Consider the following 230,686-nt stretch of genomic DNA (forward strand, 5'->3'; position numbering starts at 1 on the left):
TCATTTCCGGAAACTGCGTCACTTCTTCAATCGCTAAGGTTGCAATTCCTGCTTCATCCAAAGCTTTTTTAGTTCCGCCAGTTGAGATAATTTCAAAACCGAGTTTACTTAAAGACTCCGCCAATTCAACAATTCCATTTTTATCCGAAACACTGATAAGCGCACGTTTAGTCATTTTTATTCCTTTTCTATTTTTAAGTTTATAATAGCTCTTACTATTTTTTGATAAGCTCTTCTACTACTTTTATATATAATTCATGCTCTGTTTGATGGAGCTTTTTTTCATATTCGGCGAGTTCTGGGTAATAATCAAGCTGCTGCTGGGCTAAAATTTCTCCTGTATCGACTCCAGAATCCACCCAATGCACTGTGATTCCCAAGCCTTCTTGAGCTTGCCAGGATTCCTCTAAAGCATGAGCTGAACCCGCAAAAGCTGGCAGATAAGATGGATGGATATTAATGATCCGGCCTTCATAAGCTTGCAAAAGAGTAGGACCAACAATTTTCATATAACCTGCAAGACAAATCAAATCAATCTGATGTTCACGGAGCAAAGCAACTAAGGCTTCTTCATAACTTTGCTTATCAGCAAAAGATTTTAAGGTAAAGCTGACAGCAGCTATCTTGAGCTGCTGTGCTCTTTGTAGAGCATAAGCCTTAATCTTATCCGAGAATAAGAGCTGAACTTCAGCGGGAAAAGCTTGAGCAAGAGCTTCAAAGTTGGATCCTGATCCTGAGGCAAAAACGGCAATCCTCATTTTATAATTACCGCTTGTTTCACACGTGGAGTAATTTTTCCGATTTCGTAGCATTTTACTCTTTGCTTCACTTCCTCAGCCTTTTCTGGGGCCACCGCAAGGACCATACCAATTCCCATATTGAAAATTTGGAACATTTCGTCATGAGGAACTTGACCGTATTTCTCCAAAGCTTTGAAAATAGGCAAAATCTCCCAGCTGTCTTCTATAATTTCAGCTGTTAATTGATCACTAAACATTCGCGGAAGATTTTCATAAAAACCACCTCCTGTAATATGTGATATCCCCTTAATCATATTGTCCTTTATAAGTGGCAACAGCTCTTGGACGTAGATATGAGTGGGTTCAAGTAACTCTTCTCCAAGGGGGCGTTCCAGCTCAGGAAGAATTTCTTGTTTATCAAAATCTTTAAAGATTTTCCGGACGAGCGAGTATCCATTCGAATGAATACCGGAGGAAGGAAGCCCTAATAAGATATCACCTGCCTCAACATTCTTGCAGCCATCAATTAAGGCTGACTTTTCGGCAATACCGACAGCAAAACCTGCAAGGTCATAATCATCTGTATCATACATATCTGGCATTTCTGCTGTTTCACCGCCAATCAGGGCTGCACCTGACTGCAAACATCCTTGGGCAACACCTGCGACTACTTTTTCGAGCTTTTCCGGATGGTTTCTCCCGGTAGCGATATAGTCAAGAAAGTAGAGAGGTTCTGCTCCAGCTGCAACGATATCATTAACACACATGGCCACACAATCAATCCCAATCGTGTCATGTTTGTCTGCTTCAATAGCCAGCATCAACTTTGTGCCTACTCCGTCTGTTCCAGAAATAAGCACTGGTTCCTTAACATCAAGTTTTGAAAGATCAAATGCCGCTCCAAATCCTCCAAGTCCTCCAAGAACTCCCAGCCTTTTCGTTTTTTCCGCGTGTTTTTTTATGCGATCAACCACTTGGTAACCCGCTTCAACATCAACTCCTGCCTTTGCATAAGCATTTTTAGACATTTTTTCCTCCTAAAGATTTCAGGTAATTTTCTTCGTAATCGTAAAGTGGCGTCGGATATATACCGTCAAAGTAAGACAGACACAGATTATCATGTCCAATAGCCTCAACTAATCCTTCTTGGCTTAAAAAAGTAAGACTATCTGCTCCAATGATTTGGCAAATTTCATCGACTGAGTGTTCCGCTGCAATCAACTCTTCTCGCTTTTGAATATCGATACCATAAAAGCATGGATAAGCAAGCGGTGGGCTCGCAATTACAACGTGAACTTCAGCAGCGCCGGCATCTTTAAGTAAACGCACAATTCGTCTGCTTGTCGTTCCACGTACTATAGAATCGTCCACCATGATAACCTTTTTACCTTCGACTACACTGGAAACAGCCGAGAGCTTCATCCGTACACCTTGTTCTCTTAATTCTTGCGTAGGCTGAATAAATGTACGCGCCACATATTGATTTTTAATCAAGCCCATTTCGTAAGGTAATCCAGATTCTTCTGCATATCCGGATGCTGCTGAGAGTGACGAATTTGGCACACCAATAACAATATCTGAATCTATCTGTGCCTCACGTGCTAAGATACGCCCTGATTGTTTACGTGCGGTATGAACATTGACACCTGCAATAACACTGTCCGGACGTGCAAAGTAAATATACTCCATTGAACAAATTTGTGTATTGGTCTTATCTGTAAACTGCTCAACATGCAAGCCTTGATCATTAATTTGGATAATCTGACCGGGTTTGACTTCCTGGACAAACTCTGCACCGATAACATCAAAAGCACAGGTTTCACTGGCTACAACGAGCGCACCGTTCGCCATTTTCCCAATAGATAAAGGACGGAAGCCATTGGGATCAAGAGCTGCAATCATTGAATCTTCTGTCATCAAGAGATAAGCAAAGCCACCTTTAACAGTATTCAAGGCTTCCTTTACTTTTCCCATAAATTCAGGATGATGGCTGCGGCGAATCAGATGCGCCAAAATTTCGGTGTCTGAACTTGAAGAAAAGATAGCACCTTGTGCTTCTAACTCACGTCGTAGCGATACGGCATTGGTCAAGTTACCGTTATGGGCTAGACCAAGCTGTGTGTCTTGAAATTTAAAATGAAAAGGCTGAATATTGTTTAATTCTGCTGAACCTGCTGTGGCGTAGCGTACATGGCCCATAGCTGCTTTCCCTAATAATTTTTGTAAATCTTTTTCGTGACGAAAAACTTCTGTTACCAAGCCTAAATCACGATGCCGCTGAAGTTGCCCATCATTATTTGACAGAATACCGGCACCTTCTTGTCCTCTGTGTTGCAAGGCATGAAGTCCAAAATAAGTCAGTTGTGCAGCTTCAGGATGTCCCCAGATGCCAAAAACGCCACATTCTTCGTTCAAGGACTTTACTTCATAAGGCATGGAATCGCTCCTTCATAAATCGCTTTCGCTTCTTCAGTAGATAGGGAAATTTCACCATCTTTTGCTGAAATTTTAATTTCTGACTTGTCTGTAACATGCCCTAACTTGCTTGCTTTCCCTACCATCATTTCTTCAAAATCCTTTTCATCTTCTGGGCGAACTGAGAGAATAAAGCGACCTTGACTTTCAGAGAAAAGTTGTGATACTTTGCCATCAAAATGAACAGAAATTCCTTTATTATTCGCAAAAGCTGACTCGACAAGAGCAACAGCTAAGCCACCTTCAGATAAATCATGCGCTGACTGAATGAGACCCGCTTGGATTGCTTTTAGTACGCGTTCCTGATTTTCTTTTTCAGCTTGCAGTTCAAAGTTCAGCGTACCTGAAATCTCTCCTGTCATCATTTTTTGAATTTCAGAACCGGAGAAATCATCGGCAGTATCACCGATAAGATAAATTAAGTCACCTGTTTCTTTAAAATCTTGTGTCGTAATATGTGCCACATCTTCAATCAAGCCAACCATTCCAATCATTGGTGTCGGTAAAATAGCTTGACCGTTCGTTTCGTTATAAAGGGAAACATTACCTGAGATGACCGGAGTAGATAACACACGGCAAGATTCCGAAATACCATCACATGCCTTGCTTAACTCATAAAATTGTTCTGGCTTTTCTGGATTACCAAAGTTAAGACAGTCCGTAATTGCTAAAGGTCTCCCCCCTGAAGCAATGATATTTCGTGCTGCTTCTGCGACAGCTATTTGTCCACCAATCTCGGGATTAAGGTAGAGATAGCGCGCATTACAGTCTGTTGTCATTGCTAAAGCTTTATTGGAATGACGGAGGCGAATAACTGCTGCATCAGATCCTGGTGCAACGACTGTATTTGTCATTACTCGACTATCGTAGGTTTCATAAATACTGCGCTTGCTCGCAATTGTTGGTTGTCTAAGGATATCTTTGAGAACCTCTGTTGCATTTACGATTTCCGGGATAAACTTTTCAGCTTTTTCAAATTCAGCAATGCGTGCAGGTTCTTTCATTTCACGATAATAAACCGGTGCATCCTCAGCTAAAGAGTCTACTGGAATTTCGGCAACCTTTTCACCTTGATGGAACAATGTGTACATCCCATCGTCAGTGACTTCACCGATATTTACCGCATCAAGTTCGTACTTTTTAAAGAGCTCAACGATTTCATCTTCATGTCCTTTTTTAATGCAAAGCACCATACGTTCTTGTGATTCCGAAAGCATCATTTCGTAAGGCGTCATGTTCGTTTCACGTTGTGGTACTAAGTCTAAATTAAGTTTCAAACCTGAGCCAGCTTTCGAAGCCATTTCCGAAGTTGAAGAAACTAATCCAGCAGCCCCCATATCTTGAATACCGACAAGGATATCAGAATGATTATGGATCACTTCAAGACAAGCCTCTAACAAAAGTTTTTCCATAAAAGGATCGCCCACTTGAACGGCAGAACGTTGTGTTTCAGAACCTGAACCAAACTCCTGAGAGGCAAACGAAGCACCATGAATGCCGTCACGTCCTGTTTTCGCGCCGACATACATGATTGTGTTGCCTACACCTTTGGCTTGTCCTTTTTGGATGTGCTTATGCTCAATCAAGCCCACACACATCATGTTCACTAAAGGATTTCCCGCATAAGATTCGTCAAAAGCTACTTCTCCACCTACTGTAGGAATACCGATACAGTTACCATATCCTGCTATTCCAGCTGTCACACGGTCAACAATGTGACGTGTTTTAGCATTGTCAATCTGACCAAAGCGAAGACTATCCAAAAGAGCAACTGGTCGCGCTCCCATCGAAAAGATATCACGAATAATCCCGCCCGATCCTGTTGCTGCACCTTCATAGGGTTCGACATAGCTTGGGTGATTGTGTGACTCTGCCTTGAAAACAACTGCCCAGTCATCACCAATATCAACGACTCCAGCACCTTCACCTGGTCCCATAAGTACTTGTGGACCTTCTGTTGGAAATTTTTTCAAGACAGGTTTTGAATTTTTATAACAACAATGCTCTGACCACATCACGGCATACATGCCAGTTTCTGTAAAGTTAGGCAGGCGACCACCAAGAATATCATTTTTAATTTTAGAATATTCTTCATCAGTCAAGCCCCATTCACGATAAATTTTTGACGTTTGGATTTGTTCTGGACTCATTTCACCGCTCATTGTGACGCTCCTTCTTCTACAAAATTTTTCAAGATACTGGCAAACATTTTTTTACCATCATTTCCACCAAGTAAGGATTCTACGGCGCGTTCTGGATGGGGCATCATCCCCAAAACATTCCCTTCTTGATTACAAATCCCAGCAATGTCTAAAGCAGAACCATTGGGGTTTCCATTTGCATAAGTGAAAACGATTTGTCCGTTATTTTTTAAATCTGCCAAGGTTTCTTCATCAGCAATATACTTGCCTTCCCCATGTGCAATAGGCAAGCTAATCACTTCATCTTTAGAAAAGACAGTTGTAAATTTTGAATTATTATTTACTTTTAAGTTTTGCCACTTTGAAACAAACTTTAAGCTGTCATTTTGAATCAAAGCACCTGGTAAAAGTCCTGCTTCGATAAGAATTTGAAACCCATTGCAGGTACCAAAGACAGGTTTTCCTTCTGCAGCCAAACGTTTAATTTCAGGCATAACATTCGAAAAAGAAGCAATGGCTCCGCAACGTAAGTAATCCCCGTAACTGAAACCTCCAGGAATCAACACACCATCAAAGCCTGCAAGAGACTTTTCCTCATGCCAGACAAATTCGGCTTCAGCTTGCATCACATCACGAATAGCCCAGAGGAGATCGAAATCACAATTTGATCCTGGAAATTGAATAACTGCAAATTTCATCAATCTACCACCTCAACCTTGTAAGTTTCCATGTTTGGATTTGCTAATAATTTTTCAGCTATCTCTTCCACTTTCTTCACGGCCAATTGAGAATCTCCCTCAACTTCGATTTCAAAATATTTACCAACGCGAATATCTTGAATTTCAGAGTAGCCTAGCTTTTGAGTTGCTGCCTTGATTGCTTGTCCTTGAGGATCCAAAATTGATTTTTTATAGGTTACGTAAACTTCTACTTTGCTCATTTTCTCTTTCTCGTTCACTTTCTTTTATTTGTCTCTGCCATTACGGCATTAAGTCTTAAAGTTCTTTTTCTTCTTGAAGGGCTGTGAGTACACGACTGTATACTTCAATCAAGTCTCCAATATTACGACGGAAAACATCTTTATCTAAATGGTTCCCCTCCGCATCCCAAAGGCGACAGGTATCTGGTGAAATTTCGTCTGCCAAGATAATTTCGCCATCTGCTATACGACCAAATTCGAGTTTGAAATCAACCAGACTCAAGCCGATTTCCCCCCATATTTTTTGGAGAAGGGTATTGATTTTCAGTGTTTCTGACTTGATGAACTCCAGTTCTTCTGGTTGAGCAAGTTCAAGAAAATAGACATGTTCATCATTGATAAAAGGATCATCGAGTGCATCAGACTTGTAATAAAATTCAATAATAGGTCGAGGAAGAATGTCACCTTCTTCCAAAGCAAATCGCTTTGCAAAAGAGCCAGCAACACGATTTCTTAAGACCACTTCTAGAGGTATAATCTCAACTTTCTGGTTTAATTGTTCGGTTTTAGATAGTTGTGTGATAAAAGATGTTTTGATTTGTTCGGCATTCAATTTTTGAAAAATCAGGGATGTAATTTGATTGTTCAATGCCCCTTTGCCTTTAATTTCTTCTTTTCTTTTACCATTTAGAGCTGTTGCGTTATCACAATACTCCACCCAAACCAGCTGTTCATCCTCTGTTTCATAAAGCTTCTTTGCTTTACCTTCATAAAGTAAGCGTCCCTTTCTCACGATATGCCTCCTCTTTATTTTATAATTTAATTCTAACCTTATTTAGAGTACAAAAAAAGATATTACTTGTGAAAGTAATATCTTTTTTGAATATCATTCGCTTTTTACGAACATTTATATAAAACTTCAAATTCTTCACAGACAATATCCATATCTGGTGCATAACAATCTAAATCTCGGAAAAAAGCTTCATGAACTTGCCGCCAATAGGCCAAGCTCCTGTCTCCTTCACCTTCGTTAAAGGCATGATCCTCTGTTACCTTATTAAACTTAGTAATATAGACCTTGCTTGTTTGAATCGCGGCTCGTGGATTTCCTTTGCCATCGAGTAAAATCTCATATCTTCCATCCACAGCAGGTAAAAAATCGTCTGGTCCATACAGGGACAATGCGCTTGCTGTAGCTCTTTTTTTCCCCTCAAGTACAAGTTCTAATAGCTCATCAGCCATTTGAGGAGTGTTACCAAAGGCCCAAGCATCACTGAAGTTATCTGGATTTAGATTAGCCTCTGCGATAAATTTTTCGTACATTTTTCCTTCCCGTCTTTTATAACTTTAATTGCATTTTGTAATTTTTTAAATTTTGGTTGCGTCGTAGGACGATTTGTTGCTCTAAAATCTCATAGCCACGTTTTTCAAAAAAAGGCCGCGCAGTTAAGGAAACATCAACTTTTATTCTTTCTGCCCCCTGCCCCTTACAATATTGTTCAATCTGTTTGGCAAGGAGATTTCCTACACCTCGTTTCTGAGAATCCTTATCAACATACAGGCAATCAAATTTGTCTTCGCTTGTCGCATTAGCAAAGCCTAAAATTTTTCCACTTTCTTCTACAATTATACAATAACTCTCAGCCAGCAGTTTTTCCGGAAAAAAATCAGACTTATCAGATGGCGCCCATGCTTCTAACTCTTCTGCAGAATAATCCGCAGTATTGATTGTATGTACTGTTGTATAAAACAAATCAGCAATCTCAGCATAATCGTTTGAGCAGTAATGTCGACAGTTCATCTTAAATCGCCAAATCAAATTTGAGTTGTGGAGTCACAGGTTCATAGTCCACCAATTCAAAATCTTCTGGTTTAATATCAAAGAAATTCGTTCCATCTGGTACATTTAAAATCAAGCGTGGCTCTTTTTCTGAACCCGTGCGTGACAGTAACTCATTCGCTTGTTCAAATTGATTATCGTAAATATGCAAGTTGTTGACAAAGTAGAAAAACTTGCCGACTTTCCAGCTGAAGTGTTTAGCCAACATCATTTGCAAAGCTACATACTGCATCGCATTAATATGATGCGCCACAAGCATGTCGTTTGAACGTTGAATCAAGGTTGCATCCAGATAAATTTGTCCATCTGCTTCACGTCTTACGTCAAACATCGTTTGAAATGCACAAGGCAAAAGTCCTTCGGTTTCTTCAAAATCTTCATATTGCCAAAGATTAATGATATTCCGACGGTTCCATGGATTTTTTTCCAAACCTTCGAGAAGCTTGCCGATAATGTTATATTTTTTAACGGTTGCTCCATAACGTTGTCCAATGGTACCATCACCGATACCCCATTCAGCCCAATATTTCACACCATATTTTTCTTCTAGAACGTCAAGTGCGCTGGTCTGATCTTGGTAAATCCACATGAGTTCTTTGATTGCCGTCTTGATAGGAATACGACGAAGAGTTGTGATAGGAAATTGCCCTTTTTCAAGATCATAAGTGACGAAAGATCCTGTAATATATTTACTGTTGGCTGTTTGGCCATTTTTATATTTTGGACGCGCATTTTCTGAAAACACGCCATTTTCGAGGATATTACTGATATTTTCTTTGAAGATTTGGTCTGCGTAGGTCATATTTCCCTCTCTTACTTTCGCTTTATTATGACTAACATTATACCATATAAATAAACAAACTTTTAGAGGTTAGTTCCATTCTCTTAAAGTAATTATGACAATCAAAATAGAAAAAGAAACAAAAAAAGCAAGAACTCGCTTGCTTTTTATATTTTTTCACTGAGCATTTCCCAGCGCTCATATTTTGTCTCAAGTTCTGTCGTTACTTGATCTAATTCTTTTTGAAGAGTAGAAAGCATACCGGCATCTGAACCATTTTCGTTCATTTCAGAATCAATTTCTTCTATTCGTTCTTCTAATTTTGCAATATCTTCTTCGATGGTTGCCCATTCTTGCTTCTCGGCCCAAGTCATCTTTGGTTTTACATCTTCGCGTACGCGTGTATCAACTTTCGGAGTAGCTACTTCCACAGGAGCTGCCACTTTTGTCGCCAAGTAGTCACTATAAGCACCAAAAAGATGGTTAATTTTTCCATCCTCAAAAGCCAAAAGCTCATTGGAAACCTTGTCTTGGAAATACCGGTCGTGACTTACGGTAATTACAGCGCCAGGGAATTTTGCAAGAAAATCTTCTAAAACTGTCAAAGTTGCAATATCCAAATCATTGGTTGGCTCGTCCAAGAGCAGAACATTAGGTTGTGTTAATAATATTTTTAAGAGGTAAACGCGCTTCTTCTCACCACCAGAAAGTTTACGAATCAAAGTCCCATGTGTGCTTCTTGGAAAGAGGAATTGTTCCAAAAGATTAACAATCGAAATTGTCTCACCGCTTGTATTTTGGCTAGCGGAAGCTACTTCTTCCAAGAAATTAATGATGCGTTTATCCTCTTCAAGTCCACGTATTTCTTGACTGAAGTATCCAATCTTAACAGTCTCACCGATATCCATCGTTCCTGACGTCAACTCAAGTTCTCCGGCGATAATATTGAGCAAGGTTGATTTACCTACACCATTATCACCAACGATACCAACACGACTTTTATTCTGTACAATCCAGTTCAAGTCAGAAAAGATTGGACGATCAGGAAATACAAAAGCTGCATTTTCAAAATTAATGACTTTTTTTCCTAAACGTGTCGTCGCCAAGCTGATGTCTACATCACCCAAGTCTTTATCTGTACGTACATCTTCTTTTAAGCTTTCAAAACGGTCAATACGTGCCTGTTGTTTAGTTGCTCGTGCTTGCGGAGACTTGCGTATCCAAGCTAATTCTGATTTGTAAAGCTGTTGGTTTTTATGCAAGCTTGCAGCTTCACGTTCCTCTGCTTCAGCACGTTGCGCCAAATAATCTTGATAATTCCCTTGGTATTCTTTGAGTTTTGACTTGTCTAGCTCAAATATACGTGTCGCCACATTGTCCAAAAAATAACGATCATGTGTCACAAAAAGCACTGTTCTCTTACTATTTTTGAGATAGTTTTGCAGCCATGCGATAGTATCCACATCAAGGTGGTTGGTAGGTTCATCCAGCAAAAGTAAATCAGACGGATTGACGAGCGCTTGGGCTAATTGCACACGGCGCTTTTGTCCTCCTGAAAGCGAGCCTATCTTTGAAGAAAAATCTGGCAATTTGAGTTTTGTTAAAACTGTTTTCACATCTGCTTCTACTTGCCAAGCGTTTAAAGCATCCATATCAGATTGGGCACGTTCAAATTTGCTTAAATCTTCAATATTTAAAAGTGCAGCTTCATATCTTTTTATGGCCTTCATTTGGGGAAGTGAATCATCCAGAACAGTATCCATGATACTTGCTTCATCATCAAAATCTGGCTCTTGAGTCAAATAGGTAATTTTATAATCTTGGGGGTGAGTAAATGGAGAAACATCTCCATCAAAACCTTGAATGCCCGCAATCGTATTAAGCAAAGTTGTTTTACCTGTACCATTTGTGCCCAATAGCCCTATGCGATCGAGGTTATGTATAATAAATGAAATTTTATCAAAAAGTGTTTTATCTCCTACGCTTTTTGTTAATTCTGATACTAAAAAATCTGCCATGTTCTATCTAAATCCTATCTTTTTCTCTGAATACTCTTATTTATTATAGCACAAGTTAAGAAAGGCAAAGAGCCTTGACCCTTTGCCTTTCAACATTAAATAAAATACTACACATTAAAACTAGAAAAACTATCTGAGCTCAGATCTGTTAAATCTGCATTTCCTAAATCTAATAAGTAAATGCGAATTTTCTGTGCAAAGCTCATACCGCTTTGCGTATTTTCGATAGTTTTCTTGACTACCGGTATATCATCTGTGATTAAGCCATCAACATCGTATAGACGCATACGTTGTACTGTATTGGCATCATTAACATCCCAAGCATAAACTTTTTTACCATAATCGTGCGCTTTTTCCACAAATTCCGAATCCAATGTCGATATTTCAACTGAAAATGCATCAACATTACTTTTCGGTACTCCGATAAGGTTGTAGGTCATAATGTAAAATACAAAAGCAGATGAATCATGATTTTTTAGACTGCGTGACAATTCAAAGCTTAAAGATTGTACTTGATGTTTTCTTGCTTCAATATCTTTTTTATAACGTTGCAAGAAATTTTTACTTACTGCATTGACATCTTCCTTAAGCGGGATTTTAATTTCAATCAGTAATTTTTGATCAAGCCTATCTGCTTCTTTCAAGTATTCATCAAAGCTTGGTAAAGGGGCAGATTTACCATTTTCTCGGACAGTGAGTTTGGTGAGTTCAGCTAAAGTCAATTCATTTACTTTCTTGTTCACTCCAGCTAAATGACGTAAATTTTCATCATGCATGACAACAAATTGCTTGTCCTTTGTTTCACGTACATCCATCTCAACATAATCTGGATGATAGGTTTGGCTAGTTTCAATCAAGGCGGGAATTGTATTTTGAACACCATTTTTCTCGGACACACCACGATGTGAAATAATAAGTGGATTTGATAAGGTATCCTGGCTGAGGTAATAAACGTTAAAAACACCAATGAGCGCAATAAACAGGACTGTAAAAAGCCCCAATAAACTTCGGCTCATCCAACGCCAACCTTTAGGCAATAGTTGAAAAGCTTTTAGCTCAACATAGATTTCTTCTGGTGTTAATTCCTCTAACAAATTAATGACCACATAGAAAATCAAAATCAGTGACAAAAGCATGTGTAGTAAAGCTGAAACTTGGATAATAAACATAATCATCGTCGCAGATGCTAACGCTATTTGAGGCATGTGATGATCAATTGCGGATTGCAACAAAATCAAGAGTTGACTGATTACCCAGAAAGAAGCCAGTAAACTGATGAAAATTGCTATAAAGCGGAAAAAGAAAACTTTAAATTTTCCTTTGCTCATCTGCCAGCTGACACTCAATGAGGTCCTAAGTTTTTTCTGCTGCAAAATCATGAGCGGCAGAACAAAAATTAGACGGTATCCAATAAACATGGATAATAAAGTCAGTAAAATGTAGGCTGTCAAAAGCCACCAATTGTTAGTTGCAATAAACTCCAAGATGAAGTTAGGCACTTGAATAGCGGAAATAATGTCTATACCGCTGGCAAAACCACTTAAAGGCAAAACTAACATAAAATAAAACAAGAAAAATAAGATAAGAGAGGGTCTGAGATGTCGCAACCGTGAAAATGTTGCATAAAGTAACTCAGGAATTGTGACTTTTTCTTTTTGCTTCACAAAGTGAACCAGTATCGTTAGAAAAGTAAATTCTAAGAATACCGAAACTACAATCAGGACCAAAATACCTACTAGAGCAAACGCTGTGAGGGGATGTTGACTGAAAATCGAGAGTACATTATCATAAGCCAGATAATCAATCTCCTTGCGGTGAAGTAAAAAATTAGTGGTCGCTGTTAATGTCGGAACTACAACGAGTAAAAGTAAGAGGTGAAAAAAGATGACGGGACCAAAATAATGAAACGTATTTTTAAAAAAGTCTTTTGTTGATTGGAATGTTTTACGCATTTTCCTTGCTTTCTTTTTAATAAATTAAAATGTAAGATAAATTTCTTCTTTTTATTTTAGCACAATATGTTTTGAAAACTAAGAACCTACTTTACGCTCGTTTAGGGGATAGACAGTTTTTAGTATTTTGTATAGGGCACAAAAAAAAGCACATAAGTGCTTTTATCAGAATTAATCGTTGAAATCATAACGGAGTTTCATGCGATTTGAACCTGAAATTACCATACGCCCCAGCATTTCAGTCATTGCTTTTAATGCAAACACTGCTAATTCTTCATTTGCTGCTTGTAGGTCTGCTGCAGCTCCCGCTTTATCCGTTTTATTTTGGATTTCACGGAATTTACCTACAGTTGCCAATTCATAGGTATCACGTAAATCAACGTACTTGCTGTAATCTGTATCACCAAGAAGTGCTGCTGTACAACTGAGCCAGTACATATTATTCAAGTCAAATGTCGCTGTTGCATCACGATAGCAAGCTGGTGTATCATCAACATTTGTGTAGAAAGGTACGACATGGTTGAAGGTATTTGCCCCAAATGCCAACCATTGAATACCTGCAAGTTTTTCATCAACATGATTACGGATTTGTAAAATGTGTACACTGTGGTTACGGTTGATCCCAATTGGACGGAAAAGTTGTGCTTGTTCCGGCGTATTTGTTGTACCGTAAGTATCAAATTCAGTATTTTCAAAGTGGCTTGAGAGCACAAATTTCATGTCTTCTACTGAAATTTTACGTGTGGCTTTACAGATGAATGGCAATTCTGGATTTTGAGGATCGTCACTTGGCGTTCCCAAAGCGTTTTGACCATACCAAGTACGTGGATTGTTATATACACTATCTTTAACTGAGCTGGAACCAAAGATATGACGTAAATTATAACCTTCAAAATCTGGGTTAAGATGGTTTTCATCAATCAGTTCTTTCAAATCTTTTGAACAAAGTGTATCTTCACTTTCAAAATCAAAATGATCAATGTTCATGCGGTTAGGCGCAACCACATAAGAATCATCTGGAATACGTACTGCTGCCCAATGATGGCCACCAATTGTTTCCAACCACCAAACTTCTTCCTTATCAGCAAAAGCAATACCGTTAGGTTCATATGTTCCATATTGATCAAGAAGGGCACCTAAGCGTTCAACACCTTCACGCGCACTGTGGATGTAAGGCAAGACAAGAGTAACATAGTCTTCTTCTCCCATGCCGCTTTCTTCATTGTAAGGGTCAAGTCCTAAGATACGTGGGTTTGTTGTAATTGTTTCTGTAGCTGACATTGCAACATTTGCAGCATTAATCCCTGCAGCAGCCCAAGTTCCGCTTGTTAAAACAGCATTTGGTGTAGCAGTATAACGCATTGGGTTTTCTGGAAGGTCCAGTTCCAAAGCACTTAACACAGCTTTATAATGACGCGGTTGTTGATCTGGTTGAACCACAACAAAGCGTTGTGGATCCAGTGCTTCATGTCCATCGTCATTACGAGCGATAAGTGTTGAGCCATCAATTGAGGCTTTTTTCCCCACCAAAATAGTAGTACATGAACCTTGTTTACGAGTAATCATAGAATCTCCTTAATATATATTAAAATTTTGTTTCTATCATTTTTTAATTGGTTGTTAACGACTTGTTCTTCAATCTGATGTAGCAGCTTCCCTAAAATCGGACCTGGCTTGATATTAAATGTTTGAATAATGTCATTTCCAGTTACTGCAAGCTCTGACTTGCTATGTATCTGGAGCTTTGCATCATAGATATAAGCCTGATCACAATCAATATCTTGCCCTGCGGCAACTTTTAGCTGATCAACCAGCAGAGCTTTTTCTAACCCATAGCGATAAATGCTCTCTAAACTCCAACTTTCAAGCTTATAGGCTTCTGTCAAATCATACACATATTTGATAAAGTCATTCGACACCTTCCATTTTTTCAAGAAAGCTTTAACATTTATCTGATCACTATGCACTAAGAGCGCAGCCCAAGCTTGCTCTGAATTGACAAAAGTAAAGGACGCCTTTAGAGTTTGAAGTAAAGCTTGTATAGCTTTTTCTTGCAAGTCCGGCAAAAAAGTATAAGCTTGCGAAGTTAACAATATTTCTAAGCCTTTTTTCCAATTTTTAGCCAAAAGCAACTTGTCGAGCTCAATGAAAATACGTTCAATAGAGATTTTGCTTAAAAGATGAGCACGCGATTGCATAGCTTTAAAGGTTTCTTTTTCAACATTGAAATTTAAAGTTGCAGCAAAACGCATTGCCCGCATAATCCGAAGCGCATCTTCATTGAAACGCTCCGTTGCAATTCCAACAGCACGCAAGCGTGACCCAGATAAATCAGAAAGACCATTGAACAAATCAATAATCTGTCCCTCAGTATCCATAGCAAAGGCATTAATCGTGAAATCGCGGCGTTTTAAATCTTCCGAAAGTTCTCGGACAAAATCTACAGAATCCGGACGGCGATAATCTGTATAAGTGCTTTCTGTACGAAAAGTAGTAATTTCATAGTGTTCAGCTTCAGATTGACCAGCTAAGACTAACACGGTACCGTGATCAATTCCCACATCAATTGTATGCGGAAATATGGCTTTGGTTTCAGCCGGATATGCACTGGTTGCAATATCCACATCATGGATTGGCCTTTGCAAAAGCGCATCCCGTACGCTTCCTCCTACAAAATAAGCCTCAAAACCATGTGCCTGTATTTTTTCCAAAACCGGCAAAGCTTGTACAAATTCTGACGGCAAATTCTCTAGTTTCATACTACTATTTTAGCACTTTTCATCTGAAAAAGAGTTACTGAGCAAATCTTTTTTAAATATAAAAACTTTTACTGCCAAAGAGTAATGAGAATACGGATATTTTAGGAGAAAAAGTCATTGTTATTCAACTTTCTTCTTATTTATAATAAAAAATGATTCTAAGGAGAATCATTTTTTATGGGGCGTGCTTACTTCACTGCACATAAGCGATAGATGGCTTCAGCATATATTTCCATCGTTTTACGCATGTCCGTAATTGCCCATTGTTCATTAGCTTGGTGCATATAGTCGGGTGTTTCAGGGAACATGGCTCCAAAGGCTACACAATTTTGCATCGTCCGAGCAAAGGTAGCTCCTCCAGAAACCATTGGCTCCGTCATATCTCCTGTAATTTCACGATAAGTAGCAAGAAGCGTTTGGATAAGTTCACTTTCTACCGGCACATAGAGAGGATTTAACCAATCATATTGCTTATATTCAAGTTGATAATCCGCTGCTTGAGCAGCAAGCTTTCCAGCCAGTTCATCTTTATCAATAGTTACAGGGATACGCATATCCACACCGATTTTTGTATGTTCAGGAGTGACCTCAACATCTGTGAAATTCATGGTTAATTCACCAGATTGCTCATCCATAACTTGGCCCACAACATTTTCACCTGTGGCATTTTCCTGAACAAGTTTACCCAAGAAATCAAGTGGCTTGAAGTCAAATACTTCTGCTAAGGCAATAGCCAAACGTAAAGTGGCATTTATCCCTTCTGGTGCCACCATAGCATGTACGCTTTTGCCCTGTACGGAAATTCCTTTTTCGGTTTCTTCATAAGAAAAACCATGCGCTGCCAAAGCAGCTTTTACTTCTGCTAATTTTTCTGAAGTGTAAGCCGCACGATCGGGGACGACATTTAAAGCGCCGGGCGCTTGTAATGTGAATTCTTTTGTGCCAGGTCCAGTAAGATAGGCTTGAAGCAACCCTTTTTCAGCATAGTTGAGCGGAAAATGAGAATCAGGTGCAAAGCCCATGGTGATTGCCTCTTCTTTTTCATTATATTTATCCAAACAACGCCAAAGTGTTTCTTCATCTGTACCAAAGATAAAACGGATTCGCCCGTCAAATGTCACACCAGCATCCATTAAAGCCTTCACTGCGTAGAGTGCAGCCATACTTGGTCCTTTATCGTCCTGGGTACCCCGCCCAATTAAAAGACCATCACGCTCGACCATTTCAAAAGGATCAGTTTCCCAGCCTGCTTGGTCTGCTGCAGGTACGACATCCATATGACAAAGTAAGCCAAAAAGTTTTTCGCCCTCGCCAGTCTCAGCGTAACCATAATAACCTTCAGGATCTTGGAAAGTCTTAAAACCTAATTCTTGACAAAGTTCCAAGACTTCTTCTAAAGCACCTAAAACTTTTTTCCCAAAAGGATGGCCTGGACCAGAATCACTCTCGTCTAATACAGAGGCATGTTTGACTAAACGTCCTAGTGATTGCACAGCTGCTGTTTGATATTCATCTGTAATAAAAGTTTTCATGTGACCTCCAACAAAAGCTCCCCCGATGGAAAGCTTTTTATTCATTTTTTATAATACTGCGGCAACTCCAAGGATAATCATGATTACAACCAACTGAATCACAATCAACTTGGCCATAAATTTCCACCATGTTCCGATATTAAAGCGGGCAATAGCAAGTGCACCCATAACAACAGCGGATGTTGGTGTGATAAGGTTCAAAATACCTGATGCAGATTGATAAGCAGTAATGACCAAATCTTTTGAAACATTGGCGAATTCGCCCATTGGACCCATGATCCCCATAGTAGCAGCTGCTAAACCTGACGTTGATGGAATCAAGAAACTCATTGGCAAATAGAAGATAAACGTTAAGATAATAAATAGACTTGATGAAAGTCCTTGAAGTCCTTGTTCACCCCAATGCAAGATTGTATCTGTAATCATCCCATTGTTCATCACAACCTGAATCCCACGTGCCACAGCTACGACGATAGCAACACCAATCATGTCTGATGCACCTTCGAGAAAGGCAGAAATAAATTCAGATTCTTTCATACGGTAAACGAAAGCAACCACAACGGCCATAACGATGAAGAGCATTGTAATTTCTGGGAAGTACCATGCACCAAACGGCACCATGCTCTTACCAAGAACAACACCTAAGCCTGGAATTGATGTCAGCCAAGTAGTAAAGTCATTAAAGAAAGTAAAGTGTTCATTCAACATATCCCATGGTACAAGTGACATGATCATAATGACAAAACTTCCGAAGAAAACAACATTGACCCATTTTTGACGTTGCGTAATATTTTCCTGTTTTTCAATAGAAGCAATGTCGAAATGTTGGATATCTGCTTCGCGATTTTTATAAACTAAAGACTTTGTAGGATCTTTTTCAATCTTTGAAGCATAACGATAAACATAGAGAATTGAAATCCCTGTAAGTACGACTAGCATGAAGAAGCGAAGTCCCATACCTTGTCCCATGGAGATACCAACTGCTTGAGAAGCTACACCTGTAGCAAATGGATTCACTGTAGAAGCCAAACAACCAACTTGAGAGCCAACTAAAACGATGGCAACTGCCACGACCGTATCGAAACCAACCGCAATCATGACAGGGATAATCAAAGCATAGAAAGCCAATGTTTCTTCCGCCATCCCATACGTTGATCCCCCAAGTGCAAAGAGAATCATTAAGACCGGAATCAGCATCTTCTCCTTACCTTTAAAACGCTTAACGATTGAGGCAATACCTGCTTCAAGTGCACCGGTTTTATTTACTACACCTAAAAAGCCACCTACCATTAAAATAAAGAATGAGATAGGAATTGCGGCTGGCGTAGCAGGTACATTTCCATTTGCTTCAATACCTAACATCCCATTAACGGGAGCCATAAGCATGTCCCAAATCCCTTGAGGGTTTGAAGCTACCTGTGTAAATGATCCAGCAATAATATTGCCAGCATCATCTACTTTGTAATGTCCTGCTGGAATAAACCAGGTCAGGATTGCAATAAGGACAATGATGATGAAAAGAATCGTGTATGCCGATGGCATTTGGAATTTTTTCTTTCCAGTTTTTGCTTCCATTATATACCTCCTAATGTATATTTATGCGTATAATAACAACTTTAGTTTAATATTTTTTTAACTTAAAGTCAAACAAAACTTGAAATAAATAGACAATTATTTCTCAACGTTTATATGATTGCGTTTACACTTCCTTAAAAATAACTATTTTATAAAACGCCAAAAAAAAGAGAAGGAATGACTAAAATGTTTCCTTCTCTTTTCACAATTAATTTTTATACAATAAATTATTTCTTAGGTGAGAACCCGTAAGCAATCGCACCCAAGCCTAGGTGAGTTGCAATAACAGGTCCAAATGTTACGATTTCGACATCATCGTAGCCATGAGCTTTGGCAAAATCATAAAGGTCTTTCGCACGATCTTCCGCATCAGCATGGAGAACGTAGACCTTGTGCGACTTTGGATCACTATTCGCAAGCATCAGTTTCTTTAGCTCTGACACAGCTTTCTTGCTTGTACGCACCTTATCATATACAACAACTTTACCATCTTCTGAAAACTGTAAAATAGGTTTGATATTGAGGAGTGTTCCTAAAAGCTCTCCACCTCTCGACAGGCGCCCCCCTTTAGCTAACCAATGAAGGTCATCTACAAGCATGAAGGCATTGTCATTTTCTCTTTGATACTCAAACTGAGCAATAATTTCGTCAAATGACTTTCCGGCATCCGCCGCATCAAGTGCTGTCTCAATCATATAGCCAAGTGGACTAGAGGTGATAAAGGTTTCAGGAAACTTGACTACCATATCTTCAAATTCACTTTGTAGATAAAATGCATTTTGATAAAAACCTGAAATTCCTGAACTCAAAAAAGCACCTAAAACATGAGTATAGCCCTCTTGTCTTAGTGTTCGCAGTAATTCTTCTAATTCAAGAATGCTTGGTTGTGATGTTTTAGGCGCCTCTGAAGTTGCGGCCATCAACTTATACCACTCTTGGTGTGTCATTTCACTTGGTTTATATTCTTTTCCCTCAATAGATATGGGAATTTCCAAGACAAATAAATCGTCACGATTTTTATATTGTTCGGCAAAGTCTGCCGAAGTATCTGTAATAATAGCTAATTTCATAATAAATAATCTTGAAAAAATCCTTAAAATTGGAGGTTGATGCCCGGTTGGTCAAGGGCAACCTCTGTTGTTTCGTACACCAAGCGCTTCAAAAGATCAAAAAGTGGGTCAGCAATTTGAGCCATTTCTTCTTGTTCTAATTCAGATTGCTCTTTCACTTGGCGACCACGAATGTAGTTAAGTTGGCTGAGCATACCTGATAAGACAATATTCTCCAAAGGAATCATATATGTCAAGATAGCATAAATTGCTGTATCTTCTGCAGCAACTTTTCCGTCAGGTACTTGATCGTGAGGCACTAACTGAAATTGTACATTGATATTTGTTTCAGGTGTTCCGTTTTCTTTTTCCCATTCGTAATTACGTGCATCATAGTGAAATTGATTTACAAATTCTTTATCACGTTCTAATGTTAATGTCATTTCCATTCACTCCAATTTTTTATTTTCTTGTCGGAGATATCTCCAAAATATGCTTTCTCATCTAAAAGCAAAGTGGCTACACCTGCGTTTATACCTGCTTCAATATCAAGAGGACGATCACCAATCATGACTGTTTCTTCTGGCACCAACTTATATTTGTGAATCAAATATTCCAAAGCTTCTGGACTTGGTTTCCGTGCAAAATTTTGCTGACTGGTAATGACTTCCGTAAAGTATTTTTTTAGTTCACCCAGATATTCAAAGGTAGCATCATCACGATGACTGAGGACAAAATTTTGTCCGCCATTTTCTACAATTTCTGACAAAATTTGTGGGATTTCAGGGTAAACCTGAGGATTGACTTGCATCTCTGCTTCTATTTTATGATACAAATCAAGAAAGTCATCGTCTGCAAACTCAAAAGCGAATTTACGAATAGAGAAGCGTTTGATATAAGCTTCTAAATCCCCCGGAAATTCTACTGAAGATTGCTTCATTGCTTCACGCAAGGCCTCTAACATTACAGGATAGGTATTGAAGAGTGTTCCATCAAAATCCCAAATATAATTTTTCCAAGCCATCAAGATTTTTCTCTTTCCATCTTTAGCTGTTTCAAAATCTCCTCTTCTTCTGCATTTGTCTCGTACTGCTCCAACAAATCCGGACGTCGTGCTAAAGTTTTTTTCAAGCTCTCCGTCAAGCGCCATTTACGAATATTTTCGTGATGACCGGACATCAGAACGCTTGGGACCTTCTTCCCACGAAACTCTTCTGGACGTGTATATTGCGGATACTCAAGTAATCCTGAAGAAAAAGAATCATCCTCATGACTGGCTGCTTTACCTAAAGCTCCAGGCAGCAAGCGTACTACAGAATCAACAATAACAGTAGCTGCTACTTCTCCGCCTGTTAAGACAAAGTCGCCAAGCGAAATCTCATCCGTCACTAGATCTTTAATTCGTTCATCATAACCTTCATAATGTCCACAAATAAAAATTAGATGCTCTTCTTGGGCAAGCTCTTCAGCCATTTTTTGATTGTAGCGTTTGCCTGCAGGATCAAGGAGAATCACACGCGCCTTTTCATGCGGAATCTTATCCATTGTATCATAGATAGGTTGCGGCATCAGCAACATGCCTTGACCTCCGCCATAAGGCATATCATCCACATGTCTTTGCTTGTTGCTCGCATTTTCGCGAAAATCGTGGGTATGAAGTTCAAGCAGTCCCTTTTCTTGTGCTTTCCCAACTATCGATTGGTTGAGTGAGTCGAACATATTTGGAAAAATGGTTAAAATATCAACTTTCATCCTAATCGTCCAAACCTTCCATAATTTCTACATCCACCCTTTTAGCTTGAAGATCAACATTCAATACAACAGGTGGAATATAAGGAAGAAGCAAGTCACGCTTGCCTTTACGTTTGACGACCCACACATCATTTGCACCTGGTTGAAGAATTTCGCTAACCTGTCCAATTAATTGATCATTTTCATATACATCTAAACCAATAATTTCATGATAATAAAATTCGCCTTCGTCCAAATCCTTCAACTTGTCCTCAGCTATTTTTAAAGTAAATTCCTTAAAGCCTTCAACATCATTAATATGATAAAAGCCATCAAATTTGACGATATAAAAATTCTTTTGTTTTCTAGATGATTTAACTTTCAAATCTTGGACATAATTTCCTTTTTTGTCAAAAAGAGCCAAAATTGTGTTTTTTGCAAAACGTTCTTCAGCAAAATCGGTAACTGAAATCACACGAACTTCTCCTTGAAGCCCTTGTGTGTTCACTATTGTGCCTACATTGTAAAATTTTGTCATACAGATATTTTATCATAATTCACGTATTATTTCCCTATATGCTTCTGTAAGTGTTTCTTCCTTTAAAAAAAGTTAGTTTTGAGGTAATTAACTTTTAATTAAAGTAAAAACCGATTTGATAAATCCTCAAATCGGTATAAAATTTTTAATTTTTTTCGCGCTTCGCACCATACAAAGAATAGATCACAATACCTAACAAAATCCAGATAAAACAGTATAGTTTCGCAAGTGAATCAAGATTTTCAAATACAATAATCGAGCCTATTGCGCCCAGAGCTGGTAAAATCGGGTAAAATGGCATTTTGTAACTTGCTTGTGGTAAGTCTTTGCCCTCACGCGGACGTAAAGCAAACATCCCGATCGAAACAAAGACAAAAGCAATCAACGTACCTGCGGAAATCAATTGTGCCAGGAAGGTAAATGGGAAAAAAGCCCCAATAATTATTGCAACCGTAGTTAAAACAACCAAAGCATTGGTTGGATTCTCACGCTTGTCTACATCTCCCAATACTTTTGGAAGCATTCCGTCACGACCAAAAGCATAAATCAGTCGAGACCCCGCTAAAATCATTCCCAGTAAAGCAATAAACATTCCGGCATCAGCAACTATTGAAATCACTTGTGAAACCAAAGGAAAACCTGCTTCTGATAAAGCCCAAGATACAGGAGCTGCATTATTTGCATACTCAGTATAAGGATGCATGCCGACAAGAACAAGCGTGACTGCTGAAAACAGAACCACGGCAATGATGAGCGAGCCTACAATACCTAAAGGCATTGTACGTTTGGGGTTTTTAGCTTCAGCTGAATTAGCCGCAATCGAATCAAAGCCAATATAAGCAAGGAAAATCATTGAAACACCCGATAAAATTCCCGATAAACCTCCAAAGCCTGTAGTAGGATTGTGCTTAGGTATAAACGGTGTATAATTTTGGGGTTTAATCACTGTTAAACCTACAACAATAAATGTGATAATGGCAATAATTTTTAACACAACTAAGATTTGCGCAATTATTCCAGCATCATTAGAGCCCCGCCATACAAGAAGAGCGGCAATTAAAATAACAATTAAAGAAATAATATCAACGATACCACCATTAGTGCCAAGTGGATTAGCTAAAGCCGCAGGTAAATGTATATTAGAGGTTGCTAGAATATGCTGGAATGTAGCCGAGAAGCCCGAGCCTACAAAGGCTACGGCAATAAAGTATTCTGCAAGTAAGGCCCAACCCGCAATCCAGCCAAATCCCTCACCAAAGAGCACTGAAATCCATGAGTAGGCTGAGCCAGCAAAGGGCATAACACTGGCCATTTCAGCATAGGCCAATGCGACCATACCAGCAACAACTGCAGCAATCAAAAATGAAAATACAACAGCTGGTCCTGCAAATTGTGCAGCAACAATTCCTGGTAAAGTAAAGATTGAAGTAGAAATAATCGTTCCCACTCCTAAAGCCAAGAAGTCTTTAACCCCCAATGTTTTTTCTAATCTACTGTCCTTTTTACTGTAGGTTTCAAATTTTGCTTTTGTCGAAAATCCCAAATTTCTTTTTCTCCCTTCTTCTTATAGCTTATTTTTCCATGGATATAAGCTATAATTTAAAATATTAAAAATTTTAACTAGGTAAAATTGTACCATTTTATTTAAAATTATACAAACTATTATTGTGTTTTTTATTTTAAGTTGATGAATGAAAAATATTTTATATATATATTAGTTTGTTTATGATAGTATATAATTGTGGAATTTTTTAATAATATATTGGTTATTAAGAGACAATTGCAGATAGTTTATTGGAGGTTTTATGAATTTTTATGATATTGGTTTCTTGAAAACACAAGCGGGCTTAACAGATTACCTATGGTATATTTTCATTTTTGGTTCACTCATACTACTTATCGTTGTTTTTTCGTTATATTTGAAGCATCGAATCAAGACGAAATATCGAGATCTTAGTCTCATTTTTTTCTTGTTCCTCATCCTTTCTCTTGGAATACAGTATTCAAATTATCAGGTTAATCAGTCACGGCATTCTCAATCCTCTCAAATGGTCAATTTTGTTGAGCAATTTGCAGATAATATGAAGGTTGAGCAAAAAGACATTCTGGTAAGTTCAACTCAACTTACTGATGGGATCATTGTAAAAGTAAAAGATGATTTTTACACGGTCAATCTCAATGCCGATCAGCAATCCTATACTATCACCGAAACCCATCTGCTCAATAATAAAATCAATATTATTTCTAAATAATAAGAAAGGTTAGCTATGCAATTATACAGTCCAATAATAATCAAATTTGCCCTCGGAATTGTTTGTTTAATTATCCAAATTAACATCATGGGAAAAGGTAATCTTGCACCTTCATCAGCAATGGATCAAGTTCAAAATTATGTCCTAGGTGGGATAATTGGAGGTGTCATTTATAATGATTCTATAACCGTCTTGCAATTTGTCCTTGTCTTAATCATCTGGACTCTTCTTGTACTTCTCCTAAAATTTGCTAAAGAACATAATCGTTATATTAAAGTCATCGTAGACGGACAAGCCAACTATGATGTTTTAGATATTATAAATAAAAACGAAGAGTGGCTCGAAACTAAAATCGTTGAAAACGGCTTTCATAAAATTACTGAAGTCTATCTAGGAGAATATATTTCGGGCGAATTAAAACTCTACGGCTATCATGATTAAACTCCACTCATATTAAAAAAGGATAATGAATAAATTTATTTATTTTTCTTTTCCAGTAATGTAAAACAAAAGCCCAAGAAAATAATAATTTTCTTGGGCTTTTACTTATACTTTTTTTGAATCGCGTTTAGTTTTTCTTTCGACTTAGGCATAAATCATGAATATAGTACAAGGCATTATGCTTTATCGTCACTATTTGTCACATGGAATGTAAATCAGTTCGTAAACAACTTTGTGGTAATTTTTGCATAATTCTTGCACTCCAAAATGCTCGTTTATACGGCGTTCCAACTCCCGTTTACTGCATTCATCCTCAAAATACGCGTGGAAAAAGGCTTTTGAAATCATTTCTGTTTTTTCAAAAGTAAATTGTTGCACAAAAAATTCTTGCTTCTCTTTTTGAAGAAAGTTTTTGTAGTCTGCCATCCATTTTAACTCTGGGTTCACTTCCTGATTATAAGGAGAAAATAAGCTATCTTCATCCTTAACCAATCGGAAGATAAGGCACCACTTTTGACTGAGTTGCCACAATTCTTTTATCTTTTCAGGACGATTCAAAGCAGGATTCATTGCGGAAAAAACAACTTGAAATTTTTTATTTGTTTTAATCATCGCCTCTTGGCTAATCCTAAGGAAATCGACATGCCCTGATTTTCTTTTCTCTCTTGCCAGTTCTAACATCTTTGGTGAAATATCTGCTAAAGTATATTTCTTAACTTGGTCCTGAAATACGGACAAGTAACGCCCGCTTCCTCCTGCAATATCTAAAAGTGTTTGACAAGGTAGAATTTTCTCTTGTACAAGGAACTTTCCTAACTCTTGAGCAATCGGGAAAGGCGATTCCTGTTGTATTTCTTCATATTCTTCAGCAAAACCATCCCAAAAATAGACGAGCTCTTGTTCTTCTTCAGTCACTTTCCTTTTTCCTCCTGATATGCATTTCTTGCTTATACAAGTTGTTCTTGATTTTCTTGTTAATTCTAAAACATTTTAGAATTATTGTACTATATCTGCCTGTTTAATCATAGAAAAAAACCACCCAAAGAGTGATTTTTTATAAGAATTGTATTAATCTTTTGTTTTACCCAAGAAGAATGATACAACGGCTACCACAATAACGGCACCGATGATTGAGGGAATCAAAGCCATACCGGCTAATGAAGGACCCCAGCTTCCGAGAAGGGCTTGACCCACAGCAGAACCAACTAAACCGGCTAAGATATTAGCAATCCATCCCATAGATTTACCTTTACTTGTGATTGCTCCTGCTATCACCCCAATAATTGCACCAACAATAAGTGACCAAATCATAAAAATACCTCTTTCCTTTAAAATAATATTATAATTTCATAACAATTTCATTATAACAAAATCATAATATTCAAGCAAACAACTTGTTTATTATTTTTAGGTAAGCTTAAGCTAGAGGTTACATTGTTATATTATGTCACTAATTATTTACTCTGTTTCAGTGCTTCTTTAAAAATTTCAACATTTTCTTTAAAAATGTATTTACTCAATTGTTTACTTAGCATTGGACTAACATTACGATAAGCCATAGATGGTGTATTAGGCACACAATAGTAATAAATGCCTTTTCCTTTATAGATTGAGTCCTTCATTGTTGTGAAATGGTTCCCTTCAATAGTATTCCCCGCATCAGCTGCCGTATCTATGATGAAACTTCCTCTCTTCAGTTGTTTTTGATCCTCTAAGGATAAAATGGGGGCATTACCCGCTCCAACTTCGATACCATTGATGATAATATCGTAAGTGCAAAAAGTTTCCTTAAAAACCGGAAGTGTCCGTCGGTAGAACATTTTTACATTTGAAGAAAATTTTGAAACTGCATGAAAGGCGCCTTGTGAGACATTTCCTGAGCCAAGAACTGCTATTCTAGTGCTTTCATCTGGTAAAATGCCAAACTTCAGCAGAGCATCTAAAGTACCAGCATAACCAGCAAAAAAACTATTACGTTCCATAATACCTGATGGTATCTGTGTTTCGATGACTTTATCCTTATAATAAATAGCAGGGAAATTATTATCTAAATCAACAACAATAAGCTCTTTAGGAATGGCTTGTTCTTTCATAAAAGACTTACCAGAGCCATAAGGATGGGTCCAACCGATGATGATTTGGCCCTTTTTAATATAGTCATAGTCACTTGGCTGGATAAGTTTCAATGAAAAAATCGCTTCAGACTGTTTGAAGACTTCTTCTCTTGAAAGGATTTTACACCCTGCTTTTTCATATTCAACATCTTCAATATCTAAAAACTCTCCAAATCCAGTTTCAATCAGCAATTGATTATCAAAATCTGTAATGTCTTGTGGTAATAGTGGAACACGACGTTCTCCTGGGAAATTTGCCTTAATAAAACCTAAAATCATAATTTTCTCCTTCTTTCTATTTTTTGAGATACAAATTGTATTATTTACCAATTTTGTATCCCCTTTCATTATTCTATCACTTTTATTTTTTAAATCCTATCAATATCTTTCTGAATTTTCGGAATATTACTCCATAAGTCAGATATATATGCAATCTAAGCTCTTATTTTTTTGGAATAATGAAAAAATAATAAACCAATCATTTGAATTCGCTTTCCAGATGTGTTAGTTTAAGAATAGAAATGTATGTCAGCACATACTAGAAAAGAGGTATTTTATGATTTGGTCACTTATTGTCGGAGCCATCATTGGCTTAATTGCAGGAGTCATCACTAAAGGAGGCTCCATGGGCTGGATTGCCAACATCTTAGCCGGTTTAGTCGGTTCTGCTGTGGGTCAAGCCCTCCTCGGAAGCTGGGGGCCTTCATTGGCCGGTATGGCTTTGATTCCCTCAATCATCGGTGCCGTTATTGTGGTAGCCGTTGTATCCATTGTTTTATCAAAAATGAGTCATTAATTTTTTCGTTAAAGCATCTAGAAAGGAGGCCTTGTGTCATCTGGAAAGAAATTTATTCTCATCGTATTTGATCTCCTCCTACTTTCTCTTGTAGTTCCTTCAGCTTGGGATTACTACAATTTAGTGGAGTATGGCGATATGACAAGTGCTTCAAGTCAAGTCGTCTATATCGGTGAATTCATACCTGTCTATCTATTCTGGGGAAATGCTATCTTGGCTGTTATTTTAATAATTGCCTTACTCATCATTGCATTTTATCCTCGTACCTATATTGATATTGAACTACCTACTCATGGTGGAAAACTCACTTTAAAACGTTCAGCTATTGAAGGACTTGTCCGTGAGAAAGTTCTCGAAAATGACTTTCTCAAATCTCCGCGCATTAATGTTACACTCTATAAAAAGAAAATAAACATTGATGTGAAGGGGGAAATCATTCCTCGGGTCGAAATTGCTGAAAAATCACGATTGCTCGAACAAGAGATTATTGATAGCTTAAAACTTTTCTTTGGTGTAGATCAACCTGTAAAAATAAAAGTTGAAGTAAATGCATTAAATAAAGAAACAAACAATAAACGCTCTCGCGTTGTATAGGAGGTGTCAATGGATTATCTGGAAAGATATCGATATCCAATTATTGGTGGCATTATCGGTGGTATAGCTGCCATTGCCATCTTCACTATTGGTTTTTGGAAAATGGTTCTACTGTTGATATTAATTGGCTTTGGTGTAATAGCGGGCTTATTTCTACAAAAGACTGGAATCATTGAACACTTAAAAAATCGGAAATAACTTAAAAATAAGGAGAATTAAATGGTACAAGAAAACATGAAACCCTTTGGAACAATGGCCGAAACTGAGCATACTGCTTCTAAGAATCACGAAAATACTCAGGATATCAAAGGAGAATTAACTTACGAAGACAAAGTAGTCCAAAAAATTGTAGGATTAGCTTTAGAAACCGTGGATGGCTTACTGGCTGTTGAAGGTGGCTTCTTCTCTAACTTAACTGGAAAACTTGTAAATACGGATGACGTAACTTCTGGAGTTGATGTTGAAGTGGGCAAAACACAAGTTGCAGTAGATTTGAAAGTTATCACAGAATACCGTAAAAATGTTCCAGAAATTTATAACCGCATCAAGGATGTTATCCGTAAAGAAGTTGCAAACATGACGGACCTAGATGTTGTAGAAGTTAATGTAACAGTTACAGACATTAAGACAAAAGAACAACAAAAAGATGACGAAGTAACTGTCCAAGATCGTGTGGTTGACGCAGCGCAAACGACAGGAAAATTTACCTCAAAACAAGTCGATAAAGTAAAAGATAAAGTTGACGACATGACGCCTGAAAATGGGAGAGTAGAGTAAGCATTTCCGCTTCTTTCTTAAAATCTAACTTCTAAGTTGGCCTCTATGATAGGGGCCTTTTGGCTATCATATCATATCTTATTTTACTTTTGGAAGTGACTCTTTTTGGAGGAAAGTCAATGTTTAAATATAAAATCCTTAAAGCTTTAGAAGTTGCTGCTTCTAAAATAGCTCCCCTTGAAAGTGAAGAGGATAATACCTTATTTTACTTTTATCAACCTGACCGTCAATTTTTCAAACATCTAAATAATCAATATCAACAGGATCTCTCTTCTTTGTTTTATGATAAAAAAGAGGCTAACTATTTCTTTAATAAGGGAGAGAATGGAAATGGATATATCACTTTACTTCTTCTCTATCCAAGAGAGAGAGAGGAAGCTGAATTTGAGCATATGGTTGACTCTCTACTTATTTTAAAGCTTGAACATTCAGTAATGATTATTACTGAAGATAAAGAAGACTTCATCTTAGAATTCCTTAAAAACTGCCAGAAGGAATTAAAAACCGAAGAAATTTTGGTTGACTTGATTAATGCAGCTCTTGCTAAAATGACCGAAGATGCGCAAAAAATTAGGGATGAAATTATAAAATTAGAGACCTCGATTAATGATAATGGTCCTACACGCTCACTCTTCAGTCAATTACTTCAACTCAAAAAATATTTAATCAGTTTATCCCTAACCTATGATAGTGATGACAAAATAATAGAATTTTTTAAGCGTGAAAAAAATACTTTGAATTTAGACGAAAACGGACATAGCGGCATTATAAAACTTGAGGAAAATTTAGACAGTTTAAAAAAGCTTACTCAAGCCTATAATAAATATCTTGCTAGCTTAGATACAATGGTCAACAATCTAAGTTCCTTCCGTCTCAATACCATAATGAAAACTCTCACCGAAATTTCTATCGTTTTGACTATACCAACCATGATTTATGGCTTTTGGGGCATAAATCTTAAACTTCCCTTTGAAGAATTCTCCTTTGGTTTCCTATTGGTTTTGGCGATTTCGCTCGCCCTTAGTGGTGGTGTCTGGTATTGGTTGAGAAAAATAAAACTTTTATAAAAAGAAAAACATCCAACTTTAGGATGTTTTTTATTTCAAGTGAAAATATTTATTAAGCTTTTGCATATTTTGCAGATTCTTGGCCAGCTTGACGTCCAAAGATAATGATATCAGCGACTGCATTTCCTCCGATACGATTACCACCGTGCAAACCACCTGTAACTTCACCAGCGGCATATAAACCTTTTATTGGTTGACCATCTTCTTTTAGAACTTGTGTTTGTGTATTAATTTTGACACCAGCCATAGTGTGATGAATTCCTGGTGCAACTTTAATAGCATAAACCTTTCCAGAAATATCATTGGTCATCCCTGTTGTACGTCCAAATTCTGAATCCTTTTTATCGGCCACTGCTTTGTTCCATTTAGTCACTGTTGCTTTAAGTTCTTCTGATTTTATATCAAGTTTTTTCGCAAGTTCCTCAACATTATCTGCCTCAACAACCATATTTTTAGAAATATATTGATCTACAGCTTTAACTTTATCCTTTGTTCCTTCACCAAAAATGGCATAGGCATATTTGCCATCTTGTTTGAGCTCCGCTGCGGAAACTTTATCACGTGTATCCATTTCATTAAAGAAACGATTACCTTCTTTGTTTACGAGAATAGCTCCCTCACCACGAATTGACTCAGATACAAGATATCCTGTTTTTTGGAAAACAGTAGGGTGAATTTGAATTTTATCCATATCAACCAAAGCACCTCCAAGAGCGGAAATCATTTCAATCCCATCCCCAGTAGAACCAGCTGCATTAGTTGTGACATAGTCTTTCAAGTCAGGACGATATTTAGCAATCATTTTCTGATTGGCCCCAAATCCACCTGTTGTTACAACGACAGCTTTTGAGTCAACTTGTTTTGTTTCACCTTCGATTTTAACTTCGACACCTGAGACTTTTCCGTCTTTTTCATTTATTTTTGTCACATCACTATTAACAAAAACTGGAATATCACGTTTAGATATATTTTCTTCTAATCCTTTAACAAGATAAGCTCCGACAGCTGAACCATCATGTGGACGGTGTGTTCTAGAAACACTCATCCCACCTGTAGTCGTTAAATTATCAAGGACTATATCATTCTGTGCTAACCAATCTACTGCTGCTGCAGAATGATCGACAAAGTAACGAAGGAGTTCTTTATCATTTGTTCCTCCACCACCTTTAAGTGTTTCTTCATAAAATTTATCATTTGAGTCTGTAACACCTTGTGATTTTTCGACAGATGTTTCCGAAGCGTTCAATCCAGCAGATGCTTTGGAAGTGTTTCCGCCAGCCATCGGCATTTTCTCAAGAATAACAGGATTCATTCCCGCATCCTTCGCCTCGATAGCTGCTGTCATCCCTGCACCACCAGAACCAACAATGATGACATCATAGCTTTTTTTCAAGCTTGACGGTTCTGCATAAGTCATAGTTTTGCTGGCGCCTGTTTTAGCATCAGTCTTTTCTGATGAACTAGAAGACGTACTTTTATTTTGAGCATTTCCTCCACATGCCGTCAATGAAAGGCCAACAATGGCAAGCAATCCTAATTTTGTCCAAATTTTCATAATCTCTCCTTGTGTTTGTATTCACATGAACAAATAAAATTCTACCATGTCCTATCTGGTTTGTCAAGTTTATATTAAAAAGTGCACAAAATATAAGAAATGTCTTTTTAAAATATTTATCAAAAAAAGTTCACATTTTTATGTGAACTTTTGACTATCTACAAATCATCAAAATCTAGATGATTTTTTCTACTTTAGTTATCTCTAACTCACTTGGAGTCACTCTGTCCATTTCAAGAATCCTTATCTGTAAATTATTCAAAACTTTAATACTCCCTACGTCAAATTCTTCTCTATTTTCCAGATAAGCATTAATAATATAACCACTGATAGTATTGCTTGCCGAAGGATTATCGAAATCAGTATCAAACTTATCTTCAATTTCAGATAAAGGAGTTTTCCCTTTGACATGATAAATTCCTGGTTCAACTTCGACAATATTTTCTTCTTCATGGTCTTGCTCGTCTTGAATATCACCCACAAGTTCTTCAAGAATATCTTCAATCGTTACTAAACCGCTGGTTCCACCATATTCATCAGACAAAATTGCGAAATGTTTGTGTTCACTTTGCATTTGTGAAAGCAAGATTTTGACTGGGCTAGTATCGATAAAGACAATGGGTTCCTGAGCAATCGTACGCACTTTCTGCATTGGCGACACAAGATACTCCTTAATAAGAGCTTGGAGAGTCACATATCCTAAGATATTGTCCTTAGATTTGCCAATGACTGGGAAACGCGTGTGTCCTTTTTCAATTGCAAACTCTAGCGCTTCTTTAATTGTTTTATCTGAAGCAATTGTTTCCATATCGAGACGAGGGACCATAATTTCTTTGGCTAATAAATCATCAAATTCAAAAACTTTGTTGAGATACTCGTATTCTTTTTCGTTAATTTCACCTTTAGCAAAGCTTTGGTTGGCTATCAAAAGGAGTTCTTCTTCCGAATGTGTTTCTTCTCCTTCTGATGCCAGGCTAAGATTAAAGAGCTTCCCAATAGAGCTTGCGGAAACATTCAACAGCCAGACAAAGGGATATGTAAGCTTGTAAAAATAGTGCAAAGGTCTTACGACTGCTAAAACAACAGCTTCTGTCTTCGAAATACTGAGTGATTTCGGAATCAATTCACCAATTACGACGTGAACAAAAGTAATCAGCAAGAAAGCTAAAACAATTGAAAAGCTTTCTGCAATCGTATTAGGCAGTGGAAAATAATGAATCACAGGCGCAAGTAAGGCGTGAATTGTGCTTTCTCCAACCCAACCAATAGCCAAAGAAGTCAATGTAATCCCTAGCTGACAGGCGCTCAAGTATGAATCCAAATGCTCCACAACAACAATAGCTAATTTTGCTTGTTTGTTGCCCTCAGCTGCCAGTGTTTCTAAACGACTTTTACGTATTTTCACCAAAGAAAACTCAGATGCAACAAAGAAAGCTGTAAAAGCAATCATTAATACTATTATTATAAGATTTACCGTCAATAGATTATCCCCTTTATTTTTTAATCATTCTTAAAAATTCTCTCTTCTCTATTATAGCAAAAACTTTACCGGTCCTCATTGCGACACTGCTTGTTTAATAAAAAAGCACTAGAATTCTAGATGCTTTTTATTATACGCTCGTATTATCTCTGACTCTCAGACTTAACTTGACTACTTTTCACCTTTTGTAGCCAATCAAGTCGAAAGTTTTCTCTTTGGATGGCAAAGTCTAAAACTAAAAAATGTCCATCTTTTTCTTTAGGATTATCTCCTCCAAAGATAAGTGCTTGACGTTGCAGAAGATAATTCAGTTTTTTCTTATGTACTTCTATTTCTTCATTAATTAAGTCAATAATTCGGACATCGTCGTCATTCTTCAAAAAGTACAACCTTAACATAAATTCGTCCTTTTGAACGGCATAGAGTTCAGCAGGCGCTTGAATCCATTGGTCAAACATTTCACGCCCCTTATCTGTGATGTAGTACTTTTTTTTCTTTAATTTGGCACCAACAATTTCGACATCAAAATCGACTGCTTCAGCCTCAAAAAGTTTTCTTAAGGTCGGATAAATTTGTCCCGTATTTGCTTGCCAAAATTCGCCCACTTCGCTTTCGAAATTTTTCTTTAAATCATATCCTGTTAATGGTTCGTGCTTCAACAAACCCAAAATAATATAAGACAATTTATCTTCACTGGCCATTTTATTTCTCCCTTATTCCATAATAACCCAATTTTTAAAAATTGTAAATGTAAACTCTATTATAACGGAATAATATTGAAATAAACACTCTCAGGCTATAAATGAAAAAAGATGAATAAACTCATCTTTCTATTTCTTATTTGTTTACTTTTTGGTAGTTTTCATCAAAATACTTACCATCACGAATATCATTTGGTAAACCTTCATATGGTGCTTGGGCAATGACATCTTCGTTGTCTGTTCCAGCATTAGCAATATACGTGATTGTAGCAAATTCTGGGACTAGGTATTTTGGATAAGTTTCGTATTTTTCACGTGATTCATGCATCACATCGATAAAGTCATTTTGGAAACATACCGTAATTTCTGGATGTTCGTGTACCCATTTTGGGAAGAAAATCATACCGTGCATTTTTTCTTCATTTGGCATGAAGTCTAAAGCAACATCTGTTCCTGTTGGTTCGGTCCAAGCAACTTTATAAATACCTTCTGTAAGCATCACGATGTCAACTTCTTGTTCTTTTACCCAACGACCAGCAACCATTCCGCCATGAATACGGTAATCGATTGTTTTCTCATTTTTAATATAAATTTCGTATTCCCAACCATTGTCATAGGTATAAATCATATGTGAGCCGATAAAGTCTTTTAATGTAGAGTATTTTTTCATTTTTAGTCCTTCTTTCTATATATGTAAATTAAACATGTTTTATTTACATATATAGATTACTCCTTTATTTAAAAATTGTCAAATAAAAAAATACCGACCTTTAAATCAGCATTTTTTTATTTATAATTTTCTTTTTTTAGCAAAGTCTTCAATCATAACTTTCCGTACTTCTCGAGGCAAAAATTTTCGGATATCTTCTTCGTGGTAGCCGACTTGCAAATGGCTATTGTCTATGATTAATGGCTGACCAAGTAGCAGAGGATTATCAACGATTGCTTGAATCAGTTCTTGAATCGTTAAAGAATAAAAATCATCTTTTAAATTTTGGATGGCTTTTCCTCTACGTGTAATAATATCATCAGACCCTTCTTCCGTTAAAGAAAAAATTGCAAGAACTTCTTCTTTTGTAAGTGTATCTTTGGTGAGATTGATTTCTTGGAACTCTAAGTGATGATCCATAAGCCATTTTCTTACCTTTTGTGATGATGAGTTGGCCGCCGCCGTATATAGCTTAATCATAGTTTATCCCTCTTATTCCCATTTTCAGAACCTTTTAGCAATTTTTCAAAGTCGTATCTTTAATATACTATTCTTTTCTTATTTGTGAGTTAACTGTTCCTTAAACCAAATTTAAAATTGTCTAGTTTTTTGCCACAAATCCAAGATATTAAATAAAAAAGCACAGATTTATGACCTGCGCTCTTTTATTTAATATCTTATTGATCCACCAAAAGGCGAACTTTTTTACCCTCAACGGGCACAAAGTAAACGACTGTGCGAATTGCTTGAATGATACGTCCTTGACGGCCAATGATACGACCAATATCAGCTTCCGCTACTTCCAAATGGTACTCCATAAATTCTTCACCTTCGATAATTTCCAATGAAACAGCATCGGGTTCTGTGACCAAAGGTTTTACAATTGTCATTACAAGTTCTTTCACATCTTTTTGCATTTCTTACCTCTACTCTGACTAAAATCGTCCAAATTATTGTGAAATTGACAAAAAGCGGCTTAAGCCGCTTTTAATATTATTTGCTGAATTTTTGTTCGTGGAATTTTTTCATAACGCCAGCTTTTGAAAGGATGTTACGAACTGTATCAGATGGTTGTGCACCATTGTTAAGCCATTCCATAACGCGTTCTTCTTTCAAAGTTACTTGGTTTTCAGCTACAAGTGGGTTGTAAGTTCCAACTGTTTCGATGAAACGACCATCACGTGGTGAACGTGAATCAGCAACGTTGATACGGTAGTAAGGTTTTTTCTTTGAACCCATGCGAGTTAAACGAATTTTTACAGACATGTTATATTTCCTATTTCTATTTTTTATTACTTAACTATTATAGCATAAAATTTTTCCCTGTCAAGAAAAAAACTTGACAGCATTTTTATTACTATTCTTTCTGCTTTAGCAGATTAGAATGGCAATACGTAGGGAGCAAAGCGAGTTGTGAGCCTTGATTATTTGTTGTTCTGACGAATCTCTAGCAAAAGTTTTTCAGCTATCGCTTGATTCATTACTTTTTCTCGGCGAAGTTTTTCACTCAAAATAGTGATTTCTTCGTCTTTCGCGCCAACTGTCATTGCTAAGGCCCGAACTTGTAAACTCATATGTCCTTGCTGTATTCCCTCAGAAACTAGAGCACGCAAAGCAGCCAAATTTTGTGCCAAACCAACTGCAGCCATGACCTGTGCTAATTCTTTGGCTTCTGTAATTTCTAAGAGTTCTAAAGCAGCTTGAGCTTTTGGCAAAACTTTCACTGCCCCGCCAACCGTCGCCACCGGTAATGGTAGCTCAAGACTTCCCAAAAGTAAGCCATCCCTGACATCCCATTTCGCTAGACCTTGGTAGCTTCCTTCCTTGCTTGCATAAGCATGAATTCCAGAGGCCACAGCACGCGTGTCATTTCCTGTGGCAAGGACAACAGCATTGATACCATTCATAATGCCTTTATTATGTGTGGCAGCACGATAAGGATCAATTTTAGAAAAACGTGAAGCCGCCTGAATTTTTTCCGCAACTTCTTGCCCATTATTACCTTTACTCAGTCGTTCAACGGGAATTTCACAACTGACTTTAACCAAAGATTCCGTAGCATAATTGCTCAAGATACTGAATAATATTTTTTGCTCTGGAAACCATGTGCGAAAAAGATTAGCAACGCCTTCCAAAATGGCATTAACAATATTCGCTCCCATTGCGTCCTTCACGTCCACTTTAAAATCAACGGATACAAAGCCTTCTGCTTCGAAAGCTCTACTGCTCACCTGTCGTAAACCACCACCACGTTTAATAATGGAAGGATAAGCTTCTTTGGCAGCACGAAAAATACCTGCTTGATTTTCTTCGATAGTCTGCATTAAGTGGTCTGCCTGATCAACATCATAAAAAACAATCTGCCCTCGCATTAATCGTACCGAAAGCACCGTTTGAAAATTTCCAGCTATTCTTGCGCCATTACTTGCAGCTGCAATCACGGAAGGTTCTTCGGTTACCATTGGAACGAGGAATTTTTTGCCATTAATGACAAAGTTTTGCGCCAAGCCCATGGGTAGCTCGAATTCACTGATTTGGTTTTCGATGAGATTATCTGCTAAAGCCGCATCAAGTACTGTTTCTTCTAGAATTTGTCGTGTTTCTGACTTTAAGTCAAGAAAATCCAGACGCTCTGCTGGACTCATTTGGTAAAATTTTTTCTTCATATTCATTGCTTACACTAAATTAGGGTTTTCCAAGAGGACAGCCAAACCGAGACCGCCACCAATACAAAGGCTAGCAATACCATAGCGCTTATTTTCGCGTTGAAGTGCATAAGCTAAAGTAGTCAAGACACGTGCTCCTGATGAACCAATAGCATGCCCTAAAGCAATAGCTCCACCATAAATATTCACTTTTTCTTCTGGAATATTGAGTTCTTGATTTACAGCAACACTGGAAGCCGCAAAAGCTTCATTGATTTCAAATAAGTCGATATCTTCAATATCCAAATCTGTACGATCAAGCAATTGGCGAATGGCTTTAATCGGGGAAACACCCATAATTTCAGGATCAATTCCAACTTCTTCACTAGCTAATAATTTTGCCAAGACTGGAAGCTCTTTGGCTTCGGCATAATCATCGTTTGCTAAAATCAAAGCAGATGCACCATCATTTACTGGCGATGAGTTACCTGCCGTTACACTTCCGTTTTCACTGAAGGCCGTACGTAGTGAAGAAAGCTTTTCTAATGACGAGTTTGCACGAATTGTCTCATCTTCTGCTAAATCTGAAAATGGTACAATTTCTTTTTCAAATGCACCCGCTGTACGTGCAGCTAGAGCTTTTTCTTGCGAACGTTGAGCAAAGCGATCTTGTTCTTCACGACTAATTTCAAATTGCTCGGCGATTGTTTCACCGATCAAACCCATAGATTCGCCATTAAAGGCATCTACCAAGCCCTCAGACATCATTGTAAGAACTTCTTCGCCAGATTTACGGTGACGAATGATTGGGGATTGAGACATGGATTCTGTTCCCCCAGCAATCACGACATCCGCTTCCTCAAGTTGTAAAAGTTGTTTAGCGAGAATCACTGCCTTCATACCTGAACCACAGACTTCATTTATCGTTGAAGCTGGAACATGGTGAGATAGACCACTATTGATTGAGATCTGACGTGCAATATTTTGCCCTGTACCAGCCTGTAGTACATTGCCAAAAATCACTTGTTTGACGTCATCTTTAATATCTTCATGGCGCTCAAGTAGATTTTTAACTACATGAACCCCCAGTTCTGCAGCTGTCTTATCTGACAGAGCACCATCATATTTTCCGACAGGCGTACGAAGCGCATCGATAATTACTATTTCTTTCATAAGCCAAGTATAGCACATTTCTGCCCCAAATAGTCAAAAGTTTTTTCCAATTTTTAATCTTTTATGTTAAAATTGGAGCTTAAACATACAAATTAATAAAGCATATAAACTGGAGGATATATATGAATATTGGTATTGACAAACTTGCCTTTTTTGTTCCTGAAACTTATGTAGATATGACTGATTTAGCGCTGGCGCGTAACATTGATCCAGCTAAATTTCATATCGGTATTGGACAAGACCAAATGGCCGTCAATCCGATCAGCCAAGATCTCATCACCTTTGCGACCAACGCAGCTGCTGAAATTCTGACTGAAGAAGATAAGCAAGCAATTGACATGGTCATTGTTGGGACCGAGTCTTCTGTTGATGAGTCAAAAGCCTCTGCTGTTGTTGTTCATGGTTTACTTGATATTCAACCTTTTGCGCGTTCTATTGAACTTAAAGAAGCCTGTTATGCAACAACTGCGGGCTTGCAAATGGCTAAAGACCATGTTTATCGTCACCCAGAGCGTAAAGTTCTCGTTATCGCGACTGATATTGCCAAATATGGCTTGAACACGGGTGGCGAACCCACACAAGGCGCTGGTGCTGTAGCCATGTTAATTGCAGCTAACCCTAATATCTTAGCACTCAATGATGACTCTGTCAGCTTGACACAAGATATTTATGACTTCTGGCGTCCTTTTGGTGATACTTATCCAACTGTTGATGGTCAGTTTTCAAATGCTACTTATATCGAGGCTTTTGCTAAAGTTTGGCAAGAGTATGCACGTCGTACTGGCCTTAGTTTCTCTGATTTTGCTGCCTTAGCTTTCCATACTCCTTATACTAAGATGGGAAAAAAAGCACTTCTTCCTCAACTTGAAAATGAAAGTTCTGAAGTTCAAGAACATCTTCTGGCGCAGTATGAGAAAGGAATTGTCTATAATCGTCGTGTAGGAAATCTTTATACAGGTTCGCTTTATCTCAGTTTGATTTCCTTGCTAGAAAATGCTGAAAATTTAAAAGCAGATGATAAGATTGGGCTCTTCAGCTATGGCTCTGGAACAGTTGCCGAATTTTTCTCTGGTCAATTAGTTGATGGCTTTGAGAAACATCTCCGCAAATCAGAGCACCAAGCTCTTTTAGACAATCGTAAAAAACTTTCTATTCCAGAATATGAAGAAATGTTCTCAGAAAGTCTGGATGCACATGTTGATCAAAAATTCTCTGATCCTATGCCCTATAGCCTTGCTGAATTAAAAAATTCAACACGACTTTATCGTAAATAAAAAACATTGGTTACGGCCAATGTTTTTTTGTTTATTTAAAAAATTGTCGGAACAAGCCCGCCATCCATACGAAGAGCTTCACCAGAAAAAGCACCTGCAAGAGGACTAGCGACATAAGCGACAAAATTACCAATTTCTTCAGGATGAATCAAACGTTGAATCGTTGATGTTGGACGATTGTTCAACATGAAGGCGCGACTTCTCTCTTCAACAGACTCTATATCTGGATAAAGTGAAGCCAATAAATTCTCAACACCTTCAGTTAATGTTGATCCTGGCATTACTGTATTTATTGTTACCGTAGTACCTACTGTTTCACGGCTTAAGGATTTCGCTAAAGACAGATTCATTGTTTTGGTCATAGAATAATGCGGCATTTCTGGACTTGGCATAATTGCTGCTTCTGATGCGATAAAAATGACACGCCCATTAGCATTTTTTGTCTTCATTTTAGGAAGATAAAATTGAGCTAAAGCAATCCCTGATATTGAATTAACCTCAAAGTAACGGCGCCATTCATCTAATTCGATGTCTTCAAACTTTGCATCGTTAAATATTGCCATATTATTGACTAAAATATCAACTTCTGGAAAAGCTTGAAAAAGAGCTTGTCGTTCATTTTCTATTGATAAATCATAGGCTGCTGGATAAAAAGTTTGGTTTGGATATTTTTTGTTAAGTTCTTCAATTACTTTATCCACAACATCCGAAGTTCTGCCATTAATAATAACATCGGTACCTTCGGCCGCAAGACTTTCAGCAATCGCACGTCCAATACCTTTGGTTGATCCGGTAACTAAAGTAAGTTTTGCCCTGTGTTTAGTTGTTAAAGATCACTGTCTCAAAGTTAAATGACTCAGGTAAATGACGGGCTATCGAATATTCAAAAATACGTCCATCATCAAGGTTAGCAACTTGCTCGACTTGCATCAGAAAATCCGTATCTGTAAGATGCATAGTCTGCTTTTCTAATGCGTTGGGACGTACACCTTTAACATTAAGAAATGAACTCTGAATAACAAGACCAAGTTCTTCCAAGATATATTTATAAATGGAACCCGTTAGATGGGAATATTTCAATTGTGGAATAATGGAAATGGGCATATAAGTGTACTCAATAATCGTTGGCACCTTTTTGACATATCTTACCCGTTCAATACGATATATGAACTCCTCTACATCTATGGATAATTTATGAGCAATATCCGCATTTGGATGCTCGACTTCAAAAGTTAAAACTTTAGATTCCATTTGTCCTGAATGACGCTTGGAAGAACCCTCTACAGCATAGAGATGCGCTTTTTTGCCTTTGGTCCAATCTTTTACTATCGTTCCATAACCTCTTCGGCGGATCAAAAAACCCTCTGACACAAGAATATCCAATGCTTTTTTAACGGTCATTAAACTCGCATCATACTCTTGTACTAAGGCGTTACCATCTGCAATCCTGGAGTTGATAGGATAGTGACCAGACAAAATTTTTTCCTTAACATCTTCATAAATTACCAAATATTTTGGCTGTTTCTTTTTCATATACCGACCTCATAAACTGACATTCTCATTATTATTACACAATATCGTAGGAAAATAAAGTAAAAATCATAAGTGATAGTAACTTATGATTTTTACTTTATTAGCGATTGGCTGAACGCGCCATTCTCACATAAGTGTGACGTTTTCCTCGAATACTCATTGAAGCATGAAAAATATTTTCCGGAGCTGGCATTCCAGCTACGCCTGCATCTCCCAGCTCAAAGACATCTGCACCTGCACGTTTGGCCGCCAAAGCTAAACTTTGAATCGTACTTTTATCTGCACCTTCTTGCGAAGTTCCAACCACACAGTCCACCAATGTACCTGTTTTTCTAGTCGCAAAGGCTAATCGTGCGATTTGTTCTTCTGTGGTACCTGGTACAGCCCCCGGAGCGGGTAAGTCAAGCATATCAATTCCGGCATCAATATAGGCTTTTAAGTTTTCCCAAACCAAATCTGAGCCATGTGAGACAACGGGATTCAGCATTAAAAAGCCATTATAGAAACGACGTACCAGCTTAATATCCGCTACGATACGCTCTGGGCTTGCTTCAGGCGTAACATATGCTGTTAACGATAAGAAATTTATTCCTTTGCGAAGAACTTCCTTTATCGATGCGTCTGTCACTCTCTTATATTCAGATCCGGTATCTTTGATAATTAAATTGACACCAACAGCGGTTCCTGTTAACTTCCGTAACTCTGAGAGGTCATTAACCTCCCCTAATCCAGGAATGACCATCTTTTGTACATCAATATCTTTCAAAAGTAATAAATCTGTACCAAAAGCTGCCGCCATTTCACCATTTGTAACCTCTGGATAGAGTGGTGCATTTTCTGCAGCTAGATCCACGAGTATTGTGCGTCCTTCTGCTTTTAAAATAGCTTCTTTGAATTCTTTTGATGTACTCTCTCGTGTAAAATCAGAAGCTTCATATCCTAAAATTCTTTTCATAGTGCTATATCTCCTAGTCCAACATGCTTAAACGGTAAACCGAAGGTGAAACTTGGTTAAAGCCATTTTCCAAAATCTCAATATTGGTGATAACTTCTTCATCTTTCACTAATTTTTCAACACCATTAACAATAGTTTCATAAGCAGCATCGTAATAGCGACCATAATCGCCAACAGGTGTTTTTATTTGTTTTTCAATCCAGTCGCCATTTGCATTTTGATATTTAACAAGACCATAATTTATAGGACTATCTTCCCCAAATTCTGATACTTCAGGCATAATTCCAGCTTTCAAATCATTTTCTTGTTGATCCTCACCGTACTTAATAAAGGAACCTTTTGTTCCATGAACGATAAATCTTGGATAATCTTGTGCTACCAGATGATTTGTTTTTACTTTAACTTTTAATTGGTTTCCATAGTGCAAATCAACGTCAAAAAAATTATCTACTGCTTCTGCAACTTCATTGTTTCTAATATCATAAGTTACTGCTTCAGGACGCCCAAAAAGTGCCACGAGTCTATCAATAGAGTGAATACCTAAACCATAAAACGCACCTGCTTCTTTTGGACCTTCTTCTGTTATTGATCCTGGACGATAATAATCAATGTGCGCTTCCACTTCAAGAATGTCTCCAAGTAAGCCACGCTCAATAACCTGCTTTACTGCCAAATAATCCCCATCAAAACGTCTGTTTTGGTAAGGAGCCACCATAACACCTTTTTCTTTCCCTAAGGCGAGCAACTCTTTGGCATGTTCCAATGTGTCAACAAAAGGTTTCTCTACGATTACTGATTTTCCAGCTTCAATTACTTTCTTAGCCAGCTCATAATGCGTGTGGGCTGGTGTACAAATTGTGATAAGTTGTATGTCATCATCCTTCAGCATTTCTTCTAAATCAGTTGTGAAATGCACGCCCTTTTCCAAATATGGTGCTGCAAGTTCTTCATTAATGTGTAAATCAAAAATTGTTTTAACCTTGATGTTTTCACGCAGAATAACATAAGGAAGGTGATAGCGATTTGCTGATTTCCCAAAACCGATAAATCCCATTGTAAGCATAAGATTCTCCTTAAATATATATGTTAATTTATAAAAGACTATACTTTTATATAAATTGAATTATACTTTTAAAAAATAGGATTGTCAAGAATATAAATTCCCAACTAAAATTAAGTAAAAAAAAAGCATTTACAAAAATGCTTTTTTTATTTTAAACTGTTACTTCTTCCTTCATTGCTTTTTTAGCTGTTGCCATCATCAAACGAATCCGATTGAGCTGGTTGACCGCAGAAACACCTGGATCATAATCAATTGGGCTAATATTTGCACCCGGATATTGCCGACGTAACTCTTTCAGCATTCCTTTACCGACAATATGGTTGGGAAGGCAACCAAATGGTTGGAGACAGACGATGTTTTGAACGCCTTTTTGCAAGAGCTCAATCATTTCTCCTGTCAAGAACCAGCCTTCACCTGTGTGATTACCTACTGAAACGATTCCTTCTGTATTGGCCGCTATTTCATAAATAGACTCAATACCGTCAAAACGGTCAGAAGCACGTAAAGCTTTATCCATCGGTTTTTCCAACATATTAATAATAGAGAGTAGTGTTTTTGCCATCAATTTATTTTTCTTAGCAAAACCAATCTCATCTGTTTTCCAAATTTGGTTGTATAGAGAATAGTTCATAAAGCCAATCAAATCGAGAACTACTGCTTCAGCGCCTTCTTCTTCAATAATTTTCACAATATCATTATTGGCAGTTTTGCTGTATTTAACCAGAATTTCACCGACAACACCCACACGAGGTTTTTGAATATCAAGGAGTTCGATATTATCAAAGTCCTTGATTATCTGTTTCATGTTCTTGTTGAATTCAAAAATAGAAGCAGATTTAACATTATGTTGTGCTTTTTCTAACCATTTCGCATGAAGTGCATTGACTGAACCTTTTTCAGCTTCATAAGGCCGCGTCCGATAAACCACGCGCTCAAACAAATCTCCATAAAGCACAGCAATCATAAAATGAGTCAAAAGTGGCACAGTAAACTTAAAGCCTTTTTCTGTCCCTTGGTTGCCCATAGATAAGCTTACCACTGGAACTTGGGGGAAACCTGCATCGACAAGTGCCTTACGAAGTAAAGGAATATAGTTTGTTGCGCGACATCCACCACCTGTTTGGGTCATCATGACGGATGTATTGTTTACATCATATTCGCCAGATTGGAGAGCTTCGATGAGTTGACCAATCGTTATGATTGCAGGGTAGCAAGAATCATTATTCACAAATTTTAGTCCGTTGTTCACCGAGCTTTGGGTTTCCGGCAAAACAACTACATTGTAACCTGAAGCTGCAAAAGCGTTCTCAAGCAAGCCTTCTTGGTGAATCGGCGACAACATTGGCATGAGAAGCGTGTGTTTTTTAGACATTTCTTTTGTAAAAACCGGATGTGTTTCAACAATTTCTTTGATTTGAATATTTTCTTCAACACCATGTCGATGACGTTCTGAAACTGCTGCCTTGAGAGAACGTAAACGAATACACACTGCTCCCATATTTGAGCCTTCATCAATCTTAAGGACTGTATAGAGTTTATTATGGTTGCGCATAATTTCTTCGACTTGGTCTGTTGTCACTGCATCCAAACCACAACCAAATGAATTCAATTGTACTAATTCCAAATTTTTATTTTTACACACTACTTGCGCTGCAGCATATAGGCGTGAGTGGTAAACCCATTGATTAACAACGCGCAGCCCAGCAACTTCTTCAAGATGTGCAATGCTGTCCTCTGTAAGGACGTGGAAACCTTCTTGCGTAATAATGTCAGCAATGCCATGATTAATCTCTGGATCCAAATGATAAGGACGACCTGAGAGAACGATAGCTTTTTCCTTGTTCAGATTAATCTGCATGAGCAACTCTTCTGCCTTATCCCGAATATCTTGCTTGAAGTTCTCCATCTCTTCAAAACCGTGGAAAACCGCAGCTTTCACTTCAGATAAATCCACTTTGAAACCCTGTCCAAGCAAAGCTTTATGGACATTGACAGCTACACCTTCCTGATCACCTAGATTAATAAATGGATGAAGGTATTTAACTTTACCTTCTCGAATTTCATCAATATTGTTACGAATCACTTCGGGATAAGACTGAACAATCGGACAGTTATAATTATTTTCTGCTTGAGCCTGTTCTTTTTGTTCATAAAGCACTGAAGGATAAAAGATAGCCGGAACATCCTTTTGAATCAAGGACATAATGTGTCCATGTGATAGCTTGGCAGGATAACAAACTGTATCAGAAGGAATTGTTTCAATTCCTTTTTCAAAAAGTTCTTTATCAGACTTAGGGGATAATACTACTCGGAAACCTAGATCCGTTAACATGGTATGCCAGAGCGGGTAATTTTCATACATATTTAGGACACGCGGAATCCCTATTTCTCCACGGGTTTGTTTTTTCTTGGTTAAGCTCCGGTATTTGAAAAGTTTCTTGTATTTATAGTCGACAAGATTAACCTTTTTATCACGTTTGTCAACTTTTACTTGTGTTGCTTTTTCTGCGCCTCGCTCACAGCGGTTTCCTGTAACAAACTTACTGCCATCATTAAAGACGGTCAACGTCATTTTACACTGATTTTCGCAAAGGCCACAAACCATAAATTCTTTTTGTGTGCTGAATGCTTCCAAATCGTGCAAGTTCAGAATTCTTGATTTTTGCCCATACTCCTCCTTTTCTAGCGAAATTAAAGCACAGCCATAAGCGCCCATAAGTCCTGCTATAGAGGGACGGACAACTTCACGTTCGGAGATTTTTTCGAAAGCACGAAGTACAGCTTCATTATAGAAAGTCCCACCTTGAACGACAATCTTTGTTCCTAATTCTTCAGGACGTTTAACTTTAATTACTTTATAGAGGGCATTTTTGATGACAGAGTAACTTAAACCAGCAGAGATATCTCCTACAGTCGCACCTTCTTTTTGGACTTGCTTCACTTTCGAATTCATAAAGACTGTGCAACGTGAGCCCAGATTTACAGGATGTTTTGCTAATAGTGCAATTTCAGCAAAGTCACGCACATCGTATTTCAAAGAATGAGCGAAAGTTTCAATGAAAGAACCACAACCAGAAGAACAAGCTTCGTTTAAAGATATTGAACTTAAAGCACCATCGGTGATCCGCATAGCTTTCATGTCTTGGCCACCAATATCTAAAATAAAGTCCACACCGGGATTAAAATAGTCCGCTGCCTTATAGTGCGCCATCGTTTCAACTTCCCCGTAATCGACTCGGAGTGCAGCTTTAATCAGGTGTTCACCATAGCCGGTCACAGTAGATTTGGCAATATAAACATCTTTTGGCAGTAAACGATAGACTTCTTTTAAGACGTCAATGACTGACTCTAAAGGTTCACCATTATTTGAACCATAATGATCAAAAAGAATATGCCCCTCACCATCAATGAGCACAATTTTTGTTGTGGTTGATCCAGCATCAATCCCTAAAAAAGTTGCTCCTTGATGTTCAGAGAGCTTTTTATAGCTTGCTTTTGCCTTAGCATGTCGTGCTCGAAAATCTGCTAACTCTTGTTCATTTTCAAAAAGACGATCCAACGTATCCTGCGGAATCAAGCTGTCGCTATTGTCACTTTCTAGATTATCAATTAAAGTACGAATCGTACTTGTTCTTGTTTCCTCAGCCAGAGCAGCACCCATTGCCACAAAAAGTTGAGGATTTTCCGGAAAAATAATATCCTCTTCTGCAATATCCAAAGTTTCAATAAAACGTTTGCGCAATTCGCTCATAAAATAGAGCGGTCCACCGAGAAAAGCGATTTTTCCCGTAATCTTACGACCGGAAGCTAACCCAGCAATCGTTTGATTCACCACGGCTTGGAAGATTGAAGCGGCTATATCTTCTTTGCGTACTCCTTCATTGAGAAGGGGCTGAACATCTGTTTTGGCAAAAACTCCACAACGGCTAGCAATGGGGTATATTTTCTCATAGTCTTTAGCTAATGTATTGACACCCGCAGCATCTACTTTGAGTAAAGCCGCCATCTGGTCAATAAAAGCTCCTGTCCCACCAGCACAAGTCCCATTCATACGTAGCTCTTGGGTACCTGCGTCAAAAAAGGTCATCTTGGCATCTTCACCACCAAGTTCAATCATGACATCTGTTTCAGGAATAAATTTCTCGATAGTAATCGAGCTTGCGATAACTTCTTGTATAAAAGGGACATCAATTACATCTGCAAGTCCCATTCCCCCAGAGCCTGTGATTGCTAAGGTAAGTGAACACTCGCCTCTCTCTTCCAACAATTCTTTTAATACTTTTATCGTTGCCGTTTTTACATCTGAAAAATGACGTTCATATCGGCTAAAAAGGAGCTGATATTCCTCATCAAAAACAACGAGTTTTACTGTAGTAGAGCCGACATCAATCCCAGCCTTATAACTTTTCATAGTATTTTTTCCTTCTCTATTTGACAGGCTGTTGCTTATCTTATTCATTGTCTATTTTATCATTTATTCCTCATTTTTCAACCGTCAAGTTACAAGTTAATGTCATTTAAACAACATTTAGAAGTTGCGTGTCGTTTATGTCAAAAATGTTTTACATAGCTTAAATCGGTAGAATTTATCATAAAGGACTATAATAAACAACAGATACTACTATTATGTTGTTTAACCTACAAGTAAAGAGGAAATGTATTAATATGGCTAAAATAAATGATTTACGTGTCTTAAGAACACGAAAAATGATTACACAAGCTTTCTTTTCTTTGTTAAGAAATAAAAAATTTGAAAAAATTTCCATTCAAGAAATTGCAGATGCTGCAATGATAAATCGTGCAACTTTTTATGCACATTATGCTGACAAGCAAGATCTTTATGACAGTTTAATTGATACTTTTATCATGGATTTTATCAAAATTTTAGATGAACAAAATCCTGTGGATGGAACTGACGTTTATGTCAATGATATTGAGGAGATGTTGGCGCGCTTCTACGACTTTGTACGTCAAAATCCAGAAGTAGCACAAATTGTGATAGATAAATCACAGGACCAAACGATTATTAATCGTTTTATCGAGATATTAACCGAACGTTATACCGAACTTTTCGATAAGCTGGAAATTCGGGAACACGATGTATTAGTTCCAAGTGATTTTGTCATCAGCTATATTACTTCTATCTTAGCAGGCACACTTAAATGGTGGGTTTCTTCACCGAGTACCATGAAACCGAGTGATTTTGCACATCTTATCGTTAAATTAATTTCAAATGGTCACTTGACAGTTTTAGGTGTAAATATAAAATCATAATATTCGGCTGTAAGTATTTTTGTTTTATAGTGCAGATATAGTTTTCTCCCTTCTGCTACTTCTGATATAATTAAGATAATGAGAAGTATACAAGGAGCTCTACATGCAAGCAAAATACATTATGTCAATTGACCAAGGGACAACAAGTTCTCGCGCGATAATCTTTAACAAGCAAGGACAGCACGTCGGCAGTTCACAAAAAGAGTTACAGCAGCATTTTCCTCAAGCTGGATGGGTTGAACATGATGCCAATGAGATTTGGAATTCGGTACAATCTGTTGTCTCCGAAGCACTTATCCAATCAGGCATCAAACCTGCAGAAGTCGGAGCGATTGGTATTACCAATCAACGTGAAACTACCGTTGTATGGGATAAAAAAACAGGCATGCCCATTTATAATGCAATCGTCTGGCAATCTAGACAATCGGCGGCCATAGCTGATACTTTGAAAAAAAACGGCCATTCTGAACTTATCCACCAAAAAACTGGTCTTGTTATTGACTCTTACTTTTCAGCCACTAAAATACGTTGGATTTTAGATAGGGTTGACGGCGCGCAGGAACGCGCTGAACGTGGTGAATTGCTCTTTGGTACTATTGACAGTTGGTTAGTCTGGAAATTAACCGATGGTGAAACGCATGTAACAGACTATTCTAATGCAAGCCGGACCATGCTTTTTAACATCCATAATCTCCAATGGGACCAGGATATTCTCGACCTCTTGAATATTCCGGCAGCTATGCTTCCTCGCCCCGTTTCTAATTCTGAATGCTACGGTATGACCAAGCCCTATCATTTCTTTGGCTCAGAAATAGCTATTGCAGGGATGGCTGGAGATCAACAAGCGGCTTTATTTGGCCAAATGGCTTTTGAACCGGGAATGATTAAAAGTACTTATGGTACTGGTGCCTTCATCGTCATGAACACAGGTCAAGAGGCACAACTATCCAATGATCTTTTAACCACGATTGGTTACAGTATTAATGGTCAAGTCACCTACGCTCTTGAAGGGTCCGTTTTTGTTGCTGGCTCTTCTGTCCAATGGCTCCGTGATAGTCTGAAAATGATTGATAACAGTAAAGAATCTGAAGCAGCGGCTTTGGCTTCTAACAATAATGATGAAGTCTATGTTGTACCTGCTTTTGTGGGTTTAGGTGCTCCGTATTGGGATCAGGATGCTCGTGGGGCTATCTTTGGCATTACACGAGGAACCAGCAATAACGATATTATCAAAGCTACCTTACAAGGTATTGCTTATCAAGTCAAGGACATTATTGATGCGATGCAAGAAGATTCAGGAATTGATATTCCATTACTGAAAGTTGACGGAGGTGCAGCTAATAATAGCTATTTAATGCAGTTCCAAGCGGATATCCTTAATATTCCCGTCCAAAAAGCCAAGGATCTTGAAACTACAGCTCTTGGTGCAGCTTTCTTGGCTGGTTTAGCAGTTGGTTTTTGGAAAGACATTGATGAAATAAAAAGCTCTTATTCAGAAGGGCAAAGCTTCCAACCTCAAATGGATGAAAAACGACGACAAACACTTCATCAGGGTTGGAAAAAAGCTGTCGAAGCAACACGTGTTTTTAAATAAAAAAAGATCCAGAATTCTGGACCTTTTTTTATTTATATTATTTGCTCAACAAGGCCGCTGCTGCTTCATCTGCAATAACAACAACATCAGTATGTTTTTGCAAGATAGATGCTGGCATATCTTCAGTGATTTCACCTTCAACCATTCCTTTAATTGCTTCTGCTTTTGATTCGCCATAAGCCATCAATACGATTGATTTAGCTGCCATGATTGAAGCGATACCCATAGAAATCGCTTGACGTGGCACATCTTCTTCGTTTTCAAAGAAACGTGCATTTGCTTTAATTGTACTTTCTTGGAGATCGACAACGTGTGTTGTTTCTTCAAATGAAGTTCCAGGTTCGTTGAAACCAATGTGTCCGTTTTGACCGATTCCAAGAATTTGGAAATCAATCGGGTGTTCAGCAATGATTTGGTCATAAGCTTTTGTTTCTGCTTCCAAATCTGCCGCCTTACCATTTGGCAAGAAGTTTTCTTTGAACGGTTTTTCATTGAAAAGGTGTTTGCTCATAAAGTAACGGTAAGATTGTTCATCTGAACCATCAAGTCCAACATACTCGTCCAAGTTTACTGAAGTCATATCTGAAAAATCAAGATTTGATTTAACGATTTGGTTGTAGAATTCTACTGGAGTTGAACCTGTAGCAAGTCCAAGTGTTTTTGCTCCATTATCCATTGCTTCTTTGAGTAAGTCAAAGCCGATTTTTGCGCCTTCAAGTTGGTTTTTTACGGTGATAACTTTCATAAGAGAGTCTCCTTTTTCAAATTGGTATATACACATTATAACGCTTATTCATTTTCTTGTCAATAGGAAAGTTCAATTTTCACCCAATTTTTATCATGAAATTATAAATAAAAACGGCTAGCTGCCGTCTTTATTTTCCTTATTATTTTAAAGTATTTTCAAATTTATTTTTGACCTTGTCTAGCGTTTCTTGGGTAACAAGTTGGGTCTTGTTTCCTGAGATTTTAGTCGCATGGACGTTTATTTTACTTACCTTAAGCGCCTTATTATAGTGTTTGACCATATTCATAAACTCTGAGAAGCTGATGTTAGTATTGATGACCTCAGGGAAAATTTTCAAAATTGCTAAAGAGTGTCGCGTCAGAACAGAAGGCTTTTTCAAATTCTCAAATGTAGCAATAGCCACATCTTGTAGTCTGTCTGTATAGCCTTTCTGATCGTTAGCGTCAAGCAAGCTGAGGTAAGCTGCAACTTCATCCGCTGTTTTTAACTGGACAGAACCTTGCTCAAATTTGAGGCCCTTAGATACAAAAGCTGTTGTATTTTGCACAACGATTCCTCCACTTGCCTCAACCAGTTTCCCCATGTTGTCAAAGTTAATTTCTACTACTTTATTAGTTTCTGTACCAAAGGTCTCATTAAACTTCTTGCTTACTGCTGCTGCTCCGCCTTGAGTATAACTTTGATAGAGCGTTGTTTGATCTGGAAAAACTAAAAGAGGTTGAACATTGATGAGACTTGTCTTTTTGAGCTTTGCATTTGTAGAAGTAAGGCTGGATGTCATAAGAACTTGCTCATTATCTACATGAGCAGTCCCTAGAATTAAAGTCGTAAATGTTTCTCCTTTCTTTAAGTTTACCGGACGTGCTTCTGCCAGATGCAGAGTATTAGCCTTATTGATGGCTGTTTTAGAACTTTGATAGAAGAATACCCCTAAGCCAGTAAAAACAAGTATCAAGACTAGTAAAGTGATGCCGATAACTTTAGGAAACTTGCCCTTTTTTTGAGTAGCTTTCTTTCCACTTGACCGTCTATACGTTTCTTTTTCCATAACTCTCTCCTTATTTAAGAATGATAAAATCATTAACTGAGCGTTGATCCTGACTCGGATATATTACTTCGCCCTTGAATGCCATTTGACTTGATCCGCCGCCGTCCAGTGGAGCTATACTATAAAAGTGGACAGAAAATTGTGTGTTATAATCTGTCTATTAAGACACAAAAATGAAAGGACTTTTATGTCAGGTTTTAAACGTTACGACGAGGAATTTAAGCAATCTCTCGTTAATCTCTACCAAACAGGTAAAACTCAATCCGAACTCTGTAAAGACTATGGTGTCTCCCCTTCTGCACTTGCAAAATGGATCAAGCAGTACTCTCAAGTTCGTCTTGAAGATAATACGGTCTTGACTGCTAAACAGATTCAAGAATTACAAAAAAGGAATGCCCAACTCGAAGAAGAAAATCTTATCTTAAAAAAAGCAAGTGCCATATTCATGCAAAACTCCAAGTGAGATTAAAAGCAGTCTATAGACTCCGATTTGAACACACGACAGTTATGCTCTGTCGTGTTTTACATGTCAATCGTTCCACCTACTATAACTTCATAAACAAGAAGCCCTCAAAACGTGAAATAGAAAATCAACGCTTGAGAAAATTACTCCTTGAGATTTATATGAAAGCCAAGAAAAGAATTGGAACGAGAGCTTTTAAAATCATTCTCCTGCGTGATTATGGCGTTAATATTTCTGAGGGGCGTATCTTAAGACTTCTCAAGTCTATGACACTCCCTAAAATGTCAACGATTAAACCTAGAGTTAAATCAAAACACTCTCCTGCATTTTCTTCTGATAATCTCCTTAAACAAGAATTTAATCCTAAGTCCCCGAATCAAGTATGGACAACTGATTTCACTTATATTTCTATAGGACATAGACGGCATGTTTATCTCTGCGCCATCCTTGACCTCTACTCTAGAAAATGTATTGCTTGGAAAGTAAGTGACAGGATTGATGCTAAACTTGCCTGTGACACATTAGGGATGGCTATAAATAAGAGGAAGCCTAAGGAACCAATCATTTTTCATTCGGATCAAGGTAGCCAATTTAAATCAGCTTCCTTTAGAAAAATATTAGATGAGCATCAATTGCTTGCTTCTTACTCCAAACCTGGATATCCTTATGATAATGCTGTCACTGAGGCCTTTTTCAAGTACCTCAAACAACGGGAAATAAACAGAAGAACTTATCACTCCATTCAAGAAGTTCAACTCTCTTGCTTTGAATACATCGAACAGTTTTATAACAACTATAATCCTCATTCCGCAAACAATGGTTTAACTCCAAATCAGAAAGAAGAAAACTATTTTAAGAAAATATAGCTCATTTTGTGTCTAAATATTTGACATTAGTCCAAATTGCAGTTGATGAAAATCCTGCCTCTCGTTCAGCTTGAACAGAGTTTCTGTAAACACCAATTACCTCACCACGATAATCAATGACTATAAATGGATTTAAAAAGTTCTTACTTCTTCTTTCTTTGCTTTCCTCTGACCAATTCCAACTGTGCTTTTTCATTTGTCATCTCCTATATTCTTTGTTCCAAAGATTAGATTCAATACTCGTTCGCCTCTGCGTACAATTTCAATTTCCTCTAATAACATCCCCTCTTTATAATCATCTACAAAGAAGAAATCCATTTTCTCTGTATGCTTTCTATTTTCTTTGCATTGTTTTCTTATCTTATCTGTTGTGATTCCATAGTGTTCACTTGCACTCTTTAATGAATTAAACTCTTTAAACAATGCTTGACTTTTATAATCAACTGCAATAACTTTTCTTTTCATAATAAATTCTCCTATTCTTTCTAACCCCTCTACTTAATAGATAGTTTGGTAGTTAATTAGGGACAAAATTTTAAAAACCCCTTCAATATAATAAGGGTTTGGGTCTGTTTTTCACACGTTTTTTAACTAACCCCTCTACTTAATAGATAGTTTCAACTGATTTTTCACACGTTATTATCTACCCCTTCACTATAATAAGGGTTACGAGAGGTTTTTCACGTGTTTTGATAAAACCAGTGATACCAAGGCTTTACAGCCTTTTTGCGTAAATAATTGATGATTTTCTTTATTTGTAACATAATTGTAATCTAAACTTAATATAAAAGAAATAAAAAAACATAAAATAAATGAAAAATAACACGACTTATCTGAGAAACAGCAACCAAAGTATAGAACTCAGTTACGAATCTCTTTTAAAGTGTTTAATTTTGTTTATTTTATGTTTTTATTATTATGTTTAAATTTTTATCTTACAACTGACAATTAGAAGTCAATTATTATTTATATAACTATTATACCACAAAACTGTTACTTTGTCAAGTTAAAATTATACTTTATGAAATATTTTATTAATATTATCTATGTACATATAACAATTATTTACATTATGTTTTGTCTTTCTTCTATATACATACTGATTAGTGTGCCCACGGCTTGGGATTATACCCAGTTCCTGTTTCTGTCAATTTTTTTTACACTTTTAGGAACTGGCTAAGCATAATTTCTATATGAAAAAAGTGTAAGATTTTTTGACAGATATTTCATATAGATAAGACCAGTAATATCAACTGAGTGTAATCTAGGCTATATATATCTCAAATTACACAGTAGAAAGACTAGAAATAATAAAGACTAGAAATTAGAAAGATAACATAGCGCCTACGGCTTTCTCACCTGCGGTGCTGTTTCGCTAACGCTCGGAAAACCCTCTAAGGGCTATCGCCCCTCTTTCGCTATCGCTCAATTCACCCCTCTTCCAATAACATATAAAAATTGGTTGTTTTAATTTATGATAATAAAAAAAGCTCTTACAATTAAGTAAGAACTGTTTGTTAAACTTTATAACAGAACACTTTTTAGAAACTCATTCCGACAGTTTTAGAACTAGATAAAGCCTTAGTATCTAACTCGCTCAACTTAGATGAACGAGTTGAATATGAGCCAGATGGATTTATAGCTTCATCGTTGAAATTAAAAACATCCTGAGCAAAGTCCTCTAAATCATCAGCTCTATTTGATTTCTCTGGAAAATACTTTCTTATTAATTCTGAAAGGTTATTTGCAGAGTCAATATTGTCTTGAAAGAAACTATTCAATTCACTAAACTCATTACTATACTGTGCCTGAAAGGCATGGATAGCATCTTTAAAATCAGTATAATGTTTTCCATTTACAGTGGCATAATTTTCAAAAATAGCATCTCTCCAGACTTTAGTGATTTTATTACCATAAGACTCTGATTCTGATGCTTTAAGCATTGATTGTATATATATATTACTCCACTTGTTATTTACTTCGTCTGTTATTGTTTTTTCATTTTTCTTAGCCTCAGACTCATCCTTAGAGAATTTTTTGTCATATTCCCTAGTCATTTTTATCATTTGAAATAAGTTCGACTTGTTATTTGCATTTTTAGACAATACTATCCATTGACCATAATCATTAACATGATTTTCTGGTGCAAATTTGTTTTCAGACAACTTTTCAACCTTATCAATCTGTACAGCAATTTTAGAAGAATATCTGTTTACTGATTGATGGTATACTCCTAACAGTATAGTTCCTAAGACAACTATTATTGCAATAATTATGGCTATTTTTTTATTTTTAATTATCGTTTTCATTTTTCCCCTCAACCAATAACTAGATTAAATTTTTTATTGCACTCTGTGTAGTACTTTCTTTTGTCACAGCTGAGTCTTTGTTACGATAACAAGTAATAATTGATATTCCATATAAAACAATCATTCCAATAATTGCAACCTTTTTCATAAACTTCTCCTTATAATAAAATTAAAATGAATATACAACTTTGTTCATTCGCTTCAAGTATAGCAAATAATGAATTTTTATTCAAGATTTTTCAGGAAACTAAATTCCAATACTTTAGTTATTAATTGTTCATTGGTTAAAGTTAAGCTCTGTATGTCCTATTTAAAAAATGATATAATTATCTTATTGCTGTATGCTTCCAAAACAAAAGGAGGTATATGAATGTATATAAAAAAACTTAAGAATGGAAAATACCAATTCATTCTCAAATATCAAGATAAAGAGGGAAAAACACAGAAAGCTAGTATAACACTCAAAGGGAATACCAAAGCTGTCCAAAGACATGCACTTGAAAAGCTTGAAGAAAAAGTTCAATTCAATCTTGAAAAAGATGACATTGTAGTAAAAGACTCTACTTTGAATATAGTATATGACCAATGGCTTGTTACATTGAAAAATCAAGTTCGAAATAATAGTTACACTTCTTATATTTCTGCGATTAAAAGTTTTGTTAAAAAATATAGTAATTGGAATATAAACGATATAAAACCAATTCATGTTCAGAATTATTTAGTAACAAATGGCTGGAAAATAAAGACCATTAAACATAAAAAAGTTATTCTTTTTTCTCTTTTTGATTATGCAAGAAAGATGACTTACATTAAATTTAATCCTGTGAGCAATGTTGTTTTACCTAAAAACACTTCAAGTATAGAGGACTTTGAAATAAGTGAAAATAAAACAATGACTTATGATGAACTTAAAATTGTTTTAGAATACTGTCGTATGCATAATAAAAATCAAAGACTAACTTTAATTATGGAATTTCTATTTCTTACTGGTCTCAGACTTGAAGAATTAGGGGGTCTGCAAAAATCAAGCGTTGATTTTGAGAAGCAAACAATAAAAATAAAACATGTTATTGATACAAAAGCTACGGGCGCTGATTCAAGAAATCTTTACTTACCAAAGACATTTGCAAGCAGAAGAGAAATTTACGTAAATGATAGATGTGTAGAGATTTTGAAATGGTTCTTTGATAACTCACTTGATGATGAAACGTTTGTTTTTACCACAATGATTGGAACAACAGTTAAGCAAAGTGCTACTTATTTATTTGTCAAAAATGTTTGCGAGTCAGCCTTAGGAAAACAAAAAAACAGAAAGTATAATATTCATATGTTAAGACATGCTCACATTTCCTTGTTAGCTGAACTTTATATTCCAATTAAAGCTACTATGAAACGAGTAGGTCACTCACAAGAAAGTACCACTCTTAGAATTTACTCGCATGTGTCACAGAAAATGAACGATTCAATTATGAGAAAATTGAATGAAATTTGAGAGAAAAACATTCCCCAAATGTTCCCCAAACTAGCAAAATGTTTCCCATTTTTCACTAAAATGAAAAAACATTAAAAAGCCCTAAATACCTTGGTATAAATAGGTTTATTACTACTTTAGAAAAGAGAAAAATAGTGTCAACTAATATTAATGATTTTGATTTTAACTTACCAGAAGAACTTATCGCCCAAACACCTCTTGAAAAGCGTTCTGAGTCAAAGCTTTTAGTCTTGGATAAAGAAAGCCATTCTATGGAAGATAAACACTTCTATGATATTGTGGATGAGCTTAATCCTGGTGATGCCCTTGTTCTCAATAATACCCGTGTCCTTCCTGCACGTCTTTATGGTGTTAAGCCAGAAACTCAAGGACATGTAGAGCTTCTCCTTCTTAAAAACACTGAAGGTGATCAATGGGAAACTTTAGCTAAGCCTGCAAAACGGATGCGCATTGGTCAAGAACTTTCTTTTGGCGATGGACGTTTAAAAGCAACAGTTGTTGAAGAATTGGAACATGGCGGACGTATCGTTGAATTTAGTTACGACGGTATCTTCCTTGAAGTTTTAGAAAGTTTAGGCGAAATGCCACTTCCACCTTATATTCATGAAAAACTAGAGGATCAAGAACGTTATCAAACCGTCTTTGCAAAAGAAAACGGATCTGCTGCAGCACCAACCGCCGGCTTACATTACACACCTGAGCTATTAGATAAGATTCGTGCTAAAGGTGTTCATGTTGTGGAACTTACTTTACATGTCGGTTTGGGTACTTTCCGTCCCGTGAGCGTTGATAATATTGAAGAACACCATATGCATAGTGAATTCTATCAATTATCGGAAGAGGCTGCGGCAACACTTCGTGCTGTTAAAGCATCTGGACATCGTGTCATTGCTTGCGGTACAACTTCTATCCGTACATTGGAAACGATTGGAACAAAATTTGATGGAGATATTCAAGCAGATTCTGGCTGGACAGATATATTTATCAAACCTGGCTATCAATGGAAAGTCGTTGATGCTTTCAACACGAACTTCCACTTGCCAAAATCAACACTGGTTATGCTGGTTGCTGCTTTTGCTGGGCAAGAGTTTATCCTTGAAGCTTACCAACATGCAATTGATGAGCACTATCGCTTCTTTAGCTTTGGTGACGCGATGTTCGTAAAATAAATGAGCTTTCTTAATTTAGCACTCACTAAGAATTTTATTTCTGTCCTTTCAGATGGGCAAATTACCGAAAATGAGCAAGCTATTCGTACACATTTTAAAAAATTTTATGTGAGTCCCAATGGCTTTTTAGTGGGGATTACAGGTTTTCACAAGATAAGTGAAGAAATTCTAGTACAACTCCATTATCAACCGCAGCTTATCCCCCTCGAAGCTCAGGAGTTCCTTCTCAGCGCATTGCTCCGTTATAAGGACAAACGCTACGGGCTAACTAAAAAAGTTGCCTACAATGCTGTTATTGCCTTCTTTAACAATGGACAGCCACAAGCAAGAACCTATCATATGGAAGAAGGAAAGCTCTCGACGATGGACTATCTTGGTTCAAGTTTAATTTCCTTTCCTCCTGATGACATTGACTTTGATCCTAATAAGCTGATTAGCACTTATCTAAAAGATGGGCAATCTCTTCTACCTAAGATACAGTTATTGCAGCGTAACGCCCTTTACCGGATTGCAGAAAGCTCAAAGACTGTCAATAAAACGGTCTTCCAAGAAGTAATAAAAAAAGAGACATAGCATTGAGTCTCTTTTTTTATTTTACCCATATCCAAGGGATAATATGCCAATTAAATCCCAATAAGATTGAGAACATAATGATAAACAAGATATAAACAAAATATTCCATACCTTCTTCTACTTTTTTCCAAAATTTTTTCATTTTGTTCATTCCAATTCTTCTTTTAATTTTAGATAAAACCTTGGTCTGTAGCTAGTTCTAACCTGCGGTACTCTCTTGGGAAGAATTGACGTAAATCATCCATGTTATACCCCACTTGAACTTTATTTTCATCTAAAACTATCGGTGAACGAAGCAGATAAGCATTTCGAGATAAATATTCTAGACCTTCGTCCAGATTCATTTCTAGAAGCATGTCTAAACTGCTCTGTGTCTGGGGGTTACTCATGCTCGACCGTTTGGTAATTGTCTCAATTCCTCCATCCATATAGGACAAAATTTTTTGCAAGTCTTGCTTAGAGATTTCACCCATTCTTTTCATATCTACATTTATTTTATACTTTTCAAACCATGACTTTGCTTTTTGGCTAGAACCACAGCCTTGTCTATAGTAAAATTTAATCATACTTTCCTCCCGTATTCTTTAAATAAGAAAATAGGAAGTGACCTATTCTTTTGTACAATGAGACTTTCTCTATAATATTGAATCACTTTATTTCCCATAATAAAAATTATATATCAATTCTATGAGAAAATAAGACAAAGCTTGGTAAATACAAAGCACCTTTCTTTATCTAAAAAACTTTCCAATAATTTGGAAAGCTTTTTATAAATTGTTATTTAGAAAAATAAGGATTGGTTTTAAAAAGAATATCAAGGAGTGCTACACCAACTGCAGCTACAATCACTGCCTTGATAATTGCTCCGAGAATAAAAGGAGCAAAGCCAATACCAAAGGCTGTTCCCCAAGGTGCATCGATAAAGAATTTTAGCCATACGGTACCCAGTACAAGAATCAAAAACTGAGCAAGAAGATTGGTCAGTAAAATAGAGAAAAATTTACGTTCAGTCTTCTTTAAAAAGTACGAAAGGAGGGGAGCTACGAGTACAAAGGAGAATAAAAAGCCACCTGTTGGACCAAATAAAGCACCGATCCCTGATGCTCCTCCGGCATAAACGGGTAAACCAACTGCTCCTAAGACGAGGTAAATCAGTAATGCAAAAAAGCTCTCACGAGGCTGCAACAAGGTTGCAATAAGGCCAATCGCCAAAGTTTGAAGCGTAATGGGTACAATCCCCACAGGAATAGCCAAGGGAGAAAGTACTGCAATAATCGCCGCCCCTAAAGCGATAAGGGTAATAGAATATGTTTTAGAAATTTTCATGAAAAAGTCCTTTTTTGTTTTATAGATAAAATTATATCAGCTTTTATAAAAGAATACAATCTTAAACTTTATGATTTATTAAAAAAACAGCCTTTTCAGCTGTTTTTTAATTTTGATATTCATCCATCATGTCCATAAAGTCATCAAATAAATAACTTGCATCATGTGGGCCGGGTGCCGCATCTGGATGAAATTGTACCGAAAAGGCTGGATAACGTTTGTGGCGTACCCCTTCAATGGACCCATCGTTTATTTCTACATGGGTAACCAAAAGCTCTTCTGGTAAATCCTCTGATGATACGGCATACCCATGATTTTGGCTCGTAAAGTCAATTCGGCCTGTTGCAATTTCTCTGACAGCATGGTTAAAGCCGCGATGGCCAAATTTCATTTTATATGTTGTTGCGCCATTTGCTAGACTAAAGAGTTGGTGTCCCAAACAAATTCCAAAAATCGGAACTTTACCTTGAATCTGTTGAATCATTGTCACCGCTTGAGGAACATCTGTCGGATCTCCAGGACCATTTGTGAGCATGACACCATCTGGGCTCATCTCTAAAATTTCTTCTGCAGTCGTATTATGGGGCACAACAGTAATGTCGCAATGTCTTTTTGATAATTCACGTAGAATTGAATGTTTAAGACCAAAGTCAACAACAACTACTTTTCTTCCTGTATTGGGGGAAGAGTATGCTGTTAAAGTACTGCTTTTTTCCACTTGATTATTAGGTAAAACAGTGGCTTTAAGTTGGCTCATTTGGTGCTCTATTTCATCTTTAGCATTAACCAATGCTGCCTTCATAGTGCCATGTTGACGAATAATTTTCGTCAGAGCCCGTGTATCAATGCCTGAAATCCCAGGGATATTTTTAGCTTCTAAGAATTCATCCAATGACATCTGCATACGCCAGTTTGACGGACGGCGTGCTGCTTCACTCACCACGACTGCCTTACAGCTTGGATGAATTGATTCGTAGTCGTCTCGATTGACGCCGTAATTTCCAACCAATGGATAAGTAAAGGTCAAGATTTGTCCATTATAAGATTGGTCCGTGATGGATTCTTGATAACCGGTCATTCCCGTACTAAAAACAAGTTCTCCAGTGATATCTGTATTGGCACCAATGGCTTGCCCCTCAAAAATGGTTCCATCTTCTAATATTAACAGTCGCTTCATAGATTCCTCCAATAATTCTTCGCTTAGTTGCGCAATACGGCTTCTAAAATAGCCATGCGGGTGTAAACACCGTTGGTCATTTGTTGGACAATACGGCTTTTCGCACATTCTACTAAGCTGTCCGCAATTTCAACATCACGGTTTACTGGTGCAGGATGCATAATAATAGCGGTATCACGCAGTTTTTCGGCACGATCTACGGTTAAACCATAGCGTTCATGGTAATCTTCTTTAGAAATAATATCTCCTGCTGTATGACGCTCATACTGCACACGCAGTAACATATGCACATCAAGTTCTGGCAAGATATCATCCAGATGCGCATAACTACCATAAGCTCCGAATTCTTCTTCCTTGTACCATTTTTCAGGTCCAGTGAAATAGATTTGAGCCCCTAATTTCTGAAGCATCATCATATTTGATTTAGCGACACGAGAATGGGTTAAATCACCTGAGATGGCAATTTTTAAACCTTCAAATTTTCCGAATTCTTCATAAATCGTCATCAAATCCAGCAAACATTGGCTTGGATGTTGTCCACTTCCATCTCCCCCATTTACAATGGCACAATGGATATTGTCTGAATTAATCAACTGATCGTAGTAATGCTCCTCAGAAGAGCGGATTACACAAACTTCAACGCCAAGTGCGTCCAAAGTTAAAATTGTATCGTACAGTGTCTCACCTTTGCTCAGCGCACTTGTCCCAACATCAAACTCAAGTACATCTAAGCCTAATTTACGTTCAGCGATATGGAAAGAGTTATGTGTCCGGGTGCTGTTTTCAAAGAAAAGATTGGAAGTGAAAATTTGGCGATCACTTTCAAATTTTGCTGTTCCCTTTTTAAACTCTGAAGCACGTTTGATCAAAGCCATAACTTCTTCTGTTGACAAAACTTCCATGCTTGTCAAATGTGACAAGCTTACTAAACCATTTGTTACTGACATTATAGGTCTCCTTTACCCTAATCATGCTCTCTCTGTAGCATGATTTTTAAAAATGTGAATGAACGACTGTGATTTGCTCTTTGAAGAGCAAAACTCTATATTAAGCTTCCTCCGGTAAAACCAGATTAAGCACAATACCAATAATTGTTGCAATAGCTACAGATGAAATTTGTAGATTTTGGGTGATGTCAAGAACCATACCTCCGATACCGATAACCAGTACGACACTTGAAATTAACAAGTTACGTTTGATATCAAAGTTGATTTTATTTTCAACAATAATTTTCAAACCACTTGCAGCAATAACTCCGAAGAGGGCGATGGAAGCTCCACCGATAACCGGGCTTGGGATGGAAGTCAGCAAGGCTGTCAATTTCCCGATGAAGCTAACTACTACCGCAAGAACAGCGGCACCGGCAATAACATAGATCGAATGTATCTTCGTAATGGCCATAACACCGATGTTTTCCCCGTATGAAGTTACTGGCGGCGCACCGATAAATGAAGCAATAACTTGTGCTACCCCATCCCCTGCTAAAGTACGGTCAAGGCCTGGCTCTTTAAAATAGTCTTTGCCCGTCAAGGAATTTAAAACCATGATGTGTCCAAAGTGCTCCGTCATTGTAACAAAGGCGATAGGCGCCATCGTCAAGATTGCTGAAGGATAAAAGGCCCACTTATAACTTAAAAACGGAATTTCCATTGTAGGAAGTGAGAGCCAGCTTGCTTGGGAAACATTTGAAAAGTCAACAATGCTTTGACCAGTTACTTTACCAATGATAATGGCTGCGACATATCCGGTAACAATTCCGAGCAAGATCGGAACTACAGAAAGGAAACCCTTGCCGTAGATACTGAAAATAACGATTGCCATGACAGTAATCATGGAAATAGCTAAGAAAGGCAAACTATATCCTGTCATTGCTCCCGGGTTAGTGTACATGGAGTCATTGATAGCTACAGGTGCCAAGGAAAGACCGATAACCATAACGATTGGACCTACAACGATGGGCGGTAAAACTCGGTCAATCCAGCCTTGCCCAGCAAAGCGAACAATAATGGCAACAAGCAAGTATACTAAACCACCGGTTAAAGCACCTTGAGCAATTGCTGGCATTCCACCTTGCTTCATCAGGAGTTGCATTGCCCCGATGTAGGCAAAACTTGAACCCATATAAGCCGGGACCTTAAAACGTGTCACCGACATATGCGCTAAAGTCCCTAAACCAGAACTAAGCAGCGCAATCGCAGGGTCAATACCCACAAGGATAGGAACCAAAACCGTTGAGCCAAACATGGCAAAGAGATGTTGGAATGAAAGGCCAAACCATTGCCCGCCTTTTGGTTTTTCGTCAACTTTTAAAAGAATATCTGTATTACTGGACACGATTAAGCCTCTTCTTTCTTAATTAAGATGCTATCTTCACCGTCAACTTCTGACATGTTGACAATGATTTCTTCACCTTGGGATGTGGGAATATTTTTTCCAACATAATCCGCACGAATCGGCAATTCACGATGCCCACGATCCACTAAGACTGCTAACTGGACACGCGCAGGACGTCCACGGTCAACTAAACCATCAATCGCTGCACGAATCGTACGACCAGTATAGAGCACGTCGTCTACTAAGACAATGTCTTTCCCTGTAATATCAACGTTAATTTCTGTTGTATCTTCTGTCGCTTTCTTATCATCACGGAATGGACGTGTATCAAGTTCGCCTAAAGGCATATCGATATTTTCCAATTGGGCCAAACGCTCTTGGATTCGTTGAGCCAAGTACACACCACGTGTCTTAATTCCGATAAGGACCAGTTTATCCAATTCCTTGTTTCGTTCAATAATTTCATAAGTAATACGTGTAATCGCACGTTTCATTGTGATTTCATCAATGATTTCTTTTTTTGCCATAAAACACTCCAATATAGAAAAATTCCCTAGTCCAAGGGCTAGGGAAGGTATCAGAAAATACTCTATAATATACTTTAATTAAGTTCATTCAAGATTCTGACCTTGCCTGCCTCTCTGGACACACTTAAAGGTTATAGTGATTATAGCAAATCCTTGATTTTTTTGCAAGAATTTACGACAGATCCCCCTTTCAAAATTAAAATAATTATCAATATACAGAATATTTCTATTCTTTGAGTAAATATTTTTGACAAATTAAAAACTTTAATATATTCTTGTACATAAGCTAAAAAACATTTTAACCCAGTAGGAAATAGTTTTCTTGTTCAGAAAGTCGGTGGTTGCTGCGAACCGATCAGGACTATTTGTTGAATTACACTAAAATGAGCGGATAAAAATAATAAATGAAATGATAAAGAAAAACACTCGCTGTTTTAAAAATAAGGTGGTACCGTGGAGAAATTCGCCCTTAGCTTCTTAAGCTGAGGGTGTTTTTTTATTTCAAAAGGAGGAAAGATATGAGCTCACAGAACATAAGTTATTTATCCTGTGGAGGAATTATCCGATATTGTTTAACAAACGTTCATAAACAATTGCAAAACACAAGTTAATCTACAAGGAAAAATATATGAAAAAAATAAAACAACCCAGCATGATGGAAGCCTGTCTCATGCTTACTTTAGTCATCGCAACAATTGCCCTTTCCGTAATCGGCTTTAAGATTGCTCCCAATATTGCCATTTTGTTTGCTATCGGTATTGTCATGATTTACATGTCTGTAAAACGTATGCCCTTCGATGCAATTCATGATGGTATTATCTCTGGAATAAAACCTGGCATCATCCCAATATTTATCTTTATTTTAGTAGGATCCTTAATCGCTGTATGGATTCAAGCTGGAATTATTCCTACTCTTATGGTCCTTGGCTTTGATATTATCAGTGTCAAATGGTTCGTACCTTCAGTCTTCATTGTCTGTGCAATTGTAGGGAGTGCCGTAGGAAGTGCTTTTACCGTGATGTCGACTATCGGTATTGCTTTCTTTGGTATCGGTGCAACGCTCGGACTAAATCCTGCTCTCATCGTTGGGGCGATTGTCTCGGGTGCTGTTTTCGGAGATAAAATGTCTCCACTTTCAGAATCAACAAACCTTACTGCTGCCGTTGTTGATGCGGATTTATTTAAGCATATCAAAAATCTCATGTGGTCAACCCTTCCAGCATTTTTGGTTTCCTTAGTCTTATTTGCCATTTTAGGTGTCAGCAACCAAGCAACGAGTCTAGATAAGATTGCTGAAGTCACAAAAGTTCTACATGCTCATTTTTCAATTTCTGGCTGGGCCTTCATTCCTATCCTCCTTATGTTTATCTGTGCTTGGAAAAAAATCCCTGCCATCCTTACTATTCTTTTAAATATCGGTATCGCTTTAGTAATGATATTTATTCAGAACCCACATACAAAAGTTACTGACCTCGGTTTATTAATTGATTCTGGTTTTAAATCAGCAACAGGAAATCAAGAAATTGACCTCCTACTTTCACGTGGTGGAATTGAAAGCATGATGTCAACAGTATCACTCATCATTCTTACCTTATCTCTTGGCGGTCTCCTCATGAAAACAGGACTTGTTTCGACAGTCATGGACCGGGTTGCACATAAGCTTGCCTCACCAAAGAGTTTGATCACAACGACCTTGTTTACTAGTATCGGTGTAAATATCTTTATTGGTGAGCAATTTCTTTCGATAATTCTTCCTGGAAATGCTTTTAAAGAGGTCTACAAAAAAGCCAATCTTGACCCCGTTGTCTTGGGACGTACGCTTGAGGATGGCGGAACAGTCATCAACTACCTTATTCCTTGGGGAATTGCAGGGAGTTTCGTTGCCAGTACTTTCGGCGTACCAACTCTGACTTACTTACCTTTTGTCTTCTTTAGTTTGTTCTCCCCTGTCTTTTCTCTTATCAGCGCTTTTACTGGCCTTGGGGTTAAAAAGATTTCCAGTATGAAAACAAAAGATGTTGTTTCTACAGCGCAAAGTTTGTAATAAAAAGCCATTAGAGAACTTCTAATGGCTTTTTTTCTTATACAAACACATTTAATATAAGTGCTCCAACGAGCCCAACAATGGCAATTAATGTTTCTAAAAGCGACCATGTTAACAGCGTTTCTTTGACTGTAAGATTGAAATATTCTTTAAACATCCAGAAACCTGCGTCATTGACATGACTAAAGAAAAGTGAGCCTGCTCCTGTAGCGATAACTAACAAAGCCGGATTTGTACCTGTAGCTGCCATTAAAGGTAAAACGAGTCCAGCTGCAGTTAAGGCTGCAACTGTGGCAGAACCCAAAGCTAAACGTAGAACAACAGCAATTAACCAAGCTAAAATCAAGGGTGACAGACGACTACCTTGGAAGATTTGAGCAACTGAGTCACCCACACCACCATCAATAAGGACTTGTTTAAAGGCACCACCACCACCAATAATTAGGAGCATCATGGCAATCTGTTTAATAGAAGCTTCTGCTGATGCCATTAAACGTTTCATTGGAATCTTACGGAAAATACCCATGGTAAAGATAGCGATAAGTAGTGAAAGAAGCATTGCCACATCCGGGCTACCAATAAAAGCAACTATATTATCTAGCGCACTTGGATTTTTTGGTGTTTTGCCTCCATGTGCCACCATCACGTATAAAGTAGAAATGGCCATCAAAAGAACTGGCATAAGTGAGGTAAGCGTTGCTGACAAGAAAGAGGGTGTTTCTTCAAGTCTGAACTCTTTATATTCTCCAACTGTTGACAGATTGCCTTTTCTTGAGAAAGCATCCGGTACCATCTTTTTCGCAAATTTTGTAAAGAGAGGTCCTGCGATGAGAACTGTAGGTACGGCAATAATAAAACCGTAAAGAAGGACTAAGCCCATATTTGCCCCGTAAACACCTGCAATGGCTGTAGGTCCAGGGTGAGGGGGGAGGAAGCCATGGGCCACAGACAGAGCTGCAACCATCGGAATACCCAAATAGAGAATTGGAATAGCGAGTTCTGCAGCAATCGCAAAGATAATTGGAATTAAAAGAACCATACCGACTTCAAAGAAAAGTGCGATTCCAATGATAAAGGAAGCTAAAACAACAGCAAGCTGAATCCTTTTATTCCCAAATTTGTCAATCAGCGTGTGCGCAATACGATAGGCACCGCCGGCATCTGAGACCAAGCGGCCAAGCATGGCTCCAAACCCAAAGATAATTCCTAAATGACCGAGCTGCCCGCCAATCCCTGTTTCGATAGAAGTTGGAATCTTTGCTAAATCAATCCCAAGAAGCATCGCAACAATAAAGGAAACGATAGCCAGAGAGACAAAAGTATTCAACTTAGCTTTCCCAATCAAGAAAAGCAAGATCAATACTCCGACCAAAACGATAAGTAAATCCATAAAAATCTCCTAACTTTTATTTACGCTGATAGTCAGCTATAGCCTTATAACTTTCTTCAAAACTACGGGCCAATTGTACAAAAATAATTGATAATTCTCTATAAGCTTTAAAATTCTTGCTGTTAGGCTTGTAGGTTGCATTAGATCCAATCATTTGCTCAACAACATCCAAATCATCAATCAATCCTAAGGATTTTTCTGCCATTACCACAGCTGCTAAACAGCCTGCTTCCTTGCTTTCTGGCACATTAATTGGTTGTTCAAAAATATCAGCTAAAATTTGTGTCCATAACTCTGAACTGACAAATCCGCCTGTTGCTTGGATTTGCTTTAAATCTCCTGTCACCTCAATCAAACTTAGAGCCACCATGTAAAGATTGAACATTACACCCTCTAAAACTGCGCGGGCCATATGATCTCGATTATGTCCATGGTTTAAGCCAAAGAAGGAGCCTCTGGCATTAGCATCCCAAAGAGGGGCACGTTCACCACCCAAATAAGGATGGAAAAGCAGTCCTTCTGCTCCCGCTTCTATCTGCGCGGCAATCTCAGTAATTTCGTCAAAGTTTAATTCCTCATCGAAAATTTGATCCCTTACCCAACGGAAAACATCGCCACCAGAGTTAACTGGACCTCCAACTACCCAATGTTCTTTGTCCAAAGCATAGGTAAATGTCCGTGCTTTAGCATCGACACGTGGCTTGTCTGTTACCACCCGAATCGCGCCTGAAGTCCCAATAGTAATTGCAGCTACTCCTGGTTTAATGGCATTAACACCAAGATTAGAAAGTGGACCATCTCCTGCGCCCCAGACAAACTTAGTTGTCTCAGGAATGCCCATCTTCTTGGCAAATTCTGAAGGCATTCCCTCTTCAATCTCATAAGGTTCAACGACTTGTGGAAGTTGCTGTTGGGAAACTTTCACTAGTTTTAGAACTTCCTTGTCCCAGTTCAACTCATGAATATTAAAAATTCCTGTTCCAGTTGCGACCGACAAGTCCATCTTGTTCGTTTTAAAGAGACGATAGAAAATATATCCTTTCAAATCAAGATAGTGCGCTGCATTTTCAAAAACTTCTGGGCGTTCACTTGCTAGCCATAAAAGTTTTGAGAGTGGCGCCATCGGATGAATCGGTGTTCCTGTTCGTTGATAAATTTCAAAACCTTGTCCTGAAGACTTCAGTTCATCTGTAAAAGCAACTGCTCGTGTATCTGCCCACGTAATTACTCTTGTCAAAGGTTGCCACTCTTGGTCAAAAGCAATAAGCGAGTGCAGTTGTGTACTGAAAGATACAGCTAAGAGCTCATCTTCCTCTTCTAGATGAATTGAAACCTCACGAATAGTAATCAAAACAGCTTCGAAAATGTCTTCCAGGGATTCTTCTGCCATTCCTGTCGAATCTCGATGAAGTTTATAGCCATGACTGCTACTAGCCACGATTTCTCCGTCTTTCTTAAAGAGAACTGCCTTAGTTGCAGTCGTCCCTAGGTCAAGACCAATCAAATATTCCATTTTTTCTCCTTACTTTTCTACTACTGCATGTCCACCAAAACCATTGCGCAAGGCAGCAACAACTTTTCCTGTCATTGTATCTTCTTGCAAACTACGATTTCGCATCATGAGTGAGAGAGCAATGATTGGGGCAGGGACTTCTAAATCTAGACTTTCTTCCACTGTCCATTTTCCTTCACCCGAAGCTGCAACTTTTCCTGCAATATCTTCTAATTTTGGGTCTTGAGCAAACTGTGCTTCAGCCAACTCCATCAACCAGCTACGAATAACCGATCCATGATTCCATAGTTTTGCTACCGCCTCGTAATCATAATCATAAGGTGAGGCTTCTAAAATTTCAAAACCTTCAGCAATAGCCTGCATCATGCCATATTCAATCCCATTGTGAATCATTTTGAGATAATGACCGCTCCCTAATTTTCCAGTATAGAGATAACCGTTCTCTTGCGCCAAGGCTTTAAATAGTGGTTCAAGAACTTTCCAAGATGCTTCGTCATCTCCACCAATCATAAAGTTCCCGCCAGAGCGTGCACCAGCCATCCCTCCCGAAGTTCCAACATCGAAAAAGTGAATTCCTTTCTTTTTAAGTTCTTCATTTTGCTTCAAGTTGTCTTTATAATTAGAATTTCCGCCATCAATAAGAATGTCACCCGCAGAGAGTTGTTCAGAAAGCTGTTCAATTGTTGAATTTGTCGCTTCTCCGGCTGGCAACATTACCCATACTATTTTAGGACTTGGAAGTTTACTTAAAAGATTTTCCAAGCTATGAGCTGCGGTTATTTTTTCAGAATATTTTTCTGCTTCATGCGCAATCGCTTCATTTTGATCAAAAGCCACCACTTCGATACCATGATCCACAGCATTTTGTACTAAGTTGTAGCCCATTTTTCCAAGACCGATTATTCCAAATTTCATTATATCTACTCTCCTTAAATTATCTGTCAATATTTTGATAACGCTTTCTTTTATTATAAGTAATTCTTTTTCATTTGTCAACAATTTAAATGTAAATGTTTTTCTGTTAAAAGATGCACAAAAAAACCTTACTCTGAGTAAGGTGGTTTGTAATTTATTTAAGTTTAGCAACAAAGGCTTCATAAGGTTTGAGGACAATTTCTTCCACATTATCGATAGCCTCAGGATAGTTATGAATTACTTCCTCTTTTACTTCATATGAGGAAGAAAATTGATTTTTCTTAGTACTGAAATTAGCCACAATTAACCAGTTTTCACCTTTGTAAGATCGAATATAAGCAAAAACTTCTTCCGCTGTATCTTTAAGTAGCTCGAACTTGCCCCAGACGATGATTGGGTTTTCTTTACGTAAAGCAATCAACTTTTGATAAGTGTAAAAGATGGAATTTTCATCCTCTAAGGCTGCCTCTACATTAATTTTTTCATAGTTAGGGTTAATGGCTAACCAAGGATGGCCTGCACTAAATCCAGCTGATTTTTCATTGCTCCATTGCATCGGTGTACGTGCATTGTCACGTCCCTTTGCGTTGATTGAATGAAGAATATCCTCCTTACTGTAACCTTCCTCCAATCTCTCAAAATACATATTTCGACTTTCAATATCATCAATTTGTTCAATATCATTTACAGGTTTATTGGTCATGCCAATTTCTTCTCCTTGATAAATGTACGGAGTTCCTTTCATCATATGTAGGAGAATAGCTAGCATTTTAGCCGATTCTACACGGTATTCTTTATCATTACCCCAACGTGAGACAATCCTTGGCAGATCATGGTTATTCCAAAAGAGTGAATTCCAGCCTTCATTTCCTAATTCTGTTTGCCATTTACTAAAGACCTCCTTTAATTTTGGAATCTCTAGTGGCATCAAATCCCACTTGGTTTTTCCTTCAGCTTCATCTAAACCGATATGTTCAAATTGGAATACCATCGAGAGCTCTTTATTGGCTGGGTTAGAATATTGTTTCGCAATTTCAGGTGTTGCGCCCCAAGTTTCTCCTACAGTCAGCAGATTTTTATCCCCAAAAGTCGCCTGATTCATCTCCTTCAAATAATCGTGTAATTTTGGTCCATTTCCTGTAATACCTTGATTTGGTTGCTTCCCAATCAAATCGATGACATCCATACGGAAACCTCCGATACCTTTATCTATCCAAAAGTTCATCATCTCATAAATGGCTTGGCGGAGTTTTTCATTTTCCCAATTGAGATCCGGTTGCTTCTTGCTGAACAAATGCAAATAGTATTGCTCTACAACTTCATCCCATTGCCAAGCAGGGCCTCCGAAGATTGACTTCAAATCATTAGGCAAACTGCCATCAGATGGTGCATCTCTCCAGATATAATAGTCGTGGTAGTTATTTTCTTTAGATTTTCTTGCTTCAATAAACCATGGATGCTCATCGCTGGTATGATTAACAACTAGATCCATAATAATTTTGATACCACGTTTATCTGCTTCAGAAATAAGCCTTTCCATGTCTCTCATCGTGCCAAATTCGTCCATAATAGACTCATAATCTGAAATATCATAACCATTATCATCATTGGGAGACTGATAAACAGGACTGAGCCAAATACCACCAATACCTAGCTCAGCAAGATAATCTAAACGCGAAATAATACCTTTAATATCGCCTATACCATCTCCATTACTGTCTTGAAAACTTCTCGGATAAATCTGATACATCACAATTTCTTGCCACCAATTTTGTTGATTCATTATTTATTTCCCCTTTTTTCATTTTACGCAAGCGGTTGCTTAAAAATATGATAGCATTTTTAAACAAAATGAGCAACAAAAAGGTAAAGAATATTTTTTATCACGTGAGGTATCATTTCTTCAAAGCTAATAAATGTGCGTATTCTAAATCATATTTTACTAAATCAAGTCCGAAAATTTTTTCTTGCTTTTCTAAATCATAGACAAGAAGATTTTTCCAAGTTAAAATCCAAACTTTGCCGCCTTTATCAAAGTCGACATTAATTAGCATATCTTCTGTAGAATAGTTCTCCATGAGTGATTCATCAAGTGCTAAACGACTGATTTTTTGGCTATCTATGTCGTAGAAACTTATTATCATTGAGGTATCAAAACTGTCATTCGCATGACTAATGGCTAAAGTTTTTTCATCATTGGATACTGCTATTTTGTGAGGTTCATCTTGCCCCAAGCTAACTTCCTTGCGTGCCAAACTGTCTTTATCAAGGATAACCAATTTATCTTGTGGAGTGGGTTCATAAGGATTACTTTTCAAGCGATTCCCTGTATTTGTCAGGTAAAATTTATTTCCTATTAATTTCATATCCAAAAAACCTTCTGAGTTTGCTACAGCAGCACTTGCATTAGTGATTAATCTTTCATCTACCTTCTTTAAAGTCTTTTTATCAAAAGTCACAAGATTATTGTGTGTGTACTTATCGCCCACATTCATCACATTATTCAAAACATAGAGATTTTTCTCATCCGTTGCTGCTGCAGACATCACATTATCAGCCGTATCTGGGAATTTAAATTGCTTTTTTAGTGTTTTCGACTTATCATATTTATGAACCGAACCTCCCTCTGGTTGACTGGTCATAGGGTAGTAAAACTTGCCATCAAATCCCGCTCCCGTGATTGGTCCTTCTGGGTATTCTGCTTTCGATAAGCTGCCTTTTTCAATATCTAAGCTAACGACTGTTTGTGGACCTCTTGGAAAAGGTCCTGGTGTGAAATCTTCAAAAACAAAGAAATGATTATTTTTAGAATCTGGTTGGAGATTATGGGTTGCGGTCTGCTCTCCTAGCTTTACTTTGTCTTCTGAGCGTTTCTTTGCCCCTTTATCTGTCCGCTCAAAACCTACAATCTTTTTATACGACATGATATAAAAGTCAGTTTTTTTACTCGTTTTAAAGGTCTGTTCTCCTTTAGGGAAGCTTCTATAGACTAAAAAGACGGCACCGAGCGAGAGTAAAACAGTAGCTAGGACTCGTAGTATTATTTTTTTCATTATCCGATAGACATCCTTATTTTGCGCGATAAATCAACTGGACTTTATTATTATAAAGCAACTCGGAAGGATGGATAGCACGTGCACCTGGGATATCGTAAGCGGAGGTATTGAGATTAACCTTGGCAACATCCATATAGGCTGCCCAAACCAGCTGCGAACAGTAAAAACTGTTCCTATTATTGGTTCTGTAGAAGTTATAATTATAAGGCTTGCCTACCTGTCTCCCCGCCCAATGACCCGCATGCCAATCTTGTGAGACAGTCGTTGACTTTACACCTGTTTGCCAGACATTATATTTTCCTACTTTTCCACGACCCTCAAAGTTATATTGAAGCTTAACCCCTGTTTTTGGGGAAGATTCTGCAGTAACCCATGATTTTTGTGGCGCTACTATTCCCGCATGCCAGCTCCAGAAATTCCATTGTTTGTCACGGCGATAACGCCATCACGCCAGGTCCATCTGCCATCTCGCGCACGTGTTCGCCCTGTCTTATCCGGAACTACTGGTAAGTTATCGATCTTTTCCATGATCTTATTTTCCTTCATTTCTTGATCAACCATCTTGAGATATATTTCTTCCAGTTCTTTTTCCATTTTTCTTGTTTCTTCGGAATCTGATGAGCGGCTACTCCTTTCTAATTTTTTGACATGTTCTGCCATCCTTGCTTTCAAGTCTTCCAAGGATTCGGCTTGGACTTGGCCCACTCCCCTAAGGTTAATAAAACAAAACTCATCAGTCCGACTGATACTTGTTTTTTATTTTTCATCATAAATTTCCTCTTTTCCAATAATTTTTTCTTTCATCTTAACATAGATTTAACACCTATAATCTTTCTGTTTTATAAAGAAAAATTAAATCAAAGAAATAAATAGAAAGCTCTCGAAATGCTTTAAGCTTTCGCAATCAACACAAAGAAATCTCAATAAAATAGAAAAACTCCTGAACTATTAAGTTCAGAAGTCAATTTCAAATTGCCAAAAGAAATTTTTATCTAAGATCAAAAAAAGTCGCTTAAGCGACTTTTCTGGAGATTTTCTTACAAATCGTTGATGTCGAAGTCTTCACCAAGGAAGTCTGCGAGTGAGAAACCTTCTTGAGTTTCTGGAAGATCGTAGCTTGGTTTAGCTGCTTTACGTGGAGCACGTGGTTTACGGTCACGTTTTTCGCCATCTTCGTTATTACGAGCTGGGCGAGCTGGAGCTTCTTCCAATGCTTTGATTGAAAGTGAGATACGTTCTTCTTCAGGTTTCACGTCGAGAACTTTTACGTTCACAACTTGACCAACTTTAAGTACGTCTTTTGGATTTTCAACACGTTCCCAAGAGATTTGTGAAACGTGAACAAGTCCTTCAACGCCTGGGAAGAGTTCAACGAATGCACCAAAGTCAGTGAGACGTTTAACAGTTCCTTCAACAGTTGAGCCAACTGGTGCTTTTTCTTCAACTTGTTCCCATGGGCCAGCTTGTGTAGCTTTAAGAGAAAGTGAAAGACGACCAGCTTCTTCATCAAGTTTCAAGATTTTAACTTCAACTTTATCACCAGGTTTTACAACGTCTGATGGACGTTTAACACGGTTGTGGCTAAGTTCTGAAACGTGAACAAGTCCGTCAATACCACCAAGGTCAACGAATGCACCGAAGTTAGTAACACGTGAAACAGTACCTTCAACGATATCGCCTTCGTTCAATTGAGCAAAAGCTTCTTTACGCATTTCGATAGTTTCAGCTTCAACTACAGCACGACGGCTAAGGATGAAGCGGTTTTCAGAAGCGTTGATTTCGATAATTTTAGCTTCAATTTCTTGACCAACAAATTTCTTAGTATCTTTAACGAAGTATGTATCAATCATAGACGCTGGGATAAATCCACGAACACCGTTATAGTCTACTGAAAGTCCGCCTTTAACGTCTTTAGTAACTTTAACTGTAAGGATTTCGCCTTCTTTACCTTCAAGTTCAGTCCAAGCTTTACGAGCTTCAAGACGTTTCAATGAAAGAAGGTATACATTTGCACCTTCAGCATCTTTACCAACGATTTGTTTAATAACAAGCAAATCAAGAATATCACCAGGTTTTACGAATGTATTGATATCAGCATCACGGTCGTTTGTGATTTCGCGAAGTGTAAGGACACCTTCAACACCTGTACCAACGATAGCAACTGTTGCTTGCCCGTTTTCGATAGTAAGGATTTCACCCTTTACGACGTCACGTACTTTAACGTCCTCAACGCTGTTTAACAATGTTTCAAATTCATTCATTTGTAAAAAAATTCCTCCAACAATTTGACTGTCTACAGTCTTATGACTTAGTATATCACAACTATGAGAGAAATGAAAGCTTTTTAATACTTTTTTTCTTCTTTTTTATAAAGAATACCTTTAAATAGTCTAAAAGTTTATTTCGACTTGTCTTTACAGTATTTATCGCTAAAAAAATTAAGCCATTACAGCTTAATTTTCGTGATAGAAAACGTTTTCTTTTATTTGCTCTGAAGGGAGTACTGTTTGTGCAAATAAGAGACGATTTTTACTTGTATCACTCGGATCTGCTATATCTGAAACAACAACCGTGCCATCTTCTTGAAGCGTAGGAATTGGTTTTCCTGCTGGATAAAAATATAGTTTTGCCGAATGCCTATTGTCCGTCATAATATAAGGAATTCCGTAGTCATCATAACCACCTTTTATCATATAATATTCACGCTTACCAAAAAGAAATCGTGACCCATCGATTTCGTAATTCACACCACGCTCACTTGCCCATTTACCTTGTATACTTGAGTAATCTCCTTGAGCTATCTGCGCAACGAGTTGATCTGTGGTTCCTTCTTGATCAAAACTTGGTCTCAACCATGGAAGTGTGATATTGTCAGCTAATAGTTTGCTTTGTTCTTTGTAATTTGTACTCCAAATAAATGCGAGGCTCGTTAACAATACTAATGCAAGTAAAACAATATTTCCTTTTCCAATTTTTTTCATATCCGCACCCATAAATAAGTTTTTGATTATAAATAAATTATAACAAATTTAAAATTTAATCAAAAATAAAACGCGGGTTGCCCCACGTTTCTCTTATTTTATTGGTATTGCATAATTTGGCCGTTTTTATAAGCAAAGTCAATCAAGGCACCGCCGAGACATTCATCACCATCATAAAAAACAACGGCTTGTCCTGGAGTGATGGCACGTACAGGTTCATCAAATTTGACAGCAACTTTATCTCCCTTAACAGAGATTGTTACTCCTGTATCTTCTTGACGATAGCGGAACTTGGCTGTACAATGCATTTCAAATTCTTCTGGCATTGGACGAGTAAAGCTCAATTCACTGGCAGTTAAATTATCAGAATACAAATGTTCATGATGGAAACCTTGTCCAACATAGAGTGTATTTGTACTAAGATCTTTCCCTACTACAAACCACGGATCACTTGTTGTTTGACCATGTTGACCGCCAATTCCCAAACCACCACGTTGACCAATGGTATAATACATGAGTCCTGCATGAGTTCCCATTTCTACACCATCTAATGTCATCATTTTCCCTGAAGTTGCAGGAAGATAGTTTGTCAAAAATTCTTTAAAATTCTTTTCACCGATGAAACAGATCCCAGTCGAATCTTTTTTCTTTGCTGTCGCAAGTCCTGCACGTTCAGCAATTGCACGTACTTCCGGTTTTTCCAAATGACCAAGCGGAAACATTGTTTTCTTCAGTTGGGCTTGTGACAATTGACTTAAGAAATAAGTTTGATCTTTATTATTATCCACACCACGAAGCATATGAACTGTGCCATCTTCATCTGTTGTTACACGTGCATAGTGACCTGTTGCTACATAATCAGCTCCAAGTTCCATTGCGTAATCAAGAAAAGCCTTAAACTTAATTTCTTTATTACACATAACATCTGGGTTAGGTGTACGGCCTGCACGATATTCCGCCAAGAAATACTCGAATACACGGTCCCAATATTCTTTTTCAAAGTTGACAGAATAGTAAGGAATACCGATTTGATCCGCTACTGCTGCTACATCTTTGTAGTCTTCTGTAGCAGTACATACACCATTTTCGTCAGTATCATCCCAGTTTTTCATGAAAACACCAACGACATCGTAACCTTGTTCTTTCAGCATTAAAGCTGTAACTGAACTATCGACGCCACCAGACATACCGACAACGACTCTTGTTTTTGAATTATCCATTATTTGTTCACCATCTCTTTCTATTTTTATTAGATTTCCTATTTTTCTTTAGAAAAACAAAAAAGCTTACATTCAGTTGAAGGCTGAAGTAAATAATAGGTAACGATTTATTATACCAGTTTTTTCCAGAAATAAATAGACTGTGAAATGCTATAATAGAAATATGATTGAACACACAGATAATCCTTTAATTTTTAACATGGAAATCAATAAAAATAAATACGCAAACCTTGCTGAAACAAAGCGAGTTTGTCCTTTTTGCGATACACCCAATCTCAAAGATATTTTGGACAGACAAGGGCACAAAATTTGGCTTAAAAACAAATTTCCCACTGTCGAAAATTCTTTGATGACTGTGATTATCGAGTCAGATAAACACCTCGGAGATGTCTCTACCTACTCTGTTCAAGAAAATAGAGAAGTCTTTCGGTTTGCTTTTGAATGTTGGCAGAAGCTATTGGATAATCCCCAATATAAATCAGTACTTATGTTTAAAAACTTTGGCCCCCATTCTGGCGGAACATTACGTCATCCACACATGCAGATTGTTGGCTTGGAAGAGGCAGATGGTTATGAACATATCTCTCCTGAAAATTTTGAAGGTGTAACACTTAAAGAAAATAGTGTCGATATTACAATCTCTACTCGTCCGATTATGGGATTTGTGGAATTTAATGTTATCATTTCCCAACTTGAATATATCGATCATTTGGCTGATAAGGTTCAGCTTATTACACAGTATTTACTGAATGACTATATGAACGGACGCTGTGATTCTTACAATCTTTTTTTCTACAAAATGCCGGACAGCCAGCGTTATATTTGTAAGATTGTACCACGGTTTATCACTTCTCCTTACTACATCGGCTATAAAATACCTCAGGTCAACAAAGACAATCGCTTAGAAGAAATCGCAAAAGAATTAAAAACAAAGCTGGACTAGTCCAGTTTTTCTTTTATAAATAAAAAATTAGGTTATAATAAGTGTATGTTTGATTTTATCAAGAAAAATATTTGGCTAATGCTCGGAAGTTTTATCCTCCCTGCTGGACTACTTGCGGTAGCTTTTGCCTTCCTCGGTATTTATTGGGGAAGTGACACTTCTATCCTCGCTGGTGATGCATATCATCAATATGTTGCTATTCACACGCTTTATCGGGATATTCTTCATAATAGTAACTTAGGCTTTCTCTATACTTTCACGAATGGTTTGGGGCTAAACCTTTATGCTTTCTCTGCTTACTACATGGGAAGTTTCTTCATGCCCCTTACTTATTTTTTCAATGTTCATACTATGCCAGATGCACTTTATCTGATTACACTTTTAAAGTTTGGAACGATTGGTCTCTCAAGTTTTGTTGCATTGAAAAACATGTATAAATCCATCCCCTCTCTTATCACGATGGCATTATCCACATCTTTCACCCTGATGAGCTTCTTAACGAGTCAAGTTGAAATTATCATGTGGCTCGATGTTTTCATCTGGCTTCCTCTCATCATGTGGGGCTTGCACGGACTTCAAGATTTCGGCAAGCGTAAACTGTATTACATCAGCTTAAGCCTTCTATTCATCCAAAATTACTATTTTGGCTTTATGGTTGCAATTTTCTTAGTGTTATATTTTATAGCACGTTCAACATTTACCAAGTGGTCATGGAAAAAGTTTTTTGATTTTGCGATTACTTCTATATTGTCTGCTGTAACAAGTTTAGTTATGCTTCTTCCAATGTATCTTGATTTGAAAGCAAATAATACTCAAGCTGTTTCCCAGATTAATGATTTTTGGACACAAAATTCTGCCGTTTTTGATCTTTTTTCTAAAAACTTTGTGGGAGCCTATGATACAACACAGTATAATGCTGTCCCAATGATTTATTTAGGGCTCATCCCCTTCCTTCTTGCTCTTACTTTCTTCTTCCTTCCTCAAGTGAAATGGCAGACCAAAATAGCTTTTGGTGTCCTACTTGCATTTCTGACTGCCTCTTTTTATCTACAAGTTTTAGATTTGGCGTGGCAAGGGATGCATTCTCCAAACATGTTTTTACATCGTTACGCTTTCCTTTTCTCTCTTCTCATTTTACTTATGGCCTGTGAAGTTCTCACGCGCTTCAAGTCTTTAAAACTCTGGATGACTATAGTACCCTTTGTGCTGCTTTCCCTTGGTTTTATTGCTGCTGCTTTACTCGGGGATTATGCTTATCTCGATACGCTACAGCTTGCTCTGACTCTGCTCTTTGCCTTGGCTTATTTCTTGGTTCTTCTTACCTTCTTTAAAAAATGGCTCCCTTGGAAAGTTTTAGTTGCCATCCTTGCTTTGTTCATGTGTGCAGAAGCAGGTTTAAATGGATACTACCAGCTTGCAGGAGTTAAGAAAGAATGGAATTTTGCAAGCCGAGCTTACTACAATACCCAAACAAAACTCATTCAACCTCTCGTCCAAAATGTAGTCGAACGTTCTGGAGATACCTTTGTGCGTACAGAAAACACGGTCCCCGATACGGCAAATGATGGTATGAAATATAATTATAATGCCTTATCGCAGTTTTCTTCTGTCCGTAATAGTAATTCAAGCCGGGTCTTAGGACTTTTAGGGTTTCATACAGACAGCACCTTCCTTAATCTCCGCTACCCTGAAAACACGTTACTCATGGATTCGCTTCTTTCCATTAATTATAATATCAATCAATTTCAACCTGAGAAATACGGTTTTAAGCAAATAAAACCTTCTTTATTTGAGAATCACAATGCACAATCGGTTGGAATATTTGTAAAAGATGGGTACCAAGATGCAGCTCTGAGCAGTTCAGAAAGAGCAACAATCAGTAATCAAGAAGCCTTTCTCCATCAATTGACGCACAGTAAAGAAAAATATTTCACGCAGATTTACCCAGACTCAGAAAACAGTAACAGTACGATAACCGGTGGTAAAGAACAAGTTACACTGATACGTAAAGTCGAAGAAGACGGCGGCGTTTCAGTGACCTATGAGCTTACCGTACCCGCACATAGTCAAGCCTATCTTGAGTTACCTAATGTAAGCTACATTAATGATAATTCAAAAATGACTACGATTACGATTCATTCAGGAAAAAAAGTTCTTCATTCTTATAATGTCAATAGTAAAGATGTTGGTAACTTTTATAATTTAGGAACTTCTGAAAAGGAAACAAAACTAACAGTGAGTGTTTCCTTCCCAGAAAACTCACAAGTTTCCTTTGGCATAACAAGATTTTGGGCTTTAGATAACACCAAATACCAAGCAGCTATGGATACTCTAAAGCAAACACAGGTGAAAACCGAACAAGTAAAAAACGGACTTCGTTTGACTTATAATAGCAATACCTCTGGTGATCTTTTCCTCACATTACCTTATGATAAAGGTTGGTCAGCCAAACTGGATGGACATTCCGTAACCTTAGATAAAGCACAAGAAGGTTTCATGAAAGTTACTGCCCCTAGAGGTGAACATGTTGTCGAACTTACTTTCTTCCCTCAAGGCTTAAAAGCAGGGATAGCATGTTTTATAGGTGGAATCGCTCTCTTTGCTCTTTATGATTTCTTAAATAGAAAAAAACAGCTTTAAGTGCTGTTTTTTTCTATTTAACTTTAATGCTGGCGAATCAAAGTATTCTTGAAAGAATATTTATCCGCACGATAATAAGAAATATCGTATAAGATAGGTCGAGCGTCTAAAGCAAAAGCCGTGGAGTGTACGCGGAAAACTGGACTGTTCACTTTCACTTCCAGTAACTGAGCAAGTTCCTCTGTAGCCAGAATCGCTTCAATTTCTTGGTGCGAATAGCCAATTTCTATTTTTTCCTCAATAATGGAAAACAAGGATCCAGTCAATTCTTTCTCAGTTGCTCCCGTGATTAATTGTTCTGCAAAATAGAGTTTTTCTAAAGTCATGGGTTCATTATCAAGTAAACGCAATCGCTGTAATTCCACCAGTTCTGCTGTGGTGTTCAGTGCTTTTACAACTTCCTCTGGCACTTTCTCCAATTTTTTAAAATTTAGTAAACGTGTTTGCCCAACTTTTCCCATAGCCTCTGCTGCTTCGGTAAAGGACTTCAAACCCATACCTCCACTTTGAATCTTGGGTTGTTCAATCACATAGGCGCCTTTTCCTTTTTTCTTGATTACAATTTGTTTTGTCATCAAATCTTCCATGGCTTTACGTACGGTTAAGCGACTCACGCCAAACTCCAATGCCAAATCGTATTCGGATGGAAGTTTTTGAGCAGATACATAAGTGCCCTGCTCAATTCTTTTTTCTATTTCTTGAGAAACAACTAAAAACTTTGCTTTGCTTTCTTTTCGTTCAGTATTCATTACCTTTATTTTATCACGCTTATCTTCTTTTTAAAAGTTTCTTATTGACCAAGTCTTTCAATACTTTTCATATAAATTTCTATCATTTGTTTTAAATGTTCAATCTTTATATATTCATTTTCCTTATGGGCAATTCCTTTTTCCCCCGGAAAAGATGGCCCAAAAGCTACAATATTTGGCATTGACCGCGCATAAGTCGCTCCTGTAGTTGTGACGGGTTGACCATTTAATCCTGTCACTTCTTCATAAATATTTGATAAATCTTGTATTTCTTGCTTCATCTTGTCAACGTAGGTTCCGGGCAGACTGCGAATAATTTTGAAACTTGTGTCTGGGTAAAGATTTTCGCTTAAAGCATTAATGACTTGCTCCTCTGTCACAGTTACCGGATAACGAATACTAAGTGACAGATGAATAAGATTATTTTCTCTTTTGATTTTGTATGGCGTAAGTATTAAACGCCCACTTTCTTGGTCCGCAAAAGCAATACCTACTCCTTGACCAAAATGTTTTTCATGAAAACTATGGGTGAGCCATGAGAAATAGTGCCTCACCTCCTTATTTTCTAAATTATTTTGAAGTAAGGCTGCCAAGGCTGTAATTGCATTTTTCCCTAATTCTGGCGCATTGCTTGGCGTCCGCAATCCTTTGGCACTATAAGTTTGACGTCCACCAGAAAGTTGAATGTCATCAGGAACAAAGTCTTTAGCCATTGCACCATGAAAATCGCCCAATGAATCCAATACACCGTGAGCAAATCTTGTCGTCAACTCAAGAGCAACAACACCTCGCTCCCCGTAAACTACTGGAAATTTACAATCTGGTGTAAAACCAAAAAACGGTGCCTTTTCTTCTGACAAATAAAGAGGCACATCTGCTGATCCACTTTCTTCATCAGTTCCAAAAATAATGCGTATTGGTAGACGAGGTTTGAATTTTCTTTCCTTTAATAACTTCAAAGCAAATAGACAGGACAGAATTGGTCCCTTATTGTCTAACACACCTCGCCCATAGAAATAGCCTTCACGCTCCTCAAGCTTAAAGGGAGGCGATAACCAGCCTGGGCCCTCCGCAGCAACCACATCAAGATGTCCAACTACTCCAATATAATCCTCACCTTCCCCTAATTGAGCATAACCCATTGCATCTTTGACGATTTGTATTTCCAGACCATAAGATTGTGCTTTTTCCATGACATAAGCTAAAACTTGACGTGGCTCTGCTCCAAAAGGGGCACCAGCTTCGGCTTCGCCTTTGACACTGGGAATCGCAATTGCTCCTTCCAAAAGGGATACATAGTCCTCCCAATTTTGTTCAATTTCTGTCCTATACATTTTTTACCTCTTTAGAATGCTTTGCTGTTTAAAAAACGAACTGTTTATATGCTTCTCGTGACTTATTATTTTCCTTTGCCTGTAAAACTTTACAAATTGCCTTATAAGATTCATTAAGTCCGACACCACCTTTTTTTGGCATTTTTACAATATCAATTACTTCTTTGTAAGCAGAAATTAAAGCCTGGTTTTCTTCAGACATGGCACAAACTACTTTGAGAGATGTATTTTTTTGTATATCTTGAGCAAGCTCCAATGACATTTTGGAAAACTCAGGGTAGTTAAAGGAAGGTCCGCAAATCACGCCCTCAATATTAAGCCGTTGCAACATCCCTTTTATCTTTCTTTGAACAACATCTGGTGCTTCCCTGTAGGTTTGTTCTCCCATATAAATCGTAACCAGCAAATTTTGTTCATGCTCAGCAAGTAAGGGTTTCAAAGTCACTCCTGGTCCAATCACTTCTTTTGTAGCAGTAAGTGGAACTTTTACATCATCCTTTGTTCCCATTCCCGCTTGAATTTGATTTAAAATCATTACAAGTCTCATTCTATCCTCCTATAGATTATCAAAGCTCAACATTTCCTCTGTAATAGCTTCTAATTCTGCATCAGCAGCTTGTCGTTCTTCATTCATGTATTGTACATCCATAATTTTGATAAAAGGAATGTAGATAAATACACCAATGATAAGCAAAACGAGTTGCAAAAGTGCTCCGGCCCAGTTTGTTGCTAAGAAACCTGAAATAATAATGGGCGTAGTCCAGGGAATCAAAACACCGTTGGTGATTGGCACAAGATGAAGGTTCATCATAATATAAGAAACAATAATATTAAAGGTTGGTACTAAGACAAAAGGAATAAAAATGAGAGGATTAAGTACAATAGGAAGACCAAAAATAATCGGCTCATTTATCCCAAATATGCCTGGAACCAAAGCAAGCTTACCTAACTCCTTAATTCGTTTTGAACGACAAACAATTAGCATTGCAATTAATAAAGAAAGTGTTGATCCAGCACCTCCAAAGGTTGCAAATAAGTCTTGAAATTGAGCATTTACAATATGAGGTGCTCCGGTTCCATTTTTAAAATACTCTACATTTTCAAGAGAGAGCGTCAGCAGGATAGGATTAAAAACCGCACCCACGACTGAACTTCCGTTGACGCCGAAAAACCAGAAAACATGAAGAAAGATATAAGCAATAATCATTGCCCATACTGTATCTCCGAGATGGAGCAGCGGTATTTGTAAAAAGTTAAAAACTAAGTCAAAAGCATTTGTGCCAAAAATGTTCAATACCAAGTTCAGTGCAAAAAATATTAGCATGACAAAAGCACCTGGAATCAAAGCAGCGAAGGAATCTTCAACCATGGGTGGTACACCTTCAGGCATTTTGATTACCCATTTTCTGTTGACAGCAAATTGATAAAGATTAACAGAAACAAAGGCGCAAATAATCCCGATAAAAATCCCTTTTGCTCCGACCCAAGAAAGTGGGAGAGCTGTTAAGGTAGCTGATACCGGATTTGCCATCCCCTCAACTGTTACCTCTCCAGTCACAGAGTATGGCATCAGAAGAAACCAAGACATTAAAGTAACTGCCGCTCCAAAAATGGGGTTAGCCTTAATTTCTTTCGCAAAAGAATAACCTATCCCCACAACTGCAAACACGGCCATGATCGTAAAGGTCGCATCTGCAGGCTTAGTAATCATTTCAGCTAAGGTCGTCCCGGTCTTACTGTTAATAACCATCGTTTCCAAAAAATTAATCCATTGAGGAATAAGGAAATTTGCTAAAAGTAAAAAGAAAGATCCCGCAATCAATAGTGGTGTTGAAACGAGAAAACCATTTCTTATTGCAATAAGATACTTGTTACGTCCTATTTTTTCAGCCAGGGGCAACATAATTTTTTCAAGCTTTGAAAACATCAATTTCTCCTTCTACCTATTCGATAGGTGCTTTAATTCTTGCTTCATAAGCATCTAACCATTCTTGGCTAATGGGCTCGATTTTTGTCTTGTGATTTGCTTCTGGGTGGGCGATAAAGATTCTTGGTTCTTGTTTGTGAGTGGCCACACTAAAAGTAAATTCTACATTAGTTGCAACGCCCCAGTTTCCTTCTTTATCCAGTGCGACAAGTGAAAAAGCTCCTGCTTTACCGTATCTTTCTTTCAATTTATCTTCAAAAGAATACACCGCCTGATCACAAGCCTCTTGGGGCGTATGGCCTTCAGACATGAGACGAACGATTTCATAGGATAAAATTCCTTTCATCAAATCTTCACCAAGTCCTGTTGCTGTAGCCCCTCCAACCTGACTATCCACATAAAAGCCGGAACCTGAGAGTGGTGAATCACCAACCCGGCCAGATTTTTTCATGAAGAGACCAGAACTTGAAGTTCCTGCCACCATTTTTCTACTACTGTCTAAGGCAACCATACCCACCGTATCATGTCCATCATAAGCCGAAAGACCTGTACGTTTCATTTCTTCTAAACGTCTCTCCCATATTTTTTTGGCGCGCTCTGTTAACATTTTTTTCTGCTTAAAGCCTGCTTCAATAGCATATTGTCTTGCGCCTGGACCGACTCGCATACTATTAAATTTTTCCTCAGATAAGGCTTTTGCTACTGCTATTGGATTAGCAATATCAGTAATGCCTGCCACTGCACCAATTTTAAAACTATCTCCATCCATATATGCAGCATCCATTTCTAAAATTCCTGCTTCATTTGGTAGTCCACCATATCCGACAGACTTATAATAAGGATAATCTTCAACCTCTTTTATAGCTTGTTCTAGTGCTTCTCCAGCCTCTCCTCCTTTGCTCAAAAGCTCTTCAGCTTTACAAACCCCATCATGAGCCATTCGCCACGTTGCAATAATTCCCCACATAAATACTCCTTTTTTATTTTATATACAATCTAGTATATACTATTTGCATACATTATAAATTAAACGCTTACATTTGTCAAGGCACAAATAAAAATAGAGAAAGACTCATGCTTCTCTATTTTTATACTATTCTTGATTATAGATGTTTAATGCCTCTAGGAACACATGACCATACTTTTTCAACTTCACTTGACCTACACCGGAAACTTCTAAAAATGTCTCTTCGTCTAAAGGCATAATTCTTGTCATGTCTTTCAATGAAGCATCGGAAAATATCATGAAAGGAGGAACGCCTTCTGACTTGGCAATATCGAGACGTAACGTCCGTAATTCTTCAAATAACTCCAAATTAAATGTACCATTAGCTACAGACTGTTGCTTAGTAGTGCTTAAAGCTGTACGTCGCCAGACTTGCTCTCTACCTTGTAGAACAGCTATCCCACGATCAGAAACCCCAAGTAAGGGGAATTTGCCTGCGGAGACAGCTAAGTAACCTTCCCCCGCTAAAAAATCAATCAGTTCTCCAACTGCTTTTTGCGAATATCCCTCCATTATGCCAAAAGTTGAGAGTTTTTCAAAATTCCAACGTGCTAAGTTTTTATTTTTAGAGCCTACTAAAACTTGTGCGACTGCTGTTTTTCCGAAACGTTGTTCCATCCGAATAACACAAGACATAACTTTTTGTGCATCAAGCGTAACATCTGTACGCTCCCGGTCGTCTAAACAGTTTGAGCACTTATGACAGTCCTCTCCCGCATCACCAAAATACTGTAAAATATAACCCTGCAAGCAAGTTTCTGAGCTTGTATAAGCTTGCATCTGCCTTAGTTTTTCGTATTCTTGCTCCTTATGTTGCTCACTCCCTTCGCCTTGCTCGATCAAGAAGTTTCTGAGACGAACATCATTGGGCGAAAATAATAAGATAGCATCCGAATCAAGTCCATCTCTTCCTGCACGACCTGCTTCTTGATAGTAGGCTTCAATAGTAGCAGGCATCCCATAATGAATTACAAAACGAACATTGCTCTTATTTATCCCCATTCCAAAAGCATTGGTTGCCACCATAATAGGAACTTCATCATAAAGGAAATCTTCTTGGTTTTTTTGGCGCTCTCCCTCAGCTAAACCGGCATGATAACGTTTAGCAGGAAAATTATTTCGGTTTAACCATTCCGTAACTTCTTCTACTTCTTTACGTGTGTTGGCATAGATAATGCCTGATTCGTCAGTATGTTCTTTTAAGTAGGACTTTAAAAAGTCACGTTTATCTTTTCCTTTAACAACTTCAAAGCGTAAGTTTTCGCGTAAAAAACCTGTTTTAACAGTGTTGTCTTCAGAGATTTGTAATAAGTCTTGAATATCTGCAGATACCCGAGGTGTGGCTGTAGCTGTTAGTGCTAAGATTGTTGGTGAAGTAGGCAAATCAGCCAATCGTTTCGCAAAAGTAACATAAGAAGGTCTAAAATCATGTCCCCATTGAGAGATACAGTGTGCTTCATCAATTGCAACCAAATCAATAGGAAGGTGTTGCAAAAAATAGTTAAAAGATTCTAATTCAAACCGTTCAGGCGCAACAAACAAGATTTTAACCTCGCCATTTTCGATCTGTTGCATTCGGAAATAAGCTTCTTGCTCATCTACTGTCGAATTAATAAATGTTGCTGGTATATTTGCAATATTTAGCTGATCCACCTGATCCTTCATCAGGGAAATTAAAGGCGAGACCACAAGAGTAACGCCTTCTTGTAAAAGGGCAGGTAATTGATAGCAAATGGATTTCCCTGCACCTGTCGGCAATATCCCCAGAGTATCTTTTCCCTGTAGAACTTGCTCTATTATTTGTTTTTGACCTTGACGGAAACTTTCATAGCCAAATATTTCCTTGAGTTTTGCTTCTAAATTCATCTTTTCCTATTATACGTTTAATACTAAAAAAATTCACGAACAAAAGTGAGTTTTTTTCTTTTATTTTTAGAGTACCTCAATTTTTTGTTTTAGTTAAAAGTAAGGAATTCAAAATTACGGAAACGCTAGACAAGCTCATTGCTGCTGCAGCAATCATTGGATTGAGTAATCCAAAAGCTGCCAGCGGGATACCAATAATATTGTAAATGAAGGCCCAAAAATAATTTTGTTTGATTTTACTTAAGGTTTTTCGAGAGATCTTAAAGAGATCGAGTAATTTATGGATTTTACCACCCATAATGGTCACATCTCCTGCTTCCATCGCAATATCTGAGCCTGTTGCCATGGCAACACCCACAGTACTACTTGCTAATGCAATAGCATCGTTTATTCCGTCGCCTACCATAATGGAATCTGAAGTTTCTTGGACAATTTTAGCTTTGTCTTCAGGTGATAGATTACTTTTTACTTCATCCAAATTGACAATTTCTTGGATTTTTTTAGCAGAATCTTCATTGTCCCCTGTCAACATCACAGTTTTAATGCCGGCTTTTTTCAGTGCAGCTACGGTCTGCACACTTTCTTGCTTAATTGAAGATTTAAAGGTTGCTGTAGCTATATGGCTTACATCATCCGCAAGATAAATAACAGTATCTGTGCTTGATGTGACATCGTACCCGTGCTCTTCCATAAGTTTTGCATTTCCTGCATAATATTGACGGCCATTTATTTCTCCTGAAAGTCCACGACCAGCAATTTCTTTAAGGTTTTCTACGGGGTAGATTTCCTCAGTTTTTACGGCTTGAGCTAACGGATGGTGCGAATGACTTTCTAAACTTGCTAAAATTTTAAATGATTCATCGTTGCCCTCAAATTGAGACAACTCAAATTCACCTGTCGTAATCGTCCCTGTCTTATCAAAGAAAACTGTTGTCACGCTATTTGTCAGTTCTAAAGCATTGGCATTTTTCAACAGCAAGCCATTCTTAGCAGCAAGTCCTGTTCCTGAAATAATTGCGGTTGGTGTCGCTAAACCAAGCGCACATGGGCAAGCAATAACCAATGTTGCCACAGCATGCATAATGGCAGTCAATAATGTCCCAGTAATAGCCCATGTTGCTACAAAAGTCACAAGTGAAATGACCAAAACAATTGGAACAAAGACATTTGAGATTTTATCCGCGAATTTTTGAATATCAGGTTTTGAGGCTTGCGCTTCTTCCATCATTTCAACCATCCGAGAAATAGTCGAATCGTTAACATCTCGAACAACAACAGCTTTAATGGAACCGTCTAAATTCACAGCCCCTTCAAATAGTGTATCATCGTCTGCTTTGACAACAGGTAAAGATTCGCCAGTCAAGTGACTTTCGTCAAAAGATGCTTTACCTTTAAGGATCATTGCATCCAAAGGTACCTTCTCTCCCGGATAAATTTGAATAACATCCCCGATTTGGACTTCTTCAAGCGGGCGCTCACCTTCTTCTGTGTGAACCATTTTAACCCTACTACTCATCAAGCTCGTGATTGCCTGACTTGTTTTTTCTTTAGCATTGTGCTCAAGTACTTTTCCTAAAACAACCAAGGTAATAATAACCATAGCTGATTCAAAATTCAAAGCATTGTCTTGTCCTAAAAATACCGCTAAAATTAAACTCGAAAAATATGCAACGCTAGTTCCAAGTGCTACTAGAACATCCATATTTGCATTTCCATTTTTCAATGCATGATAAGCGCCGACGTAAAAGCGCCAACCGATAATAAACTGAACAGGTGTTGCGAGAATAAGTTGTAAAACAGGAGTGTGTAGAAACATCAAATAGTGTGTGCCAAATACTCCTTCAAACATAGCAAGTACTAAAGGCAGAGTCAAAATTACTGACACGATCAATGACAATCGTAAATTACGATTCCTTCTACGCGCTTGAGCTGCAATTTTTTCTTGATGTGCTTTATCGTTTACAATAGCACCATAGCCCACCTTTTCAACTATATTGATCACATCTTGATCACTAATGCTATCATCAAAAATGACTTTTGCTTTTTCGGTTGCCAAGTTAACTGTTGCTTCTTGGATTTTATTCGAGTTATTCAATGCTTTGGATACGGTATTCACACAGTTTGCACAGGTCATACCCGTGATGACAAAGTTTTGACTTCTCATTTTCTACTCCTTCATTAAATTTACAAATGTAAACATTGTGTTCCAGAGAAAACTGCCCCTAAGGACAGCCTTCTTATTTTACTAATTCGTAGCCAGCTTCTTTAACAGCCATTGCTAAATCTTCTACGGGTGTTGTCGCTGCATCGAATTTCACAAGTGCTTCATTCTTTTTTAAAGAGACTTTTGCGGATTTTACACCATTAAGCCCTTCGAGTGCTGAAGTCACATGCATTGCACAGTGATCACAAGTCATACCTTTGATTACGAATTTTTCTTTTTCCATTATCTCTCCTCCATATTAGCTGACGTGTTGGCAGCTGCAAGAATTAAAATTTTCTAAACAAGTACAAGTTGTTTCTTGAACTGTTTCTTTATTTTTTAACGCTTCTTGCAAACTTGCTACATCTTCTGAAGTCAAGTTTGACAAGGCGATCATATCGGCTAAGAGCTTCACTTGTTTTGTTTCACAAACTTTTTCAAGTAAAGACTGTCCCATCATTTGAATAGCTGTACATTCTGCCATTAAAGGGCGATAAACAAACTTACGACCTTCTTTTTCAGTACTTAGCATTCCCTTTTTCACGAGGCGCCCCAGCAAAGTTTTAACTGTTGCTAGAGACCAATCCAAATCGGGCGAAATTTGACAAGAAATCTCATCAACTCGTGCTTCGCCGAGCGACCATATAACACGCATAACAATCAATTCTGCATTTGATATATTAAATTCTGTTTCGTTCATTGGCGCTCCTTACTTTATTTTTACTACAACTACAGTTTACAACTGTAAACTATAAATGTCAAGTCACAACTCTGTATTATAAATAAAAAAACCCTTTAAGGCAAGTATAGACTTTCAAAAAGGGTCGTTTATTTTCAATATTATTATTTTCCGTCACCAAAGATGCGTTCCATAATTTCACGTCCTGTTGGCGTTGCAGCAAGCCCACCTTCACCAGTTTCACGGTGAGCAGAGGGCAGTGAGCGTCCTACATTGTACATACATGTGATCACTTCATCAACAGGTATAACTGTTTTAACACCAGCTAAAGCCATATCGGCGGAAATCATCGCCTGAGAAGCCCCCATAGCGTTACGATGGACACAAGGAATTTCTACTAAACCTGCGACAGGGTCACAAATCAGGCCCAGCATATTTTGGAGTGTCAAGGCTAAAGCTATTCCGGCTTGCTCGCCCGTACCTCCAGCCATGATAACCAAAGCGGCTGCGGACATGGCCGATGCCGACCCAACTTCTGCTTGACATCCTCCTTCAGCACCTGCAATCGTTGCATTGTTTGCGATTGCTAAACCAAAAGCACCAGCTGTAAAGATAAATTCTACCTGCTGCTCATGTGTAAGCCCTAACTTCTTCGTTGCTGCAGAGAGCACACCAGGTAGACATCCAGCTGACCCAGCTGTCGGTGTCGCACAGATGAGTCCCATCTGAGCATTGACTTCATTTACAGCTACGCCATCACGCGCTGCTCCTAAAATAACATCACCTGATATCGCTTTTCCTGATTTAATGTATTCATCCATCTTCTTGGCATCGCCACCTGTAAGTCCTGTTGTTGACTTATTCCCAAGTAGTCCTTCCTCAATTGATGACATCATTGTCGCCAAGTTATGTTCCATCATCTCAATGATTTGTTCACGGCTCGCACCGGTTTGTTCTATTTCTTCTGCAATCATCAATTCAGCAATTGATGGATATGCTTTTGCATCTTCAAGCAGTTCTTGTACATTTGAAAACATAATTACCCCTTATTTAAAGAAATTTACAGCAGAAAGTTTCGGAATGTGTTTCATTTCCTCAAAAGCTTCTTCGACATCGAAACTGTCTACTTCCATAATCATGATTGCTTTTTCACCTTTAGCTTCACGTGTCAAATTCATTTGTGCCACGTTAATATCATGCTTTTCAAAAATAGCTCCGAGACGCGCCAAAATACCTGGTGCATCTTGATGGACAATAACAAAAGTTGGCATCCCTGCTGAAATAGAAATATCGAAACCATTGAGTTCGGTCACTTGAATCAAGCCCCCGCCAATAGAAATCCCTGTGACGCTCATGTCACGGTCCCCTTTTTTCAAAATCAGACGCGCTGTGTTAGGATGGTCTGCCTTATCTTCTGGATGAGGCACATATGTCACTTCCATCCCTTCTTCGTGAGCAATGCGCGGTGCATCTCGTAAGCGAGGATCATCAGGATCCATACCTAAAACACCAGCAACCAAAGCAACATCTGTTCCATGTCCACGATAAGTTTTGGCAAAACTCTCATACAAATGAATCTCAACCTTCTCGGGCAATTCGCCAAAAATTGAACGAATAATCTTTCCTATACGGGCAGCACCGGCAGTGTGAGAACTACTGGGACCAACCATTACAGGACCAATAATGTCAAATACACTTTTGTAACGTAAATTTTCCATATTTCCTCCGCAACTTTGCTCAGCAAAGCTTTTCGTTCGAATTTTTTATATTCCAACGAAACAATTTATTCTTAAAATCATTATAACACTAATACGCTTTCATATCTATATAAAACTGGGGCTGTAGCAAAAAGATAAGTTTGCTAATTTTCCCATTTTACGTGGACTTTTCAGACTATTCTTTAATGATTAAAAATGCAAAAAGGACATTTTTTTCTCAATTCTCGCCGATAGTTTGTGATATAATAAACTTTAGAAAAATAGAAAGAGAGATTTCAATGAAATTCAATCACAAACCTCTGAATCTTTATGTAAATTTCAAAGAATCTGCTGAAAAGTTCCCCAAAAGTCGTTTTATTTTCGATAAAAAGTTAAACGCTTTCCCGGAATTAGAGCTTGAAACAAATTATCAAAGCGTTCACGAAGCAGTCTTGCAAAAAGCTTATAATTTGTCAGCCTTGGGAATAAAAAAAGAAGACAAGGTCATTATTTTTAAATCAAGTGCTTTTGACACTTATCTTCTTGCCGTTGCTGTGTCCTATCTGGGTGCTGTGCCTGCAATGATTTCCCATCACTTTTCTACACCAGTAATGGATACTCTTGCTGCACGCCTTGAAACTCCTTGGCTCATTTTTGATGAAGATACAGATGCTGTCGTTCAGGAATTAAAAAATGTAAACGAAGATCACAAACTCTTTGTTTCTGACTTTGCTTCAATCACTAATAGTCCTGAGGTAAGCAATCAACAATTAGCTACGGATGAGATTGCTTATCTCACACATACCTCAGGTACTACTGGAATTCCGAAACTGATTGCACACTCAGCTCAATCTATGGGCTGGCGTTGGGTCTTGCAACGTACAGTAATGGATTGGATGCCAGACAAATCTTCACTGTTGGCATTCCATATTTCACCTGTTCATTCCCGCTTTAACATTGGTATATCATCAGCCATGACCTTCGGCTTTGATCTTATGCCACTTTCTAATTTAGAAAAAAATACTGTGCTTAGCATGTTTGAAAAATATCGCCCTACAGCTTTCGAAACACACCCAAACCATTTTGTTCGCCTAGCAAATGTTGTAAAAGAAACACCCGAGGCCTTTGCTTCTATTCGCTATCTCCACTCTACTTTTGATGCAATTAACAAAGATACAATGCATACTTTCCTTGCGGCTTCTAAAGAGGAAAATCCTGTTTTCTTGCAAATCTACGGTCAGTCTGAATGCGGTCCAATGATTTGGAAAAAACACCGCCTTAGTACCTTACCAAATACAAATGCTCGTGAAATGGGCATCGGCATGCCTGGACTTTCCCAAGCGCGCGTAACAGATGCTGACGGAAATGTTGTTCCTGCTGGTACACCTGGTCATATTCATTTCCTCTCTAAAGGGCGTGCTCTTACTTACTATAAAGAGGATAGTCGTTTTGCTGAAGAAGTTTATGGTGACTGGTGGGATACAGGCGACTGGGGGATTATGGATGAAGACGGTGTGCTCTTCCTCTATGATCGTCAAGTTGATCTTATTGACAAAGTGGAGTCAAACTTAGCCATTGAAGATCTCCTCCTCGATCAACACGACTTTCTTGACGAAGTAATAATTATCCGCGATGCTTCTGGACATCCTCAACCTATTTTGGCGCTTGCCGAAGGTAAAGAAATGGACTGGAAAGCTTGGTGGTCTTCTATCATTGACATGCCATTCCTAAATGAGCCGCTTCTCATGGACTATGATGCGATACCTCGTACAGCCACAATGAAAGTTCAAAGATTAGCTCTTGAGCGTGAACTTGCAGCAGCTAAAAAATAAATATCATATACAAAAAGGTAGTTCCCAAGAGGAAACTACCTTTTTTAAATTATTTTGCTACTGCTTGCCACAGAAGCGATAAAAGGAGAGAGAAAGCATAAGAGCTATTAAATAAAACCATATTTTTTAAAGAATAAACAAAGCTATGAGGCGCAGGAACTTCTGCTGCATGGTGTTTCAAGTTCTTCTGAATTATCGGAAAGGAAAGAACAGTCAATAATGTTGGCCATTCAAAAATTCCAATGAAAAAACCTAAAATAATGAAGAAATATGCACTGTACATAAGCAGTTGAAAAAGCTGAATACCTTGTTTACGTCCAATATAATAAACTAAAGTATAACGATGGTTTTTAATATCTGTATCCAAATCACGCAAGTTGTTAGCCAGCATAATATTTGCAATCGTAAAGACTAACGGTAAACTCGCAATTACCATTGCTATAGCACCAACTATATCTCCAGAAAGCGCAAAAGAGTTTGCCGCAAAGTTGAGATCAAGTTTAAAAATAGGATTTTCTGCACTATTGATGAGAATCACCATTGCAAAGATTCCAAATCCCATTGTTCCACCGGAAAAGATTTCACCCAATGGCATACGAGAAAGAGGTATCGGACCATAAGTATAAAAAACGCCGATAAAGAAGACGATGCCTCCCAGCACCAAAAAGAGCCAGCCCGTAAAATAAGCCAAAAGGAAACCCAAACCCAGGCTGACAAGAACCATGAATACTATCAAATTTCTAACAAAATGTGGTGACAGATTAGCTTTACCAATAATATTTTCTTGTTTTTGATAAATTTCATCTTTAGCTTTTTGAAAATCTTGATAATTGTTAATCGCTGTTACCGTCATATCAAAAATAAGCATAGCCAATAAAAAAAGAAACGATAGGCCAGCGTTAAATGTTTTAAAATAACTCAGACTGAAAAGTAAGCCAATAATATAAGGAAATATACTGGCAATTTTGGTTTTAATTTCAACAAGTTCTAAAAATGTTTTAAATGTCATAAAGCGTTTGGGATATCCTTCACTATATTTTCTTTGGTTTTCAAACAATCAAACTTCCTAGATGTTTAATTCTTCTTAGGATGCTCATCTTTTCCAGACAGCATGAACACTCTATATTATAGCTGATAAATACTCCAGAATCAATTTCCGAAGGAATTTATCAGAAATAAAAAATAGCTCTAATGAGCTATTTTTTAATTAACGTCCTTTATAAATTGAACGAGATTTACCATACCATACTTGGGTAAGTATTTTTTGAATCCAAGGTTGAACCCATTTATCTAAACCAAATGCGCGGCCTGAACCGTTCATTAAGGCAATTGCTACTGGAATAAACCAGATGTTTACCCAGAAGAACATACCAGATAGTGCGAACATCACTGTCAATGCTGCAGTTACAGCTGATGCAATCCAAGTAAAGAGACCAAAGATAATAGCAAGAGCAAGTAAAACTTCAACGATAGACATGAATTTTTGCATGAACAATGCAACATCACGATTTGGAATCATGAACTTAAAGATAGGTTCCATCCAATGTGGTACTTTTTCAAGTACTGGCATTGGCTCTGTACCATAAGCATATGAGAGACCCCATTCTGTCGCTTTGTGTGCAGCTTCTGCTCCACCACTAGCAGCAGCGCCAGTTGCACCAGCAGCATCTGCAGCTTTAGTTGCAGCTTCACCTGTTGCGCCAGCAGCAGCATCTGCATGTTTAGGTACTTCTTGCAACCAAGCAAATGGGAATTTAAGATCGTCTGTGAACCAAGAACCTTTACCAAACCAAGTTGTAGGATTAAAGAGTTGACCTTCACCAACAATTTTCTTCATTGCTTCTGTCAACCAAACAAGACCATAGAAGATACGAAGTGGCACAGCCCAGAGTACGTTACCTAAACGTGAAGTGTGACCACGCATGAAGTTACGATCATCTTTTGTACGGAAAACTTCATCCAAAGCATAACGCCAGAAATAATGAGCGGAACGGATTTGCAATGTGTAGATAAAGTAAACAATGTTTTTCATCAACATTGCCCAGAAACCTGTCAAACGCATGCTTCCGACTTTAGCAACACCCCAAGTTGAACCGATAGAAACCATTGTTCCTTGGTATTTGCTTTCGTGTTTATGTTTGCTTCCACCGTTAATATCTGCGATGATATTTGAAGCTGCTGTGTGTGCTGTTTGCTCTGCCGCTTCAACGATTTGTGGTGTTGGACGACCTGTATCAGGTTCGATATAACCTGAAACGTCTCCGGCTACATAGATACCTTTATCTTCAAATCCAACTGCTTCCATAAATTCATTGGCTTGGAGACGATGTCCACGTTCTGTTTCGTTAAGATTAGTCTGTGCTGCTGTATTCCCTTGAACACCTGTAGTCCAAATCAATGTGTGTGTTGGGATTTCTTTTGAAACTTTTTCTTCGTCTCGTCCACCAACATTTACTTTGATGTGATCTTCTGCAACTTCAACGATACCGTGATTTGTCAATACATTGACATTTTTCTTTTCAAGATATGCGTGTGCACGGTCTGCTTGCTTGCGGTCCAATGTGTTCAAGATTGTTGGCATCATTTCAACAACGTTGATTGTGATTTCTTCCTCAGGAATTTTCCAATCTGTTGAAACCTTCTTACGCCAGTCAATCAATTCACCAGCCATTTCAATCCCTGTGAAACCTGAGCCTGCAACAGAGATAGTCAAAAGTGCACGGCGTTTTTCATCGTCAACTTCTGTTGAACCATATTGAACAACAGTTTCAAGTTGACGTTTGATACGCATAGCATCTTCGAGTGACCAAAGAGTAAAACCGTGTTCTTTAACACCAGGTACCCCAAAGTCGTTAGGTTCACCACCAAGAGCAACTACAACATAGTCATAGTCGTAGCTTCCTTGTTCAGTGATAACCTTTTTGTTATCTTTATCAAGACTGACAACAGCATCAGTTACAAGGCTCACATTTTTACGTTTTCCCAAAAGTTTTTGGAAGTCATATTGAACTGTTGTGAATGGCACACGTCCTGCTGCAACTTCATGAAGTTGCGTCATAGATGTATGATAACTGTGTTTGTCAATCAAAGTGATGTCAGCATTCGCTTTAAGCTTTTTCGAAAGCTCACGTGTTGCATGAACCCCAGCAACACCACCACCGATGACTACGATTTTTTTCTTAGTCATTTAAAATCGGTCTCCTACTAGTAATATAATAATGAAAAAAATTTCCATCTAACATTATATCGCTTTCATGCTGCTTTGTAAAGTCCGACATTGTGCTTCTACTAAGTAAGCGGACAAATAAAAGTTAGTTGACGAATTTATACATACCCTATCCTCTTTTTAAAGTCAAAATTAAAAATTTTATAAGAGTACCTAGCTTCTTTTTTTCAAGCTGAATTGCTGCATATCCCCCTAGCTATGTAGTACAATTATTTTATGAAGCTTACATTTGATGATACTATCACCAAGCGCCTATTAGCGCTTATTGAAGATGATCCTGCTGACTTTGTCTTAGACTTTGATCATACTTTAAGTAATGAGACACTCCCAAGCAGCTGTTGTGGCATTACACGTTATCGTATTGTTGCCGTTAATAAAGGAGAAGTTCCTAAAGTTTTTGATGGGAAAATCAGCTCACCTTTAGGTGATTTTTACTGCAAGGCTTGGGGGATGATGTATTTTGATGAAAATATGCGTGTCCGTGTTACGGCCAATCATTTGATTGAGATTATGGGCGATGGCGAAAAGATAGCCCCACATATTGAAATTGTTGACTATCGTCACCAATAAATAGTTATCCTATTTTTGTCCAAACTACAGAAATTTTCTGTGGTTTTTTCTTAAAATAATTGACAGAGTTTTCTAATGATATTACAATAAAAGGAACTACTTTATATCAAGTTACCCGAAAGGACATCTCGCCCATGGGAAAAATAAAAATCAACTGGAACCTTTGGCTTAACGGACTACTTTTTTTCGTTGTGCTTTTCTTACTTTTTAATGTCATTTCAAACATTACCCCGATTACAAAAAGCATTGGCAATTTTTTACAAATTCTCTCTCCTTTGTTTCTCGGAGCAATCGTTGCATACTTTTTAGATAAACCTATTCATAAACTTAGCTTGCTTTTTAGACGTTTGAATGTAAAATTTATCCAACATCATGCAAGAAAATTTAGTATTTTTGTCACTTATATGATTTTCTTACTTCTCCTCTTTTTTGTTATTTATTATCTCTTTCCCATTGTGGTTCGTAACTTACTCGAGTTTCTACGCTTATTACCTACGATTTACCAAAACATTTATCAATGGCTCAGCAGTAATCAATTTCAAGAGTTAGATAATTTTTTACAAATCGAAGACTCTATTCGCTCTTTTGTCAATGCGTTTAGTGCACAGGACGCCGCACGCTACATTACCAGCGGCATTGAATCTCTGAGTACCTTTACTTTCACACTTGCTTCACAGCTTTTCCGTATTGTTGTTGGCATTATCATTTCAATTTATCTTTTGTTATATAAAGAAAGTATCTTACAGATTCTCTCCCGCTTTGGGAAGATTTCTGCTAAGCAGGAGCATCTCCAAGCAATAAAATATTATCTTCGCCAAACAGATATTATCTTCTATAAATTTATTTCCACACAATTCATTGATGCATGCATCATGTGGATTTCATCCACGTTCTTACTATTTATCCTCCACATAACGGGCGTTGCTCATAATCCCTTCTCAGTGGCCTTAGGTTTGCTTATTGGTATTTGCAACATGATTCCTTATTTTGGTTCAATCTTTGCTTCAATTGTCGCAATGATTATCGCTTTTTTTACCGGCGGTTGGGAAGCAGGGCTTGTTACGATTATTATGCTCATCATCCTTCAGCAAATTGATGGAAATATCATCGGACCAAAACTAATGAGTGGTGCTTTGAATGTTAACCCCATTATCGTTATTATCTCTATCTCGATTGGCGGTGCTTATTTTGGTATATTAGGCATGTTCGTCGCTGTACCTGTCGCAGCCTTACTTAAAATTATTTTTATGGAGTATTTAGAGGCTAAGGAAAGTAAACTTTCTCTCACTCCTCACAAAAAATAAAAAAGAGTTATTTCTAACTCTTTTTTTCTTGGACTTTTTGAATAAAATTAAGGAGTTTTTGGTTAAAAGCCTCAATATTTTCCACATGAAGAATATGACCACAATCTTCAAAAATACTTACCTCTGATTGTGCGTTATGTTGTAGGTTCCGTGCTGCCTGAGCATGTTCTGGGGGAAAAATAGGCGAACACCCACCAGCAAAGAACAAATGGGGAACCGTTTCGCGCATAAGATTCTGACGCCAATCTTGCGTAATCACATTTTGAAGCAAGGCTTGGTGCTTTTGAAAATTAAAGGGCAACATCCCTTTACCTAACACACGTTTTACTTGATCTGTCAATTGACGATGAGTTAATTTTGTGCGCGGAAAATCTTTAATAAAATCAGATAATTCACCAAGAGTTTTACCTGTTTGTCCATCTAACCAGTCCGGTGCTCTCATAAATGTAGGTGCTTGATCCTCTGTTACGATTGCTGTTAACTTTCCGTCTGTAAAAAGCTCTTCATATGCCATAATGGTCGCTGCTCCCATCGAGTGTCCAACCAATACAGGTCGAGAAAGTTGCAGAGCATTCATCAACTCTTCTAAATCAGTCGCCAAACGATGTAAGGTCATCCCATAATCTACTTCTTGGCTTTGTCCATGACTCCGGTGATCATAAGTGACTACACGATAACCTGCAGCAACAAAATAATCGACTTGAAAAGCCCAAGTAACTTCACTCGCAGAATAGCCGTTAATAAAAACGATTGCTTGATTTTCTGTTGCTCCATAGCTATGATAATTGATCTGAACTCCATCATTTGTTGTATAAAAAGGCATTGTTTCTTCTTTCTATTGCTCAATCTTTTACTGTACATATCTGACAGCAAAAACTATTCATATTGTAGCAAAAAAGACGAGGAAATCCTGATTTTTTGCTTTAATGTTTGGTGAGGAATAGAAAAAGAGCGAAATTTGCTCGCTCTTTTTAGATTATTTAACAACAATATTTACCAATTTATTCGGAATCGCAATAACTTTAACGATATTTCCTTCCACTTCGACTGCTTCTAAAGCTACTTTTTCAAGTTGGTCTTTTGGTAAATCTTTTTCAATCATGACTTTAGCTTTTAACTTACCGTTGATTTGAACGACAATTTCTATTTCATCTTCAACAAGTTTGCTTTCATCAAATGATGGCCACGCAACATACGAAATACCTGCTTCATTACCGAGTTCAACCCAAAGTTCTTCTGCAAGGTGAGGTGCAAACGGAGCTAAAAGTTGAACAAAGCCTTTCGCATATTCAAGCGGTAATGTTTTAGACTTATTGGCTGCATTTACAAAGATCATCAATTGAGAAATTGCTGTATTAAACAACATGTGATCCAAGCGCTCGGTAACGTTTTTAACTGTTTCATTATAAACTTTATCTAGGCTACCATCATTTTCTTCAGTGATTGTGCTATTGCTGAGCAAACGAACCACACGATCCAAGAATTTACGTGCACCTTCCAGTCCTTCTTCTGACCAAGGAATACTTGCATCTAAAGGTCCCATGAACATTTCATAAACACGTAAAGTATCGGCTCCGTAACGTTTAACGACATCATCGGGATTAACCACATTTTTCAATGATTTAGACATTTTAGCTGGAGCTTGCTCAAGCTCTTCGCCAGTCTCAACATTGTAATAAGAGCCATCACGTTTTTCAACCTTATCTGTAGCAACCAAAGCACCGCGACTATCGCGATAAGAAGTTCCCAAAATCATCCCTTGATTGAAAAGTTTTTGGAAGGGTTCATTTGTTGGAACAACACCCAAGTCAAAGAGAACTTTATGCCAAAATCTTGCATAGAGAAGGTGAAGAACCGCATGTTCGGCTCCGCCGACATAAATATCAACAGGAAGCCATTCTTTAATCAGCTCTGGATCAGCAATAGCTTGGCTATTTTTAGGGTCAATGTAGCGCAAGTAATACCATGACGAACCGGCCCATTGTGGCATTGTATTTGTTTCACGACGACCTTTTACACCATCTTCGCGTGTCACAGTCAGCCAATCTGTTAAATTCGCCAAAGGTGATTCACCAGTACCTGACGGTTTAATATTTGAAGTTTTTGGTAAAACTAATGGCAGTTCTTCTTCTGGAACAGCAGTAGTTGTGCCATCTTCCCAATGAATAATTGGGATTGGCTCGCCCCAATAACGTTGACGACTAAAGAGCCAGTCACGTAGACGATAAGTCACTTTACGAGAGCCGATACCTTTTTCTTCCAGATAAGCGACCATTTTTTCAATCGCTTCTTCCTTTTCCATACCATTCAAGAAATCAGAATTTATAATTTTTCCACCTTCTGTATGGCAGGCTTCTTGAACATTTCCACCATCAAAAACAGGAACGATTTCTAAGTCATAGACCTTAGCGAATTCCCAATCTCGTTCATCATGTCCAGGTACTGCCATAACGGCACCATGTCCATAGCTTGCAAGAACGTAATCAGCGATCCAGATAGGCATTTTCTTGCCACTTACTGGATTAATTGCGTATGCACCTGTCCAAACACCTGTTTTATCCTTTGCCAAGTCTGTACGAGCCAAATCTGACTTAAGGCTGGCTTGATGTTTATAGTCTTCTACAGCATCAGCTTGTTCACCAGTAGTAATTTTTTCTACTAATGGATGCTCTGGTGCAAGAACAGCAAATGTTGAGCCAAAAAGTGTTTCGGGACGCGTTGTGAAAACTGTAAATTCTTCATCGCTACCCTCAACTTTAAAGTTGATGTCCGCACCAACAGATTTACCAATCCAGTTACGTTGCATTTCTTTGATTGATTCTGGCCAGTCCAGGTCTTCCAAATCATTAAGCAAACGCTCCGCATAGGCTGTAATCTTCAGCATCCATTGACGCATCGGTTTACGAACAACTGGATAGCCGCCACGCTCTGAAGTACCATCAGGGAGCACTTCTTCATTGGCGATAGCTGTTCCTAATTCTTCAACCCAGTTAACAGCTACTTCAGCTTCATAGGCCAAACCTTTTTCATACAGCTTCGTAAAAATCCACTGTGTCCATTTATAAAATTCTGGATCAGTTGTATTTACTTCACGTTCCCAGTCATAGCTGAAACCGAGGCTGTTGATTTGACGTTTAAAAGTAGCAATATTTTTCGCTGTAAATTCGACAGGATCATTACCTGTATCGATTGCATACTGCTCAGCAGGCAAGCCAAAAGCATCCCAACCCATTGGATGAAGGACATTATAGCCTTGCGCACGTTTATAGCGGCTCAGAATATCTGTTGCTGTATAACCTTCAGGGTGCCCCACGTGAAGACCTGCTCCTGATGGATAAGGAAACATATCGAGTGCATAAAATTTCGGTTTGTTTTTGTCTGTTCCTGTACGGAAAGTGTTATTGTCCGCCCAGTATTTTTGCCACTTGGCTTCAATGTCAATGTGTTTGTATTCCATATTTCATTCCTTAAAGTTTTTTATAAATTATATTTACAAATCTCAAATTCTATTATATCAAAAAAATCAAAAAAGCAGATTGCTGCTTTTTATCTGTAGCAGAAAATTATTCATGACCGATTAGACCAAATGCTAAAACTAAGTCACTGCCTACAAGTTGTAAGCCATATTTCTGCTCATATTTTTTTACTTTATTGAGTAAGGTGTTCCGATGAACATAGAGCAGCTTTGCTGCAGCTGCTTGGTTGCCGTATGTCGTGTAAAGGGCACGTACTAACGCCTTATCTTCAGGACTTTGAAGAAGCTCTTGTCTGATGTTATTCAATAATAAACTCTCGACATGATGGAGACCCTGAGCCAGAATAGACTCACTAAAGCTGGCTTTTTGCTGAAAAAACTGTGTTTCTTCTTGATAGACTTGCTCGAGCTCTTCGTTGGACACAAAGCTTCCGAGGTAATATTGAAGTTTCTCACCCATATCTTGAGACAAGACTTTTAGACTATCTGTAAGCTCTGATTTACTCAGATTATTCCCAGTATATTCTTCAATAACGAATTGTTTTTCAGCATTTTCTCGTATTACATCGGGCAAGATAAATTTTATATTTTCTACAAGTTCTGAAAAATCCGCAACAGCAAATTGCAAGATACGAAATCGTCCTATAGGTAAAGACGAAAAGTCAGTAGTCTGCTCTGAAAGTAAGGCTATTAAAGTACGCTCTCGTTGATTAAGCTCTGATTCTTCCACGTTGCGGTAAAGTTTTTTTATCTTTTCTATTTCCATTTTTCAAAAAAGTGACCTAAAGGTCACTCTGCTCTTAATTTTCCGTAGGGATGTGTAATTCGAAAAGTGGTGACAATGGACGTTTCTCGTGAATACGGATAATGGCATCGGCAAGCAATGGTGCGATTGAAATCTCAACAATCTTATCACTGCGACGTTCATCTGGTATTTCAATAGTATCCAAAACTACCAACTTATTAATTCCTGAACTTTCGATACGTTCAATAGCTGGACCTGATAAAACAGCATGTGTACATGAAGCATAAACTTCAGTAGCACCAAGCTCTTTCAAGGCATTTGCGGCCAAAGTAATTGTACCAGCTGTATCAATCATATCATCAATCAAGATACACTTCTTCCCTTTAACATCACCGATAATATTCATAATTTCAGCAACGTTGGCACGTGGACGACGTTTATCAATGATTGCGATTGGTGCTTTCAAGAAAGCCGCTAACTTGCGTGCACGGCCCACACCACCATGGTCAGGAGAAACGATTACTAAATCATCGCCATTGGCAAAGCCGTGACGACGGAAGTAATCAGCAATCAATGGTGAGCCCATAAGGTGATCCACAGGAATATTGAAGAAACCTTGAATCTGAGCAGCATGCAAATCAAAGGTAATCAAGCGGTCTGCACCAGCAATTTGAAGCATGTTTGCGACCAATTTTGATGTGATTGGTTCGCGTGCACGTGCTTTACGGTCTTGACGGGCATAACCATAGTAAGGCATTACCACATTGATTGAGGCAGCACTGGCACGTTTTAAGGCATCCATCATAATCAACAGTTCCATTAAGTTTTCATTAACAGGGGCACTTGTTGATTGGAGGATAAAGACGTGTTCTCCACGGATACTTTCATCGATTTTGACTTCGACTTCACCATCATTATAAGTGAGCACGCGTGATTTTCCAACTTGGATACCAATTTCTTTTGCAACTTTATGAGCCAACTTTTGGTTAGATGAAAGTGCAAATAACTTCAAATTTGAATACGACATGATAGCCTTTCTATATAAAACAGTTCTCTAATTAGACCTTTCCATTTTATCGTGAATTGTGTTTTTTTTCAAGTCCCGATAAACTATCCTAAAGCGAGGCTTTACCATTTTCATCCTAAAATTGAAAAAATGCCTATCTTTTACAGATAGACATTTTTTACTAGATGAGCTCCTTAAATAAACCACGTACAAAGAATTCTTCATCAAAGTCTGTAAGATCATTAATCCCTTCGCCCAGTCCGACAAGTTTTACCGGAATTTTCAAGCTCTGAACGATAGATAAAACAATTCCCCCTTTTGCGGAACCATCTAACTTGGTCAAAGCAATCCCCGTAATCGGTGTTACTGCGCTAAATTCTTTAGCTTGTTGAATAGCATTTTGACCTGTTGTTGCATCCAAAGCAAGAATCACTTCATGTGGTGCAGCAGGCAACTCACGCTTGATAATTTTTCCTATTTTTTCCAGTTCTTTCATCAAGTTATCTTTGTTTTGAAGACGACCAGCTGTATCAATCAAAAGAATATCATAGTTTTCTTCTTTTGCTTTTACGACAGCATCAAATACTACACTAGCTGGATCTGAACCTGCTGGTTTCGTGACAACAGGAACCTCTGAGCGTTTGCCCCACTCCACAAGTTGATCAATCGCACCAGCACGGAAAGTATCAGCAGCTGCAAGAAGGACTTTTTTACCTTCATTTTTATAACGATTAGCAAGTTTACCAATTGTTGTTGTCTTACCTACACCATTTACACCAACAAAAAGGAAAACAGTGAGTTCATCTTGGATATTTAACTCAGACGGTACTTTTTCATCATCAAATTTATCTACAATTTTTTCAACAATTAATTGCCGTAATGCTTCTTGTGATTTTGCATTTGCCAATTTGGCTTCGTTCCGCAACTCTTCTGTAACTTCTAAAGCTAAGTCAACACCAACGTCTGACATAATAAGTGTTTCTTCAAGCACTTCAAAGAATTCTTCGTCCACAGAACGGAAATTAGCTAAAAAGGCATTGAAACGTTGACCAAAAGTCTTACGTGTTTTTTCTAAAGACTTGTCGTATTTTTCTTCAATATTGGTAGTTTCTTCCTCTTGAGTTGGTGAATCTACTGAAACTTCATTCTCTTCTAAGACTTCTTCCTTTGAGGCAATTGCTTCGACTTCAGCTGCTTCAAGCTCTTCAATTTCATCTTCTAGAATATCAGATTCTTCTTGGAATTCTTCTTTTTCTTCGGCTTCTGCAGCTGAAGGCTCATCTGCAAATTCAGCTACAACTTCAGGCATCGTTTCTGTTAAAACTTCTTCATCTGGCTCACTCTGAACGAGTTCTTCAGTTTCTACTTCTTCATCTACGACTTCCCCTGCTTCAACCTCTGGCTGTTCTTTTACTTCAACAACTTCTTCAGGAACATCTTCGATTTCCTTTTTCTTACCAAATAAACGATCAAATAATCCCATATTTCCTCCTAAAAAACATATTCTTGAATGACTTCTGCAACTGCATGTTGGTCATTCGTAAAGTTTGAAATAATATTGGCTTCCTTCTTCACAGTCGGTACAGCATTTCCCATTGCAACACCATAACCAGCCCATGAAATCATGCTTAAATCATTTTCTTCATCACCCATCGCCATAACATTTTCAGGTGTGATATCCAATTGTTCAATCAGTTTTGATAAACCAAAGGCCTTATTTATTCCTTTAGGCATGAATTCTAACAAAATATCACGTGTTTTAAAAATTTCAAACTGGTCAAATAATGTTTTGGGAAATTTAGGAATCTGTGCATCCAGAAAAGCCGCATCTGTACAAGAAACAATCTTATTATAAATTGCATCAGGAGCAAGCTCTTCAAATTTTACGGGGTGAAATTCCAAAAGGCTGTTGATAAAGCCATATTGAGATTGTCGTGCACTCTCCGTGACATAGACAATGTCATCACTTAAAACATCACATGGAATTTCCAAAGCTTGAGTTTCCTGCTTGATGAGGCGAACATCATCATAAGTCAATACTTTCTTTGAAAGAATTTCCCCTGTATTACGTTGCACTAACCCACCATTAAAGGTAATACTAAAGTCATTGAAATCTAGCATCTTCAATGTTTTCAAAAAAGGTTGAATTGCTGCAAGAGGGCGGCCAGTTGTTAAAACTACTTCTACACCGTTCTGACGTGCTTTTTGGATTGCTTCAATATTTGGAGCAGAAATCTCTTTTGCACTGTTCAGCAGTGTTCCATCAAGATCTAAAGCGATCAATTTTACATCATTTGTCATGTTTATATTATAACATACTCTGCCCTACGATAATTGCTCCCTAAGATGCATTTTTTTAGACCAGAAATTAAAAGAGTGAAAGGCATATTCTTTTTACGTATAAGAAATAAGGAAGGTTTTATGAGCTTTAACAGGAAAATTTTTGAAGTCTTTTCCTTGAGATTTTAGCTCTCTAGGTACTTCAGAAGAGAGGAGGAAAAGTCATAAAACTCTAGAAAAACAGTAACATTAAACCATTTTCCATCAAGAACTCTCTAAAGAGAGTTAATCAAGTAATTAGACTGTGGCAAAAGCCACCTCAGTTTTAGTAAAGGAAACAACTATGACAAAAAAACTCTTTGTTCTTACTTCCATTTTATCCCTCACAATGGGTACAGTTCTCGTGGGCTGTGCAAGTGGGGATAGCAAGACGACAGATACTTCAAAAGAAAAAACAAATCAATCTAAAGAAAACATTTCCTCTTTTAATTTTATCTCCAATAAAAATCAACCTGAAACAGTGAAAGATTTTTTACCGCTATTTGCTCAGCAATTAAAAAAATATAATCAAGTCGCTGAAAAAATTTGGCCCAAAAATGCCGTGACGGGCATCCCTGTAGTTTTAGAAGATACAGAAAGTAAAAAAATGTGGAAAATAAATCCAGATGGACAAATCAGTGATTTTTCTGAAAAAGAAGCTAAGGAGCTGAATGTTGAACGCTCTGAAGCACCGGGGACTTGGGGGTATTATGGCAAGCAGTTTGATAAGTTTGGTGTAGATGCTCAATATAGCCTTGAGGGAAAAACTCTTGAAGGTGGTGGAATGTATTTTTCACTAGATAGCGCTGCACTCAAAAATAAAGAGATGTGGAATCGCTATCCACACTTAGGATCATACGATGCTTTGGTCTTTGTTTTACATGAGAATTTCCATATATTTGAACAAACAAAATGGAATAAACTATCAGAAACGGAGATTGCTAAGATAGGTTCAGAAAAAGACCAACATCTAGGACAAACCGAAGCACGTATTCTACGTTACCAATTAATTCAAAACTTGATGAAGGCTGTTACTCATCCAAAGGATAAGACCTTAGTTTTGCAAGCCATCGCAACATATAATGAATATAAAACAAAGCATAAAACTGACTTTGATAATGCACACTATTGGGATCGTACTGAAGGTTCTGCACAATATATGGAAATTATGACGGCTTTATATACCTACTTCCCAGATCAACTTAGCACCGATAAGGATATCACTCATGCAATCCAAACCTTAGGGAAGCAAACTAAAGGATACGGCAGTTCTACTGGAAATGTAGAAGAATCATATGATATTGGTGCTTTCGCAGGTTTATTATTGGATAATTATGATTCATCATGGAAAATGAAACTCATGAAAGATAAAGACACTACACCAATGAGTTTATTAGCTGATTATTTCCAAAATGAAAAACTTCCAGCTTACACCCCACTTAATGAAGAAGATAAAAACAAGCTTTTAGAAAAAATAACAGATAAGAAAAAAGAGCTCGTCACATATCATAAACAATCTTTAGAAGAAATGAAGAAAGAGCTTCAAGCTGCCTCAGATCCCCAGCAAAAAGAGGCATTAGAAAAGGAAATCAAAGCTCTTGAGGCAAAGATCGCCGCATTAGAAAAGTAATATAAAAAATAAACCATATTCACTTATGAATATGGTTTTATACTGTCGTGATTAAAATAAAAATAATAATTTCAGCCCCTTGGTCAGCCGTGACACCTGTTTTCTCAAAAAATTATATAAATAAAAGTATATTAAAAAGCAAACAATCGCTTGATCCATTGTTTTTAATTCATTGAGATGACGAGTAGAACGACAAGAAGCAAAACTAATAATAAAAGTAACTCCCAAACCATTAGTGAAAGTAACGGGTTCAGACCTTTAATGTGTAAACGATCCGCAATCCCATCTAATATATTTTTATTCATATGTATAATATATCAAAAAGTTTAATGGTTTGCAACATGATTTCTTTGTTTTCTTTTAAATTACAAAAAGATTAATTTAAAATTCACTTCCTCAATAACAATAACTAAAAAGTTATTGTTTTACTTCGCTTTCCATTTTTTCAAATTCTTTTTCAACAAAATATCCCGAGAGCCAAATAGCAAAGAGAATTCCAAGCATTCCTAAAAGCATTGATGCCATATCTGCCATAAGTAATTTAGAGTTTATTATCTCAGCAAAGCTATAATGTAGCCGAACAAACCAAAGAATAAGGCTTAGAGATGATCCTAACAAACCAAAAAAGAGTGTATTTACAGCAGTTCCTAGAATTTGCTGTGAAATTATAAAGCGTTGTTCCTTAAACTGCAGCAATGTCATCTGCTCATCTTGTTCTACAACTTCAGATAAACTAGCAACCAAAGCCATAGCTGCTTCTGCAACTGCACCCAACATTGAAATAACCATGACCACAATTGCAACGTTAGAAAAATTTAACCCTATTGTAAGGGATAATTCTTCTAACTCCTCTGTATCTTCGATTGCAAAACCTTGTAGGTTACCGACATACTGTACAAGCACAGCCAAAATAAGAAGAGAAAATACAACAATGAGACTTGTTTTAAAAGAAATGTTTGTTACCATATTATCATCAGAAGACATATATATGGCAATTGCCAAAATGAGTACTGAAACAACACTTAAGAGAACAAATGTGTTCATTCCCCAAGAAAGCAAGGTTATCATTGCAAAAATCAAAATGAAATTAAGCCCTAGTCCGACGAGATTTCTTATACCTTCAACACCCGAAACTAAAATCAGTAAGCCAGTCAAAATAATAAAGAGAACAATTAAACTATTCATTTCTTGCTTCCTTTCTTAGTCCAAAACTTGTCACTACAGCCGTAATCGGAACTGCAAGTACGATACCGATCGCAGAGATAATGGTTTGTAAAAGTCCAAGATTAAGGGCAGTTCCTGCAATATAATTCCATGTGTTCCCATTTCTTAGCAAGAGCAAAGTCATGGGAATCGTTTCTGCCATAAAAATCATAAAGAGCACATTTGTTAAAGTCCCAATAATCTCTTTTCCAATTTCCATGCCGGACTTAATATAGTCTTTTTGAGACATGTTTATTTCATTAAGCTGATTTTGACGATAAAGTCCAAATAAACCAGCAACGATATCTCCAGTACCATCCATAATTGCACCTAAGACACTGATGATTGCACCTACGAAAAAGAATAAAATCGGGTTTTGAGTCACATAATTCATCATTTCAAAATGAATACCTGAATTACCTGTAAGTTTTAAAACAGAAAAGGTCAGCAGAAATGTCAAAAGGCTAGTGAGAACTGTGGTAAATAGCGTAAATAACATTTGCCGTGTAAATCCTAAAACAAAACCTAGTGAGCTGATCGCAAAGACCAATGCTAAGCAAGAAAAAGTGATAAGCGCATTTACAGAAGTAAACTGAATATCAAAAGCGAGTGCTAAAACAAAGTATAAAAGGTTAAGTAGCAAGGACAATGTAAGGAAGAGTGTTGCACGCCATCGAATAAAGCTTAAGGTTAGTCCGATAAAAAGAACAGCTAAACTCACAATCAATGCATCTCGTTTCTGGCCAACGATCTGCATCGTTCCCGCACTTTCACGCAATAAAATCTTTTGATTTTTACGATAAAGCTGTCCAGTAAGTTGGGACTGATTAGAGATATTTTTTAGATTTAAAACCTGATTTTTTTGCCTAGTATTGAGCAGCCTAACTTTAAGATTTTGCTGCACTTCTGTATCTTTATTATTGAAGTTATCACTTAAAGCTGTCTTTTCCACGGTTTTTACGTCTTCAATAATCCCCAAAGGTTCATGATAAAATCGTGCATTATGATCGACGATAACAAAAGCTGCCACTGCAACCAAGCAGGGCAGAATAATTTTTTTCAGAAAGAATTTAATCATTATTTTTTACCACAGTCAAAATTACAAAATATCCTAAGATATAAATAACCGCAAAGGTGAGAATCAGTCCTAAGGAGAATTTTGTTTTTGGCTCATTTTGTGAAATAGAGAAACCAAAAGAAGCGTACTTGCTGTTGGGCAGCTCAATCAGATGCGGATAGTCTAGATTTTCTGTATTGGTCATTAAGGCCAACGTAACAGGAACTTTTTGAATATTTTCTACTCGCAGACGATAATGACCAACTGGCATTTCCGTCTTCAAAACAGTCATCGCATCTTCTGCCAGAATTGGGGTTTCACCAACTTCTTTCCATTGCTCAGCTTCTTTTTTCTCAAGAATCAATTTCATTTCCATATTCGCGTAAGAGTTGAAATCAATACGATTGGCTGATGTAGTTAAATCAAATGCTTGAGAAATACTTTTCCCTGCTCCTAAGTCGATACTGCCTTTGCTATAACCAAAGTGATTAACCGAATGTTGCTGCGCGTTCACGACAATTGCTTGTTTTGGTTGTTTTTGCATCAATGTTAGCATCAGCCCTAAAGACAACAAAGCCATAATTGGATAAGCTATCTTCAAGAGCTTGCTTCGCCCTTTTTCAGGTCTAAAGACAGTTTTTTCCGAAAAAATTTTATCAAAGCTGAGTGCAGCCGCAAGAATGATTAAAGCAAAGGTCATGAATTGGTAACGAGGTTTAACTTCCCAAAGTAAAGTATGAAAGAGTGTAATTCCCATCGTTGTTAAAATTGCTAGAGAAAAAACTGATATCTCCTCTTTTTTTGTCTTCCAAAGGCGGTAAACAATGGCAAAGAGAAATACGGTCATCAGCGCTTTAGCATAAGTTGAGATAAAGATATTAATAGCACCAATATTATCAATGACCCAACCTGGAGCTTTCGTCCAATTGTAATACCCAGAAAAAAGCTGATAATCAGTAGCCGTTGCAAAAGTCCCACAAGACCAAAGTTGACCAAACTTCGCCAATAAGAGTATTGGAATCATCCATGGATTTTTTCCTAAATGTACTAAACGCTCTTTGATTCCAGCAATATTACCTTCTTTGGCCGTTTCAAAACCAAAGTGGTTTAGTGTATAGTCACGATCAACAGGTGTCCATTCGCCCATTGATTCTGTATTTAGGCCCTCATAAATCCAGTTTACTGTTGGAAAAACATCTGGTCCTTTTAAGTCATATTGCATAGCACTTGCTAAACCACGAGTTACTCCCATTGCCAAAACAATACCAACAAAAGAAGCTAAAATGAGCTTAACTATTGAAAGCCACAATTTTTTATATTTTTTTCGTTGACTAAAGGCCACTAAGCCCAAAATTGCTAAAGCAATCAGAATGATGATCACATTGGGGCGCGCAAGGAATCCAAGAGTAAATAAGATTGCCGTACTGACAAATTGCCAAATACCGAATGAACTTGTACGTTGAGCCTTATCAAAACGCAGTGCAACAATCAATAAAACTAAAATCGCAAATCCATCTGAATATCCTACCCTCAATAAGAAGTCATAATTCATTGGAAGCATAAGCATCAGAAGGGCCACAAAGGTTGCTAAATCTGGTCTTTTTTTCCATAGGAAGCGAACCAGCAATGCCCAAATACTTGTATTGATAAGGATATTAAAAGCATAAAAGACGAAGTAGTAAGAGATATGGAGTACTTCTGCAAGCTTCATAAATCCAACATTCAAAGCTACCAGAGGCACGAGGTTAGGATATTGCCTAATCCAAACATCCCAAACCATATCTCCTTGCATAATTCGTGTGGCCTGTGCTTGAATATGCCAAGGGTCTCCGAAAACCATCGTATGAATTTGAGTCACAGATAAAATCTGTAAGAGAAGAAAAACTGCAAAAAAGGCGAAAATAAATATTTTCAAGCCTTTTTTATTCATATTTTGAAATTTTCTATAGGCAAAACGGAGGATGAAAAAGAGCAAACCAGCACACAACACAACAGAAATAGGTTCGACAAAACCAGCATCCGTAAAAGGTTGCACAGCCATAATAGCTAAAGCTGCCATAAAGAGCCAAAGCAGAATACGATACATGCTTTTATTCAGAAATTCCATTTTTCCTCCTACTGCGTTGAATAAAGTCTACTAAGCCCATGGTTGCTAGAATAAGCATTATTGGTGCAAAGTTATAAAGGTAACGTGAATTAGCTTCCCAAAGTAGTAAGAAGCCTGTCAAACCGGCCATTGAAAGTCCAACAATGAACCATTCTGTTTTATGCTTCTTGAAAATACCTAGGAAGATTTCATACCACATCAATGGGACGATGGCTAACCAATAGAGTGTTTGTGCTGCTTTAATCAACAACCAGCCCGTAATATTCCCTTCTTCTGGCGCAAAGCTGGTCCAGTCAAAATAACGGAATATAAAGGGATTAGAATGACGATATGTATAGAAGAAATTACTCAAATCACCGTTAAACCACGTATACATGATTTTACGCCACAATTGAACCAGAACACCTGGAACACCCATTTCCTTGAGATTTTCAATAAAACGACGCTTTATCCCTTCTTTCTTTGATGCTACATCTGTAAATGATTGAGAGTAGGCCAAGACATCAGGATTGAAGCCTCCATACTTATTGATAGGATCAAAAGACATTGTTACCCAGTGAATCATCGGCAGATTGTAACGGTCATTAGCTTGTTCTGAGAAAGCTGGCTCATTTGCGATAACTGCCTTAACACCTTGATGCACACCTACAAAAAGTAATGCTGCTACAGGAACCATAATGAGCAGTTTTTTCCATTTACGGTTAAGCACAAGGAAACAAAAGACAGCAATCATTGGGATGAAAACAGTAGGTTTAATACTATAGCCAAAGAATACAACAAGGCATGCTGCTATCCACCAGATAATCATCTTGCTGGTCTTCTCTGACTGCAGTGCATAAATCATAAAGAGTAAGCCAAAAATGACAAAAGGTAAGGTCGCTGTATCTGTGTAGAGCTGTGCTCCATAAAGATAAAACGGTATAAAACCAAAAGCAACTAAATTGTAAATCAAAGCCATTTTAAGATTAGAAATCTTTTTAATGATTAATGAACCACCTAGAACAGAAAGACTTGTCAGAATTGCTGCTACTACAGTTGTCGCAATGATTCTCGATAAGTTGGTTGTGAAAGGAGCAAAAAGAGTGTTATAGACAATACCGAAAAACTGATTATTGGGATAACGTAAAAAATAGAGAAGTTCATCTTCAGTCATTGGAAGATGTGTAAATGAACGACCACCAAGCTGCATGGTATCTCTAAATATTACAAAGAAATCCCAGTCATGTGCTGTGTCAGGCACATGAATAATGAAGAAAAAAGGCACAAGCAATACTGCAAGCCCTAAAATCCACATTGACATTTTATAGTAATGTTGGATTTTACTTTCTGTAAGTGTGTCGATTTTCTTAACTGATCGATAAACGAAAACCATGTAAGCTGCTGCGATAAACATACAGATATTCCCGAGGATAAAAGCTGTGATGTACTTTTCATTCCAAACAGGTGTTTCCATGATTACATAGATATTTGTTCCAAGCCAGATGAGGCCAAAGATAAGTGACCAAAAGATCTTACACTTTCGCGGATCTTTTAAGTGTTGATGTAGTGTATTCAACATTATTTTCCTTTAAAACGTTTTGTAGTAGTTGATTGGATTTCCCCAATACAACAAAATGATATTCTTTTCCTATATAGATAAAACGAAGCGTTCTTGGCGTAAGTTTTACTGAGCTCATATAATTGAAGTCAATTTCAAGCATACCTAAACGAAAATCACGAGAAAAATGCAGTGCATTTTCTGCTGCAAAAAAGCGACGTTGTCTCACTAAGAAATAGAAAGCGAGAACCAGAAAGACCAGAATAGTTATTTGAAACCAATTCATTCGAAGATTGTTTTCATAGAAAAGAACTTGTTGGAAAGAAAGGAGAATAACCCACCACATCCAGGCTATTTTATAAATATTACTTAAAGGCTGAAAATATCCTGATTTCATAAAATATTACTTTCCTTTCTCATCTTTTTTGCTGGTGGAAGGTGCCTTTTTTGCATCTTCTTTTTCTTTATCTTTTGCTTTTGCTGCTGCTTCAGCTTCTTCTTGAGCTTTTTTCGATGCCAAGACCGGATCGTTAAAGAGATCAACTGTAGATACTCCTTGGTTTTCGGAAAGAAGAGATGTGGAACGAGCTTTCAAGACATCTTGTTCTTCTTTCAAACGATTCCTTGTTGAAGTGACATTGTAACTATAGTTACCCGGCTGTACCGGCTTAAACCCAGGCGGAGTGTAGAAACGAAGGAGATCTTCCGTATTGAAGGTATCTGACATGTCTAACATTTTATTAACTTTTTCTTGGATGCTATCCACATACTTCTGTTGACTTTCCGTTAACTTCAGAACTTCTCCGGTCTTTGTGTCATGGTAAACCGAACTTGTAGCACTTGATTTGGTGATTGTTGGTGTGACGAAACCACGATTTCGAAGTGCAACGAATTGTTCGCGTTTTGGTGCAAAGACATCTTGTCCAAACTGGATATAATCTTTTGTTGAAATACCAAGCAAGTGCTCCAAGGTTGGCATAACATCGATTTCACCGATAAATTCATCACTGATGTGTCCAGATGTTTGACCAGGAATATCAATCATGAACGGTGTACGTTGCATCATTGTATTATCATACTCTGTCCAGTTATCTGCACTTTTACCAATGAATGGGGCATAGTATTTTGTATCTGAACCAGAAATTCCGTAGTGATCACCGTAAAGAACAATAACGGATTTTTCATAAAGTCCAGATTTTTTCAAGTAATCAAAGAAATCTTTAACCGATGAATCCAGATAATTAGCGGTAACAAAATAGTTGTCAACGACTGAGTTCCCTGAACCACCTTCTAAAAGTTTTGGATTCATCTCATAATCTTCAAGACCTGTATAAGGCGTATGATTTGTAACCGTCAAATATTTCGCATAAAAAGGTTGCTGTAACTGCTCAAGATATGGAATTGAATCGTTAAAGAAATATTTATCTTTAACGCCCCAAGCAGTAGAGTTCGTTGGTGTGAGATCATAGAATGATTGGTCAAAGAAGTTTTGATAACCCATATTACGATAAACGTTATTACGACTGTAAAATGAGCCAACATTCCCATGGAAAACCGCACTTGAATAGCCTTCTTTTTGTTGCAGAATGGCTGGCATAGCTTGGAAAGTTTGTGTACTTCCTAGGCTTGAGAAGAGTGAACCAGATGATAAACCAAATGTTGAAGTTTCAAGCATGGTTTCTGCATCAGAAGTTTTTCCTTGCCCAACTTGGTTAAAGAAATTTGAGAAAGAATAAACAGAAGGATTATTATTATAAAGTGAATTCAAGAAGGGAGTAACTTCTTCACCGTTTACCTTCATATTAATGACATCTTGTTGCAGTGATTCAAGGTGAATCACGATAACGTTACGGTTTTTCGCAATCCCAAACATCTTGGCATTTGGCGCAAGATAACGATCTTCTTGAATGTATTTTTGAACTTTTGTAAAGTCAGTTTTAGAAGCCATAGCTCGAGTTTCGTTGGACACATGAGTATACCAGCTATTGGTCGCTAACCATGGGCCTAAGCCCAAATAACGGACAACATAAGTGGCATCGTATTGTGCTTGTCGTGAAACTAGACGATGCTCAGTAAGATCCGCCATCCAAAAGTTTAAGCCAAAAATCATGACAGAGGCACTGAAAACCTTAAAGGCAAAAATATTCGTAGGACGACGTTCATCCATTTTAATCTTCTTGGTAAGAAAAAGCACAAGAATAACAATAATGTCAATCCAGAACACGATGTCCACCCAAGAAATAGCGATTGAACCTAAATCGAAACCTTTTCCGACCATCCCTGCTCCCCCCGTTAAGGTGTTAAGCGTAAGAAAGTCTGAAAACTCACGATAGTAAAGGATATTTCCGTAGACTAACAAATTTCCAATCAAGTTCATTAATAGCATACCTAGATAGAAAAGCTGCTTTCTTTTAATAAACAGTATCAAGCTAAAGAAGATTGCTGTAAAGCCTATGGGATTCACAATAACCAATAGATAATCTGCAAGATTAGAAGAGTTCAAACCCTTAAAGACAGAAAAGTAAGCAATCATGGTTTTGACCCAAATAAAGAAGGTCGACCAGCATACTAAACCTAGTCGTGTATTAAAACTATTAAGTAATTTTTTCAAGGTAAACCTCAATTTATTTTTTATTTGCACAAGATTAAATTCCTTTTTTTACATTGGGAATAATTCTAACAAATGAGCCTTGAGCTAAGCTTAAGCTTCATATGGCTGATCTGTTTAAACTTCATCCTCTAATCGTACAGAAATGACCTTAGAAACCCCTGCATCAGCCATTGTGACACCATACATGGTACCTGCTGCTGCCATTGTCCCACGACGATGTGTGACAACAATAAATTGATTGGAGTTATCAAAGTGATTCATGTAATCTCCGAAACGTTTAACATTCGCTTCATCTAATGCTGCTTCTACCTCATCCAAGACCACAAATGGAACCGTTCTAACTCGTAAAATAGCAAAAATTAATGCCAGAGCAGTTAAGGCTTTTTCTCCTCCAGACATGAGATTCAAGCTGGCTAATTTTTTACCTGGAGGTTGTACTTTGATTTCGACACCAGCTTCCAATAGATTAGTGCTGGTTAACTCAAGATTAGCTTCTCCTCCGGCAAACATTTGTGAAAAGGTTAGTTGGAAACTTTCTCTAATTTGTTCAAATGTTGTCTTAAAGCGGATTTCTACCTCTTCATTCATCTCTTGAATCGTTTCGAGTAGCATATTTTTAGCTTCCAAGAGGTCATCCCGTTGGCCACTCAAAAATGCGTGACGTTGATATACTTCCTCATACTGAGTGATAGCATCCAAATAAATCGGACCGAGCGCACGGATTTGGCGTTCTAAAAGACTGAGCTGTTGCTCTGATTCAGAAAGATTTTCAAGGGTTTTAGCCTTCATTTTAGCTTCATCGAAACTCATTTCATACTCAGTAAAGAGTGTGGTTTGACGATTTTTCAAGAGCTTTTCTGATTGTTCAATCCTTACTTCCAAACGCGCTTTTTGATTATTTAGCACTTGATTTTGTTCCAATAGGTCCCGATTTTGTTCTTCTAATTCTTCTGCTTGAGCTTGAAGATCGTCCCTCTCAAAGCGTAAGCTCACTAACTTCACATTAGCTTCTTGAAGTTTAGCCTCAGTCTCTTTCAATTGGTAAGCATAAAGATTACGACTTTCTTCATCGATCTGAGCTTCTCCAATTGCTTGCAACTTAGCTTTTTCAGTACCTAAAGCTTCATATTCTTGCCTTAAGCGCTCTTGCTCGGTTTGAGCAAAACGTAATTCATTTTTTAGACTGGACAGGAGTAATTTCGTTTCATGATAAGCACTATTTTTTTGTTCTTTAAGAGCATTGAAACTTTGACTGTTAGATTTAACTTCTTCAAGTTGATTATCTAAGGATTGTTTGTCCTCAGCAATTTTAGACAGCTGCTGTATCAGCATTTCGTTATTCTTTGATAATTCTTGCAGTGCTTGATGCGCTTCCGTATTTTCGGTATCCGCAACCAAATCTTGCAGATTTGCTTTTTGTTCTGATAATTGCTTAATCTGCAACTGTAAGCTTTGTTCCGCAAGGCGTTTTTCTTGAATATTGGAACGTAAAGCTTCAAGTTGACCACTCAAAGTTTGACGTGAAAGCTGTTGTTTTTGTAATTTGTCTTCGACTGCTTTTAACTTACTTTCTGCTAAAGCGATAACTTCAGTCAGATGATCAATTTCTGTGCTGGTAAAAGTTGTATTGTTACGTTTTGCTGCACCACCAGAGTAAGAACCACCCGGATTAATCTGCGTACCATCCAAGGTAACGATACGAATAGCGTAGTTCATTGTACGTGCTATTTGACTTGCATGTTCAGCTGTATCAACAATGGCGGTAGTTGCTAACAAACTTGACATTGCTCTTTGCAATCGTGGTTCAAAATTAACCAAATTTAAAGCAGTGTCAATGAACCCCTCCATTGTCACTAGACGTTCGTAATTTCGAAACTCCCGAGGCTTTATTGTTGTAAGCGGGAGAAATGTTGCACGACCCAAGCGTTTTTCTCTTAAATAAGCGATAGCTTTTTTGGCTGAGTTTTCATCTTCTACCACAATATTTTGACTGCCACCACCTAAAGCAATATCAATAGCTGTGGTGTATTTTTTATCAAAAGTTAAAAGATCGGCAACAACGCCAATAACACCACCAAGTGCAGCACTTTGTGTCATAACAGCCCGTACACCCTGATACAGATTACTGTGACTGTCCCGAATATTTTCCATGCTTGCAAGATTGGCCTTGTACTTGCTAAGCTGTTGCATCTGATCGTACATCACATTTTGACCTTGACGCTCTGCTTCAACATATTTTGCTTCTGTCGCGCTCTTTTCTTGTAGTTCCTTTTCAAGTTTTTGAGCAGTTTGAGTGAGCGCGCCTAAAGCAGTTTTTGCTTTTGTAAGATCAGCAGAAATCGTTTGAAACTTTTCTGTGTTTTCTTTTGCGTTTTCATCAGATTCCACTAGGCGACGTGAAATATTTTCATATTCAGCCTTATTTTTAGTTAATTTATTAGAAAACTCTGCCTCTTGTTGCACCAATTGCAAATAGTCTTCGCGAAGTCGCTCTGCTAAAGTTTCTGGACTTTCAGCAAAACGTTCCAATTCTTTTTCTAACTGCTCAAGTTGTTCTTGGGCTGCCTTCTCTTTATCTTTGAGTTCCGCTTTTTTCTTTTCTGAAGTTTCTTTCTGTTGCGAAACTTCCTGTAATTTAACATCAAGTTCTTCAATACGCTCTTGACGTTCTGCAGCTGATTTTTGAGAAGAGGACTTTTGCAGATCGAAAACTTCTATTTTATGTTGTAAATCAGACTTAAGTTCTGTTAAGGACAAGCTGTCTTGTTGGACTTTCTCTTGCTCTTGTTCTACTTTCAAACGCGCTTTTTTAAGATTAGTTAGCTGCTCTTCGTAGCTTTCTTGTTGACTTTTTAAAGTACTAAGCTCAGTTTCTACTGCATTTAAGTCATCTTTCGCTTGTTCATACTTTTCCTTCTCCTCAAGAAGTTGAGCCACCAAAACAGAAAGAGCAAGCTCAGAGCGTTGTGCCTCTAAATCTTGAAAACGCAAAGCAACATCACGTTGGGCACGCAATGGTGTTAATTGACCATTAAGTTCAAAGATAATATCTTCGAGACGATCGAGATTATCTTGTGTGGTCTGTAGTTTGCTCTCTGTTTCAGCACGCCGTGTCTTGTACTTCAAAACACCAGCTGCTTCTTCAAAAATTGCTCGACGTTCTTCTGCTTTCGAATTAAAGACTGATTCGATACGTCCTTGGGAAATAATCGAAAGAGAATCACGCCCCAACCCTGTATCTGTAAAAAGTTCATGAATATCTTTCAAGCGGCACTTACGCCCATTAATCAAAAATTCCGAATCACCATTGCGATATAGACGACGTGTAATAGTTACTTCCACGTCTTCTTCATAACCTGTAAGATACTGGTCTGCATTATCAAAAGTTACAATAACTTCAGTATAGTTTAGTGCCTTACGCTTTGCTGTACCTGAAAAAATAACATCCGGCATTTTCCCGCCACGAAGTGACTTAGCTGATTGCTCTCCTAAAGCCCAGCGTAGTGCTTCAACTATATTTGACTTACCGGAACCATTGGGTCCAACAACAGCTGTAACGCCTTGGTCAAATTCAATTTTCGTGCGGTCAGCAAAAGACTTAAAACCGACAATTTCCATTTTTTTAAGATACATGAATCTGACCTTTTATTGCATTTTCCGCTGCTTTTTGTTCAGCAACTTTCTTTGATTTACCTCGCCCACGTCCAAGCTCTTTTCCATTATTATAAACTGCAGCGACGAATTCACGCGCGTGTGCTGGGCCTGTTTCTTCTAAAATTTTATATTCGATGATCGTCTCACCATCAACTTGCAGAACCTCTTGCAGGTTTGTTTTATAATCAATGACTTTAAAATAATCGTCAGCTTTTACATGCGGAATAACCACTCGATTTATAAATCGACGAACTTCTTCCATACCTGCATCTAAGAAAAGAGCACCTAGAAAAGCTTCAAAGAGATTTTCTAGGTTGGTATCACGATTACGTCCGCCTGTTTTTTCCTCACCATTACCTAAACGTAGAAAACGTCCAAACTCACACTGACGCGAAAAATTAGCCAAAGATTCTGTGCGGACAATGCTAGAACGCATCTTCGATAATTCACCTTCAAGTTTATCTGGATAAGTACGATAAAGATATTCTGAGATGATTAAAGACAGAGCGACGTCTCCCAAAAACTCCAAACGTTCATTGTTTGCAACCTTTGGGAGGCGTTCTTCATTCGTGTAGCTCGAGTGAGTAAAAGCTATTTTTAACAATTCTTCATCAGCAAATTTTATACCAAATTCATTTTTAAGCTTATTTTGAAGCTCAAACATAAAAATTCCTCCTAAATTTTATTATTAACTTAGTTATTATACCAAATTTTTGTGCCTTTTTGGTGTAGACTACAAAGAAAAGAGCTTGCACAGGCAAACTCTTTTACACACTATCCATACGCGCTAATATAAAGGCTAGAACGAAACAGAGCCCTAATGGTAGAGCCACTACCATCACGTATAAATTTAGCATTGAAATTAAAATATAGAAACTTCCAATAACTAACTGATAAAGTTGCCATATTCCACCTGTTGGTCGATCCATCCGAATAAAGGAGACCCAATTTACAATCATGATTGACATAACAATGACAAACACTAAAGCAAAAAGTTTCAATAGAAAAAGGCCACTATGCCCTGCAATGGTCAGAGTCATTTCCAGGTCTTTTTCTTCCCAGTTAATTATGAATCGAATAAAGGCAAACATCATTAATACAGCAATAAGGGTTGTAAAAACACTCCCAATCAAGGCACAAATTTTCGCTCGTTTCATCTTTTCTCCGTTGTTTTGATGACTGTATTTTATAACTATAAGCTTAAATTAACACTAAAGTAGTGCAGATATTCAAAAAGGAAAGAAAACCTCTCAAAAAAATTTTAAAGTTTTCGTCCATCATTCCAATCTGTCTGTAGGTAGAACGCTACACATAAAAAACACTCAACGATAATAAAAAACCATAACATTTTGTCATGATTTTTTAAACTCCTATATTATTTAAGTGCTTGAGCAGCTGTAATAATAGCAAGTTTATAAACATCTTCTTCGTTACTTCCACGAGAAAGGTCAGAGATTGGTGCGTTCAAACCTTGCAAGATTGGACCAATTGCTTCAAAGTTTCCTAGACGTTGAGCAATTTTGTAGCCAATATTACCAGATTGGATATCTGGGAAGATAAATACATTTGAACGTCCTGCCACTGGGCTATCTGGTGATTTTTGACGGGCAACTGCTGGAGAGAACGCTGCATCAAATTGAAGTTCGCCATCGATATCAAGCTCTGGATGTTTTTCTTTGACCAATGCTGTTGCTTCAACGACTTTAGTCACATCATCTGATTTACCTGAACCTTTAGTTGAGAAAGATAGCATTGCAACTTTTGGATCAATATCAAAGAGTTTTGCTGTTTCCGCTGAAGCCACAGCGATATCCGCCAAGGTATTTGCATCTGGATCAATGTTAATCGCACAATCGGCAAAGATATACTTTTCATTATCGTCACGGCCACGAACCATAATGAATGCACCTGATACGGATTTCACACCTGGTTTAGTTTTAATAATTTGTAGGGCAGGACGGACAGTGTCCGCAGTTGAATGAACTGCACCTGAAACCATACCATCAGCGATACCCATATGTACAAGCATTGTTCCAAAATAGTTTGAATCTTTAAGGATTTCGCGCGCTTGCTCTTCTGTTACTTTACCTTTACGATGTTCAACAAAAATTTCGACCATTTTCTCAAAACGTTCACAGTTCAATGGATCGTAGATTTGAAAACCATCTGGATTAATCCCACGTGAGATTAAAGTACCTGTTACTTCAGAGATATTCCCAATAAATACTGGGGTAATCAATTTATCTGCGTACAGACGGTTAGCTGCGCCTAATACACGCGCATCTGTTCCTTCAGGAAAGACAATTTGTAGGCCTTTGCCAGAAATTTTTTGTTTGAGCGATTCAAAGAGTTCCATAATACTTCCTTTTACTATTTTTAGAATTTCAATAATGATTATATCACAATGTCACAAAAAACGCCCACTTATGTAAACGTTTTTTTAATATTATGGATAGAAGAGTTTCTTCTGTACATTCTTTTTTCGAATAAAAAAAACAATCTTGCGATTGCTTCTTACTCTCCATGCAAAATACTGGCGATCTTCGTAGTTAAGATATCTACCCCAACAGTATTTGAAACGCCTTCTGGAATAATGACATCCGCATATCGTTTCGTTGGTTCAATAAATTGATGATACATCGGTTTTACAGCATCCATATATTGTGTAATAACAGAATCTAAAGTACGTCCACGTTCTTCAATATCGCGACGGATACGACGTAAAATGCGTACATCATCATCTGTATCCACGAACACCTTAATATCCATTAAGTTACGCAGTTTTTCGTTTTCTAAAACTAAGATTCCTTCTACAATCAAGACATCTACAGGTTCTTGTCGGTAAGTTTTTTCACTGCGTGTATGGTTGGCATAATCATAGGTTGGGATATCAACAGCACGACCATTTTGCAACTCTTTTAATTGGGCAATCAGGTAGTCTGTATCAAAAGCCAATGGATGGTCGTAGTTTGTCTTTGTACGTTCTTCAAATGTTAATTGTGATTGATCCTTATAGTAACTGTCATGTTCAATCATAGCAATATTTTCATCTTTAAACATAGATAAAATTGCTTGAGACACGCTGGTTTTCCCACTTGCTGAGCCACCTGTTACACCGATAATCAATGGTTTTTTCAAAATTACTTCTCCATATTTTATGTATCCACTATAACTTCAATTTCTTAGGGATATTATGTTATTCTCCCTATTTTATCATAAAACTGAACCAGCTTCAGCTCTAAAAACTATTTCAAACCAATCTTTTTTATCACTTAAAAAATTTAGTGACTTTTATTTTCACAGCTCATGCATTAGTTTTAAATGAGTTTTACCAAAAAATTTGCTATAATGGTTTTAATAAATTTTTGATAAGAAAAGGGGTGTATGATGCTTAAACTTGGAATTATCGGTACTGGGTGGATTAGTGGATCTTTTGTCGAAGCTGCCCATCTCACCAAAAAATATAGTCTTGAGGCTGTTTACTCACGTAATCTTGAGAGTGCAGTATCTTTTACAGAAGACTTTGACGATATCGAACTTTACGATGATTTAGATGATTTTTTCAAGCATGATTTGGATATCATCTATATTGCCAGCCCAAATGCTATCCATTTTGAACAAGCGAAGGCTGCTATTTTAGCAGGTAACAATATCATCGTTGAAAAGCCAGCGTTTTCAAATCCACAAGAATTAGCTGAAATTATCAAGTTAGCGGATGAAAATGACGTTCTCTTTTTCGAGGCTGCCCGAAACATCCATGAACAAGCCTTTGAGACCATCAATTTATTCTTAGCAGATAAAAAAGTTGTTGGGGCTGATTTTACCTATTCAAAATACTCTTCAAAAATGCCTGCACTATTAGCTGGAAAACTTCCCAATAAATTCAACAGCAAATTTTCTGGCGGCTTGCTCGCTGATTTAGGTGTTTATCTCCTCTATGCAGCCGTTTATTGGTTTGACAAACCACAGTCTGCTTGCTACGATGCAGTCGTTTTGCCAAGTGGTGTGGATATTTCTGGTATTGGAAGCTTGGATTATGGTGATTTCAAAGTTGCAATCAAATGCGCAGGAAACCTCACAAGCTATCTCTCAAGTGAAATTTACACAGATCAAGGTACCCTGATTTTAGATGGTGTAAATGCTATAACCTCTGCAAAATTTATTCGTTTTGATGGAAGCAAGGAAGTTATCAAGGTTACACCGCCAAAACATTCTCTCCTTGATGAAGCTCTCCACTTTGCTGAAATCATTGAAACTATTTCAACTCCTGCTGCTCGTTCACTCTACAAAGACTTGCACCAGTTGGCACAAGATGTTTCTGAAACAAGTTATATGATGCGCCAAAGTGCAGGAATCGTCTTTGAAGCTGATAAAAAATAAGATTTAATCATTGACTCCATATCGGAGTCTTCTGATCCCTTAGTTAAATTGGATATAACCCGGACCTCCTAAGTCTGAATCGCCAGTTCGAACCTGGCAGGGATCATTAAAAAAAGCTTCCTTAAGGAAGCTTTTTTTATATTTATTCAATTGAGGCATAAAACCTATAAAGGAGAATATGGGATTCGAACCCATGCGCGGTTTTACCCACCTATACACTTTCCAAGCGTACCTCTTCAGCCTCTTGAGTAATTCTCCAAATGTTAATTATCAATTTTCAAAATATATTATACCATATCCTCTGCCATAAATGCCAATTTATGTGTAGTTTGTGATAACAATAATTAAAAAACTCTTCCACATGACATGGAAGAGTAGGAGTTTTATGAAAAAATTTTATTGGAATAAATGTATTATACTGTTTGCTCCTTAAAAGAAGCTCAAGTCAAAATAAACTGAAACAGAAATACACTTTTACTTCTTTTAAAGTAGTCCTGCATCTTTAAGGATATCTTCAAGATAGGTACCTTTTATCTTCTTCAAACCAAACTTCAAAGATTCTTTTTTCAAAAGAGGCAAATCCATTTCCATCAATTTCTTTTTGTCTGAAAGATAATAAACCGAACGAGCTAGTGTGCGCAAGTCGTAAGCCGAAGCAAAAACTTCAGGGACACCACGCTCTACATTTAGAAATTGATAAACAGCTTCCATCGCGGTACGTACCGAATACTCGGTTGTGAAGACCGTATCTCTCTCTGTCTCAGCAAAATTCCCAATAAAGGCAAGATTCACAGAATTTTCCGGAATCACTTGAGGACGATCCCCTGGCTCACGTAACATAAAGTAAGAGGTAATAAAGGGCATATAAACTGGAATCGTATTAGTATTTTCTTTAACAAATTCCTCTATTTCTGCTTCAGGCATACCCAAATGATAAAGGAGCTCTTGTGTTATTTCCTCACCGGTACATTTCTCAATTGGTTTTTTAATATAGTTCCCTGGTGTATTAGACAAGAGACCATAAACCCATGTCACAGTTTCACCATCTTTTTGTTCCTTAAAATGAGGTTGACGATGGGTAGTGAAACTCATCAGCCAGTTTGAATCCTTAATAGTGATAATTCCGCCTGTCACAACTTTACCTGAACGTAATTCACGGTGGGTTAATTTTTCAAAATAAGGTTGAATTTTGAGATTCTTCCAAGTCACGGTCGCCGATACAAACCAACTTTCATCAGGCAAGTTGTCATAAAAGACTTCTGGTTTCCCAAATTCGGATGACTGCGCAGCCAGATTTTTCCATAGTTTCCAAGAGCCACCTAAATCTTTTGTAATTGGAGCTGCTTCTGTTGGACTTCCTTGTGTTGAACTTTCAGTAATTGAACCATTCGTCACAAAAACAAGGTCAACTTCCGTCAAGTCTTGTACTTTTCCATCTGCAAATATAATTTTCTTAGCTACTTTTTTGTTGTTCGAAAAATCTACTTCAATATTTTCAACTTGTGCTTCATATTGGAAGATTACACCATGGTCTTTCAAAAAGGCAAGCAAGGGTTTTACTAAAGATTCGTATTGATTATACTTTGTAAATTTTAGTGCTGTGAAGTCTGGTAACCCTTTGATGTGATGAATAAATCGCATAATGTAGCGTCGCATTTCAATCGCTGAGTGCCATTTTTCAAAAGCAAACATTGAGCACCAGTAAAGCCAAAAGTTTGATTCAAAAAATTCTTCACTGAAAACATCTTCAATTTTTTTGCCTACCAAACTTTCTTCCTGTGCCATGAAAAGCTTCACGATTTCATCTTGAGCTTGTCGACTTAAGGTAAATTGTCCATCATCAGCAACACGTTCACCACGATTCGCAATAATGCGACAATTAGAAGAGTTAGGATCATCCTTATCTAAATAGTAAAATTCATCTAAAACTGAAGCATTTTCTACTTCCAGACTTGGAATAGAATGAAAAAGATCCCAAAGACACTCAAAATGGTTTTCCATTTCGCGTCCCCCACGAATCACAAAACCATCATGGGGAATAAAGGAACCGTCTAAAGAACCACCTGAAAGAGAAAGTTCTTCTAAGATATGAATACGATTCCCTGGGACTTGGCCATCTCTGATCAGAAAGACAGCCGCAGCTAGTCCTGCAAGACCTGCCCCGACAATATAGGCAGACTTTTTGTCAGCCTCTTGTGGTTTTCTTGGTCGAACAAAAGCTTCATAATTTCCGTTTGTATAACGCATATTCAATCCCTCTTTTCTAATTGTTCTTATAATTTGATTATATTCTTAAAAGAGAGCGATTTCAAATTTCTTCTGGCTCTTTTGGACAAGTCTATATTTTTTGAGTAAAAAAGAAACTCAAACAAAAACCAGCTCCTTATCTTGATACCACTTGCTTCATTTCACCCTGTATATTACCTTTTTACTAAAATCTTTTCTGTGTTTTCTCTTTATTTTTTGCACGATGTAATGCTCTAAGTTTTTGTCTCTTTTTAGCATGATAGATTGCCAAAGCATGTATGAGAATAGAGACAAAGAAGAGAAGAAAAATCTCTCTAAGTGTTATCCATTCAGAAAATAAAAGCAAGACAGAGAAATTCACCACAAATATAAAGACGTAATAAGCACGCTCTTTATTATTTTTCATAAGCTCTATGGGATAGATACTGTTCGAGAAAGAGATACTCGTGCAAGGTAAACTCCAACGCTTTTGAATCTGGTTCTTGCTCTACATTCACATTACTCGCTTGAACCATACCAACGGCTGATGGCATTGATGCCGATAATAAAGTTAAACCTGAAATACTCATAATTATAAATTTTTTCAATTTCTTCTCCATAAGATTTTCCCTTTCTTGATCTAACGCTGAAGCACTTCATCCAGCACACTTTATTTGCAGTTTCCTTTTTAAAGTTTTACTCTCCTTTCATCAAAGGCCTTTTTATTTGATTAATAAAAGGTTAACAAGCTTATCTTAAGTCAAACTGAATTTTATATACTATTCTATTAATTTAATGAGCCGTTTTTGGCTCACTTTATTTGAAGACCAAACTAATAAATTTTAAAACAAAAAAACACCCTAAGGAGGCGCTTTTTTATGCTTAATGTGCTACTGGATTGCTAGCAATAATTTCCATATTACCTGAAAGTTGCCATTGCTCAATCCCTGTAGGGAGGATGAAGTGGTCGCCTTTCGATAATGCATACGTTTTATCAGCCACCGTAAGTTGTCCTTTTCCTTCAAGAATAGACACGAGCATATAGTCTGCTGTAGCTTCAAAGTCTTGTGTACCGTGAATTGACCATTTATAAACGTCAAAGAACTCTGATTTTACCAAAGTTGTTAAGTCTGCATTTTCTTCTTTAACAACTTGGACTTTATTTTCTGGTGTTTGATCCCCTGGTATGTGAAGCACATCAATTGATTGTTGTATGTGTAATTCACGAAGATTGCCTTGGTCATCCTTACGGTCGAAATCATATACACGGTAAGTTGTGTCGCTTGATTGTTGCGTTTCCAGAATAACAATGCCCGCACCAATTGCATGCATTGTTCCTGCAGGTACATGGAAGAAATCACCTGCTTTGACTTTAACTTTGCGTAGTAAGTGATCCCAGTCTCCAGAATTAATCATTTCTGCAAGTTCTTCACGTGATTTTGCATTATGTCCATAAATAATCTCAGAACCTTCTTCTGCTGAAATGATATACCAACATTCTGTTTTACCAAGCTCGCCTTCATGCTTCATGCCGTATTCATCATTTGGATGAACTTGCACTGAAAGCCAGTCATTGGCGTCCAAGATTTTTGTTAAGAGAGGAAATACTTCTTCTTTCGTATTGCCGAAAAGCTCACGGTGTTGGTCAAATACCTTGTCTAATTTTTGTCCAGCGAATTTTCCATTTTTAATTGTTGAAACACCATGTGGATGAGCTGAAATTGCCCAGTATTCACCGATTTTATCAGATGGTAATTCATAGCCAAAAGATTTAAGGTGATCACCACCCCAGAGTTTTTCTTGCAATACGGAATCTAAAAATAATGGTTCTATTGACATTTTTTCTCCTCATTTGTTTAATAATACTTCGTTCATTATAGCACAAAAGCGGTTTATTTTTCCTGTACAAGCAATCTTTTTGTATTTTTATAAAATAAAAAAGCTTCCTCTAAGGATTCGCTCTTTTATCTTGTATCAATCTTCTTTTCATAAAATCGCTTTTTAGTGACAGTCAGTATTTAAAATTTATATGAGATAAAACATTCGGTATTTCAGCAACAAATAATGCAATAATCACAAATAAAATTGCAATCAAAGCAATTTCCCACACCATCAAGATAACCAATGGATGAACACCATCAATATATAATTTATCTGCAATTTTGTCCATCCAGTGTTGTTTCATAAACATAATATATCAGATAAATTATAAAAACGCAATCGTTAGTCTCCAATTTATTGATAATTACTCGCTTTAATGCTGATAATTATTATCAAATTCATCGACTTCGATATATATGTAAGACTTTTTGTCCGGCAGTGCTTTTCGAATATCTTTTTCGATTGCATTAATAATTTCATAGCTTTGTGCTTCATACTCTGCTGGAATATCAATCTTTGCCGCAATTAGAATCTCAGTTGGACCGATGTGGATTGTCTTGATATCAATCAACTGTTTAACTGTTTCACGAATAAAGCTACGTGTTATTTTTTCTAAATCTGAAGCAGTGACACTTTCACCAACAATTAAACTATAGAACTCTCGCACCAAAAAGACTGCTGCTGCCATGAGCAATAAACCAATCAAGATTCCGGACAGAGCATCATACATGGGGTTTCCTGTAAGAAAAGTGAGGACTGTTCCTCCAAGGGCTAACATTAAACCAATAATGGCACAGAAATCCTCCGCAAAGATAACTAAAATCTCACTGTGTCGACTCTCATGCAAAAATCTAAACAAGGGTAATTTTTCGGTATTGAGCTCTTTAATTTCTTTAAAAGCAACGCGAAGTGAACTGCCCTCTATAATCATGCCAAAGAGTAAGATAGCAATCAGAAGCAAAGGATTATTGACCTCATGAGCAGGGTGGACCAGCTTGTCATAAGCCTCCATTACACCAATAACGCCACCACCAAAAAACAGGAAAGTAGCGACCAACATGCTAAAAAAGTATTTTGCACGCGCTTCTCCAAAAGGATGGACCTGGCTTTGTGCTCTTTTGGCACGCTTATCACCAAAAAGCAACAAAACTTGATTTCCACAGTCAACTAAACTGTGTATACTTTCGTTGAGCATTGCCGCACTACCACTTAAGGCATAACCTACAAACTTACTTATTGCCACTAGTACATTGGCACCAAGGGCTGCGATCACGGATCCCATGCCAGTATGTTCTTTTTCTGCCATAATATTTTTCCTCATTATACTTTTTATTTAGATTTTAACACAATAACCTGCTTTGCACATACAAGTGTGACTTTTAGCATTTTGCCATGAGTATTATAGCACAGTCCCCTCATTTTTGCAGACTATATATAAAAAAATAAGCCTCAATGATGAGTGCTTATTTTTTTTATTAATATTCTGGTTTATCCAAATTACGGAGAAGTTCATCGATTTTTGAACCATATTCGACAGATTCATCTTTGGCAAACTTCAAATCCGGGATACGATACATGGTCATACGTTGTGCTAACTCACGTTTAACAAGACCTGTGGCTTTTTCCAGACCTTTTTTAGCTTTTTCATTGTCACTGGCAAGGTTAGACAGCAAGCTGTAATAAACTGTTGCTTGACTCAAATCACCTGTCACTTGAACATCTGTAATATTCACATCTTGAACGCGGGGATCTCGAATCTTATGACGCAAAATATCATTGATTTCACGTTGGATTTCGACAGCCACACGGTCACTGCGGAAGGAAGTGCCCATAATCATTCTCCTTTTTTATTTTTTCCTCAAACATTTTAAATTTTAACGCTTGATTTCAACCATTTTATAAACTTCAAATGTATCGTCAACAAGAATGTCGTTGTAGTTTTCTACCATCAAACCACCTTCTTGGGCATTACCGACTTCTTTAACATCATCTTTGTAATGTTTCAAGCTAGCGATAGCTCCATCATGGATAACTACACCGTCACGAATAACTCGAACGCTGGCATCACGTTGAACTTTACCACGGATAACCATAAATCCGGCAATTGTACCAACTTTAGAAACGTTGAATGTTTCACGGACAATCGCTTCACCGATAATTTCTTCTTTGTATTCTGGATCCAGCATACCACGCATGGCTGTTTCGATTTCTTCAATAACTTTATAGATGATGCTGTGAAGACGAATATCTACATCTTCATGTTCCGCTTGCTCACGTGCAAGTCCCGTTGGACGAACATTGAAACCGATAATAATCGCATTTGAAGCTGCTGCTAATGAAACGTCTGATTCACTAATCGCACCAACTGCCGCGTGAACGATATCAACTTTTACACCTTCAACATCAATTTTTTGTAAGGAAGCAGCCATCGCTTCAGCTGTACCTTGTACATCAGCCTTGATGATGATGTTAACTGTTTTAACTTGACCTTCTTTAAGTGTATCAAAGAGGTTATCAAGACTTACACGGCGAGTGCTTTGACGTTTAATCAATTGGGCACGTTTGGCACGTTCTTCACCAGCTGCACGTGCAGATTTTTCATCTTCAAAGACGGCGAAATGATCACCAGCTTGAGGCACATCAGAGAGACCTGTCAATTCGACTGGTGTTGATGGCAAAGCTTCTTTAATACGACGACCCAAGTCATTTGTCATCGTACGTACACGACCATATGTGTTACCAACAACGATTGGGTCTTGAACGTGAAGTGTACCTTGTTGTACCAAGAGTGTGGCAATAGCACCACGTCCTTGGTCAAGACGTGCTTCAACAACTGTACCAATAGCACGGACAGTTGGGTCTGCTTTAAGTTCTTGCATTTCAGCAACAAGCAAAACAGTTTCCAAAAGAGCATCAAGATTTTGATTGAATTTAGCTGAGATTTCAACAAATTCAGATTCACCGCCCCAAGCTTGTGACATAACACCGTGTTCAGCTAATTCTTGAATTACACGCTGTGGGTTTGCACCTGGTTTATCAATTTTGTTAATGGCAACGATGATTGGTACACCAGCAGCTTTTGAGTGATTGATAGCTTCAATCGTTTGTGGCATAACACCATCATCAGCGGCAACAACCAAGATTGTAATATCGGTTACTGAGGCACCACGTGCACGCATGCTTGTGAATGCTTCGTGCCCTGGTGTGTCCAAGAAAGTGATTTTCTTATCTCCAGTTTTGATTTGATAAGCACCGATATGTTGTGTGATACCACCAGCTTCACCTTCAGTGACACGAGATTCACGGAAACGGTCAAGCAAGGTTGTTTTACCATGGTCAACGTGACCCATGATTGTAACAACAGCTGGACGTTCTACCATGTTTTCTTCGTTAAGGTAATCTTCTTCAACGAAAAGACGTTCAATATCAGATTGGTCTTCTTCCACTTTTTTAACTGGAGTAATACCATAATCCATAAGGATTAATTCCAAAGTATCTTCATCAAGAGATTGGTTTTGATTAACCATTGTTCCCATCATGAAAAGTTTTTTGATGATCTCAGCTGGTTCACGTTTGATTGCTTTTGCAATATCTTGAACGTTCATGCCTTCAGCATATTCCACTGATTCTGGTAATTCATGATATTTACGAGTAGATACTGGTGCGGCAGATTGTTGGTTTTTACCTCCACGGCGACCTTTTTGATTCCAGTTTGAGTTACGTGCATTACGTACTTGATTACGGTTATCATTTACACGCAATGGTCCGCCTGGGCGACGACCATCTGAAGATTTGTCGTGTTCGTTTTTCTTGCGGTCACGATCACGGCGGTTATTGTTTTTACCGGAAGTAGCAGGTGCTGTAAATACTTCTGTTGAGGGTTTACTCTCAAATTTATTGCCGCCACGATTTTGGTTATCATTATTGCGACGATTGTCATTTTGATTGCGACCTTGTCCACCGCGACGATTGTCATTGTTACGGCGATCATTTTGACGACGTTCTTGACGAGCAGCATCTTTTTTCGCTGCTTCTTTTTTGATATCTTCTGCGCGTTTTACGACTTTGATTTGAATCCTTGGTTTTTTATCCAATGCTTTTTTAGGTTCTTCTTTCACTGGCTCAGTAGTTTTTTCTTCTTGCTTTTTCGCTGCTGGAGCTGGAGCTTCTGATTTCTTCTCTACTTTTGGCGCTGTTTTTTCTTGTTTTACTGTTTTAACTTCTTCCACTTTTGGTTCAGCCTTTACTTCAGCTTCAACCTTTGCGGCTTTTTCTGCTTCTTCTTTAGCTTTAATACGTGCCAAGATGGCAGGATCTTCAACCACTGCTTTTCCTGCAAAGGTGCGTGGCGCGTCATCTTTTTTCTTTGATGTTTTCGCTTTTGACTGGGTATCTTTTGCTGGAGCAGCTGTTTTTTCTGTTGCAGTAGTTCCTGATTTCACACGTGCAATGATTTTTTCTGCTTCAGCATCTGTGACTGAACTTGAGTGAGCTTTAACAGCCAAGCCCAATTCTTGTGCAGCTGACACAAGATCAGCATTTTTCAATCCTGTTTCTTTTGCGATTTGATTAATTCGTTTTTTATCAGACAATGTTGTCCTCCTTATTTTTTAGTTAGTCATAAGGCTCTCCATTTTCTTTGCAAATCCATCATCAGCAATGGCTAACACTTTTCGATTAGCACCAATTGCTACTGAAAGTTCATTTACTGAGAACGTTTGTAAGACGCTTACCTCATAGTAACTCGATTTATCGGTGATTTTTTTGATCAAATTCTCTGACGCATCATGGGCAACAAAAACTAAACTGGCTTTGCCATTTTGAATGGCTTTAACCACAAGTTCTTCCCCTGTGATGACTTTTCCTGCACGTTTAGCAAGACCGAGTAAATTCAATACTTTTTTTGTATTATTCATATTAGTCTTAGTCCGGTGCCAAGTCTGCCGAATAAGTAGCTTCTGCTAATTCACGGCGTGCAACTTGGTGTTCAACATAACTGATCAGTTCGTCATAAAATTCGTCTGAGATTTTTGTACTGAAAGTACGATCAAAGACATGTCTCTTCTTAGCGAGCTGTGCTTCTTCATTTGATAAGGCAATATAAGCACCACGGCCATGTGCCTTACCTGTCGGGTCAATGGAGATTTGCCCCTCTTTGTTAAAAGCAATACGTAAAAGATCACGTTTAGCGATTTGCTCACCAGAAACTAAAGACTTTCTCATGGGAGTCTTTTTTTGTTTCATAGGCCTATTCTTCAGTTGTTGCTTCTTCTGAAACAGTTTCAGCAACTTCTTCTACAATTTCATCTACTTCTTCAACAAGTGCATCAAGCTCCGCCATTTCCTTTTGGAAATCTTCTTCGGACTTGATATCAATCTTACAGTTTGTAACGTGTGCAGCAAGACGTACATTTTGTCCACGTTTACCGATTGCTAAGGATAATTGATCTTGAGCAACGACTGCAATTGCTGAACCGTCTTCACGGATAGCCACTTGCTCGATACGAGCTGGTTTAAGTGCGTTGGCAATCAAGGTTGCTTTGTCGGCATTATATTCGATGATATCCATCTTTTCACCAGCAAGCTCACGGATAATACCTTGAATACGTGCACCTTTTGCACCAACCATTGTACCGATAGCATCGACGTTTTCATCATGACTTTCGACAATGACTTTCGCACGATCACCTGCATCACGCGCAACAGATTTGATTTCTACTGTTCCATCGTAAACTTCAGGGATTTCTTTTTCAAACATACGTTTAAGCATATCTGGCGCTGTACGGCTGATGAAGACACGTGTCCCTTTTGGTGTCAAAAGTACGTCAGTCACATAAACTTTCACTTTGTCACCAACGTGATAATTTTCTTGACTGATACGGTCTTTGGCTGTCAAAAGTGCATCCACACGGCCCAAGTTAACGTAAACTGCACGCGCATCAACTTTTTCAACGGTACCCATGATGATTTCATCTTTATAACGGCTGTATTCATTGTAAATGATTGTACGTTCTTCTTCACGCATTTTTTGCATGATAACTTGTTTAGCTGCTCCCGCCGCTGTACGTGCAAAATCTTTTGGTTTTTCTTCAAACATGATTTTGTCGCCAATTTCATAATGCGGGTTTAATTCTTGGGCATCTTCAAGTGAGATTTCAAGACGGCTATCAAAGACTTCATCCACAATTTCACGTGTTGAGTAAACATTGAAGTTTCCTTTTTTCTCATCGAAAATAACTTTCACATTTTGTGCTTGACCATATTGGCGCTTGTAAGCAGCTGTGATTGCTTGCTCAATTGCTTCGATAACAATCTCTTGTTTAATGCCTTTTTCTTCTTCTAGCATTGTAAAGGCGTTAAGCATTTCCTTGCTCATTTTGTTTTTTCCTCTTTCTTGAGTTTTTTGGAAAATATTTTCTTTTTATTATTTCGGTTGAGAGACTTACTCTCAGAGCATTTAGAATTTCTTACAACTTCACTAAAGTTGTTGCTTTTGAAATCTTATCTGCTGGAATTTCAACTGTTTTCTTACGGGCTTTATCCATATATTCTACAGTTAAGGTGTTGTCCTCAAACTTCACCAAATCTCCAACAAATTCTTTTTCGCCTTCAATTTTTTGATAAAGTTTTACAAGAATGTACTCACCAATGGCACTTTGAAAATGTTCAGCTTTTTTAAGCGGACGTTCTGCACCAGGGCTTGCAACTTCAAGCATATAACCTTCGGTTGGAAATGGATCTGGCGAAATTGTGTCTAGCAAAGGTGAAAGAATTTCACTTAAATCGGCTGTGTCTTGAATCGTAATGCCATCTGCCTTATCCACCAAAAGTCGCAAAACCATATCTCCGCCAAGTTTTTCCCACTCAACATCAATCAATTCAAACTCTTCTGGTAGGTGAGGCAAGATGAAATCTTCTACTGTTTTTACAAGTGTTTCTGACATCTCTTCTCCTTTCAGAAAACAACACAGAAGGAGCGTCCTCACGAACGCTCCTTTCTAGTAGTTTTTTATTTAAGACTATTATAGCACATTTTTGCGGTTTGTCAAGAGGCATGATTACGCAGGGTGTACCGTTTAAACTTCCTAACTCGCACATAAAATTTCTTTGAAAATTCTTGAAAATCTAGCATTAAAGGGCTATGATAAAAAGAGTGTAATTTATAGGAGATGTTTATGAAAATTTATTTTCAGTTACTTATTATTTTTGGTTTTTCTTTCGTAGGAGATACGCTGTCAAACAGTTTGCATCTTCCTGTTCCCGGGAGTATTTTAGGAATGATTTTTTTATTCCTTGCGTTGCAATTTAAAGTTTTAAAATTCACTGATGTAGATGAGGTTGGGAGTTTCTTAATCAATAACATGACGATTTTATTTTTACCTGCTGGTGTGGGAATCATGGCCAAATGGTCCTTGATTTCCGATTTTTGGTGGCAAATAGCTTTGATTGTTCTTCTTGCTCTTATTGTGAATGTCTTTGTTTTAGGTCATTTGGTTCAATTTATTAAAGTCAAATATGAAGGAGATTACCTCGAACCAGAATTGTTAAAAAATAAAAGAGAGGTAAACTGATGGATGCCATTACTTCTAGCCCGCTGTTTGGTCTAACACTTACTATTTTAATATTTATTATTGGTGTACGTATCAATGAAAATATACGTAAGCCTTGGACGAATCCCTTACTTTTTGCAACCCTCGTTATTATTTTGATTTTGGTTGTAGCTAAAATACCTTATGAGAATTATTACAAAGGAGGCGCGATATTAAACGACTTGATTGGTCCTTCAACTGTTGCCTTAGGTATTCCTTTGTATAAAACCTTCCAGCTCATGAAGCATCATGCAAGATCAATTTTAATCAGTATCGCTGCTGCTGCTCTTATTAATACAGTTATTACGGCCTTATTGTTAAAATTTTTCGGTTTATCAAAATTAGCTTCATTGTCCCTTTTCCCAAAATCTGTAACTACTGCGATGGCTATTGGTATCACAGAAAAAATGCAAGGTGTGACAACGATTACGGTTGTCGTGGTCGTGGCTACCGGAATCTTGACCAGTGTCCTTGGCGTGCCATTGATGAAACTTTTTAAAATTAAAGACCCTGTGGCCCAAGGTGTGGTGCTCGGCGGCACTGGACATGCCGTTGGTACAGGAACTGCTATTGAACTAGGAAAAGTTCAAGGCGCCATGGGAGCTTTAGCGATTGGCGTAACCGGGATTATGTACGTGATTTTTGCACCTTTAGTGGCACATATTATTCTGGGCTATTGAGCCTAACTGTCTGAAATTCTAACCAGTTATAATAAAAAGCTTGAAGATTAACTTCAAGCTTTTTATTATTTACGTTTACGTGCAATCAAATGAATTGGTGTACCTTCAAAGACAAAGGCTTTACGGATTTGATTTTCTAAGAAGCGCATATAAGAGAAATGCATCAGTTCTTCTTCATTAACGAAGACCACAAATGTTGGTGGTTTAACAGCAACTTGGGTTGCATAGAAAATCTTCAAACGTTTCCCTTTATCTGTCGGTGTTGGATTAATTGCTACTGCATCCATAATAACATCATTCAAGACAGAACTTGAAATACGAAGGTTTTGTGAATGATGAATTTCCTTAATCATATCTGGAAGCTTATGAAGACGTTGACCTGTTTTAGCCGAAACATAAACAATCGGTGCATAATCAAGGAATTTAAATTTCCAACGAATATCGTCTTCGAATTTTTTCATAGTGTAATTGTCTTTTTCAAGTGTATCCCACTTGTTTACTACGAGAAGAATTCCCTTACCTGCATCATGAGCGAAGCCAGCAATCCGCATATCGTATTCACGAATTCCCTCTTCTGCATTGATGACCATAAGCACAATGTCGCTCCGATCAATAGCACGCATAGCACGCATTACAGAATATTTTTCTGTATTTTCGTAGATTTTCCCAGATTTACGCATCCCTGCTGTATCAATCATGAGGAATTCTTGCCCTTCTGCATCAGTAAAGCTTGTATCAATCGCATCACGTGTCGTACCTGCGACAGGGCTGGCAATGACACGATCTTCTCCGAGAATAGCGTTAATCAAACTTGATTTACCAACGTTTGGACGACCAATCAAACTAAATTTGATGACATCTGGATTTTCTTCTTCTGTTTCTGTTGGCAGGTTTTCAATGATTGCATCAAGAACGTCCCCTGTCCCTAAGCCGTGTACAGCGGATACAGGATAAGGTTCTCCCAGACCAAGTGAATAGAAGTCGAAGATTTCCATTCGGCGCTCCGGGTTATCTACTTTATTGACAACGAGGATAACTGGTTTATCTGTACGGTAGAGAATTTGTGCTACATGTTCATCAGCATCAGTAATTCCTGTTTCTCCATCCACAACAGCTACGATAACATCCGCTTCTTCCATCGCTATCTCTGCTTGGGCACGGATCTGTGTCATGAAGGGCTCATCCGAAAGTTCAATCCCTCCGGTATCAATAAGCGAGAATTTTTTGTTCAACCATTCGCCTGTGGCATAAATACGGTCACGTGTTACTCCAGGAATATCTTCAACAATTGAGATACGTTCTCCAGCAATACGGTTAAAAATCGTCGATTTTCCGACATTTGGTCGGCCGACAATGGCTACTGTAGGTAGTGTCATTTATTTTTTATCCTTTTCTTATCAGTAATATCAGTAATAAGTTTACTTCTCTTATTCCTCATCTTCTTCTTTTCATCTAAAAGAGAAAAAGTATGCATTGTAATTATAACATTTTACTGGCTATTTTTATAGCTCTGCCTTTTCAGATTAAAAGTGAGCCCGGAATTCTTGCTCACTTTTGATTATTTTTTAAGTTTTTTAAAGGGAATCTCCTTCACACCGAGAAGATCTAGGGCAAAGTTAAAGATTGGAATTCCCACGATAAGGCCCCAAACACCGAAGAAATGTTCTCCTAAGAAAAGAATCACGAAAGTGTAAAACATAGGCAGTTTTGTCTTATGGGCCATCAGATGCGGGTTGAGGACATAAGACTCAAGAGCATGGATTAAAGCAACCATCAGTAACACAAAGATGACATCCCTAATCCCGCCGATAGAATAACCGATGATGGATAAAGGAATACAAGAGACAAGTACACCAGCAACGGGAACAAGGCTCAGTAAGAAAATCATTACGCCCAAACTCAATAACTCTGGAAAGCCCATGAAGCTTAACGCAATAAGTGTCAAAGCGGTATTAACGAGAGCAATAATAAATTGCGTTTCCAAGACAACACCAAAGCCTGTAAAGAATTTGCTTGCCAGATAATAGACGTCTTCAAAGAACCAAGCAAAGTCACTTTCCAAGAAAAGAGCTGAAAATTTATTGGTTTCTTTACGATCAATAGTGAAGAAGAAACTCATTAAGAAGGCGAAAACGACAATGAGTAACCCTTTCCCAAAGCTGGTTACATAATCAACCAAAGTCCCCAAACTGCTTTGCAGTTTATCTGCCAAGTTGTATTCTTTAAAAAGATTATATATCGAATCCATCAGCGCACTCTCGCCATTGCTGTTGTTCTGGTAAAACTTACTTACTGCATTGATGAGGTGCGTGAGCTGATTTACCAATACGGGAATATATTCCGTAATGCCTAAGTAGATTAAAAAAAGAATGACACCATATAGGATAAAACCACTTATTTTACCAGGAAGTTTAATTTTTCGCTCGATAAAGCTGACAAAACGATAGGCGAGGTAGCTGAAGACGAAAGTCAAGAGCATCAGTGGGAGAATGCTTCGTACAAAATAGAGTACAGCAATGAGAAACGCCAAAACGACCCATCTTCTAAGTTTTTCATTTTTTATAAAATTTTGGTAGTATTCCATTAATTCCCATCCTTCAATTTTTATAGATTAAAAAATTGTATTTTCACATTTTCAAGCTTCTAAATTATATCATGTTTAGCATGCAAAAAGATACATCTTAAGATGTATCTTTTATATTTTATTTCTTTTTACCTTTTTTCATTTTTTTCTGCGCCCGTTTCATGGCTTGTTTCATGGCAAATTGTGTAGCTTTACCTTTGAGCCCACCACCGAACATAGAGCTCATATCAGGTGTTCCGGAAGATGCTCCTCCTCCCATAAGACCTTGCAAGTCTCCTAGAGAGGACATATCTGGCATACCTCCAGGCATATTTTTCATGTTTGGCATTTTACCGCCAGCGCCGCCCATCATTTGCTGCATCATTGAATTCATGTCGCCATTCATAATACCTTGCATCATGTCTTTAGACTGATTGAATTGCTTGATGAACTTGTTAACCTCGATAAAACTATTTCCTGATCCAGCAGCAATACGTCGACGACGAGCGGGCGAAAGTTCGACTTCCAATTGACGCTCAGCTGGTGTCATAGATAGCACAATAGCACGTTTACGTGCAATGTCTTTCGGATCAACCTTAACATTTTCAATTCCTGGCATTTGTGACATGCCTGGAATCATCTTCATAATGTCTTCCATTGGTCCCATGTTTGTCACTTGGTCAAGCTGTTCCACAAAGTCGCTGTAATCAAAACGGTTTTCCGCCATCTTTTCAGCCATCTTCATCGATTGCTCTTCATCAAACTGCGCTTGAGCCTTTTCAATCAAGGTCAACATGTCCCCCATACCGAGGATACGAGAGCTCATACGATCAGGATAGAAAGTTTCCAAGTCGGTCAGTTTCTCACCTGTACCAGTAAATTTGATGGGTTTACCTGTAATTTCTCGAATAGATAAAGCCGCACCACCACGGGTATCACCATCAAGTTTGGTAATGATAACACCACTAATATCTAATTTTTCATCAAAAGTTTTTGCTACTTGAGCAGCAACTTGACCTGTCATGGCATCAACAACCAACAGAATTTCCGTTGGTTGTGCGAGAGCTTTAATCTCTTGCAACTCGTTCATGAGTTTATCATCAATTTCGAGACGACCTGCCGTATCAATCAAGACATAGTCTTTACGCTCTTCACGCGCTTGAGCAAGACCGTTTTTAACAATATTTACCGGACTTTCGGCTGTTCCTTCATCATAAACAGGAATATCAAGCTGTTCACCTAATGTTTTTAATTGATCAATCGCTGCTGGACGATAAACGTCAGCCGCAATCATCATTGGGCGTGCATTTTGTTCTTCTTTAAGTTTTTTAGCAAGTTTACCAGCAAAGGTTGTTTTACCTGCCCCTTGCAAACCAACCATCATGATGATTGTTGGAATTTTAGGTGATTTGAGCAGCTCAGCTTCGCCGCCACCCAAAATCGCAGTCAATTCTTCGTTAACAATCGAAATAATTTGTTGCGCAGGATTCAGTGCTTCTGAGACTTCCGTCCCAATCGCACGTTCGCGGATTGCTTTGATAAACTTTTTCACTACAGGAAGAGCAACGTCGGCTTCAAGAAGGGCCACACGTATTTCTTTCGTAATTTCTGTTACATCTTGTTCTGTAATTTTCTTTTTGCCACGCAAATTTTTAAAGACATTTTGCAAACGTTCAGTTAAATTTTCAAAAGCCATATTTATATTCCAGTTCTATTATTTTATTCAGATAGTTTTATTATACCATATTCTGTCGAGGCTTAAATCCACCAGAAGTTGGAAAAATTCTAATTTTGTTCAGAAAGTTTTTGGATATCTTCAGGACGACCAATGACAAAGAGTGAATCCCCAATCATGAGTCGAGTGTCTCCTGAGGCTATTTCAACTTTTCCATTAATATGCTTAACATAGCTGATGTTTAAGTCGTAATGATTAAAATCATCAATTTCAGAAATAACCCGATTATTCATTGTACGTGAACATACTTTTACTTCTGCGAACTCAATATTCTCAGCAATGTCCACGACATTACTGATATTCTCAAAGATTAAACTTTCGGCAATCTTACGTCCCATTTCTACCTCAGGAAGAACCACACGATCAGCGCCAATTTTTTCCAAAAGACGATAATGATTTTTATCTACAGCCTTGGTTATTACTTGAGGCACTCCAGCATCTTTTGCCAGCATAGTAACTAGCACAGAAGACTGGATGTCTTCACCTATTGCTACAATAGCAACGTCAAAATCTTGAATGCCTATCTCGTCCAAGACACGTTCATCTTTTGCATCGGCAATGATGGCATTAGGAACCATATCCTTAAAAAGATTGACACGATCTTCGTTCTGGTCAATCACGAGCAAATCTGCTTCCGTTTCGGCGATCGTTTTCGCAACCGCTGAGCCAAAACGTCCCAGACCTATAACAACAAATGATTTCATATTAACCTACCATTACCTTTTCTTCAGGGTATTTATAAAGCGACTCATGACTGTCTTTGGCATTCAGAGAATAAATAATCGTAAAGACACCAACGCGTCCGATAAACATAAGAATTCCTACGATAATTTTACCTGGGATATTGAGTCCTGGAGTTACTCCCATACTTAAACCCACGGTCGATAGTGCAGAAATAACTTCGAACAAGAGCTGATCCACACGGAATTTTGGATTGGTTAAGAGCAAGGCAAAAGTTGCAATAACCATCATAAAGAAATAAAGAAAAACAGACTCATAAGCTTGTTTGACAACACTTTGAGGAATAGTTCTATTTTTAAAACTTGTATGTTTGTCACGTTTAATGATTGAACGAACATTGAGTGCTAGAACACCGATTGTTGTCGTCTTCAAACCGCCTGCTGTAGACCCAGATGTACCACCGATAATCATCAACATAATTGTCAAAAAGATACTGGCCTGACTAAACAGAGTGTATTCTTGAATAGAAAAGCCCGCGGTTCTCTGAGAAATCGATAAGAATAAACTCTGCATGGTAAAAATTGCTGGGTTATTACTTACACTTTCAAAATCAGAGATTAAAAAGAGTATCATGCCACCAAAGATGAGAAAAGTTGTTGTTGTCAATGCCAAACGTGTATGTAAAGACAATTTTCTTTGCTTTTTGTAGTTAAGCAGGTCCATCATAACGATAAAACCTAAACTGCCGCATACAATCATCGAGGCGATGACCATTAAGACATAAGGAGAATGTTCATAAAGCATGAGCGAATTACCAAACAAATCAAAGCCGGCATTACAATAAGCCGAAATAGCATGGAACACACTGTACCATAAACCTTTAACCAATCCAAACTTTGGCACAAAAGCAAAGGACAAGAGAACACTTCCGCAAAATTGAATAAGAAAAGAAATGATTAAAACATTGATAACAACACGAACACCCGAGCTAATATCAGATAGGCTGTATGATTCTTGAATAATCAAGCGGGACTTAAGCGACATCTTCTGGTTGAGCAATAAAAAGATACTGACAACCAAAGTCATAAATCCTAATCCACCAATTTCAATCAATAAAAGTAAGATAACTTGACCAAAAAGCGACCAGTGAGCGCTTGTATCAATAACGGTTAAACCTGTAACACAGGTTGCTGATACAGCTGTAAAGAGCGCATCGACAGGATGAGTAAATTGTCCTGTTTTGGAGGAAATCGGTAAACTCAACAGTGTCCCGCCCACAATGACAAGAGTCAAAAAGGCGATAAAAATAATCTGCAAAGCTGTTAATTTTTTTAAATTTTTCTGCATAAGTCGCTTGCTTACTCTCCTCTAGTTCTGTGCCCTGGGAACTTGCCATTATCAAAAAAATATAGCAAAAGACAGGCCTTTACTATATGATAATTTTTCAACGTTCTTGAACAAACCCTGTCCTAGAAGTCTTATTCAGACTTTTCAGTGGGTTTATTTGCTTTCTTTTTGTTGCTCTTGTAACGACGTGTTAATTCTTGTGGGGCACGCGCTTCCATCACGACAGGAAGAACAACTGGTTTACGACGTGTTTGGTTGTAGAGGAATTTACCAAGAGCATCACGAATAGCGCCCTTAAGTTCTGACCAATCGAAAGTTGTTCCTGCAAGATATTTTTCAACGGTTTCATTAACCAAATTTCCTGCATCTTTCATCAAATCACGTGATGTTTTGACATAGACAAAGCCACGCGTATGTACACGTGTTTGACTGATAATTTTACGGTCGCTCTTACTGATAGTGATAACAGCAATGAAAATACCGTCTTCTGACAAAACTTTACGGTCTCGTAAAACGACAGAACCAATGTCCCCAATACCTGAACCATCAATCATTACGTTTTCTGCTGGTACAACACCTGCAGGAATCATTTCGTCTTTTTTGTTGAATGAAACAGATTCCCCTTTTTTCGCAATAAAGATGTGCTCTGGAAGCATGCCCATTTCCATGGCTAATTCAGCATGTGCACGTAACTCACGGTATTCACCTTGAATAGGGATAAGATTTTTAGGTCGTAAGATATCAATCATAAATTGCAAATCACGCGCATTGGCATGACCTGAAACTTTTAAATCTCCACCCAACATCTTCATCACACCACCTGCACGATAAACGTCATTTTCAATGCGTGCCACTAATGTTTCATAAGCTACTGAAGGGGTTGTTACAGCAAATGCTACATCGCCTTCTTTGATTTTCACCCATTTGTGACGTTTGTGCGCCATGTCACCGAGAACTTTTAAGGGTTCACCCATACGTCCTGTTTCAATGATGACAAGCTCATTATCAGCATATTTACTGATTTCATTTGGTTTAATGATTGCTTTTTTATCTTCGATTTGCAACTTCTTCAAACGTGTTGCTGTTTCGACGATTTGGTCCATATCTTGACCAGTAAAGACGATATGGCGTCCGAGCTTGATTGCTGCATCAACGACTTGTTGGATGCGCCCGAGATTCCCTGCGTTACAAGCAATGATCACACGGCCTTGTGCTTCATCAATTGTATCAAATATTTTTTCGTAGATTTCATGTTCACTTGCAGATTGAGCCGTTGACAAAGCATTTGGTGAGCTTGAAAGTAAAGCAAGGACTTTACTGCTTCCAATTTCAGCAAGGCGTCGCATGTTTGTACGATAGCCAAGCGCAACTGCTGGATCAAAACGGAAATCTCCTGTATAAACAATATTTCCGGAGTCAGTTCCAATGACAATCCCCATTGATTCTGGAATTGTATGTGTTGTTGAAAAGAAGGAAATTACAGCTTGACCAAAATCAATTTCTGTTTCTTCGTTGACCACGTGGAAATCCTTAAACTTCTTGCTGCCATCATAATTGCGCACATTAATCTTCGCAAGTTCAATCGTCAACTCACTCCCAAATACAGGAACACGTAATTCAGAAACGATATAAGGTAATGCGCCAATCGAATCGGCATGACCATGCGTCAAGAAAATCCCTGCAACACGATCAGCATTTTCAACTAAATAGTCAATGTCTGGAATAACAAAGTCAATTCCTAACATGTCACTGTCCGCATATTTCAGACCAGCATCGAGAACGAAGATTTGTTCGTTCACCTCTGCTAAGTACATATTTTTACCAAATTCGCGTACACCGCCTAAGGGTGTAATTTTTATATCTGCCATTTATTTATTAATTAAAACCTTTCTTATTTCGTAATAAAAGGGATTGGCATTCCAATCCCTACCGAGAATACTTACTATAAGTATAACTCAAAGCAAGCAAAAAATCAATCAAATATTTGTCAATCCCTCATATCATGCGGTTTATCGTTACTTAACATTTTTAAGCTTTCCCGTATATCTTCTTCGTATTTTGCGAAAAACTTTTGATTTTTAATCCGCAAACAACCTCGTCCTATAACTGACTTTGGAAATCGCTCCTGTAAAGTCACATTACTTCCATAAAAATAGAGCGCAACATAATTTTTTTGAGCAGAAATATTAAGCATACCAGCTTCTTCATATCCTGGACTTGGATGAGGATTTGCTCCCAAAGCGAGAGCGGAAAAAGTTCTTCCATTATCAAAATAACGCAAGTTTTCATCTGGAAACACTGTCTTAACCAACTGCGTAACTTGTCTTAAAAGTTGTGGATTAGGCGACTGTGATATGTAGTCCTCTATTTCCTTTGCGCTTATGTACATCGCACCTCCTTGATTTTCTTTCAATTAAAAATAAGTCTTTAAAAAGTTTGCTACTACTTCGCGATATTTTTCTTTATCTATTTCGTAAGACCGCACATGTCGACCTCCTTTTGCAATATAGATTTCCTTTGGCCCTTTTGTTGCTTCATAGTTTCGATGCACCATTTCCATGGGAACAAAAGTATCCTGATCTCCATGGATAAAGAGGAACGGCTTCGTATTTTTATTTAATTGCGTAATTGACGAGGCTTCCTTCCAACCGTACCCCGCAAAAAGTTTAGACCAAAAAGAAAGGAGGTGAATCAGCGGAAATTGTGGCAAATGATAATCATGCTTTGCTTTATGAGCCAACTCGTTCCAAACCGTATCATAACCACAGTCTTCAATAAAACACTTAACATGTTCAGGTAAGTTTTCCCCCGAAAGCATCATTGTTGCAGAGGCACCCATCGAAATACCAAACATTGCGATTTCACTTTTAGGATTTTTCTCAATAATCTGTTTAATCCAGCCTAGGTTATCTTTACGGTCTAACCAACCAAAACCAATGAATTTTCCTGGACTTTTTGCACCTGCACGATAATCCGGCATGAGGACATTGTAGCCTAGTTCATGAAAGAGCCAACCAAAAGCACCATATCTGTCTCGAACAGATTTATACCCGTTAGCCAACAAGATAGTCTTATCTGTCGGCTTTGTCGCTGGTAAATACCAGGCCTTAAGCGTTAAATTATCGTGTGTCTGTAAACACCATTCTTCTTTTTTGGCTTGCATAAAAGCGTACCATTCGGGATAAAGAGGATCATTGCTTTGGGGTTGTTGAATCCAAATGCTGCGATTTTTATTTTCAATAAACATGAATAGACCTAAGCTAAACATATGAACTAAAAAAATGAGAACCAACACTAGTATTAAAAAAGTTAACATGAGCCTATTATAACACGACTTGTGTAACAACTTTACTTGTTTTCTTCTCCATAAAAAAAAGAGATTTAAAATCTCCTTTTTCTTCTTATTTATTACCTGGAACATCCGACAATGTCCACGTCAGTTCTCCTTTATATTTTGCAGCATATTGTTGAGTCACAGGTACATCAAGATAGAGTCCTTTTTTCGTTGTGCTCCCCCAATTTTGACTGAGATTAAAGGTTCCACCATTTGTGCCACTTGGCTGACTTTCTACTTGAGGATTACTTGCTGAAAGCGCGGTATTGTTGGTGCCATCAGTACTAAAGAATAAAGTCCCAGCCAGTGAATGACCGCCAGTAATTGGTGTGCCTGTAGCATCAACTTCAACTAACGGCTGAGTTTCTTTAACAAACATTGTCCATCCTGTATTTTTGCTGCTTTGTCTTGTATCTGTAACCACGAGATCTTGAGTATAGGCAGGAAAATCAACCACATTACTATTTTTAACTTTTAGCTGTCCAAAATCCATTGTTGATGGTGCACTGGTGAAATTTAGACTCCCCGTAAATATTGATATAGCAACAGTTTTTGAAATGCTTTTATCTGAGCTCGAAAAATTATAAGTCACATCGACAATGTCATTAGATTGAGCATTCTTCAAGGCCGTAAAGTATGCAGCAGAATCTTCTAAAGCAGCTGAACTCACTGTTCCGTCAGAATGATAAGCTTTCGCTTGCGTATAATAATCAAGTGTTGGTTGATCACTGTTTGCTCCAATCGTATTCGCGATATCCTGCCCTAAAGTTACGGGATATGCATTGATCGCTCTCTGACGATCAGAGGAAATGACTGCATCATCAGAAACCACGACAAGATGTGCTTGTGCTGTTTCATTTGTCGTTGACCATGTAACCGGAATATCAATATAATCTTTACCCTTTAGCCCAGCATTGGCAGTCGCTAAAGTATTTCCATCAAGCTTTAGGCCTGATAAATCTTGCCCTTTTACTTCCATGAAAGATTGAAGTTGGCTTTCAGTAAGCGTCTTTGCCATACTTTCTGAGAGAATAATATTTCCTGCTGTAAGCTTTTGAGTGATCGTTATCGTTGCCTTAGGTGCAATAACGGGAACTGCTGCTGACACCTGATTAACTGCAAGCATACTTGGAAGAGCAACAGACAGAACTGCACCCATTATAAAAAATCGTTTCATTTTTCTCCTCTCCTCCTATGCTGGTCCATCTGCGATGGTATATTTAAAGGTACCAGATGGTGTTCCTGTTTGCGTCAATAGTGTATTTTTTGCTTTAATTTTTATTCCTGAAGTTTGTGGAGCAGTCAATGTATAATTTTGCCCTGCATTCGCCATTGAAATAAAAGAAGGCAAACTTGTATCTGAAGTTACTGAGGCAATAGACACAGCCAAGCCAGTACCCAAAGTTTTGTTATCTGCTGGATTGCCAGGATTACTCCAATAATAGTCGATATTATCTGCAAAATTATTTTGCATCATGGTTACCGAAAGATTAAAGTTTGGTGCTTGTCCCCGATCATCCCCTACAACCAAGGTTTGTGTCTCATTTCCATTAATTAAATTTGACCATGAGCTATCGGCTGGTGTGCCATTGCTATCGTTGGGGTTTAAAGAGATATTAAAACTTCTTGCCATAGATGATTTAGCTGCATCCATCCAGAAGCCTATCGGCTGATACCAGGATATGTATTTGGCAGTTTTCATACCTGTTAAATCTGCACTCGAATAATTATTAGGTACCAAAGCAGAACTAGCGTTAGCACCTAAGCCAGTGATTGTTCCTGTGTTTTGCCTGTACCAGATATCTCCCGTGCTCAGATTATTTTGGTTAGGTGTAACCAAATCTGGGAGATTTGCATCAAATACGGCTGCTGTAGTTGAAGTATGTGTCCTTAATCCATTTCCTGCTATCGTTATAGGAAAATTGTTACTTGAATTCACAGTGGGATCAAAAACTGATCCTCCTAGAGTATTTAGGGTCACTACTTTAGGATCATCTAATGTTATGCCACTTCCCGCTCCCGGATTTCCATAAACTAGGCTACCAGAAGTTTTTAAATTGTTTAAAAGTAAAGTTGCATTTTGTCCAACATTCCATTTGACAACGCCTGTGGAGCTATACTATAAAAGTGGACAGAAAATTGTGTGTTATAATCTGTCTATTAAGACACAAAAATGAAAGGACTTTTATGTCAGGTTTTAAACGTTACGACGAGGAATTTAAGCAATCTCTCGTTAATCTCTACCAAACAGGTAAAACTCAATCCGAACTCTGTAAAGACTATGGTGTCTCCCCTTCTGCACTTGCAAAATGGATCAAGCAGTACTCTCAAGTTCGTCTTGAAGATAATACGGTCTTGACTGCTAAACAGATTCAAGAATTACAAAAAAGGAATGCCCAACTCGAAGAAGAAAATCTTATCTTAAAAAAAGCAAGTGCCATATTCATGCAAAACTCCAAGTGAGATTAAAAGCAGTCTATAGACTCCGATTTGAACACACGACAGTTATGCTCTGTCGTGTTTTACATGTCAATCGTTCCACCTACTATAACTTCATAAACAAGAAGCCCTCAAAACGTGAAATAGAAAATCAACGCTTGAGAAAATTACTCCTTGAGATTTATATGAAAGCCAAGAAAAGAATTGGAACGAGAGCTTTTAAAATCATTCTCCTGCGTGATTATGGCGTTAATATTTCTGAGGGGCGTATCTTAAGACTTCTCAAGTCTATGACACTCCCTAAAATGTCAACGATTAAACCTAGAGTTAAATCAAAACACTCTCCTGCATTTTCTTCTGATAATCTCCTTAAACAAGAATTTAATCCTAAGTCCCCGAATCAAGTATGGACAACTGATTTCACTTATATTTCTATAGGACATAGACGGCATGTTTATCTCTGCGCCATCCTTGACCTCTACTCTAGAAAATGTATTGCTTGGAAAGTAAGTGACAGGATTGATGCTAAACTTGCCTGTGACACATTAGGGATGGCTATAAATAAGAGGAAGCCTAAGGAACCAATCATTTTTCATTCGGATCAAGGTAGCCAATTTAAATCAGCTTCCTTTAGAAAAATATTAGATGAGCATCAATTGCTTGCTTCTTACTCCAAACCTGGATATCCTTATGATAATGCTGTCACTGAGGCCTTTTTCAAGTACCTCAAACAACGGGAAATAAACAGAAGAACTTATCACTCCATTCAAGAAGTTCAACTCTCTTGCTTTGAATACATCGAACAGTTTTATAACAACTATAATCCTCATTCCGCAAACAATGGTTTAACTCCAAATCAGAAAGAAGAAAACTATTTTAAGAAAATATAGCTCATTTTGTGTCTAAATATTTGACATTAGTCCAAAACTCTCTAATCTTCCATTCATCACCGACAAAGCGCATGTTTTTATCAATTGTTACACCGTATTCCCTCGTTAAATCCGTAAATTTTTTCACCAGTTTATACGTGGCTGACTTTGATAAAAAGACAACATCTTCGAGTTCAGCAATTTTGTTCACTTCTTCAGTAAAGACTGCTCGAATCAAGGCTTGCATCTGTGATCTCTTAACGTAATGATTTAAAAGAAGCATGATGTTTCCTTGGGTTCTTCTTTCATAACGTACGAAACTTTTCTGCGTCTGGAGATCGATGAGGTAATAATTTTCTAATTTCCAAGATTTAATTTCTGATTGTATCTCAGATAAGAGCTTCTTGACTTGATAATTATTAAGGTGTAATTCTTCAATTAAGTCATCAAAAAGTACCGTAGAGAGATGATGATTTTCTAAATAATATAAAATTTGAAGCTTTTTAAAATCATCTTCGTCTAAATATTTTAACACAATACTGTTTCCTCCATTTACCTCGTCAATTTTTTCTATTATATAACATTAGGCAACATTGCACAAATGTAACTTAATTGCACAAAAAATCACTAAAGAGTATTTTAGTGATTTTTTGTGTCTTATATCCTTCGATTTCAACGTTACACTTTGATATCATTCTGCCTTTAAAGCAGCAACAGTCATATAGTTATAAGGGCTGTTAAAGTGGGGCAAGAAGAACAAATCGAGAAGCGCAAGTTCATCAATTGTTTTTTGATCTTGGATAGCCAAGCTGAACATATTGATATTCCCCGCGATAATCTCCCCGTAGCTCGCCATTTGCGCGCCTACGATACGTCGACTTGATTTTTCATAAACAATACGAATTTTCACCGTATCATTATTTTCATGGAGGAACCAAGCTTTTTGCTTATCTTCAAAATCAGTGTAAGCAACTTCTAAACCAAATTTTTGTGCGGCTTTAACAGAAAAACCTGTAGAAGTCATATTATAGCCGAAGATCGAGATACCATTTGACCCTTGAACACCAGCTGATTCGAGGACTGTTCCGCCAATGTTATGCCCAGCAACAATCCCTGAGCGTACCGCATTAGAAGCAAGAGCAATATATGTGAAATCTTGCAAAGCATTAGAATAAATCGTAGCCACATCGCCGACTGCGTAGACATCAGGATTACTTGTCTGTTGATGCTTATCTACCTTCACTGCTCCATTTCGAAGCGTATCCAGTTTATCTCCCACAAGGGTGCTGTTTGCCGTAAAGCCGATACAGTTAATTACCATATCCACATCATAGGTCCCTTTATTAGTCACAATTTGAGAAACTCGGCCATTTGTGCCTTTAAAAGCCTCGGCAGTTTCACCAAAATGAAGCTCTACGCCATGGTTTGCAAGGTTTTCATCCATTCCTTTCGCAAAGTCTTCATCATAATAGGAAGCTAAAGATGTAGTTTCCGCATCAAAGAGCAAAACTTCTTTTCCGCGACGTTTCGCCGCTTCAGCGATTTCTGTACCAATGTAGCCCGCCCCAATAACGGCAATACGTTTCACTTCTTCTTTAGCGAACTCCTCATCCACTGCTTGTCCTTCTTGGAAGAGTTTAAGAAAATGAATACCTTCTAATTCATTACCTGTAATTTTAGGAATGATTGGTCTTGAACCCATAGCAAGAATGAGTTTGTCATAATCTTCCACGTGCTCTTCTCCGGCTTTTGTTGTGGCATACACTTTTTTCTGCTCGAAATCAATTGATGAAACTTCAGTTTCCGTCAACACCTTCGCTCCTTTTGCTTCAAAATCATCTGGTCGTGCATAGAAAAGTTCATTCGGTTGATCAATTTGACGGCCCACCCATAAGGCTGTCCCACAGCCCAAGTAACTCATGTTACTGTTACGATCGATCATGGTAATTTCATGACCAGGATAGTTGTCTAATAATGTATTTGCCGCAGCAATACCTGCGTGATTTGTGCCTATAATAACGATTTTCATGTTGGAAAATCTCCTTTTTTTATTGTAAAAGCTTGTAAATATTTTTACAATATAAGTTTAGCACACTTTATTCGCATTTCTTTTGTAAGCGCTTGTGAAGTTTGTGAATTCACAAACCTCACAAGGTAAATAGCTGAGAAAACCTTATATTACCTGCATTTCAGATACTTTCAAGACATTATTATTTTTCTATCAAAAAAATGGATAGTTTTGAAATACCCACTTTTTACTTACTTTATATGTTTCACTTCTTGACGGGTGTGCATCCCATTTAACTCATCCAGCATACTCACAGATACACTGACAAGACCGGGATAATCACTGTTTTCAACTTCAGCTTTATACAATTCTATCTCTTCTGAAGTTTTTCCTTCTTTTTTCATCGCATTTTCTGTATAAGATATTATCGCTTCTGCATTACCCTCTACATCAAAAAGGCTGTACATCATTACGCTCAATAGTCTCTCCTAAAATATAATAGATAAATTTACATACCTCTATTATAGCATTAATTCCAAAGGAAACAACAGCTCACTCCACTCTTTATTTCACAAAAAAAGACCTCTCAAAAGAGAAGTCTTTCGGGCAACTTTCGTTGTGTCAGAACGGTTCACACGCGCTAACAAGTTCTCATGCTTCCTGCACGAACAACCCAATGTTCCAGAACTCCCGTGCTTCAATAATCTACCAAAGTAGAGCATCGACTCATCGCATAAGCTTATTATAACATAATCTGTGAGTCTCCGCGTAACAAAAGCTTTTCACGGCACCATCTGGGATTAGCAGCAATCTTTAGGACAGTTTTCTTTCATTTCTTTATATGTTTTTACAACATTTTCTACTGTAAAGCCATACTCTGGTAAAACAATATTTGCAGGTGCTGAAGCGCCCCATTTATCTACGGTTACAGTGGCTCCAGCTAAACCAATATATTTCGCCCAGCCGAAGCTTGTTCCTGCTTCGACAGCCAAACGGCAGCAGACATTTTTCGGAAGAATTTCTTCTCTATATTCTGCAGATTGTTCGTCAAAGATATTCATTGAAGGCATAGAAACAACACGTACGCCTTTTCCTAATTCTTTTTTAGCTTCAAGCGCAAGTGCTACTTCTGAACCTGTTGCGATGATAATTCCTTCAAGTTCACCTTCTTCTTTGGAGAGAATGTAGGCACCACGATTGAGGCCTTCCTCAGCCAATTGTGCTGTTCCTTCAAGAACTGGCAAGTTTTGACGTGTCAAAACAAGCGCTGTTGGACGTTTTTTGCTTGAAGCTGCACGACGCCATGCGGCAACAACTTCATTACCATCTGCAGGGCGGATCGTATCTAAGTTTGGCATAGAACGTACTGAAGCCAATTGTTCGACAGGTTCATGTGTTGGACCATCTTCACCAACCGCGATTGAATCGTGTGTCCAAACATATGTAACAGGCAATTCTTGCAGTGCAGCCATACGGACAGCAGGAAGCATATAATTACTGAAAACGAAGAATGTACCACCATAAACACGTGTACCGCCATGGAGAGCAATACCGTTCATAATTGCGCCCATCGCAAATTCACGGACACCAAACCAAATGTTACGACCAGCATAGTTATCTGGCATAAAGTCTGTATCATTTTTAGCCATTGTATTGTTTGATGCTGATAAGTCAGCTGAACCACCCCAAAGGTTTGGCATTTGTGCTGACAGTTCTTGGATAGCTTCTTGTGAAGTTACACGTGAAGCTTTGCTTGAACCAAGTTCATGCTTGCTTAATTCAAGTTCAGGTGTTTCATTTTCAAACGCTTTTACATATTGTTCAGCAAGATCTGGATATTTTTCAGCGTAAGCTGTGAACGTATCGTTCCATACTTGTTCCATAGCTTCGCCACGTGTATTCAATGTTTGACGGAAACGCTCAGTAACTTCTTCGGGAACAGTGAATTCTGGATAGTCCCATCCATAAGCTTTCTTCGCAAATTCAATACCTTCTGCACCAAGAGGAGCACCATGTACTGCTGACGTGCCTTGTTTTTCAGCACCATATCCAATAACAGTCTTAACCTCAATAATTGTTGGTTTTTCAGTTTCAGCTTTTGCTTGTTCTACAGCTGCTGCAATTTCAGTCAAATCGTTGCCGTCTTTAACCAAGATATGTTGCCAACCGTAGCTTTCAAAACGCATTTTAATATCATCGATAAATGATTTATCCAAATCACCATCAAGAGAGATATTATTTGAATCATAGAAAAGTACAAGTTTTCCAAGTTTTAACTTACCAGCGAGTGACGCTGCTTCTTGAGAAACACCTTCCATAAGGTCACCATCACCATTTAAGGCATAAGTATAGTGATCCACAATATCAAAATCTGGTTTATTGTAAGTAGCAGCTAAATGTGCTTCGGCCATTGCCATACCAACAGCATTGGCGATACCTTGTCCTAAAGGACCTGTAGTCGCTTCTACACCATCTGTCCAGTCTACTTCAGGATGTCCTGGAGTTTTTGAGCCCCATTGGCGGAAGTTTTTCAAATCATCTATTGATACTTTGTATCCTGCCAAATGTAAAAGACTGTAAAGCATTGCCGAACCGTGTCCTGCAGAAAGCACAAAACGGTCGCGGTTAGACCATTTACGTCCTGTTTGTGGGTTTACATTCAAAAACTTGCTCCAAAGAACATAAGCCATTGGTGCCGCACCCATTGGCAATCCTGGATGTCCAGAGTTTGCTTTTTGGATAGCATCCATTGACAAAGTACGGATTGAATTTACAGCTAACTGATCGGTGTTGTCAAACATATTTTTCTCCATTTAATCTTTTGATAATACATTTTATTATAACATAATTGAAAACGTTTTTTATTTTCATCTTACTAAAAAATCAGATTTCCTGAGCGAAAACTGATTTTTGTAAACATTGACATTGACTTAAGCTTTAGCTTTATCTCTGGCATTTAAGACTGCACTGAGAATCAAAACAATAGCGAGGAAGCCTAAGATAAGAGCGGCAATCGCACCAGATCCCATTTCACCCACTCGGCCAACAATGATACCTGGAATCAGGTAATCTGTATCCGCAAATGTGGCTGAGGCATCTGCTCCGAAGGCCCCCAAAGATGGAATAATGAAAAGGGGTAACCAAGATAAGAGGAGACCATTGGCGATTGCTCCGATTACTGCTCCACGTCGTCCGCCATTGGCATTACCGAATATTGCTGCTGCTGCTCCACAGAAGAAATGCCCGACAACACCCGGAATGATAACCGTTGTTCCCATAACAAGCATCGCAACCATGGATAAACATCCTGTGATAAAGGAAACGAAGAAACCTATCAATACCGCATTTGGTGCGTAAGGAAAGACGATTGGCACATCTAAAGCCGGTTTTGAGTTGGGAACCAGTTTTTGGGCAATCCCTTGGAAGGCCGGTACGATTTCAGCTAAAATCATGCGCACCCCTTGTAGAACAACGACGAAACCAGCTGCAAAAGTTCCTGCTTGAACAAGTGAGAAAATCACAAAGTTTGTACCGTTAGAAAGCTCCGATTCAACATAAGTTGGGCCTGCGGCTATGGCTAAAAGAATGTAGACTGCAGCCATCAGTAAGGAAATGGATACGGTAGAATCTCGCAAAAAGCCCAATGATTTAGGAATATTTAGTTTTTCGGTGGACTTCTCAGGATCGGGATCACCAAAAGTTTTACCGAGCCATCCTGCAAGAGCATAACCGATGTTACCTGTATGTCCCATCGCTACATTATCAGTTCCAGTGATTTTACGCATAAATGGCTGACAAATGGCGGGTGTAACTGTTAAAAGTGTTCCTTCAAAGATACCTCCAAGAAGAATGGTCATCCATGTTTCACCCATTCCGGCAGAAACCAGAATCACGGCTGCCATACAAGAAACGTAGAGCATGGCTTGACCTGTTAAAAAGATGTATTTAAATCGTGTAAAGCGAGCGAGCAGGATATTCACAATCATGCCGACAAGCATAATCAAGGCAGTCGGTGTCCCATACTCCACGAGTGCCAAGGCAACAACACCTTCATTCGTTGGGACAATACCTTTCACATGAAAGGCATGTTGAAACATATCGCCAAAAGGCGCAAGCGCCCCCACCAAGATACCAGCTCCTCCAACCAAGACCAAGAATCCAGCAAAGGTCTTCACTGAGCCCTGAATAACTGCAGTTGCTGGTTTCTTTTGTAAAATCAGTCCAAGCATGGCAATTAATCCAACAAGAAGGGCAGGCGTAGTCGCAACAGAGACAATAAAGTTTAAAACTCCATTCATTTTTTAATTCTCCTAAGTTTATTTTCGATTCTTTTTTAATTACTGTTTTTGCTTAGTTGTGGGCAATCCCTCTTTCATCTAAAACTTTAACCAGTGCTTCACGCGCTGCATCGCGATCAATAATGGAAGTCAAAGGTACAATCTTTTCTTCCGGAATATTAGGCAAAGCTGTTGTTAATGTGGACTCTACAAAGAAATAGTCCGCAGAATCTGGTGTGGCTGATCCAACATCCATATGGTCAAGCTCAAAATCATTCACGTTCAAGCCCATTTCTTGTAAAAGGGCTTGAAGATTCATTTGTACCATAAAGCTTGTTCCTAATCCTGATTGACATACACATGCGATTTTCATATTATTCTCCTTCTTTTTCTGCAAAAATTTGTTCTAGTTCTGCTACTGTTTCTACAGTCAGCATTTTATTGAGTTCATCTTTATTTGATAATATTTGTGTTAGTGTGGATAATGCGCGAAGATGCGTTTCATTATCAATTGCTGCGAGGACAATGAAGATTTTTATCTCGTGTTTGGGATCATCTTGAAGATATACCGGTTGTTCACATCTAAGAAATGACATCCCAAGTTTTTTCACCCCATCTTCAGGACGTGCATGAGGAAGAGCAATACCCATTCCTAAATCAATATAAGGGCCGAACTCCTCTACACGGTTAATGATAGCGGAAATATACGTGGGCTCGATTTCACCTTGATTCAGTAAAGGCTGTGCTGCAAGCTCAATTGCACTTTTCCAGTCAAGTTTTTCATCTGTAAAACAAATTTTTTCTTTAGTTAATAAATCTGAAAGCATTACACCTAATGCCTCACTTTCTGTCTTTTTATTGTTAAGCTTGCGGTCAATAACCCGCGTCAATTGCTTCTTGGTCGCATTACTTTTAATGTCGACATAAGGTTCAATAGCACGTAAGATGGCTTTAGCATCTGGTTTATAAAAACCAGGCAAATCAAAATCTTGTGCAATACGATTGTAAAGTCTTGTCTCTTCTTCACTGTCTGGGATAGCTGACATAACATAGAGCTTTTTATCAGTCATTACAGGTACTGTCGAAAAAATAATATCATAAGAAAAAGCAGGAATATTGTCCAAATCAGAGACAGCTGTACTCAGAATAAAAGTCATGCTTGGAAACATATTTTCCAATCGTTTACGCATGATTAAACTCGAACTTATACCATTTACACATAAGACAATCGCGCGAAAACTTTGTGTATACTTTTTCTTATAAATTTCTCCACCAAAGAGAATGACAAAGTAGGCGCGTTCTGCTTCGGAAATTTCACCACAAGCTTCGCGTAATGGCGCTAAAGCAAGGCCCATTAACTCAAACAGAGAGGAATAATCTGTTTTTATTTTGTCCAAAAGAACATTCTCTATTTCGAAGTGATATTTCAAACGAAAATAGGCAGGGACCAGATGGGCACGTAAGGCAGCAAAGGTTTTTGTAAAATCTTCAAACTGAACTGCTGCAAGTTTCATTACATTTTCCATAATCTCAAAGCCAATACGATAAAGAAAATCAAAACCAGACCTTTCAAAGCTACCATCACTCATGCCAATTAACAATGCTTCAACTTCCAGTACATCTTCCTGGAATATATTTGTTTCTCCAAGATGTGATTGAAGTAAGGCAAGGTATATCAACATCGGAATATACCGACTATGGATAACCTGAATACATAATTCAGCAATTAATCGACTGATTTGCTGTCCTACTTGGTAAATAAAGAGTGGATTTTTATGATTGAGATGCTTCGACAAAACATAATAATCACTCTCTTCATGAAGTTCTTGTAAAAAACGCCAGCTCGTCTTACGTAATTCTTTCGATGCACCTTCAAGGTAAAAGCCTAACCTCCGTGAGTATTCTAGACGTATGTTTTCGCTATCCAGCTGCTGACGCAACTTTTTGATATCAGACAAGACGGTATTGCGACTCACATTTAAAAGCGACTGGAAATCACTAATGGCTAATGCTGAACGTTTAGAAAAGCAAAGTAAATAAATCAGGTATTGACGTTTTTCTTCACTCAATGTTCGTCCATATTCTGCCATATTAAAGCGAATTTCTTCGAAATTTTCTGGTTTTTCAGGAATTGCTAACACATTATTGGTAAATTCTAGTGGTCTTTGAGATTTATCTTGCAATGTTCGATTTAATTCGACGAGTTGTCTCTGAAATTCCTGACTTTTAAGTCCAGTAACCTCAAGGATTTTATCAAGTTTCCAAAAACGTCTTTCTGAAAACAGTAGGATATCTAAGTTATAACTAAGCATCTTTTTTCCTCACAATTAAATTATAGCCTAATTTTTGCTTCGAAATTAAGCTGTTCGGTCCAAAACAAGAAAACGTTTTCTTTTGTGATTGGACTCTTCTTAAAAAATTTTTTTAATTTAAAAACCGCTTCGGTTTAAAGCGATTTTTAAATTAAACGATCAATTTTGATAAACTCTTTTAAAATAAAAAGTCTTGAATCTCCCAAGACTTAGACAATTTCAATCCCATGTAAAGCAGCAAAAAACGCTGCTTGACTTAAGTTGACTTTAATGTTTTTAGCCAGCTCGGGACTCACATCGAGGCGCTCAAAAGTGTTACTTGAAAAATCAATCCCTGATAAGGAAGTTTCCCAGAAATTCGTAAGCTCCAAGTCGTTCCCTTCAAAACGCACATGCTTGAATTGACTGGCAATAAAAAGACTTTCTTTCATCATATTGTCTGCAAAAAGCACATTTTTCAAACGAGCACTTGAAAAATTAACGTAATTAAGCAAACAATCCTGAAACTGGACATCCTGCAAAAAGGCATTGGTGAATTCGGTACCGAGCAATTTACAATCTTTAAAAATGCAACGGTAAAAACCAAATTTAGAAAAGACAAGGTTAGAAAAATCACACTTTTCAAAAATACAATCTGTAAACTCTAAATCAGCAGTTACCTCTAACTCAAAATTGATATTTTGTAGACGACAGCCACTGAAAAGTTGGCGATACTCTAAATAGATTTCTTGATTTTTCAACTCTACTTGGTAGGCTTCGTTGTCTTCAAGGGTAGTAAAATCGACAACTTCTAACGCCGCAGGAAGCTTGGGTGAAAGAATTTTCTTCATAAAAGTCCTTTTTCTTTAAGATTCTCTGTTGAAGCTTTGAGTTCCGGTTGTCCCCATTGCTCAACCATTCTACTCGACCAAGTGGAATTTAGACGCCGTGATCCAGCATAATCCTCTTGAACTTTATCATAGAGGCGCAGCACTTCTTCATCTTGTGGAATATACTTCTCAGGAAATACAACAGCTTCATAAGGTAATCTCGGTTTTACTGGATTTACACGTGCAGGCTTGCCAAGAGCCACAGCAAAAATCGGATAAGTATAATCAGGCAAACTTAATATCTCAGAAATTTCTCGTGCTTGATCACGAATCAAGCCCACCATTACACCACCATAGCCAAGAGATTGAGCAGCAAGCAATGTATTTTGACCGGCTACTGCCGCATCAACTGAAGTAATAAGGAGCGATTCTACACCTTCTGGTTGAAACTCACCACCGTTCATTTCGACTGCTGTTTTGGCTCGGTTAAGGTCTCCCACAAAAACCAAAAAAGCAGCACAATTTTTAATGGCTTTTTGGGGCTGTTGGGCAAAAATTGCATCTTTTTGTTCTTGGGATTGCACAAGAACCACCGAATAAGATTGGAAATTTTTCCAGTTTGGTGCTGCCCGTCCCGCATCAATAATCGTTTTTAATACATGTTCTGGTATTTTTTCATCCGTAAAATTACGTACAGAACTGTGTTGCATCATCAGATCAATTGTCTCATTCATGTCGACGATTTACTCCTTCTAAACGAACTTCAGACGCTAAATACTTCACACGCTCCATCACGCGTTTTGCTGGCCAGATTTCATCCGCTTTTTTAGTTTCCGCCAAATGTAGCTCAAGCTCTATCATATTCAAGTTTGAGGTGAAAAATGTCGGAAGATTTTCTTGCATACGATGCTGTAAAATAACTTGAAGAATGCTGTCACGCACCCAAGCATTATTGAGTTCGGCACCAATATCGTCTAAGACCAATACTTCAACTTTTTTAATTTCATTGACCCAATGTTTGGCATTGTCAAAATCGAGGTCAGAAATAAAGGTGGGATAGTGTAATAAAGTAGTGGAAACGCCTTTTTTTGAAAGCTCATTTGCCATAGCGGCCATAATAAAGGATTTTCCTACGCCAAAATCGCCATAAATATAAAGCCCTTTTTCTTGAGGAAAGTTGTCGATAAAGTTTTCTACTTTCCGGAACAAGTCAAATTGATTTTGATTGTCTGTGAAGACATCCGCATAAAAATCAATGTGCTTCATTTCTTTAGGTAAACCAATGATTTGAACACGACGCAATTGATTGCTCACTTCTTGACGGCGGGCTAATTCTGCTGTCGTTTGATAAGAAACATCTGCGTAACCATGGTTCATAATCAAGACAGGCTCATAGCCATCAGCTGCTCTTTTTTCATGTTCTTCGAATTTTTTTCGCTCTTTAACAAATTCATAAAACTTTGAATAGCTCCGCTGTACTTCATCTTCAGTCATTTGATTTTCAGAAATAAAAGCTTGAACTTGTTCATTTTTCATCACTTCAGCGACGAGCTTGTCAAAATTTCCACGTACATCTGGGCGCTTACTCAAAAGTTCTCCAATTGATTCCATGCTCAATTCTCCTTCTTGTCCTTACGACGGGAAGCTTTATATTGCTCGAACTTGGCAATATCTTCTGCACTGGTCGTATTTACGTAGCTGGCATTGGACCATTGTGGTGCTTTTTTGACCAGCTTGCCTGAGTTTTTAGAATTTTTATTGCTTTTTTGCTTTTGTTCCGCTTGCTGCTGACGTTCCAGTATTCTTTTTACTGCTGTTTCAGCATTATATACTTTATGGCGCAGCCAATCATTTGCCAGAGTATTAACAAATCGAGCATTGAGACTCGCATTCCCTTGTTGAATCAAGACATAGTGTATCAAAATATTTTGTACTTGATCTGTAATATTTTGCTTGTCTAAATTATTCAAAATCTTAAGTTCTTCTTGCGAAGCAAAACCACCAGCTTGTTGTTTAAGCTTGTTTAAAAAATCACGCGGGGACACTTCTTTACTGATGACAATCAAATCCTGAAAGCCTTTAGGAAATTCCGATAAGGCAGGCAAAGGCTCAGATTTGCCGGCAAGCATTCTTGTTAAGTTGGCTGTATTCAAAGTCTTGTCAGCATTGGCAGTTTGTTCGGCTGCTTTAAATAATTCATACCAGTTGAGATCAAACTTTTCAGCCAAGCCATACAGGGTCAAGATATCCTGATTTTCATTTGCAAAAGTCAGATGCTGGTTTTCCATAATACTCTTAAAAGAGTTCAAATCAAATTTTTCTGTTTGAACGACTGTATGTGTCGGCTCAAACTTAACAGAATAAACTTCATGGAACTTTTTCGTAATTTCTAAAGCATCAGGTTCATGTTTTTTTGCCAAAGCTTTAACTTTATTTTCACCAATGCGTGAAACCAATAACTGCTTATAAAATTCGTCTGCTAAAAATTCTTCAAAAGTTAAAGGACTTTTTATCTCCATAAGATAACCCGGTTGTTGGTCAAATACCCGCACGAGCCCAATCCCTGAAAGTTTTTCTAAAGCTTCAATAAAAGGATGGAGTCCAAAATCAAGATACTCTAAAAAATGAGAAATCTTGCCCGTCGAAAAAACGCGCAAGAGTTGATAAAGTCCAAAAGCATCTCGCCCAATAATAGGCAAATAAAGTAGCGAAAAAGTATCGGCATCAAAGCTGATTTTTCCTCGATTTAGAATAGAAAATGAATCGCCTGGTCTCATAGTTCATCCTTTTATTTCTCTTTTTTTTTAGAACCGTTAGTCTTTTTTCGTTATCTTTTTAAGCAAATCTTCGATTTCACTCACATCTTTGAAGGAACGGTACACACTTGCAAAACGAACATAGGTAATATCATCCAAATCCATTAATTCTTCCATAACAAATTCGCCAATAACTTCGGTACGTACTTCATTTTTCTCTAAGCGGCGTACTCTTTGTTCGACACGATCAACCAATTTTTCAATGGATTCACTCGTCACCGGTCGCTTACGAGCACTGCGCACTATTCCTGTGATAATTTTATCACGATTGAAAACTTCACGGGTTTCGTCACGTTTTATGACCAAAAGTGGCATTTCTTCAATCCGTTCAAAAGTCGTGAAACGATTTCCACAATTTTCACATTCACGGCGACGGCGAATCATATTATCAGCTTGACGTGAATCTACTACGCGTGACGATTCAGATTGACATTTTGGGCATCTCATAGCTTAACCTCTCTTTGGGAATTTTGCTTCTAAACGGTAAATCACTTGCCCCTTGCTTGAGAATTTTGCTTCATACTCTGTCATTACATTGACTTTGGCAAATTCTTCATCTGCGTGCAAGTCTAACCAGACTTTTTCTAAAATCATACCATATTGACTCATGCTTGCCAATGAATATTCAAATAGACCGCGGTTATCTGTTTTAAAGTGGACTTGGCCTTCTGGTGGCAAGATTTGTTCATAAGTTTCTAAGAATGACTTATAAGTTAAACGGCGTTTTTCATGACGGGTTTTTGGCCACGGATCGCTAAAGTTCAGATAAACACGTGAAACTTCAGCATCCTCGAAATATTCTGTTAAAGCTGCGCCATCAACCAGCATCATTTGCACATTAGGTAGATTTGCTTCCAAAGCTTTGTCTAAAGCGTGAGATAAAACGGATAGTTGCATATCAATCGCAATATAATTAATCTCTGGGTTTTGAGCAGCCATACCTGTGATAAAGCCGCCTTTTCCACAACCCACTTCAATATGTATGGGATGATCATTTCCAAAACGCTCTGCCCAACGTCCTTTAAAGTCTGCTGGATTTTCAACAACTACATGTGCGTTACTTTCTAAGTGTTCCGCAGCGCCTTTACGATTTCTTACGCGCATTTTTTCTCCTATTTATTGAAAAAATAAGAAGGCAAGCCTCCTATTTTTATTTTCTAAGTTTTAAAATAAACGGCAAAAATTCTGAAAACGCGCAATTTCTTGTTCTGTTTCCTTAATCTGCTCTCTTGCCATATATTCTGAAATCTGACGTAGAAAAGAAAGTTTTCCATACCAGATTAATTCATGTTCTATATTTTTATTTTTAGCTGTTTTATAGCCTGCTTGATGGAGCCACTCTTCCCAGTTTTCTGGTTTTATATAGTGTGTTAGAACATGTGCTATATCCACTAAAGGACTGCTTAAAAGGACCGTATCCCAATCAACGAGATAGACTTTGTCACTTTCGTCATCAACCAACCAGTTTTTATGATTCACATCACCATGAACAACTGTAATCTCCTCCTCTTTTAACTCCGGAAGATTTTCTGAGAGTTCCACAACGACATTTGAGAGAAAGCCATTGGTTTCAAAGATTGAACTTTTACTCAGTACTTGTTTCAAAAGATCAGCTGGAAGCATGACTTCGTTATCTAACTTTTTACAGGCTTCAATAAGCTTTTCGCTTTGATGCAAATGCCGCAAAATTTCGCCAATACGGGAATCATTCATTTCATAAGGTTTCAACGTATGGCCATTAATCCAAGGTTGAGCAGCTAACATGTCACCTTCTGCTGTACGCTTCGTCCATAAGACTTGTGGCGTAATACCTTCAAGATACACACTTGTCAAAAAGGGGCTACAATTTTTTTTAATGAAAACACGCTTATTGTCGCTTTCGCCAACAAAAGCATTCCCTGAACCACCTTTGACAGGCATCATTGATAGGCTTGAAGATGTCATATTTACTCCTTTCTTTGGATTTTTTATATTTTTTTGCTTTGAAAAGTTTTTCCAGTGAAGATTCGTGCCACGAACAGCAACGCCACCCAGAAGCTTTTGTCTAGAGTTTTACGCATCAAATCGTGCTATAGAAAACTTCACAAATAGATTACATCAATAAACAAATTATTTATTTGGATAGTGAATCAAAATTGTTTGAGTCAAAATGTCAGCATATTGATAAGACTCTGTTGTTTTTGGGCCACGTGCTGGAATATTTTCAATTACAAAGTGTGTGGCATAAGTCTCAATCAAGTTGACTTTATGACGATTTTCACGTTTACGTCCAAATTGTGATGTAATTTCAATGGTTTGACCAACATGTTCTTCAACTTGTTTTCTGATATCTACAATTTTTCCTACTTCTTGGCTTTGATTTTGGTTATCCATTTTACTCTCCAATTTTTCTCTAGAAATGCAAAGACAGGCGTTTTCCGCCTAGCTTACCATTATAAATTTTAAATCTTATCCATTATAACACGAATACCCCTAGAAATGCTAGTCTTCATATCTGTTATCAATACTAGCAAATTTGTTGTATTCTTTCAGGAAGAGTAACTCGACAGTTCCCCGACTTCCTGAACGGTTTTTTTCAATAATAACTTCTACTTTATTGTCTACTTCTGGGACATCGTTAAAGCCCTCATCATCATCGTCAGCCCCGGCACGGTCATAATAATCATCCCGATAAAGGAAGGCGACAATATCCGCATCTTGCTCGATTGACCCAGATTCACGAATGTCTGACAAGACAGGTCGTTTATCCTGACGTTGTTCTACTCCACGTGAAAGCTGACTCAAAGCAATGACAGGAACCTTTAACTCTTTAGCCAGGATCTTCAACTGACGTGAAATTTCGGAGACTTCTTGTTGGCGGTTTTCTCGTCCTGTGCCCGAAATCAACTGCAAATAGTCAATCACGATAAGACCAAGATTGCCTGTTTCCTGTGCGAGTTTACGAGAACGTGCCCGTATCTCTGTAATCTTAATCCCTGGAGTATCATCAATGTAGATACTTGCTTTCGAAAGTGTCCCCATAGCAATAAAATATTGGTTCCACTCTTCGTCATTAAGCTGACCAGTACGTAAGTTATGGGATTCAATTGTTCCTTCCGCTGCAAGCATCCGGTTAACAAGGCTTTCCGCACCCATTTCCAATGAAAAGATAGCGACAGTTTTATCTTGTTTGGTCCCAATATTCTGCGCAATATTTAAAGCAAAGGCTGTCTTACCCACGGCTGGACGTGCAGCAAGAATAATAAGTTCCTCCTCATGGAGACCTGTTGTCATAGCATCCAAGGCCGGATAGCCAGTCGCGATGCCGGTAATCGTTGATTTTTGTTTAGCTCGTTCTTCCAGATCGTCGAGATTCATTGACAAGACGTCTGAAATCCGACGAAAGCTTGATGTATTACGTCCTTGTTGCACATCAATCAATGACTTTTCAGCTTCTGCAAGAACATCCTCGGCGGGATCTTCCTGACTGTAAGCTTTTTCTACACTCTGTGTTAACTTATTAATCAGCTGACGGAGCAAAGATTTTTCGGCAACGATTTTCGCATAATAAGAAGCATTAGCTGCCGTTGGGGTTGCAGTGGCAAGCTCAGCAATATAAGCGATGCCCCCGATAGTCTCTAAGTCATTTTGGTTTTCCAAAAGCGAGCGGACAGTTAACACATCAATCGCTTCACGATTGTCCGACAAGTGCTCCATAGCACGGAAAATAATTTTGTGTGCGTTTTTGTAAAAGTCATCCGTAGAAAGAAATTCTTTTACTTCAATCAAGCGGTCACTATCAAGGAAAATAGCCCCCAAAACGGCTTGTTCGGCGGCTAAATCTTGTGGTGGTGCTTTGATAATATCAATATCAGGCATGTTATCTCTCGCTTACTTTGACCTTGACTGTAGCAGTAACATCACGGTGCAATTTGATTGGAACATCTTTAATTCCAAGCGCTTGAATCTTATTGATCAATTGAATTTTACGTTTGTCCACTTTGACATCCAATTGACTTTGAAGTGCTTTCGCGATATCTGCTTTATCCACGGCACCGAAGGTGTGACCTGTTGTTCCCACTTTCATCTTGATTTCAACCATTACATCATCTTGCTCAAGACGTTCTTTCAATGCTTTAGCTGCTGCGAGCTCCTCAGCTTCTTCTTTTTCTTTAGCTTTTGTTTTACCTTGAAGTTCTGCCACAGCAGCACTTGTTGCAACTTTTGCTAAATTTTTCTTAAGGAGAAAGTTATTTGCATAACCTGTGGGTACTTCTTTGATTTCGCCTTTTTTTCCTTGTCCTTTTACATCTGCTAAAAATACTACTTTCATTGTTCGTTCTCTCTTTCCTTAATTAATGCGATGAGATCATGTTTGACTTCATCGATATTTCGTTCGTAAATTTGTGTGGCAGCGGCATTAAAGTGTCCGCCCCCTCCCATGGCTTCCATAATCGTTTGGACGTTATAATCTTTGAATGAACGCGCCGAGATAGAAATATAACCATTTTGGTGATTTGTAATCGAGAATGCCGCTTGAACATCTGCCATATCAAGCAAAGTGTCTGCGGCTTTGGCAGTCGCAACATTATCATATTTTTGGTCAGGTTTACCTAAGGCAACCACAACTCCTGGCGCAACATATTCAGAGTTAAGAATAATTTCATTAATTTTTTTATATTTTTCAAACTTAGTGGCCAATATTCCTTTAATCAGGTTATTGTCAGCACCTTGCGAGCGAAGATAAGCAGCCACTTCAAACGTACGGGAAGTTGTTGCTTTGGTGAAATGCTTCGTATCCAGCTCAATCCCAGCTAGCGCAATACTCGCATCAGTTACCGTCATTTTCGAGTTATATTCATGGAATTGTAAAAGTTCGACTGCTAACTCACTGGCTGAACTTGCGCTTGATTCAATATAAGAAAGCAAGGCATGCTCAGGGAAATCATCATCTCGACGATGATGATCAATAACAACCAGTTTACTAAAGGACTTATAGAAATCAAGACTGAGTGTTTGTGTCGTCTTCGAGTGGTCAACCATGATCAGTAAGGAATTTTCCGTTTTCATATCAAAAGCTGTTTCAAGTTTAATAATATGTGCGAAACCTTCTTCAGTTTCATTTACTAGATCAATGGCCCGGCTCACCTCTGGCATCAATTGTTCAGGATCATAGACCACATAGGCTTCTTTTCCCGACATGTTGACAAAATTTTTCATCGTAATTGCCGCCCCTAGGGCATCCATATCTGGGAAACGATGACCTACGATAAAGACATCTTCACTTTCACTGATGATCGTTTGCAATGCTGTTGAAATAGCACGCGCACGCGTTCTTGATTTTTGAGTACGGCTTTCAGAATTACCACCGAAATAAATTGTTTTGGCTTGCGGCGTATTCTCCCGAAGAACTGCTTGGTCCCCACCACGCACTAAAGCTAACTCAAGGTTGTTAAGGGAGGTTTTCCCGATACTTGGGAAATCATTCCAGCCATAGGATACACCCACAGATAATGTGAGGGGAATCTTGCTTTCAGCTGAATTTTTCCGGAAATCTTTCAGTAAAGAAAACTTATCCTCAATCATTCGGTTCAAAATGCCGTAATCACAAAAGAAATAGTAACGGCTGCTTGAGACACGGCGCAAATATACACCGTATTTGCTTGCAAAACTTTCCAAATTGCTGGCAATCAAACTATTAACCTTGGTCCGTTCACTGTCCGCAATCAAATCTGTGACATCATCATAGTTATCAACCGAAATGCTTCCAATAACAGCACGGCTTTCCTGCAAGCTCTCACGACTGTTAGCTTCAGAAGTGGCATCAGCTAAATAAATAAGATTTTTTTCGTCATCTAAGGTTATAAAATATTTTTTCTTCTCAATCGTGAAAAATTGATTTCTTTCTTCATGATACTTTTGAATAATTGCCTTAACTTCTTCTTTATCAAGGACACGATCATCCCCATGATAAATCAAATCGATAAAGGGGTTGAACCATTCCGGCTCATAGGTCTCTTTATTGTAGCGGATGACACCGATAGGCATATTGTCTAAGGTTGCATTGAGTGAGTTTTCTGCTTCATCATTTATTTTTCTGATAAATTCAACTCTTCTTAAACGATAATTTCGAGCTTGAAGTAAGATGCCGACTGTGATAAGGATGTTCATCAAAAAAAGATAGAACACAGCCATCATTCGTGAGCCCGAAAAGATAAGCAAAAAACTTTCCAGGGCTTGCACGATAACCATGACTAACACAATTGTTATTGGTGAAAACCTCTGTACACTTTTCATTTCCTTCTCCTTTTATGCGTCTATTTACACATTGGCTATATTTTTTAAATGCGCAAAGCTGTCAGTTTGCTGAAAAGCTTTCTAGTTTTTCTTTAACAGCCGTGAGATTGGAAAACCATGCATCTGCTGCGGACTGATTCATTCCAAAACGCGTATCTTCAATCGCCCAGACTGTAGCTCCAGCTGCCTTACCTGCCGCAATTCCTTTTTCGGAATCCTCAATGATTAAGGTTTCTTCCGGCTTTACATTGAGCGTCTTCATGCTTAGCTGATAAATTTCTGGGTGTGGTTTGGTTGCCTTCAAATCATTGCCGGAAAGGATTGACTTGAAGTAAGGACGTAAGCCATGTATATTAAGCATTTCGTCAATATCTTGCATGGCCGAGCTGGAAGCTAAACCGATTTTAAAGTTATCATTTTCTAAGGCTTCTAAAACGGTCTTAACATCTGGGAAAAGCAAATCTTTATAAGGAAGTGGATTATTGTCTTTTAATTTTAAATATGCTGCGTGCAGCTTTGCTACTTCGTCTTGGTCAAAATCTACACCTAAGATTTGCGGCCAGATTTCTCGCATATTCCCTCCGATAAAATCAGAGTATTTCATGTGTTGGATTGAAATATTATGATTGCTAAAGAATTCTTCACGTCTTTGAGCATAGAATTGTTCCGTGTCAACGAGGACACCGTCCATGTCAAAAATTACCGCTTTAAACTTGTTCATTTTCACCTAAAACTCCCTAATTGTCTGCTTATATCTGCTATATTATAACATATTTTTGGACGGAGTTTGTGACCCGGAGGTAACAAGCATAAAAACCGCCTTACAGCGATTTCTTTTTTATTTTTTCTTCTTGTCTTCTTCACGGACACGTGCTTTTCTCAAGGCAATTCTCTTTTGTCTTTCAAGCTCACGCTCTATTTTTCCTTCTGGGGCATATTTTTCTTCCCAATCATCAGGTTTCAAAATTTTATGTGTTTCTGGATCAAAATGCGGTTGTCCATCCGGGAAAATTTTTCCCATATTTGCTGCATGTACAAAGTTGAAAATATCATAAGGGTCAACCCCAGCAAGCACCAAACTTCCATAGGTAAAGTAAAGCAAGTCAATCAAGGCATCGACTTCTCCAATCAACGGCGCTTCGTCTTTTGCCTTGCGTTTAACCTTTAGGACGGCCTTATCCACATCTGCATGCAGATTTGCTGCGAGTTCGTCAAACTTATCACAATCCCCATTTGCGGAAGCATAGAGGAACTCCACAATTTCTTCGACCTTAAAGCCTGCGCGATAGCCCGCCTCCATCGGAGGAAAAGCACGTGGAATTTCTTGACTTCGACCGTCCATCATTTTATGGAATTCTTTTACTTTATTAAAGTTTTGATCACGTGAAATAAAATTATTACTGCTTGAAAAATCAATAAGTCCATAATGTGCAAGTGCCTTAGCAATTCCGTCATGATTGTTACTCGTTGTGACATGTGTCGCTTTTTCTTTAACAAGATCAGAGGCATTGCCCATCGCGATACCATATTCGACATGTGTCAACATTTCTAAATCATTTTCCGAATCACCAAAGGCCATAACTTGGTGTTCATTGAAGCCATAACGCTCGCCAATCATCTTGATACCACGAAGCTTGCCAGAATCACATGGAATCATATCCACAGAGTAGGGATTGCTGCGTGTAATCATCAAATTAGGGAATTCTTTTTCAAGCATTTTCGTTTCTGCTTGAGTCGCGACCATCATGACTTGATAAATGGGCTCACGCAAGATATTTAGAAAATTGGACTGTGGAACCACACGACGTACGACATGCTTAAAACTGTTTCGCGCAATATCCGATGTCCCTGAAGGTAAAATACCGGAAATAATCCCTGCCATCCGTGTTTCACCAAACTTCAAAAGTTTCGAGCCATTGACACCATGAGCTGCTCCTAAAGAGATGTCTCGGTGGTTGTCTTTGGCAAAACGAACGATTTTGCGTAAGGTCCTTTTATCGATCTCTTCCGCATGCAAGACAGCTTTGGGCGTAAAGATGTATTGTCCATTATAAGTTACTGCAAAATCTAAATGAAGCTCCTCCATCAAAGGCAAAGCAAAAGCAGGGCCTCGTCCTGTGGCGATCCCGACTAATATATCTTTACGTTTTAATTCATCGATAGCAACGCGCGTGCTCGGAGCAACTGATCTTGTCCCTGTAAAAAGAGTGCCGTCTAAATCGAAAAATACCGCTTTTATATCCATTTCCATGCCTTATACTCTTAAATTCTTCATGTATCTATTGCTTATCGACTAAATTTAAACCGTCGTTAAGCTTCCTTATCCTATTAATTATACAGGTTTTTTTTCAAAATTCCACGAATAATGGCTGTTCCAAAAAATTAAAATCCCTCTCTCTTTAATTATTTTATAATGGGTTGAGCACTTCGCTTTGTCGCTGTTTATTCACTCCTATAATATGCTATAATAAATTTACTTTATTGACGTTTGAAAGGAAATTGACTAATGAAAAAGATTTTAGTGTTGCATACTGGGGGGACCATTTCTATGGCGGAAGACGCCAGTGGTCGCGTAGCGCCAAATGCGGTCAACCCTATGAATTCGGTAGATATGCACCTTGATTCGATTCACATGGTCGCTGAAGATATTTTTAACCTTCCTAGCCCGCACATCACCCCAAAGGAAATGCTCTTGATTAAAAAACGCATCAACAGAGCCTTCGATCAAGAAGAATTTGACGGTGTTGTCATTACTCACGGCACGGATACACTGGAAGAAACAGCCTTCTTTTTGGATTCAACAATTCCGCGTGGCATGCCCATTGTCCTGACAGGCGCCATGCGCTCTAGTAACGAATTAGGGACAGATGGTATCTATAATTTCCTCAGCGCACTTCGTGTTGCTGCCGATGATGCTTCTCGTGATCGCGGTGTCCTTGTAGTGATGAATGATGAAATTCATTCCGCACGATATGTAACAAAAACACATACGACCAACGTTTCTACTTTCCAAACACCAACACATGGACCAGTTGGCTTAGCCACAAAGCACAAACTCTTCTATTTCCATACCGATGGTGAAAATCAACATCTTGATATTTCTTCTGTTAAAGGAAAAGTTCCGATTGTTAAAGCTTATGCTGGAATGACAGGTGAAGTCTTTGACTTATTTGACTTAAGTAGTTTAGATGGCCTTGTTATTGAAGCGCTGGGGGCAGGCAATCTTCCCCCTACAGCCGCACAAAAATTAATGAATATCATCAAGCTTGGCATTCCTGTAGTACTCGTTTCCCGCTGTTTCAATGGTATAGCGGAACCAGTCTACGCTTATGAAGGTGGTGGCTCTAAGCTGGCAGAGGCTGGGGTGATGTTTGCACCTGAAGTAAATTCTCAAAAAGCACGTATCAAACTGTTGATTGGCCTGAACGGTGGCTTGGAAGGTGATAGACTTAAGAAGTTTGTCGAAAATTAAAAAAAAAAAAAACAGACGAGACAAAGCCCCGTCTGTTTTTTATTATTCCAAGTTCCAAAATATTTGGGTTAATGAGCAATCATTTCTTGTGCTATTTCTTGTGGTGATAAGTCACTTGGATAAAATGTTGGCCAATTCTCGAGCTTCTCAAGTACTTTTTCCTGACTCTCTGAACCATAAAAAATATGGAAATGTGCTGCCTTCATTGGTGCAATCGCATGGTCACTAAACTGAACATATTTGAACTCACCTGCATTATTATCCTCTGTTTCAAAAAGATACCGCACTCCCCGATTACCTTTTTCGTAAGTTAAAATTTTATATCCCTTGTACTTATAGTGATATTTATGTTTTACATTATTTTTAGTAAAGGTCATTGTATGGCTATCAATCAAAATATTACTCACATCACTCTTATATCCCTGTTCATAGTATTTCTTATATCCAGAAGGCGACTTGTCTCCCTTAATTTTTGATTTATAATCAAACACTTGATCTAAAGTTCCATTTTGTAGCAAAGGATACACCGACTGCCAATTTCCAGCGTAGTCAGTCAACGACCTATCCTTAACATCAGTATCCGAAAAATATCCATTTTCTACATTTTTTTCACTTTCAGAGGAGAGCCCTGCTTTTATTTCCTTGCCTTTAACAGAAGTGGTTTTCTTAAGAGATTCCAAATTCTCCTCCATTATAGAGATATAGTTTTCTCCCTCTTCAATTTGTTTTGCTGTTAGAACAGCCATTTTTACTTTGGCTTCACTCGCTAAAGTTTTTGCGGTTTTCTTTTTTATTTTAATGAATTATAGTGCTTTGTTCAAATAATTTTTATTTGTTTTTTTATGATTGGGAACAGCGTAAGTTGTCCGATTTAATGACTTTTTCAAATGGAATTAATGCTCCTAAAGAAAATTATGGAACAGGAACTAAAATGATTAGTGTCATGGATATACTAAATCCTTTACCTATGAAGTATGATAATATATTAAATTCTGTAGCCGTTGATAAAAAAATCGAAGATAAAAACAAAGTTGAAAAAGGGGATTTAATATTTGTTCGTTCTTCAGAGATTGTTGAAGAAGTTGGATGGGCAAAAGCTTATAAAGAAGATCACTACGCTTTGTATAGTGGTTTTGCTATTAGAGGAAAACGAATCAGTTCTTATAATGCGTATTTTATTGAATTAACTCTAAATTATGCTAATAGAAAAGAAATTAAACGAAGAGCTGGCGGTAGTACTCGATTTAATGTTAGCCAAGAAATTTTAAATTCTTTGAATGTTTTAACTCCTTCAATTTCTGAGCAAAATCAAATAGATTTATTTTTTACTAAAATAGACGATACTATCACTCTTCATCAGCGTAAGTTAGATAAACTTAAACAGTTGAAACAAGGGTATTTGCAGCAATTATTTCCTAAACCAGGAGAGACGGTGCCAAAAATTCGTTTTGCGAACTTTGAGGGTGAATGGGAAGAACGTAAGTTGAAGCAGTTGGGAGAAATACAGACGGGCAACACGCCTTCAACTAAGGACTCTTCTAATTATGCTAAGAATGGAATCTTATGGGTTACTCCTACAGATATTGACTCGCTAATCATTTCTGATACTGCCAAAAAGCTCTCCGAAAAAGGTCAGACAAAAGCGAGAATTGCTAAAGCAGGTTCCATTTTAGTCACAAGTATTGCAAGTATCGGGAAAAATGCGTTAGCAAAAACAGACATGGGGTTTAATCAACAAATCAATTCTCTTACACCATCCAGTGAAAATGACTCCTATTTTCTACTAACACAGTCAGAAAAGTGGTCTGAGATGATGCAAAGAAATGCAGCAGCTGGAACTATGCAGATTGTGAATAAGAGTGAGTTTTCAAATATCGTTACCGAAGTTCCAAAATTAGATGAGCAGGGACAGATTGGTAACTTCTTTGCTAAATTAGACCAAACCATCACTCTACAACTGTCTAAAATTAATAAATTAAAATCAATAAAACAAGCTCTTCTCCAAAAAATGTTCATATAAAATAAAAAAGGCAACAATATTGCCTTTTTTATTAGGTTTTAAACCAAGTTCTCATAAAGAAGACATAAAAGTTCTAGTAATATGAGGGATTTTGAGTTAAGCAATTGTTGACAAATGTCGCATAATCTTATCATTATCTTGATTTTCAAGTTCTTGGATAATATGAAGATAAGTTTCTTGTGTTGTTGACATGCTTGAGTGTCCTAATCTTCTTGCTACAGTAGCAATTGATACATCAGCAAAAAGTAAGAGAGAGGCATGTGTATGTCTTAGACCGTGGATAGAAATACTCGGTATTTCTGCTTTCTTACATAAAACTTGAAGTCTGTTATTTACTGTTGAATTAAAGATACGACCTTTAACAAAAATAGGTTGGTTCTCAGGATAAACTTTTACTAATTGTGAAAATTGCATAGCTGTCTGCCAGTCGAGCTGTACCTTTCTTTTAGAAGACTTATTTTTTGTCGGCTGAAACGCGCCCTTTGAAGATTTGTAGTCCCAGGTTTTATCAATCGTTAATTTTTGCGAAGAAAAATCAAAATCATTTGGAGTAACAGCTAGAGCTTCAGAAAAACGAAGACCTGTTTTTAATATTAAGAGAATAAACCAATCCCAATTGATTTCATTTGTCAAATCCATCTGCCTTATTAGTGCTTGCACTTCATGTTGATTTAAAAACTTTGGTCTTTTTTTGCGAGGGTTTTTACCCTTTATTATAATTTTTCGTGTCGGATTTTGAGCAATTAGTCCGTCATCAACTGCATCTAAAATTGCCCCTTTTAAATGATGATGAAAGTCCATTGTTGTCTGTTTTTCATGAGATATTGCATAATCGTTCAGTAATTTTTGATAAGTTCGACGTGTGATATCGCATACTTTCAAATCTGGAACAAGCTTTTCAATATGTTGGTGGCTAATATAGTATTTTTTCAATGTTATTGGGCGCACCGCTCCAACCTTATATAGCTCAACCCATTCTTCAAAGTACTCAGAAAACAATTGTTTCGCTCTTTTATTTTTTGACAAAATAAAAACCTCCATGATTAATATAGTTTCGAAATTAAAATTTCTGTATTTATTTTATCAAGGAGGTACACGTTAAATAAAATTTTTAGATAAACATTTTTTGCAGGAGAGCTTTTTTGCAGGTTTTAAGTTGTTTTAATTTTTCTTGATGAAGAGTGATGAGAAAGTCTAATTGCTTGAAAAAGTTCCCAATTTTTACTTGTTCTAAATATTGGGGGATTACTATTGACATTTCAGATAACTGATTAAAGCTTAATGTATCTCTAACTCCACCTTCTGAAAGGCGCTGTCTTTGATTCTCAAAAGATGATGTTTTAAACCAGTTCCACAAAAAGCTATCATTTAATATTTTTTTAGTTGAAAATGATACATATAATGGAGAAACTACAGATGTATCATCACCAATAGGTTTATAAGCAATCGATCCTACATTAATACGGGATGGATTGTAAGCGAATTGCTGTTCTGTAATTACATAATAATTAGATAAATCTGCACTTGCAACGGAATATTCATCAAATTGTTCTGTTTGTTTTGTAAATCCTGTTCGATTTGATATACTTTCTACATTTTTTATAGTTAGATCTTTATTTTTTTTACTATTCTTGATTAATAGAGTCCTCAATTTACGCTCTTCCCATTCACCCTCAAAGTTCGCAAAACGAATTTTTGGCACCGTCTCTCCTGGTTTAGGAAATAATTGCTGCAAATACCCTTGTTTCAACTGTTTAAGTTTATCTAACTTACGCTGATGAAGAGCGATAGTATCATCGAGTTGTTTGAAGAATGAGCCGATTTTTTGTTGTTCTTCGATACTAGGTAGAGGAATTTCTTGATTTCTAACTAATTCAGAGTTCAAGTTTACTTGACTGCCTGGTTGTCCATATTTTTTCCAATTCGGCCTAAACATTTCGAGCCACTGGAACATAAACTCCCTTTCGAATGATGGATTCAAAAATATTAGAAACCCATCATGAACCCCTGTTTTTACATAGTTAACCAAAGGTTTACCAACGGTTGCAGCAATGCTTAATAATAGATGTGGCTCTTTTAAAACTCTTGTTTTTTCTTGCCCCAATTTGGATATACGCTGCTCAAGATGATGTATCCTACCATTTTGATCTGTTACATCTGAGATTCTTAACCATCCGATATCGCTATCTTTATCAAACCATTTGGAGTCTTGAATTGGTCTTGGACTTGCACCACGAACAATATTAGCTAAGTCTCCTAACTTACGCTCTTCCCAATCGTCAGAAAAACCTTTAAACCGAAGCTCCGGAGTCCTTTTTATTTCTTTCAACTTGTTTTTTTGTGAGCCTAAATTTTTATCGTTCATCATATTACTCTCCAAAAATCCGTTTTGTAGCTTCAATGATATCACGACTATCATCTGTCACTGCGAGTTGATTCAGCATAGCGAGAAATTCTTGTTCGGTTTTACTAATTTCTTGGTTAATCTCTACGATTTCTCTACTTAGCTCAACAATGTCGATTGGCTCTTCTTCTTCAAAAGTATCAACATAGCGTGGAATATTAAGGTTAAAATCATTTGACTCAATTTCTTCAAAACTTGCTAAATGAGCATATTTTTCAACATCTTCACGCGCTTTGTATGTTTCAATAATTTTTTCAATATCACTTTCACGAAGCATATTTTGATTCTTCTGCTTTTCAAAATCATTGGAAGCATCAATGAAAAGCACATCGCGATTTTGACGGTTTTTCTTGAGGATAATCACCGTGGTTGGAATACTTGTACCATAAAAAATATTAGCAGGTAAGCCAATAACAGCATCAATCGCTCCCATCTCAAGAAGAGCTTTACGAATGACTCCTTCCGCTGCTCCTCGGAACAATACACCATGTGGTAGAACAATTCCCATTGTCCCAGTATCTTTCAAATGGTAAAACCCATGGAGAAGAAAAGCAAAGTCTGCTTTTGATTTTGGAGCCAACTTTCCGTAACGCTCGAAACGTGCATCAGATAAAAATTTTTCAGCAGCTGACCATTTTGCAGAATAAGGTGGGTTCATTACAACTGCATCGAACTGGTGTGGCTCTTCTGTTGGCCAGTCACTATCTAGAGTGTCTCCATTTTTAAGGCGCATTCTTCCTTTATCGACACCATGCAAAATAAGATTCATTCGTGCCAAGTTAAAAGTTGTTGTATTCAGCTCTTGACCGTGATAATGTATCTTTTCTTTATCGTGCACAAAGTTACGCATGTTGAGCATCAATGATCCTGATCCCATAGTTGGGTCATAGATATGAAAAGGCGCTCGACTTTCTTGACCAATAGAAGTAATTTCTGAAATAATACGTGATACAGACTGAGGGGTGTAAAATTCTCCAGCTTTTTTTCCTGCTCCAGCAGCAAATTGTCCAATCAAATATTCATAGGCGTCTCCAATCACATCGCCATTGTGTTCAAAAAGATCGATTTCGTCGAGTGCACGAATCACTTCTGTTATTGTCACATTGCGTTGCTGATCATTAGAACCTAGCTTAGTAGAACTTAAATCAATATCTGCAAAAAGTCCACTAAATTGCTCTCCTTGACGTTCTAAGTCATTAAACCCGGCTTGCAAATCTGTTAAGCGAAAATCATAGGCATCAGCTGTTTGACGAAAATGATAAAATAGTTGATCTGGTGCTATAAAATAGCCACGTTGTAGACGCATAATTTCTTCAAGATCTTCTTTATCTTCCATATACCATTCTTCTAAAATTTTATATTGTTCACTACGTGGTGGAAAGTTAGTTGTTTGACCATTTTCCTGCTCATAAACTTCACGTAATTCTACATCTGACAGGTATTTATAAAAAATTAATCCTAAGAGATAGTTTTTGTATTCGCTGGCATCCATTTTTCCTCGAAGGATATCCGCTGATGCCCAAAGTTGGTTATTTAGTGTTGTTGACATAGTTTTTTTCTTTCTATTGAGAGAGTTAATTTCATTAAATCTGCTAATCATCTTCTTTTATATATTATACAAAATTTTTCATATCATACCATCAAACTATCAAATAAACTTGACATATTTTTCTTTTTTGTTATAATAATTGTATCAAGGCTGAGGTGTAAACCAAGATTGCCACCTGAGGCTCGGGAATATTCCTGAGCCGATTTTTTTTACTCTGGAAACTGTTTTTTAAAACAATGTAAAATATTAATAAAATCTTTATTTGACATTTTATCTTTTAGTCTTCTTCTGAATCTTCGAGTATCCATCATTTGTGCTTGAGAAATCACGGCTGAATGTTTTTCTCCCTTAATTTTATAAGTTACATATCGTTCATCATTTTCTCGAACAGTATTCGTTAAAGGAATGACAAATGCTGATGTTGCATTAATCTTCTTGATGACTAATACTGGACGTTCAAAAAAATTATGCTTACCATCTATTTCAACTCCCACATTTACTCCGATTGAAGCCCACCAAATTTCTCTTTTCTTAAAATGCTTAAATTGATTTTTTGAATTCAATTTTTTTTGAACTTTATTCCAATTGTCAAAATCTTTGATATGCTCTGTCATTTTTTCTCACTTTCTATCAATTGTTGATTAATTCCCTTAATAAACTGTAATTCCAAATCTTTTTTTCTCTTTAATTGCTCTGAAAGCTGCAAAGAATTAATATACGCTTTACCTAACAGTTGCTGTTGGTCTAGTTTAGGTAAAGATATAGTCATTCGTTTTAAACCACTTGTCGGTAATTTTATTACTGTAGTGCCTTGCTTCATTTCAGAAATCTGCCTTCTTGCCTGTGAAAGCTCATTAAACCAAAAAATGAAATAAGATTTGTCTATAATACTCTCTTCTAACGAAACTTTTATATGATTTGGAGAAAGCAACATCGAAAATTCATGATCTCTAACTATGCCAGCAAATTGAGTTATTGGCGAGATAACCACATCTCCTTCTCTTACACTTAAGAACTTTTGTGGGTACTTTAGATACTTCTCTTCTCCTATTGTGCTCCCCTCCGAATACCTATCGTACTCAAAAACTGAGGGCGTGTAAATGTAACACCGTTCTTTATCCCTTATTTCGCCCATAGTTTGGATATCATTTTTTTCTTCTTCGGTAAGAACTGTATCTTTTGGGAATACATTACCATTCGTCAAAGTAATTAAATCATGAAGTTTATAATCCATCTTCCCCTCCTTTAATAAATAGTTACCTATTGATTAATATTTTATACTAAAGAAAATTTTTGTCAAGAAAAAAAACAATAAATAGTTACCTATTTATTGTTTTTTTAGATTTCTTCTTTCAATTTTTGTAAACGTGTAAATACGTCTTTAAGAACATTCTCCATAACTTTTGTCCGACTACGGTATTTTTTTCCTGTTTTTTCTTCAAATACACCTTTTGATAATGTCATATTATCAACAATACTTGCAAGATATGGAATTTCTGTTTTTTTAGGTTGAAATTCATTAAAAGCTGATTTCACAGATTCTTCTGGAAGAGCATAGTTAATTGATTCCTCCTGAAGCTGATTGTTTATTTCTTCATTAAACATCTTATACTTAATTTCTTTAATATCTACTTCTTCAGGAGAGCTTTTTATCTGATGTTTGATTTTATGGTAGATAGGCTGTACCATAGGATCTTTTAATTTAATTTCTTCATCAAATTTTTCCTCGGCACCTTCCATATCTTCTTGAAGGTTTTTTAACAATTGGTTGATATAGAAACTGTCAACTTTGTCTTCGTGTGTAGCATTTAATTGTGAAGAAAATTCGATATCTTGTAGTAATTCATCAATATCTGGTTTATCTCCATCCGAATCTTCTAATTCATGCTTGATCTCTCCACGTAAATTTTCTGCATTACCACGATAATCGTCCATTTTTTTATCAAAACTTGTAAATTGCTCTATTTCATCTTCATATTCGTCATAACTCTTTAATGCCTTATAAACTTTTTCCATTTTTTGAAAAGCTTTAAGTTTAGCGATTTTCCTCTTCAAATCATTTGGATTTTCTTCCAATTGATTTTTTGTAGTTTGATATGCTTTACGTACTTCTTCAAAATTACTTTTTACTGTTTGATATTCTGGTGGAATGAGTTCTTGCCAATTTTGTTTTTCATTTGAAAAGAGTCTAAATGTTTCTTCTACATTTTTTTTCATGGTAGCAGGTTTTCTAAAAGTAACAATCATCCCATTATCTTTACCCGGATAAAGTCTATTTGTTCGAGAAAAGGCCTGTAGCAGCTTTTGATAGTTCATTTCCCTATCAACGTAAAGTGTTTGGATAGTTGGCGCATCAAAACCGGTTAATAGACGGTCTACCACAATAACTAAGTCAAGCCATTGCCCATCTTTTTGATATTGTGCTTCTTTTCTGGCTAAACGTTTATTAATATTTTGGTTGTAAAGCTTTTCATCTGTATAAGCTGCTTGATCATACATTTCACTGTACTCTTTCATGATCTCAAGCAACTCATCGTCCTGTTGATTTTTCTCAAGTTGATCAGGATTTGTAGAGAAGGTAATAGCTACACGTGGAAAATCCTGATCGATAAGTCTTCGCTTATCATCAAAATCTTTACCGTGAAATAACGTCCCTTCGCGTTTCATCTCTTGCAATTTATGATATATTCTCTTAGCTTGCGCTATTGAATGAGTTGTTAGAATTGCGGACATTGTAGGATAGCCATTTTGGACGTTAAACTTTTTCACCAAACTGCGGCGAGTGAAAATCTTATGAAGCATGGCTTCTATGTGTTTTGGGCCTTCATAGATATCGCTTTTAATAAGTTTTTCTTGATCAATACGTTCGCAAGGGACTTCCTCTGTCATTTTTGCGAGAAGAGCTTCTTGTTCATCCTGGTTTAACAAGGAATGATATTCAACTTGAAAATTCAGTACAGCCCGATCGTCCATTGCATTTTTTGTTGTATAGGCATGCAATAGATCACCATATTGCTGTGTTGTGGTTCGAGCAAAGGTCCCATTTTCCTGTTTCTTGTTGTCTTCAAAAATTGGCGTACCTGTAAGCCCAAACCAAGTAGAATTTGGAAAAAGTTTTTTTATCTTTTTCATTTCTTCATCACTGACTGCTCGATGTGCTTCGTCAACAATGAAGACTATGTGTTCACTTCTTAATTTAGCAAAACGCTCTGTACCTTTCTTTTCTGTTTCATATTTTGCTGCACGCATAGCTGCAGAGAGTTTTTGTATGGTCGTAACAAGAATGGTATTGTTATTTTTCTTCGATAACAGACTTCTGGTAAGCTGATGCTGATTTTTAATCCCGACAATTAAAGTATTAGACTTTGCTGTTCCACTTGTCTGCCCTGTATGGAATTCAGAAGCAAATTTTGTGAATTCATCTTGTGTCTGTGCATCCAGATCTGTCCGGTCAACGACCATAATCGTACGATCTACACCTGTTGCATTCTGTGCCAATAGTTTAGTTGCTACAAAGCTTGTTATGGTTTTCCCCGAACCAGTCGCATGCCAAATAAAGCCTCCTTTATGTTCAGCTGCTTTTTTTCGGATTTCTTTTATCGCATGAATTTGGTAAGGTCGTAAAACCATCAAAAATTTCTGACTCTTTTGGTCATCAACCAAAACAGTATACTGGCTAATAAGTTCATGGGCAGCAGGTATTCTTAGTACTTGACGCGTAAAATCAAAAAGATTATCTACTGCCACATTCTCTGCCGTCCTCCAGTTAAACAGAAATTTTTCCATACGTCTGTATGCTTGGACTGTATTTCCACTTGGTCGAGCAAAATACTTTGTTTGTACTTTATTTGAAACAATAAAAATCTGTGTTGTCGCATAGATACCATCAAAAAAGCCATCTAAGGCATAGCGTTCTATTTGACGATAAGCTTGCATATAGCCATCTTTTGCAGACTCATTTTTTAGCTCAACATGAATAATTGGCAAGCCATTGATTAACAAAGTAACATCTCCTCGAGTTACTTTATCTGTCGCTGGGACAATTTGATTTACAACCTCGTAAGAAGAAATACCTCCAGCTACATCTTTATTTCTAAAAAATTCTATAACAATTTTAGAGGTATCTTCACGCTCTAAAGAAATTTGAGCAACACCATTTTCTCCTCGTAACCATTGTGAAGCTTGAAAAGGTGTTGCAGTTAAACGGCCAAATTCTACTTTTATCCGTTCAAACTCCACATCCGTTAATGGAGTACCAGCAAGTTGTGCCTGATTTATACGATTGAGATGCTTTCTAAGATTTTGCCATAATGCAGATTCTGTACGAATATCTTCACGATATCGCCACTGATTTTCTGCCTCACTCAAAATATGTATAAACTGATTTTCAATTTCTTTTTCTGCAGTCATAAGTTACTCCTACTTGTTTATCACTTCCTTAATTATAACAAAAAGCACAAATAAACATACTAAGATTAGTAGGTAAACAAGATTCGACGGAATTTTGTTTACCTACTTTTTCTGTATGTTAAAGTAGAAGTGTCTTGTTAAGTCGTAGGGCTTTTTGACGCTAGACGTCGTATAATAAACTGGCAAGACACTTATTTTAGTAGAATCTGTTCAAAGTATGTGGGACACCAGATGTCGAGTATTGAAAATGAGAATACTAAAATAATAGTGTTACACAAGATAAAGTGAGGTAATTTGTATGCGTACAGTATTTGGAATTGATGTGAGTAAGGCTCGTTCTGATGTAGCTATTTTGGTTAACGGTGAGAAAGTTCACGATTATACTATACTTAATGATGCTCTAGGATTTTCTAGACTCTTTCATGATCTTAAGCAAGTGGTCCAGCCTGAAATTATTTTTGAAGCAACTGGAATTTATTCAAGAAGGCTAGAAGCCTTTCTTAAAAACAATAATTTCGCCTACACACGTCTCAACCCACTTGAAGCAAAGAAACAACTGGACAGTTTAAGGCATAGAAAGACGGACAAAATGGACGCTGAGAATTTAGCTCGGACACAATTTGTACTCAACCGAAAAGCAACTTATATTCAGGAAGAAGTCCATGAGCAGCTTCGTGATTTGAGCCGTTTTTATCAAAATTTAACTGAAGATATTGTAAAAAGCAAAAACAGGCTTCATAGAGTTCTCCAAGTAACTTTTCCTGGGATAGAGATGGCTCTCTCTTCACCAACAGGCGAACAATATTGGAACTTTGTCATTTTATTTCCTCACCCTCTATTTATTCTTGAAAAGTCAAGAGACAAGCTGGAAGAGGATATTCGCCAATCAACTTCTAAACGTATTTCACAGAAGCGAGTAGAAGCTTTAGCGAATAAACTTATACATCTTGCGGAGAGTTCTTATCCAGCGGTAAACGAAAACTCGTCAATCGTAGAGCAAGCAACGTACTATGCCAAAGAACTTCTTCGTCTTTCACAAGTAAGAAAGGAAGTTTTAGATACTATGGTTGAGAAAGCTAAGATTTTACCCGAGTATGAAATTCTCCTTTCTATACCAGGTATCGCAGAAACTACTGCGACTTCGATTATTGGTGAATTGGGAGATCTTCGTCGCTTTCGAACGCCTAATCAAATTAATGCTTTTATCGATATCGATCTCAGACATTATGAATCAGGGAATTATCTGGCGCAAGAGCACATCACAAAGCGAGGAAATCCTTATGCAAGAAAGATACTTTTCAAAACTGTTCATAATATTTTCTCTGTTAGTCGATTTAAACCCTGTCATATTGCGGATTTTTACCTGAAAAGAAAAAAGCAATCGCCTAACGCTTCTACCAAGCCTTACACAATTGCTTCCATGCATAGGCTCATTAGAACCATGCATTACCTCGTTGTACACAATAAGAGTTACGATTACACTTTAGCCCAAAGTCAATAACTCCATTGCGCAACATTATTTTAACACCTTATTTTAAATAATGGGGAGATAAGGTTATTTTGTTGTACAGTTTTTTCAAAAAACAAATATTCACTTCCCATCAAAATGAATAATCTTTAAAGTGTTTTTACTCTAAACACACACTATACTTGACAAATGGTAGAAAAAGCCCTCAAAGAAAGAACTTCGATACTGTCAATAATTTTGTGTAAACACTCTAGTAGAGTTACGGAGTTTTAATCAAATAAGCTTTCAAGTGTGTCAGAACATTGGCCAAACCCATTACGAATTCGTTGACTTTGCTTGAAATTATAATCTTCAAACAGAGTAACTAAATAACGTTCCGTAGCCTCCTCATTAGGGAAAAGAACCTTCTTTTTCGTTTGACGTTTAATTTTTTTGTTAAGAGACTCAATGAGGTTTGTCGAATAAATGCTATGCCAAATTTGGTAGGGAAACGGATAAAAAGCTTGAATTGTCAAGTTAAGTGCACCCCCTCATCGAAAAAGATTTCATAAGGTGTCTTCTAGCCTAAGACTTTTTTAGGTCTTAGATTAAGTTTCTCAATATATTTATGAATGATTTCTATAGGAATTTCATCCATTGATTGCGTTTTAGGTAAATATTCTCTAATTAATCCATTGGTATTTTCATTTGTCCCTCTCTGCCATGGTGCATGAGGATCTGGAAAATAAAATGGAATATGGAGTTGCTCAGTCACTTCTGAATGCTTAGAAAATTCCTTACCTCTATCTGGAGTAATTGTCTTCACTCTAGTTTCTTCAATCGTTTGGAAAAGTTCAATTATTTTATTTTAAACGAGTTCTGATAATTTTTTATCAATTTTCCCAGCAAGTAAATAACGAGACTTTCGATCCGTAAGAGTGACTAAACAGGATCCTCCAGATTTTCCAGTACCGTATCCGCTTCCCAACGTCCAATTTCTAGGCGTTGATTTGCGCTTTCGGGACGTTCATGAATTGTATGGGAAATAGGAATTTTTTCTCTCTTTTCCTGGTACCCTTTAGAATGCCTTGTTTTGCCTTTATGACGCAGGGAACGAATTAACCCACGCTTGCCATGATTTAATCTTTCAAGCTCAAATACGCCATTATAAATGGTTCTATAAATGGTCGTGGAGCTGACTTTTATTTCCGATTTTTCATGTTTTAAGCGTGCAGATATTTGTTCTGGCGACCATTGTAAATCAACGAAGAGATGGCGAACAGTTTTCCAGGCTTGAAGATGAGAGAAGATTGATTTTCGACCACATTGACTCTTTCGTTTTTGATACTTTGATTGCGCAATAATAGGGGAATAAGTCTTATCTTTACTATTTCTACGAAGTTCTCTTGAGATAGTTGAGGCACTACGATTCAGTCGACGTGCAATCTCTCGAAGAGAAACATTCTGAGAAGACCATAAAAATATATTTTCTCTCTCGAATATTGTAAGATGAGTATAGGGATTATTCATAATTCTCCAGTCTAATGATGTTCTTGACAAACTTATTATACTGGTTTTTATGGATAATCTTTTTTCTGTTGCACTTAAATTATAAATTCAAGAACAAATTACTTCTACTATTTCTTCTCCAAATTATCTTGCAACTCCTGCCAAATTTGCTCATTTTCTTCCAAAGAATATGAGTTAGCGCCGGAAGCTAAAGCATGTCCACCTCCATCGTGCTTTTTAGCAATTTCGTTGATGGGTACGGTTTTTGAACGCATCCGTACACGATAGTGTCCGTCTGCTTGTTCCACAAAAATCGCCCATGATTGTACATCGCGGATACTTCCTGGGGTGCCAACGATACTTGATGTTTCGGCATCCCGTAAATTGAATTTTTCCAAAACCTCTTTACTTAAAAGCACACGTCCTGCACCATTTTCGGAAATTTCAAGATTTTCGTAAACATATCCTTGCAAACGCGCGACTTTCATATCAAATGAAGTCATTTCTCGCCCTAATGCTGGACGGTCAAAGTCAAACTCTGCAAGCTTACTTGCTAAATAAAGGGTTTGAGCTGAGGTTGCTGGATATAGGAAACGTCCAGTATCACCAACAATTCCCCCATAAAGAAGGCGCGCTGCTTCTTCATTCAAAGCTAAATCATGGTTCAATGCAAAATCTGTAATAATCTCGGAAGCCGAACTGCGATCTGGCTCAACCAGACGTAAATCTCCGTAAGCATCATCATTTGGATGGTGGTCTATTTTAATGACATAGTCTGCTTGCATCCATCTGTCATCATCAATCCGTGGTGTATTTGCTGTATCACAGACGATACTAAGGTATCTTATCCCCGACTCCAGCTCCACCTGATCCATCTCGGCCAAATAAGTAAGTGTTGGTTCATCATAACCCACAGCATAAATTTTCTTTTCTGGGAAATTTGCTCTTAAAATAGCACGCAAACCGCACTGAGAGCCTAGCGCATCTGGATCTGGATTTTTATGACGATGAATGAGAATCGTGTCGTATTCTTTGATTTTTGTAAGTATTTCTTTCATTATTTTTTCCTTATGTAATTTGTAGATTCACAACTGCTTTGGCGATGATATTGTTGACATAATAAATTTCAATATCTATAACCGCGCCTAAACGGGTCTCGTTGATGACTTTGGGATAAATTTCCAATAGATTATCAATCGCGACCGTGCCCATCACGTTGAGATTCATTGACTCTAGGATAACATTTCTGCGTCGTCTTTTGTCAAGTGTTCTTTGAACGACGATTGCGACAATCTCACTCAGAGCAGCACTTGAAATATTTCCGACATTATTGACCATGAGCGGTTCAACCATCACAGTATATGCAGAGCCTTTTTCACTGATCTTACTGGACATGTCTTCACTAAAGGTATGTGTCACTTGGCTTTCTTCTTGGCTTCTTTGAAGACTTTCTAGCACTTCAGACTTGGTCACCACACCAGCATAGGTGTAATCCTTATTAACGATTGGCATGATGTCATAACCTTCATGAATCATCTTTTGTGAAATGCTCGCCACCGTCATTTTTTGCTTGGCAACAGCGGGATAGTTCATCAGCTTGTTAATTTGCGTATCTAGACTTTTATGAGCAATATCGCGCATACTGACAACGCCAACAACTACACGATAAGGATTAACTACCACAAAACGGCTTAAATTGGTCCGTTTCATCAACTCCATAAAGTCTTTTACCGTATCTTCTTCACGTAATGCAGGGCGATGATCGTGGGAAATTTCAGCTACTGTGATGATATCTTTTTTTATTAATTCATTTGCTAAAGCATGACTGATACGATTTGCAACTGTAAAGGTGTCGTAAGTCGCGCGCATAAGCGGAATCCCCATCTCATTTGCATAATCAATAACATCCTGTTCAACATCGAAACCACCTGTAACAAGCACAGCACTTTGACCATGCAGAGCCATACTCTGAATGTCTTTACGGTCACCGACAATCATCAAACTGTTTTTCATCAAAAACTTTTTCACACTTTCCGGCTGCATGGCACCGATGGAAAAACGACTAAATTCAACCTCAAGTCCAGCATGTCCACCTAAGATTTCAGCACTGGCAATTTCAGCAATTTTTCCGAAAGTCAACTTATGGTTACGTTTTTGTCCTTTCACCGATACTCGAACAGTACCTGAGCGGTCATTTACAGCAACTAAACCACGATTTTCTGCTTCTTTAATGGCACGATAAGCTGTGCCATCTGCCACTTTTAAACGATTAGCGATACTACGGACACTGACTTGCTTACCAATGTCAAGTTTTTCTATATAATTAAGAATTTCTTCGTGTTTAGACATGAGATACTCCTAAGACTTGATTTCCTTTTTTAATAGCAAACTCCTCGAATTCAGAGATGCGTCCTTTATTGTATTGTGTGCTACCTTTAAAACGGCCAATTCGCTTATAGCCTACTTTTTGAGCCACCTGTATCGAGCTGAGATTTTCCCGATCACAATTGAGCACAAGTTGCTTCAACCCAATCTCTTTAAGACAAACTTGGGTTACAGAAGCGAGCGCTTCAGTCATCAGACCTTGATTCCAATATTTTTTGTGAAGCACATAGGACAACTCTGCTGTACCTTTTTGCTCAACCAGCTTTGAAAACTGGATCAAACCAATCATTTTTTGCTCTGATTTTAGTTCGATTGCCCATTTACCTAAGGGCTCTTTCATGAAATAATTGGCTATGACAAAGCTGGTATGTGCAAGATTTGGATGAGGATTAAAGACAAATCGAAGATTGCTTGAATCAGAGCTATATTCAAACATATCGGCTGCATCAGACATGACAAAAGGGCGAAGCCACAGCCTGTTGGTTTCAATCTTTTGGTGTTCCGCAAGTTTTACATTGATATTCATTATCACTGTTCCAGATTCTTTTTTTTAATAAGCCTATTATATCACGTTACTTCTGCTATCTGTGATATAATTTCATTACTATGAACTATAGACGGATAAATCTCAAATTAGAGCACCCGCTTGCCTTTTGGTCTGCTTTCCCTGACCCTAGTGAGCGTTTTTTTTGGTACGATAGCCAAAAGCAAGCGTTGATTATTGCCAGTCAACGCTTGCAAGCTGTGCAAGAACAAGATATCGGAAACTATCCTTACGTTTTTTACAGCCAGAGTTTTTTTGATGAAGTAAATGATGAGCTTTGGCAAGATTTCGGAAACGAGATTGTCGCTTTTAAGCATTACTTTGTACAAACACCTACAGAGTCTTATGTTTTGTCCTGTGATTCTCTCCCAGAAATTACGGACGAAAAGGGAAGTAAACTGTCCAACAGCTATACAGAAGAAGCTTCGGATTATCAAGAATGGCAAAGCCTTTACCAAAAGTTACAGGAAAATATTGCGCAGGGCAAAACAATCAAAATCGTAGCTTCTCGTCAAATTAAATTTACGAGTGAGCAGACTTTTAAGATTGAGCCTATCCTTGAGCGGTTGATAGAAAATAACCCTTCAGCTTTTATTTTTGCTTATCATAAAGCTGGTAAAACATTTCTTGGTGCTTCACCTGAAATTTTGGTCCAGAAAGAAGGTAATCATATTCTGAGCTATGCTTTAGCTGGAACCTTTCCACGGTCTCTCGCTCAGGGCGATACCCGCTTACTTAAAGACCCTAAAAATCTTCATGAACACCAGATTGTTGTCCAAAAGATTAAGAACAAGATGTTGGAGAAATCACCCCAAGTTCAGATAGGAGAAACGGGGATAATGGCTCTGAAGAATGTGTATCATCTTCGAACACTCTTATCGACGATTGACACCTCCAATTCTCTAATCGACTGGGCCAAGCACCTTCATCCTACACCCGCACTGGGTGGACAGCCTAGTAAAGCGGCACTGGATTTCCTCCGTGTCAATGAAAAACACGAACGCGGACTTTATGCGGCACCTTTAGGGTTGATCGATGCGCAGGGAGATGGAACCCTCATTGTTGCTATTCGTTCCGCACTATTTGATGGTAAAACCTGCTACGCTTATGCCGGTTGCGGCATTGTTGCCGCTTCAGACTGTCAAGACGAATTTGATGAAACAAAGATAAAATTAAAAACAATACTCGAGGCACTTTAAAAATGAACAATGAATATTTAGCACCACTTGTTGATGAATTTTTCAATCTAGGCGTACGTGAAGCTGTATTTAGCCCGGGGTCACGTTCAACTGCTCTTGCCATGCTTTTTGAAGAGTACGGCAAATATGACACTTATGTCAACATTGATGAACGCTCAGCTGCCTTTTTTGCCCTTGGTATAGCGAAAGCTCACCAACGTCCAGTGGTTCTTATCTGTACTTCTGGTTCTGCTGCTGCTCACTATCTCCCCGCCATTACTGAAGCGAAACACAGTCGTGTCCCTCTCATTATTTTGACCGCGGATCGGCCCAATGACTTGCAATTTGTGGGCGCTGCACAAACCGTGAATCAGGCGGATTACTTTGGTAAATTTGTTAACCATTATGAAGAGTTAAGTCATCCCAATGCTCATAATTTCTGGACTTATCCCCGTAAGGTCGCACAACGTGCCTATATGGCATCTACTCATACTCCTGCTGCTGCCGTGCAAATCAATGTGCCTATCAGTGAGCCTTTGATTCCAGAACTGAACCCAGAACATTACCAAAAAAGCCGCGCGCCTTTCTCTCTCAGTCAAGGGAAAATGCAGCCGCAGTTTGTTCCTGGATTAAGTGGCAATGTGCTCATTCTCGCAGGACCCGATAGTAACTCGGATTATCAAAAAGCACTTTTAGACCTTTCCGAAAAGATTCAGGCACCTATTTTAGCGGATCCTTTGTCTAATTTGCGTAATTTTAGTCATCCCAATATTATTGATGCTTATGACGCTTTTCTCACACAGCCAGAAATCCTCAGCACACTTAAAGTTGACTGTTTCCTTCAGTTTGGTCAAATCCCTGTATCGAAACGCGTTTTACAATTAATTGCTCACAATTCTCAGGCAGAGTATATCCAAGTCGATCCGGCGCTTGAATACCGCAACCCGAGTCAAACTACGACACAGGTTATCCAAGCTGATGTGGCACTTTTTTGCGCAGCAGTTCAACCTTCAACTGCTGGTAAAACAGCACTCAAGCAGTGGCAAAACTATCAGCATATCATGCGCCAAAAACTCGATACAGTTAAAGATGAAACTGCACCTTTTGAAGGGCGTTATGTTCAAAGTCTGCAAAACATGCTCCCTGAGCATGCACAACTTCTTATTTCTAACTCAATGGCCATACGCGATGTGGATTACTTTTGGCGCAGTCGCCAAGCCAATGTTCGTCTTTTAGGGAATCGTGGCACGAATGGTATTGACGGACAAGAATCAACTGCCTTAGGTATAGCTACAGGCGGACAGCCAACGGCCCTCTTGACCGGTGATCTCTCCATGCTTCACGATATCAATGGCTTAATCGTAGGTAAAACGCATCAGCTCAACTTAACCATCGTCCTTTTCAACAATGATGGTGGCGGAATTTTCCACCATCTGGCACAAAAGGGGCAACCGCATTTTGACTATCTGTTCTCAACGCCACACGGTTTGGATTTTGGTGGTTTATCGCAGTTGGTGGGCTTGGATTATCATCTCGTGGAAGATTATCAAGACTTTGAAAAACAATTCAGTCAAAGCTTTGCTCAAAAAGGTATTCATCTGTTGGAAATTAAAACGGACAAGGACGTGAGCTTAGACTTGCACAAAAAATATACGACTTATGCTATTTGAAGATAAATATATCCAGATTGATTCACTTCACTTTCATGTCAGGATACATGGTCAAGGCGAGCCACTTTTAGCCTTACATGGTTTTAGTCAGTCTGCTGTGACTTGGGAAAATTTAGATATACCTGGCTACCAAATCTTTGCTTTAGACCTTGTGGGACATGGAAAGTCTAGCAAACCGGAACAACTTGAGCCTTACACTTTGGAAAGCATTTGTGAACAGCTTAGGCAAATCGTACAAAGCCTCTTTCAAGAAAAAAGCTATAGCTTACTGGGTTATTCCATGGGCGGTCGGATTGCACTGCAATTTGCACTCAACTTTCCTGAGCAGCTCATTGAACAACTCATTATCGAATCCGCTGCCCCTGGCATAGCTGACATTAAACAACGTGAAAAACGTCTACAAGCTGATCTTCGCTTGGCTGAACACATCGAGGAAAATGGTGCTGTCTGGTTCGCCAATTATTGGGGGGCACTCCCAATCTTCCAAAGTCAGCAAAACCTTCCTCAGGAAGAGCAACATAAAATCTGGTCCAGCCGCGCACAAAATGCGCCTCATGCTCTGGCCCAAACTTTACGTGCTACAGGGCAAGGAAAGCTTCCAGACATCTCAGAGAAACTCCAAGATTTAAAGCTGCCACTCCTTTATATCACCGGTGCTCTGGATCAAAAATATAAACAAATTGCTGAACAAATCGGTACTTATTCAAAATCGCAAAGCCTGATTGTGGAAGACGCAGGGCATAATGTGCATCTTGAACTGCCGCAGCATTTTAATTTAATCTTAAAGACACATTTGCATGACTCAGCCATGCTATAATGAATAAATAAACAAAAAAAGGAGACAAACTATGTCAAAATATAACTGGCTTGCTTTAGACCGCAAGTACGAAGATGTCATTTACGAAACTTATAACGGTATTGCAAAAATTACGATCAATCGTCCTGAAGTACGTAATGCATTTCGCCCTAAAACAGTGGTGGAACTTATTGATGCCTTTACTGTAGCGCGTGACGACACTTCGATTGGTGTCATTGTTTTGACAGGTGCTAATCACGGCCAAGGTGAAGATAAGGAAGCTTTCTGTTCTGGCGGCGACCAAAAAGTACGTGGAGACGGTGGTTATGTTGGTGAAGATCAAATTCCTCGTCTTAACGTTTTAGACTTGCAACATCTGATCCGTATCACACCAAAACCTGTTATTGCGATGGTCAACGGTTTTGCTATCGGTGGTGGACACGTTCTCCACATCGTTTGTGATTTAACGATTGCTTCTGAAAATGCTAAGTTTGGTCAAACAGGACCACGTGTGGGTTCTTTTGATGCCGGTTATGGTGCAGGCCTCTTGGCTGCTATGGTTGGCCAAAAGAAAGCACGTGAAATCTGGTTCCTCTGCCGTCAATACACTGCGCAAGAAGCAATGGATATGGGCATGGTAAACACTGTGGTACCTTTTGATCAACTTGAAGAGGAAACAGTTAAATGGGCCGAAGAAATGCTTGCCTTGTCACCAATGGCACTTCGTATGCTTAAAGGCTCAATGAATGCGGCAACTGATGGACTTGCTGGCTTGCAACAATTTGCTGGTGATGCAACGCTCATGTACTACCTCAGTGACGAAGCCAAGGAAGGGCGCGATGCTTTCAAAGAAAAACGCAAACCTGACTTTGACCAATTCCCTAAATTCCCATAAGCCATGAAATGGTTAAAAGAACAGGCTGAAAAATCGCCAAATAAACTTTTCTTAAATCAGCTGACTTTTAAAGAAGTCTACGATAAAACTGTTCAGACAGCCCAACATTTAAACAAAGAAACAGCTAGGCACAACCGCCTAGCTCTTCTTTCAGAAAATTCGCCAGAAATGGCCATTGTGCTCTTTGCGCTATTGGCTTTGGACAAGGAAGTCCTCCTGCTCAATACGCATCTTACAGCCAATGAAATCCAAGAGCAACTGACTGAACTCGATGTGGAACTGCTGATTGCTTCGGATCAGCAAACCTACCCAGCAGACTTGTCTTTTTCTGACATCCATTCTTTAGAAACCCGTACAGCTGTGCTCAATTGGCAGCCAGCGCCAGAGAAAATTGCTGTGATTATGAACACCAGTGCAACAACTGGAAAGTTCAAATCTGTGCCTATCACATGGAAAATGCTTGGGGCACATGTGGCTGCTTCTGCAGCAACCATGGGCGTCCTTCCCGAGGACAACTGGCTTGTGGTCCTCCCCATGTTTCATGTCAGTGGTCTCTCCATTATCATGCGCAGTCTCTACAATGCCACTCAGGCCACCATACGTGCTTCTTTCGATGAGGAAGAGTTGATCAAACTGATGAATAACAGCTCGGTAAATATGGTTTCCATGGTACCGACCATGCTTAAACGTGTTCATGATAAAATTGCTGCCGAAAGTTTACGTGTCCTCTTATTAGGGGGCGAATTTATTCCGCAACCTTTGATACAGGCATGTTTTGCACAAGGCTTACCTGTATACAAGACTTACGGGATGACTGAAACTTTTTCCCAATCTGTCACCTTCAACATTTTGGAACATCCGGACAAGCTAACTTCTGTCGGTCAAGCACTTCCTGGCGTAGAGATTGAAATTTTAAATCCTGATGCCACTCAGGCGGGCGAAATACATCTAAAATCGCCAATGCTCATGAAAGGCTATCTTAATCAAGAGGATGTTCAACTTTTCAACACAGGTGATATTGGCTATCTTGATGAAGACAACTTCCTTTACATTCTCAATCGCCGTAAAGACATCATCATCTCAGGCGGGGAAAATATTTATCCCAAAGAGATTGAGGACTTACTCTATAGCTTAGAGGGTGTTGTCGAATGTGCGCTTGTCCCACAAGAAGATGAAACTTGGGGGCAAGTGCCACTTCTTTTCTACGCAGGTAGGCCTGATGCCCAAGAAATTACAAACTTTTTGAGCCAGCGTCTGGCCAAGTATAAACTTCCGCGCCAGATTATCAAAATGAACGCCCTCCCCAAAAATGCCTCAGGCAAAATTCTTAGGAAAAATTTAAAAAATGAAGCTTAAATCGATCAGTTTGAATCACGTCCAACTCCCGATGAAGTTTAACTTCAAGACAGCCAAAGGTGAGCTGAAACTGCGTGACACCATCATTATCATTGCTGAAGACGAAAACGGCCAGCGTGGATATGGCGAATGCGTAAGCTTTACTACACCTTTCTACACGCAAGAAACTTTTGAAAGCTCATGGGACTCCTTAGTGCAGACTTACATTCCAAAAGTAATGACAACACACTTTACACATCCCTTTGACATTCACCAATTTTTTGAGCAGCCCTTGCCGATGGCAATGGCAGGTTTGGAAAATGCCTTGGTGGACCTTTATTACAAATCCAAGGATGAAAATACAATCGCTGCCCTTTTTCCTGAGCCCTTAACAGACACTTTATCCCGTGGTGCCGTCTTGGGAGATGTTCCTTTTGAACAGCTTCCTAGAAAAATCGATGAATTAGTCGCTCAAGGTGTGGAAAGAATAAAGCTAAAAATTAAACCCGCAGATGGTTTTGAGCGCGTCCAATACGCCGTGAAGCATTATCCTCACCTCCAATGGGTTGTTGATGCCAACCGTTCTTATACGCTTGAAAATATTGAAGCATTGACAAAGCTCGATCAATTTGGACTTGTCTGCATTGAGGAACCTTTTGCTACCGATAATCTTGAAGACTATAAAAACATTCTTCCGCAGCTTTCAACACCTCTCTGTTTTGACGAAAATGTCCAAAGTTGGAGTGATTTACAGGCCCTTTCTCAACTTAAGGGAAAGACCATGCTCAATATCAAAATTGGCCGCTTAGGTGGACTTTATCAAACAAAAGAAGCCATCGCCTTTTGCCGGAAAAATAACATCTCTTTCTGGACTGGCAGCATGGTCGAAAGTGGTATTTCCAAGATATTGCATACACAACTGGCCACTTTAAGCGACAATGCCATGCCCGGGGATTTATCAGATTCGTCCTATTATTTTCATGAAGATTTGATTGTACCAGAAATTAAATTTATTGAAGGCAAGATGAAGAGACCACGTGGCAAGGGCTTGGGTGTGGCTATCAATCAGACAGCACTTGAGCATTACACTGTGAAAAAGGAGATTTTTACATGACTTTGATTGAACAACTGGGTATTCAACAGCTAACTTTAACCCCAACAGGTTTTACTGCTCAAATGCCTTTAGAAGCCTTTCACGCGCAACCTCAAGGTTTCTTAAATGGTGGCGCAACGCTGGCCTTTGCTGAGGTTGCGGCTGGTATGGCAAGTAATCTCTTGCTTGACGATAAACATTTTGCTGTCGGCCAAGCGGTTAATGGCAATCATCTGAACCCAACTAAAGCAGCTGGAATGCTCTTTGCGCAGGGACTTCTTCTGCACAAAGGTGGGCGCACCCATGTTTGGGAGATGAAGTTTACAGATGCGCAAGAGATTTTAGTGGCACAAGTCACCGTAACGAACGCTATTGTGGAAAAAAGATATGGATAAAGACAACTTAGTATTTACAGAATTGGTGGATATAAATGAAGCCGAACTTGCGGATATCAATCAATTGATTATTGACACTTGGGCTTATCAAGAGTGGAATAAACAAGAACATGTCTTGCCTATGGCTGACTTTTTTCTTGAAACAATCCTCTTGACCTCCACAAAGGTTTTTGTCGCTAAAGATAAAGGAAAAATTATCGGTATCGTCGCTGCTGCTCTCACTCCTGATCTGCTTCCTAAAAGTCGGATAAGGTACCGCCAACTTGAAGCTCTGAGTTTAATCATCAACCAAGGGAAACCCGAAACCGTTTTTGACTTTTACTTGGAAACCATGAAGCTCAATGAGGAACTCATACAGCAAAACAAGCAAACATTTGATGCTGCCTTAAACCTTTTAATCTTAAATGAGCACTATAAAGGCTTAGGTCTTGGCAGCAAGCTCTATCAACTTTTCCTTGATTACTTGAAGGAAAATAAGGCAAAAACCTTCTTCCTCCTGACAGACAGCTATTCAAATTATCCTTTTTACGAGAAAAAAGGCTTAAAAAGAATCGCATCACGGCGCTTCTCCTGGAGTAATAATGCGGAAGTTTCCGAGGAGGATGTTGAGGAATATTATGTTTATGCGGGGCGAGTGAGTTGATCCGTTTGATAATCTTATTAGTAAAAGTTATAATAATATATTCTTCTTAAGTTTTAGGTATTCTAGTACGTTGTATTAGTCAAGATAAGAAATTATATTTTGAGTCAAATTGTTTCACTGTATCAATGTGCATCATATTGACTTGAAAATAGCACTTCTAATTTAATATTTGGATAAACTAAAGAGTACCGTATTTTATTTCAAGCGTTGATATTAAATAATATAATTTCTCTATTATAATATTATAAAACAGAAAGAGACTCATTCTAAGATACATTAAAACTCATATAATATTATATGAGTTTTAATGTACTTTTTTCAAAAAATTAATAAAAATCATTTCATAAGTTGTCAAAATTTTGATTCGTTTACGGTCTATAGAATATTTTGAGATACAATTATAGAGAGAATTAAACTTTATTTTCAATGTTCTAACTCAAAAATTTTTAGTAGCTCAACAGATGAAGGGCTATTATCATAGTTTGTATCCATAATATCAGACATAAAATCCCACCATTTTTGATTTACTACTGTTTTTGAAGTTTTCAACCATCTCTCTTCATCCTCAATTTCTAAATAAGCATATAATGCACAAGTAAAGGGGTCAAGAAAAATTGAATAAGAAATTACGCCGTGAACTTTTAACATCTCGACCATCTCCGGCCAAATTTCATCATGCCTCTTTTGATATTCTTTTTCACATCCTTTTAAAAGTTGCATCTTTACTGCTTTTTTATCATTCTATTCCTCTTAAATATCTAAATACCCTTCATGTGGGGTTACACCAAAAGCATCTGCAAGACGTTGAAGATTTTCATCTTCTAGAGTCTGTCTAACTCCTCCCTGTGCTTGAACATAGGTGTAGACTTGTGCAGCCTTTTCTGCCGTTTCAATCAAGCCAAATGTCTCATCCATATCACGGCCTGCTCCATAGATACCGTGTTGTGGCCAGACTACTAGACGTGTTTCTTTCATTTTACTTGCTGTTGCTTCACCAATTTCATTTGATCCTGGGATAAGCCATGGGATAATGGATAGCCCTTCAGGAAAAACAACTAGACATTCTGTACACATCTGCCATAAAGTTCTTGTAAAAGTACGTTCATTCAGTTCATGTGTAAATGTCATTGCCAAAAGATGCGTCGCATGATTGTGCATGATAATCCGGTTTTCAGGGTCAACTTCTAGCCGTGCAATATGACTCATGAAATGGCTAGGTAACTCGCTTGTAGGAAGAGCATCATTCTCGAGTCCCCAGAGTAATTCTACTGTATTACCTGAGTCAGATATACGGATAATTCCCATATTTTCTGCAGGAAAGTCTTGAATATTTTTAAAATATTTTCCAGATCCTGTCACGGCAAAATAACGACCCGCTAATTTGCTAGCATCAAACTTTATCGGAATTTCACGTATCACTTGTGCTACGTCTAGAAAAGGGGTAATCCAATCCTCATCTAGCAAGTAAGAAATATTCCCACCATTACGTTCATCCCAACCTAATCGATAAAGATTCGCACTTGTTTTCATTACTTCTTGCACAAAAGGTGCTGTTAAAATGTCTAACTTTTTCACTTTTCTCTCCTATTATTTACGTTCCATCAAGACTTCTTCTTCGTAATTGCGAACCTCTTCTAACCAGTCTAAACCAACAGGTACACCATTTTGCTCACAGAAGTAATTCCAGACATCGGCATAAGGAAAATCTTTCAACTCTTCTGTGTAGGCCATACGTTTAGTAAAATCAAATTCAAGCTCCATCTCTTTCAAATCTTGAATGGGTTCAAGCATATCCTTTCGATGAGTGACGGCGTAAGTTTTGATGAAGCTACAAACACTCTAAGCATTGACTTTTCGGGCAGTGCGGGGAGTACTAAACAAATTGTTGTGGAGTGATTTTCGTTAATTGGTGCCCTCTTCCTTAATTTATATAACTCCCTAACCTACCTTCAAATAAAAAAGCATCAGAAATTTCTGATGTCTTTTTATTTTATATTACTTTTTTCCTTATTTTTTAACATAAATTTTCTTACAAATACGAAAATCAATGCGAGGATAATGAAAAACAAACCAACTAGAGCTGTCTTTGTAACTTTTTCTCCAGCATTTGGCAAATGCTTCGAATCTCTCTTCGTATCTTCATTTGAAGTTGAGTTTGTTATCTCTGATGAAGATCCTGTTGTAGTTGAGGACTCTGTCGTTGGGGGTTCTGTGGTTGTTGGAGGTTCTGTGGTTGTTCCAATAAATGTATTCTTTATTGTGAATTTATTTCCATTTTGAGTAACTGTACTTTGAAACTCATCTGGTACTTTTATTTCTTCAACTTGGTAAGTAAAGTCATCACCGTTATTATTATACAACGGTAAGTCAACATTTTGAGCATTAACCTCTAAAGTTTTATATTCTTGCTTAAAGCCTTCTTCCTTTGTGAGTTTAATGATATCACTTGATGTCCATGTCTCAGAAGTTACCTGTTGACGTGTAACAATAAATTCTATAGAATCAGGTGTTTGATTTTTATCTATATTTTCCCAAACTTTTTCAACATCTAAAGAAATCTTTGGTGCTTTTATTGATGGTATCGGAAAATCTAATTCCTCGCCTGATTTGTTAGGATCTAAAGTCGTTCTCCCGTTACACAGATACCAGCTATCTCCCTTAAAATCAGAATTTTCGGTATCAATACGTACCTGATAGCTCAAAGTAATACGTTCATCGCTTCCAAGTGCAATTGAAGAAACTGAAATTGTTTGATTTGCTTCTGTAACTTTTATATCCTGAACCAAATCTGGTGCTTCTTGCCATACACCGCTACTATCTTTACGCCAGCCTTGTAGTTTGTAATTTTGTTCTGTGAAATTTCCTGAACCCTGTAGGAGGATACCTTCCCCCATCGGATCTGTAATCGTTCCATTAGGGATAGTTTTTAAAATATTATTTTGCAAGTTCTTAAAGACCTCTGCTAATCCTTCTAGATTTTCATCAATTGTATAATATCCTGAAGGATTAGAGGAAATATTTTTCGCTATATACTCTCCTCTTCCAGAAGGTGCTACGCCGACTGAATAACAAATTACCCCACTCTTTTTAAGCTTCATCACACTTCCCAAAGTGTCATCATTAATAACATTTTTATTCACTACAATCCCATTTGTATCTGAACCAGCACTTGTGGTGTGGTATAAAGGTGAGTCCGTCTGAAAATCTTCATGATATGTTGAGGTATGGTAGCCATTATAGTCGATAAGTTCTCCATTATTAGGATACTCAACAGCATCTGGAGCAGGAATATAACTGCGGTTAGCACTTCCATCCCCGATATGAACCAACATATGCTCCGCATCTCCACGCCCATCTTCCGTAAACATACGTTCTGCTTCAATAAGTCCTTTTTGAGTAAAGGTTCCAGATTGACTCTTTGCTCCATTAACCAAGAAATCATCTAAATAGTTGGCATCTGTGGAGAATGTTTGTGTGGAGTAAAGATTTCGATTATAACAAACCAATCCTACACGAACATGTCCTTCTTGCAAAACTTCAGCAATACTGGTTAAAAATTGATGCACTGCATTTTGTGTATTTTGGAGTTTTTCGCCAGACATTGTAGATGAAAAGTCGATAACGAAAACCAAGTCTATATCACGTGGCGGATTAATATCATTTCCCTTCACATCAAGGGTGACATCAAATAAACCTTGTTTTTCAGCATTTTCCTTTACGCTTTTTTTAACGTAAGCTTTATTATCGTAATTAACATAACCTTCACTATCAAAAGAAACGCCTGCTACATTACCATAATCATAATTATGTGTATTACCATTTGTAACACCATCTTTAATATATTTTCCTTGTTGGTCGTTCATATAAGGGAAATCTATTGTCTCAGCCTTAGCCAAAACTGCTTCTCCTCCAACAAAAATTAAAATCAAAAATAGTAAAAATAATTTAAATATCTTTTTCACTTTTTGTTTTCCAATCCGTTTATTTAGTAAATATAATAGTTGACTAACAAATTTAAATTTTTCACTTTATAGCAATAATATTTACACTGATGCGCTAATATCATATTAAGTATTAAGCAAAATTAAATCATACTCTATTCAATAGCATTATCTTTTCTTTCTAATAAATTGTAATTTTTCTGACAATCATGTGAAATCCTGTTATTCAAGGCTCTATGAGTCATTTACTTAACAGAAGAAAATTATTTCCAACTATTTTTTTATATTTTGTATAAAAAAAGCTATGACAACTTCTCCTTTATATTTTTTTAGTTGAATCTTGCTATTATAATTACACTACTTACATTATTATATTCCCGGAAAAACACTTGCTTTATCAATCTTTATTTATATTTCTATACTATATTTCTGGAGTAACTAATATAAAAAAATGGTAAAAAAAAAGAGCACATAAGCTCCATACTTAGTGCTGCTACCGTCAGGTCCTGACACGCTTCGTAAGAAACTTATTGCTCCGAAATTTATTATAACATACTTCTTCTTGTTTTGACAAGCTTTGACTTTATCAAAAAAATTTTATCATTTACTTAAAGATTTCCGCTCCTTATAAACTTCCACAGCACGTTCATAATCTTCTTTCATGGTTGGAAAATGTTTCTTGATAGCATTTGCTCCAATAAAATAAAAGACAATCACCAAAATCAATACAAGGAAATTAATCAAAGAAAGAATAGCTACAAGCATACTATCTTGGGGTTGCGCAATGAGCGTCATCACATAAAAAATTGACAGTACGTTGTACAAATAATAAAGAATGGGTGCTACATGACAGATTTTAGGTGCGTGAATCCGTACATAACCAATATGGGTAATAATAGCAAACACAACAAGAATTACTCCTGCTGCATTGATCGTAAATCCAAGGAAGACAGCGATAAAAAGTACAATCAATCCAATAGGAATACTGATACTATTGAGCCAGGCGCGGTAAGGTGCTGTTTCTTCTTTGTAGCGCTGCTTGGGAGTTTTTTCGGCGTCCATGAGTTATCCTCGTTTTTCTATTTTATCCTTTGTCTATGGTAACAAAAACTTACAGAAATTTCCTATAAAAAAGAACAGTTACAGCTGCTCTTTTTTTTCTTTATTTCTCTTTCTCCGATGTTGGAAAAAATCTTTCATGATGTCGGCGCACTCAGCTTCTAAAATGCCACTTTCTAAAGTGACACGATGATTGAGCCGTTTATCTTCTAAGATTTGATACAAACTTACCGCTGCTCCAAACTTGGGATTTGTTGCACCAAAGTATACTTGTGGAATGCGAGCTAAACCAATGGCTCCAGCACACATAACACAAGGTTCAATAGTAACAAATAAAGCACAGTCTAATAAACGCCAGTTCCCCACAGCTTCATTAGCAGCTTCAATGGCGCAAATTTCTGCATGGTGCGTAGCACGGCCATCAAGTTCTCGGCGGTTAAAACCGCGGCCAATTACTTCACCATCGTGTACAATGACCACGCCGATGGGGACTTCTTCATTTTCTGCTGCCTTTTGGGCTTCAAGCAGTGCTTGCTGCATGAAATACTCTTTTTCTTGCTGACTAAACTCCATTATACCGTCCATTTCATATGGGGTTGAGCCAAGTCAACTGGTATATTTCCTGCTGCTTCTTGCGCTTCCTCACGTAATACTTGTAAATCACCAACTTGTGGCAGATGTGTGAGGACTAGTTTTTTCACATTGGCTTGTGCTGCAATTTCTCCTGCTTCTACACTGGACAAGTGGTTCGGCATTTTGACCTTATCCTTGAAGAAATAAACGTCAGCCAGCAAGATATCCGCATCTTTGGAAAAATCAACAAGTTCTGCAAAATAGCCCGTATCTCCTGTATAAATTAAAACCTGTCCTGTCGCTCTCTCAACAATACGCATCGCGTAGCAAATAACAGGATGCACTGTTTTTAAGAACTGAATATCAAAGGGTCCAACAGATGTGCCGTTTTCGACATCATAAGCAATTCCCTCACTGACATTTTCCAAAGATAATTTTGAAAATTCGTATTCATTTTCCTGATGGCCATAAATTGGCAAAATTTGTGGTTTCACTGTTTGCAGCTGACGATATTGACGCAAAGCGCCTAAGTCTGCTATGTGGTCTTCGTGGTAGTGGCTCAAGATGATTGCATCCAAATCATTGGGTGAAAGCTCATGCTCAAGTTCCGTCACGGCACGTGATCCAGCATCCAATAAAAGGTTAAATCCTTCTTCACTTTGTAATAAATAAGAAGTTGTGCCTGCATCACGTGTGGGATATCCGCCCCATACACCAAGTGCTGTTAATTTCATATTGTCTCCTCTCTTTCAAACCTTAACATAAAGTAAACGATAATTAAAAATGTGCTAGATACCAGTAAGGTCCAGTTGCCAAAGATATCGGCACTATAAGTACCCAAGATAGTCCCTAGGAAGAAGGCACCGACCAGACTAGCAAAGACACGGAAGTTTTGTAAGTAGCGTTGTTCATGTGTCAACGCGTAATTCGTTAAGTTGACCATGGTTGATTTCAAATTTCCGGTCATCATGATACTTCCGTAAGGAAGTCCTCTTGTTTTACTGAAAGTATCGTGCTGAATGGCCATGAAGAATGATAAAAAGCCAACAAAAATGGAAACAGGTAATTTTAAAACCGTGGCATAAAGTAAGGTAAATACGGTCACGCCTGTCCACTGCAATAAGAGCAAATAAATCGTATCCGGCTTATTCTTCTTCCTTAAGTAATAAGAATATATATTTTTAAAAATTACTCCACAAGAAAAGAAAAGAACAGGAATGATAAAATCTGCTACACGTACAAAATTTCCTTTGGCTAAATAAACCGCTGCCTGTATCATGTTCCCCGTTTGCATCCCAATAAAGCGCCCATCAAAGTGGAAAAAGGAAAAAGCATCCATAAATCCAGCGTTCATCGCTAAGAGCGAGGCTACTCTTAGTTTTTCTCTCATTTCAGTGTTCATATTCTTATTATAGCATTCTTAAAACCTTTTGGCACAATTGTGTTTCGTTGATCTTCTATGGGCTACTTTTGTCCCTTTGACCTGTATCAAAAATAATATATAAACAAAATGCACTGTCAAATTCTTTTAACACCTCCTTTTTTTGAAAATATAAAAAAATCGGCTTATAATGAAAGTGCATACATATCTAAAGATATCGAATTTTTAATGAAAATTAAACAAATTAAGGAGAGCTTATGAAAGTTTCAATATTTTCCACTTGTGTGATGGACCTTATGTTTCCACAAGTTGGAATTGCAATGGTTGAAGTACTCGAACGTTTGGGAATTGAAACAGACCTACCTGAACAACAAATTTGCTGTGGACAACCTACTTATAACTCAGGGTTAGCTCAAGAATCCATGCCTACCATCAAAAACCAGATTGATGCTTTTGCATCTTCTGATTATGTGGTTGGTATAGCCGGATCTTGTTCAGGGATGTTCACTGAGTATCCACATATGTTCGATGAAGGCGATCCTTATAAAGAGAAAGCAATTGATTTAGCAGATAAATCCTATGAATTCACTCAATTTCTTTATCGAGTGTTAGGGATTGAAGATCTTGGTGCTACCTTTAATGGCGAGAAGGCAACTTACCATCGTTCTTGTCACATGACCCGCATATTAGGTGAACGAGAAGCTCCTTTTGTCCTATTAGAAAAAGTCAAGGGACTTGAGCTTCTTCCGCTGCCTCATTTAGAAAATTGTTGCGGTTTTGGTGGAACGTTCTCCGTTAAAGCTCCTGAAATCTCCGAAATGATGGTTGCTGAAAAAACAAGAGATATCTTATCAACGGGTGCCGAAATCTTAATTTCTGCTGATTTAGGTTGCTTAATGAATATCGGTGGAAAATTGAATCGTGATGGCAAAAAGGTTAGAGTCATGCACATTGCCGAAATTTTAAACACAAATGTTGATTTAGAAAGAATCGATGCAATCAAAAATCCAGCATTTATAAAATAAATAGGAGGAGAAAATGGGCCTTTCAACAAGTACAAAAACTTTCGCTGAACGTTTAGAAGAGAGTAAAAAAGACCAGTTTGCAAAAGCTGCGGTTGCACAAGCACAAGATGCTCAATGGGACAAACGAGAAGCAGCACGTGATGAACTAGTAAATTGGCAAGAATGGCGTGATATTGCTGAATCAATCCGTCAACATACTTTAAAATATTTACCACACTATTTAACTGAATTTTCGGATAATGTAGTCGCTCGTGGCGGACATGTCTTCTTTGCGGCTGATGCTAAAGAAGCTAATGATTATGTAAAACGTATTATTCTTGAAAAAAATGCTAAAAAGATTGTCAAATCAAAATCAATGGTATCCACTGAAGTAGACATTGATCCAATGCTCGTCTCCCTTGCTGATGATATGGAAATTTTAGAGACGGACTTGGCCGAATTTATATTACAAGTTGCTGACTGGGATGAGCCTTCGCATATTGTTTTTCCAGCTTTGCACAAAAATCGTGATCAGATTCGTGAAATTTTTGCTCAAAAACTTGGATATAAGGGAGACAATGATCCTGTTAATCTTGCACGATGTGCGCGTGATACTATGCGTAAACTTTTCTTGAAGTCGGAAGTAGGCATCACTGGGTGTAACTTTGCCATCGCCAATACTGGCGACATTAATTTATCGACCAATGAAGGAAATGCTGATTTAACGATTTCTATTCCTAAAACACAGATTGTGTTAATGGGAATGGAACGAATCGTTCCCTCTATTAAAGAAGCTGAAATCTTGGATAATATGCTTGCGCGTTCAGCTGTTGGGCAAAAATTAACAACTTATGTCACTTTTGCTGGTCAAAAATCCGAGGACGAATCTGATGGGCCGGAGGATTTTCATGTTGTGATTATTGATAACGGCCGTTCAAATGCGATTGGAACTGCTTTTGAAGCTGTCTTACAGTGTATCCGCTGCGGTGCTTGCTTAAATGTTTGCCCTGTCTATCGTCAAATTGGAGGTCATGCTTACGGCTCTATTTACCCTGGTCCGATAGGCTCCGTTCTCTCTCCTGTTCTAGGAGGTTATGAACAATATGGAGATTTACCATATGCTTCTACCTTATGCGGAGCTTGTACAGAAACCTGTCCCGTAAAAATCCCTTTGCATGAACTTTTAATTGAACATCGTAAAGTCATGGAAGACGATTTGTCAATGCATCACGACGGTTCTTTTGTCAATTTTGAAATGAATGCGATTGGAAAAGGCACAAGTAGTCCCGCAATATTTGGAATGGCAATGAAGATGGCCCATACTGGTCTCAATATGTTACCCAAAAATAAGGAAGTAAGCGTTGGAGGTTCTTTGTTTAAGTACGGTGCAGTTAGCAAAGCACCTGCTCTAGCCAAAGGTTGGACGGTTGTTCGCGACTTACCTATAGCTCCTCCACATAAAGAACAGTTTCGTCGCTGGTATAAAAAACATAAGGCAGGTAAATAAAAATGGCAGGAACTATTGAAAATCGAACTCAATTTTTAGACACATTGTTAAAAAAACGTGGTGGTGTAGAACTACCATTTGAACCTTATACTCTCATTTCAGACCTGCCTCAAACACATTGGGCAGATTTAAGTAGTAACGAATTACTCAAACTTGCCAAGGAACAAGCACGTCGCGTTTCAGCGAATCTAGTGGAAACAACTTCTTCAGAAATGAATGAGATAATTTACGGTTTAATTGAAAAATCTGGTGGTGGGCAGGTCATGATTCCTTCAACAGATGAGCTGGAAAAGCTAGGTGTTAATATTATTTCGGACCAACTGGTCAAATGGAAAATTGGTAAAGAAAAACGTGAAGAAAATATTAATGCTGCTCAAAATTCGAATGTTGTTGTAGCCGTTCCTAAATTTTTCCTTGCCGAATCAGCCACAATTGTAGTTGAATCAGAAGCTGGTCAAGGGCGTTCTTTGCACTTTTTACCCACTCATTATATTTCTGTGATTCCCCTTAGCCGCATGGTTCCACGCTCTACACAAGCTGCAACTTGGTTGGATGAAAATAAAAAGCCAGGTTCAACGCTGCATTTTATTTCTGGACCATCAAACTCTGGTGATATTGAAATGCAGCTTGTAGTCGGGCTTCACGGTCCTTTGGAAATTAATTACGTTATAGTTAAAGATTTATAAGAGTTAATAAAAATACAAAAAAGCTTACTGACTGACTATGACACCAGTTAGTGAGCTTTTTTATTTCTTTTTATTTTCTCTGTTTTTATATGCGAGATACTCCTCAGGAACTATAATGATTGCTATTATTATTCCGGGTAGAGCACTGTATATCCCCTGAACTAAATCATATAATACGAAAAGGATACAAACGACTAGAATTATTTGTTTTGTTAATTTAAAAATCAAAATAAGTTAATATTCCATTTTATAAAAACAAGGATTACTAATAACAAAATAAAAGAAGCAAATAACCAAATAAAGGTCCATTGTTTTCGACTATATTTGCTATTTCTTGAATCATTGATAACCTTAAATATATCAATAATCCATACACGCATCCAAATCCATGCTACACCAATAAAGAAGGCGATGAGTAATAGAGTTACAATCCAAACTTCAATCATTTATAAATTACCACCATTCCAGCCAGCCATTATTTTTTATTTTATCTCTACTATCTAGCCATTTTGCCACAGTTGTTCCTGGATCAAGTATATTTTTTACTATACTAGAGATAACAGTGTCAATTCCTGACACTTTTTTGATACCGAAAGTAAAAAGAGTAGCAACAACTTTTTTACTGATTGTATTTGCTGCTTTTTTTGCTCCCACTTTTAAGACTAGTGCTTTTACACCTGCTCCTGCAGCCCCACCTGTCACAGCAACCAGTCCTACATTAATAGCACCTGCTAATACTTTTACAGAAATTGTACCATGTTTAGCTGCTAATACATGTTCAGATGTAACTTTATCTAATACACTTTGGTGGTTTTCATTAATTTCTTCAATAAGTCGATCTGTTGCTCCTTGTAAATCTTGATAAACAGAAGAATTAGGATCATACAAATCCATCAATGTCTTTTTATAAGCTTCTCTATCCTCTTGAGTAGGGAGGTCAGCTTTTTCTGCTTCTTGTTGTGCTGCTTCCTCAAAATTTTTCAACTCTTCTGGAGTCATCTGTTGGGTATTAATAATTTCTTCAGGATTATCAATTAGTTTTTGAAGATTTTCATCATCAATTGATGAATCATCATTTAAATCATCTGCGCTTACTGAAGTAGTTACTTTAGTTAAATATTGTACGGCAAAATTTTTCTGGTGAATAATGCTTGGCGCAGTTGCTTCAAATATTAGTATTGATAACAAAGTTATACTGAGAAACTTATACTTTTTTTCACTTAATACCTCTTCCTTAAAATAAACTTATTTTTTTAAATTGTATTATATTCTGACTATTATGTCAATTATTATCTTATGCAAGATTATATTTTTTCTAGTGTTCAGAAAATGACCATTTTCTGGACACTTTTTATTTTCTACAATTTTCGTCAATATCTTTTATATTTTGTGTTCATTAACCCATAATTTAATCTATGTCCATTTATATATATTGTTTTAAGTTATGGTACAATTAAACTAATGGAGGTACAGAAATTTGAATATTGGATATGCACGAGTTTCAACTGGACTACAAAATTTAGATTTACAAAAAGACAGTCTTGGAAAATATGACTGTGAGAAAATATTTACTGATCACATGTCTGGAAGTAAAAAAGATAGACCAGGGTTAAAATTAGCAATAGAATTTTCTCGGCCCGGAGACACAATTGTCGTTTGGCGATTGGATCGATTGGGAAGAAATATGGAGGATTTAATCAGCATAGTCAACTCACTAAACGATAAAGGAGTAAGTTTCCATAGTTTGCAAGAAAATATCACGATGGACAAATCAAGTTCTACTGGACAGCTTATGTTTCATTTATTTGCAGCATTTGCGGAGTTTGAACGTAACCTTATTCTTGAACGCTCGGCTGCGGGGAGAGCTGCAGCACGTGCTAGAGGAAGATTAGGTGGTCGACCTGAGAAATTCTCTGAGAAAGATATAGAGCTACTTAAAACACTTGTAGATAGTGGAACACCAATAAAGAATATTGCGGAGTCTTGGGGTGTTTCGAGAACAACTATTTATCGATATATTAATAAATAGTATATATTTAAAGTAAAATCAGGAGATGATGATGAATATCTTACAAAAAATTTCAGATAAACTTATGATTCCAGAATATAAAATTGAAGGCAAACTATTCAATGATTTCTTCATTTTATCCGAGGAATAAATAAAGACAATCTAAAGGGTTATCTGTACCAAGCATTATTTATTATAGAAAATTATTTAATTGATAACACAGAGTAGTCTGTAATTGACGAAGATTACGACATGTACAGTATTAAAAACTTTTACATTAATAGAAATATTTTACCTGAACCCAATAGTCTTAATAATTTTTCACTCTTAAAAAACTTTGCTATAAGCATAATTTTGTTTAACCTTTTTCTGAAAAGCTGCAGCTCCTTCAGATTTGTACTTCTATATCCAACTTCTAAGGAGTCCTGATGAGGGGATATTATATTTTCTTGCAAGAAACGTTGCCCCAGTCTTGCCTTCTAGATATTCACGAACTACTTTTAATTTAGACTCAATGGAATATTTTGACAAGAAAAATGACCTCCAAATTTATAGGTTCTTAAGTCTATATTTTTAGGGTCATATCAACTTTGGCTAATTAACAGTTCTCGAACTAAATACTGCCACCGACTTTTACTGGCTATATTGGACTTGTTTGCAGCAAGTCCTTTTTCTTTATTATATGACTTTTTCAATCGTTTTATTCTTTTTGCTATATTCCAAATACAATATTAAGTCTTATATATAGGAAACATGTAAAATAGTATAATTTTTTATTTTCTTGATAGTTGTCAATTTTTATCAGTAAGGGCAGCGCTATACTAGTATCATAAAGAAAATCAAAGGAAGTAGAAAATATGGCAAAAATAACACTGAACTTTCAAAAACAACTTCAACAACACAGTAATCACTTGGTTATCCTCTCAGCCATTCTCATTGTACTCGGATACCTTGGTAAATATGGTGTAAATCAAATATGGATTTGGAATTCGACAATGATTATTGCAAGTATTATCGGTTTTATACCTGTTGCAATTCATGCCTATCAAGCAATCAAAGTGAAACAAATTTCGATTGACCTGCTAGTTTCTATTGCAGTTATCGGTGCTCTGTTCATCGGTGAATACGAAGAATCAGCAATTGTCACTTTTCTCTTTGCTTTCGGTGGATTTTTAGAGAAAAAAACGCTTCAAAAAACGCGATCTAGTATCAAAGAACTCACGAATATGGCACCCAGTGCAGCCCTATCTGCTGATGGCGAAGAAATAGATATTGATGAAGTTGAAATTGGTGATAAACTTTTAGTAAAAACAGGACGTCAAGTTCCTGTTGATGGTCATATTTACCAAGGGTCTGGCTATGTCAACGAAGCCAGCATCACAGGTGAATCACGTGAAATCAGAAAGGAAACTGGTGCTAAGGTTTTTGCAGGTTCTATCTTAGAAAATGGTACAATTTACGTAGAAGCAGAAAAAGTTGGCGAAGATACAACTTTTGGTAAAATCATTGAACTGGTTGAAGAAGCCCAAGATACCAAATCTCCTGCTGAGAAATTCATCGACCGCTTTGCTAAGTATTACACGCCAGCGGTACTTGTTATTGCAGCTATTGCTTGGGTTTTTAGTCATAATCTAGAGCTAGCCATCTCGATTCTCGTACTCGGTTGTCCTGGTGCCCTCGTGATTGGTGCGCCTGTTTCAAATGTTGCAGGAATCGGTAATGGTGCAAAAAGAGGTGTCCTTATTAAGGGAGGTGATGTTATGAATACCTTCAGTCATATTGACACGCTTCTGTTTGATAAAACGGGTACTCTGACAAAAGGCAATACAGAAGTTGTTGTCGTCAAAAATTATGGTGCTTCAAAAGAATTGATTGATGCAGTTGCTTCAGCAGAAAATGAATCCGATCACCCATTAGCAACAGCTGTTGTACGCATGATTGGAGAATTCAATCCTGTCAAATTTGCAAAAACGGACGTTGTTAAAGGACAGGGGATCATCGCAGACGACCTATTGATTGGTAATGAAAAAATGATGGTGGCTAACCACATCACGATTTCTCCCGAGCAGAAACAGGACATCGCAGAAATTACTAATTCTGGTGCATCAGTTGTTTTGGTTGCAGCTGATAACAGATTACAACTGGTTTATGGTATCGCAGACGAAATGCGTTCTGGTGTCAAAGAAGCCCTCGAAGAAATACGCCACGAAGGTATTTCTCGTATGATTATGCTGACTGGAGACAACGAGACAACAGCTAAAGCAGTCGCTTCTCAACTCGATATTGATGAAGTACGTGCCAATCTCATGCCTGAGGAAAAGCTGAAGTTGTCAAATCACTCAAAAACTCTGGTAAAAAATTGCTTTTATCGGTGATGGTGTCAACGATTCCCTAGCTTGGCACTTGCTAATATAGGTATTGCAATGGGTTCTGGTACTGATACTGCGATTGAAACGTCCGATATCGTGCTAATGAAATCCAGTTTTGACGAACTTGTCCATGCATATGGTTTGAGTAAACGCACGGTTGCCAACATGACACAAAATATTGTGATTGCGATTGTAGTTGTGCTCTTTTTACTGGCTGGTCTAATTCTTGGAGGTACAGGATTAGTACCTAGTTTTGTCAACATGGGCACAGGTATGTTCGTCCACGAAGCCAGTATCCTTATCGTCATTGTCAATGGCATGCGACTGATTAGGTATCGAGAGAAATAGAAGAATGGAAACAAACCAAAATTTACGCTATTTGTTTTCTTTTTTTGAAAGGAATCATTTTTTTGATATCAATAAAGTTTATAATGATTTTATCAAAAATGATTTGATAAAATCATCGAGACATTTTCGATTGCTTCTAGAATCTTTACAATTAAAGTTTTCCTTACTAATAGGGAGGTTCAATAAGACACTGAATTTGAGGTTATGAGAGAAACTATCGCAAGCAATGTAGCACGTTAGGGATTTGAACTTGTTTAAAAGCTTTGATACCTATCTCAATATAACTTTTTTATAAAAATAGATAGGAAGTTCCAAATGACAATTATTTAAAAAGGACACACACACATTTGCTAGACAGGAAGATTGTCAGGTAGGAGGGGACATAGCGTTTTCAGAACACTTCAAACATCTTATGTACGATGGATGTTTTAAAAAAATCACTAATGGTTTTGCTCTTTTAAATCTCATACAGGCAAAATTAGGGATTGATTTAAACAGCGTACTGCTGACTATCTCGGCAGACTCTAACTGGTGCTGATTGCGCTCCTCATAGAAGGTTATTCAGAGTTAAAAAAGAGACTCGAGAAACTTTATTATTTTGTAGATAAAAAAATAAAATTGATATTCTTGATAGATATCAATTTTTTGCTAGTACTAACGAGTTATAATTAATTTATAAAGAAAGAGAAAGAGGTGAATCTTATGTCAAAAGTAATTATGAAACTCAATGAATTGAGCTGCCCATCTTGCATGACAAAAATCGAAGGAGCAATGACTACAACTAAGGGTGTAGCAAATGCAAAAGTGCTTTTCAATGCATCAAAAGTTAAAGCAGAATTTGACGAAAATGTTGTCAGTGCTGATGAACTTATCAGCAAGGTTGAGAAACTTGGGTACCCTGTTTTAAGTAGCAAAGTAACTGTTGTGTGATTTCTACCAGTAAAGACAGCACTATAAATTGAATAAAGGAAAAAATTGATGACTAAATTAACGATTGATGAAAAATATGCTAAAGAACTTGATAAAGCAGAGGTTGACCACCACAAGCCTACGGCTGGTGCGATGCTAGGACATGTCTTATCCAATTTGTTCATTGAAAATGTACGACTGACTCAAGCAGGAATATACGCGAAAAGCCCAGTTAAGTGTGAGCATTTACGTGAAATTGCAAAAAAGAAGATGAATATTTCTTTAAAATTTCGGATTTACTTCTTGACGAAAATGAGATTGTACCAAGTACAACTGAAGAATTTTTAAAGTATCACAAGTTCATTACTGAGGATCCAAAAGCCAAATATTGGACTGATGAAGCTCTACTTGAAAGCTTCATTGCAGATTTTCAAGCACAAAATATGTTCATTACGCGAGCAATTAAGCTAGCAAATAAAGAAGAAAAATTTGCTTTGGCGGCTGTTGTAGTCGAACTTTACGGCTACAATCTTCAAGTTATTCGTCACTTGGCAGGTGATTTGGGTAAAGCTGTTGCTGATTTTCATGACGAAGATGAAGATAATGACAATTAATTTTACGAAACTGTAGGCTTTAATTGAACAAAGCTTGCAGTTTTATAATTTTAGCGCGATAATAAGATAAGGAGAATTACCAAAATGAGCAAGTATGAACATCATTTTAGTCATGATGAACACCACTGTGTACAGCTTGTCCCACTATTTGCTTTACTTTCAGAAAGTGAACTGGCGCAAGTTGAGCAGGTTGTTCATCATAAGACTTTTGAAAAGGGCGAAGCGGTCATCAGCCCTTTTACGGTGCCTCAACTCGCAATTGTGGCGCACGGTACTTTGAAGATATATCAGCTTTCTAGCGCTGGTAAAGAGCAGTTACTACGTGTAATTGAACCTGGTGGATACGCAGGTGAAGACGCCTTGTTTGGAGTAGTGAATGAGAATCTTTATGGCGAAACATTACAAGAAACAAAAATTTGCTTTTTGCGACAACAAGATTTCAAAAATTTATTGTTAAAATATCCCGAGCTAAGTTTGAAATTACTTGAAACCACCGTGAGAAGAGCTGCGGAAATGCAATATCAAGCACAATTTCTCATGATGGAAGATGTTGAAAGTCGAATCGCTAATTATCTTTTGCAACTCGTCAAAATAGTAGATTCAAATCTTGTTACGATTCCAATGAAAATGAAAGATCTCGCAACGTTCATTGGAACAACTCCCGAAACTATTTCTCGTAAGTTCAAAATACTAGAAGAAAAGGGATTCATTGAGCGTCGAGGAAAGGTAATCAAAATACTAGATATTGATAGGCTTGAAGATGATTATGCTTAAAATGGTCTAAAGAGGACACAATAGATTCTGATCCTACACAAGATCAAGACCTAATGCCAGATGAAAAAAGGAACCAATATTGTTTCTCAAAATGATATTGTACTAGATTGGACTAATGTCAAATAATTAGACAGAAAATGAACTATATTTTCTTAAAAAAGTTCTCTTCCTTCTGATTTGGAGTTAATCCATTGTTTGCAGAATGAGGATTATAGTTATTATAAAATTGATTGATGTATTCAAAGCAAGAGAGTTGCACTTCCTGAATCGAGGAGAATCTTCTTCGATTAATTTCTCGTTGTTTAAGGTACTTGAGAAAGCCCTCAGTCACGGCATATTATAAGGATATCCAGGTTTGGAATAAGAAGCAAGTAACTGGTGCTCATCTAATATTTTCCTAAAAGAAGCCGATTTAAATTGGCTCCCTTGGTCAGAATGAAAAATAATTGGTTCCTTAGGCTTTCTCTTATTCAAAACTATTTCAAGGGTGTCACAGGCGAGTCTGGCATCAATCCTCTCACTTACTTTCCAAGCGATACATTTTCTAGAGTAGAGGTCAAGAATAGCACAGAGGTACACGTGACGTTTAGAACCTATAGAAATATAAGTGAAATCAGTTGTCCACACTTGATTCGGAGCTTTAGGATTGAAATCTTGTTTAAGGAGATTATCAGAAGAAAATACAGGAGAGTGTTTTGATTTAAACCGAGGTTTAATCGTTGACATTTTAGGGAGTGTCATAGACTTTAGAAGTCGTAAGATACGCCCTTCCGAAATATTGATGCCATAATCACGTAGAAGAATGATTTTAAAAGCTCTAGTTCCAATTCTTTTCTTAGCTTTCATATAAATATCAAGGAGTGTCTTTCTCAAGCATTGATTCTCTATTTCACGCTTCGAAGGACTTTTGTTAATGAAATTATAGTAGGTGGAACGATTGACATGTAAAACACGACAGAGCATAACTGTCGTGTGTTCAAATCGGAGTCTATAGACTGCTTTTAATCTCACGAGTTTTGCATGAATATGGCACTCGCTTTTTTTAAAATAAGATTTTCTTCCTCTAGTTGGGCATTGCGTTTTTGCAATTCTTGAATCTGTTTAGCAGTCAACACTGTATTATCTTCAAGACGAACTTGAGAGTACTGGTTGATCCATTTTGCAAGTGCAGAAGGGGAGACACCATAGTCTTTACAGAGTTCGGATTGAGTTTTACCTGTTTGGTAGAGATTAACGAGAGATTGCTTAAATTCCTCGTCGTAACGTTTAAAACCTGACATAAAAGTCCTTTCATTTTTGTGTCTTAATAGACAGATTATAACACACAATTTTCTGTCCACTTTTATAGTATAGCTCCAATACGTTCTATTAAAATAATATATTCCGACTGATACACCTATAGCAATTATTATCCAAAGGATAAAATACCATACATTTATCTTGCTACTATCTTTCATTTACAGGTTTCCTTTTATTTTACTATCAATGTCATACTAACACAAAAAATGATTTGAGAAAAGTTTTTGTTATACATAATTTAGAAAGTAACTTATCCTGGATTAAGAATATATAAAAGGAGCTTTGAGAAAGTTGAAAGAGATTACCAAAGCCTAAAAAAGAAATAGAAAATTTTTCTAACACAACTTAAATATAATAATAAACTTTACCAAAAATAAGGGAGTAAAATAGAATTGTATACTAAAAATTCCAGAAGATGTTGCAATTTATCTAAGAATAGAATTCTACTATAATATAAGCAAATGTTTAATACCAATAACCATACGCATATACACACAATATATATTTTTTTATTATCGAATAATAGAATTTAAGTATATGAAACTCTATATTTTTCCATAAAATCCTTCATTATTACATTACTATAAAATTCTTACTGTATCTCTTGATTTTTTTTTTTTAGAATTTTAAAATAGAATTATACAATTATATTACGGAGGTAAATACTATGTGTACTGCTTTAACATACACTTCATCTGACCATTATTTTGGTCGTAATTTTGATTTTGAAATATCTTACAATGAACGTGTTATTGTCACTCCCAGAAATTTTCCGTTTGTTTTTAGAAAAGAAAGTGACTTATTTTCACATTATGCCATGATAGGAATTGGGATTGTGGAAGATGGATATCCTTTATATTATGATGCAACAAATGAATACGGGTTAAGTATGGCTGGATTAAATTTTCCAGAAAATGCTTATTATTTTCCAACTGTTGACAATAAAACAAATATAACGCCCTTTGAATTTATCCCTTTTCTTCTTGGTAAATGTAAAAATATTTTAGAAGCTAGAGAACTGTTAGCTGATTTAAATTTAATTGATTTAAATTTTAATGACTCATTTCCTTTATCGCCTTTACACTGGATGATTTCAGACACTAAAGAAACAATCGTTGTAGAATCTACAGCTAAAGGTTTGAAAATCTTTGATAATCCGGTTGGAGTACTTACAAATAATCCACCTTTCGATTTCCAACTCTTTAATTTAAACAATTATCGTTCTTTATCAACTAAAACTCCTGATAATAACTTCTCTAATAAAATAAATATGGATGCTTACAGCAGAGGAATGGGAGGAATGGGCTTACCTGGAGATTTATCTTCATCTTCTAGATTTGTTAAAGTAGCTTTTACTAAATTGAATGCTGCTATCGAAAAAACAGAAGAAGAAAGTGTAAGTCAATTCTTCCATATTTTAAAATCTGTAGAGCAACAGAAAGGGCTTTGCGATGTAGGAAACGAAGAATACGAGTACACCATATACTCTTCATGTTGTAATATGGATAAAGGAATCTATTATTATACTACCTACTACAATAGTCAAGTCACTGCAATTAATATGCACAAGGAAGATTTAAATTCAGATAAATTATCAATATTTTCTTTGGTCAATAGTGAGAAAATCAATTATATTAATTAATTTCAGAACAAATAATAAGGTGTCTAGAAAATATTCTAGACACCTTATTATTTGTTATACCAAAATATTTACTAATGTAAAATTGTTATTATTTCCTATTAGACATTCTGATAAAATATAGGAAACTATCTATTATACTTTACTTAATAAATAGCTATTATTCTCTTTTCAAAATTTTTTTGTTAAGTAATATTCTATAGGAGATCATATATGAACTTTTATCAACTGTTACAGCTAGACCCTAGTACATTAAAATACAAAGTCCATAATACTGATGATAAAAAAAAGAAGATAAAATTTATGCTTTGTTTATCACTAAGAGCAATATTAATAGTTTTGTTTGCAATCTTTTGGATAACTTCTCTAACTTTTTTATTTAATAAGGACACTTCATCACTTGCCCTTATTTTATTTTGTATTTTATTAAATTTACGCTTTGTACCTTTTGGCTATAAACTAAAGCAATCTATAATTGGCTTAGGATTTGTACTATTTCTATTCTGGTTAGCACCTTTTATTTATTTAATACCTTATGCAACGATTCAACTACTATTCCATTTTAGTATTTTATTATCGCTATTTTTGATTACTGGTAAAGAGCCTAAAATGGGAAATCCTGCATTATACTCGTTTTCCTACCTTTATCTTATTGGAACAACTCAATATACATCAACTTCTCAAATCTTACATTCCTTTTTTATCTTATTGTTCACTTATATACTATTTTCTATAATATATTATAAAAAATTTAAGTCTTTAAATGAAGATATTTCTTTTACATATATCATAAAGGAAGGTATTAATTTTAATAAGAAAAGTATTTGGTTTTTCTACTATGCCTTAGGAATCAGTTCATTGCTTGTCTTAGGAAATTATCTTCATATAGATCGATTTATGTGGGCAACCTTTGCTTGTTCTTCACTATTTTCTGGATATGATACATTTAAAATATCAAACCGAGCAAAAGAACGTATTGTAGGAGTTATTTTAGGCTCAATTTTATCAGGTATACTCTTATTTGTCATTCCTACAAATTTTCTTGGTATGTTAGGTGGAGTCAGCTTGGGTTTTTGTGCAACTTATCAAAACAAAACAATATTTAATTGTATTGGAGCAATAACTGTAGCAACATTAATATTTGGACTAAAAACTTCAATCTTCTTACGTATATTGCTTAATATATTGGGTATTGTCTATGGTCTTTTATATCATTACATTTTCACAAAAATTTTAAAGTATTTGTTAAAGCGAAAAAAATATGCATTATAATATCAAGGAGTAATGAAAGTACCGAATAATAGCTGTCCCAGATTTAAAAATCTAGCTAGCTATTATTCGGTACTTTACTTTTACCTTTTACAGAGTAATCTTTTATTATTATTTTTAGAGAAAAAATAAAGCCTCCCTAATTAGAGAGACTAAACAAAATAAGCAATGGGATAACCTATTCAATACTATGAAACTTATTAAAAATAAAGAAGATTTGTATCCCGTATTTTTATTTTAACAAAAATTTATCCCTTCTTTCAACCGTTTAAGGTAGGTCAATCAAATTATATTAATAAATAATTTTGCCGCAAAAAAACTTCTTACTTTGAAGAGGCTTCCTGTGAGATAACTATTCTGTATTATATTAAAAACTCGAAGTAAAGGTTCATGGATTTTGCAATCATTTAAATCTTACTAAGATAACAATCTAAAATATAGTGGAAAGGAAGTTATCTCACAACATTTATTTTATCAAAAAAACTTTTTTGAAATCAAGTCATTATGGTTTCTCAATATAATCCATATATTCATAAAATCTCGTTGTCTTTATTTTCCATTGTTTCCCAGGATTTAGAAAAATCTTTATTTTTAAATAATGAAGCTAACCCATTTAATTGTTTTAATCTCAATAATTCTTCTTTATCCATACCAATATTTTTTATAATCCACTGATCACTTAAACCTGCTTCTACTAAATGTTGCACAATTTCTTTCATTAATTCAAGTGAATGAGTCCCTCTAGCACGATTATGACGTATTGTACTTGCAATACGGTTTTCTAGAGGTTTATTGATTATAGATACAGGTAAAGTATAATGTGGAGCTATACTATAAAAGTGGACAGAAAATTGTGTGTTATAATCTGTCTATTAAGACACAAAAATGAAAGGACTTTTATGTCAGGTTTTAAACGTTACGACGAGGAATTTAAGCAATCTCTCGTTAATCTCTACCAAACAGGTAAAACTCAATCCGAACTCTGTAAAGACTATGGTGTCTCCCCTTCTGCACTTGCAAAATGGATCAAGCAGTACTCTCAAGTTCGTCTTGAAGATAATACGGTCTTGACTGCTAAACAGATTCAAGAATTACAAAAAAGGAATGCCCAACTCGAAGAAGAAAATCTTATCTTAAAAAAAGCAAGTGCCATATTCATGCAAAACTCGTGAGATTAAAAGCAGTCTATAGACTCCGATTTGAACACACGACAGTTATGCTCTGTCGTGTTTTACATGTCAATCGTTCCACCTACTATAACTTCATAAACAAGAAGCCCTCAAAACGTGAAATAGAAAATCAACGCTTGAGAAAATTACTCCTTGAGATTTATATGAAAGCCAAGAAAAGAATTGGAACGAGAGCTTTTAAAATCATTCTCCTGCGTGATTATGGCGTTAATATTTCTGAGGGGCGTATCTTAAGACTTCTCAAGTCTATGACACTCCCTAAAATGTCAACGATTAAACCTAGAGTTAAATCAAAACACTCTCCTGCATTTTCTTCTGATAATCTCCTTAAACAAGAATTTAATCCTAAGTCCCCGAATCAAGTATGGACAACTGATTTCACTTATATTTCTATAGGACATAGACGGCATGTTTATCTCTGCGCCATCCTTGACCTCTACTCTAGAAAATGTATTGCTTGGAAAGTAAGTGACAGGATTGATGCTAAACTTGCCTGTGACACATTAGGGATGGCTATAAATAAGAGGAAGCCTAAGGAACCAATCATTTTTCATTCGGATCAAGGTAGCCAATTTAAATCAGCTTCCTTTAGAAAAATATTAGATGAGCATCAATTGCTTGCTTCTTACTCCAAACCTGGATATCCTTATGATAATGCTGTCACTGAGGCCTTTTTCAAGTACCTCAAACAACGGGAAATAAACAGAAGAACTTATCACTCCATTCAAGAAGTTCAACTCTCTTGCTTTGAATACATCGAACAGTTTTATAACAACTATAATCCTCATTCCGCAAACAATGGTTTAACTCCAAATCAGAAAGAAGAAAACTATTTTAAGAAAATATAGCTCATTTTGTGTCTAAATATTTGACATTAGTCCAAATATATTTGCCACTCTCTTAACGCACAGCCACCTTCACTACTTCCACTTCTCAAAGCTTCTGAAGCTAAATTTCTATAAAAAATATCTTTTACTTCACTCAAAATTTCTAACTCATCATTTAATATGCAGATTAAGAAGCAAGTACTCTAATGCTAAACAGTAAGATATGCATCCATCTTTATAAAAAAATCTATTAAAAATGCTCCAAAAGCTTGCGCTCTTAGCACCAACGGCAAAATTACGTGTGTAATATTATTTGTATAACAGTTGTTGTAATTACTATGATTAAACAATAAAATAGGACTTCAGAATGCGGCTAAAGTAACCGTCATAAAAAAAAAGGAAATCCCAAATAGAGATTTCCTTTTTTTATTAAACCCACTCTTGCTTCAACACAAAGAATGACCCACGTATCTCGCCAGCAAGTTTTGAGCGTTGGCGGGCAAATTTGAATTTCCCTTCTAGTTCTTGTGGAATTTCCATCCCTGCAGAAAGTTTGAAGCCGACAGCACGTTTGGGTTTCTTCCCTTCCTCAGCTGTTTTCTCATAGAGAACGTTAAGGACCAAGCCATCTTCAAAGTAAAACTCTGGCCAGTAGATGTCTTCGTCTTCATAAATCGCGACCTCCAAAATGGGAGATGAAAACTCAAGATCGCGCTCCTCTTTCAGCAGTTTTTTCAACCAAGCGACTTCTTTTTCCTTTTCCATAGCAGGAAAAGTGATATATTCGAATTTATATTTATTCCAGAAATAACGGGCTTCATTGGCGCTTAAGCCTGCAAGGCTTTCTGCTACAGGTGAACTTTCAAGTCCTGTCGTTTCCACCTGTCCTTCTTTAAAATTAACTTTATATACCATAAACACCTCCTGCGTTTTTTTCTTTATTATAGCAGAAATTAATGACAATACACTGCGCTTAGGCTTTGTTAATTTTTGCTCTATACATGCTAGTTTTCTGTAGAGCTTACTGGTAGATGATGAGGGCGGGGCGGACTCCCCAAGAAACAAAGTCAAACGTGAGATTACCCCAACCTAAAGCACTAGCTCCAGCCACAATCCAAGCATTAGTAGCACTCTCAGGGGTTCGTAGCCACCAATGTCCAACCGCTACCTCATCGTCTAATGCTACACGTTCTCCCGGGTTCCTAAAGCCGTCAGTACGTGACAAGTGGTCCACATCAGCTAAAGAAAGAGCAAAAACACGATGAGCGCCATTCGGAGCAAATACTGTTCTATCATTAGCAACAGTTGAATTAGATGCTAAATTGGCTATGAGAAAGTTATTGGCTTCACGCGTGAAGGAACCCATACCTGTCGTAAAGGTGTTAGCACCGAAGCCGCTGGCTACTGGCATAATATAACCCTCTCGAAATCGTTCCGGAAGCGCATTAAACCAGCTCGTAAGTTCATCCTCTTGCTCGTTCCAAGAAATTCCAGAAATCCGATGATTACGGATAATCATGTGATTGCCATTGTTCATATCTTCCAAATATCGGAACTGTTATCCGCTAGTCGTAAAGAGTCGCCCTGGCTGCATACGACTAAAGTTAAAGACACTGATAGTATAATCTATACTAGAAATTGGGTTACCGTCCCCATAGTCTCTAATCTCCGCAATCAGTTCACTCACTGCTCCTGCAGTAGATTCATCTTGGAACTCTTGGTCTGGACAATCAACTCACTGCTTACATGAATACCGTAATAATAAGAACCATTAATCTTATCTGCTTCTGGTCTCATGTGAGCCGCATCTATGAGATAAGAGGTTGCTTGTCCGCCATTGAGCTGATTTGCCCAATAAGCCCAGCCTGTTTCATGGTCAATGACCCAGTAGTTTCCAATCGCATCAAGAGTGTCCCGGTAGCGTGTGTGCCACTCCTGTAGGGTTATTGGTGCCTTATCTTGAATCAAGTTTTGTGCTGTCTCACGTGTAATCATTGCGCCTGGCCACTGTCCAGTATTGGTATAGGTTTCTCCTTCAGGCCAATAAGCAGCCTCGCCACTTCCGGGATGTGTTGCTCGTGGATAGAGTTCCCCATTTTCTAATCTATAGCTCAAGTCACGGGCATGTCCTGCGGCAGCTGTGATAGGTTATCCCAAGCTGTGTTAAAAGTTGGCAGATACCAAGGTGCATCTTGACCTCCACGTGTCCAACCAAAGGTTAAATCGGAATACTAGTTAAAAGCAGCTGAGGGATTATCACTTCTACATTGAGAAACATTGTTTGCTTCTGGAAGATAAGGGATCCAGCTATCCAAATCATCACGCCCACCGCCTGCAACTTGCCGCCAACCGGTACTTCCTCTGTCCTGTATCTCCATAAATTCCGACAACTTCAGTCTGACCATGATAGGTTCTTGTCCAAAGGTCTCAACAAAGATATCTTTATTTTCTGTATCACTATTGTAGTAATCGTGTACCCGCCCACCGTAATCTGCTGGGTTTTCCCGCAAGCGGTCATTGATGGCTTGTTGGTTAAAGGCTTGAAAGGCGAAAGTACCGCCAATTACACCAAGTAGAGCTAAGATGGCGATATTCCGTAGCTTACGTTTCTTTTCTGACGTCATAAGTTTCTTCCTTCATCAAGATAGAGAAAACAACTGACACCTATTGCTGTGCTGTGCTGAAAGATTATAGTTCATTACAATTCCTCATCAAGCAGTACGTCATTTTAAATTAACACCCGTATAATTTAATTGTAATATTTCTAAAACGAAATTCAAAATGAAATAAAGAACCCCATCTAAAAAATATTTATATGAATTTATTCAGCAAAAAAAAGTTCTGCTTTTCAGCAGAACTTATCCATATATATTAATCAGCAGCCAAGGCTTCGATAGTGTTCAAGCGTGCTGCACGTGCTGCAGGTGCAAGACTTGAGAGTAAAGCGATAATCAGCGCGATGATTACGGCAAAGATAATATGGGCAGAAGTAATCTGAACGATATTTCCGCCGACTAAGCTATGCAAAGCTTTGTTGATGATGCTTTGTCCCGTAAAAGCAAGAGCAATCGCAATAACTGCAGATGACAAGCCCAGGATAACACTTTCGGCTGTGAACATGCGAGAAACATCTTTACGACGTCCACCTAAGGCACGAAGGACACCAATTTCTTTAGTACGTTCGGCAACAGACATATAAGTTGTTACCACAATCATAAAGATTGAAACGATCAAGCTAATACCAGCAATGGCAGCCAAGACAGTTGAGACAATCCCTGTAATATCTGTGATTGTATCTAACATACTACCGATATTTGTTGAGGCAAATACGAGTTTGTCATTGTCTTTGATATCATTGATAGCTTTGCTTACATCTTTAACTTTATCTGTATCTGTCACAGTAACGTAGGCTGTGTTTGGCATCGCATCGATATTATTTGCAGTAAGCATTTCTTTCAATGCCTCTGTTGAAGTCAAAGTACCAACCATTGGCATGTCTTGCAAGACGCCTGAGATTTCCATATCTTCTGTGATAGTCACAGGAGTATTGTTTTTATCCACAGTTTGGAAGCTTACCTTGACTGTTTTACCAATCACAGCTTTCCAGTCTTTTGCTTCATATGCTTTTTGATCAAACTTCTTCATGTCTGCTTCAGAGATAACGATTTGTTTACCTTTAGGTTCTGAACCCGCGTGTAATGTTGAAGACTGAATCATCGGTGTCCAAGACATAATCGCTTGGCTACTAGTTGTTTGCCCCTTATAGTCAAGAGTCACAGCACCTGCTTTTGTAATCCCTGCATCCACAGTTTTAACATTATCCAAGTCCTTCAACTTGTTAATGTTTTTATCAGAGATACCCAGCATTGTTTGCTGCGCAATTGAGAAGGCTTCATCATTATCTTTACCCTGATTATTTGCAGGATCACGTTGAACCACGGAAATAATATTAGGGTTTGCCAAACTTGTAACCTGATCATTCATATATTTTGTTGCCCCAGTACCTAAACCGAGGAAGAAAATAACTGAGAATAAGCCAATGGCTGTACCTATAGCAATGAGAAGATTGATTTTCCAAGTATTTGTAAAGTGCTTAAAGGCTGTTTTAACCACATCACCATAAGAAAGAGCCTTTGTCTTGAAAGACTTTGCTTCATCTGGCACAGGATAAGCTGGCTTGTCACGCTCATCTCCGATAATCTGTCCGTCTGCCAGAAGAATCGTACGTGTCCCATAGTCAGCGACTTCTTGAGAGTGAGTGACGACAATGACTGTCTTACCAGACTGTGCGATTTGGCGGAGAAGGGCCAATACTTCTTTCGTATTTTGCGAATCGAGCGCTCCTGTAGGCTCATCAGCAAGGATAATCTCAGGATCGCTGGCCAAAGCCCGCGCAATGGCTACACGTTGTTTTTGCCCGCCAGATAACTGTGCGGGTTTTTTCTTACGGTGTTCGTAAAGGCCAACTTGTTTGGTTAGCTCAACTGCACGTTCGACACGTTCTTTTTCTGATAGGCTTGTCATTTTCAAGCTAATCAAGATATTGTCAAGCACACTTAAGTAGTTGATTAAGTTGAAAGACTGGAAGATAAAGCCGATAGTATCACGGCGATAGGCATCCATATCTTTTTCTTTCTTCGCCTTTTGCGCGACGCCATCGATGATAACATCACCATCATATTCACGGTCCAAGCCACCGATGATATTCATCAGGGTTGATTTACCACCACCGGACTCACCGAGTAAGCTGACAAAGTCTCCACGCTCAAACTCAAGGTCAATCCCCTTGAGCACCGGAAATTCATCTTTACCTAAAAAGTATGATTTCCTAATGTTTTTTAATTCTAATACGGGCATAATTTCTTCTTTCTAATAATAAAGATATTTCTATTATACCTTAAATTGTAACAAAGAACTTAGGACCTTAGACTGATTTAAGCTTATTTTAAAAATCGTCCCAGTTGTCGTCTCTTCTGCTGCGTGGATTATGGCCAAAATTCCAGGGGTTATGAGCATCTCGCATCTGACGGCGCATTTCTTTTCTCATCTTTGCTTCCATTTCTCTACCCATATGATGCATCATTCGTGGGTCAAAGCCGCCAGGACGCATGCCACCACCAAAGCGGAAATCACATTCCTCATCAGCTGGATTAGCTTCTTCAAGTTTTTCCAAAATATTAATCAGTTGAACTTGTTCTTCTTCTGTAAGATTACCAAAGATGCCTTCTGATAAGTTATCTTGACTTTCTTTACGTTCAACTTGAGCTTGCTTGCCTTCTTCCGTCAAGAAAACACGGCTCACTCGCTTATCATTTTCGTCTGTAACACGTTTAACTAAGCCACGTTGCTCTAAGCTCTTCACTTGAGCAGTTACACTTGAAGGTCGGATATCTAAGATTTCAGCGATTTCAGCATTAGTCAGCCCATCAGCCTTCCAGAGTTCAATCAGAAGCCCTTGTGCGCCTGTACGAGATTTTTTTTCTCCGAGTCGACTTGTCATTCTTTCCATATGCAAAGCCATGAGAAGTTGAGGATTATGAAGTAGTTTTGAAAAGAGGTGTAATAATTTATTTGTTTCTGCTGACACAGTTATTCTCCTTAATATTTAGTTTGACTCATATAAAAGCTAACAAAACACATTTTAATACTTTTATTTCGTTTTGTCAATATAAAAAACTAACGACTCTTAATCATCGTTAGTTCCTAAGTCCATTTGATAAAGCTTACGGAAGTCTTCATTGTGTTCAAGAAGGTATTCCGGTTGATCATCAAGCTTGATTTTACCTTTTTCTAAAAAGATAACACGATCCATGTGTTGTACACCCAACAGATGATGAGTGATAAAGATAATCGTTTTGTCTTTTAAGCGCTCAAAGAAGAGACGCAACAGTTGATTTTCGGTAATCGGGTCTAGCGAAACCGTCGGTTCATCTAAGATAACCATATCGACATCAGACAGCAAAATACGTGCTAAGGCTAAACGCTGACGTTCCCCCCCTGAGAAACGTAGGCCTGCTTCATCCACGACCTCGTTGAGTTGATTAGGCAGGGAAGCCACCAGTTTTTTCAAGCCTACAAGCTCTAAAGCATTCCAAATTTCTTCGTCACTGGCATCAAGCCGAGCCAAGCTAAGATTGGAACGGATGCTGGCATTGAAAATATATGGGCTTTGGTTAATGACACCAATCTTTTCTTCAACATTATTGGCATAAGCTGGTGCAATTCCGGACAAATCCAAAGTCCCTTGCTGTGCAATAAGATCCCCACGGATAAGGCTTGCTAAGGTTGATTTACCTACTCCTGAGCGACCTAAAATCGCGACATGCTCTCCTTTTTTGATATGGAGATTTAAGTCATCAAAGATAAGCTTGTCATCAAAAGCAAAACTTAAATTAGAAATTTGTAAGTCTGTCTCCGTAATCGTTTCTTGTCGCACCTCTTCCTTAACATCAGGTAAATCATTGAGACGCTGAACAGAATCACCATAACGTTGTGTCTCAACAACAGCGTCAGACAAAGGTGCAAAGGCATCAAACAAAGGAAAGGCAGCTAAAGAAACAGCGGCAATGTAGTTCAGTGCATCTCCCGCATTTAAGGTTGAACCTGACCAAACAATCAGATAGACCACAAGTAAAGCAAAGATGAGCTGCAACACAAGGTTACGTTTCCTTACATAACTCAGTAATTTTTCTTGAATCTGACGTGCTGCTTTTTCTGAGGTTTGATAATCAAGCAAGAAATCTTCTTTTCTGCCTGATAAAACCCAGTCTTGCAAACCTAAAACATCATCTGTCAAGTCTGAAAAGAGTTGATTCCGGTAATTTTTCAAATCTCGGTCATATTTGGCTGACACTTTGAGTGATACGTAAGGAAGCACAATAACCATCAAGCCTAAGAAAAAGGCAACCACAAGAGCCAGGGTTATCGAGAAAACACCTGAAGCGATGATGAGAGCTACAGATAAAGAGCCCACAATCATCAAAGGGAAAAGAGTCCGTAAGAATAAGTCTTGAATATTCGCTATATCTTCATTAAGCAGACCAAGAAGGTCACCTAACTTGTAACGTTCAGACAAACCAATCGCCGATTTTTCCAATCGAAGATAAAGCTTACGACGAAGATTACTGGTGATGCGTAAAATCCAGTTGTGGGATGTTAAGCGTTCAATATAGCGCACCACAGGCCGTGAAATACCAAAGACACGTACCATCAAAACAGGCACATAGATAATCAAAATGTTTTCGGGTTTAGTTGCTGATTTTGAAATCACGTAGCCCGCTGAAAACATAAGCAGGCCAGCGCAAAACATCGTTATTGTTCCTAAAATAGTCGCAAGAATCATTCCGAAACGATATTTACGCAGAAAAGGTGTGATCCAATCATTATTGAAAAGAATCTTCTTCATTTTTTCTCCATTGTTTTTACAATCATGCTGTTTAACCTCTCATCTCACGCAAGAGCTCTTGATAGTATGTATTAGTCGTTAAGAGTTCTTTATGTGAACCTGCAGCTTCGAGCTTACCTTCATTGAGGACGAGAATTAAGTCCATCTGAGGCAGCCAATGCAAGCGGTGAGTCGCCAAAAATACGAGCTTATCCTCAAAGAGTGGCAGAATATTTTTCTTTATCTCCAGTTCCGTTTCTACATCAAGGTGCGCCGTTGGCTCGTCAAGGAAAAGAATATTTCTTTCTTGAGAGAGAAATGCTCGTGTGAGTGCCACACGTTGCATTTGCCCCCCAGATAAGGTACGACCTCCTGCACCAATATTTGCATCCAACCCGATTTCTTCTAGCAAGTTTTTCAAACCGGCAAGCTCAGCTGCATGAATGATGGCTTCATCTGTAGCTTCTGGCTGATAAAAGGCTAAATTAGCACGTAAAGTTCCTGCAAAAATATAAGTGTTTTGAGGGATAAATTGTAAAGACTGGCGGAATTTTTCATCGTTAAGTGAGGTCAGCTGAAATTCATTGAGCTGGATTTCGCCCGCACTGGGCTTAAGAAACCCTGAAAGCATACTTAACAATGTCGATTTACCTGACCCCGATTCGCCGACAATGGCTACCTTGGTAAAGCCTTGAAGTTCCAAATTGATATTTGAGACACCACGTCCTGTTTCAAAAACTTTACTCAAATTATGGAGCTTCAGTTGTGACTGCTCTGTCCAACGGATAGGCTCTGGTAAAACTTCTGTTAGATAATCTTCTGTTTGCAACACTTCATTAACACTGGCGTAAGCATTTTTACCATTTAGCGTTGCGTGGTAGTCCGAGGCAAAGTCACGCAAAGGTAAGAAATATTCCGGAGCTAAAATCAAAGCAGCCAGGGCTGGGAACAAGAGAATGGCGCCGTTCATAAGACGTAGTCCTAAGAACAAAGCCACCGTAGCCACAGACAAGGTTGCAAAGAAATCAAGTGCAAAGGTCGAGAGAATTGCGACACGTAACGTAGCCATTGTTGCTTTACGGAAACGTTCTGACGTTTGATAAATGGAATTGGCATATGTTTTTGATAAGCCAAAATATTTTAAGGTCGAAATCCCGCGGAGCGAATCTAAGAAGTGATTGGATAAAAGTTGGAAACTCTTATACTGTCTGTCTGCCTGCCCTTGTGCAGCATATCCCAACAAAATCATGAAGATTATGGCAAAGGGAAAGGCAATCGCCAATACAATCGCCGTCTGCAAATCCAAAAAGGCAATCGCAATCAGCAAGAGAATTGGTATGATCATCATGTTCAAAACTTTAGAAAGAACCAATTTGATATAAGTTTCGACCTCATCAATACCAGAAATAACTGTCGATGTCAGATTCCCTGTTCCCATTTCACGTGAGACGGAAGGTCCAAGTTTAAAGGCTTTTTCAAGAATCTGTCCACGCATATCTGCTGCTAAACGGTAAGAAACCTTATCGAGCATATATTGACGTAAAAAGTTTACTACTTCTCGCCCAAAAAAGCTCAGGAAAAAGCCAATAATATAGATCAGAACCTGCATGAGTTCTTGATCTTGCCACAATCCTGTTATCGCTTGAGACAGAAATAAAGCCTGTCCTAAAATACAAAGCGCTTGAAGTAGGGCGAGCCCTCCAAGAGCGGGAAGAATCTTACGTACTCCTGGAAGAGTAAATAGAGTTCTGTCAATCATTTTTTAATTACCTATTCTTATTCATATGATAACTTTTATTATAACAAAATATGAGTATCAAGCCTTTGAAGCTGCTTATAAATTCATGCTCTTCTTCACTTTTGTCTAATAAAAAATTCCTTTAAAAAAGGAATTTTAGAATCAATTATTCACTGATACGTTTTCTGAAAATGTAGTAAGTCCAAGCCATATAAGCAAGCACAAATGGCAAGATTGCTATTGTGATGTAGGACATGGTTGTCAAAGTATAGTGTGTTGAGCTTGCATCCTTAATCAATATGCTGTAAGCCGGATTTTCAGCGATCATTACACGTGGGAACAACCCTTGGAAAAGTAAAGCAACCAATGCAAGGAAAGTCAAACCAGAAGATAGGAATGCTGACATTTCATGTTTTTTAGCAACCGAAACATGTGCAAAAACAGTCAAGAGAACGATAACGACTAACAAGCCAATTGTTAAAGCTGCATGTTTTTCAATGAAATCTGTCTTCATAGCAATCAAGAGAGCAAAGACAACTTCACCTGCATAAAGCACAAAGTAAAGTTTGTTTGCAAGGTCATTCGCACGTTTTCGCATGTTTCCTTCTGTCTTCAAAGCAATGTAGTTCAAACCATGTAAGAAACTCATCAAAGCTACAGCAACACCACCAACAAGCGAAAGTGGGTTTACGTATGTTGTGAAGCTGGCATAAATATCACCGCGTGCATCCATCGGAACACCTTGAATCATGCTGGTAAACATAAGCCCAAACAAGAAAGGAATAAAGAAGCTTGTCACTCCTAAAATTATTTCCCAGCCACGCTCTACTTTTTCTGATTCGCTACGGTGACGGAACTCAAAGGTTACCCCACGTAAAATCAAGCAGGCGAGTATTAATAATAAGATATTATAATAGCCAGAGAAAAGTGAAGCATACCAATAAGGGAAGCTGGCAAACATAGCACCGCCGGCTGTCAAGAGCCATACTTCGTTCATATCCCAGAAAGGACCGATTGTAGCAATCGCTTGGTTGACTTCACGTTTATTACGTGCCAAAGCCAAAACGCTCATTCCTACACCAAAGTCGAAGCCTTCGAGGAAGAAGAATCCCCCAAAGAGCACTGCAATTAAGATAAACCAAAATAATTGTAATCCGCTCATTTCAAAGCCTCCTCTTCTTTTTCTTCTGATTTAGAATGCTTGTCTTTCCCAAGATTATGGCTACTGAATGGATCTAAATCAACATAAGCTGTTTCTGCCTTATGTGCACTGTCACGCATAATACGGCGTGTCAAGATAATCATGATTGTACCTAAGACACAGAAAAGAAGGAAGTAAACGATATTTGAGAAGAGCAAACTTCCTACTGAAACGTTAGGTGAAACAGAGTCTTTGATGGTAAAGAGTCCATATACAGTCCATGGATAACGTCCCAACTCAGTTACCAACCAACCAGAAGTGATAGCAAGGAATGGTAAGAACATTGACCAACCATAAAGACGCATCATTCCAGGTTTTTCATACATCCAAGGTTTCTTACGGCGTGTCCAGAAGAGCCCAAGAGCTGAAATTAACATGAAGTACATGCTCAAACCAGCCATAATACGGAATGTATAGAAGAGAACTGTAACTGGTGGATAGTAATTCAGATGATCACCATATTTAGCTTCCAGTTCCTTGT

Annotated in this window: 202 protein-coding genes, 2 tRNA genes, 1 other RNA gene and 15 pseudogenes (2 of these 220 cut by a window edge); 48 read left to right on the forward strand and 172 right to left on the reverse strand. The window is 37.7% G+C overall.

Going from position 1 to position 230,686, the window contains the following annotated elements:
* The 23 genes from purH to J0J36_RS06125 form a co-directional block, all read right to left on the reverse strand.
* Positions 1-175, reverse strand: partial view of a bifunctional phosphoribosylaminoimidazolecarboxamide formyltransferase/IMP cyclohydrolase gene (purH, locus tag J0J36_RS06015; RefSeq protein WP_019292359.1) — the 5' end (the start) only. 1,376 nt of this gene lie to the left of the window's left edge; the window shows 175 of its 1,551 coding nt (coding positions 1-175); it begins with the start codon at positions 173-175; its stop codon lies off the left edge, out of view.
* Between the two features lie 40 nt (positions 176-215).
* Positions 216-758, reverse strand: a complete 543-nt coding sequence (gene purN / locus J0J36_RS06020) for a phosphoribosylglycinamide formyltransferase (RefSeq protein WP_019335504.1) — start codon at positions 756-758, stop codon at positions 216-218.
* A complete protein-coding gene (gene purM, locus J0J36_RS06025) occupies positions 755-1,768 on the reverse strand; it encodes a phosphoribosylformylglycinamidine cyclo-ligase (protein WP_019292361.1) in 1,014 nt (337 codons plus the stop codon). Before purM ends, purN begins: the two co-directional genes overlap by 4 nt.
* Positions 1,761-3,176 carry an amidophosphoribosyltransferase gene (gene purF / locus J0J36_RS06030; RefSeq protein WP_040087550.1) on the reverse strand — a complete coding sequence of 472 codons (1,416 nt, stop codon included), beginning with the start codon at positions 3,174-3,176 and terminating at the stop codon, positions 1,761-1,763. Before purF ends, purM begins: the two co-directional genes overlap by 8 nt.
* Positions 3,161-5,377, reverse strand: a complete 2,217-nt coding sequence (gene purL, locus J0J36_RS06035; protein ID WP_153925098.1) for a phosphoribosylformylglycinamidine synthase subunit PurL — start codon at positions 5,375-5,377, stop codon at positions 3,161-3,163. Before purL ends, purF begins: the two co-directional genes overlap by 16 nt.
* Positions 5,374-6,054 (reverse strand): phosphoribosylformylglycinamidine synthase subunit PurQ, encoded by a 681-nt coding sequence (gene purQ / locus J0J36_RS06040; RefSeq protein WP_019292364.1) that lies wholly within the window; start codon positions 6,052-6,054, stop codon positions 5,374-5,376. Before purQ ends, purL begins: the two co-directional genes overlap by 4 nt.
* Positions 6,054-6,296: a phosphoribosylformylglycinamidine synthase subunit PurS gene (gene purS / locus J0J36_RS06045; RefSeq protein ID WP_019292365.1), complete on the reverse strand. Its 243-nt coding sequence runs from the start codon at positions 6,294-6,296 to the stop codon at positions 6,054-6,056. Before purS ends, purQ begins: the two co-directional genes overlap by 1 nt.
* A 55-nt stretch (positions 6,297-6,351) precedes the next feature.
* Positions 6,352-7,068 (reverse strand): phosphoribosylaminoimidazolesuccinocarboxamide synthase, encoded by a 717-nt coding sequence (gene purC / locus J0J36_RS06050; RefSeq protein WP_019292366.1) that lies wholly within the window; start codon positions 7,066-7,068, stop codon positions 6,352-6,354.
* Between the two features lie 104 nt (positions 7,069-7,172).
* Positions 7,173-7,598 (reverse strand): ASCH domain-containing protein, encoded by a 426-nt coding sequence (locus J0J36_RS06055; RefSeq protein ID WP_019292367.1) that lies wholly within the window; start codon positions 7,596-7,598, stop codon positions 7,173-7,175.
* Positions 7,599-7,614: 16 nt separating this feature from the next.
* The gene (locus J0J36_RS06060) at positions 7,615-8,076 is read right to left on the reverse strand and encodes a GNAT family N-acetyltransferase (protein WP_153925101.1); all 462 of its coding nucleotides are present in this window, start codon (positions 8,074-8,076) and stop codon (positions 7,615-7,617) included.
* A 1-nt stretch (position 8,077) separates the two neighbouring features.
* Entirely contained in the window at positions 8,078-8,917 is an 840-nt protein-coding gene (locus J0J36_RS06065; RefSeq protein WP_019292369.1) for a thymidylate synthase, read from the reverse strand.
* A 146-nt stretch (positions 8,918-9,063) separates the two neighbouring features.
* Complete coding sequence (locus J0J36_RS06070; RefSeq protein ID WP_153925104.1) at positions 9,064-10,914, reverse strand: ABC-F family ATP-binding cassette domain-containing protein; 1,851 nt, start codon at positions 10,912-10,914, stop codon at positions 9,064-9,066.
* Between the two features lie 107 nt (positions 10,915-11,021).
* On the reverse strand, positions 11,022-12,866 hold the full coding sequence (locus tag J0J36_RS06075) for a glycerophosphoryl diester phosphodiesterase membrane domain-containing protein (protein ID WP_019292371.1): 1,845 nt from the start codon (positions 12,864-12,866) through the stop codon (positions 11,022-11,024).
* A gap of 171 nt (positions 12,867-13,037) precedes the next feature.
* The gene (locus J0J36_RS06080; RefSeq protein ID WP_019292372.1) at positions 13,038-14,432 is read right to left on the reverse strand and encodes a C69 family dipeptidase; all 1,395 of its coding nucleotides are present in this window, start codon (positions 14,430-14,432) and stop codon (positions 13,038-13,040) included.
* The gene (locus tag J0J36_RS06085) at positions 14,429-15,625 is read right to left on the reverse strand and encodes a CCA tRNA nucleotidyltransferase (protein ID WP_153925107.1); all 1,197 of its coding nucleotides are present in this window, start codon (positions 15,623-15,625) and stop codon (positions 14,429-14,431) included. Before J0J36_RS06085 ends, J0J36_RS06080 begins: the two co-directional genes overlap by 4 nt.
* Positions 15,626-15,813: 188 nt before the next feature.
* Positions 15,814-17,157 carry a M20 family metallopeptidase gene (locus tag J0J36_RS06090; protein WP_029343399.1) on the reverse strand — a complete coding sequence of 448 codons (1,344 nt, stop codon included), beginning with the start codon at positions 17,155-17,157 and terminating at the stop codon, positions 15,814-15,816.
* A 48-nt stretch (positions 17,158-17,205) separates the two neighbouring features.
* Positions 17,206-18,732: a YfcC family protein gene (locus tag J0J36_RS06095; protein ID WP_019292375.1), complete on the reverse strand. Its 1,527-nt coding sequence runs from the start codon at positions 18,730-18,732 to the stop codon at positions 17,206-17,208.
* 227 nt (positions 18,733-18,959) lie between these two features.
* Positions 18,960-19,802, reverse strand: a complete 843-nt coding sequence (locus tag J0J36_RS06100) for a DegV family protein (protein WP_019292376.1) — start codon at positions 19,800-19,802, stop codon at positions 18,960-18,962.
* Between the two features lie 23 nt (positions 19,803-19,825).
* Complete coding sequence (locus tag J0J36_RS06105) at positions 19,826-20,224, reverse strand: DUF1149 family protein (RefSeq protein WP_050810949.1); 399 nt, start codon at positions 20,222-20,224, stop codon at positions 19,826-19,828.
* The gene (locus J0J36_RS06110) at positions 20,221-20,805 is read right to left on the reverse strand and encodes an HAD-IA family hydrolase (RefSeq protein WP_019292378.1); all 585 of its coding nucleotides are present in this window, start codon (positions 20,803-20,805) and stop codon (positions 20,221-20,223) included. Before J0J36_RS06110 ends, J0J36_RS06105 begins: the two co-directional genes overlap by 4 nt.
* Positions 20,805-21,533: a tRNA (guanosine(37)-N1)-methyltransferase TrmD gene (gene trmD / locus J0J36_RS06115; RefSeq protein ID WP_019292379.1), complete on the reverse strand. Its 729-nt coding sequence runs from the start codon at positions 21,531-21,533 to the stop codon at positions 20,805-20,807. The genes J0J36_RS06110 and trmD overlap by 1 nt, the downstream gene beginning before the upstream one ends.
* Before the next feature lies 1 nt (position 21,534).
* On the reverse strand, positions 21,535-22,050 hold the full coding sequence (gene rimM, locus J0J36_RS06120) for a ribosome maturation factor RimM (protein WP_017370130.1): 516 nt from the start codon (positions 22,048-22,050) through the stop codon (positions 21,535-21,537).
* Between the two features lie 145 nt (positions 22,051-22,195).
* Complete coding sequence (locus J0J36_RS06125; protein ID WP_019292380.1) at positions 22,196-23,593, reverse strand: APC family permease; 1,398 nt, start codon at positions 23,591-23,593, stop codon at positions 22,196-22,198.
* 262 nt (positions 23,594-23,855) lie between these two features.
* Here J0J36_RS06125 and J0J36_RS06130 point away from each other — a divergent pair, with 262 nt between their 5' ends.
* Together J0J36_RS06130 and J0J36_RS06135 are read left to right on the forward strand one after the other, a co-directional pair.
* A complete protein-coding gene (locus tag J0J36_RS06130) occupies positions 23,856-24,302 on the forward strand; it encodes a DUF3290 domain-containing protein (RefSeq protein WP_019292381.1) in 447 nt (148 codons plus the stop codon).
* A gap of 15 nt (positions 24,303-24,317) precedes the next feature.
* A complete protein-coding gene (locus tag J0J36_RS06135) occupies positions 24,318-24,743 on the forward strand; it encodes a YetF domain-containing protein (RefSeq protein ID WP_153925110.1) in 426 nt (141 codons plus the stop codon).
* A 192-nt stretch (positions 24,744-24,935) separates the two neighbouring features.
* Here the strand turns inward: J0J36_RS06135 and J0J36_RS06140 are convergent, their stop codons facing one another.
* The 3 genes from J0J36_RS06140 to J0J36_RS06150 all read right to left on the reverse strand — a co-directional run bounded on the left by J0J36_RS06140 (position 24,936) and on the right by J0J36_RS06150 (position 27,136).
* Positions 24,936-25,658: a bifunctional 2-polyprenyl-6-hydroxyphenol methylase/3-demethylubiquinol 3-O-methyltransferase UbiG gene (locus J0J36_RS06140; RefSeq protein ID WP_019292383.1), complete on the reverse strand. Its 723-nt coding sequence runs from the start codon at positions 25,656-25,658 to the stop codon at positions 24,936-24,938.
* 153 nt (positions 25,659-25,811) lie between these two features.
* Positions 25,812-26,054, reverse strand: coding sequence for a GlsB/YeaQ/YmgE family stress response membrane protein (locus J0J36_RS06145; RefSeq protein ID WP_014024978.1), 243 nt, complete (start codon positions 26,052-26,054; stop codon positions 25,812-25,814).
* 143 nt (positions 26,055-26,197) lie between these two features.
* On the reverse strand, positions 26,198-27,136 hold the full coding sequence (locus tag J0J36_RS06150; protein WP_019335497.1) for a N(5)-(carboxyethyl)ornithine synthase: 939 nt from the start codon (positions 27,134-27,136) through the stop codon (positions 26,198-26,200).
* Positions 27,137-27,413: 277 nt separating this feature from the next.
* On the opposite strand from J0J36_RS06150, the gene J0J36_RS06155 reads away from it, so the two are divergent.
* The 5 genes from J0J36_RS06155 (at position 27,414) to J0J36_RS06175 (ending at position 30,091) form a co-directional block, all read left to right on the forward strand.
* Positions 27,414-27,653, forward strand: coding sequence for a GlsB/YeaQ/YmgE family stress response membrane protein (locus J0J36_RS06155; RefSeq protein WP_206886696.1), 240 nt, complete (start codon positions 27,414-27,416; stop codon positions 27,651-27,653).
* Positions 27,654-27,686: 33 nt separating this feature from the next.
* On the forward strand, positions 27,687-28,247 hold the full coding sequence (gene amaP, locus J0J36_RS06160) for an alkaline shock response membrane anchor protein AmaP (protein WP_019292385.1): 561 nt from the start codon (positions 27,687-27,689) through the stop codon (positions 28,245-28,247).
* Between the two features lie 9 nt (positions 28,248-28,256).
* Positions 28,257-28,445: a DUF2273 domain-containing protein gene (locus tag J0J36_RS06165; RefSeq protein ID WP_014024981.1), complete on the forward strand. Its 189-nt coding sequence runs from the start codon at positions 28,257-28,259 to the stop codon at positions 28,443-28,445.
* Positions 28,446-28,466: 21 nt separating this feature from the next.
* Positions 28,467-29,024, forward strand: a complete 558-nt coding sequence (locus J0J36_RS06170) for an Asp23/Gls24 family envelope stress response protein (RefSeq protein ID WP_019292386.1) — start codon at positions 28,467-28,469, stop codon at positions 29,022-29,024.
* A 119-nt stretch (positions 29,025-29,143) separates the two neighbouring features.
* Positions 29,144-30,091 carry a magnesium transporter CorA family protein gene (locus J0J36_RS06175; RefSeq protein WP_019292387.1) on the forward strand — a complete coding sequence of 316 codons (948 nt, stop codon included), beginning with the start codon at positions 29,144-29,146 and terminating at the stop codon, positions 30,089-30,091.
* A 52-nt stretch (positions 30,092-30,143) separates the two neighbouring features.
* On the opposite strand, the gene J0J36_RS06180 is transcribed toward J0J36_RS06175, so the two are convergent.
* From J0J36_RS06180 to J0J36_RS06220, 9 genes are all read right to left on the reverse strand, one after another.
* Positions 30,144-31,646, reverse strand: a complete 1,503-nt coding sequence (locus J0J36_RS06180; protein ID WP_153925113.1) for a flavocytochrome c — start codon at positions 31,644-31,646, stop codon at positions 30,144-30,146.
* Between the two features lie 175 nt (positions 31,647-31,821).
* Positions 31,822-33,126 (reverse strand): hemolysin family protein, encoded by a 1,305-nt coding sequence (locus tag J0J36_RS06185; RefSeq protein WP_019292389.1) that lies wholly within the window; start codon positions 33,124-33,126, stop codon positions 31,822-31,824.
* A gap of 143 nt (positions 33,127-33,269) precedes the next feature.
* The gene (locus tag J0J36_RS06190) at positions 33,270-33,827 is read right to left on the reverse strand and encodes a PadR family transcriptional regulator (RefSeq protein WP_019292390.1); all 558 of its coding nucleotides are present in this window, start codon (positions 33,825-33,827) and stop codon (positions 33,270-33,272) included.
* A 136-nt stretch (positions 33,828-33,963) separates the two neighbouring features.
* Entirely contained in the window at positions 33,964-34,497 is a 534-nt protein-coding gene (locus J0J36_RS06195; protein ID WP_019292391.1) for a phenolic acid decarboxylase, read from the reverse strand.
* Between the two features lie 120 nt (positions 34,498-34,617).
* Positions 34,618-35,016, reverse strand: a complete 399-nt coding sequence (locus J0J36_RS06200) for a Spx/MgsR family RNA polymerase-binding regulatory protein (RefSeq protein ID WP_206886697.1) — start codon at positions 35,014-35,016, stop codon at positions 34,618-34,620.
* Positions 35,017-35,213: 197 nt separating this feature from the next.
* A complete protein-coding gene (locus tag J0J36_RS06205) occupies positions 35,214-35,453 on the reverse strand; it encodes a KH domain-containing protein (RefSeq protein ID WP_004256341.1) in 240 nt (79 codons plus the stop codon).
* A gap of 76 nt (positions 35,454-35,529) precedes the next feature.
* Positions 35,530-35,802, reverse strand: a complete 273-nt coding sequence (rpsP, locus tag J0J36_RS06210) for a 30S ribosomal protein S16 (protein WP_004256337.1) — start codon at positions 35,800-35,802, stop codon at positions 35,530-35,532.
* Between the two features lie 158 nt (positions 35,803-35,960).
* Positions 35,961-37,202, reverse strand: coding sequence for a hydroxymethylglutaryl-CoA reductase, degradative (locus tag J0J36_RS06215; RefSeq protein WP_206886698.1), 1,242 nt, complete (start codon positions 37,200-37,202; stop codon positions 35,961-35,963).
* A gap of 9 nt (positions 37,203-37,211) precedes the next feature.
* On the reverse strand, positions 37,212-38,354 hold the full coding sequence (locus tag J0J36_RS06220; RefSeq protein ID WP_029343395.1) for a thiolase family protein: 1,143 nt from the start codon (positions 38,352-38,354) through the stop codon (positions 37,212-37,214).
* A 122-nt stretch (positions 38,355-38,476) separates the two neighbouring features.
* On the opposite strand from J0J36_RS06220, the gene J0J36_RS06225 reads away from it, so the two are divergent.
* On the forward strand, positions 38,477-39,628 hold the full coding sequence (locus tag J0J36_RS06225) for a hydroxymethylglutaryl-CoA synthase (protein ID WP_019292395.1): 1,152 nt from the start codon (positions 38,477-38,479) through the stop codon (positions 39,626-39,628).
* 35 nt (positions 39,629-39,663) lie between these two features.
* Here J0J36_RS06225 and J0J36_RS06230 read toward each other — a convergent pair.
* The 5 genes and pseudogenes from J0J36_RS06230 to J0J36_RS06250 form a co-directional block, all read right to left on the reverse strand.
* Positions 39,664-40,437, reverse strand: a pseudogene (locus J0J36_RS06230) (SDR family NAD(P)-dependent oxidoreductase); the annotation flags it as partial.
* Between the two features lie 10 nt (positions 40,438-40,447).
* Positions 40,448-41,161 carry a GntR family transcriptional regulator gene (locus tag J0J36_RS06235; protein WP_019292397.1) on the reverse strand — a complete coding sequence of 238 codons (714 nt, stop codon included), beginning with the start codon at positions 41,159-41,161 and terminating at the stop codon, positions 40,448-40,450.
* Positions 41,162-41,261: 100 nt separating this feature from the next.
* Positions 41,262-42,116 carry a hypothetical protein gene (locus tag J0J36_RS06240; protein ID WP_153925122.1) on the reverse strand — a complete coding sequence of 285 codons (855 nt, stop codon included), beginning with the start codon at positions 42,114-42,116 and terminating at the stop codon, positions 41,262-41,264.
* 13 nt (positions 42,117-42,129) lie between these two features.
* Complete coding sequence (locus J0J36_RS06245) at positions 42,130-43,179, reverse strand: oxidoreductase (protein WP_153925125.1); 1,050 nt, start codon at positions 43,177-43,179, stop codon at positions 42,130-42,132.
* 151 nt (positions 43,180-43,330) lie between these two features.
* Complete coding sequence (locus J0J36_RS06250; RefSeq protein WP_153925127.1) at positions 43,331-47,590, reverse strand: 2-hydroxyacyl-CoA dehydratase; 4,260 nt, start codon at positions 47,588-47,590, stop codon at positions 43,331-43,333.
* A 254-nt stretch (positions 47,591-47,844) separates the two neighbouring features.
* Here J0J36_RS06250 and J0J36_RS06255 point away from each other — a divergent pair, with 254 nt between their 5' ends.
* Both J0J36_RS06255 and glpK read left to right on the forward strand, forming a co-directional pair.
* Positions 47,845-48,453: a TetR/AcrR family transcriptional regulator gene (locus tag J0J36_RS06255; RefSeq protein WP_019292736.1), complete on the forward strand. Its 609-nt coding sequence runs from the start codon at positions 47,845-47,847 to the stop codon at positions 48,451-48,453.
* 103 nt (positions 48,454-48,556) lie between these two features.
* Positions 48,557-50,047: a glycerol kinase GlpK gene (gene glpK, locus J0J36_RS06260; protein ID WP_019292737.1), complete on the forward strand. Its 1,491-nt coding sequence runs from the start codon at positions 48,557-48,559 to the stop codon at positions 50,045-50,047.
* Positions 50,048-50,084: 37 nt separating this feature from the next.
* Here glpK and nagB read toward each other — a convergent pair whose 3' ends face one another.
* The 3 genes and pseudogenes from nagB to J0J36_RS10550 form a co-directional block, all read right to left on the reverse strand.
* The gene (gene nagB / locus J0J36_RS06265) at positions 50,085-50,792 is read right to left on the reverse strand and encodes a glucosamine-6-phosphate deaminase (RefSeq protein WP_019292738.1); all 708 of its coding nucleotides are present in this window, start codon (positions 50,790-50,792) and stop codon (positions 50,085-50,087) included.
* Positions 50,793-50,934: 142 nt separating this feature from the next.
* Positions 50,935-51,843, reverse strand: coding sequence for an LCP family protein (locus tag J0J36_RS06270; protein WP_153925131.1), 909 nt, complete (start codon positions 51,841-51,843; stop codon positions 50,935-50,937).
* Between the two features lie 10 nt (positions 51,844-51,853).
* Positions 51,854-51,952: pseudogene (locus tag J0J36_RS10550) on the reverse strand (exopolysaccharide biosynthesis protein); the annotation flags it as partial.
* A gap of 78 nt (positions 51,953-52,030) precedes the next feature.
* On the opposite strand from J0J36_RS10550, the pseudogene J0J36_RS06275 reads away from it, so the two are divergent.
* Positions 52,031-53,188, forward strand: a pseudogene (locus J0J36_RS06275) (IS3 family transposase).
* On the opposite strand, the gene J0J36_RS06280 reads toward J0J36_RS06275, so the two are convergent.
* The 4 genes from J0J36_RS06280 to J0J36_RS10665 all read right to left on the reverse strand — a co-directional run bounded on the left by J0J36_RS06280 (position 53,174) and on the right by J0J36_RS10665 (position 55,629).
* Entirely contained in the window at positions 53,174-53,368 is a 195-nt protein-coding gene (locus J0J36_RS06280) for a hypothetical protein (protein WP_153925134.1), read from the reverse strand. The pseudogene J0J36_RS06275 and the gene J0J36_RS06280 overlap by 15 nt on opposite strands.
* Entirely contained in the window at positions 53,365-53,637 is a 273-nt protein-coding gene (locus tag J0J36_RS06285; RefSeq protein ID WP_153925136.1) for a hypothetical protein, read from the reverse strand. Before J0J36_RS06285 ends, J0J36_RS06280 begins: the two co-directional genes overlap by 4 nt.
* 1,076 nt (positions 53,638-54,713) lie before the next feature.
* Positions 54,714-55,481: a hypothetical protein gene (locus tag J0J36_RS06290; RefSeq protein WP_153925139.1), complete on the reverse strand. Its 768-nt coding sequence runs from the start codon at positions 55,479-55,481 to the stop codon at positions 54,714-54,716.
* Positions 55,482-55,500: 19 nt separating this feature from the next.
* Positions 55,501-55,629, reverse strand: a complete 129-nt coding sequence (locus J0J36_RS10665) for a hypothetical protein (RefSeq protein ID WP_255566818.1) — start codon at positions 55,627-55,629, stop codon at positions 55,501-55,503.
* A 222-nt stretch (positions 55,630-55,851) separates the two neighbouring features.
* On the opposite strand from J0J36_RS10665, the gene J0J36_RS06295 reads away from it, so the two are divergent.
* The 3 genes from J0J36_RS06295 to J0J36_RS06305 all read left to right on the forward strand — a co-directional run bounded on the left by J0J36_RS06295 (position 55,852) and on the right by J0J36_RS06305 (position 58,715).
* A complete protein-coding gene (locus J0J36_RS06295) occupies positions 55,852-56,973 on the forward strand; it encodes a site-specific integrase (RefSeq protein ID WP_165719058.1) in 1,122 nt (373 codons plus the stop codon).
* A gap of 134 nt (positions 56,974-57,107) precedes the next feature.
* Positions 57,108-58,142 (forward strand): tRNA preQ1(34) S-adenosylmethionine ribosyltransferase-isomerase QueA, encoded by a 1,035-nt coding sequence (queA, locus tag J0J36_RS06300; RefSeq protein ID WP_153925143.1) that lies wholly within the window; start codon positions 57,108-57,110, stop codon positions 58,140-58,142.
* A complete protein-coding gene (locus J0J36_RS06305; protein ID WP_004256304.1) occupies positions 58,143-58,715 on the forward strand; it encodes a hypothetical protein in 573 nt (190 codons plus the stop codon).
* Positions 58,716-58,885: 170 nt separating this feature from the next.
* On the opposite strand, the gene J0J36_RS06310 is transcribed toward J0J36_RS06305, so the two are convergent.
* The 6 genes from J0J36_RS06310 to pyrR form a co-directional block, all read right to left on the reverse strand.
* Positions 58,886-59,281 (reverse strand): ArsC/Spx/MgsR family protein, encoded by a 396-nt coding sequence (locus J0J36_RS06310; protein ID WP_019335485.1) that lies wholly within the window; start codon positions 59,279-59,281, stop codon positions 58,886-58,888.
* Positions 59,282-59,492: 211 nt separating this feature from the next.
* Entirely contained in the window at positions 59,493-60,041 is a 549-nt protein-coding gene (locus J0J36_RS06315; RefSeq protein WP_004256300.1) for a biotin transporter BioY, read from the reverse strand.
* Positions 60,042-60,147: 106 nt separating this feature from the next.
* Positions 60,148-61,218, reverse strand: coding sequence for a carbamoyl phosphate synthase small subunit (locus J0J36_RS06320; RefSeq protein ID WP_004256298.1), 1,071 nt, complete (start codon positions 61,216-61,218; stop codon positions 60,148-60,150).
* 23 nt (positions 61,219-61,241) lie between these two features.
* Positions 61,242-62,165, reverse strand: a complete 924-nt coding sequence (locus J0J36_RS06325) for an aspartate carbamoyltransferase catalytic subunit (protein ID WP_004256295.1) — start codon at positions 62,163-62,165, stop codon at positions 61,242-61,244.
* Positions 62,166-62,265: 100 nt separating this feature from the next.
* On the reverse strand, positions 62,266-63,552 hold the full coding sequence (locus tag J0J36_RS06330; RefSeq protein WP_014025016.1) for a uracil-xanthine permease family protein: 1,287 nt from the start codon (positions 63,550-63,552) through the stop codon (positions 62,266-62,268).
* Between the two features lie 2 nt (positions 63,553-63,554).
* On the reverse strand, positions 63,555-64,079 hold the full coding sequence (gene pyrR / locus J0J36_RS06335) for a bifunctional pyr operon transcriptional regulator/uracil phosphoribosyltransferase PyrR (RefSeq protein WP_004256286.1): 525 nt from the start codon (positions 64,077-64,079) through the stop codon (positions 63,555-63,557).
* Positions 64,080-64,707: 628 nt separating this feature from the next.
* Here pyrR and nhaC point away from each other — a divergent pair.
* On the forward strand, positions 64,708-66,123 hold the full coding sequence (gene nhaC / locus J0J36_RS06340) for a Na+/H+ antiporter NhaC (protein ID WP_004256284.1): 1,416 nt from the start codon (positions 64,708-64,710) through the stop codon (positions 66,121-66,123).
* Between the two features lie 37 nt (positions 66,124-66,160).
* Here the strand turns inward: nhaC and J0J36_RS06345 are convergent, their stop codons facing one another.
* The 11 genes and pseudogenes from J0J36_RS06345 to mnmA all read right to left on the reverse strand — a co-directional run bounded on the left by J0J36_RS06345 (position 66,161) and on the right by mnmA (position 77,201).
* Positions 66,161-67,513: a gluconate:H+ symporter gene (locus tag J0J36_RS06345; protein ID WP_153925146.1), complete on the reverse strand. Its 1,353-nt coding sequence runs from the start codon at positions 67,511-67,513 to the stop codon at positions 66,161-66,163.
* Positions 67,514-67,529: 16 nt separating this feature from the next.
* Positions 67,530-69,026: a gluconokinase gene (gene gntK, locus J0J36_RS06350; protein ID WP_004256281.1), complete on the reverse strand. Its 1,497-nt coding sequence runs from the start codon at positions 69,024-69,026 to the stop codon at positions 67,530-67,532.
* Positions 69,027-69,035: 9 nt separating this feature from the next.
* Positions 69,036-69,941, reverse strand: a complete 906-nt coding sequence (gnd, locus tag J0J36_RS06355) for a phosphogluconate dehydrogenase (NAD(+)-dependent, decarboxylating) (protein ID WP_004256279.1) — start codon at positions 69,939-69,941, stop codon at positions 69,036-69,038.
* A gap of 154 nt (positions 69,942-70,095) precedes the next feature.
* Complete coding sequence (locus J0J36_RS06360; RefSeq protein ID WP_004256277.1) at positions 70,096-71,724, reverse strand: alpha-glucosidase; 1,629 nt, start codon at positions 71,722-71,724, stop codon at positions 70,096-70,098.
* 112 nt (positions 71,725-71,836) lie between these two features.
* Complete coding sequence (locus J0J36_RS06365; protein WP_019335482.1) at positions 71,837-72,994, reverse strand: YncE family protein; 1,158 nt, start codon at positions 72,992-72,994, stop codon at positions 71,837-71,839.
* A gap of 16 nt (positions 72,995-73,010) precedes the next feature.
* On the reverse strand, positions 73,011-73,130 hold the full coding sequence (locus J0J36_RS10720) for a hypothetical protein (protein ID WP_019292756.1): 120 nt from the start codon (positions 73,128-73,130) through the stop codon (positions 73,011-73,013).
* Between the two features lie 33 nt (positions 73,131-73,163).
* A pseudogene (locus J0J36_RS10725) lies at positions 73,164-73,391 on the reverse strand (hypothetical protein); the annotation flags it as partial.
* Positions 73,388-73,702, reverse strand: a complete 315-nt coding sequence (locus tag J0J36_RS06375; RefSeq protein ID WP_165719059.1) for a hypothetical protein — start codon at positions 73,700-73,702, stop codon at positions 73,388-73,390. The pseudogene J0J36_RS10725 and the gene J0J36_RS06375, both read right to left, overlap by 4 nt.
* A 332-nt stretch (positions 73,703-74,034) precedes the next feature.
* Positions 74,035-75,258, reverse strand: coding sequence for a 30S ribosomal protein S1 (gene rpsA, locus J0J36_RS06380; RefSeq protein ID WP_004256275.1), 1,224 nt, complete (start codon positions 75,256-75,258; stop codon positions 74,035-74,037).
* 192 nt (positions 75,259-75,450) lie between these two features.
* Positions 75,451-75,978 carry a hypothetical protein gene (locus tag J0J36_RS06385; protein WP_029346254.1) on the reverse strand — a complete coding sequence of 176 codons (528 nt, stop codon included), beginning with the start codon at positions 75,976-75,978 and terminating at the stop codon, positions 75,451-75,453.
* A gap of 98 nt (positions 75,979-76,076) precedes the next feature.
* Complete coding sequence (gene mnmA / locus J0J36_RS06390; protein ID WP_029343388.1) at positions 76,077-77,201, reverse strand: tRNA 2-thiouridine(34) synthase MnmA; 1,125 nt, start codon at positions 77,199-77,201, stop codon at positions 76,077-76,079.
* 160 nt (positions 77,202-77,361) lie between these two features.
* Here mnmA and J0J36_RS06395 point away from each other — a divergent pair, with 160 nt between their 5' ends.
* Both J0J36_RS06395 and J0J36_RS06400 read left to right on the forward strand, forming a co-directional pair.
* Positions 77,362-78,141, forward strand: a complete 780-nt coding sequence (locus tag J0J36_RS06395) for a DUF4931 domain-containing protein (RefSeq protein WP_004256267.1) — start codon at positions 77,362-77,364, stop codon at positions 78,139-78,141.
* A 45-nt stretch (positions 78,142-78,186) separates the two neighbouring features.
* A complete protein-coding gene (locus J0J36_RS06400) occupies positions 78,187-80,781 on the forward strand; it encodes a YfhO family protein (protein ID WP_004256266.1) in 2,595 nt (864 codons plus the stop codon).
* Positions 80,782-80,804: 23 nt separating this feature from the next.
* Here J0J36_RS06400 and J0J36_RS06405 read toward each other — a convergent pair whose 3' ends face one another.
* From J0J36_RS06405 to sdaAB, 11 genes are all read right to left on the reverse strand, one after another.
* Entirely contained in the window at positions 80,805-81,530 is a 726-nt protein-coding gene (locus tag J0J36_RS06405; RefSeq protein WP_153925151.1) for a GntR family transcriptional regulator, LSA1692 subfamily, read from the reverse strand.
* Positions 81,531-81,571: 41 nt separating this feature from the next.
* Complete coding sequence (locus J0J36_RS06410; RefSeq protein WP_153925154.1) at positions 81,572-82,864, reverse strand: Sapep family Mn(2+)-dependent dipeptidase; 1,293 nt, start codon at positions 82,862-82,864, stop codon at positions 81,572-81,574.
* A 28-nt stretch (positions 82,865-82,892) separates the two neighbouring features.
* Positions 82,893-83,411, reverse strand: a complete 519-nt coding sequence (locus tag J0J36_RS06415; RefSeq protein ID WP_004256263.1) for a GrdB-related putative oxidoreductase — start codon at positions 83,409-83,411, stop codon at positions 82,893-82,895.
* A gap of 9 nt (positions 83,412-83,420) precedes the next feature.
* A complete protein-coding gene (locus J0J36_RS06420; RefSeq protein WP_206886699.1) occupies positions 83,421-84,791 on the reverse strand; it encodes a PTS sugar transporter subunit IIC in 1,371 nt (456 codons plus the stop codon).
* A gap of 16 nt (positions 84,792-84,807) precedes the next feature.
* Positions 84,808-85,758, reverse strand: a complete 951-nt coding sequence (locus J0J36_RS06425) for a N(4)-(beta-N-acetylglucosaminyl)-L-asparaginase (protein WP_019292696.1) — start codon at positions 85,756-85,758, stop codon at positions 84,808-84,810.
* Between the two features lie 126 nt (positions 85,759-85,884).
* The gene (gene recQ / locus J0J36_RS06430) at positions 85,885-87,663 is read right to left on the reverse strand and encodes a DNA helicase RecQ (RefSeq protein ID WP_206886700.1); all 1,779 of its coding nucleotides are present in this window, start codon (positions 87,661-87,663) and stop codon (positions 85,885-85,887) included.
* A 76-nt stretch (positions 87,664-87,739) separates the two neighbouring features.
* Positions 87,740-89,827, reverse strand: coding sequence for a cation-translocating P-type ATPase (locus tag J0J36_RS06435; RefSeq protein ID WP_153925160.1), 2,088 nt, complete (start codon positions 89,825-89,827; stop codon positions 87,740-87,742).
* Positions 89,828-89,900: 73 nt separating this feature from the next.
* Positions 89,901-90,110 carry a heavy-metal-associated domain-containing protein gene (locus J0J36_RS06440; protein ID WP_153925163.1) on the reverse strand — a complete coding sequence of 70 codons (210 nt, stop codon included), beginning with the start codon at positions 90,108-90,110 and terminating at the stop codon, positions 89,901-89,903.
* Positions 90,111-90,125: 15 nt separating this feature from the next.
* Entirely contained in the window at positions 90,126-90,566 is a 441-nt protein-coding gene (locus J0J36_RS06445) for a CopY/TcrY family copper transport repressor (protein ID WP_004256249.1), read from the reverse strand.
* Between the two features lie 143 nt (positions 90,567-90,709).
* The gene (sdaAA, locus tag J0J36_RS06450) at positions 90,710-91,582 is read right to left on the reverse strand and encodes an L-serine ammonia-lyase, iron-sulfur-dependent, subunit alpha (protein ID WP_004256247.1); all 873 of its coding nucleotides are present in this window, start codon (positions 91,580-91,582) and stop codon (positions 90,710-90,712) included.
* A gap of 9 nt (positions 91,583-91,591) precedes the next feature.
* A complete protein-coding gene (gene sdaAB, locus J0J36_RS06455) occupies positions 91,592-92,263 on the reverse strand; it encodes an L-serine ammonia-lyase, iron-sulfur-dependent subunit beta (RefSeq protein WP_004256246.1) in 672 nt (223 codons plus the stop codon).
* 278 nt (positions 92,264-92,541) lie between these two features.
* On the opposite strand from sdaAB, the gene J0J36_RS06460 reads away from it, so the two are divergent.
* Complete coding sequence (locus J0J36_RS06460; RefSeq protein WP_004256244.1) at positions 92,542-94,074, forward strand: class I adenylate-forming enzyme family protein; 1,533 nt, start codon at positions 92,542-92,544, stop codon at positions 94,072-94,074.
* Positions 94,075-94,123: 49 nt separating this feature from the next.
* On the opposite strand, the gene menA is transcribed toward J0J36_RS06460, so the two are convergent.
* Together menA and J0J36_RS06470 are read right to left on the reverse strand one after the other, a co-directional pair.
* On the reverse strand, positions 94,124-95,083 hold the full coding sequence (gene menA, locus J0J36_RS06465) for a 1,4-dihydroxy-2-naphthoate polyprenyltransferase (RefSeq protein WP_004256242.1): 960 nt from the start codon (positions 95,081-95,083) through the stop codon (positions 94,124-94,126).
* Positions 95,084-95,281: 198 nt separating this feature from the next.
* Positions 95,282-97,261, reverse strand: a complete 1,980-nt coding sequence (locus J0J36_RS06470; RefSeq protein WP_153925166.1) for an FAD-dependent oxidoreductase — start codon at positions 97,259-97,261, stop codon at positions 95,282-95,284.
* A 255-nt stretch (positions 97,262-97,516) separates the two neighbouring features.
* Between J0J36_RS06470 and J0J36_RS06475 the strand changes: the two genes are divergently transcribed.
* Entirely contained in the window at positions 97,517-97,870 is a 354-nt protein-coding gene (locus J0J36_RS06475) for an iron-sulfur cluster biosynthesis family protein (RefSeq protein ID WP_004256237.1), read from the forward strand.
* 134 nt (positions 97,871-98,004) lie between these two features.
* A complete protein-coding gene (locus tag J0J36_RS06480; RefSeq protein ID WP_004256235.1) occupies positions 98,005-99,174 on the forward strand; it encodes an AI-2E family transporter in 1,170 nt (389 codons plus the stop codon).
* Between the two features lie 13 nt (positions 99,175-99,187).
* Here the strand turns inward: J0J36_RS06480 and J0J36_RS06485 are convergent, their stop codons facing one another.
* From J0J36_RS06485 to J0J36_RS06510, 6 genes are all read right to left on the reverse strand, one after another.
* Positions 99,188-99,997, reverse strand: a complete 810-nt coding sequence (locus J0J36_RS06485; RefSeq protein ID WP_004256233.1) for an alpha/beta fold hydrolase — start codon at positions 99,995-99,997, stop codon at positions 99,188-99,190.
* A gap of 153 nt (positions 99,998-100,150) precedes the next feature.
* Complete coding sequence (gene leuS, locus J0J36_RS06490) at positions 100,151-102,631, reverse strand: leucine--tRNA ligase (RefSeq protein ID WP_153925169.1); 2,481 nt, start codon at positions 102,629-102,631, stop codon at positions 100,151-100,153.
* 106 nt (positions 102,632-102,737) lie between these two features.
* On the reverse strand, positions 102,738-103,415 hold the full coding sequence (locus J0J36_RS06495; RefSeq protein WP_004256228.1) for a helix-turn-helix domain-containing protein: 678 nt from the start codon (positions 103,413-103,415) through the stop codon (positions 102,738-102,740).
* Between the two features lie 34 nt (positions 103,416-103,449).
* Entirely contained in the window at positions 103,450-104,421 is a 972-nt protein-coding gene (locus J0J36_RS06500) for a ribose-phosphate diphosphokinase (RefSeq protein ID WP_004256224.1), read from the reverse strand.
* 160 nt (positions 104,422-104,581) lie between these two features.
* The gene (ftsY, locus tag J0J36_RS06505) at positions 104,582-105,883 is read right to left on the reverse strand and encodes a signal recognition particle-docking protein FtsY (protein WP_153925172.1); all 1,302 of its coding nucleotides are present in this window, start codon (positions 105,881-105,883) and stop codon (positions 104,582-104,584) included.
* Between the two features lie 8 nt (positions 105,884-105,891).
* Complete coding sequence (locus J0J36_RS06510; RefSeq protein WP_153925175.1) at positions 105,892-106,701, reverse strand: Cof-type HAD-IIB family hydrolase; 810 nt, start codon at positions 106,699-106,701, stop codon at positions 105,892-105,894.
* 322 nt (positions 106,702-107,023) lie between these two features.
* Here J0J36_RS06510 and J0J36_RS06515 point away from each other — a divergent pair, with 322 nt between their 5' ends.
* A complete protein-coding gene (locus J0J36_RS06515) occupies positions 107,024-108,349 on the forward strand; it encodes a hypothetical protein (RefSeq protein ID WP_019335475.1) in 1,326 nt (441 codons plus the stop codon).
* 417 nt (positions 108,350-108,766) lie between these two features.
* Here the strand turns inward: J0J36_RS06515 and J0J36_RS06520 are convergent, their stop codons facing one another.
* The 11 genes from J0J36_RS06520 to udk all read right to left on the reverse strand — a co-directional run bounded on the left by J0J36_RS06520 (position 108,767) and on the right by udk (position 123,656).
* Complete coding sequence (locus J0J36_RS06520; protein ID WP_019292700.1) at positions 108,767-109,534, reverse strand: YibE/F family protein; 768 nt, start codon at positions 109,532-109,534, stop codon at positions 108,767-108,769.
* Positions 109,527-110,630, reverse strand: coding sequence for a YibE/F family protein (locus J0J36_RS06525; protein WP_004256215.1), 1,104 nt, complete (start codon positions 110,628-110,630; stop codon positions 109,527-109,529). Before J0J36_RS06525 ends, J0J36_RS06520 begins: the two co-directional genes overlap by 8 nt.
* The gene (locus J0J36_RS06530) at positions 110,623-112,716 is read right to left on the reverse strand and encodes a hypothetical protein (protein WP_004256212.1); all 2,094 of its coding nucleotides are present in this window, start codon (positions 112,714-112,716) and stop codon (positions 110,623-110,625) included. The genes J0J36_RS06525 and J0J36_RS06530 overlap by 8 nt, the downstream gene beginning before the upstream one ends.
* Complete coding sequence (locus tag J0J36_RS06535; protein ID WP_019335473.1) at positions 112,700-114,274, reverse strand: glycosyltransferase family 39 protein; 1,575 nt, start codon at positions 114,272-114,274, stop codon at positions 112,700-112,702. Before J0J36_RS06535 ends, J0J36_RS06530 begins: the two co-directional genes overlap by 17 nt.
* Entirely contained in the window at positions 114,228-114,650 is a 423-nt protein-coding gene (locus tag J0J36_RS06540) for an EbsA family protein (protein WP_004256207.1), read from the reverse strand. The genes J0J36_RS06535 and J0J36_RS06540 overlap by 47 nt, the downstream gene beginning before the upstream one ends.
* Before the next feature lie 6 nt (positions 114,651-114,656).
* Positions 114,657-116,894, reverse strand: coding sequence for an LTA synthase family protein (locus tag J0J36_RS06545; protein ID WP_153925178.1), 2,238 nt, complete (start codon positions 116,892-116,894; stop codon positions 114,657-114,659).
* Between the two features lie 84 nt (positions 116,895-116,978).
* On the reverse strand, positions 116,979-120,497 hold the full coding sequence (smc, locus tag J0J36_RS06550) for a chromosome segregation protein SMC (protein ID WP_153925180.1): 3,519 nt from the start codon (positions 120,495-120,497) through the stop codon (positions 116,979-116,981).
* Positions 120,487-121,182 carry a ribonuclease III gene (gene rnc / locus J0J36_RS06555; RefSeq protein ID WP_004256199.1) on the reverse strand — a complete coding sequence of 232 codons (696 nt, stop codon included), beginning with the start codon at positions 121,180-121,182 and terminating at the stop codon, positions 120,487-120,489. The genes smc and rnc overlap by 11 nt, the downstream gene beginning before the upstream one ends.
* A gap of 103 nt (positions 121,183-121,285) precedes the next feature.
* Positions 121,286-121,675 (reverse strand): hypothetical protein, encoded by a 390-nt coding sequence (locus J0J36_RS06560; protein WP_004256197.1) that lies wholly within the window; start codon positions 121,673-121,675, stop codon positions 121,286-121,288.
* 218 nt (positions 121,676-121,893) lie between these two features.
* Positions 121,894-122,874: a phosphate acetyltransferase gene (pta, locus tag J0J36_RS06565; protein WP_153925184.1), complete on the reverse strand. Its 981-nt coding sequence runs from the start codon at positions 122,872-122,874 to the stop codon at positions 121,894-121,896.
* A 158-nt stretch (positions 122,875-123,032) separates the two neighbouring features.
* Positions 123,033-123,656: a uridine kinase gene (udk, locus tag J0J36_RS06570; RefSeq protein WP_003135541.1), complete on the reverse strand. Its 624-nt coding sequence runs from the start codon at positions 123,654-123,656 to the stop codon at positions 123,033-123,035.
* 249 nt (positions 123,657-123,905) lie between these two features.
* Here udk and J0J36_RS06575 point away from each other — a divergent pair, with 249 nt between their 5' ends.
* Both J0J36_RS06575 and J0J36_RS06580 read left to right on the forward strand, forming a co-directional pair.
* The gene (locus J0J36_RS06575; protein WP_004256188.1) at positions 123,906-124,898 is read left to right on the forward strand and encodes a Gfo/Idh/MocA family protein; all 993 of its coding nucleotides are present in this window, start codon (positions 123,906-123,908) and stop codon (positions 124,896-124,898) included.
* 33 nt (positions 124,899-124,931) lie between these two features.
* A tRNA-Arg gene (locus J0J36_RS06580) sits at positions 124,932-125,004 on the forward strand.
* 64 nt (positions 125,005-125,068) lie between these two features.
* Here the strand turns inward: J0J36_RS06580 and J0J36_RS06585 are convergent.
* The 13 genes from J0J36_RS06585 to rimP all read right to left on the reverse strand — a co-directional run bounded on the left by J0J36_RS06585 (position 125,069) and on the right by rimP (position 135,949).
* Positions 125,069-125,156 (reverse strand) — tRNA-Ser (locus J0J36_RS06585).
* 225 nt (positions 125,157-125,381) lie between these two features.
* On the reverse strand, positions 125,382-127,145 hold the full coding sequence (locus J0J36_RS06590; RefSeq protein WP_153925188.1) for an oleate hydratase: 1,764 nt from the start codon (positions 127,143-127,145) through the stop codon (positions 125,382-125,384).
* Between the two features lie 184 nt (positions 127,146-127,329).
* A complete protein-coding gene (locus J0J36_RS06595; protein ID WP_019291794.1) occupies positions 127,330-127,551 on the reverse strand; it encodes a hypothetical protein in 222 nt (73 codons plus the stop codon).
* The gene (locus tag J0J36_RS06600) at positions 127,541-127,714 is read right to left on the reverse strand and encodes a hypothetical protein (RefSeq protein WP_242520591.1); all 174 of its coding nucleotides are present in this window, start codon (positions 127,712-127,714) and stop codon (positions 127,541-127,543) included. Before J0J36_RS06600 ends, J0J36_RS06595 begins: the two co-directional genes overlap by 11 nt.
* A gap of 292 nt (positions 127,715-128,006) precedes the next feature.
* On the reverse strand, positions 128,007-128,963 hold the full coding sequence (gene manA / locus J0J36_RS06605; protein WP_019335467.1) for a mannose-6-phosphate isomerase, class I: 957 nt from the start codon (positions 128,961-128,963) through the stop codon (positions 128,007-128,009).
* A 172-nt stretch (positions 128,964-129,135) separates the two neighbouring features.
* Complete coding sequence (locus J0J36_RS06610) at positions 129,136-129,309, reverse strand: hypothetical protein (RefSeq protein ID WP_153925191.1); 174 nt, start codon at positions 129,307-129,309, stop codon at positions 129,136-129,138.
* A 69-nt stretch (positions 129,310-129,378) separates the two neighbouring features.
* Positions 129,379-130,311, reverse strand: coding sequence for a cation diffusion facilitator family transporter (locus J0J36_RS06615; RefSeq protein ID WP_019291798.1), 933 nt, complete (start codon positions 130,309-130,311; stop codon positions 129,379-129,381).
* A gap of 169 nt (positions 130,312-130,480) precedes the next feature.
* Positions 130,481-130,837 (reverse strand): 30S ribosome-binding factor RbfA, encoded by a 357-nt coding sequence (gene rbfA, locus J0J36_RS06620; RefSeq protein ID WP_003135548.1) that lies wholly within the window; start codon positions 130,835-130,837, stop codon positions 130,481-130,483.
* A 42-nt stretch (positions 130,838-130,879) separates the two neighbouring features.
* Positions 130,880-133,597, reverse strand: a complete 2,718-nt coding sequence (gene infB, locus J0J36_RS06625; RefSeq protein WP_153925194.1) for a translation initiation factor IF-2 — start codon at positions 133,595-133,597, stop codon at positions 130,880-130,882.
* A gap of 18 nt (positions 133,598-133,615) precedes the next feature.
* A complete protein-coding gene (locus J0J36_RS06630; RefSeq protein ID WP_004256177.1) occupies positions 133,616-133,921 on the reverse strand; it encodes a YlxQ-related RNA-binding protein in 306 nt (101 codons plus the stop codon).
* 7 nt (positions 133,922-133,928) lie between these two features.
* Positions 133,929-134,249: an RNase P modulator RnpM gene (gene rnpM / locus J0J36_RS06635; protein WP_153925198.1), complete on the reverse strand. Its 321-nt coding sequence runs from the start codon at positions 134,247-134,249 to the stop codon at positions 133,929-133,931.
* 4 nt (positions 134,250-134,253) lie between these two features.
* Entirely contained in the window at positions 134,254-135,381 is a 1,128-nt protein-coding gene (gene nusA / locus J0J36_RS06640) for a transcription termination factor NusA (RefSeq protein ID WP_004256172.1), read from the reverse strand.
* Positions 135,382-135,472: 91 nt separating this feature from the next.
* Positions 135,473-135,949, reverse strand: coding sequence for a ribosome maturation factor RimP (gene rimP, locus J0J36_RS06645; protein WP_019293047.1), 477 nt, complete (start codon positions 135,947-135,949; stop codon positions 135,473-135,475).
* Between the two features lie 231 nt (positions 135,950-136,180).
* On the opposite strand from rimP, the gene J0J36_RS06650 reads away from it, so the two are divergent.
* Together J0J36_RS06650 and J0J36_RS06655 are read left to right on the forward strand one after the other, a co-directional pair.
* Positions 136,181-136,576, forward strand: coding sequence for a CidA/LrgA family protein (locus J0J36_RS06650; RefSeq protein ID WP_019291799.1), 396 nt, complete (start codon positions 136,181-136,183; stop codon positions 136,574-136,576).
* The gene (locus J0J36_RS06655; protein WP_004256157.1) at positions 136,576-137,274 is read left to right on the forward strand and encodes an LrgB family protein; all 699 of its coding nucleotides are present in this window, start codon (positions 136,576-136,578) and stop codon (positions 137,272-137,274) included. The genes J0J36_RS06650 and J0J36_RS06655 overlap by 1 nt, the downstream gene beginning before the upstream one ends.
* Before the next feature lie 65 nt (positions 137,275-137,339).
* Here the strand turns inward: J0J36_RS06655 and der are convergent, their stop codons facing one another.
* The 10 genes and pseudogenes from der to J0J36_RS06705 all read right to left on the reverse strand — a co-directional run.
* On the reverse strand, positions 137,340-138,650 hold the full coding sequence (gene der, locus J0J36_RS06660; RefSeq protein ID WP_004256153.1) for a ribosome biogenesis GTPase Der: 1,311 nt from the start codon (positions 138,648-138,650) through the stop codon (positions 137,340-137,342).
* 182 nt (positions 138,651-138,832) lie between these two features.
* Complete coding sequence (locus tag J0J36_RS06665) at positions 138,833-139,858, reverse strand: AI-2E family transporter (protein ID WP_003134234.1); 1,026 nt, start codon at positions 139,856-139,858, stop codon at positions 138,833-138,835.
* A 118-nt stretch (positions 139,859-139,976) separates the two neighbouring features.
* Entirely contained in the window at positions 139,977-141,533 is a 1,557-nt protein-coding gene (gene ffh, locus J0J36_RS06670; RefSeq protein WP_003134232.1) for a signal recognition particle protein, read from the reverse strand.
* 89 nt (positions 141,534-141,622) lie between these two features.
* Positions 141,623-142,276, reverse strand: a complete 654-nt coding sequence (locus J0J36_RS06675) for a TrkA family potassium uptake protein (protein WP_003134231.1) — start codon at positions 142,274-142,276, stop codon at positions 141,623-141,625.
* Between the two features lies 1 nt (position 142,277).
* The gene (locus J0J36_RS06680) at positions 142,278-143,600 is read right to left on the reverse strand and encodes a TrkH family potassium uptake protein (RefSeq protein WP_003134230.1); all 1,323 of its coding nucleotides are present in this window, start codon (positions 143,598-143,600) and stop codon (positions 142,278-142,280) included.
* 131 nt (positions 143,601-143,731) lie between these two features.
* Complete coding sequence (locus J0J36_RS06685) at positions 143,732-145,468, reverse strand: ribonuclease J (RefSeq protein ID WP_003134229.1); 1,737 nt, start codon at positions 145,466-145,468, stop codon at positions 143,732-143,734.
* 119 nt (positions 145,469-145,587) lie between these two features.
* On the reverse strand, positions 145,588-145,989 hold the full coding sequence (locus J0J36_RS06690; protein ID WP_019291609.1) for a hypothetical protein: 402 nt from the start codon (positions 145,987-145,989) through the stop codon (positions 145,588-145,590).
* Positions 145,990-146,013: 24 nt separating this feature from the next.
* Positions 146,014-146,847, reverse strand: coding sequence for an alpha/beta hydrolase (locus tag J0J36_RS06695; protein WP_230318208.1), 834 nt, complete (start codon positions 146,845-146,847; stop codon positions 146,014-146,016).
* Positions 146,848-147,001: 154 nt separating this feature from the next.
* Positions 147,002-148,093 (reverse strand): WxL domain-containing protein, encoded by a 1,092-nt coding sequence (locus tag J0J36_RS06700; RefSeq protein ID WP_153925531.1) that lies wholly within the window; start codon positions 148,091-148,093, stop codon positions 147,002-147,004.
* A gap of 33 nt (positions 148,094-148,126) precedes the next feature.
* Positions 148,127-149,053 (reverse strand): annotated as a pseudogene (locus tag J0J36_RS06705) (RTX toxin); the annotation flags it as partial.
* A 68-nt stretch (positions 149,054-149,121) separates the two neighbouring features.
* Here J0J36_RS06705 and J0J36_RS06710 point away from each other — a divergent pair.
* A pseudogene (locus J0J36_RS06710) lies at positions 149,122-150,279 on the forward strand (IS3 family transposase).
* On the opposite strand, the gene J0J36_RS06715 reads toward J0J36_RS06710, so the two are convergent.
* From J0J36_RS06715 to J0J36_RS06810, 20 genes are all read right to left on the reverse strand, one after another.
* A complete protein-coding gene (locus J0J36_RS06715; protein ID WP_238076689.1) occupies positions 150,265-150,777 on the reverse strand; it encodes a helix-turn-helix domain-containing protein in 513 nt (170 codons plus the stop codon). The pseudogene J0J36_RS06710 and the gene J0J36_RS06715 sit on opposite strands and share 15 nt — an antisense overlap.
* 156 nt (positions 150,778-150,933) lie before the next feature.
* Positions 150,934-152,271 carry a H2O-forming NADH oxidase gene (gene nox, locus J0J36_RS06720; protein ID WP_003134144.1) on the reverse strand — a complete coding sequence of 446 codons (1,338 nt, stop codon included), beginning with the start codon at positions 152,269-152,271 and terminating at the stop codon, positions 150,934-150,936.
* A gap of 230 nt (positions 152,272-152,501) precedes the next feature.
* Positions 152,502-152,717, reverse strand: coding sequence for a hypothetical protein (locus J0J36_RS06725; RefSeq protein WP_017370674.1), 216 nt, complete (start codon positions 152,715-152,717; stop codon positions 152,502-152,504).
* A gap of 333 nt (positions 152,718-153,050) precedes the next feature.
* Positions 153,051-155,051: a transketolase gene (gene tkt, locus J0J36_RS06730; protein ID WP_019291826.1), complete on the reverse strand. Its 2,001-nt coding sequence runs from the start codon at positions 155,049-155,051 to the stop codon at positions 153,051-153,053.
* A 129-nt stretch (positions 155,052-155,180) separates the two neighbouring features.
* Positions 155,181-156,548 carry a PTS ascorbate transporter subunit IIC gene (locus J0J36_RS06735; protein ID WP_003134141.1) on the reverse strand — a complete coding sequence of 456 codons (1,368 nt, stop codon included), beginning with the start codon at positions 156,546-156,548 and terminating at the stop codon, positions 155,181-155,183.
* A gap of 52 nt (positions 156,549-156,600) precedes the next feature.
* Positions 156,601-156,900, reverse strand: a complete 300-nt coding sequence (locus tag J0J36_RS06740) for a PTS sugar transporter subunit IIB (protein ID WP_003134140.1) — start codon at positions 156,898-156,900, stop codon at positions 156,601-156,603.
* Between the two features lies 1 nt (position 156,901).
* Positions 156,902-158,839 (reverse strand): PTS sugar transporter subunit IIA, encoded by a 1,938-nt coding sequence (locus tag J0J36_RS06745; RefSeq protein ID WP_153925201.1) that lies wholly within the window; start codon positions 158,837-158,839, stop codon positions 156,902-156,904.
* 209 nt (positions 158,840-159,048) lie between these two features.
* Positions 159,049-159,669 (reverse strand): pentapeptide repeat-containing protein, encoded by a 621-nt coding sequence (locus J0J36_RS06750; RefSeq protein WP_019291828.1) that lies wholly within the window; start codon positions 159,667-159,669, stop codon positions 159,049-159,051.
* A complete protein-coding gene (locus J0J36_RS06755) occupies positions 159,666-160,382 on the reverse strand; it encodes a nitroreductase family protein (protein ID WP_003134136.1) in 717 nt (238 codons plus the stop codon). Before J0J36_RS06755 ends, J0J36_RS06750 begins: the two co-directional genes overlap by 4 nt.
* Positions 160,375-161,259, reverse strand: coding sequence for a primosomal protein DnaI (dnaI, locus tag J0J36_RS06760; RefSeq protein ID WP_003134135.1), 885 nt, complete (start codon positions 161,257-161,259; stop codon positions 160,375-160,377). Before dnaI ends, J0J36_RS06755 begins: the two co-directional genes overlap by 8 nt.
* A 2-nt stretch (positions 161,260-161,261) precedes the next feature.
* Positions 161,262-162,425, reverse strand: coding sequence for a DnaD domain protein (locus J0J36_RS06765; RefSeq protein ID WP_019291829.1), 1,164 nt, complete (start codon positions 162,423-162,425; stop codon positions 161,262-161,264).
* Between the two features lie 36 nt (positions 162,426-162,461).
* Positions 162,462-162,911: a transcriptional regulator NrdR gene (gene nrdR, locus J0J36_RS06770; RefSeq protein ID WP_003134132.1), complete on the reverse strand. Its 450-nt coding sequence runs from the start codon at positions 162,909-162,911 to the stop codon at positions 162,462-162,464.
* Between the two features lie 3 nt (positions 162,912-162,914).
* A complete protein-coding gene (trmB, locus tag J0J36_RS06775; protein WP_003134130.1) occupies positions 162,915-163,568 on the reverse strand; it encodes a tRNA (guanosine(46)-N7)-methyltransferase TrmB in 654 nt (217 codons plus the stop codon).
* A 60-nt stretch (positions 163,569-163,628) separates the two neighbouring features.
* The gene (locus J0J36_RS06780) at positions 163,629-164,408 is read right to left on the reverse strand and encodes a phosphotransferase family protein (RefSeq protein ID WP_019291830.1); all 780 of its coding nucleotides are present in this window, start codon (positions 164,406-164,408) and stop codon (positions 163,629-163,631) included.
* A gap of 165 nt (positions 164,409-164,573) precedes the next feature.
* Positions 164,574-164,837, reverse strand: coding sequence for a Veg family protein (locus J0J36_RS06785; RefSeq protein WP_003134126.1), 264 nt, complete (start codon positions 164,835-164,837; stop codon positions 164,574-164,576).
* 108 nt (positions 164,838-164,945) lie between these two features.
* Entirely contained in the window at positions 164,946-166,322 is a 1,377-nt protein-coding gene (dnaB, locus tag J0J36_RS06790) for a replicative DNA helicase (protein WP_003134122.1), read from the reverse strand.
* Between the two features lies 1 nt (position 166,323).
* On the reverse strand, positions 166,324-166,776 hold the full coding sequence (gene rplI, locus J0J36_RS06795) for a 50S ribosomal protein L9 (protein WP_014024508.1): 453 nt from the start codon (positions 166,774-166,776) through the stop codon (positions 166,324-166,326).
* Positions 166,773-168,740, reverse strand: coding sequence for a DHH family phosphoesterase (locus J0J36_RS06800; protein WP_019291831.1), 1,968 nt, complete (start codon positions 168,738-168,740; stop codon positions 166,773-166,775). The genes rplI and J0J36_RS06800 overlap by 4 nt, the downstream gene beginning before the upstream one ends.
* Before the next feature lie 61 nt (positions 168,741-168,801).
* The gene (locus J0J36_RS06805) at positions 168,802-169,461 is read right to left on the reverse strand and encodes an HAD family phosphatase (RefSeq protein WP_019291832.1); all 660 of its coding nucleotides are present in this window, start codon (positions 169,459-169,461) and stop codon (positions 168,802-168,804) included.
* Between the two features lie 117 nt (positions 169,462-169,578).
* Entirely contained in the window at positions 169,579-170,985 is a 1,407-nt protein-coding gene (locus J0J36_RS06810) for a Cof-type HAD-IIB family hydrolase (RefSeq protein ID WP_029346131.1), read from the reverse strand.
* Between the two features lie 261 nt (positions 170,986-171,246).
* On the opposite strand from J0J36_RS06810, the gene J0J36_RS06815 reads away from it, so the two are divergent.
* On the forward strand, positions 171,247-172,212 hold the full coding sequence (locus J0J36_RS06815; protein WP_040087626.1) for an asparaginase: 966 nt from the start codon (positions 171,247-171,249) through the stop codon (positions 172,210-172,212).
* A gap of 68 nt (positions 172,213-172,280) precedes the next feature.
* Here the strand turns inward: J0J36_RS06815 and J0J36_RS06820 are convergent.
* Positions 172,281-172,997: pseudogene (locus J0J36_RS06820) on the reverse strand (ZinT/AdcA family metal-binding protein); the annotation flags it as partial.
* 23 nt (positions 172,998-173,020) lie between these two features.
* Here J0J36_RS06820 and J0J36_RS10555 point away from each other — a divergent pair.
* Positions 173,021-174,232: a restriction endonuclease subunit S gene (locus J0J36_RS10555; protein WP_242520593.1), complete on the forward strand. Its 1,212-nt coding sequence runs from the start codon at positions 173,021-173,023 to the stop codon at positions 174,230-174,232.
* Between the two features lie 96 nt (positions 174,233-174,328).
* Here the strand turns inward: J0J36_RS10555 and J0J36_RS06830 are convergent, their stop codons facing one another.
* The 6 genes from J0J36_RS06830 to J0J36_RS06855 all read right to left on the reverse strand — a co-directional run bounded on the left by J0J36_RS06830 (position 174,329) and on the right by J0J36_RS06855 (position 182,595).
* Positions 174,329-175,258 carry a site-specific integrase gene (locus J0J36_RS06830; RefSeq protein WP_165719335.1) on the reverse strand — a complete coding sequence of 310 codons (930 nt, stop codon included), beginning with the start codon at positions 175,256-175,258 and terminating at the stop codon, positions 174,329-174,331.
* Positions 175,259-175,343: 85 nt separating this feature from the next.
* On the reverse strand, positions 175,344-176,600 hold the full coding sequence (locus tag J0J36_RS06835) for a restriction endonuclease subunit S (RefSeq protein WP_242520594.1): 1,257 nt from the start codon (positions 176,598-176,600) through the stop codon (positions 175,344-175,346).
* Between the two features lies 1 nt (position 176,601).
* Positions 176,602-178,185: a type I restriction-modification system subunit M gene (locus J0J36_RS06840; RefSeq protein WP_040087630.1), complete on the reverse strand. Its 1,584-nt coding sequence runs from the start codon at positions 178,183-178,185 to the stop codon at positions 176,602-176,604.
* Positions 178,186-178,394: 209 nt separating this feature from the next.
* A complete protein-coding gene (locus J0J36_RS06845; RefSeq protein WP_153925207.1) occupies positions 178,395-178,799 on the reverse strand; it encodes a type II toxin-antitoxin system PemK/MazF family toxin in 405 nt (134 codons plus the stop codon).
* Positions 178,796-179,419, reverse strand: a complete 624-nt coding sequence (locus J0J36_RS06850; protein ID WP_052437498.1) for a restriction endonuclease subunit S — start codon at positions 179,417-179,419, stop codon at positions 178,796-178,798. The genes J0J36_RS06845 and J0J36_RS06850 overlap by 4 nt, the downstream gene beginning before the upstream one ends.
* Before the next feature lie 104 nt (positions 179,420-179,523).
* The gene (locus J0J36_RS06855; protein WP_153925209.1) at positions 179,524-182,595 is read right to left on the reverse strand and encodes a type I restriction endonuclease subunit R; all 3,072 of its coding nucleotides are present in this window, start codon (positions 182,593-182,595) and stop codon (positions 179,524-179,526) included.
* Between the two features lie 298 nt (positions 182,596-182,893).
* Here J0J36_RS06855 and J0J36_RS06860 point away from each other — a divergent pair, with 298 nt between their 5' ends.
* Complete coding sequence (locus J0J36_RS06860) at positions 182,894-184,096, forward strand: IS110 family transposase (protein WP_153925212.1); 1,203 nt, start codon at positions 182,894-182,896, stop codon at positions 184,094-184,096.
* 236 nt (positions 184,097-184,332) lie between these two features.
* Here the strand turns inward: J0J36_RS06860 and J0J36_RS06865 are convergent.
* The 5 genes and pseudogenes from J0J36_RS06865 to J0J36_RS06885 all read right to left on the reverse strand — a co-directional run.
* Positions 184,333-184,563, reverse strand: a pseudogene (locus tag J0J36_RS06865) (transposase); the annotation flags it as partial.
* A 59-nt stretch (positions 184,564-184,622) separates the two neighbouring features.
* Positions 184,623-185,575: pseudogene (locus tag J0J36_RS06870) on the reverse strand (IS30 family transposase).
* 104 nt (positions 185,576-185,679) lie between these two features.
* Positions 185,680-186,609: a bifunctional oligoribonuclease/PAP phosphatase NrnA gene (locus J0J36_RS06875; RefSeq protein ID WP_019291840.1), complete on the reverse strand. Its 930-nt coding sequence runs from the start codon at positions 186,607-186,609 to the stop codon at positions 185,680-185,682.
* 10 nt (positions 186,610-186,619) lie between these two features.
* Positions 186,620-187,900 (reverse strand): DRTGG domain-containing protein, encoded by a 1,281-nt coding sequence (locus J0J36_RS06880; protein WP_019291841.1) that lies wholly within the window; start codon positions 187,898-187,900, stop codon positions 186,620-186,622.
* Complete coding sequence (locus tag J0J36_RS06885; protein WP_019291842.1) at positions 187,893-188,462, reverse strand: GNAT family N-acetyltransferase; 570 nt, start codon at positions 188,460-188,462, stop codon at positions 187,893-187,895. Before J0J36_RS06885 ends, J0J36_RS06880 begins: the two co-directional genes overlap by 8 nt.
* 80 nt (positions 188,463-188,542) lie before the next feature.
* Between J0J36_RS06885 and J0J36_RS06890 the strand changes: the two genes are divergently transcribed.
* The 8 genes from J0J36_RS06890 to J0J36_RS06925 are packed head-to-tail and all read left to right on the forward strand — an operon-like array spanning position 188,543 to position 196,485.
* On the forward strand, positions 188,543-189,679 hold the full coding sequence (locus J0J36_RS06890) for an isochorismate synthase (protein WP_153925215.1): 1,137 nt from the start codon (positions 188,543-188,545) through the stop codon (positions 189,677-189,679).
* Positions 189,680-189,681: 2 nt separating this feature from the next.
* Complete coding sequence (gene menD / locus J0J36_RS06895) at positions 189,682-191,328, forward strand: 2-succinyl-5-enolpyruvyl-6-hydroxy-3-cyclohexene-1-carboxylic-acid synthase (protein ID WP_153925217.1); 1,647 nt, start codon at positions 189,682-189,684, stop codon at positions 191,326-191,328.
* A complete protein-coding gene (gene menH / locus J0J36_RS06900) occupies positions 191,318-192,145 on the forward strand; it encodes a 2-succinyl-6-hydroxy-2,4-cyclohexadiene-1-carboxylate synthase (RefSeq protein ID WP_019291845.1) in 828 nt (275 codons plus the stop codon). Before menD ends, menH begins: the two co-directional genes overlap by 11 nt.
* Positions 192,146-192,176: 31 nt before the next feature.
* A complete protein-coding gene (menB, locus tag J0J36_RS06905) occupies positions 192,177-193,019 on the forward strand; it encodes a 1,4-dihydroxy-2-naphthoyl-CoA synthase (RefSeq protein ID WP_019291846.1) in 843 nt (280 codons plus the stop codon).
* Positions 193,020-193,022: 3 nt separating this feature from the next.
* Complete coding sequence (gene menE, locus J0J36_RS06910) at positions 193,023-194,375, forward strand: o-succinylbenzoate--CoA ligase (RefSeq protein ID WP_019291847.1); 1,353 nt, start codon at positions 193,023-193,025, stop codon at positions 194,373-194,375.
* Positions 194,365-195,468, forward strand: coding sequence for an o-succinylbenzoate synthase (gene menC / locus J0J36_RS06915; protein WP_019291848.1), 1,104 nt, complete (start codon positions 194,365-194,367; stop codon positions 195,466-195,468). Before menE ends, menC begins: the two co-directional genes overlap by 11 nt.
* A complete protein-coding gene (locus J0J36_RS06920) occupies positions 195,465-195,842 on the forward strand; it encodes a PaaI family thioesterase (protein WP_019291849.1) in 378 nt (125 codons plus the stop codon). Before menC ends, J0J36_RS06920 begins: the two co-directional genes overlap by 4 nt.
* Complete coding sequence (locus J0J36_RS06925) at positions 195,835-196,485, forward strand: GNAT family N-acetyltransferase (RefSeq protein ID WP_019291850.1); 651 nt, start codon at positions 195,835-195,837, stop codon at positions 196,483-196,485. Before J0J36_RS06920 ends, J0J36_RS06925 begins: the two co-directional genes overlap by 8 nt.
* A 423-nt stretch (positions 196,486-196,908) precedes the next feature.
* Here the strand turns inward: J0J36_RS06925 and rhaM are convergent, their stop codons facing one another.
* The 9 genes and pseudogenes from rhaM to J0J36_RS06970 all read right to left on the reverse strand — a co-directional run bounded on the left by rhaM (position 196,909) and on the right by J0J36_RS06970 (position 203,460).
* Positions 196,909-197,205 carry an L-rhamnose mutarotase gene (gene rhaM, locus J0J36_RS06930; protein WP_019291851.1) on the reverse strand — a complete coding sequence of 99 codons (297 nt, stop codon included), beginning with the start codon at positions 197,203-197,205 and terminating at the stop codon, positions 196,909-196,911.
* 30 nt (positions 197,206-197,235) lie between these two features.
* Positions 197,236-198,060 carry a rhamnulose-1-phosphate aldolase gene (gene rhaD / locus J0J36_RS06935; RefSeq protein ID WP_019291852.1) on the reverse strand — a complete coding sequence of 275 codons (825 nt, stop codon included), beginning with the start codon at positions 198,058-198,060 and terminating at the stop codon, positions 197,236-197,238.
* 12 nt (positions 198,061-198,072) lie between these two features.
* Positions 198,073-198,282, reverse strand: a pseudogene (locus J0J36_RS06940) (L-rhamnose isomerase); the annotation flags it as partial.
* Positions 198,283-198,470: 188 nt separating this feature from the next.
* Positions 198,471-200,447 carry a VWA domain-containing protein gene (locus J0J36_RS06945; RefSeq protein ID WP_019291854.1) on the reverse strand — a complete coding sequence of 659 codons (1,977 nt, stop codon included), beginning with the start codon at positions 200,445-200,447 and terminating at the stop codon, positions 198,471-198,473.
* Between the two features lie 428 nt (positions 200,448-200,875).
* Positions 200,876-200,973, reverse strand: an RNA gene (gene ffs / locus J0J36_RS06950) — signal recognition particle sRNA small type.
* 53 nt (positions 200,974-201,026) lie between these two features.
* Positions 201,027-201,488, reverse strand: coding sequence for a hypothetical protein (locus J0J36_RS06955; protein ID WP_153925220.1), 462 nt, complete (start codon positions 201,486-201,488; stop codon positions 201,027-201,029).
* A gap of 78 nt (positions 201,489-201,566) precedes the next feature.
* Positions 201,567-202,058 (reverse strand): tRNA adenosine(34) deaminase TadA, encoded by a 492-nt coding sequence (gene tadA, locus J0J36_RS06960; protein WP_019291856.1) that lies wholly within the window; start codon positions 202,056-202,058, stop codon positions 201,567-201,569.
* Positions 202,058-202,792: an MBL fold metallo-hydrolase gene (locus J0J36_RS06965; RefSeq protein WP_019291857.1), complete on the reverse strand. Its 735-nt coding sequence runs from the start codon at positions 202,790-202,792 to the stop codon at positions 202,058-202,060. The genes tadA and J0J36_RS06965 overlap by 1 nt, the downstream gene beginning before the upstream one ends.
* Positions 202,789-203,460 (reverse strand): YoaK family protein, encoded by a 672-nt coding sequence (locus J0J36_RS06970; protein ID WP_019291858.1) that lies wholly within the window; start codon positions 203,458-203,460, stop codon positions 202,789-202,791. The genes J0J36_RS06965 and J0J36_RS06970 overlap by 4 nt, the downstream gene beginning before the upstream one ends.
* Before the next feature lie 236 nt (positions 203,461-203,696).
* Here J0J36_RS06970 and J0J36_RS06975 point away from each other — a divergent pair, with 236 nt between their 5' ends.
* From J0J36_RS06975 to J0J36_RS06985, 3 genes are read left to right on the forward strand one after another with little or no spacing between them, the layout of a single operon-like run.
* A complete protein-coding gene (locus tag J0J36_RS06975) occupies positions 203,697-204,464 on the forward strand; it encodes a (Fe-S)-binding protein (RefSeq protein ID WP_019291859.1) in 768 nt (255 codons plus the stop codon).
* A 13-nt stretch (positions 204,465-204,477) separates the two neighbouring features.
* Positions 204,478-205,950 carry a LutB/LldF family L-lactate oxidation iron-sulfur protein gene (locus tag J0J36_RS06980; protein WP_153925223.1) on the forward strand — a complete coding sequence of 491 codons (1,473 nt, stop codon included), beginning with the start codon at positions 204,478-204,480 and terminating at the stop codon, positions 205,948-205,950.
* Positions 205,951-205,952: 2 nt separating this feature from the next.
* Positions 205,953-206,636, forward strand: a complete 684-nt coding sequence (locus J0J36_RS06985) for an LUD domain-containing protein (protein WP_019291861.1) — start codon at positions 205,953-205,955, stop codon at positions 206,634-206,636.
* Positions 206,637-207,089: 453 nt separating this feature from the next.
* On the opposite strand, the gene J0J36_RS06990 is transcribed toward J0J36_RS06985, so the two are convergent.
* The gene (locus J0J36_RS06990) at positions 207,090-207,824 is read right to left on the reverse strand and encodes a hypothetical protein (RefSeq protein ID WP_019291864.1); all 735 of its coding nucleotides are present in this window, start codon (positions 207,822-207,824) and stop codon (positions 207,090-207,092) included.
* Positions 207,825-208,113: 289 nt separating this feature from the next.
* Here J0J36_RS06990 and J0J36_RS06995 point away from each other — a divergent pair, with 289 nt between their 5' ends.
* The 5 genes and pseudogenes from J0J36_RS06995 (at position 208,114) to J0J36_RS07015 (ending at position 213,658) form a co-directional block, all read left to right on the forward strand.
* Positions 208,114-208,665: a recombinase family protein gene (locus J0J36_RS06995; RefSeq protein ID WP_153925226.1), complete on the forward strand. Its 552-nt coding sequence runs from the start codon at positions 208,114-208,116 to the stop codon at positions 208,663-208,665.
* 836 nt (positions 208,666-209,501) lie between these two features.
* A pseudogene (locus J0J36_RS07000) lies at positions 209,502-211,361 on the forward strand (heavy metal translocating P-type ATPase).
* 702 nt (positions 211,362-212,063) lie between these two features.
* Entirely contained in the window at positions 212,064-212,291 is a 228-nt protein-coding gene (locus J0J36_RS07005; RefSeq protein ID WP_019335409.1) for a heavy-metal-associated domain-containing protein, read from the forward strand.
* Positions 212,292-212,339: 48 nt separating this feature from the next.
* A pseudogene (locus tag J0J36_RS10730) lies at positions 212,340-212,884 on the forward strand (DNA-binding protein).
* Positions 212,885-212,968: 84 nt separating this feature from the next.
* Positions 212,969-213,658 (forward strand): Crp/Fnr family transcriptional regulator, encoded by a 690-nt coding sequence (locus J0J36_RS07015; RefSeq protein WP_019291977.1) that lies wholly within the window; start codon positions 212,969-212,971, stop codon positions 213,656-213,658.
* Between the two features lie 126 nt (positions 213,659-213,784).
* Here the strand turns inward: J0J36_RS07015 and J0J36_RS07020 are convergent.
* Positions 213,785-214,938: pseudogene (locus J0J36_RS07020) on the reverse strand (IS3 family transposase).
* 686 nt (positions 214,939-215,624) lie between these two features.
* Here J0J36_RS07020 and bsh point away from each other — a divergent pair.
* Positions 215,625-216,599, forward strand: a complete 975-nt coding sequence (gene bsh, locus J0J36_RS07025; protein ID WP_019291978.1) for a choloylglycine hydrolase — start codon at positions 215,625-215,627, stop codon at positions 216,597-216,599.
* Positions 216,600-216,809: 210 nt separating this feature from the next.
* Positions 216,810-217,868, forward strand: coding sequence for an FUSC family protein (locus tag J0J36_RS07030; RefSeq protein WP_206886701.1), 1,059 nt, complete (start codon positions 216,810-216,812; stop codon positions 217,866-217,868).
* Positions 217,869-218,395: 527 nt separating this feature from the next.
* Here J0J36_RS07030 and J0J36_RS07035 read toward each other — a convergent pair.
* A pseudogene (locus tag J0J36_RS07035) lies at positions 218,396-218,677 on the reverse strand (chromosome partitioning protein ParB); the annotation flags it as partial.
* 87 nt (positions 218,678-218,764) lie between these two features.
* On the opposite strand from J0J36_RS07035, the pseudogene J0J36_RS07040 reads away from it, so the two are divergent.
* Positions 218,765-219,919: pseudogene (locus J0J36_RS07040) on the forward strand (IS3 family transposase).
* A 392-nt stretch (positions 219,920-220,311) separates the two neighbouring features.
* On the opposite strand, the gene J0J36_RS07045 reads toward J0J36_RS07040, so the two are convergent.
* The 11 genes from J0J36_RS07045 to J0J36_RS07090 form a co-directional block, all read right to left on the reverse strand.
* The gene (locus tag J0J36_RS07045; protein ID WP_153925232.1) at positions 220,312-220,797 is read right to left on the reverse strand and encodes a phage tail protein; all 486 of its coding nucleotides are present in this window, start codon (positions 220,795-220,797) and stop codon (positions 220,312-220,314) included.
* 106 nt (positions 220,798-220,903) lie between these two features.
* Entirely contained in the window at positions 220,904-221,419 is a 516-nt protein-coding gene (locus J0J36_RS07050) for a DUF6273 domain-containing protein (protein WP_029346096.1), read from the reverse strand.
* Positions 221,420-221,440: 21 nt separating this feature from the next.
* Positions 221,441-221,569 carry a hypothetical protein gene (locus tag J0J36_RS10670; protein WP_255566819.1) on the reverse strand — a complete coding sequence of 43 codons (129 nt, stop codon included), beginning with the start codon at positions 221,567-221,569 and terminating at the stop codon, positions 221,441-221,443.
* Entirely contained in the window at positions 221,566-221,997 is a 432-nt protein-coding gene (locus J0J36_RS07055) for a hypothetical protein (protein WP_029346097.1), read from the reverse strand. The genes J0J36_RS10670 and J0J36_RS07055 overlap by 4 nt, the downstream gene beginning before the upstream one ends.
* A gap of 116 nt (positions 221,998-222,113) precedes the next feature.
* Positions 222,114-222,506, reverse strand: a complete 393-nt coding sequence (locus tag J0J36_RS07060; RefSeq protein WP_153925235.1) for a hypothetical protein — start codon at positions 222,504-222,506, stop codon at positions 222,114-222,116.
* A 247-nt stretch (positions 222,507-222,753) separates the two neighbouring features.
* Positions 222,754-224,739 carry an ATP-binding cassette domain-containing protein gene (locus J0J36_RS07065; protein ID WP_019291582.1) on the reverse strand — a complete coding sequence of 662 codons (1,986 nt, stop codon included), beginning with the start codon at positions 224,737-224,739 and terminating at the stop codon, positions 222,754-222,756.
* 88 nt (positions 224,740-224,827) lie between these two features.
* Entirely contained in the window at positions 224,828-225,469 is a 642-nt protein-coding gene (locus tag J0J36_RS07070) for a MarR family winged helix-turn-helix transcriptional regulator (protein ID WP_019291583.1), read from the reverse strand.
* A 99-nt stretch (positions 225,470-225,568) separates the two neighbouring features.
* Complete coding sequence (cydC, locus tag J0J36_RS07075; protein ID WP_019291584.1) at positions 225,569-227,287, reverse strand: thiol reductant ABC exporter subunit CydC; 1,719 nt, start codon at positions 227,285-227,287, stop codon at positions 225,569-225,571.
* A 31-nt stretch (positions 227,288-227,318) separates the two neighbouring features.
* A complete protein-coding gene (gene cydD, locus J0J36_RS07080) occupies positions 227,319-229,025 on the reverse strand; it encodes a thiol reductant ABC exporter subunit CydD (RefSeq protein ID WP_019291585.1) in 1,707 nt (568 codons plus the stop codon).
* A gap of 145 nt (positions 229,026-229,170) precedes the next feature.
* Positions 229,171-230,166, reverse strand: a complete 996-nt coding sequence (cydB, locus tag J0J36_RS07085) for a cytochrome d ubiquinol oxidase subunit II (RefSeq protein ID WP_019291586.1) — start codon at positions 230,164-230,166, stop codon at positions 229,171-229,173.
* Positions 230,163-230,686, reverse strand: the final stretch of a protein-coding gene (locus J0J36_RS07090; RefSeq protein WP_019291587.1) for a cytochrome ubiquinol oxidase subunit I. It continues 925 nt past the right edge of the window; the window shows 524 of its 1,449 coding nt (coding positions 926-1,449); its start codon lies beyond the right edge, outside the window — the gene reads right to left on this strand; its stop codon occupies positions 230,163-230,165. Before J0J36_RS07090 ends, cydB begins: the two co-directional genes overlap by 4 nt.

The organism is Lactococcus sp. LG1074, from assembly GCF_017309525.1.
GTDB classification, from domain to species: domain Bacteria; phylum Bacillota; class Bacilli; order Lactobacillales; family Streptococcaceae; genus Lactococcus; species Lactococcus petauri.

Bases quoted from the DNA above. Each gene is read 5' to 3' on its own strand.
- J0J36_RS07050 (WP_029346096.1), bottom strand. From the start codon at position 221,419: ATGAACAATGGCAATCACATGATTATCCGTAATCATCGGATTTCTGGA.
- menB (WP_019291846.1), top strand. From the start codon at position 192,177: ATGTCAAAATATAACTGGCTTGCTTTAGACCGCAAGTACGAAGATGTC.
- J0J36_RS10720 (WP_019292756.1), bottom strand. From the start codon at position 73,130: ATGGATGTTGCCAAGGTTAATCTCAATACCTCCGCTTACGATATCCCA.
- J0J36_RS06845 (WP_153925207.1), bottom strand. From the start codon at position 178,799: ATGACAGAGCATATCAAAGATTTTGACAATTGGAATAAAGTTCAAAAA.
- J0J36_RS06225 (WP_019292395.1), top strand. From the start codon at position 38,477: ATGAATATTGGTATTGACAAACTTGCCTTTTTTGTTCCTGAAACTTAT.
- J0J36_RS06290 (WP_153925139.1), bottom strand. From the start codon at position 55,481: ATGAAAACGATAATTAAAAATAAAAAAATAGCCATAATTATTGCAATA.
- rimP (WP_019293047.1), bottom strand. From the start codon at position 135,949: ATGTCAGAAACACTTGTAAAAACAGTAGAAGATTTCATCTTGCCTCAC.
- J0J36_RS10665 (WP_255566818.1), bottom strand. From the start codon at position 55,629: ATGAAAAAGGTTGCAATTATTGGAATGATTGTTTTATATGGAATATCA.
- menH (WP_019291845.1), top strand. From the start codon at position 191,318: ATGCTATTTGAAGATAAATATATCCAGATTGATTCACTTCACTTTCAT.
- J0J36_RS06360 (WP_004256277.1), bottom strand. From the start codon at position 71,724: ATGAATCAACAAAATTGGTGGCAAGAAATTGTGATGTATCAGATTTAT.
- J0J36_RS06835 (WP_242520594.1), bottom strand. From the start codon at position 176,600: ATGATGAACGATAAAAATTTAGGCTCACAAAAAAACAAGTTGAAAGAA.
- J0J36_RS06085 (WP_153925107.1), bottom strand. From the start codon at position 15,625: ATGAAACTAGAGAATTTGCCGTCAGAATTTGTACAAGCTTTGCCGGTT.
- J0J36_RS06110 (WP_019292378.1), bottom strand. From the start codon at position 20,805: ATGGCTTGGAAAAATTATATTTGGGATTTTGATGGAACACTCTTCAAT.
- J0J36_RS06435 (WP_153925160.1), bottom strand. From the start codon at position 89,827: ATGAGAAGTCAAAACTTTGTCATCACGGGTATGACCTGTGCAAACTGT.
- der (WP_004256153.1), bottom strand. From the start codon at position 138,650: ATGACACTACCTACAGTAGCCATTGTCGGCCGACCAAATGTCGGAAAA.
- J0J36_RS06170 (WP_019292386.1), top strand. From the start codon at position 28,467: ATGGTACAAGAAAACATGAAACCCTTTGGAACAATGGCCGAAACTGAG.
- purL (WP_153925098.1), bottom strand. From the start codon at position 5,377: ATGAGCGGTGAAATGAGTCCAGAACAAATCCAAACGTCAAAAATTTAT.
- J0J36_RS06080 (WP_019292372.1), bottom strand. From the start codon at position 14,432: ATGATTACTCGTAAACAAGGTTCATGTACTACTATTTTGGTGGGGAAA.
- J0J36_RS06750 (WP_019291828.1), bottom strand. From the start codon at position 159,669: ATGAAGAAAATTCTTTCACCCAAGCTTCCTGCGGCGTTAGAAGTTGTC.
- J0J36_RS06295 (WP_165719058.1), top strand. From the start codon at position 55,852: ATGTATATAAAAAAACTTAAGAATGGAAAATACCAATTCATTCTCAAA.
- J0J36_RS06175 (WP_019292387.1), top strand. From the start codon at position 29,144: ATGTTTAAATATAAAATCCTTAAAGCTTTAGAAGTTGCTGCTTCTAAA.
- rbfA (WP_003135548.1), bottom strand. From the start codon at position 130,837: ATGGGCACTTCCTTCCGCAGTGACCGTGTGGCTGTCGAAATCCAACGT.
- J0J36_RS06205 (WP_004256341.1), bottom strand. From the start codon at position 35,453: ATGCAAAAAGATGTGAAAGAACTTGTAATGACAATTGTAAAACCTTTG.
- J0J36_RS06320 (WP_004256298.1), bottom strand. From the start codon at position 61,218: ATGAAGCGACTGTTAATATTAGAAGATGGAACCATTTTTGAGGGGCAA.
- smc (WP_153925180.1), bottom strand. From the start codon at position 120,497: ATGTATCTTAAAAAAATGGAAATTGTCGGTTTTAAGTCTTTTGCTGAC.
- J0J36_RS06460 (WP_004256244.1), top strand. From the start codon at position 92,542: ATGAAATTCAATCACAAACCTCTGAATCTTTATGTAAATTTCAAAGAA.
- J0J36_RS06445 (WP_004256249.1), bottom strand. From the start codon at position 90,566: ATGAACGAAACAGAATTTAATATATCAAATGCAGAATTGATTGTTATG.
- cydB (WP_019291586.1), bottom strand. From the start codon at position 230,166: ATGAGCGGATTACAATTATTTTGGTTTATCTTAATTGCAGTGCTCTTT.
- J0J36_RS06425 (WP_019292696.1), bottom strand. From the start codon at position 85,758: ATGTGGGGAATTATTGCAACGTGGCGAATGGCTCATGATGGGGTTTGT.
- J0J36_RS06850 (WP_052437498.1), bottom strand. From the start codon at position 179,419: ATGGATTATAAACTTCATGATTTAATTACTTTGACGAATGGTAATGTA.
- J0J36_RS06650 (WP_019291799.1), top strand. From the start codon at position 136,181: ATGAAAATTTATTTTCAGTTACTTATTATTTTTGGTTTTTCTTTCGTA.
- J0J36_RS06975 (WP_019291859.1), top strand. From the start codon at position 203,697: ATGAAAGTTTCAATATTTTCCACTTGTGTGATGGACCTTATGTTTCCA.
- J0J36_RS06470 (WP_153925166.1), bottom strand. From the start codon at position 97,261: ATGACTAAGAAAAAAATCGTAGTCATCGGTGGTGGTGTTGCTGGGGTT.
- J0J36_RS06130 (WP_019292381.1), top strand. From the start codon at position 23,856: ATGAATTTTTATGATATTGGTTTCTTGAAAACACAAGCGGGCTTAACA.
- J0J36_RS06600 (WP_242520591.1), bottom strand. From the start codon at position 127,714: ATGAGTATTTCAGGTTTAACTTTATTATCGGCATCAATGCCATCAGCC.
- J0J36_RS06090 (WP_029343399.1), bottom strand. From the start codon at position 17,157: ATGAAAACTTTTATTACAGATGAATATCAAACAGCAGCTGTGCAATCA.
- J0J36_RS06280 (WP_153925134.1), bottom strand. From the start codon at position 53,368: ATGAAAAAGCACAGTTGGAATTGGTCAGAGGAAAGCAAAGAAAGAAGA.
- purF (WP_040087550.1), bottom strand. From the start codon at position 3,176: ATGCCTTATGAAGTAAAGTCCTTGAACGAAGAATGTGGCGTTTTTGGC.
- J0J36_RS07065 (WP_019291582.1), bottom strand. From the start codon at position 224,739: ATGCCCGTATTAGAATTAAAAAACATTAGGAAATCATACTTTTTAGGT.
- purQ (WP_019292364.1), bottom strand. From the start codon at position 6,054: ATGAAATTTGCAGTTATTCAATTTCCAGGATCAAATTGTGATTTCGAT.
- J0J36_RS06590 (WP_153925188.1), bottom strand. From the start codon at position 127,145: ATGCGTTATACAAACGGAAATTATGAAGCTTTTGTTCGACCAAGAAAA.
- J0J36_RS06745 (WP_153925201.1), bottom strand. From the start codon at position 158,839: ATGCTTAGTTATAACTTAGATATCCTACTGTTTTCAGAAAGACGTTTT.
- J0J36_RS06980 (WP_153925223.1), top strand. From the start codon at position 204,478: ATGGGCCTTTCAACAAGTACAAAAACTTTCGCTGAACGTTTAGAAGAG.
- J0J36_RS07060 (WP_153925235.1), bottom strand. From the start codon at position 222,506: ATGACGTCAGAAAAGAAACGTAAGCTACGGAATATCGCCATCTTAGCT.
- J0J36_RS06595 (WP_019291794.1), bottom strand. From the start codon at position 127,551: ATGAAAAATAATAAAGAGCGTGCTTATTACGTCTTTATATTTGTGGTG.
- J0J36_RS06805 (WP_019291832.1), bottom strand. From the start codon at position 169,461: ATGAACAAGTTTAAAGCGGTAATTTTTGACATGGACGGTGTCCTCGTT.
- gnd (WP_004256279.1), bottom strand. From the start codon at position 69,941: ATGAAATTTGGAATAATCGGTCTTGGAAAAATGGGCTACAACTTAGTA.
- J0J36_RS06530 (WP_004256212.1), bottom strand. From the start codon at position 112,716: ATGGAATTTCTGAATAAAAGCATGTATCGTATTCTGCTTTGGCTCTTT.
- J0J36_RS06195 (WP_019292391.1), bottom strand. From the start codon at position 34,497: ATGAAAAAATACTCTACATTAAAAGACTTTATCGGCTCACATATGATT.
- gntK (WP_004256281.1), bottom strand. From the start codon at position 69,026: ATGGAATATTTGATTGGTCTTGACCTAGGGACGACTGCAACTAAGGCA.
- menA (WP_004256242.1), bottom strand. From the start codon at position 95,083: ATGACATTTAAAACATTTTTAGAACTTGTTGAAATTAAAACCAAAATT.
- nrdR (WP_003134132.1), bottom strand. From the start codon at position 162,911: ATGAGATGCCCAAAATGTCAATCTGAATCGTCACGCGTAGTAGATTCA.
- bsh (WP_019291978.1), top strand. From the start codon at position 215,625: ATGTGTACTGCTTTAACATACACTTCATCTGACCATTATTTTGGTCGT.
- J0J36_RS06800 (WP_019291831.1), bottom strand. From the start codon at position 168,740: ATGAAAAGTGTACAGAGGTTTTCACCAATAACAATTGTGTTAGTCATG.
- ffh (WP_003134232.1), bottom strand. From the start codon at position 141,533: ATGGCTTTTGAAAATTTAACTGAACGTTTGCAAAATGTCTTTAAAAAT.
- J0J36_RS06145 (WP_014024978.1), bottom strand. From the start codon at position 26,054: ATGATTTGGTCACTTATTGTTGGTGCAATTATTGGGGTGATAGCAGGA.
- J0J36_RS06240 (WP_153925122.1), bottom strand. From the start codon at position 42,116: ATGAAAAGAATTTTAGGATATGAAGCTTCTGATTTTACACGAGAGAGT.
- J0J36_RS06165 (WP_014024981.1), top strand. From the start codon at position 28,257: ATGGATTATCTGGAAAGATATCGATATCCAATTATTGGTGGCATTATC.
- J0J36_RS06765 (WP_019291829.1), bottom strand. From the start codon at position 162,425: ATGAGACCAGGCGATTCATTTTCTATTCTAAATCGAGGAAAAATCAGC.
- J0J36_RS06095 (WP_019292375.1), bottom strand. From the start codon at position 18,732: ATGGAAGCAAAAACTGGAAAGAAAAAATTCCAAATGCCATCGGCATAC.
- J0J36_RS06100 (WP_019292376.1), bottom strand. From the start codon at position 19,802: ATGAAATTAGCTATTATTACAGATACTTCGGCAGACTTTGCCGAACAA.
- J0J36_RS06065 (WP_019292369.1), bottom strand. From the start codon at position 8,917: ATGACCTACGCAGACCAAATCTTCAAAGAAAATATCAGTAATATCCTC.
- J0J36_RS06965 (WP_019291857.1), bottom strand. From the start codon at position 202,792: ATGAAATTAACAGCACTTGGTGTATGGGGCGGATATCCCACACGTGAT.
- J0J36_RS06480 (WP_004256235.1), top strand. From the start codon at position 98,005: ATGGGAAAAATAAAAATCAACTGGAACCTTTGGCTTAACGGACTACTT.
- J0J36_RS06885 (WP_019291842.1), bottom strand. From the start codon at position 188,462: ATGAATATCAATGTAAAACTTGCGGAACACCAAAAGATTGAAACCAAC.
- J0J36_RS06535 (WP_019335473.1), bottom strand. From the start codon at position 114,274: ATGTTGAATACACTACATCAACACTTAAAAGATCCGCGAAAGTGTAAG.
- J0J36_RS06740 (WP_003134140.1), bottom strand. From the start codon at position 156,900: ATGAAAATCGCATGTGTATGTCAATCAGGATTAGGAACAAGCTTTATG.
- J0J36_RS06785 (WP_003134126.1), bottom strand. From the start codon at position 164,837: ATGGATAACCAAAATCAAAGCCAAGAAGTAGGAAAAATTGTAGATATC.
- J0J36_RS06395 (WP_004256267.1), top strand. From the start codon at position 77,362: ATGATTGAACACACAGATAATCCTTTAATTTTTAACATGGAAATCAAT.
- J0J36_RS06690 (WP_019291609.1), bottom strand. From the start codon at position 145,989: ATGTACATAAGCGCAAAGGAAATAGAGGACTACATATCACAGTCGCCT.
- J0J36_RS06755 (WP_003134136.1), bottom strand. From the start codon at position 160,382: ATGAATGAGACAATTGATCTGATGATGCAACACAGTTCTGTACGTAAT.
- J0J36_RS06615 (WP_019291798.1), bottom strand. From the start codon at position 130,311: ATGGCAGAAAAAGAACATACTGGCATGGGATCCGTGATCGCAGCCCTT.
- J0J36_RS06420 (WP_206886699.1), bottom strand. From the start codon at position 84,791: ATGTTTTCAAAGCTTGAAAAAATTATGTTGCCCCTGGCTGAAAAAATA.
- J0J36_RS06700 (WP_153925531.1), bottom strand. From the start codon at position 148,093: ATGGGTGCAGTTCTGTCTGTTGCTCTTCCAAGTATGCTTGCAGTTAAT.
- J0J36_RS06860 (WP_153925212.1), top strand. From the start codon at position 182,894: ATGCGTACAGTATTTGGAATTGATGTGAGTAAGGCTCGTTCTGATGTA.
- J0J36_RS06515 (WP_019335475.1), top strand. From the start codon at position 107,024: ATGACAAAAAAACTCTTTGTTCTTACTTCCATTTTATCCCTCACAATG.
- J0J36_RS06610 (WP_153925191.1), bottom strand. From the start codon at position 129,309: ATGAAACAACACTGGATGGACAAAATTGCAGATAAATTATATATTGAT.
- J0J36_RS06070 (WP_153925104.1), bottom strand. From the start codon at position 10,914: ATGGCAGATTTTTTAGTATCAGAATTAACAAAAAGCGTAGGAGATAAA.
- sdaAB (WP_004256246.1), bottom strand. From the start codon at position 92,263: ATGGAAAATTTACGTTACAAAAGTGTATTTGACATTATTGGTCCTGTA.
- J0J36_RS06495 (WP_004256228.1), bottom strand. From the start codon at position 103,415: ATGGAAATAGAAAAGATAAAAAAACTTTACCGCAACGTGGAAGAATCA.
- J0J36_RS06780 (WP_019291830.1), bottom strand. From the start codon at position 164,408: ATGACATCTTCAAGCCTATCAATGATGCCTGTCAAAGGTGGTTCAGGG.
- rpsP (WP_004256337.1), bottom strand. From the start codon at position 35,802: ATGTCTGTAAAAATTCGTTTAACTCGCATGGGTTCAAAGAAAAAACCT.
- J0J36_RS06540 (WP_004256207.1), bottom strand. From the start codon at position 114,650: ATGAAATCAGGATATTTTCAGCCTTTAAGTAATATTTATAAAATAGCC.
- J0J36_RS07015 (WP_019291977.1), top strand. From the start codon at position 212,969: ATGAGCAAGTATGAACATCATTTTAGTCATGATGAACACCACTGTGTA.
- rplI (WP_014024508.1), bottom strand. From the start codon at position 166,776: ATGAAAGTAGTATTTTTAGCAGATGTAAAAGGACAAGGAAAAAAAGGC.
- J0J36_RS06245 (WP_153925125.1), bottom strand. From the start codon at position 43,179: ATGCTTACAATGGGATTTATCGGTTTTGGGAAATCAGCAAATCGCTAT.
- J0J36_RS06840 (WP_040087630.1), bottom strand. From the start codon at position 178,185: ATGTCAACAACACTAAATAACCAACTTTGGGCATCAGCGGATATCCTT.
- J0J36_RS06695 (WP_230318208.1), bottom strand. From the start codon at position 146,847: ATGTTTATTGAAAATAAAAATCGCAGCATTTGGATTCAACAACCCCAA.
- J0J36_RS06135 (WP_153925110.1), top strand. From the start codon at position 24,318: ATGCAATTATACAGTCCAATAATAATCAAATTTGCCCTCGGAATTGTT.
- pta (WP_153925184.1), bottom strand. From the start codon at position 122,874: ATGGAACTCTTTGAATCGCTCAAACAAAAAATTTCTGGCAAAGGCCTA.
- J0J36_RS06855 (WP_153925209.1), bottom strand. From the start codon at position 182,595: ATGACTGCAGAAAAAGAAATTGAAAATCAGTTTATACATATTTTGAGT.
- leuS (WP_153925169.1), bottom strand. From the start codon at position 102,631: ATGGAATACAAACACATTGACATTGAAGCCAAGTGGCAAAAATACTGG.
- J0J36_RS06220 (WP_029343395.1), bottom strand. From the start codon at position 38,354: ATGAAAGAAATAGTAATTATCGATGCGCTTCGTACGCCTGTCGGAAAA.
- J0J36_RS06200 (WP_206886697.1), bottom strand. From the start codon at position 35,016: ATGATTAAGCTATATACGGCGGCGGCCAACTCATCATCACAAAAGGTA.
- nusA (WP_004256172.1), bottom strand. From the start codon at position 135,381: ATGAGCAAGGAAATGCTTAACGCCTTTACAATGCTAGAAGAAGAAAAA.
- J0J36_RS06680 (WP_003134230.1), bottom strand. From the start codon at position 143,600: ATGCAGAAAAATTTAAAAAAATTAACAGCTTTGCAGATTATTTTTATC.
- J0J36_RS06215 (WP_206886698.1), bottom strand. From the start codon at position 37,202: ATGAAGAAAAAATTTTACCAAATGAGTCCAGCAGAGCGTCTGGATTTT.
- pyrR (WP_004256286.1), bottom strand. From the start codon at position 64,079: ATGGCAAAAAAAGAAATCATTGATGAAATCACAATGAAACGTGCGATT.
- nox (WP_003134144.1), bottom strand. From the start codon at position 152,271: ATGAAAATCGTTATTATAGGCACAAATCACGCAGGTATTGCTGCGGCA.
- nhaC (WP_004256284.1), top strand. From the start codon at position 64,708: ATGAAAAAAATAAAACAACCCAGCATGATGGAAGCCTGTCTCATGCTT.
- cydC (WP_019291584.1), bottom strand. From the start codon at position 227,287: ATGAAGAAGATTCTTTTCAATAATGATTGGATCACACCTTTTCTGCGT.
- tadA (WP_019291856.1), bottom strand. From the start codon at position 202,058: ATGGAGTTTAGTCAGCAAGAAAAAGAGTATTTCATGCAGCAAGCACTG.
- sdaAA (WP_004256247.1), bottom strand. From the start codon at position 91,582: ATGTTTTCAAATGTACAAGAACTGCTTGAAGATGCAAAAGCATATCCA.
- J0J36_RS06190 (WP_019292390.1), bottom strand. From the start codon at position 33,827: ATGGCCAGTGAAGATAAATTGTCTTATATTATTTTGGGTTTGTTGAAG.
- J0J36_RS06405 (WP_153925151.1), bottom strand. From the start codon at position 81,530: ATGAATACTGAACGAAAAGAAAGCAAAGCAAAGTTTTTAGTTGTTTCT.
- purS (WP_019292365.1), bottom strand. From the start codon at position 6,296: ATGAGCAAAGTAGAAGTTTACGTAACCTATAAAAAATCAATTTTGGAT.
- J0J36_RS06675 (WP_003134231.1), bottom strand. From the start codon at position 142,276: ATGAAATCATTTGTTGTTATAGGTCTGGGACGTTTTGGCTCAGCGGTT.
- J0J36_RS06305 (WP_004256304.1), top strand. From the start codon at position 58,143: ATGAGCTTTCTTAATTTAGCACTCACTAAGAATTTTATTTCTGTCCTT.
- rnpM (WP_153925198.1), bottom strand. From the start codon at position 134,249: ATGAAACAAAAAAAGACTCCCATGAGAAAGTCTTTAGTTTCTGGTGAG.
- tkt (WP_019291826.1), bottom strand. From the start codon at position 155,051: ATGTTTGACAACACCGATCAGTTAGCTGTAAATTCAATCCGTACTTTG.
- J0J36_RS06315 (WP_004256300.1), bottom strand. From the start codon at position 60,041: ATGAAAATTTCTAAAACATATTCTATTACCCTTATCGCTTTAGGGGCG.
- J0J36_RS06150 (WP_019335497.1), bottom strand. From the start codon at position 27,136: ATGATTTTAGGTTTTATTAAGGCAAATTTCCCAGGAGAACGTCGTGTT.
- J0J36_RS06500 (WP_004256224.1), bottom strand. From the start codon at position 104,421: ATGTCGTATTCAAATTTGAAGTTATTTGCACTTTCATCTAACCAAAAG.
- J0J36_RS06520 (WP_019292700.1), bottom strand. From the start codon at position 109,534: ATGAATAGTTTAATTGTTCTCTTTATTATTTTGACTGGCTTACTGATT.
- J0J36_RS06385 (WP_029346254.1), bottom strand. From the start codon at position 75,978: ATGAAAAAAATTGGAAAAGGAAATATTGTTTTACTTGCATTAGTATTG.
- J0J36_RS06985 (WP_019291861.1), top strand. From the start codon at position 205,953: ATGGCAGGAACTATTGAAAATCGAACTCAATTTTTAGACACATTGTTA.
- J0J36_RS06725 (WP_017370674.1), bottom strand. From the start codon at position 152,717: ATGTACAGCCTTTTTGATGTAGAGGGTAATGCAGAAGCGATAATATCT.
- J0J36_RS06075 (WP_019292371.1), bottom strand. From the start codon at position 12,866: ATGCGTAAAACATTCCAATCAACAAAAGACTTTTTTAAAAATACGTTT.
- menC (WP_019291848.1), top strand. From the start codon at position 194,365: ATGAAGCTTAAATCGATCAGTTTGAATCACGTCCAACTCCCGATGAAG.
- trmB (WP_003134130.1), bottom strand. From the start codon at position 163,568: ATGCGCGTAAGAAATCGTAAAGGCGCTGCGGAACACTTAGAAAGTAAC.
- J0J36_RS06105 (WP_050810949.1), bottom strand. From the start codon at position 20,224: ATGACATTAACATTAGAACGTGATAAAGAATTTGTAAATCAATTTCAC.
- J0J36_RS06440 (WP_153925163.1), bottom strand. From the start codon at position 90,110: ATGGAAAAAGAAAAATTCGTAATCAAAGGTATGACTTGTGATCACTGT.
- J0J36_RS06060 (WP_153925101.1), bottom strand. From the start codon at position 8,076: ATGAACTGTCGACATTACTGCTCAAACGATTATGCTGAGATTGCTGAT.
- J0J36_RS06920 (WP_019291849.1), top strand. From the start codon at position 195,465: ATGACTTTGATTGAACAACTGGGTATTCAACAGCTAACTTTAACCCCA.
- menD (WP_153925217.1), top strand. From the start codon at position 189,682: ATGAACAATGAATATTTAGCACCACTTGTTGATGAATTTTTCAATCTA.
- J0J36_RS06880 (WP_019291841.1), bottom strand. From the start codon at position 187,900: ATGTCTAAACACGAAGAAATTCTTAATTATATAGAAAAACTTGACATT.
- dnaI (WP_003134135.1), bottom strand. From the start codon at position 161,259: ATGGAATCAATTGGAGAACTTTTGAGTAAGCGCCCAGATGTACGTGGA.
- J0J36_RS06875 (WP_019291840.1), bottom strand. From the start codon at position 186,609: ATGAAAGAAATACTTACAAAAATCAAAGAATACGACACGATTCTCATT.
- rpsA (WP_004256275.1), bottom strand. From the start codon at position 75,258: ATGAATGAATTTGAAACATTGTTAAACAGCGTTGAGGACGTTAAAGTA.
- J0J36_RS06810 (WP_029346131.1), bottom strand. From the start codon at position 170,985: ATGGATATAAAAGCGGTATTTTTCGATTTAGACGGCACTCTTTTTACA.
- J0J36_RS07045 (WP_153925232.1), bottom strand. From the start codon at position 220,797: ATGGTATATAAAGTTAATTTTAAAGAAGGACAGGTGGAAACGACAGGA.
- J0J36_RS06955 (WP_153925220.1), bottom strand. From the start codon at position 201,488: ATGGACGCCGAAAAAACTCCCAAGCAGCGCTACAAAGAAGAAACAGCA.
- glpK (WP_019292737.1), top strand. From the start codon at position 48,557: ATGCAAGCAAAATACATTATGTCAATTGACCAAGGGACAACAAGTTCT.
- J0J36_RS06925 (WP_019291850.1), top strand. From the start codon at position 195,835: ATGGATAAAGACAACTTAGTATTTACAGAATTGGTGGATATAAATGAA.
- J0J36_RS06890 (WP_153925215.1), top strand. From the start codon at position 188,543: ATGAACTATAGACGGATAAATCTCAAATTAGAGCACCCGCTTGCCTTT.
- J0J36_RS06655 (WP_004256157.1), top strand. From the start codon at position 136,576: ATGGATGCCATTACTTCTAGCCCGCTGTTTGGTCTAACACTTACTATT.
- rhaM (WP_019291851.1), bottom strand. From the start codon at position 197,205: ATGCAACTTTTAAAAGGATGTGAAAAAGAATATCAAAAGAGGCATGAT.
- J0J36_RS06575 (WP_004256188.1), top strand. From the start codon at position 123,906: ATGCTTAAACTTGGAATTATCGGTACTGGGTGGATTAGTGGATCTTTT.
- purN (WP_019335504.1), bottom strand. From the start codon at position 758: ATGAGGATTGCCGTTTTTGCCTCAGGATCAGGATCCAACTTTGAAGCT.
- J0J36_RS06815 (WP_040087626.1), top strand. From the start codon at position 171,247: ATGAAAAAGATTTTAGTGTTGCATACTGGGGGGACCATTTCTATGGCG.
- J0J36_RS06285 (WP_153925136.1), bottom strand. From the start codon at position 53,637: ATGAAAAGAAAAGTTATTGCAGTTGATTATAAAAGTCAAGCATTGTTT.
- J0J36_RS06400 (WP_004256266.1), top strand. From the start codon at position 78,187: ATGTTTGATTTTATCAAGAAAAATATTTGGCTAATGCTCGGAAGTTTT.
- J0J36_RS06630 (WP_004256177.1), bottom strand. From the start codon at position 133,921: ATGAATAATACAAAAAAAGTATTGAATTTACTCGGTCTTGCTAAACGT.
- J0J36_RS06510 (WP_153925175.1), bottom strand. From the start codon at position 106,701: ATGACAAATGATGTAAAATTGATCGCTTTAGATCTTGATGGAACACTG.
- J0J36_RS06665 (WP_003134234.1), bottom strand. From the start codon at position 139,858: ATGGAATACTACCAAAATTTTATAAAAAATGAAAAACTTAGAAGATGG.
- dnaB (WP_003134122.1), bottom strand. From the start codon at position 166,322: ATGCCTGATATTGATATTATCAAAGCACCACCACAAGATTTAGCCGCC.
- J0J36_RS06685 (WP_003134229.1), bottom strand. From the start codon at position 145,468: ATGGCAGATATAAAAATTACACCCTTAGGCGGTGTACGCGAATTTGGT.
- J0J36_RS06270 (WP_153925131.1), bottom strand. From the start codon at position 51,843: ATGGAAAAAGAAACGTATAGACGGTCAAGTGGAAAGAAAGCTACTCAA.
- J0J36_RS06735 (WP_003134141.1), bottom strand. From the start codon at position 156,548: ATGAATGGAGTTTTAAACTTTATTGTCTCTGTTGCGACTACGCCTGCC.
- J0J36_RS06365 (WP_019335482.1), bottom strand. From the start codon at position 72,994: ATGAAAAAAATAATACTACGAGTCCTAGCTACTGTTTTACTCTCGCTC.
- J0J36_RS06415 (WP_004256263.1), bottom strand. From the start codon at position 83,411: ATGAGACTTGTAATGATTTTAAATCAAATTCAAGCGGGAATGGGAACA.
- J0J36_RS06155 (WP_206886696.1), top strand. From the start codon at position 27,414: ATGATTTGGTCACTTATTGTCGGAGCCATCATTGGCTTAATTGCAGGA.
- rimM (WP_017370130.1), bottom strand. From the start codon at position 22,050: ATGACAAAATTTTACAATGTAGGCACAATAGTGAACACACAAGGGCTT.
- J0J36_RS06410 (WP_153925154.1), bottom strand. From the start codon at position 82,864: ATGTATAGGACAGAAATTGAACAAAATTGGGAGGACTATGTATCCCTT.
- J0J36_RS06525 (WP_004256215.1), bottom strand. From the start codon at position 110,630: ATGATTAAATTCTTTCTGAAAAAAATTATTCTGCCCTGCTTGGTTGCA.
- J0J36_RS06255 (WP_019292736.1), top strand. From the start codon at position 47,845: ATGGCTAAAATAAATGATTTACGTGTCTTAAGAACACGAAAAATGATT.
- J0J36_RS06485 (WP_004256233.1), bottom strand. From the start codon at position 99,997: ATGCCTTTTTATACAACAAATGATGGAGTTCAGATCAATTATCATAGC.
- rnc (WP_004256199.1), bottom strand. From the start codon at position 121,182: ATGTTTGAGCTTCAAAATAAGCTTAAAAATGAATTTGGTATAAAATTT.
- J0J36_RS06310 (WP_019335485.1), bottom strand. From the start codon at position 59,281: ATGATTAAATTTTACTATAGACAAGGCTGTGGTTCTAGCCAAAAAGCA.
- J0J36_RS06250 (WP_153925127.1), bottom strand. From the start codon at position 47,590: ATGAAAAGTTATAAGGCTGGGATTGATGTCGGCTCTACTACAGTAAAA.
- J0J36_RS06235 (WP_019292397.1), bottom strand. From the start codon at position 41,161: ATGAAAAAGAAACAGCCAAAATATTTGGTAATTTATGAAGATGTTAAG.
- J0J36_RS06970 (WP_019291858.1), bottom strand. From the start codon at position 203,460: ATGAACACTGAAATGAGAGAAAAACTAAGAGTAGCCTCGCTCTTAGCG.
- J0J36_RS07005 (WP_019335409.1), top strand. From the start codon at position 212,064: ATGTCAAAAGTAATTATGAAACTCAATGAATTGAGCTGCCCATCTTGC.
- J0J36_RS06325 (WP_004256295.1), bottom strand. From the start codon at position 62,165: ATGTCAGTAACAAATGGTTTAGTAAGCTTGTCACATTTGACAAGCATG.
- J0J36_RS06345 (WP_153925146.1), bottom strand. From the start codon at position 67,513: ATGGATTTACTTATCGTTTTGGTCGGAGTATTGATCTTGCTTTTCTTG.
- manA (WP_019335467.1), bottom strand. From the start codon at position 128,963: ATGTCAATAGAACCATTATTTTTAGATTCCGTATTGCAAGAAAAACTC.
- menE (WP_019291847.1), top strand. From the start codon at position 193,023: ATGAAATGGTTAAAAGAACAGGCTGAAAAATCGCCAAATAAACTTTTC.
- J0J36_RS07030 (WP_206886701.1), top strand. From the start codon at position 216,810: ATGAACTTTTATCAACTGTTACAGCTAGACCCTAGTACATTAAAATAC.
- purM (WP_019292361.1), bottom strand. From the start codon at position 1,768: ATGTCTAAAAATGCTTATGCAAAGGCAGGAGTTGATGTTGAAGCGGGT.
- J0J36_RS06560 (WP_004256197.1), bottom strand. From the start codon at position 121,675: ATGAAACGAGCGAAAATTTGTGCCTTGATTGGGAGTGTTTTTACAACC.
- cydD (WP_019291585.1), bottom strand. From the start codon at position 229,025: ATGATTGACAGAACTCTATTTACTCTTCCAGGAGTACGTAAGATTCTT.
- J0J36_RS06475 (WP_004256237.1), top strand. From the start codon at position 97,517: ATGAAGCTTACATTTGATGATACTATCACCAAGCGCCTATTAGCGCTT.
- J0J36_RS06180 (WP_153925113.1), bottom strand. From the start codon at position 31,646: ATGAAAATTTGGACAAAATTAGGATTGCTTGCCATTGTTGGCCTTTCA.
- recQ (WP_206886700.1), bottom strand. From the start codon at position 87,663: ATGAATTTAGAAGCAAAACTCAAGGAAATATTTGGCTATGAAAGTTTC.
- ftsY (WP_153925172.1), bottom strand. From the start codon at position 105,883: ATGGGATTATTTGATCGTTTATTTGGTAAGAAAAAGGAAATCGAAGAT.
- J0J36_RS06055 (WP_019292367.1), bottom strand. From the start codon at position 7,598: ATGTACGAAAAATTTATCGCAGAGGCTAATCTAAATCCAGATAACTTC.
- trmD (WP_019292379.1), bottom strand. From the start codon at position 21,533: ATGAAAGTTGATATTTTAACCATTTTTCCAAATATGTTCGACTCACTC.
- nagB (WP_019292738.1), bottom strand. From the start codon at position 50,792: ATGAAAGTTATCACCGTAAAAAACCAACTTGAAGGCGCAAAAATCGGC.